This window comes from Phormidium sp. FACHB-592 (assembly GCF_014695795.1).
Lineage (GTDB): Bacteria > Cyanobacteriota > Cyanobacteriia > Leptolyngbyales > Leptolyngbyaceae > Stenomitos.
The window spans coordinates 1-195,535 of record NZ_JACJOZ010000044.1; the positions used below are offsets into that span (position 1 = coordinate 1).

The 195,535-nt window shown below is 50.5% G+C and carries 162 protein-coding genes, 2 tRNA genes and 3 pseudogenes; 90 read left to right on the forward strand and 77 right to left on the reverse strand.

Annotated elements, in window-relative coordinates:
* From H6F86_RS11165 to H6F86_RS11175, 3 genes and pseudogenes are all read left to right on the forward strand, one after another.
* Nucleotides 1–113, forward strand: a pseudogene (locus tag H6F86_RS11165) (photosystem II protein D2); the annotation flags it as partial.
* Nucleotides 97–1,482, forward strand: a complete 1,386-nt coding sequence (psbC, locus tag H6F86_RS11170) for a photosystem II reaction center protein CP43 (protein ID WP_190448680.1) — start codon at nt 97–99, stop codon at nt 1,480–1,482. The pseudogene H6F86_RS11165 and the gene psbC, both read left to right, overlap by 17 nt.
* Nucleotides 1,483–1,669: 187 nt before the next feature.
* Nucleotides 1,670–2,860: a pyridoxal phosphate-dependent aminotransferase gene (locus H6F86_RS11175; RefSeq protein WP_190448681.1), complete on the forward strand. Its 1,191-nt coding sequence runs from the start codon at nt 1,670–1,672 to the stop codon at nt 2,858–2,860.
* 9 nt (nt 2,861–2,869) lie between these two features.
* On the opposite strand, the gene H6F86_RS11180 is transcribed toward H6F86_RS11175, so the two are convergent.
* Together H6F86_RS11180 and H6F86_RS11185 are read right to left on the reverse strand one after the other, a co-directional pair.
* The gene (locus H6F86_RS11180; protein ID WP_190448682.1) at nt 2,870–3,325 is read right to left on the reverse strand and encodes a VOC family protein; all 456 of its coding nucleotides are present in this window, start codon (nt 3,323–3,325) and stop codon (nt 2,870–2,872) included.
* Between the two features lie 735 nt (nt 3,326–4,060).
* Entirely contained in the window at nt 4,061–5,290 is a 1,230-nt protein-coding gene (locus H6F86_RS11185; protein WP_190448683.1) for a methionine gamma-lyase family protein, read from the reverse strand.
* Between the two features lie 148 nt (nt 5,291–5,438).
* Here H6F86_RS11185 and H6F86_RS11190 point away from each other — a divergent pair, with 148 nt between their 5' ends.
* Complete coding sequence (locus H6F86_RS11190; RefSeq protein ID WP_190448684.1) at nt 5,439–6,254, forward strand: fatty acid desaturase; 816 nt, start codon at nt 5,439–5,441, stop codon at nt 6,252–6,254.
* Between the two features lie 56 nt (nt 6,255–6,310).
* Here H6F86_RS11190 and H6F86_RS11195 read toward each other — a convergent pair whose 3' ends face one another.
* The 3 genes from H6F86_RS11195 to H6F86_RS11205 all read right to left on the reverse strand — a co-directional run bounded on the left by H6F86_RS11195 (nt 6,311) and on the right by H6F86_RS11205 (nt 8,485).
* Nucleotides 6,311–7,576 carry a glutamate-5-semialdehyde dehydrogenase gene (locus H6F86_RS11195; protein ID WP_190448685.1) on the reverse strand — a complete coding sequence of 422 codons (1,266 nt, stop codon included), beginning with the start codon at nt 7,574–7,576 and terminating at the stop codon, nt 6,311–6,313.
* 4 nt (nt 7,577–7,580) lie between these two features.
* Nucleotides 7,581–7,988, reverse strand: coding sequence for a hypothetical protein (locus H6F86_RS11200; protein WP_190448686.1), 408 nt, complete (start codon nt 7,986–7,988; stop codon nt 7,581–7,583).
* A gap of 425 nt (nt 7,989–8,413) precedes the next feature.
* Nucleotides 8,414–8,485: transfer RNA gene (locus tag H6F86_RS11205), tRNA-Gly, on the reverse strand.
* A gap of 308 nt (nt 8,486–8,793) precedes the next feature.
* Between H6F86_RS11205 and folB the strand changes: the two genes are divergently transcribed.
* From folB to H6F86_RS11225, 4 genes are all read left to right on the forward strand, one after another.
* Nucleotides 8,794–9,168, forward strand: coding sequence for a dihydroneopterin aldolase (gene folB / locus H6F86_RS11210; protein ID WP_190448687.1), 375 nt, complete (start codon nt 8,794–8,796; stop codon nt 9,166–9,168).
* A gap of 296 nt (nt 9,169–9,464) precedes the next feature.
* Complete coding sequence (glgA, locus tag H6F86_RS11215) at nt 9,465–10,904, forward strand: glycogen synthase GlgA (RefSeq protein WP_190448688.1); 1,440 nt, start codon at nt 9,465–9,467, stop codon at nt 10,902–10,904.
* Between the two features lie 25 nt (nt 10,905–10,929).
* Complete coding sequence (locus tag H6F86_RS11220; protein ID WP_190448689.1) at nt 10,930–11,406, forward strand: hypothetical protein; 477 nt, start codon at nt 10,930–10,932, stop codon at nt 11,404–11,406.
* 30 nt (nt 11,407–11,436) lie between these two features.
* Nucleotides 11,437–11,913 carry a DUF3122 domain-containing protein gene (locus H6F86_RS11225; protein ID WP_242033475.1) on the forward strand — a complete coding sequence of 159 codons (477 nt, stop codon included), beginning with the start codon at nt 11,437–11,439 and terminating at the stop codon, nt 11,911–11,913.
* A gap of 34 nt (nt 11,914–11,947) precedes the next feature.
* On the opposite strand, the gene purN is transcribed toward H6F86_RS11225, so the two are convergent.
* The 5 genes from purN to H6F86_RS11250 form a co-directional block, all read right to left on the reverse strand.
* A complete protein-coding gene (purN, locus tag H6F86_RS11230; RefSeq protein WP_190448690.1) occupies nt 11,948–12,622 on the reverse strand; it encodes a phosphoribosylglycinamide formyltransferase in 675 nt (224 codons plus the stop codon).
* Between the two features lie 9 nt (nt 12,623–12,631).
* Nucleotides 12,632–13,216, reverse strand: coding sequence for a hypothetical protein (locus H6F86_RS11235; protein WP_190448691.1), 585 nt, complete (start codon nt 13,214–13,216; stop codon nt 12,632–12,634).
* Nucleotides 13,217–13,639: 423 nt separating this feature from the next.
* Nucleotides 13,640–13,834: a hypothetical protein gene (locus H6F86_RS11240; RefSeq protein WP_190448692.1), complete on the reverse strand. Its 195-nt coding sequence runs from the start codon at nt 13,832–13,834 to the stop codon at nt 13,640–13,642.
* 303 nt (nt 13,835–14,137) lie between these two features.
* The gene (locus tag H6F86_RS11245; RefSeq protein WP_190448821.1) at nt 14,138–14,608 is read right to left on the reverse strand and encodes a tetratricopeptide repeat protein; all 471 of its coding nucleotides are present in this window, start codon (nt 14,606–14,608) and stop codon (nt 14,138–14,140) included.
* 174 nt (nt 14,609–14,782) lie between these two features.
* On the reverse strand, nt 14,783–15,670 hold the full coding sequence (locus tag H6F86_RS11250; protein ID WP_347240156.1) for an alpha/beta hydrolase: 888 nt from the start codon (nt 15,668–15,670) through the stop codon (nt 14,783–14,785).
* Between the two features lie 237 nt (nt 15,671–15,907).
* Here H6F86_RS11250 and H6F86_RS11255 point away from each other — a divergent pair, with 237 nt between their 5' ends.
* Nucleotides 15,908–16,549 (forward strand): DUF2996 domain-containing protein, encoded by a 642-nt coding sequence (locus H6F86_RS11255; protein WP_190448693.1) that lies wholly within the window; start codon nt 15,908–15,910, stop codon nt 16,547–16,549.
* A gap of 62 nt (nt 16,550–16,611) precedes the next feature.
* Here H6F86_RS11255 and H6F86_RS11260 read toward each other — a convergent pair whose 3' ends face one another.
* Nucleotides 16,612–17,133: an NINE protein gene (locus H6F86_RS11260; RefSeq protein WP_347240158.1), complete on the reverse strand. Its 522-nt coding sequence runs from the start codon at nt 17,131–17,133 to the stop codon at nt 16,612–16,614.
* A 353-nt stretch (nt 17,134–17,486) separates the two neighbouring features.
* Between H6F86_RS11260 and acsF the strand changes: the two genes are divergently transcribed.
* From acsF to H6F86_RS11275, 3 genes are all read left to right on the forward strand, one after another.
* Nucleotides 17,487–18,563, forward strand: a complete 1,077-nt coding sequence (acsF, locus tag H6F86_RS11265; protein ID WP_190448695.1) for a magnesium-protoporphyrin IX monomethyl ester (oxidative) cyclase — start codon at nt 17,487–17,489, stop codon at nt 18,561–18,563.
* A 179-nt stretch (nt 18,564–18,742) separates the two neighbouring features.
* Nucleotides 18,743–19,663, forward strand: coding sequence for a hypothetical protein (locus H6F86_RS11270; RefSeq protein ID WP_199305226.1), 921 nt, complete (start codon nt 18,743–18,745; stop codon nt 19,661–19,663).
* Nucleotides 19,651–20,178 carry a nuclease A inhibitor family protein gene (locus H6F86_RS11275; protein ID WP_206756030.1) on the forward strand — a complete coding sequence of 176 codons (528 nt, stop codon included), beginning with the start codon at nt 19,651–19,653 and terminating at the stop codon, nt 20,176–20,178. Before H6F86_RS11270 ends, H6F86_RS11275 begins: the two co-directional genes overlap by 13 nt.
* 334 nt (nt 20,179–20,512) lie before the next feature.
* Here H6F86_RS11275 and H6F86_RS11280 read toward each other — a convergent pair whose 3' ends face one another.
* The 4 genes from H6F86_RS11280 to H6F86_RS11295 form a co-directional block, all read right to left on the reverse strand.
* Nucleotides 20,513–20,866: a pentapeptide repeat-containing protein gene (locus tag H6F86_RS11280; protein WP_190448697.1), complete on the reverse strand. Its 354-nt coding sequence runs from the start codon at nt 20,864–20,866 to the stop codon at nt 20,513–20,515.
* Complete coding sequence (locus tag H6F86_RS11285) at nt 20,814–21,122, reverse strand: hypothetical protein (protein WP_190448698.1); 309 nt, start codon at nt 21,120–21,122, stop codon at nt 20,814–20,816. The genes H6F86_RS11280 and H6F86_RS11285 overlap by 53 nt, the downstream gene beginning before the upstream one ends.
* On the reverse strand, nt 21,119–21,307 hold the full coding sequence (gene rpsU, locus H6F86_RS11290) for a 30S ribosomal protein S21 (RefSeq protein ID WP_190448699.1): 189 nt from the start codon (nt 21,305–21,307) through the stop codon (nt 21,119–21,121). The genes H6F86_RS11285 and rpsU overlap by 4 nt, the downstream gene beginning before the upstream one ends.
* Nucleotides 21,308–21,432: 125 nt before the next feature.
* Nucleotides 21,433–21,735 (reverse strand): RNA-binding protein, encoded by a 303-nt coding sequence (locus tag H6F86_RS11295; RefSeq protein WP_190448700.1) that lies wholly within the window; start codon nt 21,733–21,735, stop codon nt 21,433–21,435.
* Nucleotides 21,736–22,488: 753 nt separating this feature from the next.
* On the opposite strand from H6F86_RS11295, the gene lpxA reads away from it, so the two are divergent.
* Nucleotides 22,489–23,337, forward strand: a complete 849-nt coding sequence (lpxA, locus tag H6F86_RS11300; RefSeq protein ID WP_190448701.1) for an acyl-ACP--UDP-N-acetylglucosamine O-acyltransferase — start codon at nt 22,489–22,491, stop codon at nt 23,335–23,337.
* 119 nt (nt 23,338–23,456) lie between these two features.
* Here the strand turns inward: lpxA and H6F86_RS11305 are convergent, their stop codons facing one another.
* Nucleotides 23,457–25,670 carry an AAA family ATPase gene (locus tag H6F86_RS11305; protein WP_190448702.1) on the reverse strand — a complete coding sequence of 738 codons (2,214 nt, stop codon included), beginning with the start codon at nt 25,668–25,670 and terminating at the stop codon, nt 23,457–23,459.
* Between the two features lie 17 nt (nt 25,671–25,687).
* On the opposite strand from H6F86_RS11305, the gene H6F86_RS31530 reads away from it, so the two are divergent.
* Both H6F86_RS31530 and H6F86_RS11310 read left to right on the forward strand, forming a co-directional pair.
* Nucleotides 25,688–25,996 carry a hypothetical protein gene (locus tag H6F86_RS31530; protein ID WP_199305227.1) on the forward strand — a complete coding sequence of 103 codons (309 nt, stop codon included), beginning with the start codon at nt 25,688–25,690 and terminating at the stop codon, nt 25,994–25,996.
* Between the two features lie 15 nt (nt 25,997–26,011).
* Nucleotides 26,012–26,719, forward strand: a pseudogene (locus tag H6F86_RS11310) (heme-dependent oxidative N-demethylase subunit alpha family protein); the annotation flags it as partial.
* Nucleotides 26,720–26,766: 47 nt separating this feature from the next.
* Here H6F86_RS11310 and H6F86_RS11315 read toward each other — a convergent pair.
* The 7 genes from H6F86_RS11315 to H6F86_RS11345 all read right to left on the reverse strand — a co-directional run bounded on the left by H6F86_RS11315 (nt 26,767) and on the right by H6F86_RS11345 (nt 37,340).
* Nucleotides 26,767–27,432, reverse strand: coding sequence for a HEAT repeat domain-containing protein (locus H6F86_RS11315; protein ID WP_190448703.1), 666 nt, complete (start codon nt 27,430–27,432; stop codon nt 26,767–26,769).
* Between the two features lie 79 nt (nt 27,433–27,511).
* Nucleotides 27,512–27,919 carry a hypothetical protein gene (locus H6F86_RS11320; protein WP_190448704.1) on the reverse strand — a complete coding sequence of 136 codons (408 nt, stop codon included), beginning with the start codon at nt 27,917–27,919 and terminating at the stop codon, nt 27,512–27,514.
* A 94-nt stretch (nt 27,920–28,013) separates the two neighbouring features.
* A complete protein-coding gene (locus H6F86_RS11325; protein ID WP_190448705.1) occupies nt 28,014–30,209 on the reverse strand; it encodes an ATP-binding protein in 2,196 nt (731 codons plus the stop codon).
* 107 nt (nt 30,210–30,316) lie between these two features.
* Nucleotides 30,317–30,928, reverse strand: coding sequence for an SET domain-containing protein (locus tag H6F86_RS11330; protein WP_190448706.1), 612 nt, complete (start codon nt 30,926–30,928; stop codon nt 30,317–30,319).
* Between the two features lie 228 nt (nt 30,929–31,156).
* A complete protein-coding gene (locus tag H6F86_RS11335; protein WP_190448707.1) occupies nt 31,157–32,119 on the reverse strand; it encodes a PRC-barrel domain-containing protein in 963 nt (320 codons plus the stop codon).
* A 74-nt stretch (nt 32,120–32,193) separates the two neighbouring features.
* Nucleotides 32,194–35,889, reverse strand: coding sequence for a chromosome segregation protein SMC (gene smc, locus H6F86_RS11340; protein ID WP_190448708.1), 3,696 nt, complete (start codon nt 35,887–35,889; stop codon nt 32,194–32,196).
* Nucleotides 35,890–36,083: 194 nt separating this feature from the next.
* On the reverse strand, nt 36,084–37,340 hold the full coding sequence (locus H6F86_RS11345) for a glycosyltransferase (protein WP_190448709.1): 1,257 nt from the start codon (nt 37,338–37,340) through the stop codon (nt 36,084–36,086).
* Nucleotides 37,341–37,778: 438 nt separating this feature from the next.
* On the opposite strand from H6F86_RS11345, the gene H6F86_RS11350 reads away from it, so the two are divergent.
* Both H6F86_RS11350 and H6F86_RS11355 read left to right on the forward strand, forming a co-directional pair.
* On the forward strand, nt 37,779–39,422 hold the full coding sequence (locus tag H6F86_RS11350; protein WP_190448710.1) for a mucoidy inhibitor MuiA family protein: 1,644 nt from the start codon (nt 37,779–37,781) through the stop codon (nt 39,420–39,422).
* 319 nt (nt 39,423–39,741) lie between these two features.
* Nucleotides 39,742–40,647, forward strand: coding sequence for a tetratricopeptide repeat protein (locus H6F86_RS11355; RefSeq protein ID WP_190448711.1), 906 nt, complete (start codon nt 39,742–39,744; stop codon nt 40,645–40,647).
* 284 nt (nt 40,648–40,931) lie between these two features.
* Here H6F86_RS11355 and H6F86_RS11360 read toward each other — a convergent pair whose 3' ends face one another.
* Nucleotides 40,932–44,429 (reverse strand): response regulator, encoded by a 3,498-nt coding sequence (locus tag H6F86_RS11360; protein ID WP_190448712.1) that lies wholly within the window; start codon nt 44,427–44,429, stop codon nt 40,932–40,934.
* Nucleotides 44,426–44,800, reverse strand: a complete 375-nt coding sequence (locus tag H6F86_RS11365; RefSeq protein WP_190448713.1) for a hypothetical protein — start codon at nt 44,798–44,800, stop codon at nt 44,426–44,428. Before H6F86_RS11365 ends, H6F86_RS11360 begins: the two co-directional genes overlap by 4 nt.
* A gap of 1,054 nt (nt 44,801–45,854) precedes the next feature.
* Between H6F86_RS11365 and nrdR the strand changes: the two genes are divergently transcribed.
* The 4 genes from nrdR (at nt 45,855) to metK (ending at nt 50,363) form a co-directional block, all read left to right on the forward strand.
* The gene (gene nrdR, locus H6F86_RS11370) at nt 45,855–46,409 is read left to right on the forward strand and encodes a transcriptional regulator NrdR (RefSeq protein ID WP_190448714.1); all 555 of its coding nucleotides are present in this window, start codon (nt 45,855–45,857) and stop codon (nt 46,407–46,409) included.
* 332 nt (nt 46,410–46,741) lie between these two features.
* Entirely contained in the window at nt 46,742–47,710 is a 969-nt protein-coding gene (locus tag H6F86_RS11375; RefSeq protein WP_190448824.1) for a 30S ribosomal protein S1, read from the forward strand.
* A 258-nt stretch (nt 47,711–47,968) separates the two neighbouring features.
* Nucleotides 47,969–48,709, forward strand: coding sequence for an HAD family hydrolase (locus H6F86_RS11380; protein WP_190448715.1), 741 nt, complete (start codon nt 47,969–47,971; stop codon nt 48,707–48,709).
* Nucleotides 48,710–49,103: 394 nt separating this feature from the next.
* Entirely contained in the window at nt 49,104–50,363 is a 1,260-nt protein-coding gene (gene metK, locus H6F86_RS11385; RefSeq protein WP_190448716.1) for a methionine adenosyltransferase, read from the forward strand.
* Nucleotides 50,364–50,489: 126 nt separating this feature from the next.
* Here the strand turns inward: metK and H6F86_RS11390 are convergent, their stop codons facing one another.
* The 3 genes from H6F86_RS11390 to rpaB all read right to left on the reverse strand — a co-directional run bounded on the left by H6F86_RS11390 (nt 50,490) and on the right by rpaB (nt 53,950).
* Nucleotides 50,490–51,854 (reverse strand): protein kinase, encoded by a 1,365-nt coding sequence (locus tag H6F86_RS11390; protein WP_190448717.1) that lies wholly within the window; start codon nt 51,852–51,854, stop codon nt 50,490–50,492.
* Between the two features lie 113 nt (nt 51,855–51,967).
* On the reverse strand, nt 51,968–53,158 hold the full coding sequence (locus H6F86_RS11395) for a cysteine desulfurase family protein (RefSeq protein WP_190448718.1): 1,191 nt from the start codon (nt 53,156–53,158) through the stop codon (nt 51,968–51,970).
* A gap of 60 nt (nt 53,159–53,218) precedes the next feature.
* Complete coding sequence (gene rpaB, locus H6F86_RS11400; protein ID WP_190448719.1) at nt 53,219–53,950, reverse strand: response regulator transcription factor RpaB; 732 nt, start codon at nt 53,948–53,950, stop codon at nt 53,219–53,221.
* A 185-nt stretch (nt 53,951–54,135) separates the two neighbouring features.
* Here rpaB and radA point away from each other — a divergent pair, with 185 nt between their 5' ends.
* Entirely contained in the window at nt 54,136–55,656 is a 1,521-nt protein-coding gene (gene radA, locus H6F86_RS11405; RefSeq protein WP_190448720.1) for a DNA repair protein RadA, read from the forward strand.
* A 417-nt stretch (nt 55,657–56,073) separates the two neighbouring features.
* Complete coding sequence (locus tag H6F86_RS11410; RefSeq protein ID WP_190448721.1) at nt 56,074–56,544, forward strand: DUF2141 domain-containing protein; 471 nt, start codon at nt 56,074–56,076, stop codon at nt 56,542–56,544.
* A gap of 178 nt (nt 56,545–56,722) precedes the next feature.
* Here the strand turns inward: H6F86_RS11410 and H6F86_RS11415 are convergent, their stop codons facing one another.
* Genes H6F86_RS11415 through rpsP form a run of 4 tightly spaced genes read right to left on the reverse strand, consistent with a single transcriptional unit; the run spans nt 56,723 to nt 59,543 of the window.
* Nucleotides 56,723–57,874: an MSMEG_0565 family glycosyltransferase gene (locus H6F86_RS11415; RefSeq protein ID WP_190448722.1), complete on the reverse strand. Its 1,152-nt coding sequence runs from the start codon at nt 57,872–57,874 to the stop codon at nt 56,723–56,725.
* Nucleotides 57,875–57,880: 6 nt separating this feature from the next.
* A complete protein-coding gene (locus H6F86_RS11420; RefSeq protein ID WP_190448723.1) occupies nt 57,881–58,837 on the reverse strand; it encodes a PhoH family protein in 957 nt (318 codons plus the stop codon).
* Nucleotides 58,838–58,879: 42 nt separating this feature from the next.
* Complete coding sequence (locus H6F86_RS11425; RefSeq protein ID WP_190448724.1) at nt 58,880–59,302, reverse strand: KH domain-containing protein; 423 nt, start codon at nt 59,300–59,302, stop codon at nt 58,880–58,882.
* Nucleotides 59,295–59,543, reverse strand: coding sequence for a 30S ribosomal protein S16 (rpsP, locus tag H6F86_RS11430; RefSeq protein ID WP_190448725.1), 249 nt, complete (start codon nt 59,541–59,543; stop codon nt 59,295–59,297). Before rpsP ends, H6F86_RS11425 begins: the two co-directional genes overlap by 8 nt.
* Before the next feature lie 401 nt (nt 59,544–59,944).
* On the opposite strand from rpsP, the gene H6F86_RS11435 reads away from it, so the two are divergent.
* Nucleotides 59,945–60,832, forward strand: a complete 888-nt coding sequence (locus tag H6F86_RS11435) for a tetratricopeptide repeat protein (RefSeq protein WP_190448726.1) — start codon at nt 59,945–59,947, stop codon at nt 60,830–60,832.
* 15 nt (nt 60,833–60,847) lie between these two features.
* Here H6F86_RS11435 and H6F86_RS11440 read toward each other — a convergent pair whose 3' ends face one another.
* The 6 genes from H6F86_RS11440 to H6F86_RS11460 form a co-directional block, all read right to left on the reverse strand.
* Entirely contained in the window at nt 60,848–61,465 is a 618-nt protein-coding gene (locus H6F86_RS11440) for a TMEM165/GDT1 family protein (RefSeq protein ID WP_190448727.1), read from the reverse strand.
* Nucleotides 61,466–61,797: 332 nt separating this feature from the next.
* Nucleotides 61,798–63,567, reverse strand: a complete 1,770-nt coding sequence (locus H6F86_RS11445) for a glycosyltransferase family 39 protein (protein WP_190448728.1) — start codon at nt 63,565–63,567, stop codon at nt 61,798–61,800.
* Between the two features lie 17 nt (nt 63,568–63,584).
* Entirely contained in the window at nt 63,585–64,247 is a 663-nt protein-coding gene (locus H6F86_RS11450) for a DUF1295 domain-containing protein (RefSeq protein WP_190448729.1), read from the reverse strand.
* 152 nt (nt 64,248–64,399) lie between these two features.
* On the reverse strand, nt 64,400–67,390 hold the full coding sequence (gene pruA / locus H6F86_RS11455; protein ID WP_347240170.1) for an L-glutamate gamma-semialdehyde dehydrogenase: 2,991 nt from the start codon (nt 67,388–67,390) through the stop codon (nt 64,400–64,402).
* Nucleotides 67,391–67,418: 28 nt separating this feature from the next.
* Nucleotides 67,419–67,547, reverse strand: coding sequence for a hypothetical protein (locus tag H6F86_RS32795; RefSeq protein ID WP_277881660.1), 129 nt, complete (start codon nt 67,545–67,547; stop codon nt 67,419–67,421).
* Between the two features lie 67 nt (nt 67,548–67,614).
* Entirely contained in the window at nt 67,615–71,604 is a 3,990-nt protein-coding gene (locus H6F86_RS11460; protein WP_190448730.1) for an EAL domain-containing protein, read from the reverse strand.
* A 572-nt stretch (nt 71,605–72,176) separates the two neighbouring features.
* Here H6F86_RS11460 and eno point away from each other — a divergent pair.
* On the forward strand, nt 72,177–73,451 hold the full coding sequence (gene eno, locus H6F86_RS11465) for a phosphopyruvate hydratase (RefSeq protein WP_190448731.1): 1,275 nt from the start codon (nt 72,177–72,179) through the stop codon (nt 73,449–73,451).
* Nucleotides 73,452–73,556: 105 nt separating this feature from the next.
* The gene (locus H6F86_RS11470) at nt 73,557–73,844 is read left to right on the forward strand and encodes an MSMEG_0570 family nitrogen starvation response protein (RefSeq protein ID WP_190448732.1); all 288 of its coding nucleotides are present in this window, start codon (nt 73,557–73,559) and stop codon (nt 73,842–73,844) included.
* Nucleotides 73,845–73,918: 74 nt separating this feature from the next.
* Here the strand turns inward: H6F86_RS11470 and H6F86_RS11475 are convergent, their stop codons facing one another.
* From H6F86_RS11475 to nth, 3 genes are all read right to left on the reverse strand, one after another.
* Nucleotides 73,919–74,242, reverse strand: coding sequence for an MGMT family protein (locus H6F86_RS11475; RefSeq protein WP_190448733.1), 324 nt, complete (start codon nt 74,240–74,242; stop codon nt 73,919–73,921).
* A 47-nt stretch (nt 74,243–74,289) separates the two neighbouring features.
* Nucleotides 74,290–74,994: an exonuclease gene (locus H6F86_RS11480; RefSeq protein WP_190448734.1), complete on the reverse strand. Its 705-nt coding sequence runs from the start codon at nt 74,992–74,994 to the stop codon at nt 74,290–74,292.
* Between the two features lie 117 nt (nt 74,995–75,111).
* Nucleotides 75,112–75,777, reverse strand: coding sequence for an endonuclease III (nth, locus tag H6F86_RS11485; RefSeq protein ID WP_199305229.1), 666 nt, complete (start codon nt 75,775–75,777; stop codon nt 75,112–75,114).
* A 100-nt stretch (nt 75,778–75,877) separates the two neighbouring features.
* Here nth and H6F86_RS11490 point away from each other — a divergent pair, with 100 nt between their 5' ends.
* The gene (locus H6F86_RS11490) at nt 75,878–76,750 is read left to right on the forward strand and encodes an S-methyl-5'-thioadenosine phosphorylase (protein ID WP_190448735.1); all 873 of its coding nucleotides are present in this window, start codon (nt 75,878–75,880) and stop codon (nt 76,748–76,750) included.
* 111 nt (nt 76,751–76,861) lie between these two features.
* Here the strand turns inward: H6F86_RS11490 and H6F86_RS11495 are convergent, their stop codons facing one another.
* From H6F86_RS11495 to H6F86_RS11505, 3 genes are all read right to left on the reverse strand, one after another.
* Nucleotides 76,862–77,779 (reverse strand): hypothetical protein, encoded by a 918-nt coding sequence (locus H6F86_RS11495; RefSeq protein WP_190448736.1) that lies wholly within the window; start codon nt 77,777–77,779, stop codon nt 76,862–76,864.
* Between the two features lie 13 nt (nt 77,780–77,792).
* Nucleotides 77,793–78,671 carry an alpha/beta hydrolase gene (locus tag H6F86_RS11500; RefSeq protein WP_190448737.1) on the reverse strand — a complete coding sequence of 293 codons (879 nt, stop codon included), beginning with the start codon at nt 78,669–78,671 and terminating at the stop codon, nt 77,793–77,795.
* A gap of 115 nt (nt 78,672–78,786) precedes the next feature.
* Nucleotides 78,787–79,512, reverse strand: a complete 726-nt coding sequence (locus tag H6F86_RS11505) for a hypothetical protein (RefSeq protein WP_190448826.1) — start codon at nt 79,510–79,512, stop codon at nt 78,787–78,789.
* Nucleotides 79,513–79,745: 233 nt separating this feature from the next.
* Between H6F86_RS11505 and H6F86_RS11510 the strand changes: the two genes are divergently transcribed.
* The 5 genes from H6F86_RS11510 to H6F86_RS11530 all read left to right on the forward strand — a co-directional run bounded on the left by H6F86_RS11510 (nt 79,746) and on the right by H6F86_RS11530 (nt 84,948).
* The gene (locus H6F86_RS11510) at nt 79,746–80,267 is read left to right on the forward strand and encodes a GNAT family N-acetyltransferase (protein WP_190448738.1); all 522 of its coding nucleotides are present in this window, start codon (nt 79,746–79,748) and stop codon (nt 80,265–80,267) included.
* A 75-nt stretch (nt 80,268–80,342) separates the two neighbouring features.
* Nucleotides 80,343–80,416: transfer RNA gene (locus H6F86_RS11515), tRNA-Pro, on the forward strand.
* Between the two features lie 334 nt (nt 80,417–80,750).
* On the forward strand, nt 80,751–83,165 hold the full coding sequence (locus H6F86_RS11520) for a PAS domain S-box protein (RefSeq protein WP_190448739.1): 2,415 nt from the start codon (nt 80,751–80,753) through the stop codon (nt 83,163–83,165).
* Nucleotides 83,122–83,565 (forward strand): response regulator, encoded by a 444-nt coding sequence (locus H6F86_RS11525; RefSeq protein WP_190448740.1) that lies wholly within the window; start codon nt 83,122–83,124, stop codon nt 83,563–83,565. Before H6F86_RS11520 ends, H6F86_RS11525 begins: the two co-directional genes overlap by 44 nt.
* A 186-nt stretch (nt 83,566–83,751) precedes the next feature.
* Nucleotides 83,752–84,948, forward strand: coding sequence for an ATP-binding protein (locus H6F86_RS11530; protein ID WP_190448741.1), 1,197 nt, complete (start codon nt 83,752–83,754; stop codon nt 84,946–84,948).
* Between the two features lie 223 nt (nt 84,949–85,171).
* On the opposite strand, the gene H6F86_RS11535 is transcribed toward H6F86_RS11530, so the two are convergent.
* A complete protein-coding gene (locus tag H6F86_RS11535; RefSeq protein ID WP_242033477.1) occupies nt 85,172–85,732 on the reverse strand; it encodes a porin family protein in 561 nt (186 codons plus the stop codon).
* A gap of 306 nt (nt 85,733–86,038) precedes the next feature.
* Here H6F86_RS11535 and H6F86_RS11540 point away from each other — a divergent pair, with 306 nt between their 5' ends.
* Nucleotides 86,039–87,919: a tetratricopeptide repeat protein gene (locus H6F86_RS11540; RefSeq protein ID WP_190448742.1), complete on the forward strand. Its 1,881-nt coding sequence runs from the start codon at nt 86,039–86,041 to the stop codon at nt 87,917–87,919.
* Nucleotides 87,920–88,172: 253 nt separating this feature from the next.
* Complete coding sequence (locus H6F86_RS11545) at nt 88,173–88,595, forward strand: hypothetical protein (RefSeq protein ID WP_190448743.1); 423 nt, start codon at nt 88,173–88,175, stop codon at nt 88,593–88,595.
* A gap of 179 nt (nt 88,596–88,774) precedes the next feature.
* Here H6F86_RS11545 and H6F86_RS11550 read toward each other — a convergent pair whose 3' ends face one another.
* The 3 genes from H6F86_RS11550 to petB form a co-directional block, all read right to left on the reverse strand.
* Entirely contained in the window at nt 88,775–89,170 is a 396-nt protein-coding gene (locus tag H6F86_RS11550) for a hypothetical protein (RefSeq protein ID WP_347240176.1), read from the reverse strand.
* Nucleotides 89,171–89,415: 245 nt separating this feature from the next.
* Nucleotides 89,416–89,898, reverse strand: a complete 483-nt coding sequence (gene petD, locus H6F86_RS11555; RefSeq protein ID WP_190448745.1) for a cytochrome b6-f complex subunit IV — start codon at nt 89,896–89,898, stop codon at nt 89,416–89,418.
* Between the two features lie 99 nt (nt 89,899–89,997).
* On the reverse strand, nt 89,998–90,666 hold the full coding sequence (gene petB, locus H6F86_RS11560) for a cytochrome b6 (protein WP_190448746.1): 669 nt from the start codon (nt 90,664–90,666) through the stop codon (nt 89,998–90,000).
* Between the two features lie 366 nt (nt 90,667–91,032).
* On the opposite strand from petB, the gene ctpA reads away from it, so the two are divergent.
* From ctpA to H6F86_RS11580, 3 genes are all read left to right on the forward strand, one after another.
* Nucleotides 91,033–92,289, forward strand: a complete 1,257-nt coding sequence (ctpA, locus tag H6F86_RS11570; RefSeq protein WP_190448748.1) for a carboxyl-terminal processing protease CtpA — start codon at nt 91,033–91,035, stop codon at nt 92,287–92,289.
* Nucleotides 92,279–93,529: an HD domain-containing protein gene (locus H6F86_RS11575; RefSeq protein WP_190448749.1), complete on the forward strand. Its 1,251-nt coding sequence runs from the start codon at nt 92,279–92,281 to the stop codon at nt 93,527–93,529. Before ctpA ends, H6F86_RS11575 begins: the two co-directional genes overlap by 11 nt.
* 902 nt (nt 93,530–94,431) lie before the next feature.
* Nucleotides 94,432–97,026: a GAF domain-containing protein gene (locus H6F86_RS11580; protein ID WP_190448750.1), complete on the forward strand. Its 2,595-nt coding sequence runs from the start codon at nt 94,432–94,434 to the stop codon at nt 97,024–97,026.
* Here H6F86_RS11580 and H6F86_RS11585 read toward each other — a convergent pair.
* The 4 genes from H6F86_RS11585 to H6F86_RS11595 form a co-directional block, all read right to left on the reverse strand.
* Entirely contained in the window at nt 97,023–97,961 is a 939-nt protein-coding gene (locus tag H6F86_RS11585; RefSeq protein ID WP_190448751.1) for a serine hydrolase, read from the reverse strand. The genes H6F86_RS11580 and H6F86_RS11585 overlap by 4 nt on opposite strands.
* A gap of 20 nt (nt 97,962–97,981) precedes the next feature.
* A complete protein-coding gene (locus H6F86_RS32190; RefSeq protein ID WP_242033478.1) occupies nt 97,982–98,116 on the reverse strand; it encodes a GNAT family N-acetyltransferase in 135 nt (44 codons plus the stop codon).
* Between the two features lie 9 nt (nt 98,117–98,125).
* Nucleotides 98,126–98,446 carry a GNAT family N-acetyltransferase gene (locus H6F86_RS11590; protein ID WP_190448752.1) on the reverse strand — a complete coding sequence of 107 codons (321 nt, stop codon included), beginning with the start codon at nt 98,444–98,446 and terminating at the stop codon, nt 98,126–98,128.
* A gap of 62 nt (nt 98,447–98,508) precedes the next feature.
* Nucleotides 98,509–99,432 carry an alpha/beta hydrolase gene (locus H6F86_RS11595; protein WP_199305230.1) on the reverse strand — a complete coding sequence of 308 codons (924 nt, stop codon included), beginning with the start codon at nt 99,430–99,432 and terminating at the stop codon, nt 98,509–98,511.
* A 276-nt stretch (nt 99,433–99,708) separates the two neighbouring features.
* Between H6F86_RS11595 and H6F86_RS11600 the strand changes: the two genes are divergently transcribed.
* Complete coding sequence (locus tag H6F86_RS11600; RefSeq protein ID WP_190448753.1) at nt 99,709–101,241, forward strand: SulP family inorganic anion transporter; 1,533 nt, start codon at nt 99,709–99,711, stop codon at nt 101,239–101,241.
* A 33-nt stretch (nt 101,242–101,274) separates the two neighbouring features.
* On the opposite strand, the gene nei is transcribed toward H6F86_RS11600, so the two are convergent.
* Entirely contained in the window at nt 101,275–102,096 is an 822-nt protein-coding gene (gene nei, locus H6F86_RS11605; RefSeq protein WP_190448754.1) for an endonuclease VIII, read from the reverse strand.
* A 6-nt stretch (nt 102,097–102,102) separates the two neighbouring features.
* Complete coding sequence (locus H6F86_RS11610) at nt 102,103–102,273, reverse strand: PCP reductase family protein (protein ID WP_190448755.1); 171 nt, start codon at nt 102,271–102,273, stop codon at nt 102,103–102,105.
* 71 nt (nt 102,274–102,344) lie between these two features.
* Here H6F86_RS11610 and H6F86_RS11615 point away from each other — a divergent pair, with 71 nt between their 5' ends.
* The 4 genes from H6F86_RS11615 to H6F86_RS11630 are packed head-to-tail and all read left to right on the forward strand — an operon-like array spanning nt 102,345 to nt 104,664.
* On the forward strand, nt 102,345–102,746 hold the full coding sequence (locus H6F86_RS11615; RefSeq protein WP_190448756.1) for a VOC family protein: 402 nt from the start codon (nt 102,345–102,347) through the stop codon (nt 102,744–102,746).
* Nucleotides 102,747–102,764: 18 nt separating this feature from the next.
* Nucleotides 102,765–103,337 carry a Uma2 family endonuclease gene (locus H6F86_RS11620; protein ID WP_190448757.1) on the forward strand — a complete coding sequence of 191 codons (573 nt, stop codon included), beginning with the start codon at nt 102,765–102,767 and terminating at the stop codon, nt 103,335–103,337.
* Nucleotides 103,338–103,349: 12 nt separating this feature from the next.
* The gene (gene purQ / locus H6F86_RS11625; protein WP_190448758.1) at nt 103,350–104,057 is read left to right on the forward strand and encodes a phosphoribosylformylglycinamidine synthase subunit PurQ; all 708 of its coding nucleotides are present in this window, start codon (nt 103,350–103,352) and stop codon (nt 104,055–104,057) included.
* A gap of 52 nt (nt 104,058–104,109) precedes the next feature.
* Nucleotides 104,110–104,664, forward strand: coding sequence for a GNAT family N-acetyltransferase (locus H6F86_RS11630; protein ID WP_190448759.1), 555 nt, complete (start codon nt 104,110–104,112; stop codon nt 104,662–104,664).
* A 507-nt stretch (nt 104,665–105,171) separates the two neighbouring features.
* Here the strand turns inward: H6F86_RS11630 and trxA are convergent.
* A complete protein-coding gene (trxA, locus tag H6F86_RS11635) occupies nt 105,172–105,519 on the reverse strand; it encodes a thioredoxin (protein ID WP_190448760.1) in 348 nt (115 codons plus the stop codon).
* Nucleotides 105,520–105,609: 90 nt separating this feature from the next.
* Here trxA and H6F86_RS11640 point away from each other — a divergent pair, with 90 nt between their 5' ends.
* Nucleotides 105,610–105,924: a metalloregulator ArsR/SmtB family transcription factor gene (locus H6F86_RS11640; protein ID WP_190448829.1), complete on the forward strand. Its 315-nt coding sequence runs from the start codon at nt 105,610–105,612 to the stop codon at nt 105,922–105,924.
* Here the strand turns inward: H6F86_RS11640 and H6F86_RS11645 are convergent.
* Complete coding sequence (locus tag H6F86_RS11645) at nt 105,921–107,165, reverse strand: dicarboxylate/amino acid:cation symporter (protein WP_190448761.1); 1,245 nt, start codon at nt 107,163–107,165, stop codon at nt 105,921–105,923. The genes H6F86_RS11640 and H6F86_RS11645 overlap by 4 nt on opposite strands.
* A gap of 380 nt (nt 107,166–107,545) precedes the next feature.
* Here H6F86_RS11645 and H6F86_RS11650 point away from each other — a divergent pair, with 380 nt between their 5' ends.
* From H6F86_RS11650 to H6F86_RS11660, 3 genes are all read left to right on the forward strand, one after another.
* A complete protein-coding gene (locus H6F86_RS11650; protein ID WP_190448762.1) occupies nt 107,546–107,974 on the forward strand; it encodes a BlaI/MecI/CopY family transcriptional regulator in 429 nt (142 codons plus the stop codon).
* Nucleotides 107,965–108,807, forward strand: coding sequence for a M56 family metallopeptidase (locus H6F86_RS11655; RefSeq protein ID WP_190448763.1), 843 nt, complete (start codon nt 107,965–107,967; stop codon nt 108,805–108,807). The genes H6F86_RS11650 and H6F86_RS11655 overlap by 10 nt, the downstream gene beginning before the upstream one ends.
* A gap of 301 nt (nt 108,808–109,108) precedes the next feature.
* On the forward strand, nt 109,109–114,214 hold the full coding sequence (locus H6F86_RS11660; RefSeq protein WP_190448764.1) for a GAF domain-containing protein: 5,106 nt from the start codon (nt 109,109–109,111) through the stop codon (nt 114,212–114,214).
* On the opposite strand, the gene H6F86_RS11665 is transcribed toward H6F86_RS11660, so the two are convergent.
* Nucleotides 114,203–114,556 carry a zinc ribbon domain-containing protein gene (locus H6F86_RS11665; RefSeq protein ID WP_190448765.1) on the reverse strand — a complete coding sequence of 118 codons (354 nt, stop codon included), beginning with the start codon at nt 114,554–114,556 and terminating at the stop codon, nt 114,203–114,205. The genes H6F86_RS11660 and H6F86_RS11665 overlap by 12 nt on opposite strands.
* A 471-nt stretch (nt 114,557–115,027) precedes the next feature.
* Here H6F86_RS11665 and H6F86_RS11670 point away from each other — a divergent pair, with 471 nt between their 5' ends.
* Together H6F86_RS11670 and H6F86_RS11675 are read left to right on the forward strand one after the other, a co-directional pair.
* Nucleotides 115,028–116,470, forward strand: coding sequence for an ATP-binding cassette domain-containing protein (locus H6F86_RS11670; RefSeq protein ID WP_190448766.1), 1,443 nt, complete (start codon nt 115,028–115,030; stop codon nt 116,468–116,470).
* 84 nt (nt 116,471–116,554) lie between these two features.
* Nucleotides 116,555–116,962: a hypothetical protein gene (locus tag H6F86_RS11675; RefSeq protein WP_347240184.1), complete on the forward strand. Its 408-nt coding sequence runs from the start codon at nt 116,555–116,557 to the stop codon at nt 116,960–116,962.
* Nucleotides 116,963–117,056: 94 nt separating this feature from the next.
* Here H6F86_RS11675 and H6F86_RS11680 read toward each other — a convergent pair whose 3' ends face one another.
* The gene (locus tag H6F86_RS11680; protein WP_190448767.1) at nt 117,057–118,523 is read right to left on the reverse strand and encodes an AAA family ATPase; all 1,467 of its coding nucleotides are present in this window, start codon (nt 118,521–118,523) and stop codon (nt 117,057–117,059) included.
* Nucleotides 118,524–118,870: 347 nt separating this feature from the next.
* Here H6F86_RS11680 and H6F86_RS11685 point away from each other — a divergent pair, with 347 nt between their 5' ends.
* Together H6F86_RS11685 and H6F86_RS11690 are read left to right on the forward strand one after the other, a co-directional pair.
* Nucleotides 118,871–120,148, forward strand: coding sequence for a S41 family peptidase (locus tag H6F86_RS11685; RefSeq protein ID WP_190448768.1), 1,278 nt, complete (start codon nt 118,871–118,873; stop codon nt 120,146–120,148).
* A 207-nt stretch (nt 120,149–120,355) separates the two neighbouring features.
* Entirely contained in the window at nt 120,356–120,934 is a 579-nt protein-coding gene (locus H6F86_RS11690) for a CDP-alcohol phosphatidyltransferase family protein (protein ID WP_190448769.1), read from the forward strand.
* Nucleotides 120,935–121,073: 139 nt separating this feature from the next.
* On the opposite strand, the gene btpA is transcribed toward H6F86_RS11690, so the two are convergent.
* Nucleotides 121,074–121,919: a photosystem I biogenesis protein BtpA gene (btpA, locus tag H6F86_RS11695; protein WP_190448770.1), complete on the reverse strand. Its 846-nt coding sequence runs from the start codon at nt 121,917–121,919 to the stop codon at nt 121,074–121,076.
* Between the two features lie 655 nt (nt 121,920–122,574).
* Here btpA and rimO point away from each other — a divergent pair.
* The 3 genes from rimO to H6F86_RS11710 all read left to right on the forward strand — a co-directional run bounded on the left by rimO (nt 122,575) and on the right by H6F86_RS11710 (nt 126,492).
* A complete protein-coding gene (gene rimO, locus H6F86_RS11700; RefSeq protein WP_190448771.1) occupies nt 122,575–123,930 on the forward strand; it encodes a 30S ribosomal protein S12 methylthiotransferase RimO in 1,356 nt (451 codons plus the stop codon).
* A 115-nt stretch (nt 123,931–124,045) separates the two neighbouring features.
* Nucleotides 124,046–125,506, forward strand: coding sequence for a DEAD/DEAH box helicase (locus tag H6F86_RS11705; protein WP_190448772.1), 1,461 nt, complete (start codon nt 124,046–124,048; stop codon nt 125,504–125,506).
* Between the two features lie 200 nt (nt 125,507–125,706).
* Entirely contained in the window at nt 125,707–126,492 is a 786-nt protein-coding gene (locus H6F86_RS11710) for a 3'-5' exonuclease (RefSeq protein ID WP_347240188.1), read from the forward strand.
* A gap of 214 nt (nt 126,493–126,706) precedes the next feature.
* On the opposite strand, the gene H6F86_RS11715 is transcribed toward H6F86_RS11710, so the two are convergent.
* Nucleotides 126,707–128,092 (reverse strand): S-layer homology domain-containing protein, encoded by a 1,386-nt coding sequence (locus tag H6F86_RS11715; RefSeq protein ID WP_190448773.1) that lies wholly within the window; start codon nt 128,090–128,092, stop codon nt 126,707–126,709.
* A gap of 478 nt (nt 128,093–128,570) precedes the next feature.
* On the opposite strand from H6F86_RS11715, the gene H6F86_RS11720 reads away from it, so the two are divergent.
* Nucleotides 128,571–129,635, forward strand: a complete 1,065-nt coding sequence (locus H6F86_RS11720; RefSeq protein ID WP_190448774.1) for a potassium channel protein — start codon at nt 128,571–128,573, stop codon at nt 129,633–129,635.
* Between the two features lie 141 nt (nt 129,636–129,776).
* Nucleotides 129,777–130,259, forward strand: coding sequence for a glutathione peroxidase (locus tag H6F86_RS11725; protein ID WP_190448775.1), 483 nt, complete (start codon nt 129,777–129,779; stop codon nt 130,257–130,259).
* 81 nt (nt 130,260–130,340) lie between these two features.
* Here the strand turns inward: H6F86_RS11725 and H6F86_RS11730 are convergent, their stop codons facing one another.
* A complete protein-coding gene (locus H6F86_RS11730) occupies nt 130,341–131,216 on the reverse strand; it encodes an NAD(P)-dependent oxidoreductase (protein ID WP_190448776.1) in 876 nt (291 codons plus the stop codon).
* Between the two features lie 139 nt (nt 131,217–131,355).
* On the opposite strand from H6F86_RS11730, the gene H6F86_RS11735 reads away from it, so the two are divergent.
* Nucleotides 131,356–132,303 (forward strand): alpha/beta hydrolase, encoded by a 948-nt coding sequence (locus H6F86_RS11735; protein ID WP_190448777.1) that lies wholly within the window; start codon nt 131,356–131,358, stop codon nt 132,301–132,303.
* Between the two features lie 153 nt (nt 132,304–132,456).
* Here H6F86_RS11735 and H6F86_RS11740 read toward each other — a convergent pair whose 3' ends face one another.
* On the reverse strand, nt 132,457–132,756 hold the full coding sequence (locus H6F86_RS11740) for a hypothetical protein (RefSeq protein ID WP_190448778.1): 300 nt from the start codon (nt 132,754–132,756) through the stop codon (nt 132,457–132,459).
* Nucleotides 132,757–133,592: 836 nt separating this feature from the next.
* Here H6F86_RS11740 and aroF point away from each other — a divergent pair.
* Both aroF and H6F86_RS11750 read left to right on the forward strand, forming a co-directional pair.
* Nucleotides 133,593–134,456: a 3-deoxy-7-phosphoheptulonate synthase gene (gene aroF, locus H6F86_RS11745; RefSeq protein WP_190448779.1), complete on the forward strand. Its 864-nt coding sequence runs from the start codon at nt 133,593–133,595 to the stop codon at nt 134,454–134,456.
* 212 nt (nt 134,457–134,668) lie between these two features.
* Nucleotides 134,669–135,040 (forward strand): hypothetical protein, encoded by a 372-nt coding sequence (locus H6F86_RS11750; RefSeq protein WP_190448780.1) that lies wholly within the window; start codon nt 134,669–134,671, stop codon nt 135,038–135,040.
* A 187-nt stretch (nt 135,041–135,227) separates the two neighbouring features.
* Here H6F86_RS11750 and rpsD read toward each other — a convergent pair whose 3' ends face one another.
* Together rpsD and H6F86_RS11760 are read right to left on the reverse strand one after the other, a co-directional pair.
* Nucleotides 135,228–135,836 (reverse strand): 30S ribosomal protein S4, encoded by a 609-nt coding sequence (rpsD, locus tag H6F86_RS11755; protein WP_190448781.1) that lies wholly within the window; start codon nt 135,834–135,836, stop codon nt 135,228–135,230.
* Between the two features lie 110 nt (nt 135,837–135,946).
* Nucleotides 135,947–136,189 (reverse strand): YkvA family protein, encoded by a 243-nt coding sequence (locus H6F86_RS11760; protein ID WP_190448782.1) that lies wholly within the window; start codon nt 136,187–136,189, stop codon nt 135,947–135,949.
* A gap of 213 nt (nt 136,190–136,402) precedes the next feature.
* On the opposite strand from H6F86_RS11760, the gene H6F86_RS11765 reads away from it, so the two are divergent.
* From H6F86_RS11765 to H6F86_RS11790, 6 genes are all read left to right on the forward strand, one after another.
* Nucleotides 136,403–140,434 (forward strand): hydantoinase B/oxoprolinase family protein, encoded by a 4,032-nt coding sequence (locus H6F86_RS11765; RefSeq protein ID WP_190448783.1) that lies wholly within the window; start codon nt 136,403–136,405, stop codon nt 140,432–140,434.
* Nucleotides 140,435–140,596: 162 nt separating this feature from the next.
* Entirely contained in the window at nt 140,597–141,073 is a 477-nt protein-coding gene (locus tag H6F86_RS32195) for a MarR family transcriptional regulator (protein WP_206756031.1), read from the forward strand.
* Nucleotides 141,074–141,232: 159 nt separating this feature from the next.
* A complete protein-coding gene (locus H6F86_RS11775; RefSeq protein ID WP_190448784.1) occupies nt 141,233–141,580 on the forward strand; it encodes a hypothetical protein in 348 nt (115 codons plus the stop codon).
* On the forward strand, nt 141,577–142,293 hold the full coding sequence (locus H6F86_RS11780) for a class I SAM-dependent methyltransferase (RefSeq protein ID WP_190448785.1): 717 nt from the start codon (nt 141,577–141,579) through the stop codon (nt 142,291–142,293). The genes H6F86_RS11775 and H6F86_RS11780 overlap by 4 nt, the downstream gene beginning before the upstream one ends.
* Before the next feature lie 354 nt (nt 142,294–142,647).
* Entirely contained in the window at nt 142,648–143,616 is a 969-nt protein-coding gene (locus H6F86_RS11785) for a HetZ-related protein 2 (protein WP_199322279.1), read from the forward strand.
* 414 nt (nt 143,617–144,030) lie between these two features.
* Nucleotides 144,031–145,518, forward strand: coding sequence for a hypothetical protein (locus tag H6F86_RS11790; protein ID WP_190448786.1), 1,488 nt, complete (start codon nt 144,031–144,033; stop codon nt 145,516–145,518).
* Between the two features lie 101 nt (nt 145,519–145,619).
* Here H6F86_RS11790 and nrtS read toward each other — a convergent pair whose 3' ends face one another.
* Both nrtS and H6F86_RS11800 read right to left on the reverse strand, forming a co-directional pair.
* Nucleotides 145,620–145,898: a nitrate/nitrite transporter NrtS gene (nrtS, locus tag H6F86_RS11795; RefSeq protein WP_190448787.1), complete on the reverse strand. Its 279-nt coding sequence runs from the start codon at nt 145,896–145,898 to the stop codon at nt 145,620–145,622.
* Nucleotides 145,899–145,921: 23 nt separating this feature from the next.
* Complete coding sequence (locus H6F86_RS11800) at nt 145,922–146,809, reverse strand: PhzF family phenazine biosynthesis protein (RefSeq protein WP_190448788.1); 888 nt, start codon at nt 146,807–146,809, stop codon at nt 145,922–145,924.
* Nucleotides 146,810–147,417: 608 nt separating this feature from the next.
* Between H6F86_RS11800 and H6F86_RS32800 the strand changes: the two genes are divergently transcribed.
* The 3 genes from H6F86_RS32800 (at nt 147,418) to H6F86_RS11810 (ending at nt 149,318) form a co-directional block, all read left to right on the forward strand.
* Nucleotides 147,418–147,549, forward strand: a complete 132-nt coding sequence (locus tag H6F86_RS32800) for a hypothetical protein (protein WP_277881264.1) — start codon at nt 147,418–147,420, stop codon at nt 147,547–147,549.
* A 141-nt stretch (nt 147,550–147,690) separates the two neighbouring features.
* A complete protein-coding gene (locus H6F86_RS11805) occupies nt 147,691–148,674 on the forward strand; it encodes an alpha-ketoacid dehydrogenase subunit beta (RefSeq protein ID WP_190448789.1) in 984 nt (327 codons plus the stop codon).
* Nucleotides 148,675–148,823: 149 nt separating this feature from the next.
* Nucleotides 148,824–149,318: an NINE protein gene (locus H6F86_RS11810; protein WP_206756032.1), complete on the forward strand. Its 495-nt coding sequence runs from the start codon at nt 148,824–148,826 to the stop codon at nt 149,316–149,318.
* Between the two features lie 191 nt (nt 149,319–149,509).
* On the opposite strand, the gene H6F86_RS11815 is transcribed toward H6F86_RS11810, so the two are convergent.
* Complete coding sequence (locus H6F86_RS11815; protein ID WP_190448791.1) at nt 149,510–152,662, reverse strand: MFS transporter; 3,153 nt, start codon at nt 152,660–152,662, stop codon at nt 149,510–149,512.
* A gap of 652 nt (nt 152,663–153,314) precedes the next feature.
* Between H6F86_RS11815 and H6F86_RS11820 the strand changes: the two genes are divergently transcribed.
* Together H6F86_RS11820 and H6F86_RS11825 are read left to right on the forward strand one after the other, a co-directional pair.
* Entirely contained in the window at nt 153,315–155,129 is a 1,815-nt protein-coding gene (locus H6F86_RS11820; protein ID WP_190448792.1) for an ABC transporter ATP-binding protein, read from the forward strand.
* 195 nt (nt 155,130–155,324) lie between these two features.
* Entirely contained in the window at nt 155,325–155,906 is a 582-nt protein-coding gene (locus H6F86_RS11825) for a phycobiliprotein lyase (protein ID WP_347240196.1), read from the forward strand.
* Between the two features lie 55 nt (nt 155,907–155,961).
* Here H6F86_RS11825 and H6F86_RS11830 read toward each other — a convergent pair whose 3' ends face one another.
* The 3 genes from H6F86_RS11830 to H6F86_RS11840 form a co-directional block, all read right to left on the reverse strand.
* Entirely contained in the window at nt 155,962–157,089 is a 1,128-nt protein-coding gene (locus tag H6F86_RS11830; RefSeq protein ID WP_190448793.1) for a hypothetical protein, read from the reverse strand.
* A gap of 245 nt (nt 157,090–157,334) precedes the next feature.
* The gene (locus H6F86_RS11835) at nt 157,335–158,081 is read right to left on the reverse strand and encodes a sucrose-phosphate phosphatase (protein WP_190448794.1); all 747 of its coding nucleotides are present in this window, start codon (nt 158,079–158,081) and stop codon (nt 157,335–157,337) included.
* An 89-nt stretch (nt 158,082–158,170) separates the two neighbouring features.
* Entirely contained in the window at nt 158,171–158,731 is a 561-nt protein-coding gene (locus tag H6F86_RS11840; protein ID WP_199305231.1) for a DUF1499 domain-containing protein, read from the reverse strand.
* 277 nt (nt 158,732–159,008) lie between these two features.
* Here H6F86_RS11840 and hpsE point away from each other — a divergent pair, with 277 nt between their 5' ends.
* A complete protein-coding gene (gene hpsE, locus H6F86_RS11845) occupies nt 159,009–160,013 on the forward strand; it encodes a hormogonium polysaccharide biosynthesis glycosyltransferase HpsE (RefSeq protein WP_190448795.1) in 1,005 nt (334 codons plus the stop codon).
* Nucleotides 160,014–160,221: 208 nt separating this feature from the next.
* On the opposite strand, the gene H6F86_RS11850 is transcribed toward hpsE, so the two are convergent.
* Complete coding sequence (locus H6F86_RS11850; protein ID WP_190448796.1) at nt 160,222–161,397, reverse strand: glycosyltransferase family 4 protein; 1,176 nt, start codon at nt 161,395–161,397, stop codon at nt 160,222–160,224.
* Between the two features lie 486 nt (nt 161,398–161,883).
* Here H6F86_RS11850 and H6F86_RS11855 point away from each other — a divergent pair, with 486 nt between their 5' ends.
* The 6 genes from H6F86_RS11855 (at nt 161,884) to tilS (ending at nt 169,505) form a co-directional block, all read left to right on the forward strand.
* Nucleotides 161,884–162,000: a photosystem II reaction center protein I gene (locus tag H6F86_RS11855; protein ID WP_106254363.1), complete on the forward strand. Its 117-nt coding sequence runs from the start codon at nt 161,884–161,886 to the stop codon at nt 161,998–162,000.
* Nucleotides 162,001–162,105: 105 nt separating this feature from the next.
* On the forward strand, nt 162,106–164,916 hold the full coding sequence (locus H6F86_RS11860) for a DUF3769 domain-containing protein (RefSeq protein WP_190448797.1): 2,811 nt from the start codon (nt 162,106–162,108) through the stop codon (nt 164,914–164,916).
* A gap of 177 nt (nt 164,917–165,093) precedes the next feature.
* Nucleotides 165,094–166,851: a DUF3352 domain-containing protein gene (locus H6F86_RS11865; protein ID WP_190448798.1), complete on the forward strand. Its 1,758-nt coding sequence runs from the start codon at nt 165,094–165,096 to the stop codon at nt 166,849–166,851.
* 76 nt (nt 166,852–166,927) lie between these two features.
* Nucleotides 166,928–167,959: a c-type cytochrome biogenesis protein CcsB gene (gene ccsB, locus H6F86_RS11870; protein WP_190448799.1), complete on the forward strand. Its 1,032-nt coding sequence runs from the start codon at nt 166,928–166,930 to the stop codon at nt 167,957–167,959.
* Nucleotides 167,960–168,099: 140 nt separating this feature from the next.
* The gene (locus tag H6F86_RS11875; RefSeq protein WP_190448800.1) at nt 168,100–168,465 is read left to right on the forward strand and encodes a KGK domain-containing protein; all 366 of its coding nucleotides are present in this window, start codon (nt 168,100–168,102) and stop codon (nt 168,463–168,465) included.
* The gene (gene tilS / locus H6F86_RS11880; RefSeq protein ID WP_190448801.1) at nt 168,465–169,505 is read left to right on the forward strand and encodes a tRNA lysidine(34) synthetase TilS; all 1,041 of its coding nucleotides are present in this window, start codon (nt 168,465–168,467) and stop codon (nt 169,503–169,505) included. Before H6F86_RS11875 ends, tilS begins: the two co-directional genes overlap by 1 nt.
* Before the next feature lie 48 nt (nt 169,506–169,553).
* Here tilS and hmpF read toward each other — a convergent pair whose 3' ends face one another.
* A complete protein-coding gene (gene hmpF, locus H6F86_RS11885) occupies nt 169,554–171,311 on the reverse strand; it encodes a pilus motility taxis protein HmpF (protein WP_190448802.1) in 1,758 nt (585 codons plus the stop codon).
* Nucleotides 171,312–172,225: 914 nt separating this feature from the next.
* Between hmpF and H6F86_RS11890 the strand changes: the two genes are divergently transcribed.
* The 8 genes from H6F86_RS11890 to H6F86_RS11925 all read left to right on the forward strand — a co-directional run bounded on the left by H6F86_RS11890 (nt 172,226) and on the right by H6F86_RS11925 (nt 186,261).
* On the forward strand, nt 172,226–173,542 hold the full coding sequence (locus tag H6F86_RS11890; RefSeq protein WP_190448803.1) for a response regulator: 1,317 nt from the start codon (nt 172,226–172,228) through the stop codon (nt 173,540–173,542).
* 108 nt (nt 173,543–173,650) lie between these two features.
* A complete protein-coding gene (locus H6F86_RS11895) occupies nt 173,651–174,016 on the forward strand; it encodes a response regulator (RefSeq protein WP_190448804.1) in 366 nt (121 codons plus the stop codon).
* A gap of 9 nt (nt 174,017–174,025) precedes the next feature.
* Entirely contained in the window at nt 174,026–174,556 is a 531-nt protein-coding gene (locus H6F86_RS11900) for a chemotaxis protein CheW (RefSeq protein WP_190448805.1), read from the forward strand.
* 13 nt (nt 174,557–174,569) lie between these two features.
* Complete coding sequence (locus H6F86_RS11905; RefSeq protein ID WP_190448806.1) at nt 174,570–174,728, forward strand: hypothetical protein; 159 nt, start codon at nt 174,570–174,572, stop codon at nt 174,726–174,728.
* Nucleotides 174,712–177,603, forward strand: a complete 2,892-nt coding sequence (locus H6F86_RS11910) for a methyl-accepting chemotaxis protein (protein ID WP_190448807.1) — start codon at nt 174,712–174,714, stop codon at nt 177,601–177,603. The genes H6F86_RS11905 and H6F86_RS11910 overlap by 17 nt, the downstream gene beginning before the upstream one ends.
* Before the next feature lie 263 nt (nt 177,604–177,866).
* Nucleotides 177,867–185,402 (forward strand): hybrid sensor histidine kinase/response regulator, encoded by a 7,536-nt coding sequence (locus H6F86_RS11915; RefSeq protein WP_190448808.1) that lies wholly within the window; start codon nt 177,867–177,869, stop codon nt 185,400–185,402.
* Nucleotides 185,403–185,501: 99 nt separating this feature from the next.
* Nucleotides 185,502–185,993 (forward strand): hypothetical protein, encoded by a 492-nt coding sequence (locus tag H6F86_RS11920; RefSeq protein WP_190448809.1) that lies wholly within the window; start codon nt 185,502–185,504, stop codon nt 185,991–185,993.
* Between the two features lie 43 nt (nt 185,994–186,036).
* Nucleotides 186,037–186,261, forward strand: a complete 225-nt coding sequence (locus H6F86_RS11925) for a hypothetical protein (protein ID WP_190448810.1) — start codon at nt 186,037–186,039, stop codon at nt 186,259–186,261.
* Nucleotides 186,262–186,402: 141 nt separating this feature from the next.
* On the opposite strand, the gene H6F86_RS11930 is transcribed toward H6F86_RS11925, so the two are convergent.
* Nucleotides 186,403–186,690, reverse strand: a complete 288-nt coding sequence (locus H6F86_RS11930; RefSeq protein ID WP_347240205.1) for a ferredoxin-thioredoxin reductase variable chain — start codon at nt 186,688–186,690, stop codon at nt 186,403–186,405.
* A 44-nt stretch (nt 186,691–186,734) separates the two neighbouring features.
* The gene (locus H6F86_RS11935) at nt 186,735–188,663 is read right to left on the reverse strand and encodes a PP2C family serine/threonine-protein phosphatase (protein WP_190448811.1); all 1,929 of its coding nucleotides are present in this window, start codon (nt 188,661–188,663) and stop codon (nt 186,735–186,737) included.
* A 429-nt stretch (nt 188,664–189,092) separates the two neighbouring features.
* On the opposite strand from H6F86_RS11935, the gene H6F86_RS11940 reads away from it, so the two are divergent.
* The 4 genes from H6F86_RS11940 (at nt 189,093) to H6F86_RS11955 (ending at nt 191,704) form a co-directional block, all read left to right on the forward strand.
* On the forward strand, nt 189,093–189,518 hold the full coding sequence (locus H6F86_RS11940; RefSeq protein ID WP_190448812.1) for an NfeD family protein: 426 nt from the start codon (nt 189,093–189,095) through the stop codon (nt 189,516–189,518).
* Nucleotides 189,519–189,593: 75 nt separating this feature from the next.
* Nucleotides 189,594–190,544, forward strand: a complete 951-nt coding sequence (locus tag H6F86_RS11945) for an SPFH domain-containing protein (RefSeq protein ID WP_190448813.1) — start codon at nt 189,594–189,596, stop codon at nt 190,542–190,544.
* Nucleotides 190,545–190,889: 345 nt separating this feature from the next.
* A complete protein-coding gene (locus tag H6F86_RS11950; protein WP_190448814.1) occupies nt 190,890–191,267 on the forward strand; it encodes a hypothetical protein in 378 nt (125 codons plus the stop codon).
* Nucleotides 191,268–191,404: 137 nt separating this feature from the next.
* Complete coding sequence (locus H6F86_RS11955) at nt 191,405–191,704, forward strand: hypothetical protein (RefSeq protein WP_190448815.1); 300 nt, start codon at nt 191,405–191,407, stop codon at nt 191,702–191,704.
* 252 nt (nt 191,705–191,956) lie between these two features.
* Here the strand turns inward: H6F86_RS11955 and H6F86_RS11960 are convergent, their stop codons facing one another.
* Both H6F86_RS11960 and H6F86_RS33140 read right to left on the reverse strand, forming a co-directional pair.
* Nucleotides 191,957–192,664, reverse strand: a complete 708-nt coding sequence (locus tag H6F86_RS11960) for a DUF3592 domain-containing protein (protein WP_190448816.1) — start codon at nt 192,662–192,664, stop codon at nt 191,957–191,959.
* 268 nt (nt 192,665–192,932) lie between these two features.
* A pseudogene (locus H6F86_RS33140) lies at nt 192,933–193,135 on the reverse strand (methionine gamma-lyase family protein); the annotation flags it as partial.
* A 194-nt stretch (nt 193,136–193,329) separates the two neighbouring features.
* Here H6F86_RS33140 and H6F86_RS11970 point away from each other — a divergent pair.
* Entirely contained in the window at nt 193,330–194,322 is a 993-nt protein-coding gene (locus tag H6F86_RS11970; RefSeq protein ID WP_190448817.1) for a homogentisate phytyltransferase, read from the forward strand.
* 269 nt (nt 194,323–194,591) lie between these two features.
* Here the strand turns inward: H6F86_RS11970 and H6F86_RS11975 are convergent, their stop codons facing one another.
* The gene (locus H6F86_RS11975; RefSeq protein ID WP_190448818.1) at nt 194,592–194,738 is read right to left on the reverse strand and encodes a hypothetical protein; all 147 of its coding nucleotides are present in this window, start codon (nt 194,736–194,738) and stop codon (nt 194,592–194,594) included.
* Between H6F86_RS11975 and H6F86_RS11980 the strand changes: the two genes are divergently transcribed.
* A complete protein-coding gene (locus H6F86_RS11980) occupies nt 194,737–195,429 on the forward strand; it encodes a ferritin-like domain-containing protein (protein ID WP_190448819.1) in 693 nt (230 codons plus the stop codon). The genes H6F86_RS11975 and H6F86_RS11980 overlap by 2 nt on opposite strands.
* Nucleotides 195,430–195,535: the final 106 nt, after the last annotated feature.

The following is a 195,535-nucleotide window of genomic DNA, read 5'->3' on the forward strand; positions in this document are numbered from 1 at the left end:
CCAAGAACATTCTGCTGAATGAGGGCATCCGTGCGTGGATGGCACCTCAAGACCAGCCTCATGAAAACTTTAGCTTCCCCGAAGAGGTACTCCCACGTGGTAACGCTCTCTAATAACTTTGTTGGTGGCAGCAACCGCGACCAGGAATCTTCTGGATTTGCCTGGTGGTCGGGTAATGCTCGCCTGATTAATTTGTCCGGTAAGCTGTTGGGCGCTCACGTTGCTCACCAAGGTTTGATTGTTTTCTGGGCAGGTGCTATGACCCTGTTTGAAGTGGCTCACTTCATTCCAGAAAAGCCTATGTACGAGCAAGGTTTGATCTTGCTGCCTCATCTGGCTAGCCAAGGTTGGGGTGTGGGTCCTGGTGGCGAAGTAATTGATGTCTTTCCTTACTTCGTTGTTGGTGTTCTCCACTTAATCTCTTCTGCTGTACTTGGTTTTGGTGGTATTTATCACGCGGTTCGTGGTCCTGAAGTGCTGGAAGGTTACTCTTCTTTCTTCGGCTACGACTGGAAAGATAAGAACAAAATGACCACGATCATCGGTATTCACCTGATCCTCCTTGGACTTGGTGCGTTCCTGTTGGTGGCAAAAGCAATGTTCTTCGGTGGTCTGTATGACACTTGGGCACCTGGTGGTGGTGATGTGCGCGTGGTTACAAACCCGACGCTTAACCCAGCAATCATCTTTGGCTATCTGTTGAAGTCGCCGTTTGGTGGCGATGGCTGGATTGTGAGTGTCAACAACCTGGAAGACATTGTTGGTGGTCATATCTGGCTAGGTCTTCTCCTGATTTCAGGCGGCATTTGGCACATTGTGACCAAGCCCTTTGGCTGGGCGCGTCGTGCGCTGATCTGGTCGGGTGAAGCTTACCTCTCCTACAGCCTTGGTGCGTTGTCTTTCATGGGCTTTATTGCTGCTTGCTTCGTGTGGTTTAACAACACGGCGTATCCTAGCGAGTTCTATGGTCCTACAGGTCCAGAGGCATCGCAGGCTCAGGCGCTTACGTTCTTGATTCGTGACCAACGTCTGGGTGCAAATGTGGCATCGGCGCAAGGTCCTACGGGTCTTGGTAAGTACTTGATGCGCTCTCCAACTGGCGAAATTATTTTCGGTGGTGAGACGATGCGCTTCTGGGATTTCCAAGGTCCCTGGTTGGAGCCTCTGCGTGGTCCTAACGGGCTTGATTTGAACAAGATTAAGTACGACATTCAGCCCTGGCAAGCACGTCGGGCGGCTGAGTACATGACTCACGCACCCCTTGGTTCATTGAACTCAGTGGGTGGTGTAGCGACGGAGATTAACTCGTTTAACTATGTTTCTCCTCGCTCGTGGTTGGCTTGTTTCCACTTCGTCATGGGCTTCTTCTTCCTGGTGGGTCATCTCTGGCATGCAGGTCGCGCTCGTGCAGCAGTGGCTGGCTTTGAGAAGGGGATCGATCGCGAGTCTGAACCCGTATTGGCAATGCCTGACCTTGATTAGTACTCAAGCTCAAGCTTCGGTCGCATAAATCGGTCACTAATAAGGCTTCTGCTTCACCGCAGGAGCCTTTTAGTTTGATGGCGGTTGACTGACAAACAGCTAAAAACCATGCGCGGTCTTTAGCAACTAGGGTATTCTGAACGTAATTACAGTAGAAACATACGGCAACAAAGGCTCTGAAAGTAGCATGAAACTGGCAAAGCGAGTTGAGCAGGTTACTCCTTCATTAACTCTGGCGATCGATGCTAAAGCGAAGGCACTGAAGGCAGATGGGGTTGATATTTGTAGTTTCAGTGCTGGAGAACCCGACTTTGCCACACCCGCCCACATTGTAGAAGCAGCAAAGCAAGCGCTTGATGCTGGTAAAACTCGTTATGGCGCAGCGGCAGGTGAACCAAAACTAAGAGAAGCGATCGCTCAGAAGCTACAGAATGATAACGGGCTTTGCTACGGTGCTGAGAATGTGATTGTCACGAATGGCGGCAAGCATTCTCTGTTTAATCTGATGCTAGCCATTATTGATGCTGGCGACGAGGTGATTATTCCAGCACCCTATTGGGTGAGCTATCCCGAAATGGTAAAACTGGCTGGCGGCACTCCTGTCATTGTGCCGACCGACGAGAAAAGCCAGTTTAAGATTACGCCAGCCCAGCTTCAGCAGGCGATCACACCCAAGACAAAGCTTTTTATCATTAATTCGCCTTCTAACCCAACCGGGATGGTTTATACGTCAGCAGAGTTGGCGGCTTTGGCTGAGGTCGTCGTTAGCAACGATCTCCTTGTCGTTTCGGACGAAATTTACGAAAAACTTGTCTATGACGGTACCCAGCACGTCAGTATCGGTACTTGCAGCCCAGAAATCTATGAGCGGACTCTGGTTAGCAGCGGCTTTGCCAAAGCTTACTCAATGACAGGCTGGCGTGTGGGTTGGTTAGCGGGTCCTGTAGAGATTATCCGAGCTGCGACGCGGATTCAAGGGCACAGTACGTCTAATGTTTGTACGTTTGCCCAGTGGGGGGCAATCGCAGCTTTAGAAAGTTCTCAAGCCTGTGTTGAGACAATGCGAGTTGCCTTCGCTGAACGCCGTCAAGCGATGTTCGATCGCATCAACGCGATTCCGGGCTTAAGCTGTGCTAAACCTGATGGTGCCTTTTATCTGTTTCCAAGCATTGCAAAGACTGGTATGACCTCTCTAGAATTTTGCGACGCGCTCTTGGAAGAACAGCAGGTCGCTTTGATTCCTGGCATTGCCTTTGGTGCCGATGACTGTATTCGGCTCTCCTATGCCACTGATATGGATACCATTAATCGGGGCATGGAGCGACTGGATAAATTTGTGCGTTCACGAAGTGGCTCCACTGAAGCACCGCGCCTCTAGGCATAAGTGCTAGGGATTGCAGCGAATCTCTAGCAAAAATCCATCTGGATCATAAAAGTAGATTCCGCGCCCCGTTGGACGTGTGACAGGACCATGCTCAATGAGCACCTGGCTCTGTTGCAGCGTATCCACTACCTGGTCAAATGCCTCTGGCGCAACATCAAATGCCAGATGACTGGCACGGGTAAACTGTTGCTGCGGGTCTGCGCTCGGCGGTGCTAAAGCTGGTTCCCAAAACAAATCGATGACTGTCCCATCAGGGGTGACAAAGTTAGCAACCTTACCTTCAGCTACTAACGCTTTAAGCGTGCTGGGTACTTCGTCACCTGTCAACTCATGCAGCCCCAAAAACGCGCCATAAAAGTGGCGAGATGCCTGCATCTCGCTCACGTTAAAGGCAATATGATGCACCCTTTGCAGCAGACCCGGAGCAAGAGCGTGAGCCGAACGAGGAGTTGCTAACATGGCAGTGACTAACGAATGAGTGCTGTAGTTAGGGGAACTTAGGACGAAATTGCTTATGGCTTAAGCTGGTGGCTATGTTTCAGCTTTAGCAACAGTTAGCGTGTGCTACCAGTACGAATTAGTCTGTGATTCTAACTTAATTTTGGACGCTATAGCACCCAAATCCTGGATAAATTGACCGCTGCATCACCCATTCTTGCGTTCGCTGGATGTCCCTAATTTTGTTCGTTCATCACTAATTCTCAGACAAAGATTCAATCGGAATCAACGAGTGGATGAAGGTTCTCAAAAGCAATTTACAGTTTTTTTGACTCTTTCAAGAAAAACTATGCTGGTGGCACTTCGCTTTTCCAGGAGAAGTGGAGTTATTGTGATGCTATCCATCTCTTCAATACAGCCTTTTAGTTGGTCAATTCATTTAGCTTAGAAGCCAAAAAATCTGTTTTCGCTCATTCTTTATCCTGCAATAAGCCTATCTAGTTATAGTTAATGAAAACGATGATTGCAATACTAGCCAGAATCGATCTAAGTAGAAACCCTCATCAAACGAATAATCTCTAAAAGCTGTTGTCGGGAAATCTGTAGCCATTAGTATAAGCGGTTAGCTTTCAGCGTTCAGCGTGCTCAGTTTAATTCTATCCACTTACTTGAAAGCCCTTATAGACAGCTCATCTAGCATCAACTTCAAGTTACAAGTTAAATGTACTGGTATTAATCCAGCTACTGACAACTCATTTAAGCGTGTCCGATCGCCTCGATCGCCGCTTCTAGGGCAATTGAAACATGCGTCCAATGAGTACCGCCCTGACAAAAGACCGTGTACGGCTCTCGTAAGGGACCATCAGCAGAAAACTCTGAAGTGCTGCCGTCAATGAAGGTGCCCCCTGCCATAACTAGCTGGCTCTCGTAACCCGGCATTGCAGCAGGTACAGGGTCAAGATAAGAGCCGATCGGAGAGTGTTGCTGAATGGCACGGCAGAAAGCAATGAGTTTTTCTGGCGACCCAAGCTGGACTGCCTGGATTACGTCTCGGCGAGGGGCTTGCGGGAGAGGGTTAACTGGATAGCCTAGACGGTTGAAAACAGTAGCAGTCAGATGATTGCCTTTCATGGCTTCGCCCACCATTTGCGGCGCAAGAAATAGTCCCTGAAACAACAGCCGATTTTGATCGAAGGTCGCGCCTCCAGCACTGCCAATACCGGGAGCGGTCAGACGACAGGTTGCTGCTTCAACGAGATCAGCGCGTCCTGCCACATAGCCACCAGCGGTTACGATCGTACCGCCGGGATTTTTAATCAACGAGCCTGCCATCAAATCGGCTCCGACAGCAGTTGGCTCTCGATCGGCAACGAACTCGCCGTAGCAGTTATCGACAAAGCAAACGGTGTTAGGGTTTTGCCGCTTAACAATTTGGATAATTTTTTCAATGTCAGCGATCGCTAAGCTAGAGCGCCACGAGTAGCCACAGGAGCGTTGGATTAAGACCATCCGTGTCTCTGGCTTAATAGCAGACTCTAATGCATGCCAATCGATTGTGCCTAATTCAGTTAGCGCCAGTTCTCGATAGCGAATGCCAAACTCTGCAAGGGAACCTTGATTCTCCCCCCGTACACCAATCACTTCTTCCAGCGTGTCATAAGGGGAACCTGCAACAGCTAATAGTTCGTCACCAGGACGAAGGGTGCCATACAAGGCACAGGCGATCGCATGGGTGCCCGAGACAAACTGCACGCGCACTGCTGCTGCTTCTGCACCGACGATTTCGGCAAACACCTGATCGAGTACCTGTCGTCCCAAGTCATCATGACCATACCCTGACACGCTACTAAAGTGATGCGTGCCCACTCGGTGATTGCGAAAGGCAGCCAGCACTCGCCGTAAATTTTCCTTGACCTGCGTGTCAATTCCAGAAAAAATCAGGGATAGTGCTTGGTCTCCTTCGCTTGAAAGATGAAAGCTGCTCATAGATGTCTCATTATTTTCTAGAATACGCTAGGTGTTTTCTGAAGCATCGACGTAAATTACGTAGTCTCAGCTTGAGTTCACCCCTCTAAAGATGAGCGAAACCGATTGCCGTACAGATTGGCACCATAATCTACATTGAGATGAATGAATGACTGTTGCAACTTCTAAAAAATCGACCTTTGACTTGCCCGTGATTCTCTTCATGGTGATCGTGCATGGAGGCGCACTCTTTGCCCTCATACCAGCAAACTTTAGCTGGGCGGCGCTTGGTGTTGCAGTATTTTTGCATTGGGTAACGGGCGGATTAGGCATTACTTTAGGCTTTCATCGCTTGCTCACTCACCGCAGCTTTCAAGCACCCAAATGGCTAGAGTATTTTCTTGCCTTCTGCGGCACGTTAGCCTGTGAGGGGGGAGTAATTGATTGGGTAGGAATGCACCGACTCCATCACTTGCATTCTGATCAAACCGCTGATCCCCATGACTCTAATCGTGGTTTTTGGTGGAGCCATATGGGCTGGATGTTGCGCGAAATTCCTTGCCGTTCTCAAGTCGATCGCTTTACCAAAGACCTGCATGATGACCCATTTTACCAATTTTTAAACAAGCAATTTATTCCCTTGCAGGTACTGTTAGGTCTGGGTCTTTACTTTCTAGGCGGCTGGCCGTTTGTGGTTTGGGGTGTTTTTGTGCGTTTGGTTGCGGTCTTCCATTGCACCTGGCTGGTTAACAGCGCCACACATCAGTTCGGTTACCGTACCTATGAGTCGGGCGATCGATCAACCAACTGCTGGTGGGTTGCCTTGCTGACCTACGGTGAAGGCTGGCACAACAATCATCATGCGTTTCAACACTCTGCCCGTCACGGCTTGCAGTGGTGGGAAATTGACATCACTTGGATGACAATTCAGCTTCTACAAACCTTGGGGTTAGCGACGAAGGTAAAACTGGCAGGGAAAGAGTAAGGAAAGCTCAAAGCAGAGGCTAAAGGGAACAACCTTTTAGCCTTTGTACTTTCTGTTTAGAATTGCCCTGTGCCTTGCACAATATGTTTAATGGTTGTCAATGTCTCTAAGCTAATTAACCCGCGTCGCTGACCTTTCTGGTTAGACATCCCCAGAAAAATCGAGTCACCTCGGTTGGGGTTGCGAGAGAATCGGGGCGAGGCGTTAATGTAGGTCGAGGCACTGTTCACACCCAGCGCAAATTGTCGGCTTTCTTGATAAGACTCCGTTACTAAACAGTCGGCATGACCGCTGCTGTAAAGGTTAATCCAGGCGATCGCGGCTTCTATATTGTCTACAACTTTAAAGGCAACGACTTTTGCCAGGTAGGCTTGTCGCCATTCAGTTTCTTCGCTAAACCGGAGTTCAGGAAACTCCTCGCTTAGCTCAGCATCGCCTCTCACTTCAAACCCCTTTTCTCTCAAGCTGTTCCATAACATGATGAGAGAGGAGGGGTTTTGATTGCGGTGAATCAAGACTTTTTCGATCGCATTAACTGGATCTGGCTCGCTTTGATGGCTGTCGAGAATCATCCAACGTACGGCATCCAGGCTCCCAGATGGCGACCAGTAAAGGTAGCAATTGCCCATTGCCGACTTCAGCACAGGCGCAGCCGCTTGGCGTACAATTTGCTGCACTAAATTAGGTCGCCCATAGGGAATGACCAAATTGATGTATTGGTCTTGAGCAATCAGCTCACGCACCGACGTGCCCTGGTCAGAAGGCAATGCTTGAAAGCAGCCATCTGGTAAGCCAGCCCGTTCGATCGCACCATGTAGCGCCTGGGCAATCACCAGATTAGAATTGCTGGCTTCGCTACCACCCTTAAGAATCAGACTATTGCCTGTTTTGGCACAAAGTCCGGCGGCGATCGCAGCAAGCTCTGGAAACGCTTCGTAGATCAGCACAATCACGCCGAGCGGCATCAACTGCGAGTAAGTTTGGCAGTGAGCAACCTGGTAGGTTGCATTCATCACACGACCAATCGGATCGGGTAACTCACTTAAGCGCTGTAAAATCTGTATCGCTGCTTGAAGCCGCTCTGGCGTTAGTTTAAGCCATTCTAAAATCAAATCCGGTACTGCCATCTCACGGCTAGCTTCTAGATCTAGCGTATTGGCATCGAGAATATCATCCTGCTGCTGCTTCAGCGCCTGAGCCATTGCCTGTACAGCGTAGCTTCGCACTGCCCCTTTTGTCGTCGCCATATCCACAGACGCTCGATGGGCACGGTGGACAGCAGTAACGGGATCAGGAGAGGGGCTAAAAGAATCAGTTGTCATTGAGCTAACGTCTATAAGCTAGCAAAACCATCAGTGCGGGGAGCAACGCCAACAGTAGCAGCACGATCACCCAAAACATTGGTCCAGAATTGCCTGGAGAACCAAGCGCCAGCAGCAACCCGATGATCAACATCGTTAGCACAATACCAAGCGCAATCGACAAGTAGCTGTCGCCAAAGCCAGACGACGCACCCTGCCACTGATGTCCGTTCCAACGCCATGTGCGCTTGTAGCGATAGCTAGTGGAAAGCTCTTCTAGGACATAACCACCTTCATCGACAACAAAAATTTGCTGGCAGCGGTTACACCCAAACGCTTCAGTCAAAGCAATCTGAGTGAGTTGCCCCCGACGACGACACGGGCAGGGGTAGCTTTGAGCTAGATCTATCTTTTGAGCTTTTTGAGGTTGCACAGGCAGCAAAAAAACTTCTGGCAAAGATTAGGTAAGTGTCCAAGCTACAACAGTGCGAACTCTTCAGGCTGTACTTGTGCCCGCTGATAAAGCACCCAGATTCAGTTCATTCCTACTGTCATTACCAAACGGTATGAGCGGCATTAACTGCTTAACGCAAATATTACCATTCTTGCCCCTAATCTGAATCCGCCTTCAGATACGCATAAACGTCTTGCTTGGTAAGCCAGGAAAGAGGTTGCCAGGTATGACGATCACTTACGTTTCAACTCATCTACATAACTTAAGCTAAAAATTGTTAGTAGAGTAGTTTCATCAAAATCAGCTTCAAACTCTGGTAGAAACAGAGTAAAAGCGCGGTCAAGGGCAATAGCAAAGTCTATTAGTGGGTTCTCCTGCAAGAATCCATTAATAACCGTAACTTAAGCGGGTGACGCGATTCGAACGCGCGACATTCACCTTGGCAAGGTGACGCTCTACCACTGAGCCACACCCGCGAAATCAGACGATCTTTAATATCTCAAAAGAAAACGGATCTGTCAACTACTTAGGAGATTTTTCTTAGAGGTTTTCACTAAAGGCTTGTAGCTTGGGGCTTGTAGCTTAGAAAGGTCAGGCTGCTGACAAACCTAAGGAAGTAGAGGCAGAGTGATGAAATGCTCTGTAGCTTAGAAAGGTCAGGCTGCTGACAAACCTAAGGAAGTAGAGGCAGAGTGATGAAATGCTCGATCGCGTACGATAGCTAGAAGAAGTTCGTTCAGCTCCAAGCCGCCAGCAACAAGTTAAATTTGACGATATTAAATGCATGGATAGCATTCAACTAAGCGGCATTCGCTGTTATGGCTACACAGGAGCGCTGCCAGAAGAGCAAATTTTGGGACAGTGGTTTGAGGTGGAGCTGACGCTGTGGTTAGATCTGACGACGGCTGGGCAGAGCGATCGCCTGGATGACACACTGGACTACCGCACGGTCATTGCCACAGTGCAGACGCTTGTGAAAACGGCAAAATTTGCATTGTTAGAGCGGTTAGCAACTGCGATCGCCGATGCCATTCTGCATCCAGCAACGTCCAGTCAGGCTGCCCTCATCCAGCAAGTGCGGGTGCGTTTGCATAAACCTGCCGCGCCGATTCCAGATTTTGGTGGCGCAATCACGATCGAGATCACGCGCTCGCGCTGAAGGAATCAGCGAAATAAAAGCCCCACTGATTCACCAAAGCTGGCAAACCAAATAGGGCTAGAGACGCAGTTAGGAGGTATCTTGACTATCAAGCTACCTAGAGAATTTGCATTACTCCGATCTTTTAATAAGTTCTTAAACTCTGTGAAGCCGTCAGGCGACAGCATGGAGTCTAAAGTCAGAAGCTAACGAAGGATTAACGGTTGCAAATCAAATCAAGTTACCCGTTAGGAGCAGAAAGCTGGTAGCGTTTGAGCAAGACCTGATGCAGACATTGAAGGGAACTGAGGCTTACTATGCGAATTTTGTTTGTTGCTGCCGAAGCGGCTCCGATCGCAAAAGTCGGTGGCATGGGAGACGTAGTTGGGGCACTCCCTAAAGTGCTGCGTCAGATGGGACACGATGTCCGTATCTTTTTGCCTTACTACGGCTTTCTACCTGACAAAATGACGGTGCCCAAAGAGCCAGTCTGGTCAGGAAACGCAATGTTTCAGAGCTTTGATGTGTACGAAGCGGTGCTGCCAGGGACAGATGTACCGCTATACCTGTTTGGGCATCCCTCATTCTTGCCACGACACATCTATGCTGGCGACATGGAAGAGTGGCGGTTCACACTATTTGCCAACGGAGCGGCTGAGTTTGCCTGGAATTATTGGAAGCCTGAAATCATACACTGCCACGATTGGCATACAGGCATGATTCCTGTTTGGATGCATCAGTCGCCCGATATTTCGACCGTGTTTACGATTCACAATCTGGCATATCAGGGGCCCTGGCGCTGGAAGCTGGAGCAGATGACCTGGTGCCCGTGGTATATGCAGGGGCACAACACAATGGCAGCCGCCGTGCAGTTTGCGAATCGCGTCAATACGGTGTCACCCACCTACGCAGCACAAATTCAGACTGCTGCCTACGGCGAATCGCTGGAAGGGCTGCTGTCGTTTATTAGCGGTAAGCTATCTGGCATTGTCAACGGGATTGATACAGAAGCGTACGATCCGGCGATCGACAAAAGCCTGACACAGACCTTCACAGCCGACACACTTGATCAACGCAAAGCCAACAAGATCGCACTGCAAGAGGAAGTAGGGCTGGAGGTGAATTCGGGTGCCTTTCTGATCGGCATGGTGACGCGACTTGTGGAGCAAAAAGGGTTAGATCTGGTGCTGCAAGTACTGGATCGCTTCATGGCGTATACCGATTCGCAATTTGTGCTGTTGGGAACAGGCGATCGCTACTACGAGACCCAAATGTGGCAGCTAGCCTCTCGCTATCCAGGGCGAATGTCCGTTTACCTGCTGTTCAACGAAGCATTGTCAAGACGCATTTATGCAGGCAGTGATGCGTTTCTCATGCCATCTCGGTTTGAGCCGTGCGGCATCAGTCAAATGTTGTCGTTGCGGTATGGCTGTGTGCCGATCGTCCGTCGCACTGGTGGCTTAGTCGATACTGTAGAGCCGCATGATCCCGCTAACGACAAAGGGACAGGCTACGCGTTCGATCGCTATGAGCCGCTAGACCTTTATACAGGCATGGTACGGGCATGGGAAGGCTTCCGCTTCAAAGACGCATGGCGCAAGCTGCAACAGCGTGGGATGGCAGCGAACTTTAGCTGGGACAAATCCGCGATCGAATACGTCAAGCTCTATCGAGATGTCTTGGGTTTGCCTGCTGAGGAAGCACTACCGAAGCAGCCCGAAGAAGCACCACCGAAGCAACCCGAAATGGTTCCATAGCGTTTATCTTGAGTACCGTCCACCCATGTCAATCCACTCTCAACGATGGTTTTTCCGGTTAGCACTGCCGTTAGTTGCCGTGAGTGCTGCTGTTCTTCCGCTGACGACTGTGACAGCCGCTAGCTTACACACGGCTTCTGTAACGTTACAGAGCACGTCTGAAGCGCCAAAGCTGGTGGCTCAACAATCGCGCCTCCGACGAGTGCGGTTTGCACCGGGTGCAAGTTCTGCCACGATCAAAGACAGCGTTGTGAGTGGAACCCGCGATCGCTATCTCCTTAGTGCCCGCAAAGGGCAAAAGATGAGCATTAGAATCGTGTCGCTAGAGGACAATGCCGTTTTTGATGTAGTCGCCCCAGTCGATCAAGCGGGGCAGCAACGGACGTTGAAGCAAGAAGCCTTTAGCTGGACTAACACCCTACCGGAAACAGGAGACTACCAAATTGTGGTAGGTTCAACGCGGGGAAATGCCAGTTACAGGCTGCAAGTCACGATTCGCTAAACGATCGATTCATTTAGCAACAACACGCCATTGAAAAAGATCTGGTTAATTGGCGCGCTTCTCATGCTCTTTCTGGTCGTTGGAGCATCGGACGGCTTAGCATCTGTGCATACGTACCCAGAAGGCAACGACAGTGTAATGTATCGATCGCTGCAAACATTGCGCGATCGCACGAATCAGACGTGGCAGGTGGTGCTTTACAAGCGGGTGCAAGGTGGATTAACGCAAAGTTTGCATCTACGGCTAGTAGGCTTTCCAGGCAGGGCAGCGTTAGAGCATCCTCATCCACTGAAAATTACCACTGGAACAGAGCGCATCTGGTTAGCACCAGAAACTCCGCCTGTTACGGACACCTCAAATGTTGCAGAGTATGACCTACTTGAGGTGATGCGTGAGTTAAACTCAACCACACCACTGCGGTTGACAGTGCCCGTGCAGGGACAGCCGATCGAACTACCTGTGCCGCCGTTTGTGGTTGAAGAGTGGCGACAGGTAGCCCAGAAATGAGCAGTCAGCCCTGCATTTAAGGTGGATCGCTACATTAAGCGTTTGAAGGCGGTTGAACCTGGGCTGCTAGGGCGATCGCTTTGGGGAAAATACAATATTCCTGCGTATGAATACGATCGTGCAGCGTTTCGAGCGTGTCATTGGGGAGTATAGGCACCGCTGCCTGCATAATAATGTCGCCGCTGTCCACTTCGGGCACAACTAGATGCACCGTGCAACCTGTGATTTTTACCCCTGCTGCCAGCGCTTGCTCCACAGCGCGGTTGCCCTTAAAGCTGGGGAGTAGACTGGGATGAATGTTCAAAATGCGTCTGGGAAAGGCGTTGATCAAAACAGGCGTAACAATCCGCATCCAGCCTGCCATGATGACCCATTCCACATCGTGCTGTCGAAGCGTTTCGACGATCGCTTCATCCAGTGCTTCTCGACTCTCAAACTCGCGATGATTGAGCAGCACAGCAGGAATACCCCAACGATCGGCTCTAGCCGCCGCCTTTGCACCAGGATTGTTGTAAAGCAGCACGTTTACCTGCGCGTGAAGCTGCTGATCGGCAATCGCTTGGGCGATTGCCTCAAAATTACTGCCACTACCCGATGCCATCACACCCAATTTTAACAGTGAGGCATTCTGAAGCGAATTGCTTGCCACTTCAGGAGCGACAAGGCTAGGTATAGGCGTAACGTGATTGGTCACTGGCTCTAAACTCATGTAGCAGTTTCATTTTGCTGAAGATTTCTTCAACTCGCTGCCAGGGGGCGGGGTCGTATCGTCAGAAATTTTCTGAAAAAGCGTGGCGTTGTCGTTCAGCTCCTTAGGACGCAGCTTGCCAGGTCGGGTGTCCAACATCTGTACACGCAAATCGCCATCGGCTGTAAACTCAAACAGGGTTTCAACCGTTGTCTCTGCTGCCAAAATGACATCCAGATGCATGGGTTGAGGTTTGTCGTCGAGGCGATATTGTACTTGATTGGCGATCGCATTTCCTGACGCAGACGTGCCCGAAAGAATGTACAGCTTACCCTCTGGCGCAAAGACAAACATCACTGTATCACCCTCCAGTGGTTCCTTTGTCAACCATTGCCCCAAAAGCTTCTTGGCAACTGGGATCGTAGCCACAGGCATTGTGACAGGCGTTTTTGTAAGCTGTAGTGCGGATTTTCTAGACAACGTTTCGGCACTCGCTGAGTGGCTGATAAAGACGGTTGCCATACCGAAACAACTGATGATGAATCTGAGCGCTAAAGCAGCACGATCGCTAGAGACAAAAGCAGGTAAGCGGTGGGTTCGAGTTGATTGATTCATAAGCATACTGTCAGCAAGCGATTAGCGTCAGCAGGTGTCAGCATCTTATACGGAATCGGGTTAAGGCGTGTTCTTTAGCCAGAACTTAAGAGCTTTTCTATAGATTTGTCGTTAATATACCTAAAGCAGCGTAAATCGAAATAGCTCTGGACTGACGATCGTTCAAGCTGTAGTGAAGGGTACCATTAGTTTTAAGCCGTATTGATCAACTGTTGAAGCGACACTATGAAGTTGTTTATTATGGTGCCCGTAAGCATATGTTCCGCCTGATGCCTTTTACTCTGCATCACATGGGCGATCACACTTCAAGTCGGCTTTGGCAAAACCAACGCCATTAGCTAGGCAGACTAGAAAATGTGCCAGTCAGTAGGAAAACTGACATCGAAACGATCAACCAAAAACACCGCCAAAAACAACGATCGTTTAATTGCTGGGAACGAGCTTAATTCGTCCAGCATCCATCTCAGACATCAGCAGTTCAAGTGCTTCAAAATCAACATCTGAAATGTAACCTAAACGAGTGAGTTCATAGTTGATCTCATTTTCAATGTCAGGAGTCAACCGTTTGAAATAAAGTGCTTTTTCGACCAAGTGCCGGATCATGGCTGTTCTTTTCATAGTGAGTGGCAGGAACTCTGTCTAAATTCTCTAATGCTTGCTTGATGAAGCAAGTGATCCAACCCTGCTACGGGGGTGATTGAGATCACTTGACTAACCTGAGTGATGATCTGGCAGCATAAAAAGCTAACCGTTTCGCATTAAACGTTTTGCTGGTATTGGCAAGTATTTTGTCGGCAGCAGTGTGCTAAGTAAGCTGCGCTAAAAGTCAATTATTCATCACGCTTCTGAACGGTAAGCAATACACTTGACCGCAAGAAAGTACTGCCTCTAACACAGCATTATGCTAGGAGTGCTGAACGCTTACCCAAGACGCATAGTGCATTCCAGGAGCAATCGCTGATTTGCCAAGGCATACGGCTGAATGGCTGTTGCTTTGCGAAACGACTCGATCGCCGCTGGATAGTTACCCAAAACAGCGTGGCATAACCCCAAACCATGTAGAGCACCAAAGTGAACCGGGTTCAGGCGAAGGACAGTCTCGCAGTCTGCGATCGCCTGCTGGTATTGACCCTGAGTATAGTAGAGTACGGCGCGACGATTCCAAGCTTCCGCAAAATCAGGTTGATCTTCCACCAGTGCGGTCAGGGTCGCCTCTGCTTCAGCAATATTGCCTTCTTGTAGTAAGGTCTGAGCACGTTGAATTGTCTCGAAACCAAGCACCCCTTTCTGCTCGAACCAGATGCGCCAAAGCGCTTGAGTAGCGCGATCGCGAATTGATTCGTCTGGACTTTGCAAATCTTTGAGTAATGGCGCGATCGACGGTTCTTGCATTGCTATGAAGCACCCCATGAGAAGAGATAGAGTTTCGATCGCTTGCAAATGCCTCAGGTATTGTGTCTGATGAGGACAAGTTAAAACCGCTACAACCACAACATTTGCTGAACTAACAAGATCGTGCGGAAGCACTTTATCGCTCGTTTATATTGACAACACCTTACAGCTTAGTTAAGCGGTAGAGGCAGCGTCATACCCTGCGCGAGGCGTAACCGCGGTTGGGTATTGCGCTAACCAACGATCAATGTCTGCCTGCACAAGGTCAGGGATTTCCCACGGGAACAAGTGCGCGGCGTTAGGGTAACAATGGTACTCGGCATCAGGCAGGGCTTGGGCAGTTTCCAGGCTGGAAGCAGCAGTGATGTGACGGTCTTCAGCACCTGCAAGCACCAGGCAAGGACACTGAATGGCAGACAGATCAGCAAGGCGATTGTAACCCCGCTGGAGAGCCGTAAAAAGCGCTTGCGTTGCCCGATTGGAGGTTTGCAGATAGGCAGGCAGAGCATCCTTAGCGAGATAGTGATAGGCAGCAGGCGTGTGTTGCTGAATCAAATAGCGATACAGCGATCGCCGTCCAAAGGTGTCAATATTCCACTGCCAGCCAGGATGGAACCAATTCACGATCGATGCAATACCTGTATAAACATTATCCTGCCACGTAATTGCTGGATGATTGCCTTTTGGACGCGCTGCCGTTGCAACTAAGATCAAGCCGCTCACTCGCTCAGGTGATCGCAACGCCAACTCAAGCGCTAAAATACCGCCCAACGACCAACCTAAGACCAAACAACGATCAATTTGATGGCGATCAAGCAACGCTTCTAAATCGCTCAAATGGTCAGTCATCAAAAAATCTGTCTGAGTGTGACTGTTGCCATAGCCACGCAAATCAGGCGCGAGCGTCTTAAACCGTGCAGACAACTGCTTTGTAAAAACGGACAGGCTCTGCCCCGAACCCGGATGACCATGGAGACAGAGAATGGGAAAACCCTGTCCTTGCACTAACGTATGAAGGCTAACTGCCTGAGAAGGTGATGGCGGCACGGGTAAATCGATCACAGCTTACTGTCCACAAACTCTATGCTAACGGTTTACATTTCCTCTAGCCCCTAACTCTGCATTCCACTAAGATAAAACGCAGGAAGTGATCAAACGCCGACAGTGCGTTGCCCCTTCCTTAAGGAGCTTACAGAAAAGAATCCATATTCTCTGTTACGACACCTCCAGATTTCTAAGCTACTGTCCTCACACCGCGCGGCGATCGCTGCAACTTTGAAATAAGGATTGACCTGAAGCATGGCAGAAGAAACTCCAAAACAAACCGAGCCGAACCAAAGCGAAGGTCAAGCTCTGACTAATGCTGAAGCTAAAACAACCGATATGCCAACGGCAAATGCCCCGGAACCAGAAGCCGCTAAACCAGATGCTATTTCTGATACCCCTGAGGCAGACACAGCCACCAAGAAACCAGCTGCTAAACGCCCCCCCAAAGCAGAGGCTGAAGGAGAAGAGGGTGCTAAACCTGCTGCAAAGGCAAAGAAAGAAAAGCCGCCTGCGTTAGAAGATAAGCCTTTTGCTGACTTTGTTCAGCAAGATTATTTGCCCGCCCTAAAAGCAGGCTTGGCAAAACAAGAGATTCCCAATGTGGATCTCACGTTTGAAAAGCGCAAAATCAACGTTATCGGCTTTGCCCAGGCACCAGAATGCTGGCAGGTCATTGGTCAATGGCACAACGGCGATCGACAAACCCGAGAGTTCAACATTTACTTCTTTGACGAAAAGATTAACGGACAAAAGGGCTTTTCCTGTGCAGAAAGCGGTGGCAAAGCCAGCACCCTGGAATCTTTTCGGATTGATGAGCGCAAGGTTGATCTAGGCTTGCTGGTTTTCTGGACGCTGCAACGGCTAAATGCTCAAAAATGGCTGGTGAGAAATTAAAGGTTCTAAACGAACGGCTACATAGAGCTGGACTTCTGTAGTCTCACATTTAGAAGTCTTTCTTAAAGCTCTTTGAATTCATAAGTGACAACCCCAGTTTTGGGATCATTAGTGATTTCAACGTAGCCCGTTCTCACCATTTGTAGCAAGGTGGCTTCAACCTCAGCAAAGCTAGCCCCTGTTTCCATCACGCCTTGAGTCACAGAGAGATTACCACCTCTCGCTTCTGCCGCTTTTAGCAGTTTAACGACCAAGGAATTTGGCATGGGCTGAGGTGGCACCGGCTTTGCATCAACCGTAACAACCCGCTGAATCACAGGTTGGGTTGGTAAAGAGCCGTCGGGCAGCCAACCCTGGCGCGCTCTGAGTTTGGTATTGTGTTCATCAACCATATTGGGAATGAGCAGAAGATCAATGACTTGCCCAAAGCCAAAGAGACCAAAACTGAACATCCACAACAGTCCGGTCAAAATCTTGCCATTGTAAAGGCGGTGCAGACCATGCAGTTGAAGCAAGCAGCCGAGCCAAAGGATGTAAGCCGTGCCAGCTTTGTTCATGCCTATTTGGGATGCGTTCGTTTTCACAGTGCTTCAGTTCTCACAGTGCTTCACGTTTACAAGGCTTGGAAATTCCCACTTCTAGATCATAAAGACTTTGCTCTGAAGCAGGCACAGTAAGCGGCGTGATATGACTCAGTAGTTACAAAAGTTGATGGTGTGTTGCAAGTCTTAACGCGATCGCCGCGTTTTGTCACCGTTTACCTTGATAGACTAGACCACGTAATCATCGTAGTGGTTTCGTACGCTGCTGGGCTTCAGCAAATTCCTTCTTAGCTCGGTTGCACCAGTTACTGGCTTTCGTCTTAAGAGTGAGGCACTGCGGCGGTTCAGCACACCATCCCTGCGATGTAGAATCTGAAAAAAGAACGAAACGACTCATGGTAGATTCCCTTAAAAAGCCTGGCTTTGAAGAAATACGCCCCGGAGTAAAAGTTCCTGCGAAGGAAACGATTCTAACGCCCCGGTTTTATACAACCGATTTTGATGCAGTGGCGGCGATGGATATTTCGCCCAATGAAGATGAACTGCTGGCGATTCTGGAAGAGTTTCGCGTCGATTACAATCGGCATCATTTTGTCCGTACGACTGAGTTCGACCAGTCTTGGGAGCATATTGATGGGGAAACGCGCCAACTGTTTGTTGAGTTCTTAGAACGCTCTTGCACGGCTGAGTTTTCTGGCTTTTTGCTTTACAAAGAACTGGCGCGCAAGCTGAAAGGCAAGAACCCGGTGCTGGCAGAATGCTTTGCGTTGATGTCGCGTGATGAAGCACGGCATGCAGGCTTCCTCAATAAGGCAATGTCAGATTTTAACCTCCAGCTTGATTTAGGCTTTTTGACTAAGAGCCGCAGCTATACCTTCTTTCAGCCAAAGTTTATCTTTTACGCCACCTATCTGTCTGAAAAGATTGGCTACTGGCGCTACATTACGATTTATCGTCACCTCGAAGCACATCCAGAAGACCGAATTTATCCGATCTTCCGCTTCTTTGAAAACTGGTGCCAGGATGAAAATCGGCACGGTGATTTCTTTGATGCGATGATGCGATCGCAGCCCCAGATCTTGAATGACTGGAAGGCAAGGCTATGGTGCCGCTTCTTTCTGTTGTCCGTCTTTGCCACGATGTACCTGAACGACATTCAGCGATCGGGCTTTTACAAAGCGCTTGGTTTGGATGCACGCGAATATGACATTCACGTAATTAATAAAACCAACGAAAGCACCGCGAAGGTCTTTCCGGTTGTTCTGGATGTAGAAAATCCTGAGTTCTACCAACGTCTTGATCAGTGTGTGCAGAACAATGCCAAGCTAACGGCGATCGTCAGCGCTGATACACCAAAGTTTGTGCAGTTCTTCCAAAAGCTACCTTACTATGCGTCTAATGCGTGGCACCTCATCCGGCTTTATTTGATGAAGCCGATCGACGCTGCCCCCCTACAAGGAACTGCTCGTTAGATTGCTTTTTCGTCCTTGGTTTTAGCGGCTTTGCTAACCTGCAACTTACAGGTGCAAAGCCGTTTTTTTGTGGAAATGCTTTGAAGTATGCCAGTATCAACGTGTTCATGAACCGAGATAACCTGTTGCGATCGCACTCACTAACCTCACATTGCTACCTTCAAACACTTTCACTAGCAGTGAGTCTTGCTTTTTTCGCTGCTCCCGCCTGGTGTCAGTACCCTGAAGCTGCACCGTTGATGCTCGAACCTGTAGAAACAAAAGAGCGATCGAAGGAAGCAGCGGTCACAGAAGTTGGTAAAGAGCCTCAGCCAACCCGTTTAGTCGCATCACCGATGGCGAACCAAGAGACAGACTCAACAACTACAAGGCTAAATACTCAACCTTCGACTGCCCAACCTGTCGAAGGACCACAGCATTCTGACCTTACGACATCACAGTCTACCCCACTGCCCCAACCGGCCCCAACCCCTAACCCTCAGACCCCAAACCCTGCCGCTACCATTCCGATTGACCTTGACCCAGCACTAACCGAAAGCAGTCCCGTTTTGCAACGCTGGCTGAAGCAAGTGCCCAACGTTCTGACCGACATCAGGCGTGATCCTAGCTTTAGGACGCGCTTGCGTTTGGGCTATTCCCAGTTTCCATCGACTCGGCAGGCAGGAGGCGTTCATCTTGGCATTGAGGATGTCTTTGTCGGGCGATCGGGTTTGACGCTCAGTGCTGATTATCAGACTGCATTTAATGGCACCCGCGAAGCATGGGGAGCCGATTTGCGTTACTACGTTCGTCCTTTAGGTAGCATCATTAATGTGGCTCCGGTGATTGGCTATCGCCATTTGGCAACCACTCGTTACACGACTGATGGCGTTCACGTGGGTCTGCGCTTGCTACTAGTGCCATCACGGACGGGTGCCGCTGATCTTGCCCTTACACAGAGTTGGGTTGCCCCTGGCAGTGAAGCTGAAGTTGGGTTAACGACCCTTTCCTTCGGCTATGCCCTTACACATAACCTGCGTCTATCCACCGATCTACAGAAGCAAAATTCTCGGTTTCGCAGCGATAGCCGCGTGGGCATCGGCTTGGAGTGGATGTTTTAACGCATGGCGTTTCACTAGCGACGATCGCCCTCGTTTCTCTAAAGCACAATCGGTCAGAGGTGGATGGAAAGTGCGCGGAGCTTGGTAGAAGAGCATTGAAAGAGGAAAAAGGGATGAACGATGCAGAACTGATCAACACTTTGGAAGAAGCGATCGCAGGTTTGCAGTGGATGAGCGAGTCAGATTACCCCTTCACTGTGGTCTATTGGCAGGACGAGTTACCCATCCTCACGCCGGAACACTTGCTGCAATTGACTAATCACCCCCCAGATACGCTTGTTGAAACCGAAGCAGTGGATGACTTTTTTGCGATCGCTACCCAGGCACAAGATTGGCATGACGCTGAAGCCACAGCAGTCGTCAAACGCTACCAAGCACTTGTCGAAACCTTGAAGCAGTCTCTTGATGCTTTAACAGTCTATCGTCTGGGCCAAATCAATCTCGATCTCTACATTATTGGCAAAACTACGACAGGGGCACTAGCTGGACTGGCAACGCAAGCCGTAGAAACCTAAATAGGATTGGGATTTCTTGTCACTCAGCTTAGCGTGGCTACATCAGGTGATGGTTCTCTTTTTTAAGCGCAGTATTTCTAAAATTGCTCGCCCGATTTACGCCCAACATCGTGAGCAATCTCAGTCAAGCGAACCAGAAAATTCAAAAGCGTCAGCTCTGCCATTTCTTTTGAACTGTTCTAAATGCATTGTTTAAAGTAAAAGCGTACGATCGACTTGACTGATCGTACGCTTCTATATCTTTACTGATAGAGACTGATGTTTGCTGCTACCGTACAACACAGTCTATTTAGCAAGGCATCGCATTATGCTATTTACTGTAGGAAGCATAAATTCAGTCATTCAGGTGATTTGCTACAGCGCTAGGGCTAACGCCGTCAGCCATCCTTGCGCCACGTAAATAGGCATGGCTTAAATTTGCCTCACTTACGTTTGTATCACTTAAGTCTGTATTAGTTAAATTTGCTTTAGTCAGATTTGTTTCCGTCAGATTTGCACCCGTAAGAATGGCATCTGTGAGATTAGCATGGCTTAAATTTGTGCGGGTTAAGTTCGCTTTGGTTAAGTTAGCACCACTCAAATTTGCACCACTTAGATTCAGGTTCCTGAGGTTAGCTGCCATCAGGTTTAGGCTTCTAAAATCTCTTTGTCCTGCCGAATAACGGCTCATGAGTTCTTTCGTGTTCATGGGGTTTTTGAGAGTAAGAGGTGACATACAAATTAATCAACGCTTGAGCGCAGACGATAGGTGAGTACAGATATGTCCCCGTGGGAACAAAATACGTTTCAATGTGGTTCTGGTCCTTAAGATGCTGCAAGGCAGGAACCAGCGCTGAATAGCTTTTACCAGTCAAATCAAAAAGCTGACCACGATTTTTGTCTCCATGTTGCAGCGCTTCTAAAATCACATGATCGATAGGCACAGAAGACGCTTCAGCGGTCATTGATTAAATCTCCGCTTGCCTTGCTTGTGTTTAGCCAGTGCTTTGCGCTTACGTTTTTCGATCGGTGTTTCAAAGTGGCGGTGTTTACGCATATCTGGAAAAATGCCTGCTTTGGAAACAGCGCGCTTAAAGCGGCGTAGCGCTGAGTCAATGCCTTCACTTTCACCCGGAACAATTTGAGTCATTCAACCTCCGCACAGATTAATTCAATACTGTTGAATGCTTGCTGTACATAAGCAAGCTATCAGCAAAAAAGGCAGACTCCTTGTCTGCCTTCAAGACTTTAGAGTGAAAGCCTCTGTCTCTAAGCCTAATAGGAGCGAGAAGAGCGATTGTTGTTTGACCAGTTGCCGCCGGACGATCCTCTCTCTTCACGCGGTCGCGCTTTATTAACCTTCAGGGCACGACCCATCCATTCAGCACCATCTAATGCTTCGATCGCGGCGGTTTCTTCTACTTCTGTACTCATTTCGACAAAAGCAAAGCCTCGCAAACGACCTGTTTCTCGGTCTGTCGGCAACTGTACGCGCTTCACCTCGCCATACTCGGCAAAGGCTTGGCTAAGATCATCCTGAGTAACGTCATAGGATAGATTGCCAACATAGATTGACATGGAGACTCTCCCGAATCTGAAAGTGTAGAGAGTTAGATCCGGAGAAACGCTCCTAAGACGAATCACACAGCCGAAAATAATCCTTATTCGTAAGCCTAGCACAACTTTCTGTAAAGACGTGGTTCCTACCCTATGAACAGCGCTCCTGCAAGCGATCGTCCTCTAGTAAACGCAATCATCATATGAGCCGGTTTGCTAATCTGTTCAACCGGAGCACGCTTGCTTATATACAGCTTTGGTACCTTTGATTAGTTGAGAGGTAATAGGTCTGTAAATTGTCAAAGTCTTTCTGAATCCTAAATCCTGAATCCCAATGCCTTGCTAAAATTTTTTTGAGTTGCACCCTGTCAACCGGCTTGTGAGACGATCGTTCAGCGATCCAATCGCCCATCAAGCATATCTTTTCATGGTAGTTTATACTCTGAGATGCTATTACCTACTGGTCTTAAAGATGAGAATCTTTTTATATAGATCGAAGATTATTGCAAGAGCGTCTAGTTGTTTATGAGCAACAGCAGGGCATAATCCCAACTATTAGCTTCTCGTTAAGTGAATTGCTAAGACATAGATGGTTGACGCACTGCGAACTGTTTTAAGGCACTTTAAACTAAACCTCTCCACCTAAAGTCTAAAGAACGTAAGTCTAAAGATTAATAAAGATTGATGAAGCGGATGAACGTTTAGCTAAAATCTCAGTCGATTGCCCCATAGAAATCAACCATTTCTCTCTGACTTTTTATTAGGAGCGCTTTCTTGATTACCTTGCTGCATCCAACGGCGACCATCCATCCTGATGCCGAATTGCATCCAACTGTGCAAGTCGGAGCCCATGCTGTGATTGGGGCGAAAGTGAAAGTGGGTCCTGAAACCGTCATTGGTCCCAATGTTGTGCTAGACGGTTGGACTGAAATTGGCGCACGTAACCACATTTTTCCGGGTGCGGCGATCGGTGTTGAACCACAAGACCCCATTACGACTAGCGCAAACAGTTTAGTCAAAATTGGGGATGACAACCAAATTCGAGAATATGTGACGATCAGCCGATCAAATCGAGCAGATGAAGTAACGGTGATTGGCGATCGCAATCTATTGATGGCGTATATCCATATTGCTCAAGGATGTGTCATTGAGAACAATGTTGTGATTGCTAATGCAGTCATTCTGGGCGAACACGTTCACGTTGAATCGCGAGCATTTATCAGCGGCATCGGTGAAGTTTATCCGTTTGTTCGCATTGGTCGCTTAGTGATGGTCGCATTCATGCATCAAATTACCTGCGACATACCGCCCTATATGCTGGTAGAAGGTCAGCCTGCACGAGTGCGATCGCTGAATCGAGTCGGTCTTAAACGTGCCGGGTTGGTAGCAGAACAGGAAGGACAAGTGATTCAGACCTTAAGAACTGCCTTTCGTTTGCTCTATCGCTCGGACTTATCCCTGGATGAGGCGCTCGAAAAGCTCGATCAGCTGCCCGATAACGAACACTTACTGCACCTGAAACAATTTTTATGTAGCTCTCAAATGGAAGGACGGTGTGGGCTGACTCCTGGGAAGAGTGCGGACAGCAAAAGTGATATGAAGTTAAGTGCTGTGCAGGAATAATTAGTAGTTGATAGGGAAAACCGCAACCTTGCTGAGTTCAGACGGCTTACTGATGCAAACGATAGACATGAATAAACGGTAATACGGTCTTTGCATACCCTCCTTAGCCTGATGTGACGCTAGCAATGAGCCTGGACAAACGCGATCGTGCTGCGCCACTTCACAGTTTGATTCACCAGGCGCGTGAACGCTGATCGCACTTTCGTAAGTTCTGCTTGAGATAAGTGGTGCGAGAGGTGAGTAGCGTAGGAGGGTTGAATGCTGTTGGCTGCGAACCAGCGATCGACCAGTGCTGCTGTGATGAGCATTTCTGTAGACAACGGTTCGACCTGAAGCACAACCGTGAAGCCAGCTGTCTCAAACATTGCTTGTAGATCTGGCGCATCCCAGTTCACCATTGAATCGTCAGGCTGAGTGTAGATCGCCTCTTCTGCTTTCACCAGCTTCTGATAGAGCTTGTCACTCAGCCAACCAGGATCAAGCAGTTGGTAAAGCCGCTGTGCCTGATGGGGAATCGATTCTGCCAAAGTGACTGTGCCGTTGGGTTGCAACCAGTTGGCAAGCGATCGCACAATGCCTGCTTTGTCCACTTCTCGCATGAGTGCATTTCGACCCATAATGTGGTCAAACCGCACGTCGCTTACCTGTGCCTTTAGAACTGTTGGCAATTCAGCAAGGGACGTTTGCAGCACGATCGGGCGGGTGAGTTCTGGTAAAACGGCAGCTTGCTGGGTCATCGCATCGGCATCGGTCGTAGTACGAACGCAGGCAATGACGCTGCCTTCAGGAGTCTGGCGTATAGCTTCCCAAGTTAGCAAACCGCTGCCAGCATTGAGATCCAGCACAACATGATGACGTTGAGGGGCGGCGAGGGCAAAGAGGCGATCGCGCACCTCTCCTAAGCGATCGCCTGCCTGTCCTAGTGTGCGCTGGAGCCAACGCTCCTGAGCCGAATCCACAGGTCCAAAGGTTAGCACTTCGGGCAGCGCCACACTCGTCCCTTCAAGTAACGCTGCCAGTTGTGCTTCACGTCGTCGCGCCACTTGCGTCTGAATTGCCGACTCAAAGCCGCGATCGGACGGTTGGTAAAAAACCTGACCTTGCAGACTGCTGGGCAAATACTGCTGCGCCACCCAATGGTCACGGTAGGCATGAGGATAAAGATAGCCTGCGCCATGCCCAAAGCCTTTTTTGTCTCGATTGGCATCTTTAAGCGGATTAGGAATATCGCCTTCCCGCTCTTGCTCGACGGCTGAAAGCGCATCGAAAAAACCCATCACGCTGTTAGATTTGGGAGCCGTTGCTAAATAGAGCGTGGCATGAGCCAGTGGATAGCGACCTTCGGGTAAACCAATGCGATCGAAGGTCTCGGCACAGGCATGGACAATCGCGATCGCGTTAGGGTCTGCCATACCCACATCTTCACCTGCCAAAATCAGCAAGCGACGAAAAATGAAGCGCGGATCTTCCCCGGCATAGACCATCCGTGCCAACCAGTAAAGCGCTGCATCGGGGTCTGACCCACGTACGCTTTTAATGAACGCACTAATGGTATCAAAGTGAGCATCGCCTTCTTTGTCATACAGCACAGCACGGCGCTGAATTGATTCTTCCGCAACCGCTAGGGTGACGTGGATGCTGCCTGCGGCATCCGGTGGTGTGGTTTCAACTGCCAGTTCCAACGCATTCAGCAGCGCGCGGGCATCGCCATTGGCGACATTCACCAGATGCTTGATCGCCGCGTCCTCTAACTGCACGTCGAGCTTGCCATAGCCGCGATCGCTATCCTGTAGCGCCTGCTGCACCACAGTTCGCAAGTCTTGTTCGTCCAGTGGCTTGAGCTGAAAGAGGCGCGATCGACTTACCAGTGCCTTATTCACCTCAAAATACGGATTCTCGGTTGTCGCTCCAATCAGAATCACCGTGCCATTTTCCACCCAGGGTAAGAGCGCATCTTGCTGTGCTTTGTTGAACCGATGCACTTCATCTACGAACAAAATGGTTCGCTGACCATACATCCCGCGTTTGTCCTGGGCAGCGGCGATCGCCTCTCGAATCTCCTTCACCCCTGACAACACCGCATTAATCGCAATAAAATGTGCCTGTGTAGTGTTAGCAATAATCCGCGCCAGCGTGGTTTTTCCCGTGCCTGGTGGTCCGTAGAAAATAAGTGAGGAAAGCTGGTCTGCTTGAATCGCTCGTCGCAGCAGTCGTCCAGGACCGACGATCGCATCCTGCCCCACAAACTCATCCAGTGTGCGGGGGCGCAACCGTGCTGCCAGCGGTGCTTCAGCTTCAGTGATGTCTAAGCGATGCTGCTGGAAAAGATCCATAAAACATGATGGCTGATATGGCTTTTTCTACTGATCGACTACTGCAAGGAGCGCCACCCGCTGAGGTCTGTAACGATTCAGCGTACTACTTTCCTCTGGCACATGGACGCTACGAGGTAAAACCAGGGCTGGTGACGTTCGGCACTGATTTTGGCAATGAGGCAGCCGATCGACAAGTGTTTCAGTTTGATAGCAGCTTTGCTCATCATCGACAGATGAAGCGTCAGGCGCGGGCAGAGCAGTTAAGCAAGTATTACCAGACTCACAACTATACCGATGCAGTAGCAAGCGCGATCGCCCGCTTTATTGTCCATCGCCTTGTGTAGGAACATCCTCAGCACTTTCAACTGACAGCCCAGACCGACAGCACGTTGAGCATTTACAGCCAGCTTACCAGAGAGACACTTTACCTGAATGACGCGTACCAACTACAGCAGGTGCAAGCAGTAGAATCGGCTGAGCCACCCTATGTTTCTACGTTAGACGCACTCGCGTCTCAGTTGCAGGACGATATAACCGTTGTCAGTCGATCAAACGACGACCACTGGATGAGCGCCATTCATCTCTGCTATCCCAATCACTGGTCAGCCGAGGCAAAAATCGGCAGAGACTTTGCGACCGTTCATGCGCCTGTTGCAGGTATGACGGCAATGAATCAGAGGGGAAAGGCGATCGTGCAAACGATGATTACCCGCAAGCCCTCGGTTCGCTTTGCCTGGGGACTCAGCACTGACACCCGCTTAAACCATCATCCTGTCCCACCGGCTGGGGTGGCGATCGATACCTGGCAAGGCAGAGCTTTTAAGCCACAGCAACCGCAACTCTATCTCAGAATTGAGCGCCAGGTTGTTTGGGGCTTCCCAGACTGTGACGCCGCCTTGTTTACCATTCGCACCTACTTTAGAGATTGCCACGTCATCAAGCAAGATCCCAGACTAAACGCTAGTCTCGTTTCTGCGTTGCAATCTATGCCACCAAACTCACTGCTTTATAAAGGGTTGGATGCAAGTAGAGAGGAGATCGTCACCTGGCTAACTCAAGAGCCTTAGCGCTTTCGATCCCTTCTTAAAGAAATCAGAGATTTAATTTGGCTCGGCTACGCTTCTAGCCTTTGTAGCCCAAGTCGGGCAGCTTCAGACACGTGTCGATGACTATCTTTTTCTAAATATTTCAACGCAGAAACACTCTTAGGAGAGGGTAAATTACCCAGCGCTTCAGCTAAACGTTGCCGTACTAACCAGTCATCCGATTGAGCAAACCGCAAGATATGGTCAACTGCATCGATTGCCTTGATTTCACCTAGCGCTGCGATCGCAGCCTGATGCAGCACCACCTCGTCACTGTCGAGTGCCTCAATGAGCGCATTATACGCGCGCGGATCTTTCAGGTTGCCTAGTGATACTGCTGCGCTAAACCGCACCAGCCAATCTGTATCCTCATAAAAGGCGTGTACTAAAGGCTCTAGTGCCCGTGGGTCTTCCAAATAGCCTAAAGCTCCAGCGGCATCAGCTCGAATACCGTAATCAGCCTCGCTCGTCAGTAGCTCTACTAAAAGCGGATAGCACTCAGCCGTCGGCTTCAAGCCTAATGCGAACACTGCCATCGATCGCACCTGAAGGCTTTCATCGTTCAGCACTTTCTTAATCAGTGGTACAGCCTCTTCAGCAGAAACGTGGCGCAGAGAGACCAGCCCCAGCATTCGGTCTTTCATGCTTAGGCTCTCTAGCTGGAGTGAAATTTCCTGTAAGTTTATTGGATTCACGTTACAAAACGTTATATTTATGATTCTCTCATTGTAGTCTCTAATCCAGGATAGCTGAGTGAGGAGAACCGATAAATGTCTAGGCTTCACCGCAAAGATGCTGAGAATCTAGTAGCTTCACTGTTTGGCGCGTGCGGTAATTAAAGAGGCTATAGAAGCGCCCACGATTATCACCAGACGGACAATTACGTGGAAGGGAGAGTAAACAAAGTTTGACCCTTTCTCCAACTTTAGAATTTTTGAGTGGTGCAACCTCGTCATAGGAGACTAGATAAATGCCGTTAGTGAGAGTAACACTCGTACCGCTGCCCTCGATCGGTGCACCAGTGGAACCATCACTCAACCGAGCACCAACGTCCTGAATAAACGTATCCGTGCATTTGCCAACTTGGGTAGGTGGCAGAGCGCTGAACACAGGCATAGCAAACAAAACGAGACCACTAGAAAGCGCGATCGAATTGATGAGGTTATTGGTTGAGCGTTTCATGGACTAACCTCAGGTAGTGCTTTCATCACAATTTTATTGGCAGCGCGAGGAGCAGGCTGGCAGTTCGTAGCTATAAGCGACTGGCTATCAGCGTTTACTTCACTGGTGTTTGCTGTCGTACTGGAATCTCCAGCCAAAATTCTGCTCCCTGCCCTGGTGCGGAAACGCACTTCAAACTGCCGTGATGCTTCTCGACAATGATTTGGTAGCTGATGGATAGCCCTAGCCCGGTGCCTTTGCCGATCGGCTTGGTGGTGAAAAACGGGTCAAACAGTTTGGCATAATGCTCAGGCGAAATGCCAGGACCGTTATCGCGAATGCGAATGACAACAGAAGACGGTAAGGATTGACTGGCTAACGCCTTACCGCTTGCCGCTTGCCCTTCACTCTTGATTGCCTCTGTTTGAATTGTGATTGTCGCTGGGTTTGCCATCAACTCGGCAGCCGGTCGCCCCTCGTTGTATTTTTCCAGCGCGTCGATCGCGTTGCTCAAAATATTCATGAAAACCTGATTCAACTGTCCGGCGTAGCATTCTACTAGGGGAAGATCACCGTATTGCTTGACAATTTCGATCGCAGGCTGTGCAGGGTTTGGTCTCAGCCGATTTTGCAGAATGAGCAGCGTGCTATCAATGCCATCATGAATCTGCACGCGCTTCATGTCGGATTCATCCAGGCGCGAAAAGTTCCGCAGCGAAAGTACAATTTCACGAATGCGATCGGCTCCAATGCTCATTGAAGCAAGCATCTTTTGCAAATCACTAACTAGAAAGTCGAGATCAATTTCTTCTCGATAAGCACGAATCTCTGGGTCGAGGTCAGCATACCGCTGCTCGTACATTTGAATCAGCCTCAGCAAGTCTCTGGTGTAGTTTGTTGCATGAGGCAAATTGCCATAAATAAAGTTAATGGGATTGTTGATTTCGTGGGCAACACCTGCGACTAGTTGCCCCAGACTTGACATTTTTTCAGTTTGAATCAACTGTGCCTGAGTTTGCTGCAGTGCCTGAAACGCCTGCGCTGATTTCGCAGTCTCTTTTCGCAGCCTGCGTTCATTCACTGTTACTTGCCCTAAGAGGGCATAGAACGAAATGGTCAAGCGCCCTAGTTCATCTTCCCGGTTCATCAACTCTTCGCTTTTGGCGCTGGTTTCTGCTAAACGGTTGCACTCGTCCATAATGGGTTGCAAACGTTGGTTGAGGCGTTTTACAAACATCGCCACGACCATACCCAGGACGATCGAGACACCAATAATTGAGCCAAGCGCACTGATTGCTGTAAAACGAATCACGGGACCCAACACGACTGCTTCGGGGACAGCCGCCATCAGCACCCAGTCGTTACTTGGAATGCGCTGGTATGCCCAGTACTCGCGCTTTCCTGTGGCATCTTGCCACTGTGTGATGCCGCTGTTTGTGCCTGATTGAAGCGCAGTTTGAAGGCGTTGCCACAGCCCAGCATAGTTATTCATGCCAGGAAACTGCTTAAGATTCGTGCTTTTTTGGGCATCGCCAGAATAAACCACCTGCGGATCGGGCGGATAGGCAATTAAGCCCCCTTTCGCGCTGACCAGAATGAAGTAGCCTGCGTCGCGCATGACTTGAACTGACAGTTTTTTGCTAAGGAAACTCAGCTCAAGATCTTGGCTCAGTACACCCAGAAGCTGCCCTTTACTGCTGTAAAACGGCATGGAGTAGGCAGTGCTGACCAAAATTTGGGGTGGTTTGAGCGTGTCTTCTAGATAGGGTACTGGCTCTAACCAGATAGGTTGACCCGCTACGATCGGCTGCGTAAAGTAGTTCTCTTGAAAATTGGTTTGAGCCGCTTCTCCTCCTTGCGCCTCAATTTTGCCAGTCTTGGGATTACGTACGGCATAGGGGTAAGCAAATTTCCGCGATGGCAGAATGAGGCGATTGTCAGGTGGCTGCCCAAAACCCAAGCCAGTGCCTAAGGGAGACGTTGTTAACGAGCGATCGAGCAAATTAACATACACTTGCTCTCGCCGTTCACCGGCTTCGTAAAAAGTTTTGATGGCATCAGCAACCAGCTTTGTCGAATATTCAAATGTGGTGAAGTCTCCATCCAGGTTTTCGGCTTTGACCTGGAGGCTCGATCGTAGTTCGGCTTCAGACTGTCTTGCCAGTTCCCAATAGGTTAAGAAGGCAGTGCCAACCAACCCAACTAGGGAGCCACCCACTACCGAGAGAAACAGCCGTGAACCCACAGAGCGCATGAGAGAAATTTGCCGCTTGGGGCGCGGTGACACCGAGTCCGAAGCGCTGGACTGCATAAGGTTTTCTCCTGGGACTCGTGATAGCGGTGAGCTTAAAACAGCTTGATAGCGTGCATGGTAACGTGTAGATTAATCACGTACAGGGGAGCAGACTTGTTACGAGGTTAGCTAGCCGCTTTAAAGGTGGTAGTGCGATCGTAGTAACAAGCAAGAATTGAGTCCATTTTCGCGTCTCCTTGCGCGATCGCTGCCACCTTTGCCATAAATTTATGGTCGATCAGGTGTTTGAGCGGTTGCTCTACATGATTGAAACAGCGCATTGCCCCATCAGCTTTACAGTCCCATTCTGGATAATGGTACAAGATGTCGTCGGGCATGACTTTAGTGCGGGTGCTACCAGGTTCGGGAACGCAGTAAAATGGTTTGTCTAAATTAAAGTAGCCGTAATCATCAGTCAACTCGTCACCTGGATGAATATCCCGCGCTGCCAGTTCAAATTTATACGGTGTAGCAATGCAGCTTGAGTTGAAGCTGTGGTTGACATACCGTGCAATGTCCCAACACAAAATGTAGCGTCCCTGCTCATCCCGATAGCTGTACTTAATAAGGTGCTCACGCTGCACAGTATCAAGCGACGCAAGATGAGACTCATCAAACATCTGATCGAGGTCGTCCAAAATCCAGGTAATGCTTCCTTTTGGGATCAGCTTGGTTGCAAAAACACCGTAGCCAATCGAGTCATTAATAAACCGAAGCTCTGTAGCCGGATGCATCATTGCAGTAAACAACCCTCAAACTTGAAAACCAGGCTTGCTCAAAACAGACTTTAGCCGTAGCTTGAAGCGCAAACAGTTTAACGGCTAGAAAGATTGCAAGTCTATCCCAACTGGCTCTAGCAGTTCAAAGGTAATTCTACGGAACACAGTTTCTAAAAGTTCTAAAAAGCACGATCGCTCAAGCTTAGAGGTCAGTTTTCTTGAGGCAGTCTAAGCTTTAACGAAGCCCTAATAGCCCTCTTCTTCGTACTCTGGAGCTTTTGTTTTTTCGGGGATGTTGATGCGAGGAGGCTGGTAGGGCAAAGGCTTTTGGTCTTCGTCTTCCCACGCATCGCTTTCGAGGTCTTCGTCTTCGTAATCAACGTCAGGATAGGGCTGCTGTGGTTCGGGGCGAGGGACATAGCGATCGCGGGCAGGCGTTGCCTCACTCCAGTTGTCTTCCTCTTCATCATCGTAGTAAAGCGGTTCAGCACGGCGCTGTTGCCGCAACTGCCGAGGCTGCGAATCGCTCCAGTTATCGTCATCCCAAGTTTCTTGGATAACGGGTTCTTTCTGGCGAACAGGGGTAGCGATCGGCGTACGTAACCCAGTGCCAAGCTGATTGTCTGCACGCACAGGTGCCACGTAGCTGTCTTCTTCTTCGCGCTCCCAAGGGGGGTTGCCGATGCCAAGACGCTCTAATACGCCCACAGACAACTGCATCAAGCGTTCTTCTGAACCTTCAAATACAATCAGGCGATCAGGTCCGCTGCTGACCACTTCATCGACAGACAACTCGTAGGTACTGACAACCTGGTCGGGAATCAGCGGTAAACCGATCGATGCCAGGATCAAAGACGTAACCTTACCGTTATCAATATCAAACTTAAAGCCGCGTACTTTGCCTAGCAGCTCGCCTGTTTCGGTAACGACCTCACAATTAATCAGGCTGCTGTAAGACTCGACATCAATATCTTCAATGACATCGTCGTTATCCACCAGAATGACATCCCCAATCTGCCGAATACTGCTCAAGAGCATAGGCTGAGGGGTGCCGTAAAGTATGTTTGGACGCAGGCTGAGGGCAACCACCTCTTGCTGGTCGATATCTACCCAGAGTTGACTGACAACACCAAGTTTTTTGCCCGTATCACGGGTAATCACCTGCGTGCCAAGGAGGTCTGAGCGTTGGCGGATCTCTTCAAATGCCATTATGGGTCGAATCCTGATTCGCAAATCCTGATCACTATCAAATCATATAGCGGTGAAATCATACAGCAGCTAACTTAGACAGAGGCGCTTTGAGGCAGTAGGTTAATACCTAAAACCTGCGTATACGCTCCTCGCGCCTGAGTGACCCCGATCGTGCGATCAGCTGACTCAATCATCGGTCGCCGTAGACTTACAACAAGAAACTGTGCTTCCTGTGCCTGCTGTTTGATCATTCTAGCTAATCGCTCTACGTTTGCCCCATCCAAAAACATATCCACTTCATCAAAGGCGTAAAAGGGCGAGGGACGGTAGCGCTGTAAGGCAAAGATAAAGCTGAGTGCGGTAAGCGATTTTTCGCCGCCAGACATAGAAGCGAGACGCTGGACAGGCTTGCCCTTAGGATGAGCTACAAGGTTAAGTCCGCCATTGAATGGGTCTTGTGAGTCTTCTAGCTGCAAGTGTCCGTCACCATCTGAGAGGGTGGCAAAGATAGATTGGAAGTTGATGTTAACCGCATCAAAGGCTTCTTTGAACGCACGTTGCCGTAGAGTGGTGAAGTTTTCGATGCGAAGAAGGAGTTCGGTGCGCTCTTCTTGCAGGGTATGGAGTTTATCCGTCAGTTCTTCAAGCCGTGCCTGAGTGCGATCGTATTCTTCCAGCGCCAGCATATTAACGGGTTCCATTGCCTGGAGGCGTTTCTGGAGCGATCGCAGCTCATGCTGTAGCTCTACCAGATCGCGGGTGGCTGTGTCGGGAATTTCTGGCAATGGATCTGGCAGATCGGGCTGTTGTGCTTCCAGTTGCGCGGTAAGTTCGCTCAATTCTGCTCGGCGTGCCTGTTGGGTTTCCTCAAGTTTCTGCTGTTGCCAGGTTAGCTGCTGCTGCTGGGTTTGCTGCTCTCGCAATTGACGCTCGGCGCGATCACGAGTTTGTTTCTCCAGACCCAACCGGGTTTCTAACTCTGCCAGTGCTGCCTGCGTTTCACCAATTTGCGCCTTCAAAGCTGACTGCTGATCGCTGACCGCTGACTGCTCCTGTATCTGCGTCGTTTGCTGCGTACGGTATTCCTGTAAGCGCTCCTGCCCTTGCTGGATTTTTTCCTGCGATCGCTGGCGCTGGTTCTCCAGATTTTGCAGCCGTTGTTCGAGCGATCGCACAGCCAGTTCTCGCTGCGTGAGTTCGGCTTCCTGAGCGCGGAGGGCGGTTTGAATCTGCTGCCATTCGCTGTGGGTTTGCGATTGTTCCAGGTCAGCTAAGGTTTGCCGCAATGTCTGTAGCTGGAGCTCTTGAGCGGGAAGCTCGGTTTCGAGGGTGTGCAGGCGCGTTTGAGCGACCGCTAACTCTTGGGTGTTTTGAGTCAACTGCGTTTGCACCTGCGTCACTGCCACAGCGAGATTCTGGCGTTCGGTATCCAGTTGTTGTGTCTGAAGTTGTGCCTCGCGGTGCTGCTGTCGGGCTTCTGTTAATGCTTGAGTGCGCTCTTTGGTAAGTTGGATCGCTCGTTGCATGGCGTGGTTACAACGTTCGAGAATGCGATCGATTTCATGCAGGCGATCGCGCAGGGCAATGACCTCGGCGGACTCGGTAGCTTCGACAGTACCAAAGTGGATTGATTGACGATTACTGTTGCTACCGCCGGTCATCGCACCACTGGCTTCCAGCAATTCCCCATCTAGCGTCACAATGCGGTGCTGACCCATGTGGCGACGAGCAGCGCTGAGGGTCTCAAAGACAACGGTGGTGCCGAAGACGTAGGCGAAGACGTTGCGGTAACGATCGTCAAACTCCACCAAATTGATGGCGTAATCAACGCAGCCAGAGAGCGATCGCACGCCGTTGCCAGAGAGTGTTCGTCCAGACTGGAGCTTATTCAGCGGTAGAAAGGTGGCACGTCCAGCCCGTTTTTGTTTAAGGATTTCGATGCCAGCGGCGGCGATCGCGTCATCTTCCACAACTAAATTCCCCAAACGTGCGCCTGCTGCCGTTTCTAACGCCAGTTGATAGCGGGGATCAACTCGTCCCAATTGGGCAACCAGCCCACACACGCCAGTCAACCCCATTTGCAAAATAACTTGAGTCGCATGAGTACCCTGCGCTTCCTGTATCGCCTGAGTTTGGGCTTCGAGCTTGTCCAGTCGGCGTTGCTTTTCGCGCTGTTCGTGCAGCAATCGCGTCTGGGTTTCTTGCTGGATCTGGAGTTCTTGTTCGGCAGCGGCAAGACTTTGGGCGATTGCCTGGATCTGTTCTTGAGTCGCCAGCAGCCGTAGCTCAAGGTCAGCTTTTTGAGTTTGGCGATCGGTTAGCCGTTGCTGTAAGGTTTCTAGAGATTGAGTTTGCTCCTGGATCTGCCGCTCTAGCTGGCGGGTGCGCTCCTGTAGCTGGGCTTGCTCGGTGCGCTGGGGTTCGAGGGCATCAACCAGTGTCTCAATGTTGTGATGCAGGGCAGTTTGCTCTTGCACCCAGGCTTCGGCACTGGCGGCTGAGGCATTGGCAGCGGCGCGGCTTTGCTCTAAGGTTTGCTGCGCCTGATCCCGTTCGTGCTGTCGAGCGGCAATGAGTTGAGCCTCTGCCGCATGCTGTTGGGTGTAGGTGTCGATCGCCTGCACGTGTTCTTGGAGGTCTCGTTGCGTTTGCGCCAGCTTTGCAGCCGTGTCTCGACTAGCAGCCTGCAAATCTTGCTCTTGCCGCTGAAGTTGGCGTAGCTCTGCCTCACGCGTTGCCAACGTGGACTGAAGCGCAAGCTGTTCGTCTTCACCTAACGCACGGACGCGGGCATTGAGTTGGTCTAACTCAGCGGTGGCTTGCTGGATAGTCGTCACCAAAGCAGCCAGTTGGGTGTTGAGGTCGGCGTGTTCGTGATCGCCGCTGGCAAGCTGTTCCCGTAACCGCTGGGCACTCTGGAACGACTGCTGATAGCGGATCACAATTTCCCACTGCTCTTTGGTTTGCAGTTCGTGCCGCAGTTTTTTGTACTTTTCGGCTTTGATGCGGTCTTGGGCAAGGCGATCGCGCTGGTCAATCAGCTCTTTTTCGACAATGTGGTAGCGGTCTTCGTGATCTCTGACGGCATCTAGCTTTTCTTTTGCCTGGTTGATTTTGCGATCGAACGTGGCAACGCCTGCCAACTCATCAATGATCTCGCGGCGTTCACGAGCATTCATTGAGATAATACGCGTCACGTCCCCTTGCAGCACGACGTTGTAACCTTCAGGATAGACACGCAAACGGTTCAACTCTTCGTGGAGTTCCGTCAGGGTGCAGGGTTCGCTGTTGATGTAATAGTTGGAGGTGTAGGTGCCTTGCTGCGTGACGCGCAGTTTGCGAGTGACACTCCATTCGGTGCGGAGGGGACGCGCTCCCTTACCATTTTCTGAATGCCCATTTTCTAAATGCCCGTTTTCTGAATACTTATCACCGTTCTGAACGTTGGGCGAGCCGTCTTGACGCATGGAGCCGTCGCTGTTGACCTGCCGTTCGATCGCATCCTCCAGCAATTCTGGCTCATCCGAAAGATCAAATGTAACGGTCACGCTTGCTTCTACCGTCGATCGACCGCGTGTACTTTGCGTATGGTTAACCAGATCGGGGAGACGCTCTGCCCGCATCCCTTTTGACCCTGCTAGGCCGAGGCAAAACAGCAGCGCATCCAGTAAGTTCGACTTTCCAGAACCGTTGGGTCCAGACACCACTGTAAAACCGGGCAGCAACGGAATTGGCGTTGTGCCACCAAAGGATTTAAAGTTGGAGAGTTCTAGACGCTTGATGTACACAGCTTGCCTAAGCCGCTTAAGAGGGCGAAATCAGTGTTCAGTGTAGCCTCTAAGCGATTCTATGAACGAAACGATCGCTGTTCTTTCTATTCATAGCATTTTTAGAACAAGCGTTCTATAGGCATCGTACTTTTTGACAGTGTTTTTTGGCAGTTTCTTCCCAAGCCTGAGTACAGTCGAGTCGGGGTACGGCTTCACTTAACTTGGGTAACACGCCAACTTAGCTTCAAGTTAATCCAGAAGTTCCAGAGTGTAACTGCTGCAATCGCCAAAAAGTTTGCTACGTAAGGATTGAGATGCAGCCCATTAAACAGCACATTTAAGAGCAAAACTTTGAGAATCAGACCCATCAAGCAAATCAGGTTGAATTTGATGAAGCGTTTGATGACTTGATGTCGTTTTTGCTGCTGTTGCGTCAGATCGCTAAAAGTCCAGCGATCGTTCCAGACGAAATTATTGATGATTGCCAGTTCTGCCGCCACGATCGCGCTGCGAGTCAGCCCAAAACCTAACGTCCCATGCAGCAGATAGAGCAGCCCCATATCAACCACTAGCCCGCTCAGACCGACAAAGCCAAACCGTATAAAGCGTCCGATGGGAAAATCTAGCGCTTGACGAAACCGACTGAGCCGTCCTAAAGACACCCGCAAGCGCACGAGATGACGGATATAGTCGCGGTACTGCTTCCATGTCACCTTGCTTTCGCCAGCCTCGCGCTCCTGAAAGACATAGCCAACTTCTGTAATGCGATCGATCGCACCCCGTCCCAGCACTTCTAACAAAATCTTGTAGCCGAGTGGATGCAGCGATCGTCCTGCAATGGCACTACGACGCACTAAAAAATAACCGCTCATAGGGTCAGACACGCGACTCAGCACACCTGGCAGCAAAACTAAACCCAACAGTTGCGCGCCTCGTGAGAGAAACCGCCGTGCTGCGCTCCACGTACTCACGCCACCGCCATCAGCGTTGCGGCTAGCGAGCGCCAAATCTGCACCTTGCTCGATCGCAGACAAAAGCTGCTCTAAAACCTCTGGCGGGTGCTGTAAATCGCCATCAATGACTCCTAGAACGTCGCCTCTAGCCGCTTGCCAGCCACGGATCACTGCGGTTGAAAGCCCTCGTTCTTCCTGACGACGCATCACGCGCAAGCAGGGGTAGTGAACGAGCAACGCTTGTGCTAGCTGCCAGGTGCCATCCGGGCTGTTGTCATCCACCACAACAATTTCATAGCGATCGGGCAACACTGCATCCAAACGCTGGCTCAACAGCGCCACAATACGCTCAATGTTACGGCTCTCGTTGTAGGTCGGCACTACCAGCGAGAAGTGTACCGGGGCGATCGCGCCTGCCGTTTTCTCAGCACGACCCAACGGTGGCTTTACCGCAGTCGGCACCTGCAATGCCCCTGTAACTTCTGATAGAAGCTGATAATCGTTCGTCGTTAACATAAAGAGTCTGAATCGATGACTGCGTGCCCGTGATTAAGTCGCAACATTGCCATGCATCCTTGCGGTGCATCACAAATGGATTAAGCAACGATCGCCTATGACTACTATCTAGCAATCACTTAGCCAGCGATCGTGCTGAAACTAAACCATTGATGCGTGTTGCCCCTTATAGGTTTGCATAGAGCTACCGTTGTGTAAATCTTTGGTAAAGGTCATCGTGTTACGAAGCAGACGCAAAACCAGCTTCAAAAGTGCCTGGTGCAGCGATCACGGCAAGTCTTAGCCCAGCCTTGAAAGTGCTTTAAGCCGTTTAACCAAAGGTACTTAACGGCGATCGCCTGCGTTACGTACTGCCTAACGATCGAGCGGTCAAAGCTGCCTGATACCATGTGCTAGCGTTGGCATGGTCAATCGCGTCGCACTTTGAGAAAACTGGCAGTGGATACTTCGGCAACGCCTTCAACCGTTATTTCCTTAGAAACCCACATTGTTGCCGTGACTGTGTACACCGATCAGGCGCTCATTACACGGCGGGGCAAGGTAACACTGACTGGGCAAGAGCAAGCCTTAACGCTGACCCATTTACCGCTGACGCTCAAACCTGAATCGGTACGAGCAAGCGGGGTTGGTCACGTCGCCGTGCAGCTACGGGATGTACAGACAGAGCGGATTTATGCAACGGAACCAGTCGTCGATCGCATCGCTCAACTAACGGCACAGATTGAGGCACTGACTGATGAGAAGCAAACGATTGAGGACAGGATTGCTGCCGATGCAATCCAACGCAAGTTTATTGAGGGATTAAGTGAAAAAGCAGTCGATCGCTTTTCGCGTAGTCTGGCTCAACAGCAGGTCAGTCTTGCCGAAACTCGCAATCTACTGAACTTTGTGGGACAACGCTATGGTGATTTGTCAGCCGCGATCGCCCAACACAAGCGAGAACAGACCCAACTGACAAAACAAATACAAGCGCTCTACCAGCAGTTGCAGCAGATTCAAACGCCGCGCCCGAAAGAAAGCTACAGTTTGACCGTTGGCATTGCGCCCGCAGGAGCCGGAGAGTTTGAGTTGGAGGTTTCCTATGTGTGCGATCGTGCCAGTTGGAAGCCCCTCTACGACTTGCGCGTTGACAGCACAGATAGCCGGGTTCATCTCACTTACCTTGCAGAAGTGAACCAGACCACTGGCGAAGACTGGAGTACCGTTGCCCTTACCCTTTCAACCGCCAAGCCGGGACTGGGAACCCTTCCTCCTAACCTGACACCCTGGTACGTGGACGTATATCAGCCCCTACCACCGCCCGCTTCCGCTCCTATGATGTTTCGCAACCGTGCTGTTGCTTCAGCCGCTCCCGGAGGTAAGGATGAGGAGAACGAGATGGTAGCAATGGCAAGCAGCTACGCTTTTGAGGTAACCCAGCAAGCGATCATCGCAGAAGCCCCATCGGCACAAATCACAAACGAAGGTGGTGGTGTCACCTTTGCGATCGATGGCAACAACAACATCCCTGGCGATGGCGCATCGCACAAAATTACGATCTTCAATGATGATTACCCGTCTCATTTGGAACACATTGCTGTGCCCAAGCTGGTGAGCTTTGCCTACTTACAGGCGATCGTCACCAATCCTGCTGATGGCGTAACGCTGCTAGCCGGTCAAGCAAATATCTTTCGTGACAACCGTTTTGTTGGCACTACACCCTTAGAGAACGTTGCCCCTGGTCAGGAATTCAAGCTTAACTTAGGCATTGACGAAGGGCTGAAAATCACCCGCGATTTGATTGAACGCAAAGTCGAGAAGCAACTGATTGGCGGACAGCGACGACTCACCTACGCCTATCGTCTAGTAGTGACGAACTTACGTGAACAGGAAGCAATGCTGAAACTCTCTGAGCAACTTCCAGTCAGCCGCAACGAACAAATTAAAGTTCGTTTGCATCGCACAAGCCCGCAAACCCAGCTTGGCGAAATGGGGCTTTTAGAATGGTCATTACAATTAGAGCCAAACGCGAAGCAGGAACTTTCCTATCAGTTCACTGTGGAACACTCGCCAGCGCTCACCGTCACTGGCTTAGATATCTAGTTTTAGTAGTGATGCAAGGCAATGTTGTAAGGATGTTGTTGTCGTTCGTAACCAGATTATAGGTAATGCCTTCACTAGATGTAGCGGTATACTCCAAACACGATCGCCTGACCGCATGAAAGTTCAGCAGGCTTGAGAGTTAGGTTTACGCTCCTTCCTGTAAAATAGCGTCACCATTCGCTGGCTCCACATCTGTTTGCCTAGTGATATTTGCCTGGTGAATGGCGATAGCAGCTACCGGAGGATCAGTTAAATCAATACTCGGCTAACAGGCATTCGGCTAACAGGCATTTGACTATCAGACATTAGGCATGAATCTATGCAAGCACAGCGGCAACGGCACCTCAGTGAATTGATTGGGTTAGTAATCTTGGGTAGTATGCTGGCACTACCACAGCCAGGTATAACACTGCCAAACGTTCAGGTTGCTCAGGTCACCCAAACTGCCGAAAGTGCTGTTAATGAAGGCATCCAGTACATTCAACAGGGAAAGCTGAATGACGCGATCGCCGCTTTTCGTCGTGCGACTCAGCTTAACCCCCAACTGTCGGCAGCTCACTACAACCTGGGTCTCGCATTGCGTCAACAAGGGCAGCTTCAACCCGCCGCTACAGCCTTTTATCAAGCCACGCAAGCAGATCCTACCTTTGCACTTGCCTACGCCAACCTGGGAGCCGCCCTCCTAGAAGGCAACAACCTGCCCCAGGCAAAAGATTACTTGCAACGCTCTGTCGAACTCAACCCTAAACTGGGTCTGGCTCACTACAATTTAGGACTGGTGCTAGAGCGGCAGGGCAACTTAGACCCAGCAATTAACGCCTACCGCAAGGCGATCGAACTCAGCCCCACGGCTCCTGAACCTGCCTACCATTTGGGTATGGTTTACACACAGCAGCGCAAAACAAAAGAAGCCCGCGCTGCCTTTGAGCAAGCCATCAAAATTGAGCCAAACTATGCCGAAGCTCACTATAATCTTGGCTCACTGCTCTTTGCCCAAGGTGATCTAGACGGAGCGCTAAATGCTTTCCGGCGATCGGCAGAAGCCAACTCTAACTACGCTAACGCCTACTATGCGGCTGGACTTGTCTTCATGCGCCAGAGCAAGTTCACCGACGCGCAAAAAGTGCTGACCTATGCCAAAGATCTCTACGCCAAACAAGGTAACAATCCGTGGGCAACCAAAGCAGAACAGCAGTTGCAGAAAGCCAAAACTGGGCAGCGGTAGGTAGGGAAGGAGAGAGGAGCAGGGGGGCAAAGGCGGAGCAGAGGAAGCGAGGGAGGGGAATTTTGAGGCTACACTTCCTGGTTAAGCAGCGATCAATCAAACGACTCCGTTGGAGACGCTTCGCATTTCTTAGATGCTGTTTGTGTAACGGCTTGCAGAAGGGACTTTACGCGACTACAGAAGCAAAGTTTGCCTGGGGTCAAAGGCTAAAGTCTTAGGTTTTGAGTTCCAGGTTTTGAGCGTCTTCCCTTCCTGACCTAACCCTTGCTGCCCCCGGCTCCCGACTACTCCCCATTCCGCAGGCGACTATGCAAACTTGGTTCTGATGTAACGGCAAAGGTAAGAACGGTTTCATCCACACCTTTTAGTCGTAGTGGGCTGAACTTAGTGATTTCGTCCTGCTCCAAATAGTCAGCGACAGCGGCAGAGACCAGAATGCAGTCAGGTTCGGCGGCTTCTTGAATGCGGGAAGCAATGTTAACGCTAGGACCGATCGCAGTGTAGTCCGATCGCTCCGCCCCACCAAACATCCCCACAACAGCCGTACCCTGATGGATGCCACAGCGAAACTGCACTTGACTAATACCTTGTGCCAGCCAACGTTCATTCAGCAGATGTAGCGATCGCTGCATCTGACGGGCGGCGGCGATCGCGCGACGTACCTGTTCGTTGGGTGTCATCTCCTCAGGAGAGCCAAACAATGCCAGAATCGCATCGCCCATAAATTTATCCACTGTACCGCCATTGTCAAAAACAGCACGGGTCATTTCTGCCAGGTACTCGTTCAAAAGCTCGGCAACGCGGCGCGATCGCAGTGTATTAGACAGTTGCGTAAAGCCAATAATGTCGCTAAACAACACGGTTACTAGGCGTGGCTCCGGTCTCAGATCGAGCGACAATTCGCCCCGGGCAGCGCGTTGTACCAGGGATGGCGGCAAGAATCGTTTTAAGACAGATTCTGTAAGGTAAGTATTGAGTTCCGCTACACGCTGCTCATTAGCTTTTAGCGCCAAAAGGTTACGGACTTCTGCCAGGAGTTCGCGATCGCTGAACGGTTTTGACAAGTACGCATCGGCTCCACGCTCCACACCTTCAATCCGGGTATCCTCATCTGCTTTAGCAGTCAAAAGAATGATGGGAATGCCTTTCAGCTCATCCTCCTCCCGAATCATCCGAATCATATCAAGACCTGATACCAGCGGCATCATTAGGTCGCTAACAATCAGTTGCGGACGATGAGTTTGCGCGGTCTGAAAGCCCTCAGCGCCGTTACGAGCCGTCCACACCCGATAGCCTTTTTCACGCAAAATGGTTGAAACATACGTTCGCAAGTCAGGGTTGTCATCCACGATCAAAATGCGTGAGGCATCAGACGCTATAGGAAGCGTGGTCGGTAGAGTGGATACATCCTCAACGCTATCCTCCTGTAGCTCCATCTCAACGTCTGCTAGCTCCACCGAGGCACGATTTGGCTGAGCTTCGGCCTGCACCTCAATCAACTGTTGCGGCGGCAAGTGCGACATGCCTGTTTGAAGCCAAACAGTAAACGTTGTGCCTTCACCATAAACAGACTCGACCGAAATTTGCCCACCATGTAAATCGACCAGTTCTTTCACCAGCGCCAGTCCTAAACCGCTGCCCTCATAGCTACGGTTTGCTGAACCTTCTGCCTGTCGAAACCGCTCAAACAAATGCGGAATTTGGTCGGTACGAATGCCAATGCCTGTATCGGTTACTTTGAGCAGGCAGTGATCCCCGGCAGGCTGAAGCATAACCGTAATCTTGCCGCCCTCTGGAGTAAATTTCATCGCGTTGGACAACAAGTTGTACAGCACCTTGTCAAACTTTTCCAGGTCTAAGTAAACCTGGGGGCAAGGGGTGAGGTTGGTTGCAAGGGTTATGCCCTTTTTGTCGCAGTAGGGGCGGAAGGAATCAACCGTTTGACTGACAAAATCTGCCATATCGCAGGGGCGGAAACTGGGCTGCATTCGCCCTGCATCTAACCGTTGTAGGTCTAGCAGTTGGTTGACCAATCGCAGTAGGCGGCGTGAGTTTCGCAGTGCAACCGTTGCCTGGTCGTGAGATAAGCCTTGCTGCTGGGCGATCACCGACTCTAGCGGACCAATCATTAGCGTCAGGGGCGTGCGAAATTCGTGCGAAATATTTTGGAAGAACTCTGTTTTTTGCTGGTCTAGTTCCAGTAGCTGTTCTGCCTGTTGACGCGTTTTTTGATAGAGGCGAGATTGGTGTACCGCGATCGCTGCCTGCACTGCGACTGCCTGCGCCAATTCAATTTCTGAAGACAACCAGCGACGGGGCTGGCGATTTTGCCGCAGTGAAATGCTGCCAATAATTTGACCATCTAGAATGAGCGGTACCACCAGCAACGCCCGTGCTGGGTTGCGAAACGGCTGTTCGGTCACCGTCATGCCTGTACTTTGTTCTAGATCGCTTAGTACCACAGGTTGTTGGGTAAGCAAGAGTTGCCGGAGGACGGGATTGCCCTCGATCGGCACTGTAGATTGTGGCAACGGACGTGGTGTTGCGTCTTCTGCCGACGAAGGAAAAACCGAGTGGGTTTTGCTACTAGCACCGATTGCAGCAGGCGCGTCTGCTACCGACGACGCTGACCAACCAGCCTGAGCCGCATCATGCAGCCCTACGAGCTGGACAAACTCATCTTCCCGCGTCCATAGTGACAGCGCGCATCCATCGGCATGGAGTGCCTGCCCAAGCTGCTGGGTAATTGCCGCAAAAATTTCTTGGGGATCAAGGCTAGACCGAATGGCAGTTGTAATTGTGTTAATTAGCGCTTCTCGTTTTGCCAGCGCCCGCACCTGCTCGTAGGTACGCGCCTGAAAGAGCGCCAGTGCTGCCTGGTCTGCCACCATCGTCAGCAGTTGTACTTCGTCGTCCTGCCAGGTACGTGGTTCACCACACTGATGCAGCGCCAACACTGCCATCAATTCTTGCTGGCAAACTAGCGGCACCAGCAAGCTAGACCGTATCCCTGCCTCTGTGTAAACCTGCCGACGCGCCTGGATGTCTGGATGCTCGTTATTGAGGCGATCGTCCGTCTCAACAGCCTGAATCACTTCAACAGTGTGGGTTTCCCAAACTGTCTGCGCTAGTGCTGCTTTCTGTTTCGCTAGCCCATCCGCATCAGCGACAGCGGCTTGTGCACTCACATACACAAACCAGTCGTCATCCATATACCCATCCTGAAATGGACGCACAACGCAACTGCTTACTTCCAGGATGTGACCAACCGTTTCACCGATCGTATGCAAAATTTGGCGATAGCTAAGATCACTCCGAATCGTACTGGTAACGGCGTTGAGTAATGATTCTTGACGCAGCGATCGCCGCAATTCTCGCGTTCGTGTCTTTAGTACGTTGTGGGTATCTGCCGCCTGACGTACCACGCCCTTCAGTTCCTCGTCATCCCACGGCTTTGTGACATATTTGAACACCTTGCCCGAGTTGATTGCATCGACCAGATCTTCAACATCGGTATACCCCGTTAGAATAATCCGCATAATGTCGGGATACTGAGTTGCGGTTAAGCTCAAAAACTCTGTCCCGCTCATCAACGGCATTCGTTGATCAGAAATAATTACGGCAACATCGCCCTCCTTTGCCAGAAGCTCAAGGGCAGTTGGTCCGTTCTCAGCTCTTAAAACCTTGAACTCACGATGAAATGTGCGGTACAGCAAATCCAAGTTATCTGGTTCGTCGTCGACGACCAGTAAGGTTGGCTTTTTGGGTGGGGGCGTTTTCATGCCGTGCCCTCCAACCGGGAGGGTAGCCGGATGAACCAGTATTGACATATGCAGCCTTGTTTCAACGTTAGCGTTGGGCACCCCTGCGTAAACCGATCGTCCTGTAGCACCGACTGTTGTTTCTTTGTTGCCTGCATCGCTCCACAACGTTCAGCGGGCTGCACGCCACTACGGCTACGCACACGTTGGTTTTTAGGAGCCAGAACTGAAGTACCGATCTTAGTTAGTAAGAGTTTCAACGTTGAAAGAAGACGCAGAAAGCGGCACAAATTGAGATCTTGAGCACTCGGAAGCGTGTTCTGAGTCCAGCGGCAATGTGAAAGCAATTGATCAGCGGTGTGATACTCGAACTCCAATTCAGCACAATCCATTAACGAGTCCTCACTAAGGTTGCCCTTGGTGACACCTTCTCTAACGCCCTAATTTGCCAACCTTCATCACAATGGCTCCAAGCGTTTTAAGCAAAGGGATCTCACCCGCGATCGCTCAGTTTTTTGCTCTGCCGGACGATCGCTTACTAGAGGCAGTATCCTAAGCCACGTCGATCGCAGCTCTCAAACTTTAAACAAGGCAGCAGCAACCTCAAAGCCCCTGCATATTTGGACGCCACCCTAGAGAACAAACGCGCACCAAAAGCCGACGTTGTTCAGTCGATCTTTTAGCACTTCCTATGCTTAGTTCTGTAAGTTTGCTCCAGATTGCCCCTCATCAACCCTCTTATAACAACGTCATAGCAAGCTTGCACCATCCAACGTTAGATGCCCTTCTACACATCCTAGTTTCTCTAGAGGGATTTTCACACGCCTCGATCGCAATTTTGCTTCCGGTTGAGGTGGCTGCGACCCGGTTTTACAGCAAGTTTCAAAGGGGTGAGTCATAGTGCCTGTGGAAGGGGTAGAGGGGTAGAGGTAGGGAGGGGCGCGAATGGAAACAGGCTGTCACAGTTAGCTTGCAGCTTTAAATCCTGCCCTTACTACTGACTGCTTCACAAACTAACGAGTCAAATCAGGCATAATTAATGAAAATTGTATGATCGGGCTAATGTAGGTAGGAGGGCTAAATTAAGCACCACTGAGAGACCGGGTTTCGGCTGCGCTTAACCCGCTGACACATAGGACTGAGAGCATTAAGCGAAGTCGAAATGCCACTTATAAATAACTACGCCCAGCTACTGAACAGCGTAGTGTTTAAGTTTTACCGCAGTCGTCCTATAAGTTAAGGGCAAAAGAGAGGCTTATGGTTAGAGCGATATCATCTCTACTGCTTCAGCACTCCTGTCCTTAATAATTGGCAACAGCAATCAGCGGATGATAACAGGAAAATTTTAGTTCGCTTGATTTGTGTCATTTCAACCATTGGCGTTTATAACGGTATCGCATACGCCTTCCTCAGCTTTGTTCCTTCCGCCCGGAGTTTTCCCTAGTCATGCGGTGTCCCTTTTGCCAATACACTGAAAATCGTGTTCTTGAGTCGCGTTCAGCAGAAGCGGGTCAAAGTGTGCGACGACGACGGGAATGCCTGCGGTGTGAGCGTCGCTTTACAACCTATGAACGCATTGAGTTTGTGCCCATTACTGTAATTAAGCGAGATGGCGATCGCGAATCTTTCGATCGCTTCAAGCTTTTGCGTGGCATTGTGCGTGCTTGTGAAAAAACAGGTATTTCCTCGGTGCAGCTTGAAAATTTGGTGGATGAGATTGAAGCCGAATTACAGCAGCGTGCTGTCCGTGAAGTTAACAGCTCCGAAATTGGCGAATTGGTGCTCCAAAGTTTGCCAAGTCTGAGTGAAGTTGCTTATATTCGCTTTGCATCGGTCTATCGCAAGTTTCAGGGCATTCGCGACTTTGTGGATACGCTTAACCACCTTCGCAGCAATTCAGACTCGGCACAAGCGACAGATGATTTACCGCTTAACCCGCTTGAGAATGCCGCTGATACATCAGTGCTTGCTTCATCACAGCCCCCGACTGCTCGTCACTAGGCAGAGCACTACTAAAATACTGGCACTGCTCGTACCGCACAATCGCCCCTACCATCAGTTCAAGCATTCGCTATGCTAGGCGAAGAGCAAGCGCTTTTCATGCGTTGCCTCCTTGCTAAATTTGTGATGAAACATCTTAAGCCGATCGTAAAAGGGTGTGTTGAGTTACCTGACATCGGTTATCATGGTTCTTCTGAGCCACTAATTTATCCAAATTTAGCTCTCTCATCGACAGTTGAGAGAAATGTAGGTGTAGTCAGCACAACTGCAATGTGCGTATACATCGACAGGAGGCAAAATTTTACGGAGATAACTACCAGGAAACGATTCGCATGGTCAATCAGGAAACGACAGAAATAGATGTTGGCTTTACCCACGAGGATTTCGCTGCCTTACTTGATAAGTATGACTACCACTTCAGTCCAGGTGATGTGGTCGCTGGAACAGTGTTTAGTCTTGAGCCAAGAGGCGCACTGATTGACATTGGCGCGAAAACGGCTGCATATATCCCCATCCAGGAAATGTCAATTAATCGGATTGACGGTCCTGAAGAGGTGTTGCAGTCTAATGAAACTCGCGAGTTTTTCATTCTTGCTGACGAAAACGAAGACGGACAGCTCACTCTCTCAATTCGACGCATTGAGTATATGCGTGCGTGGGAAAGAGTACGGCAGCTTCAAGCCGAAGACGCGACTGTACGCTCTAGCGTTTTCGCTACCAATCGCGGTGGTGCGTTAGTGCGGATCGAGGGTCTGCGCGGCTTTATTCCTGGCTCTCACATTAGCACTCGGAAGCCGAAGGAAGATTTGGTGGGTGAAGAACTGCCACTGAAGTTTCTTGAAGTTGATGAAGAACGGAATCGTCTGGTACTGAGCCATCGTCGGGCGTTAGTTGAGCGTAAGATGAACCGCTTGGAGGTTGGCGAGGTTGTGATTGGTACCGTTCGTGGCATCAAGCCATACGGTGCTTTTATAGATATTGGAGGTGTCAGCGGTCTACTGCACATCTCCGAGATTTCTCATGATCATATTGATACCCCTCATAGCGTGTTTAACGTTAATGATGAGGTGAAGGTAATGATCATTGATCTGGATGCAGAGCGGGGTCGAATTTCGCTCTCTACCAAGCAATTGGAACCAGAGCCCGGTGACATGGTGAAGAACCCACAGGTTGTCTACGACAAGGCAGAGGAAATGGCGGCTAAGTACCGTGAACAGGTACTTGCTGCTCAACAACAGCAGTCGATCGCTGTAACGATTCCAGAGGTCGAGCTAGAAGAACTTCCTTCTGCTGCGGAGTAACCGCTGGCTTTGTAAGGCTTCAACCGAGACAAGGGCAGACAGATATAAGCATCTGTCGCCCAAAGAGGGGGGTATCCCCTCTTTTTTTTGGAGTAGCGATCGTTAGTAGAACACTAGCTGCTGCCTTTAGAGTACCAGGCAACACATAAAAGCTTATGGGAGCAAAGGGTAGGTTGCCTCAGCTTATGTTCCTAGTCCTAGACTTACTTGCTAAAGCTCTGCAAACCAGCGCGAATTTTTTGATTTGGAGTCTCTGCCTTGGCTACTATTCAGTGCGGTCATGTTCAATTTTCGTCAATTCAAGCGGTGCTGTTTGATAAGGACGGTACCCTGGCAGATTCACAAACATTCTTGCGAAGTTTGGGACAAAAGCGATCGCGCTTGATTGATGCTCAAATTCCTGGCGTACAAGAGCCGCTGCTAATGGCTTTTGGGCTGAACGGAGATCAATTGAATCCAGCAGGATTGCTAGCAGTAGGAACGCGCCAGGAAAACGAAATTGCGGCAGCGGCGTATGTAGCAGAGACAGGGCGCGATTGGGTTGAGTCACTTACATTAGTGCGCTCGGCGTTTACAGAAGCCGAGCGAGTCTTTCAGCGCAAGGCAGACAATACGCCCTTGTTTGAAGGCGCACGCGAGGTTTTGCAAGCCTTGACAACTGCTGGGCTACGGGTCGGCATTGTGTCAGCCGATACGACTGCAAATGTCAAAGATTTTGTGGAGCGTTATGAACTGGGGGCTTGGGTGCAAGTTAGCTTGGGGATTGACAGTACCCCTGGCAAGCCTGATCCAACCGTTTTTTATCAAGCTTGTACCTTACTAGGGGTTGCACCGGAAACAGTGCTGGTGATTGGTGATGCTACTGCTGATATGCAAATGGCAAAGACGGCAAAGGCGGCAGGTTGCGTTGGTGTGACATGGGGTTGGACACGATCGACATCATTGCAGCAGGCAGATGCTTTGATCGCGCAGTTTTCAGATATCCAGATTCTTGAGTAGCCTCGCTGAAGCAAGCTGCATGATGAAAACTTGTAGGGAATGTTGCCTACTTGTCTTCTCCAGCTACTTGCCTTCTCTAGATAGAACTTCTATATTCTTTTCTAAATCGATTCAATCAAGTTAGCTTCCTTAACGCTAATGCTCGTTGTCAGTTAGGTGGACATGGAAAGCCTGCAAGTCTTGTACTGGCGGGTAAAGGACAGTCGTTGTGATTGAGCTGACCCATCATACCTTCTACAGCTTTAGTCATTAAGGGTAGTACAAGCATGAATTTTACGGGATTCCGATCGAAGAAGGCGATCATTCCGGTCAAGCTCCAATGCTATAATCTGCTGACTTGTAGCAATTATGCTTAATTGATTGTTTTTAGTCGTTTGCCAGAGAGGATTGACGCTTGTCCCGCCGCTATCTCTTTACTTCTGAATCAGTGACCGAAGGTCATCCAGATAAAATCTGTGACCAAATCTCAGACACAATTTTAGACGCCCTGCTGGCTCAAGATCCTGCAAGTCGGGTGGCTGCTGAGGTGGTGGTCAATACAGGTCTTGTTCTGATCACAGGCGAAATTAGCTCTAAAGCTAAGGTGAACTATATTGATCTAGCTCGGCAAAAAATCGCTGAAATTGGCTACTCCGGTGCCGATTGTGGTTTCTCAGCAAATAGCTGTGCCGTGCTGGTAGCTCTGGATGCTCAGTCGCCTGATATTGCTCAGGGTGTGGATACTGCCCAGGAAACTCGCGAACAGGCAAGCGACGAAGAGCTTGATCTGATTGGTGCTGGTGATCAGGGCATTATGTTTGGGTTTGCCTGTAACGAAACGCCAGAGTTGATGCCGCTACCCATCTCGTTAGCGCACCGGGTTTCGCGGCGTCTTGCAACCGTTCGCAAGACGGGTCAGCTACCCTACCTGCGCCCTGATGGCAAGACTCAGGTAACGGTTTTGTATGAAGACAACCGACCGATCGGCATTGATACCATTCTCGTCTCAACCCAGCATACGGCGACCATTGGGGAGATTACAGACGAAGCGGCAGTCCAAGCAAAGATTAAGGAAGATCTATGGACATTGGTAGTGCTACCTGTCTTCATGGACATTGATGTGAAACCCGATCGCGATACTCGCTTTTTGGTCAATCCAACAGGCAAATTTGTGATTGGTGGTCCTCAAGGAGATTCTGGACTAACGGGACGTAAGATTATCGTGGATACCTACGGTGGCTACTCCCGGCATGGTGGCGGTGCTTTTTCAGGCAAAGACCCTACTAAAGTCGATCGCAGTGCTGCCTATGCATGTCGCTATGTTGCGAAGAACATTGTGGCAGCGGGTCTGGCAGATCGATGCGAAGTGCAGCTCAGTTATGCGATCGGTGTAGCACGTCCGGTCAGCATTATGATCGACACCTTTGATACCGGTAAGATCAGCGACGATCGCCTGCTCGAATTGGTCAAAGAGCACTTTGAACTCCGACCAGCTGGCATCATTCAGACCTTTAACTTAAGCCATTTACCAGGCGATCGCAACGGGCGCTTTTATCAAGATGTGGCAGCATACGGTCACATGGGACGCACTGATCTGGATTTGCCGTGGGAGCAGCTTGACAAAGCACCGGTGCTTAAAGCGGCTCTAACTGAATCATTGACGCTGAAGCATTAGTCTGTTGAAGCGCTTTAATGATCACTGCGGTTTTGTTGACGGTTGTTTCGGCTACCAGCGAAACCGCAGCTTTTTGTCCGCCAGTTGATGAAATAGACTAATGCTGTTGAGCAATGAGCGATGAAGTTAAGGGCTAAACATTGTATCGCCTCGCATGAGTATCGCTCGTTCAAGGCTGGCTTCTGACAAATTGGGGTTAATTTGCAGGGCGCGATCGTAGGCAGCCATTGCTGCGGCGGTTTGTTGCAGTCTGGCAAGTGTTAACCCTTTCTGCCGCCAAATTCGTTCGGCGGGAAAGGTTTCCATTTCCATAGCGGGTTGCAAAGCAGCTTCAAAGCAAGCGAGTGCTTCTTGATGACGGCGTAAGTACGTTAGCACTAACCCTTTTCGATACCAGGCTTCGGGCTGCTTGGGATTCATGCGAATTGCGCTTTCATAAAGCGGTAAAGCACTTTCAAATAAGGAACTGTTATATTGCCCTTCTTCCACAAACAGGTTGGCTTGATTTACTAGCTTATAGTAACTAGCTTGAGAGACGGAGGGAACCTGATTGTGCTTGAGAAATTGCCATGTTGTTAGGGAAAGCGCGATCGCCGTGGTGAGGATAATAGCGACAGACGATGGTTTTACGGTTGGTAGGCTCAACGACACAACGGGCAGAGCCGTCCAAAAGCCAGATGTCGCCGCGAGATCAACTTGACGCAAGGCTTGCAGTGCCGATCGTGCGTCTGGATAGCGATTTACGACTTTGGGTGCGGTCATCGCCGCCAACCAGGGCTGAAGCGATCTTCCTTGCTTGGGCAACTTGTCAAACGCGATACTGTAGTTCTCGTTGATGAGTTGCCCGACATCTGGCGATCGGGTTCCCGTCAAAAGACAGAGGAGCGTTACACCCAGACTGTACAAATCTGAGGCAATGGTTAGCTCACGGTTAAACAGTTGCTCTGGCGGCATAAAGCCCAGCGTGCCTTTGACCGCACTACTAGCCGCAATATCTCCACTACCCAGGCGGGCAAAACCAAAATCCACCAGGTAGACTTTGAAGGTGTCCTGGCGATCAACCAAAATATTTTCTGGCTTGATATCGCGATGGATAATGGCTGGCTGTTGCTGCTGCAAGTAGATCAGCACGTTCAGCAATGCTTCAGCAATTTGTCGAACTTCAAACAGTGTCCATATACGGCGTTGCGCTAATGAGGGTGCCTGTTTATATTCCTGCACCAAGCAGAAGCCTGTTGGCATTTCAAACGAGCTGAGGAAATGTGGAATACTGGGATGCTTGAGGCGTTGCAGCAGCTTAATTTCTTGCTCATACTGCTGATAGTCTGACCAGGTAGACTCTGCCTGAGCAAACTGAAATTGCTTAATGACAACAGAGGTTTGAGTACTCTGGTCGATCGCCAAGTACGTCACTCGACCATTGGAACGGTTGTTCCCTAGCTCACGCTCGATCTGGTAGCCATAGTCTGTAAAATCAGGAAACGTGCTCATGAGAGCCTAAGTGCCAGGTAGAAACATTTCTACTAGAATTCCCACCAGCAGCGACGGAATTCTCAGCAATTTTACCCGTCAGCAGAATAGCAATCGCTTGAGACTGTTACGTATTAGATTCTTAACAAAGACGGCTCTGGGGCCAGTCGGGCAAGGACTTGCTTAAGCACCATGACGGTCCAGTCGATGTCTGCTGCGATCGTTTGTCTGCCCAAGGTCAGACGGATACCCGCTTTCGCCGCACGATCGCTGTAGCCCATCGCTTGCAGAATTGGGCTAGGAGACAATTTGCCACTGTGACAGGCAGAGCCAGCACTAATGCCAATGCCAGCAAGATTCATCTGACGCACCAGCGTTTTACCGTTGAGCGTTTCGCCGTCGGCAGATGGCAGGTAGAAACTGGCATGATGAGGCAGGCGGCTTGCAGAGGCTGTTTTGAGCGCTGCTCCGCTTACGCCTGTGGGTAACAATCCCGGTACATCAGCTAATTGCTCAAAGAGGTAATCGCGCAAGTGCATTAATCGTGGTGTTTCGATCGCCATTTCCTGCATCGCCAACTCAGCCGCAACGCCAAAGCCTGCGATCGCGGGTACAGCCTGAGTGCCCGATCGTAGCTTTGCTTCTTGACCACCACCGCTGACTAGCGGCAGCAGCGTTACACCAGGACGTACATACAGCGCACCTGCGCCTTGAGGACCATACAGCTTATGGCTGGACAATGACAGTAAATCAACGGGTAACTGCTGCATATCCAGTGGCAAGCGTCCGGCGACCTGAACAGCATCAGTATGAAACACAGCACCATGAGCACGAGCGATCGTCCCCAACGCTTGAATGGGCTGTAGGGTGCCAACTTCACTCTGACCATAAATGATTGACACCAGCACCGTATTTTCTTGCAGTGCTGCCCTCAGATCCAGAGAATTCACCCGTCCTTGAGCATCGACAGGTAAGCGTGTAACCTGCCAGCCTAACTGTTCTAACCAGCGCACAGGCTCGGCGATCGCTGAATGTTCCACACTGGAAATAATCATGTGCTGCGGTGTGGCATACTGGCGCACAACACCCATAATCGCAAGATTATCTGCTTCGGTGCCACCAGCGGTAAAGACGATCGACTCAGCAGGCGCATTAATTAGCCGCGCCACTTGCACCCTAGCGCGCTCGACCACAATGGCAGCACGTTGCCCCCAAACGTGGAGGCTGGACGGATTGCCCCACTGCTCACTCAGGGCAGCTTGCATTGCCGCGATCGCCTCTGGACGAGTGGGTGTCGTAGCGCTGTAGTCCAAATAAATTTGCATGAGCATCTAAGCGGTAGACCTTCTCCCTTTAAGCATACAAGCCTGTAACAGGAGTTTGGTTCACTCCGTTTCGCCAGGTTCAAGAATGCGCTGAAAGAGATACCCTGTGCCACGAGCGGTCAGAATTAACTCTGGATTGCTGGGGTCGTCCTCAAGTTTGGCGCGGAGGCGCGAAATATGTACATCGACAACGCGGGTATCAACATGGCGTTCAGGTGTATAGCCCCAAACCTCTTGTAAGATTTCCGAGCGCGAGAACGCTTCCCCAGAGCGGCTTACCAACAGTTCCAGCAGGCTAAACTCCATGCCAGTCAGCCGAATACGCTCGTCGCCTTTGTAGACCTGACGCTTATTGGTGTCGATGCGAATGCTATTGATGTGGATCACACCAGAGCTAGGAATGCCCGTAGTGCCCGTTTTTTCAACTCGTCGGAGCACAGAGCGAATCCGCGCTTCTAGCTCTTTGGGCGAAAAGGGTTTGACCACATAATCATCCGCACCCAGTTCCAATCCGGTGATGCGATCGGCAACGTCGCCCAATGCCGTTAGCATAATGATGGGCACATCAGATTCTTTCCGCAACTCTTGACAAACGCCGTAGCCATCCAGCTTTGGCATCATGACATCCAGCACCACCAGGTCGGGGTCAGCATTACGAAAGGTGTCAAGCGCCTCTTCACCATCAGCCGCTGTTACCACGTCGTAGCCAATCATTGAGAGGCGTGTTTCTAAAATGCGACGAATGCTTGCTTCATCATCAACTACTAGTATTTTTTCTTTGTGATTTTCCAAGTTAATAGACTCCTTAAGCTTGTTTTAGAAACATTAATTTCTGTACTTTATCATTAAAGATAATACCCGATTTAATTTGGTTCGGAACGCTAAAATTGTCTCCCTTAAAGCACTTCGGACTTTCTTAATATTCTATTTGGGAGCATTCTCACTGCTATAAGTACTTCTACCTTTCCTCATAAAGAATGCCGAAACTTCGATCGCACTACGTTTGTAACCAATGTGGCGCAGAGTCTTCTCAATACTTTGGCAAATGCCCTGCCTGCAATAGTTGGAATGCACTAGAAGAACAGCCTCTTTCCACTACGACCGTTGCCGCTCGTCCGGGTGCTGCCCGCGTTGGTAGCCGTACCTCGGCAACCCGACAGCTACCGGCACAGCCCAAAGCTGCCCTTACACTGGCACAAATTTCTGACCATCCTCAGGCTCGCCTCTCGTCTGGCTATGTTGAACTCGATCGCGTCTTAGGCGGCGGCATTGTCCCTGGCTCCCTAGTACTCATTGGCGGTGACCCTGGTATCGGCAAATCGACCCTGCTGCTACAAACTGCTAACCGTATGTCTCAAAGCTATCGTACTCTTTACGTCTGTGCCGAAGAGTCAGCCCAACAGGTGAAGTTAAGAGCACAGCGGTTGGGAGTAGGGGACGAGAGGGTAGCAAAGGAGCAGCAAGGCAAACGGCAAACGTTAGAAGGCAAAACGCAGTCCTCAGACTCCAGTCCTCAGCTCTCCGAACCCTCCAACCTCTATCTTTTGCCCGAAACCGATCTCGACACCGTTCTGGCAGAGCTAGAGTCGCTGAAGCCCCATGTGGCAGTAATTGACAGTATTCAAGCACTGTACTTTAGTGCGTTGTCATCGGCTCCCGGTTCAGTAGCGCAGGTGCGGGAGTGTACGTCAGTGCTAATGCAGATGGCAAAGCGGCAGAATATTACGCTGTTTATTGTGGGGCATGTGACGAAGGAAGGGGCGATCGCCGGTCCTAAAGTGCTGGAGCATCTGGTGGATACAGTGCTGTACTTTGAGGGCGATCGATTTGCCAGCCATCGTTTGTTGCGATCAGTGAAAAACCGCTTTGGGGCGACGCACGAAATTGGTGTGTTTGAGATGGTGGATGAGGGGTTACAGGAAGTGCTGAATCCCTCAGAGCTGTTTCTGGGCAATCGGGATGAGTTTTCATCGGGGAGCGCGACGATCGTTGCCTGCGAAGGCACGCGCCCAATTGTCGTTGAACTGCAAGCGTTGGTTAGCCCGACGAGCTACAGTTCGCCCCGACGATCGACCACAGGCATCGAATACAATCGACTGCTGCAAATTCTAGCAGTGCTGGAAAAGCGCGTGGGTATCCCCCTCTCAAAGCTGGATGCTTACGTTGCATCATCGGGTGGCTTGAGTGTAGGGGAACCGGCTGCTGATTTGGGGGTTGCGATCGCAGTGGTGGCAAGTTTCCGCGATCGAGTTGTTGATCCGCGGATGGTCTTAATTGGGGAAGTCGGCTTGGGTGGTCAGGTACGCCCCGTGTCGCAGATGGAGTTGCGGCTGAAAGAAGCAGCAAAACTCGGCTTTAAGCAGGCGATCGTCCCCAAAGGGCAAGTCTTACCTGACTTGGGCATGGAGATTTTTCCTGTTGCGAGAGTGGTAGATGCCATTGCGATCGCCCTGGCAGGTAAAAAATCCACTGATGAGTCTCTTGACGAAACTGAGTGATGGCAAGACCGCATAAAATGGGTCTACGTTGAGCAGACCGTCTTGAGCCGGCAATAGTATGACCGATTAACCATCCCTACTGGAACAAACAGTTGTCCAGCATAGCAACGCGATTGCCCAGATCAACGAAATTCTGCTGATTGTCCGACGACAGCAAGAAACTGCTCGCATTCAGCAGGCAAACGCTTAACAAATGGCCGCTAACACTCAAGGCATAGCTGAATTAAGACAAGGTATTGCCGAATTACGCGCAACTATTCAAGACAGATATAGCGGCAATGGCAACGAGGCGAGTAGCCAAAAAACGTCTGCTCTCGCGATCGGGTGGTAACTTTACATTGAGATTGATACTCGGTGTCAAACACGTGTAGGGCCATCACTAGTAGCAAGTACTGTAATGGGATAAAACGTATCGGAATGCTTGAATTAAAAAACATTAGAATGGGCGCGATCGCCCTTGCAGCGCTATCCAGTATCGCCATAGCATCAGATGTAAAAGCAGAGCTTAAAAGCACTTTAACCATTGAAATTGACGGCTTAAAAGCTCAAAAGGGTGCCATCTGCTTCAAGCTCTTTTCCAGAAGCTTTGGGTTTCCTGATAACGCTAAGAATGCTGTCATGAACCGATGCGTCAAGGTGACTGAAGACTCACCCAAAATTACGTTTAAGGATATTTCATCGGGTAGCTATGCCCTTGCTCTCTTTCAAGATGTGAACGGCGATCGCAAGCTCAACCGCAACACTACAGGTATTCCCACTGAAGGCTACGGTTTTTCTAACAATCCTGCGACTCGTCAAGACCTTACTCGCTATGGTGACTGCGTGTTTCTGCTAGCGGGTGCCAGCAGGACGCTCAAAATTCAGATGAAGTATGCGCCACAGAAGTAGAGTCAGGTATATGAATGGGTCGATAGGTGTAAGTGTGGAAGGTCCAATTGGAAACAGCTATAGCCCTGCGTCAATACAATTTGGATAAGATGACCGACCCTGATTTTTAGCCTCATTGCTCTTCACCGTCTCACCCCTTTACTTTTTTATCGCTCCATCCCTTCACTTTCTGACCCTTTCACCGTCTTAGCAGATCACGATAATGAACCAAATGCATCTTCGCAGAGGCTTCCCAGGAGTAGCAGGGTAGAATTGCCCGGCTGTTTTCGCGTAAAGATTGAGCAAGTTCTGGAGTTAAAACTGATCGCATTGCCAGGGCGATCGCATCTGGAGACGTAGGATCAACTAGCAACGCCTGTTTCTCGGTCAGGAACTCGGTAAATGGCGGTTGGTTCGCAGTCATAACAGGAATGCCGCTGGCGATCGCTTCCATTACAACTAAACCCCACCCTTCTTTTACAGACGGAAAAACAAACGCATCGGCAAGGCGATAGAGTGCGGGCAGCACCGCATCAGAAATTACGCCTGGTAGAAGCAAGGCTTCGCCAGTGGTAATGCCCAGTGTGCCTGCCAGGGCAAAAAACTCGTCACGGTACGCTTGATAATCGAAGAGAGTTGCGCCACCAGCGATGATCAGTTGGGCGTGAGGATGGCTGACGCGGAGCTGGCTAAAGGCTTGCAAAAGAACAAGCGAATTCTTGCGTGGTTCAATGCCGCCAACGGTTAGGTAAATGGGTGAGCCGTTTAGCCCTAATTGCTGACCAAGTGATTGTTCCGAGCCATCTAGTTGGGCAGTAAACCGTTGTGTATTTACACCATTACTCACTCTGGGCGCATCAATCTGATACTGCTGTTGCAATTCGCGTTGCCAGCGAGTGCTGACGCAGAAACAAAGGTCGGGATCACGAATCGATCGCTCCTGACACTGCTGGAGATAAATGCTGTTATACGCCTCGATGTGATGAACAGTGCGGACAAAATGGGGAATGAGCTGGAGTTGACGTAAGCGAGACAACGCATTTGCGCCAATGCAGTCTTGAGCGTGATAACAGTCGTAAGTATCGCTGGACTGGCTGAAGTACGCCACAAATTCTTGAATACGTTGCTGGATCAGGGCATCAATGCCATCCGGTGCAGGCTGAGCCGTAATGAGTTTGTAAGCGCAGGAGAGCAGGCGATCGAACCCGGTCCCATCCTTTGCCAGTGCGTAGACGCAAACAGTGTGACCCATTGCATGGAGTGCCTCTGCTAACTCCAGAGTATGCACCACGCTACCCCTGAGCCTGGTTGAGTATGTCAGTAGCGCAATACGGAGCGACGGATCAGGCATCGATGCTTAAGGCTGCTCATGCTGCTCATAGGCAGCAACAATGCGCTGCACCAGAGGATGACGCACCACATCGGCTTTGGAAAGGTGACAAAACGCAACCCCTTCTACCGGCTGTAAGATTTTCTGCGCGATCGCTAAGCCCGACGATTGGTACTGTGGCAAGTCTGTCTGAGTTAAATCGCCCGTTACCACCATGCGAGAGCGAAAGCCGAGGCGTGTCAGGATCATTTTCATTTGAGCGGGCGTAGTGTTCTGCGCTTCGTCAAGAATCACAAACGCATTGTTGAGCGTACGACCCCGCATATAGGCGATCGGTGCCACTTCAATCACACCACGCTCCATCAAGCTGGGAATTTTCTCTGGATCAATAAACTCATACAGCGCGTCGTAGAGCGGACGCAAATACGGATCAATCTTTTGCTGCAAGTCTCCTGGCAAAAAGCCAAGCTTCTCTCCTGCTTCAACAGCAGGACGAGTCAAGATCAGCCGTTCATACTGGTTAGCTAGCACTGCCTGTACCGCTAGCACGGCTGCTAGAAAAGTTTTACCCGTGCCTGCTGGACCAATGCAGAAGGTCAGGTCATGGGTGCGAACGGCTTGAATATACTGGCGTTGCTGGAGGGTTTTGGCACGGATGTCTTCACCACGACGAGTTCGTGCCAACACATCTTGCCGCAGTTCGTGAAGCTCGTCCTGCTGTTGGGTATCTAGCGCATGGCGAGCAGTCAGTATATCAACACCAGAGATAACCGTGCCGCGACCCCAAACAGCTTCAAGCGCTTTTACTAAACGAGTGGCTAATTCAATTTGAGGATCAGTACCAGAAATCCGTAGTGCTAGCCCATGCAAGACTAGCGTTGCACCAGTCTGTCTGGCTAAAATTTTCAGATTTTCTTCTCGCTCCCCGGCGAGGGCGATCGCGCTTGCAGCATTGGGTAATTCGACAGTAACAGCCTCTACCATGCAAACATTTGTGAGTCCAACGACGAATCAGCGATCAAATTTTCACGTCTCCAATTCATCAGGAGGGGCACTGCGCGATCGCAGCTTAGGCGCTTCTTTGACACTAGATGAGCGGCGCGGTGGGGATTTACTTGCCACGTCCTCGCGATCGCTACCATCCTCGCTGCCCTGAGGTGAACTACCAAAAACATCCAGATAGGCTGTACTACCAGCCGCACGAGCTGCCGCCTCAAGTACCGAACGAATTGCCTGGATGTTGCGACCGCCACGCCCAAACATACGCCCTTTATCAGTTCCTTCAAATGCTACACGTACCCAAACTTTGCTCCGGTTTGGCGAGATTTCGCAGTCAACCTTAAGTGACTCTGGCAGCTCCAAAAATGGTGCCACCAAAAACCTGACCAGCCCAGCATAGTCTGGCTCGGCTGGTTTAGCAGCATGAGTGTGTTGAGACGGCTCAGGCATTGACCTGTTCAAACACGTTGTTTTTCTGCAAAATGCTGCGTACCGTATCAGTTGGCTGCGCTCCATCTTGCAACCGCTTAACGATCGCGGGAATATTGAGCCGAATTTCATCGGTTCTAGGGTTATAAAAGCCCAATTCCTCCAGGGGACGTCCATCTCGGCGATCGCGGCTATTCATTGCCACAATGCGGTAGCTGACTTCACGCTTTTTGCCGTATCGCTTCAATCGCAGTTTGATCATGGTGCTGTGCGGATTCTCTTTATCAATGAATGGGTTGCGGAGGCTGACAATTTAGAGGCTATGCGGTCTGTTGCCGATAGCATAATTTTTGACAACCATCTCGAATTAACAATCTTATCACAGACACGTTTTCAAGACTTGATAGGAAGCCATAACTTAATTTAGCTCCAAATATTTAGATCTGCTCCTTGCAACTGGTTAAGGCATAGTGGCTGCAACCTTAACTGCAGGAGTTCAGCTTGCTACTGCACGGATACGCGGTAGCAATCCTGTCCGGAGTACACGCTTACCATCCCTTAGAGCCCCCCATTTTCATCTTTCTAGCAACAGCGATACCGTGATCTTGCCATCGGAAATGGCCTTTGTCGTTGATAATAGCAGTAGAGTTTCGAGGCAGATCTGTGACCAATAAGCGCAATCGCTGGATTATCAATGTGGTTCTTATCCTGGCAGTCGTCGCTTTTGTGGGCTTTTCACTGATCCCACTTATTGAAGCTGCCTTTCAAGGACAACAACAGACAGCTACTAAACCTACGCCAACACAGTCTGCCAGCGCGACTCCTAAGAAGGAAGAACTGGAGGCGCAGGCAAAGGGCTATGAGTTGGTGCTGCAACGGGAACCTGAAAACGCAACAGCCTTACGCGGTCTTCTGGAAGCACGGCTGGGTCTAGGCGATGTGAAAGGCGCGATCGCCCCACTTGAAAAACTGGCAAAACTCAACCCGAAGGAAACTGAGTATGCCATTCTGCTGGCTCAGGCAAAGCAGCAAACCAATGATACAGAAGGAGCCGCCCAGACCTATCGCGAGATCTTGAAAACACAACCGGGCGATCGCAACGCGCTTCAAGGCTTGTCTAATTTACTGCTGCAACAAAACCGTCCTGAAGCAGCCGTCGGTTTATTAGAAGACACGATTAAGACTGCACCGCAGGCAAACAAAATTCAGGCGGGTAGCGTGGATGTTGGCTCAGTTCAAGTCATTTTGGGGCAGGTGTATGCCTCGCAGAAACGTTTTGATGAGGCGATCGCGGTATTTGATGAAGCTGCCAAAAGCAATAAGCAAGATTTTCGTCCCATTCTTGGCAAAGCGCTGATTTTGAAGGATCAGGGCAAGACTGAGGCTGCCAAACCACTGTTTGCTAGCGCTGCTGAACTTGCACCAGCACAATTTAAGGATCAGATTAACCAACTTGCCAGTGCTCCTTCACCAGGAGCATCTCCAACGAGCGTGCCTAGCCCCGCAGGCAGTGCGCCTAGCCCTTCAGAAACACCAGTACCGAAGCCTTAACGGATTGAGTTGCCCTCATGCTCCTTCCATCCAGGCGGCAACACCAAACACGAGAAACAGCAGACCACCCAAGCCTGTGATCAGCTTTTCGGAGATGTGCGCAGCGATTAACCGTCCGCCCATGACCGCGATCGCTGCACAGATAGCGTGTCCGACAATTGCGCCTGCTGTTACGCCCCAGGGATCATTCGCAGCGGCAAGCGCGATCGTGGCAAATTGCGTGCGATCGCCCCATTCGCCTACAAATGTCAGCACAAACGCCTGAAGCACAATACTGCGTCTGGCTCCGTGCTTTGCTGCTACCGTATCAGCATGTTGAATCGTTTCTTCAGCTTCTTTAACCTCATCGCAGATAGCAGTACTGGGCATTTGCGTCGCGTCATACAGCAGCTTCATGCCAAAGCTGATGAACAAAACGACTTCAGCGATATGCACTAGGGCTTTGGGCAACAGCGCCACGGCTTGCCCCAGCAAAACGGACAGAATCGTCATTGTCGCCAGTGCTGCGATCGAGCCAACAAAAACAAGACGACGAGAATGTCGCATTGCCAGAAGCATGGCGATAAAAAACGTTTTATCACCTAGTTCTGAAATCGTAATAAGCAATAATCCAGCCGTAAACGCTGCCAGCATTCCATCGAACTCCTCAGATCTCTGCTATCTAAGTGAGCTTGATGAGGGCTGCAACAGCTTCACCAAGCTCACAAAGGTTGTGAACTTAGTGAAGGTCTCGCTTGCAAATAGCAGTCAGCAGTCAGCAGTCAGCAGTCAGCTTTTGAAGATCAATAATTCAATCAAAGCTGCTTACTGAAGGTTGATCGCTAGAAGCTTTTTGTCATCTGAACCAGGCTCATCGCCAGTATGTTGATTCAAATGGGCTGGCACCTGCCAGCAGCTACTCCCCTTCAAACACACTTATCATACAGGTTCTGTCAACAGCGGACAACTAGAGGCATCGTTGCCGACTACGGCACTTGCCAGAGGCGGGCAGCAGGTAAAATAAACTGGAGGGAGCCACGCGATCGCTCCAATCCTTGCCTGAGTTGATTTGAAGGACGAAAGGCAAACACCGTCGCGCCGTCGATTTGCGATTTAAATGGTTCAGTTGTTACCCAGTTAGCATCTTGATTCAGTAAGAGTAGCCGCACGTTTGGTTGGAGCTGATAGCTGAGTGAAATCAAGTCAGCAATATTGGTAAAGTCATCGCCACGATCGCTCACCACCAGAGGCGACGGTGCGACGTTGACACGACGGGCAACTGCCGCATTAAAGTAGCTCGGTACGTTGTGCCACCAGGTGTCAGAGGCTGCGCTCACGGTGCAAGATACAAGGCTGGCGGTAAAGAGAGCGAACAAGACAGATCGCCAAAACCAGCGGTTGAGGAACGACAGTATGTAGGGTGTAAAGCGAAAGCGAAACCGAGACGCACCTGTTGACCGCAGAGGTATACGGTTGAGGTAATGCGGTTTGGGTGAGAGCTTGGTGGCGATGAGATAGGCGAGCGCCAAGTGAATACCGGGATAACAGGCGATGAGATAGCGGCTAACTGCCGATCGTCGACTGCCCAGCACCAGATCGGGCAACGCCAGCAGCAAAAAAGGCACAACCGTCGCAGTTACCACAAACAGCCACACCGGGCGATCGCTCCGTCGCACCAGCGTGTAGAAAGCCATCCCAATCAACACCATGATCGGCACTCGCAGCACAAACGTCCAGGGATTGTTGAAGCCAAAGTCAAGATCGAGAAACAATGCGGTAAAGCTTAATGTCCAAAGTTTCAGCAAATAATCAAAGCCTGCTACGGCAGTTGCCCAGCTTGTCGTATCAAGCGCACGCTGAAAGCCCTGCAACATGACGATGATCCACGGCGCATAAAGCATAATGGCAGCCGTTAAGGCAAGACCAAAACCAGCGAGCCATTGTTGAAGGCGATCGCGCTGTCCATCTGCGATCGCTTCCAGCACTACATAAACGCCATGTCCAATAAGCGTCAATGCAAAGAAAGGCTGCGTATACAAGCCGATCGTGATGGCAAGCGCATACAGCCCCCAATGCTGCCATGCAGCTGGTGGACGTTGACGCACATCGCGAGAGCGGGTTTTAGGCACCTTCGACAGGCGGATCGCCCGCAGCAGGAAATAGTGGCTGGCAATCACCGCTAATGCCAGCAAACTGTACTGACGTGCGACTTGAGCAAAGAGGATATCAAAGGGTGAGAGTGCTAGAAAGGCAGTCGCCAGTAGCGCGATCGCCTGAGACGCAAACAATTCCTGAGCCAGGGCATACATGAACGGCAACGATAGCAGGCTAATCAGCACTGGCAGCAGTCGTGGTGCAGTGATCGGACTGCCAAAAATTGCTTCCAGCGGTTTACCGAACCACTGTACCCAGACTCGATTAAGCAAGAAATAAAGCGGCGGATGTTGAGGATCTTCCACTGCCAGTGATCGCACGGTATCAGCAGGCGTACTGCCTGGCTTGATCTGCTGGTACTGAAGCAAATCTTGCGGCGAAAACAGTTTGTTCTGAAAGATTTCTTGACCGATTTCCTGCCCGGTATAGCCAGCAGCTCGAAGTGACGTATACACCTCATCGTGCCAGTAAACCTTATGGTTCAGGTTGACAAAGCGAAACACAACGCCTACAACGATGAGAAAAATTACCAGCCATCGCAACCAGAGAGGAGACAGTGGGTTGGATTGACTCACAAGTGGTTGGCTGACAAAAGGTTTCATGCAGGCGGCTCAAGCGATCAAGACTCCTCAGTCGGTACAATACCGTCTGGAGTAGCGCTTGTCACCCCCACTAGTTGCGGCAAGAGCAAGCCCGATCGCGCTTTGTAGCTGGCAAAGTCGGGGTAACGCGAGAGCGATTGATCTTTTTTCAGCATATTGGGCACAAACACGAAGCTGATAAATAAAGCCAAAATTACAAACGGCAGCCAGTGTTGCGCTAGCAGTGCGAAGGATAGGTAAATCAACACTTCGCCTAGATAATTAGTGTTACGACAGCGAGCAAACAAACCTTCAGTGATTAATCCCGCTCGGTACTTGAGCGTGTAATATTTCTGAGCATCGCTAACAAAGTGTAGAAATATGCCCAAAATATTGAGCGCGATCGCCCCTGCGACTAATGGTAATGGCGGCACAGTGCCGCGGCTAATGAGCAGAAACGGCGGCACCCAGTAAAGCCCCAATAGAGCAAATGTAAACACACCTGTCCCAAGCGGGATAACCTGCTCCCATTGCTTGTCTGGATAGAGCCGATCTTTCAGTAACCATAGAAAGCCGTAGCTTCCATGCAGCGCTAGATACACCCAGGGACCCAAGGTAAAGTTCTGGTATGCCACCATGAAGCCAACTATGATCGCGGCTGTCAAACCTTTGTGCAAATTAATTGCGTCTTTAATTTTCATGAGACAGTTTTTCGCAGGTAATAGCAAGGGTAGAGGTCGTTACCATGAGCGTGCTCTATTGCTGGCAAGTGAGTCACTGTAAAGGAAGAAGCAGTCAGGAGCCAGAAAAAAGCTGATAGCGATCCCAAATGCAGTTATGTTCTAGCACGCCCTTACTCTGCGCCCTTGATCGGTGCAAAGCCCTGACGTTGAATGTTTTCAGTAACCACGCGGGGTTCCAGGAATTGCAGCAGGTAATCGGGTCCGCCAGCTTTGGAGCCAACGCCAGAGAGTTTGAAGCCACCAAAGGGTTGACGCGCCACGATCGCCCCAGTGATACCACGATTGATATACAAATTGCCCACTTCAAAGTCGGCACGTGCCTGCTCAATGTGCGATGGGGTGCGTGAGTAAAGCCCACCTGTGAGGGCAAACTGTGTACCATTAGCCAGTTCTAGCGCCTCATCAAACGTCTTTGCGCGCATGACTGCCAGAACGGGACCAAAGATTTCTTCACGAGCGATCGTCGCCGTTGGTGGCACATCGTGAAAAATAACGGGTCCTACAAAATAGCCACCGTCGGGCGCGGGCATTTCTAACGCCAGTTCGCATTCCTGCCGCCCTTTGTCGATGTACTCTAAGATGCGATCGCGGGCAGCAGCATCAATAACGGGACCCACGCGAGTACTGGGATGGTCTGCTTTACCAAGATTGAGCGATCGAGTTGCCTCCACTAAGCGCTGCAAAAATAGGTCGTAGATCGGCTCCAGCACAATCACTCGCGAACAGGCAGAACATTTCTGACCACTATAGCCAAAGGCAGACTGCACCACACCCTGCACCGCCTGATCCAGATCCGCACTTTCATCAACAATAATGGCGTTTTTGCCGCCCATCTCTGCCACAACGCGCTTCAGGTGCTTTTGCCCTGGTTGCAGAATCGCTGCATCGGCATAAATGCGACAGCCCACTTCTTGAGAGCCAGTGAAGGTAATCATGTTGGTGTGCGGGTGTTTGACCAGGTGCGCGCCTACGGTGGAACCCTTACCGGGCACATACTGGAACACACCACTCGGAATGCCTGCTTCGATCAGAATCTCGGTCAGTTTAGCAATGATCACGCTGGACGTTTCGGCAGGCTTGAGCAGAACGCAGTTACCCGCAACCAGTGCTGCAACCGTCATCCCAGTGGGGATCGCCAGCGGAAAGTTCCAGGGCGAAATGACGACAACAATGCCTAACGGCTGATAGTGGTAGCGGTTAGTTTCACCCGGAAAATCGTAGGCAACGCCAGCATCGAGCCGTTCCATTTCATCCGCATAGTAGCGGCAAAAGTCGATCGCCTCCGACACTTCACCATTCGCTTCATTCAACGGTTTTCCTGTCTCAAAAACCATCCAGGCAGCGAGTTCATCACGTCGCTGAGTCATCAGATCAGCAGCCGTATGCAAAATAGCGGCTCGTTTAGTTGGCGGAGTGCGCTTCCAGTCAAGAAAGGCGGTTTTAGCAGCCTCCATCGCGCGATCGGCTTGCTCAACGCTAATTTGCCCAACCTGACCCACCGTTTCGCTGAAGTTTGAAGGGTTCAAGGAATTGATCTGCGCATCTGTTGCTACATACTCACCATCAATCAACGGCTGATAAGTTTTGCCAAGCTGTTGCCGCACAGTTTGAATCGCTTGCAAGGCACGATCGCGCTGCTTAGAATCAGCATAATCAGCATCCGAAGCGTTAATAAATTTTGGATGGCTGACTGCTGACTGCTGACCGCTGACCGCTGAATCAGAGTTTAGGCTTGTGGGTGCAGCAAGGAGTTCTTCGACCGGACGTTCTTCCAGGTTTTGGCGCAAGAAAGAGCTATTAGCAGTGTTCTCAAGCAGGCGGCGAATAAGATACGACATACCGGGGATGAGTTCGCCATAGGGACAGTAAACCCGCACGCGGTAGCCTTTGGCAACGATCGCTTTTGCCAGCTTGTCCGCCATGCCATAGAGCACCTGGAGTTCAAAGCGACGGGGCGGAATCTGGAGGGTTTCGGCGATCGCCATTGCGTATGCCTGAGAGCGGACGTTGTGGCTGCCGATCGCGCCGTAGAGATACTCGTGGTTCTCTAGCAGCAAGCGAGTCATCGTTTCAAAGTTGGCATCCGTAGAGGCTTTATCATTGAAGACGGGCTGCTGCCAATCTTTTTGAGCCGCTTTGATGGTTTCTTGATCCCAGTAGGCACCCTTCACCAGACGAACCGTCAAAGGCGTGCCGCGCTGTTTTGCCCAGGCGATTAGCTCGGTTAAGTCGCGTTCACTGTCGCGCAGATACGCTTGCAGGGTTACACCGACATCGGTACGAGTGCGAAACTCATCTTCGAGCAACAGCTTTTTGAGAATCGCCAGCGTTGAATCTTTGTAAGCGTATTGCTCCATATCGAAATGGACGGCAGCACCCAGTTCCTTTGCACGACGCAGCAGCAACCGGATAGATTGACTCACCCGATCGCGGCTGCCTTCAACGTCCAGTGGATCAAACTGCGAATAAAAGGCAGTGAGCTTCACAGAGACTTGCGCTTTAGACAATGCCTCGCCGTCTGCTTGATCGATCTGTGGCACGTTTGACCAGGATTTTGCAGCCGTGGTCAACTGCGCCATCAGTTCCAGGTAGCGATCGAAATAGGACTGTGCCTCGACTTCCGTAATCACCGCTTCACCCAACAGATCGACCGTGAAAGTCATCTTGTCTTTCCGCAGGCGCTCGATCGTCTTCAGCACTTGCTGAATGGTTTCGCCTGCAATGTACTTATGCGCCAACGTTTCAACAGCAGTAGAAATAGTGGTTGCAGCTAGCTGTCCGGGTACGGAATCAGGATTGGCAAAGTTCAGCATCCCCTTTAAAGCGCTGGGTAGCTCAACAGTCGCATCACCCAAATATTCCTGAAGATGGCGGGCGATTTCGGGTTTGCTACGAAGCGATGGCAGGCAGTCAATGAAGCGAAATAACTGCACCCGCAGACCCGGATTGCCCATCGTCCACGCAAGCAGCTTGTCATCCCACCGCATCTGGTCACGCACTTGAGCGAAGAAGGAGCGGTTTTCGCGGGTCGCGCTGAGTAATTGGCGAGCGATCGCCTGGGTCTGGGCTTCGTAACGATCGGTAGAGACGTGTGCAACCACAGCCGTTAGCTCCTGTCAAAGTAGGCGATCAATCCGTGCGACCCGATGCTGCAAACAGTCTAGCGGCGGGAGGATTCAGCCTGTAGAACCCATCCATTGTAACGTCGATCGCCGCTGCTCTAGGGGGAGGAGGGAGAGTGATGGGGTGGGAGGGCATGCCTTTACTCCTTCACCTTTTCACTTCTTCACTTCCTCCCCTCTCTTACGCGTTTGCTTGATGGCTTTCACAGTGCAGTAAACAGAGCTTTAGGCTGGTGTGCTTGTAAGAACTGGGTGGCTGCTGCTGCTGGCATGGGACGACTGAAGCAATAGCCTTGCATTTCTTCGCAGTGGCGTGATCGCAGATAGTCTAGTTGCGCTTGTGTCTCTACACCTTCGGCGACGACGTTTAGATTAAGACCGCGACCGAGCGCAATGACAGCGGTGACGATCGCGGCATCGTTTGGGTCGATCGTCAGTTCGCGAATGAAGGATTGGTCAATCTTAATGGTGTTTAAGGGAAAGCGCTTCAGGTAGCCGAGCGATGAATAGCCGGTGCCAAAGTCATCTACCGCAAGATTTACACCCATTGCCTGCAAGTCTTTGAGCATGGACGTAGTAAAGTCTACATCATGCATCACCACCGTTTCGGTAATCTCTAATTCTAAGTGGCAGGGGTTAAGACCAGTTTCTGCCAACGTCTGGGCAACGGTTTCAACCAGATGGGGCTGTTGAAATTGTCTGGCTGAAAGGTTAACTGCCATACGCAAGGGGAGCAGTCCAGCCACTTGCCACGCTTTGCTTTGGGCACAGGCAGTGCGTAGTACCCACTCACCAATGGGTACAATCAGTCCGTTTTCCTCTGCTAGCGCAATGAACACGCGCGGCGGTATCAGCCCTAGTTCGGGATGTTGCCACCGCAAGAGGGCTTCCATACCGGTGATCTGCCCTGTGTTGACATTAATTTGTGGCTGGTAGTGCAGCACAAATTGTTGCCGTTCCAGAGCATGATGCAGGCTGCTTTCAAGCGCTAGCAATGCCGAAGCTTGGGAGTTAATAGCGGGAGTATAAATCTGGTAGCCGTTGCGTCCCTGTTCTTTGACGCGGTACAAAGCGGCATCCGCATTTTTAAGCAACGTTTGAGCATCTTCGCCATCATGCGGGTAAAGGGCAATACCAATGCTGCAACTGATGTAAAGTTCATGCCCTTCTATATGGAAGGCAGGTTTCAGCGCTTTACTGAGGCGTTGTGCCGCTTTAGCAGCATCTTCAGTATTGTTAATTTGAGGCAGCAGCAAGGTAAATTCGTCGCCACCCCAGCGGGCGATCGTGTCACCTTCTCGCAGGCAGCCAGCTAAGCGAGTAGCAACGGCTTGCAAGAGTTGGTCGCCGATCGCATGTCCCAGAGTGTCGTTAATGGTTTTGAAGCGATCGAGGTCGAGAAACATGACGGCGAGCATAGTTCCGTTACGATGCGCGTTTGCTAGTGCCAGGGGTAGGCGATCGTTAAAGAGCATCCGGTTGGGCAAGCCCGTTAGCAAATCGTGAAAGGCTTGATAACGAATGGTGGCTTCTGCCTGCCGGCGTTTGAGCGCACCGCCAATACTTGCAGCCATCGCCACTAAAATTGATTCTTCATTGCCTGACCAACGACGTTTTGTAGTGCAATCGTCAAAGCCGATATAGCCCCAAAACTGATCGTCGATCAGAATGGGCACCATGAGAATGGAGAGAATGTTATCTAGTTGAAACAATGCCTGCTGGTCTGCCGGAAATTGATCGATCGCGCCGCAGAGTGCTCGACCAACGGATAACACATCGTACCAACCGTCAGTACCAGCAGCACTGTAGGGTTGATTTTGCCAGTGGGTCTGCTGAATCGATGGCTGAATGGAGGGTCGCACCCATTCATACCGCATACTCATAGCAATCTCACCCGTTTCAGGATGGGGATGATTTTCGTAGATATAGACCCGATCGACTCTAGCGGCGGAGCCTAATGTTTTCAGGACCTTAGCGATCGCCGCTTCGTAATTCGTATCGGTTAACAAATAAGTCATGGCAGTAGCAACGCCTTGCAGCAGACTATCGCGTTGCAGCAGTTCGGCTTCTGCCAGTTTGCGTTGGGTAATGTCTTCGACGGTGCCTTCGTAACCCAGCAGTTGCCCCTTTTGATCCCGCATCGCGCGGGCATTCTCAGCAATCCAGATGATGCTGCCGTCTTTGCGGTAAACTTGCGACTCAAAATCTAAAACGGCATCCTGCGCCTGTAGCAAACGACTGAACTCATCCCGCCGCTGCGGATCAACATAAAGCTGGTGCCGGATGTCGATTAACTTAGTTGTTAATTCGTGAGGGGAGTCGTAGCCGTAAATTTTTGCCAGCATTGAATTGGCAGTGAGGTAATGCCCTCCAGGCGTGGTTTGAAAGATACCTTCAACCGCATTTTCGACAATGCTGCGATATTTCTCCTCCGCCTGCTTCAATGCGGCTTCTGCCTGTTTACGTTCGCTTACATCGCGACAGACGCAGAGCAAGCCATGATCTTCTAACAGCGTGATGGAAAGTTCTTCGGCAAAGGTGCTGCCATCTGATCGTCTGGCGATCGCCTCTCCCTGCCAACGTCCCTCTTGCTGCAAGGCTGGGAAGACTTCACGCTCATAACGCAGTGCTTCGTCAGGGTCATACAGAATGCGCCAGTTTTTGCCAATCAGGGCAGCCTGTTCGTAGCCAAAGAACTGGGCGTGCGCTGGATTCAGGTAGACAAATTCGCCGCTGGCATTGAGTACCGCAATGCCTTCAGTGCAGGCTTCGATCGCGGCAAGCTGGAGACGGATCACTTCTTCGGTCTGGCGACGATCGGTGATATCTTCAACAGTACCTAGCACACCAATGACAGTGCCATCAGCATCATGAATAGGGATTTTGTTAGCGCGTGTCCAGTTTAAACGTTCATTTGGAATCGTGTTTTCTTCGATCAAAGCCAGAATCGGCTGATCAGTCGTAATTACTTGAGAGTCTTGCTGTTGAAAGCGGATGGCAAGGGCGCGATCGTAGGGCAATTCATGATCGGTTTTGCCCAGCACGCTGGTAACGGAAGCCAGTTTGAGATCTTCAGCAAACTGTTTGTTACAGCCTAGATACACTGAGTTCGTATCTTTCCAAAAAATTGCGAGGGGCAGGTTGTCGAGCAACAATCGCAGAAAGGCTTCTTTTTCGCGCAACGCTTTTTCAGCTTGCTTCAGTGCCGTGATGTCGGTAATAAAACCTTCAATGCCCAGCACTGCGCCGTTTGAGTCGTAGAGTCCATGCCCTTTCTCCCACAGCCATTTCTCTTGTCCGGCTTTGGTGGCAATGCGGTACTCGATCTCATACGGTTTCTGGCAGTCGATCGCCGCTGCAATGCTGCTGATAATAAGCGGCACATCATCAGGGTGGCAAATGTCGTTGTAAGAGCGTTGGCGTTGGCTGCCAGCAAGTTCTTCACTACGATAGCCAGTAATCGCCAAACAACCCTCGCTGAGGTAAAGCATTGACCACTCTGGGTCATTACCACCGATAAAAACAATGCCTGGTAAGGAATTAACTAAAGTAGATAGCTGCTGCTGGTGCTGCTCCAACGTTGTTTCTGTTTCAACCTGCTTGTATTGAATAATGGTGCCCAACTGTGCCGCCACGCTAGAGACAATCTGCACATACTCTTCCTCTTCAAAGCGTGGTGCTGCAAGAAAGAAGACAACTGCCGCCAGAACCTTGCCCTTTGCCAAAATGGGTACCGCAAGTGCTGCCTTCAGCGGAGTGGTCTTGACAAGCCGCACTCGCAAAAAATCACGATCGGATGAGCAGGTCACATCGGGAATCCATTCTGGCTGTTTACTTTGCCATACCCGTCCTGGCAATCCTTCACCAGGAGCAAACACCGCCCTTTCGCTGGCGGCTCTAAAGGTTTGCAGTCCGCCTTTACAGCTATACCAGGCGCGACTGCATTCAAGCTGGGTTTGAGCGCTGTTGGGCACCCAGGCTTCGGCAAAGACCCAGTTCATGCTCTGGCAAACGTGTTGCAGCGCTACGTCTAGGGCAAGCTCAAAAGTCTGTATGCCCACGATCGCATCGGCAATACCCTGCAAAAGGTGTGCTTCTAGCTGCAATCGCGCATCTTCAGCCGTACCTAGCTTTAAATCACTAACATTAGAAGCGGTACAACCTGGTTCAATCTTTGACAAAGGCGTTGACATCAGCAGTGTAAGAGCTTGAATGCAGTAATGATCACGAGCATCGCTGTAGTGTTAGAAGGGGCAACACTATAATTTCCTATCAAAACAATATAACCAGTGGAATAGAAGAAGTAGTACGGGCAAAGCCTGAGAAGGGTCAAACTTTACTTCCCGTGCTATTAGCTTTGCTAAATCTCTTAGCAAGCTGGCTGCGAGAGGCACTAACCGCCTGATTGAAGAAAACTCGCGTAGCTTACGTAACTGGTGACACACCTACTGAGTGTAAAGATTGTACGCCCACGTACACAAGTGAACCGTCGATCGCAATCTTTATTTAGTTTTATAGCGCTTTGTTAAGCTTACCCTGAAGTGAATCTGGACTTTAGCAGCCAACGACACAAAACGTGGCTTACCCTATCTATCGTTTATCAACAGCACAATCGATGCCCTACTGCCAAATGCATTCCGGTATTGTCTGTTGCCTGTAGTACTCCTATGAGGAGACATCGTACTGTACGATGTCTAGGCAAAAGATGGCACAGGCAGTATGCGCCGTTTCTAACCTAAAGTTCCCTCCAAGGAGTAGTGACCCCATGTACATTGAGGAAATTATTGCAAGCGAAGTACTAGACTCACGCGGCAATCCTACCGTCGAAGCGCGAGTTGTGCTGGAGGATGGCACAGAAGGATCGGCGATCGTCCCTTCTGGTGCCTCTACAGGTGAGAAAGAAGCAGTCGAACTACGGGATGGCGATAGCAAGCGCTACGGCGGCAAAGGCGTGCTCAAAGCCGTTGAGAATGCAAATCACAAACTGGCTCCCGAACTCATTGGCATGATGGTTACTGATCAGCGCACGATCGACCTTGCCATGATTGAACTAGACGGCACACCTAACAAAGCCACGATGGGCGCAAATGCCATTCTTGCCATTTCGCTAGCCGTTGCAAGAGCAGCTGCGAACTATCAGCAATTACCCCTCTATCGCTACCTAGGCGGAACGAATGCTTCCCTGCTGCCTGTGCCCTGTCTAAACGTTATCAACGGTGGTGGTCACGCTGATAACACAGTGGATTTTCAGGAATTCATGATTGCGCCTCACAATGCACCCTCTTTCACCGAAGCGATTCGGATGGGCATGGAAACGTTCCATGCGCTCAAGTCCATTCTCAACAAAAAAGGCTTGAGCACTGGCGTGGGCGATGAAGGCGGCTTTGCACCTAACCTCAAATCGAACGTTGAAGCGGTAGAAGTGATTTTAGAAGCGATTGAAAAAGCAGGCTATAAGCCCGGTGAAGACATTTCCATCTGTCTTGACCCTGCCACTAGCGAAATGTGGGAAGACGGCAAGTATGTCTTTTTCAAATCAGACAAATCCACCAAAACTTCGGAAGAAATGGTAGACCTCTGGGCATCCTGGGCACGCCAGTACCCGATCGTCTCTCTGGAGGACGGAATGGGCGAAAACGACTGGCAAGGCTGGAAACTGCTCACCGAGACGATCGGTGATACGGTTGAACTCGTTGGCGATGACCTTTTCTGCACCAATGCCAAAATTCTTGCAGAAGGCATTGAAGCAGGTGTTGGTAACTCGGTGCTGATTAAGGTCAACCAGATTGGCACTCTGACTGAAACGCTAGACACGATTGAGCTAGCCAGCAAGAACAACTACAAATACTTCGTCTCCCATCGCTCTGGTGAATCGGAAGACACGACGATCGCCGACCTCGTTGTGGCTACCAGTGCCGGACAGATCAAAACGGGTTCTGGTTGCCGGGGTGAACGAGTCGCCAAATTCAACCAGCTTTTGAGAATTGAGCGGCAACTGGGCAAAGCAGCACGGTTTGCTGGTAAGTCTGCGTTTAAGTAGAAGTAAGTTAAGCAGTCAGCAGTCAGCAGTCAGTATGGGCTGATCGCTGATAGCTGATAGCTAGCCCAGCATTACCTTTACACATTAGATCTATCAACGATTCCCATGCCTGAAATCCGTTTTCAGATTGAACTGCCAGATGGTTCTCAAGAGACCTGCTACTCGCCATCGTTGGTCGTCAAAGAATATTTCGCGCCAGGCAATGAGTATGCGCTGACAGATTTTATTGAACGATCGCGCACGGCACTCAACATTGCTAGCGATCGCGTTCAGGCAAAGTACGGTAGCCCGTGCGGTTTAGCGCTGGGTCAGCTAGCGCAAATTGAGGCAATGGCAGGTAAATACAACCACGTTGCCGAACCAAAAGTGCGGCTGCTCAAGTTTATTGAGTGAGGGGTGGAGCGGTGAAGAAGTGGGAGCGTGAAGGGGTGAGCGGGTGAAGGAGTAACCGTAGCGCTGATACCGTGTCAATCGGCATCAACTAGCCCTTGCCAGCGATACATCCGCAGGTTGATCCGTCCTTCAGGGCTAAACTCGATGCCTTCTGCCTCCAGGAGCGATCGCTGCAAGTGATCACTGCCGTACCGCACTGGGGACTCCGAAACCTCCCCCTTTGCATTAATGACCCGATGCCAGGGGACATCCATTTCTGGCGCCACCCGAAACAACGCATAGCCCACTAACCGCGCGCGCCTCGGCAGATTCGCCAATTCTGCCACCTGCCCATAGGTCGCTACCTGCCCATAAGGGATTTGTTGAACGATCGCATAAATAGCGTTGTAGGCAGACATTGGAAGAAAGGCTAAAGGATAAGGTATGAAGGCTAAAAGCTTATCCTTTATCCTTCATACCTTATCCTTCCTCCCTGCCGTCGCCAGAAGAGAGCGACTCGTGCTTCCCATTGCTGCCAGTAATAGTTGATCGTCTCTGAGTCAAACCAAAAGATCTCAGCGGGCAGATCAGGAATGGCGATCGCTAGCAGGGCATGATGCAAGTTCACGTCATAATCTTGATATGTATGGTGAACGGCTCCCCAGTAGGCAACAACTTGCAAGGGGTAGTCGTTCAGGCGCTCTAAGGAATGCTTCGGTCGATCGGCTGTTTTCCATTCGCACAGGCAGGGAACGCCCTCGTAGCTAGCGACACAATCGACCTTGCCAGCATAGCCAAGCTCATGATGAAAAACTGTTCCCTCAACCAACCGCACAGTATCCACAGCAAATAAGACAGGTTTAATGCTTTCCCAGTATGGTTTGATTCCATCGGGACAGGTCACGACTTCGCCTTGCAGATAGCGCTGCACCTGTTTGTGTGTGCCTGTGCCACGTCGGCTGGCAGTGCCACTAATGCGTGCGGCTTCCTCTACGCCTACCCGTTCACGCCACTGGGCAAGCGCATCCCGCTGTTGCTGCGATCGCGTCGCGTTGAGAATAGTGCTGACGCTGGGCAAATGATCGCCGCGATCGTTGACGTAATACTGCCGACCACTCTGCCGCTCTTGTTTCGCGCTAAGGATAGGAAGCGCCTGAGAATCAGAAATCATAACGTTGCGGCAATGACGGTCTGCCTGGATTGTAGTCTTTTCGTACTGCTTTTACTGATACCCAACGCTAATCTTTCTCTAGCCCTAACCCCTAACCCCATTCTCCACTCCCACGCTCTACCGATGGTCTTGCACCCCAACTTGTTGACACATCTCAAGCAGCGGACAGGTTGAACAACGCGGTAACTCTCCAGTGCAAATGTGTTTGCCAAATGGCACTAACCGTTCATTAATTTCAATCCAAAAGCGCTCCGGCAATTTTGCTTCCAGTGCTTTTAACGTTTTTTCAGGTGTGCGCGTCTGCACGTAACCCCAGCGATTTGTCACCCGATGCACGTGAATATCGACGCTGATCGAAGGCTGCTTACAGGCAATGCCCAGCGTAAGATTGGCGCATTTGGGACCCACGCCTGCAAAGGAGACGAGCGTATCAAAGTCGCACGGAAGTTCGTCGCCATACGTGTCAATAATTTGACGGGCGATCGCCCAAATCTGGGGTGCCTTCGATTCATGGAAGGTCGAGTCGCGGATCAGGTCTTCAATCTCGTCAGTGGTAAGCCGCACCATTGCCGCTGGAGTGCGGGCGCGATCGAACAGCTTAATAGCCACCGGGAGCGACGTTTCATCTCGTGTCCGAATGGAAATGATGCACGCAATCAGTTGCTCAAAGGGCGACGTATAACCCAGTTCTGCTAATGCAAACATTGCCGCTTTAGGAAAGGGGCGCACCGCTTCCCGCAGCAATGGCATCACAGCATCGAGATCAAAAGTCTGCTGGTTCAAGCGGCTAAAAGTAAAGGACTACATTTTTTATCCTTCATCCTTTAGCCTTTAGCCTTCTCTCAACAGGTAGAATAACTACGACCTACCAAAGGAAACCCCCATGTCTCAGGCAGCGATCGGCATTATTGGCGGCAGCGGACTCTATAAAATGGACGCGCTCAAGGATGTAGAAGAAGTGGCGATCGACACTCCCTTTGGCAAACCCTCTGATGCGATTATTCTGGGAACGATCGACGGCACACGGGTTGCGTTTCTAGCACGGCACGGCAGAAATCACCATCTCACACCATCAGAGTTGCCGTTTCGCGCCAACATCTACGCGATGAAAAGCCTGGGCGTGCAGTATTTGATCTCCGCCTCGGCAGTCGGTTCGCTGAAGGAAGAAGCAAAGCCATTGGATATGGTGGTGCCGGATCAATTTATCGATCGCACCAAGAATCGCGTCTCCACCTTCTTTGGTGATGGCATTGTTGCCCACATTGGTTTTGGCGATCCCGTTTGTCACAACCTGGCAACCGTCCTAGCTGATGCAGTCGCCAGCCTCAACCTTACTGATAGCACCCTCCATCGTGGTGGCACCTACGTTTGCATGGAAGGTCCCGCTTTCTCCACCAAAGCTGAATCGCATCTGTATCGAAGCTGGGGTGCAACCATCATTGGCATGACCAACCTGCCAGAAGCAAAACTGGCGAGAGAGGCAGAAATTGCCTACGCCACGTTAGCGCTTGTAACCGACTACGACTGCTGGCACCCCGATCATGACAGCGTGACTGTTGATCTGGTGATTGCCAATCTTCAGCGCAATGCTGTCAACGCTCAGAAAGTCATTCAAGAAACCGTCCGCCGCCTGACCGAGCATCCGCCTACATCGGATGCTCATTCAGCGCTCAAGTATGCCATTCTCACTCCACTCGACAAAATTTCGGCAACAACAAAGGAAAAGCTAAATTTGCTGCTCCAGAAGTATCTTTAACGGTTCGTTAAGCGATCGTTGCTGTAAGAAGAACCTGACGGAGCAACACTTAGCCAAGGCATGGATGGTGGGAGGGCGAAGTACGGTCTTTCTTCAACCTGAGCTTCTGGATCAATCAGATTCGCCAAACTCCAAAATGGGGCTGGTTTGCTCTAGGGCAGGGTAATCACCAAGCAGGTTGGCGATCGCCACTCGCGCCACTCTGCTACTGCGCCAATAGCGGCTATGGTCAGCCAGCAGTCCCAGCGCCATCGTGACATCCCCAATTTGCTTCTTGAAAAAGCTGCGATCGCCCAAGTAATGATCCTGAAAGTACAAGTTTGAGTTGTCTAGCTCTAAGCTGGCACGGATGGGATAGGCAAACACATCCGACGCATGAATCACATTCACCCAACGCAGTGGTTCAGCCGTATAACGACTGGCAAACGCTTTCAGTCGATCGCCGTTGATGCGTAAAAACTGGCTAAAAATAATGATTGGCGAACCGAGCGTGGTGACACTTCTTAGCTTCACCTTACGACCGTTACTGTGCCCACTCAGCCCCTTGATAGCATGACGAATGTAAAACGCCGGATCAGAGTCATCAAAATTTTCAGAAAAGAGAATGTCCCACAAAATCACGCTTCCTAGCGAATGCGCCACGATATGCAGGTCTTCCTCAAAAGGGTTTTCGGTCAAAAAGCTAAGAAACTGCACCGCAATGAGCCGCCGGACTTCGCGCCCTTGCTGAGTGTTCAGATAATTGAAAATATCGTTAAAGAACCCACTAATCAACTGTTCTCGACGCTGGCGATAGTGAAAGACATCATCCAGATCAATCTGAGGATGATCCCACCGGAACGCTTCTAAGTCCTGCTGAATCAAACCCCACAGTTGATCGGTGCGACCAAGTGCATCGCCCCAAAAGCAAGAGTAAAACTCTGGTAGCGCTAACCCCTGATCAGGAAACGCGCTGATGATATGCGATCGTAGTGGATCAGCATAGCTGCTTTCCCTTACTGACGCTCCATGCATGAACCAAACCAGCATTCTTTTTCCTCAACTACCTTGCAACGCCTGATGCATCATACTGGGCAAGAATGGCTTGGAGTTGAGCCACCACAGCCGTTGGTTGCTCCAGCATCGCCATGTGCCCACAGTTAGCAATTTCAGCAACGTTCGCTCCACACCCTTTAAACAGAGGATGAAAGCTAGCGAGATGGCGCACGTACTGCGGTTCCATAATGGGGTCTTGTGCCCCAGCAATGAAGTAAACAGGCTGCTTGAGTCTAGCCACCACTTGCGGTAAGCGATGGACTTCAGCTTCGGTAGTAGAATCCAGCAACAGCCCTAGGGCAGCTTCTGGCTGTGCCGCCACAAAGTCAAGCAACCGTTGTCGTCCCCACCGACGCGCGATCGTCTGTACCACACTTACTCGTGTAAACAGTAGATCCAGCCACGGCACCTGACCAAGCCAGCGCGGACGCAGTTTGACCAACTGTTGTCCTGCCGCCCGAAAGCGATCAAACTCTGCCTTCAAATAAACACCACCACCTGAGTTCAGGCAAATCACACCTTTTACCTGCTGTGGCAACTGTTCAGCAGCACAAAGGGCAATACTACCGCCAACCGAATGACCGACCAACCAAACATTTTCAAGCTGTAATTGCTCTAGCAACAGTGCCAGATCGTTAGCATAGTCAGTCAAACCGTAACCAGCAACGGCTTGAGCCAACGGTGCCTCTGGACGGGGTTGCGACCCACCAAAACCCCGCAAATCGTAAGACAAACACTGATAGTCAGGCGACAGCTGCTCAATAAGCGGTTGCCAATAAGAACGACTGAGCAGCCAGCCATGAATAAAGACCAGAGTAGCCTTTGAGGCAGTCGGAGCCGTCAGATCGTAAGCGTGAGGCGCTCCTAAAATTGCGATCGTCTGCATAGCTTCATCGTAACTCGATCAGGAAAAGGCGCAGAGAAGGGATAAAGACCAAAAGCTAAAGGAGCAAATTTTAGCCCTTAGCCTTCAGCCTTTAGCCTTTCCTCAATAGCCTTACCTAAAACCGTCTGCCCAACAACCTCTGCTTGACCCCTTCCGCTATCTTTTGCCCCAGATATTCCGGAATGAGGCTCTCGTTAGGACCTAGCAAATAGAGAATCAGGCGAGTGCGACCACGCCAAACCAGCAAATTGGCATTTACTACTAGCAAATCTTCCTGCCAGATGGCATACATAACCTTATAGAACAGCCCCGGCTGGTTGTCAGCTTCAATCAGCAAAGCTGGTAGGTGGAACACTGGATCGACGTAAAACTCAGTTTCGACCTGCTCCAACCCCGCATCGAGATTAAACTCTACTGCCAGCATTTCCTCGACTTCAAAGCGCCCTGCTAGCGCTTCTCGAATAGCGCGACAGACATTTTCGGCAGTTTTCTCGGTCAGTGCCTTCCCGCTGCGCGACACAATCAGCTTAATGAAAACCAGCATCGGCGGGTAAATCTGACCGTACAGACTCAAGCTATGAATCGTTAGCCCGTAGGCAGCCAGCACGCCAAAAATATCGCTGAGGAGAAAGGATTGATTGCGGTAGGCAAAATGGAGGGCACTCTTGCTGCCTTCTTGCTTCAGTTCAATAACGGCTTGCTTAGTTTTGTAAAGGTGGTATGCCAGCCGCAAGTTTTGCAGTTGAATCTCGCTGCTGACAAACTGCTCATAAAACTGGGGAAACGCTCGATTGAAGCGCTTTAACAGTTCTAGCGTCGATGACTTTAAGCCCAGCGCCATAATCGAAACACTCGTTTGTGGGGTGAGAACCTGCTGCGTGATGGAGCGATCGCCTGCCATTAAGAACTTAACTTTAGGTCAATGCTCAAGACATTTCCAAGCTTTACCGTTATTTTTTCAAAGGGATGCTGATGTGTTGCTGAATCTGGCAGCGTAAAACGGACGAGAAAAGGGTTCAGAGCGTATACTATTCATTACTGTGATTTAACTTTTACTACCTTAACCACGTTTGCATGGGTTTTTGGAAAAGCCTGTTTAGCAGTTCTGATGCGTCCTCTGCACCTCAGGCGATGCAAATGGAGGACTACATCGGTAAGGTTGCTGGCGATCGCCCCAGTTCTCGTATTTTCTTCAGCACAGACCGGGAAATTGACCTGTATGAGCTAGAAGAACTGTGTGATGCTGTTGGTTGGTCACGCCGCCCCTTACGAAAAGTCAAGAAAGCGATTCAGCATAGCTTTCTTGTTGTTTCAATGTGGGAGCAGCAAGGTTCCCATCGACGACTGATCGGCTTTTCACGAGCCACGTCTGACCACGCCTTTAACGCGACAATCTGGGATGTGGTAGTGCATCCAGACTTTCAGAGTAAAGGGTTTGGCAAGGCGCTGATGAAGCAGGTCATCAAAAAGCTGCGGAGTGAAGACATAAGCAACATTACTCTATTTGCCGACCCGCAAGTAGTAGATTTTTACCGAAATTTAGGCTTTATGTCAGATCCGGAAGGCATTAAAGGGATGTTCTGGTATCCAGACTGAGCGGTCAGCATGAGATTTACGACTGAAGGCTAAAAACTGGACAGACAAGCTATACTGATTAAGCTTGGAGAGTAACGGGATGTAGCGCAGCTTGGTAGCGCGCCTGCTTTGGGAGCAGGATGCCGCAGGTTCGAATCCTGTCATCCCGATCGTACATCAGAACTTAATTAGAAATTGAGCTGGTTCTAGCACGATTATCGCTATAGCAATTAGAACGTTGGCGTGTCTATCAAGGCTACGCGAATCGTTTTACGCTATCAGACTAATTGGAGCGATCGCCATAAGTTCGATCAAGTTGAGCTGACTGCTCGGATGAATTTCTGTCACTAAGTTGCACACATTAACTGTATAGGCAACGAAGCTGCTGCTAGTAACTACTGCTTGGCATCCAGAGCAGAAGCCCCCATATCAGTAATAACCCTGAAGGATCTTCAACGTCTGCTTTGGTAAGCTGACACCTCAAGCTGAACGGGAACCGCTGCCATGAAACGACAGGCTGAAAAACTGGTTGCAGGCGGTTTTGTTCTGGCACTGCTTGTACTGGGTGGGGTGGCTACAGGTTCCTACTTGAGCGTCCAAAGACTAATTGCGAGTCGGCAATGGGTTGAGCATACCTATGAAGTGCTGCAAGGGCTAGACAAAATCTTTGACGGTAACATCACAGTTGCAAGTGGGCGTTACGGCTATGTAGTCAGCCGCCAAAAGACATATTTGGCTGATTATAAAGCTGGGCTAGAGAGAACCGGACAGGGCATTCGAGAGGTTCGACGGTTAACGAGCGATAACCCACAGCAACAACAACAACTTACAGAACTGGAACAGGTGATTGCAAAACGTGTTGACCTGTCTCAACAGTCGATCGCCCTAGTACAAAAGGGACCGTCGAACGAAGCAAGGCAAGCTGCGTTTGCTAAGCAAAACTTACTGCTGGGTCAAGAAGTGCAACTCTTGGTCAACAGAATGAAGAACGAGGAACGTCGACTGTTGCAGTTACGTAAAGCGGCGACAGATGACAGCGTGCAGCAGGCAATTAGAGTCAATGGGTCTGGCTACCTTTTAAGTTTCAGTCTGCTGATGGGGGTCTTTTTGCTGCTCCATTTGCAAATTCGCATTCGACAGCGCGCTGAAGCCGCCTTGCAAACATATGCAGAAGAGATTTACGACCTTTATAATCAGTCTCCCTGCGGCTACCACTCTTTAGATGCGACAGGTACGTTTAGCCGCATCAATGATACTGAGCTAAGTTGGCTAGGCTATACCCGTGATGAAGTCTTACACAAGCTGAAGTTTAGTGATTTGGCAACACCCGACAGTGCGCTGGCGTTTCAGGAACACTTTTCCAAGTTCAAGCAGCAAGGTTGGATCAGTGATATTGAGTTTGAACTGGTTCGCAAAGATGGCACCATTCTGCCCGTTAGCTTGAGCGCCACTGCGATTAAAGGCTCAGAGGGTGATTTTTTGATGAGCCGATCAACGTTGTTTGATATCACCGATCGCAAACGTGCCCAGACAGCCCTGCAGCAAGCAAATGAGCAATTAGAAGCAAGAGTACAGGAGCGCACAGCCGCACTCTCTCAGGTAAACGCACTACTCCATAGCGAACTGCTTGAGCGCAAGCAAGTAGAGCAGGCACTCTTAGAGAGCGAAAAGCAACTTCGCACTATCACCAATGCGCTGCCCGTCCTGATTGCTTACATTGATGTCGACCAGCGCTTTCGCTTCCACAATCAGACGTACGAACAGTGGTTTGACTGTAGCTCGACAGACATTCAGGGACAGCACCTGAGCCAGGTATTAGGCGAGCAGGCGTATCAAAGCATTAAGCCCTATGTTAAGCATGCGCTGTCAGGTGAAACTGCTACCTACGAGAGTCTCATCACCTATAAAAATGATGAGAAGCGCTGGGTGAGTGCGACCTACTTACCTGACATTAACCAGCAGGGAGCAGTACAGGGCTACTTTGCGTTGATCGCTGACATTAATGAGCGCAAGCTAGCAGAACAAGCAATTCTGAACATGAATGAAGCGCTTGAAATAAAAGTGGAGGAACGCACAACAGCATTAAAGCAGCTAAACGACGAGCTAGTAAACTCTAACCGAGAGTTAGAACAGTTTGCCTACATTGCATCGCATGATCTACAAGAGCCGCTGCGAGCCGTCATTGGGTATACCCAACTGCTGATGCAAGATTACCAGACCCACTTTGATGCTTCAGCACAGCAATACGCCGAGTACATTGTAGACGGCGGGAAGCGAATGCAGCAGTTGATCCAAGACCTGCTCCACTACTCTCGCGTTGGTACTCGTGACCTTGTGTTTGCACCCATTGACAGCAACATCGTGCTTGACCAGGTGCTCAGTAACCTACAAGTCGCGATCGCTGAACGTCAAGCGCTTGTCACCTCCGACCCACTACCAACCATTACAGTCGACAAACTTCAGTTAACCCAACTCCTACAGAATCTGATTGGTAACGCAATTAAATTCTGTCGCGATGATGCCCCTAGGGTTCATATCAGCGCTAGGAGAACGAAGGGAGCGGAAGCGCAGAAGGAGAAAGGGGAGCAAAGGGAGCATGAGGGAGGGGACAGCGAGAAACCCCAACTTGAAACATCATCCCACCCTTCCGAAAACACCTGGTTATTCTCTATTCACGACAATGGTATCGGCATCAAGCCGCGTTACCTTGAACGGATTTTTGAAATTTTCAAGCGGCTTCATACCCGCACAGAATTCCCTGGTACTGGCATCGGGTTAGCCGTTTGCAAGAAGATTGTCGATCGCCACGGTGGGCACATCTGGGCAGAATCACAACCAGGAACCGGAACAACTTTTTACTTCACCATTCCCTACCATGACCCTACAGCCGTTGGACACGATCGAGATTTTGCTGATTGAAGACTCTCCTAGTGATGCCCATCTCACGATCAAAAGCTTCGAGCAAGCCAAGATTGCTAACAGCCTGCACTGGGTTGAAGATGGCGAAACTGCAATGGAATACCTGCGCCAGGAGGGTGAATATGCCAATGAGGTTCGCCCCGATCTCATTGTGCTGGATTTAAACTTACCGGGTATGGATGGTCGCGAAGTGCTGGCAGAGATCAAAGCCGATCCTGACCTCAAGCGGATTCCAGTTGTGGTGCTTACTACCTCTAACAGTGAGGAAGATATCCTCCGTTCGTATAATCTCAACGCTAACTGTTATGTCACTAAACCCTTTGATGTCCGGCAATTTATGCAGGTAGTGCAGCTAATCGGCAACTTCTGGCTGGCAGCCGTCAAACTACCGCCAACCTAAGCGCTGGCCACTTTACAGAGTTTGATCAGAGTGCAGAAAGATGATAGTAAATCTACGGATGCAACACCTGTTCTCTGCGGGCAAGGTAGTAGGACGAGTAAAGAGATAGCACCAAAGCCCTGCGGCAGGTTGCAACAGTATAAAAATTTTGAACGTAGCCAGCACGCTTTGCGGTGAGGCAGCCTTATGGACGAAGTATCGAAGCGTGTCCTTTTAGTAGAAGATAGCCCGACCGACGCTGATTTAATGCGCCACTTTTTTCTGCGTCTAGAGGGATTGCAATGGGAACTAATACACGTCGAGCGCCTCAGCAGTGCCATTACTGCCTGTTCTACACATACAGTTGATATTGTGCTGCTCGATCTGCGTCTGCCCGATTCTGATGAGGCAGATACTTTAGTTGATTTTCGCGCCAGTGTACCTGATGTTCCAGTCGTTGTGTTGACGATGATGGATGATGAGACACTGGCACTGCAAGCTATGGCAGGCGGAGCGCAGGATTATTTGGTCAAAGGACAAATTACACCGTCACTTTTAGCGCGATCGCTCCGGTATGGCATTGAGCGTGGGCATATTCTGAAACGCCTGCAAAACAGCGAGCAAAGTATGCTCAAAGCCTTAGAACAAGAGCAAGAACTCAATCTGCTTAAGTCAAGCTTTATCTCTATGGCATCGCATGAGTTTCGTACCCCCATGACGATGATTCGCACAGCTGTAGAACTGTTACAAAACTTCGGTGAGGATTTAACGGAAGCAAAGCGCCAGCAGTACTTTGACCGCATTAAAACAGCTATTCATCAAGTTACGCAATTGCTAGATGAAGTCTTACTATTGGGCAGCACCGAAGCTGGCTTGCGTTATCGACCAGAACCCGTTGACCTGGTAAAGCTTTGTACTGGGATTACTGAAGACTTACAGTTTAGTCACAGCGACAGTCATACCATCATGTTTACCCCTCAAGGTAACTGCTCTAATGTAGTGATGGATGCTGCTTTGTTGCGGCATATTCTCACAAACTTACTTTCCAACGCCTTCAAGTATTCGCCGGAGGGAGGCAACATTCAGTTCAAGCTCTACTGCGAAAATGGCACTGCAACTTTTCAGATCCAAGACCAGGGCATTGGCATCCCCGTTAAAGACCAAACACATTTGTTTGAAACGTTCTATCGCTGTGGTAACGTGGGCAGCATCCAGGGCACAGGGTTAGGGCTGGCGATCGTCAAAAAGTGCGTGGAGTTGCACCAGGGACGGATTCAGGTTTGCAGCGACAAAGGGATGGGCACGACCTTTACAGTAGCGTTGCCATTGGAGCCACGATCGCTTAACCCTGCTGAACCCAAAACATCTGAGCAATCACCCAAATCAATAGTCAGCCGCGCTTAGTTGCGCTCCAATGTTGCTGCATCTAAATTGACCCTTGATTCAAAAAGCTAGAAGATAAGAACGTTCACATCCTTTATCACTATTTATTACTAAGGATGAAAGATCTAGCTTTTCAGGTTTTTAAGCTTTAAGCACCTATGCAAGGAGATAGAGCAAGCCGTTTCAAAAACAACGGAATTGCGCGTCTCACCTGCATTTAGGCTATTCAAGACTGCTAGTAGCGTTAGAACCGTAACCCGACGCCTGCTTGAACCGATGTAGCATTATTGCCACCCTGCCGGTAGGCATCAAAAGCAATGACTGCATTACCAAAGACAACTAGCTGACTGTTAGGCAATACGTAGTCGATACCGGGTTGAATCGCAAAACTGGTCTTGTTGCCTAAGGGTGTAGTGCGATCGTCATCTAGAGGCACAGCCGCGCCAACACCAATATAGGCATCAGTACGCCAGTTAATTGGGAAGTCGTAGGAGACCGTTGGAACGAGCGTAGTGCGCCGACCAACCAGCGCCTGGGCTCTAATGGAAACTGGCAGCTTAAGAAACTTATAACGAGCCGCAATCACGCCGGACGTGCGACTCGGTTCACCACCTGCGTCGCCATCACTTAACCCCACTGCCACGCCTGCACCCACATAACTGCCATAAGCAGCCTGCGCCATGACGGCTGAAGAGCTAGCCAACGTGATACCAACAGCGAATGCAGCACTACCCAGCAGCGTCAAACTGCCTTGCCAGAGGGTTGCTGTTTGCTTGTTGGAGCTGACGCGCTTGAGATGGTTCATGTGGTTACTCCTTAACGCCCACCAGCAAGGGCTTTATGCAATGCTTCAATTTAAGCCCAGTTCTTTACTATTGAAGCACTTATTTGCCCGATTCAGGGGATCAAAGCGGCAGCAATGTTTCATAGATGAGGGCAGGATGGCGGGATACCCATCGCCGCCGCATTAAACGGCAGTAAAGCGATAGTAAAAAGCAAGCCTTGCAGCAGTAATCATGCGTTTAGTTGTCGAGAAGTAAACAGACTTGATTAAACTAAGTGTGCTGGGCGCTGTTAGCGATCGGCGATGTCCTCCTGTCAGATTAGCGCTATGTCAGAGACGCTTCCTTCGCCTGATCGCTACCTGCAACTGCTTGATCAGATTGTGCAAATGACTCTAAAGGGCAACATTCGGTCAAAAGAACAGGTCTACCAAATGCTGGTAGAAGGGGTCAGTGTTGGCACTGGTGAACTCTTTGAGCGCTGTTTACAACAGTACGTTGATCGCGTGCAGGCACAGCTTGATGCCGAAACCAATGAGTTGAAGCAGGCAAAAGCGGCTCGCAGCCGCAGAGCACTCCAAACGATTCAGGGTGAGTGGGAGCGCTGGCAGCAACACAACCAGGCAACCGAAGCGATCGCCAGTGTCATGCAGAAAATCACTACGGCGGAGGCAGCGCAGCGACTGCCAGAATTTTTGCGGGCGATCGACCCTAACCAGCCTCAATGCCTCAACGCGACGCAGCTTAAACAGCTTGCTAAAGTGCTTCAGCAACAGGGTGACGCTACCAGCGATAGTACCGTACAGCAAGAACTCCACCAGTTGGCAATGGGAATCAGTCGGGGGTTAGCATCGTGGGAGCGGGTTCAAAGTCAGCTCGTTAGCTGGATTTATGACCAAGAGCAGACGCTCGGTTTTGCTAGCACGTCAGGCAAGAGCGATCCATGGACGGTATGGTCAAAGCAACTGACGCAACCCCAGTTGATCCAGCTCTTTCAGACGATCGCGCGCAACGAGTCAGTCAGCGAGTTCGTTGCCCAGATGCCCACTTTGGAGAGTAGCACCTGGGTGGAACTGGTCATTCTTTTGCAATACATCCAACAAGGGCTGGTTGCCTGGTTCGATCGCCTTGTCTACGATGCCAAAGTCGGCGCGAAGCTATCGATCTCGACCTTTCTGGCATTTTCTATCCTCTGGTCGCAACTGGCACGAGGCTTTAATCAGGCAACGGCACTTAACTCGTTCCATCAAAGCCAATTTGCGGAGGGGGCGTTCCAAATGACACTGCAAATTCTGCGATCGTTTGCCCAGCGTCCTTACTTTCCGTTGTACGGCGGTGTGTTTGCATCCTTTCCGGGCAGCCAGCTACGAAGCGTGGTGAATTATCTCGATGAGCCACTAAAACGGGCAGAGGGTACTCAAGAAAAAGCACGCATTCTCACTCTGATCGGCTCCTCGGAACGGGCGCAAGGGCAGATCGACCGGGCGAAGGAATTTCACGACATTGCCAGAGAAATTGCAGCAGAGGCAGGCGATCGTCCCTGCGAAATCGCGAACCTTAACCACCTTAGTCGCACCTGCGTAGCTCAAAAAAACTATAGGGAAGCAATTAACTACAGTCAACGGGCACTCATTCTCAGTCGTCAGGTCGGTGATCGACTGGGCGAAGCCAACGCCCTAGTTAATCTCGGTTATGGCGAAGTTTTTCAGGCACAACAGCTAGAGCAAGCCGAAGCAGAGGTTTACGAAGCCGCCATCAGCTATTTGCAGCAAGGCTTAAAGCTGGCAGAACAGATGGGCGATCGCCAAAGTCAAGCCTTTGCCTTTAACAGCCTGGGGATTGCTCATGTGGTGCTAGAACAACCACAAGCGGCGATCGAGTATCTTGCCGAAGGGCTTAAAGCGGCTCAGGTTGCTGGAGATTTATACCTGCAAGGGCTAAACCTGGCATATTTGGCAGAAGCGTACTATCGGCTGCAAGACACTAGCAGAGCGGTATATACGGGCTGCTTGGGTATGTATTTCCTCGAAAGTATTGCCTCTCGTGATTGGCGACAACCCGCCGGGCTATTGACCATCCTTCAAGGGCAAATGGGCGATGCCTTTGCGCCAACGCTTGCCCAACTCCGCCCTGAACTTATTGCTGCGATCGGCGTGGATGGCTACGATCACTTGCCCACGCTAATCGAGCAGTATCGGCAACCTGGGTAAAGGTTACAAGGTTTGCAAGACCCATTTGCCCCTAAGTGATAGATGTTACAGGTTGGGCTATCAGTGCCACTCAGTCAACAGGTACACTTGCCCGACTAGTTCTGCCGTTCCTTGTAATACTAAATGTATTGCATCGTTTCATAGCATAAGACGAATTAACAGGTGACACCTTTTACTCTCTTAATTGCAATGCACTAAGCTACTGAGCGATCGCTTCATCAATGTGTTTCAGATATCGGCAGAGAGGAGTCAAATGAAAACCTTCAACTATTGGTTCGGTATACCTGTGGCACTAGCAGTCGCACTGGGAACCGCCTCACCTGCTCTTAGTCAAGCAGTCGCAATTAATTCTAGTTCACCTGCCGTTCAACTCAACGGGACATCGGGTGGTAGCCAAAAAGATAGTAAGGGCTGTGCTGGCTTCATTGCCTCGGCACCGAATCACGTCATCCAGGTGGCAGAAGATGCCAATTTGCAGTTTACGTTGCAGTCCTCTGGTCAGCCTGCCTTACTAATTCGTAGTAGCTCTGGGCAGGACTTCTGCGTGCCAGCCGACAGCTACTCTAATGGTAAAGTTACTATTCCTGGACGGTGGACTAAAGGCACTTACTCAGTCTATGTTGGCGATCGTGCCAAGGGTCAACACTCTTATACACTGTCAATTTCTCGCAGCTAAACAGAGATTGCTTCAAAACTTTCAGTGCAAAGCCGAGATGTTTCGTAAAACATCCCGGCTTTGTGCTGAAAGAAAAGTTAAACACTTGACAAGTAAAGGTTGCGCTAATCCTTACTCGTTTAAGTCAACATTTTAACAGTAGGTTTAGCGCCCAACCTGAAAGACTCGCGGCTCTGGTGCTAATCCTCGAGCGTTTTAGCTGACACTTCGACAGCGCTGACATCAATAGTTCCCGGTGGTGTCAGACGATGAAAGCTTCCACCCTCTACCTTCAGCGGTTCATTGCAATTGGGGCAACTAAACTCTGTTTGATTGAGGCTAACAAATTCATACTGGCAGACCGGACAATCTGCCTGAATTAGGTTGCGCCTTAGCCACCAGCGAAAGCCAAAAAACGCAATCACAGGCGTTATCAAAATCAGCCCAACCAGGATAAAAAATGATTTAACGAGCCAGCCTAGACCGATTGCCCCCAGCAGCCAGATCACCGCAAAGGGCAAAAGGAAACGACTAACTTCGGCAAAGCCGATTTGGAAATTCTTAAAGCTATCCTGGTTCACCGCAGTCTCCTGCACAAGGTTGTTTTGAATACTCTCATCCTAATCAGAAACTGCCCCAGCGCCTAAGCAGAAAACCCCCAAAAGTTTGGGTAGAAAACCCTACTTTAAAGAAATCCCTTAAGCGAAAGCACTGCTAGCAGTAGTTCTCAGCGTGAGATAAAAATAATTAAACCTAAAAATAACACCTATCTAATTCCTAGTTAGCTGTTAGCCAAAGCAGGAACCAAACAGGTGTTACAAACAGTCTAACAACGAGCGATCTAGAACAGACCGAGCGTTAAAGACTTATCAATAGGGAAAGTTGCACCAATACCCAGCCACAATGTCACCAAAGTACCAACAAGGAATACCGTTGTTGCCACAGGACGACGGAACGGGTTTTGGAACTTGTTAACGTTTTCAATGAAAGGAATCACAATCAACCCCAGGGGCACTGACGCCATAGCAACCACACCCAAAAGCTTGCTGGGTACAGTACGCAAAATCTGGAATACGGGGTAGAGATACCATTCAGGCAAAATCTCTAACGGGGTTGCAAAGGGATCAGCGGGTTCGCCAACTGCCGCTGGGTCAAGCACTGCCAAACCAACGTTAAGCGCGATCGTCCCCAGAATAACGACTGGGAAGATGTAAAGCAAATCGTTGGGCCATGCAGGCTCACCGTAGTAGTTGTGTCCCATACCTTTGGCAAGCTTGGCACGCAACTGAGGATCAGATAGATCCGGCTTTTTAACCGTTGCCATATTAAAGTCACTCTCCTTTTGTTCTGAAGTCAGCAGAGGGATGGAAGCAGGTAGACAAAGGTCGCTAGCGTAGATAGTTTGCCCTCAAAGGAGCAACTATTACAAAGGACCAGAGATACCTTGCTTGCGAATCATCAAGAAATGCAGCAGCATGAACACCGCAATCAGCCAGGGCAGGACGAAGGTGTGAGCGCTGTAGTAGCGAGTCAGAGTTGCCTGACCAACACTGGAACCACCACGGAGTAGGTCAGAAATCAGTACCCCGACAACTGGAATCGCTTCAGGTACACCAGAAACGATCTTGACTGCCCAGTAACCAATCTGATCCCAGGGGAGCGAGTAGCCAGTCACGCCGAAAGAAACTGTGATAACAGCAAGGATCACGCCAGTCACCCAAGTCAACTCGCGGGGCTTTTTGAAACCGCCCGTTAGATAAACCCGGAAAGTGTGAAGTACCATCATCAAGACCATCATGCTGGCAGACCAGCGATGGATCGAGCGAATCAACCAGCCAAAGCTCACCTCGTTCATGATGTACTGAACAGAGTCAAACGCTTCAGCAACAGTTGGACGATAATAAAACGTCATAGCGAACCCAGTGGCAAACTGGATGAGAAAACAAACCAGCGTAATGCCGCCCAAACAGTAAAAAATATTTACGTGGGGAGGGACATACTTGCTAGAAACATCGTCTGCAAGTGCTTGAATTTCTAGCCGCTCCTCGAACCACTGGAATGTTTTCGAGCCGGTCACCTGCTTAGTGAACATGAAGCAAGAATTCCTAAAAAAATGTATTGCTGTTCCTAAAGAATGTAACACAGACGCAGGCTGGATTTCATACGCAAAGTGAATCAGCCTCCTGTGTTAACGCGGGGCTGTGTCAGCGTCTTCTCAACTTGTTGCTCTGCTTACTTGCTAGTTTAAATACTTAAGACAGGATGAAGTTTTCTAAAGCAAACCGTTGCCTGAGACAATAGTCTTGGCGATCGTTCAGCTGTTGAGAACAGCGTGATTAAAGGGTCATTAGGCGGCGCTACTGTAGGCGGTTTTTGCTCCACTTGTACCATGCCTAAAGCGATTGAACTCGTGCTATGGGTAGCAGACACTCCATTGCTGAGGTTAAGATTATTCACTATGAGTAAACATACCTCCTGGACAGGACGGCTAGTGGCTGTCCTTTTGGCAGTTTTGATAGTGCTGGGTTGGTCAGCACCGCAAGCAAACGCGCTGACTGAAGAGCAAAAGCTTTTAGCAGAAGTTTGGCGGCTGGTCGATCGCGCCTATGTTGATGACACGTTTAATCAGCAGAACTGGTGGCTGGTGCGGCAAAAGGCATTTAAGCAACCGCTGAGCGATCGTGAGCAAACGTATACAGCGATCCAGAAAATGTTGGCGAGCCTGGATGATCCCTTTACGCGGTTGCTGAAGCCGGTGCAATACCGAAGCTTACAGACGAATACATCTGGCGAATTAACGGGAGTTGGGTTGCAGATTGCCTCTGACCCAGAGACTGGCAAATTGCGCGTGATTGCTCCAGTCGCTGGTTCTCCAGCCGATCGCGCAGGCATCAAGCCAGCAGATACGATCGTAAGCATTGATGGCACCTCAACTGAAGCGCTGTCCTTAGATGACGCGGCAGGACGAATGCGGGGGAAGATCGGTAGCGAGGTGATGTTGACAATTCAGCGGGAAGAGGCGCTGCTAGATTTTAAGGTTGTGCGAGATCGTATTGAACTTAACCCAGTTTATGCCGATTTGAGGCTGCAATCTACACCTGCGAATACGGATGAGCCTGCCAAAATCGGCTACATTCGCCTGAGTCAATTTAACGCCAATGCAACGGCTGAGTTTGCCCACGCGCTGACTCGTCTGGAGACGCAGGGCGCTAACGCTTACATCCTTGATTTGCGAAATAACCCTGGTGGGCTGCTGCAAGCGGGGGTTGAGATTGCCCGTCTTTGGTTGGATAAAGGGACGATCGTTTACACCGTCAATCGCCAAGGCATTCAAGGTAGCTTTGATGCGACAGAGAAGGCATTGACGCACGATCCGCTCGTCGTTTTGGTTAACCAGGGCACGGCAAGCGCTAGCGAAATTTTGGCGGGAGCCTTGAAGGATAACGGGCGCGCCACTATCTTAGGCGAAAAAACCTTCGGAAAAGGGTTGATTCAATCGCTCTTTGACCTGTCAGATGGCTCTGGTCTGGCTGTCACCGTGGCGAAGTATGAAACCCCTGGTCACATTGACATTAATAAGCAAGGTATTCAGCCCGATGTTACAGTGCCGCTTGACCCTATTACTGGTGCTCAAGTCGGTACACCCGCTGACCGCCAATACCAAGCGGCAGTAGAGCTGTTGACCACACATTCAATGGTGGCGGGTGCTGTTTAGTACTGAGCGCACGTATCACGATCCGCTCCACGGAGCGATCGCACTCAACGGTAGCGATCCGATCGAAGCGGCACTTATCCGTCTTATTGATACGCCTGCCTTTCAGCGACTGCGACGGATTCGGCAGTTAGGTTCAGCCAGTCTTACCTTTCATGGAGCCGAGAGTTCACGGTTTACGCATTCGCTTGGCGTGCTAGCAATCGCGCGTCGGGCATTTGATCGTCTTGCCAGCGTCTATCCCCAACTGCAACCGTATCGTGCGGTTGTACTCTGCGCTGCGCTACTGCATGACATTGGGCATGGTCCCTTTAGTCATACGGGCGAAGAAGTTTTTGGCAGCAATCACGAACACTGGACGGGGCGCATTTTACAGGAGTCAGCACCTATTCGGTCAGCGTTGGATACTGTAGCTCCAGACTTAACTGAGCAAATTCTCCAGGTTTATCTCAAGAAACATCCAATCCCATTAGTCTGGCAACTGGTGTCAAGCCAACTTGACTGCGATCGCCTCGATTACCTGATGCGCGACAGCTACTTTACGGGGGCATCCTACGGCAAAATAGACCTCGAGCGCATTCTCATGGCAATGCGCTATGACCCGGTGACGCAGCAGCTTGTCGTCGCCCGTAAAGGCATGACCGCGGTTGAGCATTACTTGATCGTGCGCTATTTTATGTATGCCCAGGTTTACAACCATCCCAAAAACATCGCTGCCTGTTGGGTATTGCAGCAAGCGTTTGTGCGGGCTCGTGGATGCTTACAGCAGGGCTTGCTAGAAGCCGATGACACGGTCAAAGCCTGGTTGATGGGCAACTGCGATCGCCTACCTTTAAACCAATATCTTGCTGCAGATGATGGCGTTTTCACTTACCATCTGCAACGTTGGCAAAGTAGCACCGATGCCATTTTGAGCGATCTATGCCGACAGTTTATCGATCGCGATCTGCCCAAAACACTGGATGTCACCCATCTGGATACGAACGATCGACAGGCATTATTGCAAAGCGTCCAGCAGAGGCTCGGCACAGTGAACGGTGACGCAACTTATTATGCAGGGCTGCAAATTTCTCTAAGCCGTGGCTATACCCTTTACCAGCGTGGCATCAAGTGTCATACCGCCGCAGGCTTGCAGGAATTGAGCGACCTGTCGCCTCTGGTACAAACGCTGACTAACCCTTACGAACGGGCGTGGCTAATCTATCCACGTGCGATCGACTCAGCACTGTTGAAGACGCAGTAAGTATTGAGGACGCAGTAAGTAGAGACGCAGTAGGTTAGCGATTCGATAGCCAAACTGTACTACTTGCGCTCCAAACTGCTGAGTGCGAGGGATTGAACCTTAGATTAAATGATCTAGCAGCCTGGACGGACTTGTCTCTAAGAAGGGGTGGAGGCTTTGCCCTCAAGGTATCCTTGCTTTTCTTTTCGCTCAAGTATTTACGAAAAAGCAGCATATAGTTCAGCCAATTAGCTGATTACTTCTTTAACGTTAATCTCTAAAATTTCGCAGGATCGTTTAGCGTGCATGAGGCTCGATTACTTAGGTTTACCCATTGAAATCAGATGCCCTTACGCAAGTAGGAAACGAGCAAAACCCTACAGAACGCAGGCTACGGATCAAGTTTCTGGCACTTTACGGTGAGCTGTTAAGTGTGTCGTCTTCACTTAAATCAACCCTTACAGCAATGGTTAAAGACATCTCCTACAGTCAATGGGTTAGACGCGCCGTTACAGCCTCTCCATGAGCACTGAATGAGCAATAAAGCGTTAAGAGCTAAAGCCTGGTCACTTAATGCTTTACTGCAACGCCTTGTCAGAGCACCTTGCTGTCGTGCTGAAGTTAGACTCTTTACCAAAAACTGTAGCTGACCGCTTGAAACTGGGTGTGATCGTCGCTCAGGTTTAGCAACTGAGGCTCTAGCTTGTGCCCAGTCTTAAGGCACTTCTCTAACATCTAGAACTTAAGCAGGATTGGCTGGCATTCCTAGCTAGGATGGGGTTGTCAAGCCCGCACGCTGGGTGCTTCAGCAGATAGCTAGGGTCTCGCCTACTGCCTAACTGCCATTGCATATCGTCTACAGAACCAGGCTTCACTTTTGCTCCTTACACTCCGGTGAAATGCAGGTTTCAACCACCCCCGCTATGCAGCAGCAGCCACTTCTTGCTCCAGATGCAACTGTACTGGAAGCAGTGCAGCAGTTGAGCCAGAATCAAAGCGGTTGTGTTTTGGTGATGAAGCAACAGCAATTGGCTGGAATTTGCACAGAGCAAGATTGTTTACGGGCGATCGCGGCGGGCGTTAATCCAGCGGCAACCACGGTTGAAGCGGTGATGACACAATCGCCGTTGACCCTCAGCCATTCTGAGACGTTAAGTACAGCTTGGCAAATGATGCAAGACCACCAAGTTGCCTATTTGCCGATCGTGAATGACCAGGGGCACGTACTGGGAGTCATAACGGAGCACAGCCTGCTTCAAGCGAGGGAAGCGGCAATCCTTGACCAGCAACAGACAAGCAGCAATCTTCAGGCATCAAATCATCGCCTGACCACCATGTTTGCAAGCATACCGGCTGGGTTCCATGCGCTTGATCGAGCCTGGCGTTTCACCCACGTTAACCAGCACGCCGAGGCACTACTTCAAAAAACGCAGCAAGAACTTTTGGGGCAAACTGTCTGGGAAGCCTTCCCCGAAGTCGTTGGGACTATTTTTGATCACGAGTTTCACCAGGCGATGGCAACGCAGGTTAGCGTTCGGTTTGAGGCATTCTACGCACCGCTCAACCGTTGGTTTGAGGTCTATGCCCATCCATCGCAGGACGGGTTATTTGTCTATTACCAGGACGTAACAGAGCGCTGCCACTTCTACAGCCAATTGCAGCTCCAGGCGCAGCGAGAACAAGCACTGAACCGCGTGATCCAGGTGATGCGGAATTCACTGGATTTAACCACCGTTTTCGAGACGGCAACGGCTGAAATCGCTCGACTGCTTCAGGCAGACCGCGCTGATGCGATCCGTTATCTGCCAGAACATTCGGTCTGGAAAATTGTGGCTGATAGTCACTCCAACCAGGTGCTGAACAATCTTGTTGGCATGGAGTTTTCTGATGATGCGAATGAGCCGATCGCCGATCTCAAGCGCTTTGCTGTTGTGCAGATTGAGGATATCGCCCAGCATCCTGACCCAACCGTGAATCAGTACGCTCAGATGCTACCGGGAACCTGGCTTTTGGTGCCGATTCACTTTGAGGCAACGCTTTGGGGTTGCCTAGCTTTGACCAGGCAGCAGCAGCAACCCTGGCAGACCTCAGAGGTTGATCTTGCCTGTGCCATTGTGGATCAATTAGCGATCGCGATCCAGCAATCTCAGCTTTATCAGCAGGTGCAGCAGCTTAACGGAACGCTGGAAACCCAGGTGCAGGAACGGACTGCCCAACTCCGTAAAGCGCTTGCCTATGAGTCATTGTTGAAGCAAATTACCGATCGCGTGCGCGATAGCCTGGACGAGCATCATATTCTTCAAACAACGATGCAAGAGTTAGCAGCTGAGTTGGATGTGTTGTGCTGTGATACCGGGCTAATTGACATGGAGCGCGGCACGTTGACGATTCTCTATGAGGCAATTCGCTCAGATGTTGTAGCGGCAGCAAAGGGCACTGTGTTGTCTCTCAACACCTTGTATCCTGTAGGTCAGCAAAGATTACAGGGCGGCTGGGTGCAATTTTGCTCTCTCGCTGATCCGATCGATGTGGTGCGCCAGGTTAGCTGTCGGTTTACCATCCTGAGCTGTCTCATCACTGACGACCAGGGTGTATTAGGCGATCTATGGCTGCTTAGACCGTGTGATAAATGTTTTGAAGAACCAGAGATTCGCCTGATACAACAGGTAGCAACCCAGTGCGCGATCGCCCTGCGACAGTCGCGTCTGTATCAAGAAATTCAGGCACAGGTGGATGAGCAGGAGCAGTTAAACGACCTCAAAGACAACTTCCTCAGCTCCGTTTCTCACGAATTACGGACACCGATGTCGAATATCAAAATGGCGACTCAAATGCTAGAGATTGCCTTGAAGCAAGCAGGCACCTTTAACAATACTGTTGCCAGTGGTGACTCCAACCGCATTGCGCGCTATTTCAAGGTGCTGAAAGATGAGTCTGAGCGCGAAATTAACCTCATTAACGATCTGCTTGGTCTGTCGCAGGTGGAGTCGGGTAGTGATGCCTTAACGCTCACCACTGTCGATCTGCGAAGCTGGCTGCCTGACCTTGCTAGCGGTTTTAGCGAGCGCATGCTAAGGCAACAGCAACAGCTTGTAGTGGATGTTTCAGAGAACCTGCCGCCCTTAACAACTGATTTTAGGTATCTGAAGCGTACCGTCACCGAGCTTTTACAGAACGCCTGTAAATACACCTCGTCTCAGGAGACAATTTGCGTCTTTGCCAAAGCGATCGTCGGTGGCTTGCAAATTGGTATCAGCAACACGGGCGTTGAAATTGCTGCCAGCGAGCGCGAGCGCATTTTCGAAAAATTTTACCGCATTCCCAATGCCGATCCCTGGAGATATGGCGGCACTGGTTTAGGTCTTGCACTGGTCAAACGCCTAGTCGAACGACTGGGAGCCAGCATCCAGGTCGAAAGCGGCGATCACCAAACAACGTTCGTCATCACGTATGCGATTGCCCATAAGCCATCACCAGATGAAAGAGTTGCACCAATGACCAAGCGCACTAATCACTAAAGACCAACTATTGCTGTTGCCACTTGCTGTGAGATAAACGGCAGCATTGCTTCATTCTGGCTGTGTGCAGTCCCTTCGGTAAAAACGACCAGTAAGTAGGGTCGGGCATCCGGCAATTCCACATAGGCTGCATCGTGGCGAACGCGGCTCATTAAACCCGCTTTAGACCAGAGGCGTGCATTCAGGGGTAAGCCTGCGCCCAGAAAACCAGTCACTTGATTTTCAGGGTCAGCGGCGAGGTCATTTGGGTGAAGCGCTCGCCGCATAAGCTGCATCATAGAGTGCGATCGCTCTGCCGATACTGCCACCCCGCCCACAATGCTATGCAACAGCCGCGCAGTTGCTGTTGTCGTGAGCATATTGCGGTTATCCATCAACTCACCAAGAAACTCACGTTCACGACCATACGCTCCATCACACCAGGTTTTTTGGTTGACGTTGATGGTTTCCAACTCTGTCCACGCAAGCGATTGAAAATAGCGATTCACGATATTGCGCTGCTGCTTCCAGGTTTCAAAAGGAGCCACTGGAAGTTCGGGACCGCTCGTTGTGCCCGTCAACACATCTACAACCAAGCTCGTTGCATCATTGCTGGAATCGACAATCATATCCTTCGTGGCTCGCTCCAGTTCGGTGGAGGGCTGCGCCATGCCTTGCTCTAGCCATTCGTGCAGCGCCACCAGATAAAACAACTTGACGACGCTGGCAGGGTAGATGCTCTCCACACCGCGATAGCTAAAACCACGTGGGGAGTGTTTCCAAAATTCTTCAGCACTTAAAGCACCGCCAGTGTTAACAATGGCAGGCGGATCATACACAAGCCACGTCACTGCAATCTGATTACGGGCTAAACCCGGAAACTCAGCCCAAGTTGCCTCTAGAAGGCGATCGCCCAACCCTTCTAACTGCTCATCTTTGTGAAAAAACATAGTCATCCAATGTCAGCCCGCACAAGCTACCGCTCTCTATTATCGGTGTTTGTGCCTTCAGAGCTTGCCATAAAGTAGCGATACTCATCGTCACCCGTCACTTTAAAGCCCAGTCGTTCATAGAATGCTTTCGCTGAATTCACCTTTAGCACAATCAACATAACGGACAATTACTGCTCAAACGCCTTGTGCATAAGCCTGCGAACCAGTTGAGTGCCGAGTCCCCGACGCTGAGCGGTTGGCAGAATGGCAAGGTAGTGGAGGAAAAGCGCATCACTCTGGTTCGCCACAGACATCATGCCAACCGCTTCTCCGCAATAACAGATGATCTCAAACGGAAACTGTTGAAAGTCTTCGTACAAAGCCGCTCTCTGTCCTGCCGCATCCCAACCCCAAAGTTGCTCGACGTAAACCTGAAACGTCTGTCGATGCACATCTGCTAAAAAGTCAAAATCCGCCTCCGTTGCGGTTCGAGTTTCAATTACATCCATATTAGGGTTGGGGACTGTAGAGCTTTTAGGAGCAGGGTTCTACAGTGAATAAACTTGCTGGCTCAAACCGTTTCTAGCTTTTGCACAAAAGGCGCGATCGCCCTGACAAACTCTGCCGTCGATTCGTAGGGCAGCACGTTGCGTCCAGGGAGTTTCACACCTTCACCCTTTGGCAACTGCGTTAAATAATCTTGCAGCCGTTCATCAGGCGTTTCTGCCTTACCTTTGCGGCTAATGCTCGAAGCCTCTCCGCCCATGACAACAAGCGATGGTTGAGCGATCGCAGCCAGTTTAACCGTATAGTCCTGCCGCCAAAAACCAGCCAAAAACGAGAAGACTGCATGGCGACTGGCAAGATCGCGTGATCCCTCTTTCAACATGGCTAACCACTCGGCATCAACGGCATCAGCCGTCGCAAAGAGTTGGCGGATGGAAAACGATTGGAGGAATTGCGATCGCCGCGCATAGCGATAAAACCCATTGCCTAAGGGCGAATTGAAAAGGTTCCAACTGATCTGCTGCCGCCAGGTTGGCGTTGGGTTTGCAATCAAGGTGCGAGCGGGTGGACCACTCATGACTACACCCCGAATTAAATCTGGTTGCAAGTGGATAAGGTCGATCGCTACTGGCAACAGCGCTCCCTGCACCACTAGCACTACAGGCGTTTTGATCACGGTTTGCAGAAATGACTGAAGCTGTTCTGCCCAATCAGACGGGTGGTAAGCAATTTGCGGTAGATCGCTATCACCACAGCCCAGCAAATCGGGGTTATAAATCAGATTGTGCTGCCCAGAGCGATACCACTCGTCACAAAAGCGTTGCCAGAAGGTGCGGGACAAGCCAACCCCGATCGGGTGAATCAACAGCAGCGGCACGCCACTAGCTGTATCAGTAGGAGCGAGGCGATCGTACGCACAGCTATAGTTGCGCCATGTGTAGGATGACGCGGGCATGTGCGCTGAAATAGTCGTCGAAGGTTGAAGCATGACTACTAGGATGCAACATTTTGACGTGCTTGACGCGCCAGAAGATACGAACACCGTGAATTTACTGTCCTTAGCCTCTGTAAATGCCGAAAGTTTATGGTGATTCAGTTAATCAAAACTTTATGTGTGGTCACAATCGGGTAAAGAGCGTATCAAGCTTTCGGTCTTGCTTGTGGTACGACTTTGATTGCTTTCGTCAGCACGGTACTATGCACTTGATCTCTGAGACCCGCTCGGTTCTCTTAAGTTAACGAGTCTTACTACGCAGGAAGCAGCATGGTTTCAACGAGCAAAAGAGCTGGCAAGGCAGCGCTTAGACGGATGCGATCGCTTCAAACCCGCATCACTCAGAAACTGTCGTTTGCCACCCTGCAAGTAGAATCGTTAGCGGGCATTACAGTGGCGCTGGCATTGATTCCAGAGTCGCTTGCTTTCGCTGCGATCGCTAAAGTTAGCCCAATGGTGGCGCTCTATACCTCCTTTAGTATGGCGATCGTCATTGCGCTGGCAGGCGGGCGACCAGCAATGATTTCAGCCGCTACAGGGTCAATGGCGTTATTAATGACAACGCTAGTAGTGAAACACGGCGTTGAATATCTTTTTGCAGCGACCATTCTGACTGGCATCATTCAATTTTTGATTGGTGTTTTGAAACTGGGACGGTTCTTTAGTTTCATTCCCCAAATGGTGATTGCAGGGTTTGTGAATGCCCTCGGACTTTTGATTTTTGTGGCACAGGTGCAGCAATTGCCAGGAGAGCCGTGGCAAGCCTATGTGATGGTGGCAGCGACGCTTGCTATTGTCTACCTCTTTCCTCGCGTGAACAAAAGTATACCGTCACCGCTGGTGGCGATCGTGGCGATGACAGTTGTGGCGATCGTGGCTCATCTACCGATTCGTCGCGTGGGCGATATGGGTGAGATCACGCGCAACCTGCCCATGTTCCATCTGCCACAGGTCAGTGTCTCGCTAGAAACGCTGGCAATTATCCTGCCTTACGCCGTAACGCTGGCGATTGTCGGCTTACTGGAATCACTGCTTACGGCTGCACTACTGGATGATTTGACCGATACCCGCAGCTCTAAAGACAAAGAAGTGCGCGGACAAGGCATTGCCAACGTGGTAACGGGCTTTCTGGGCGGCATGGCGGGTTGTGGCATGGTTGGGCAGTCCATCATCAACGTGCGATCGGGCGGGCGGCATCGGTTATCAACCGCTGTTGCTGGCGCGTTTCTGCTGTTTTCGATCTTCGTGCTGCGGGATGTCGTCCAGCAGATTCCGATGGCTGCCCTCATTGGCGTGATGATCATGGTGTCGTTTGAAACCTTTGACTTTAGTTCGCTTAGAACGCTGCGAACCATGCCGCTTAATGAAGCGATTATCATGCCTTTTACGGCTGGAATCACCCTACTGACGCACGATCTAGCGCAGGGCGTTCTTGCTGGCGTTATCTTAAGTACGCTGATGTTTGGTTGGCGGCTTGCCCAAACGCACGTTGCCGTCTCAGTTGATCACGATGGCATCACGCTTTATGCGGTGTCGGGTCAACTGTTCTTTGGCTCTGCCAGCAACTTTGTGAACCTGTTTGCCTACAATGCTGACCCCCACGGCATCGTGATCGACTTTAACCGCTCTCATGTGTGGGATCATGCAGCCGCAACAGCGATCGCCAAAGTAGTTGCCAAATATCAACGCCTCGGCAAGAGTGTGACCCTGGTTGGGCTGAACTCAGACAGCTATCAGGCTCTCAGGCAAGCTGATGTGCCAGAACACGTCATTTGCATAGATGACGTTAGTTTAGCGGTTTAACGCTCAAGCACTCCGGGCTAACGGATCCTCGTCTCACAGTTTTTGACAGTGGGGGCAGTAGTAGATACGGCGACCGCCAGCAATCTCTTTGAGGATGGCAGTACCGCAGCTATAGCAAGGACGACCATCGCGGTTGAAGACGTAAAAGCGGTATTGCTGGCGAGAAAAGCCTTGCTGTTTAAGTTGAGCAACAGTGTCCAGGTTATTGGTGATGCCTTTAGTTAAATAGGATTGGCGACTGACTGCGATCGCGCCCTTCGCTAGACCATCAATCTGCTCCGGCGTGCAGTCGATCGGTCGCAGGGATGGATGCACTCTCGCGACAAACAGCACTTCGCTGCGGAGATAGTTACCAAGCCCGCACAGAAAGCCTTGATCGAGCAATAGACTTACCAACCCACGACGGTAAAAGCGTTTGTCGAGGAAGCGATCGCGCACTTGATCGACAGTCATAGCGTCATCCAACACATCAGGTCCTACGCGACTAAGGAACGGATGGCTGGTGATCTGTTCGTTTGTGATGACATCAATCTCTGACGCGCTATAGAGAAGCGCCGCTTTTTTAGGCGTGTGGATTGCCAGTCGGAGCTGACGATTCGTAGTTGGGTAAGAGTTAGCTTTCTGGATATACCATTTGCCGTAAAGCTGATTGTGACTGTAAATATTGAGCTGATTTTGAAAGCGAATGAGCATCGCTTTGCCCTTTGACTGCACTGCCCAGATTTGCTCGTTGACAAGAATAGCTTCGTAAGGCTGCAAGCGTTCAAAGGCAAAGGAAATATGGGTGAGGGGCGTGTGGGCAATCGCCCGTGCCACGGCATCCGCTGCTTGTTTAATTTCGGGTCCTTCAGGCATGAGGTTTTATTGACCAAACTCTAGCCGCGCTTGTTCGACCAATTCAACGGTAATCACGTCTAGTTCGGCGGCACGGGCCAAATGCTCAATCCGTTCCCTGGCTTGAGAGCGCACAAAAAAAGGAATGTTTTGTAATTTTGCCTTGGCTTCCGGTGTCCATTTAGGAGGGTCTACCATAGCGATATCTGCCTTTGCGTCAAGATGTGAAGCTAGGTTTATTCTACCGAAACCTGTCACTGGAATCTGCCATGCCGCTTCGCTACACTGCCGTACTGCTTGCATTAGCAACGCCAAATTTTGATGCCTTGACACAGTTCTACAGCCAATTTTTGAGCTTAGAACCAGCAGTCTTGCTTCCCAACGTTTACGCTGAATTCCATCTGCCCAGGCTCAAACTCGGCATTTTTCGTCCCAAAGCCACTTCACCCACTCCCCATGCCCCACTCCCCTCTCCCCCTTTGCCCACTGGCATGAGCCTGTGTTTGGAAGTAGAAAACCTGGAAGCCGCGATCGCCCACCTTACCCAACTCGGCTATCCACCATCTGGTAACATCATTACCGCGTCTCACGGCAGAGAAATTTATGCCTATGACCCCGATGGCAATTGGCTGATCTTGCATCAAGCCACGATCACCTACAATGAAAGCTAGCTCTTCTTAGTAGCCGCAATGGTACTCCAGGCAAACCATCCACTGACGTTGCAAGCGTTTCTCGCACTGCCCCCAGGCGAGGGCGACATAACGTATGAACTGATTGATGGTCAGGCAGTCCCCAAAATGCCCCCAAAAAAATTTCACTCTAGCCTTACACGTGCCTTTCTCTTTCTGTTGTGCCCTGAGTTTGAAGGTCGCGGCGAGGTTTATCCAGAGCTGAGCATCGCGTTGACTTGGCAAGGAAGAGACTGGGTACCCACTCCTGACCTCGTCTATATCTCTTACGAGCGGTTACCTTCTAGTTGGCAAGAAAATACGGTTTGTCCAGTGCCGCCGGATCTCGCGATCGAAATCATTTTGCCTGGTCAAACATTTGGTCAATTAGCTGCAAAAGCGAGGGCGTATCTAGATGCCAACGTGTTGCGAGTTTGGGTTGTCGATAGCAAAGCCCGAAGCATTACCGTCTTCTATCCCGATGCGCCACCTCAAACCTATATGGGCGATACACTGCTCACAGATAAGCTTTTTGAGGGGTTAGCATTTACCGCAGAGCAAGTTTTTCAGAAAGCAGGCATCCCGTTAGGTTAGCAGTAGAGCGTCATGGTTAAATTTGGTGTGATTGTCTTTCCCGGTTCCAATTGCGATCGCGATGTTGCTTACGTGACCGAATCACTGTTGCAGCAGCCAACACGCATGGTTTGGCATGAAGAAAGCGATCTATCTGACCTGGATGTCATTATCGTTCCTGGTGGCTTTAGTTATGGGGATTATTTGCGCTGTGGGGCGATCGCGCGGTTTTCGCCAGCAATGCAAGCAACCATCAAACACGCTGAGCAGGGAAAGCTTGTTTTGGGCATCTGCAACGGGTTTCAAGTATTAACTGAAGCGGGGTTACTGCCTGGGGCACTGGTGCGAAATCGAGATTTGCATTTTATCTGTGATCGCGTTCCCTTGCGCGTCGAACGAACTGATTTACCCTGGACACAACACTATTCAAGTGGAGCCGTCATTACGCTGCCGATCGCGCACGGTGAAGGCAATTATTATGCCGATGCCGACACGCTGGCAGACTTGGAAGCAAATGGTCAAATTGTGTTCCGCTACGCTATAGCCGACAGCAACATGGACTCATCCAACAACCCCAATGGATCGCTCAATAACATTGCTGGCATCTGCAACCGCAAAGGCAATGTGTTGGGCATGATGCCACACCCAGAACGCGCCTCAGATCCAATGCTCGGCGGTACCGATGGAATGCAATTGTTTGAAGGCATTTTGGCAGCGATGGGCGATCGGGCGATCGTTTAAATATTGATTGTTGCAAATCATCTTCTACAGCCCAAATATTAGGCTTGCTGTTATGGAGATTACAACCAGAAGATTTCTGCTGCGTGACTTCATTGAGTTTGATCGATCTCAATTTCTGAGCTATCAAGCCGATCCACGTAATCTGACGTTTTATGGGTTAGACGAGGCAAGCCCCGAGCATGCAGAGCGCTTGTTTGAGACATTTCAGACATGGGCTTCTGATCACCCACGGCTCAACTACCAATTTGCCATTGTGCATCGCCAGGAACCTTACGTTCTGGTTGGTTGCTGCGGATTGCGGAGAATGGGATGTGATACTGGCAAGATGGAACTGGGCATTGAACTTGCACCAACTTATTGGGGGCGCTACGCCTATGCGATCGAGGTTGGGCGTGCTCTGCTCCATTTCGGGTTCAAAGAACTAGGGTTGGACGTCATCTTCGGCTCCACCGTAAGCGCGAACGTGCGAATTGCTCGGTTGGCAGCATGGAGCGGAGCAACGGTGGTTGCCACTCGTCCCGGTTCATTGTGGCTGTCTGATTACGGGTGGAACGAAGTAGATTGGCAGCTTACGAGAGAGCAGTGGGAGCATCGTAATCGGGTGTAATTGTGTAGCATTGGCACTACAAGAACCTTAGTGTGATGCAACGGTGCGTTCCTACTGTTGTATAAGTTGCTGACCTGATGACCGAAATAAAAAATCCCTAGCGGGAAGCCAGGGATTGATCAGGGTGCATCTACCACTCCTCTATTCGGGTAACGCGGATGCCATCAGGAAAATTTGCGCGGTATTTAACGATCGACTGCAAGCTTACGACTGACGGTTAAAAACAAAAAATCCCTAGCGGGAAGCCAGGGAATGATCAGGGTGCATCTACCATTCCTTTATTCTGCTAACGCCGATCGCATCAGGAAAATTCTCGTCCTTTCTAGCGCAATCAACTCCTAGATGGCTGCTGGCGGTTAAAAATAAAAAATCCCTAGCGGGAAGCCAGGGATTGATCAGGGTGCATCTACCACTCCTCTATTCGGGTAAGGTCGATCGCATCAGGATAAATTGCAGAGATGTTTTGATGCGATCACACCCTTTTTGCTCACCTATTCGGTTGAGCGCTTACGTCGAAGCCTCGCTCCTTACCGCTAAGTGCTTCTCCAACGTAGTTGCCAGCGTTGCTTTCGGCACGGCACCCACCACACGATCGATGGTTTGCCCATCTTTAAAGAGCATCAGTGTAGGAATGCTGCGAATTCCGTACTGGCTGGCAACGTCGGGGTTTTCGTCTGTGTTGAGCTTGACGACTTTGACTTGTCCAGCATATTGCTCTGCTAGCTCGGCAACAACTGGGGCAACCAGCCGACAGGGACCACACCAGGGTGCCCAAAAGTCTACAAGGACGGGCAAATCACTTGCCAGCACTTCGTCTCGAAAGCTGGAGTCTGTAACTGTAGTGACGGATGACATCGCAACCTCCTGATTTCTGTCTTGTTATTTCGATAGTTCAAGAACATCGAACTATTAAACGATAGCGCAATCTGTGCCATAATGACAACTATGAGGCTGCTATATCATCCACACAAAAAAGACCTTTCTCTGGCAGGCGTGTTGTATGCCCTGGGAGACCCAGTACGGCTAGAGATTGTGAAGCAACTGGCAGAGAAGGGCGAGTTGCCTTGCAGTGCGATTCTGTCGGTGCCTGTGGCAAAATCGACGCTATCGCACCATTTCAAAGTGTTGCGCGAAGCTGGTGTGTTGCACAGTCGCAAAGAAGGAACGCAGCACATGAATTCACTGCGGCGTGAGGATTTGGACGATCGCTTCCCTGGTCTGCTGACGGTTATTTTACAAGAGGCTGAGGTGGCAGGTTAAGATTTGCCGACTGGCACGGCTGGCGCAACTTGTTCTGAGCCAACTTCGGCTTCCCAACGGCTTAAAATCACGGCATTGGTTGTGTTGCCTACAACATTAAGCACTGTTTTGACACCATCCACCAGACGATCGACTCCTGCCACGATCGCAACGCCCTCTAAAGGCAAGCCCGCTGCCGCTAAAACCGTCGTTATCGTGATGATGCCCGATCCTGGCACACCAGGAGTGCTAAAGGAAACTAGCAAAGAACTAAGGGCGATCGCCAGCAACAGAGAGGGCGTAACAGGCACCTGATACACCTGAGCAATAAAAAGGGCGTTAAAGCCTTGCACAATAGCAGAACCGTCGCGCTTTAGGGCTGTGCCCAAGGGAATCGCAAAACTGGCAATGTCTTCTCTCAGCCCGTAGTCTGTTTGCACCGTCTGCAACAAAACAGGCAACGCAGCATTAGAACTTGCCGTACCAAAGGCAAGCGATAGGGCGGGCGTTAAGCTACGGAGAAAATGCACTGGCTTCGCTTGCAGCACATAAAGCACCAACCCATACAGCGCTATCATAAGCAACGAGCCAAGCAGCAAGCCCAAGACATAGACAAAAAGCCTGGCAATAATGGCTAACCCTTCAGTAGCAATGACTGAGCTAATCAGCGCAAAGACTCCCAGTGGAGCCGTGTATAAAATCAAGCCTAAAATCTTCTCAAAAATGGCATAGCAGCTTTCGATAAACGCCACAAAGCTTGCTGCTTTTTCGCCGACGAGTTGAATGCCCACACCAATTAACGCGGCTGACACGATCGTTTGGAGCAGATTACCGCTGCTTAACGCCTCTAAAGGATTCACAGGAATCAAACTTACCAGCCAGGCAATCAGCGATTGGTTCTGAGTGCCCTGAGTAGCTGCTGCCAGCGTAAAGCCAGTCATACCGGCACCGGGCTGTAACAGCACCGCCAATAGCATCCCTAGACCAACCGCGACCGCGCTAGTTACTACATAGCTGATCATCAACTTGGCAGCGTAGCGCCCTACTTGCGCTGCATTTTGAATGCGAGTCAACCCCAGAAGCATGGAGGAAAAGACGATCGGCACAACCACAAATTGAATCAGGCGCAAAAAGGCTTCGCCGATCGGTGCCAAGCAATAAACATTGAGCGGTTCAATAACGGTAGGGAAAAACGCATTTAGCGATGCCCCGAAGATAACGCCGACGCCAAGCGCAGCCAAAATCAGTGTCGATAAACTCATAAAACGAGTGCTTCAATCAAGTTGCTTGGCAAACGCTCAATCTAGCATTGCTAACCGTCGGTTATTCGATCGCTGCTTTACAGACCAAAGCCACAAAGAGCTAGACAAACCGCAATTAGAAAGGAATCTTGCTTTGTAGCGTGTGAGAAGAGAATTGGTATAGCAAAAGGATAAGGGATGAGGGATGAATCGAAGTCCTTGGTCAAAGGAACTTTCAAGGTTTAGGACTGTCCTAACGTTCTCTTCGACTGCTAGATAAGCCACTTCCCCTTCATTCCTCCACCTCCCCACTTCTCCCCCTTACTTCTCCACCCCCTTATCGTCAACACAAGCGACTAGCGATAAGCTAGAAACAGATTTTGCTCGGCACCCTGCACTCAATGACTCCATTACCCAGCTACCGTCCGAAGCAGCTTTCGCTCGGACCTTTAGAAGCCGAGATTTTGAATCTGATTTGGGAACTCGGCACCGTGACGGTCAAAGACGTCCACGATCGCATTCTGTCTAACCCAGAGCGCGAACTGGCGTATACCTCCGTTACGACTGTTCTGCAACGCCTGACGCAGAAAGGCTGGCTCGTCTGCGATCGCAAAAGTCGGGTCTATACCTGGCAGCCTCTCGTTTCTAAAGAGCAAGCGCAGGCATTACGGGCATATGAGCAGCTCAATCAATTTCTGGCAGTGGGCAACCCCGATGTGGTAGCAGCCTTTGCCGATAGTCTGGATCAAACCAGCGTCGATCAACTGGAGGCGATCGCTCAACGACTCCGCGCCATCCGTGAAGCAAGGGAGGATAAGGAATGCATTTAACGCTGCTGTTTTTTGGGCTGTCATGCGCGTGGGGGCTGCGCTTACTAAGAGTGAGCGCCGGAGGTACCTGCCAGGAACGCTGGCAGCGATCGCTGGGGCTATTTCTTTTTCCGCCGCTGCTCTTGCTGATGACTGCCATTGCCCTGGTCTGTATGGGTCCCCAAGGGCAGATGGTGCGCTGGTGGGAAGGCTGGGTCAGCTACTCGCTAGCAGTCGGCTTCCTTTGTGTCTCAGTTATTTTGGCACTGCGGCTGGTGACAGATGGATGGCGATCGCTTCAGCAAGTGCGTGCCTATCCTCAAGTTGGTTTACAAGGGCACGTCGGTCGTGTGCTGTCTACGCCGCTTCCCTTTAGTGCACAGGTTGGCTTCTGGCAGTCTGAGCTAGTGGTAAGCCAGGGACTCATTGATACGTTTAGCACCGACCATCTGGAAGCAGTGTTAACCCATGAACAGGCACATCACCATTACCGCGATACCTTTTGGTTTTTCTGGCTTGGTTGGCTGCGCCGATTGACTGCCTGGCTGCCCCAAACAGAGGCACTATGGCAAGAACTGTTGCTGCTGCGAGAACGCCGCGCCGATCGCTGGGCAGCGCAAACGGTCGATACCTTGCTACTTGCTGAAGCACTATTGCAGATGGTAAAAGCCCCAGAACTTTACTCTGAAACAATCTGTGCTGCCTTTAGCAGCGCGACACCCCGCACTCGCTTAGAAGAGCGCATTGATGCGTTATTGTCAGAGCCAGAGTCAGTGCAGCCCGTTCGCTTCTGGGTGTGGCTGTGGCTGCTGCTGGTTTGTCTGCCTCTGCTAACAGTGCCGTTTCACTATTAGCGATCGACCCAGCGCCTCTTTGAAAATGTTTGGCAGCTAAAACTGCGGCTCAGTCATACAACTTAATTAATAAAGTTTAAGGACGTAAACCGCCGAAAAGTAAGGGTTTGCAGTCAACACAGGTTTTGCTTAGCTAGCTGAAGCTGTTGATAGTGCGTCTTCACCACTGCTTAACTTAAGGGTTATCTACGATTTGTGATTGTTACCGTAAGTGCTAGCTTACAAAAGAGCGTGATCGATATCACTGCCCTCTTTTTTAGCAACTTGAATGACGACTCAAAGCAATAGTCTTCCTGCGCCTATGCCTACGAATGAACTTGCTAGACAGCAGGTGCTTTTGGAGTGCAAGATTTTGGATACAAAGCCAGAGAAGGCATTTGATGACATTACACGGCTGGCTGCCTATATTTGCCAAGCGCCGATTGCGTTAGTTAGCCTGATTGATGCCGAACGGCAGTGGTTTAAATCTAAAGTTGGGCTAGAGGCATCACAGACGCACCGCGATCTCGCGTTCTGTGCCCATGCTGTTTTACAGTCAAAAATCTTTATCGTGCCCGATGCCCTGGAAGACGATCGCTTTGCCCGCAATCCACTTGTCACAGGCGCACCCTACATCCGCTTTTACGCTGGAGTACCACTGATTACCGTTGATGGCTATGCGATGGGGACGCTGTGCATCATTGATACGGTGCCCCGACAACTCAGTGCTGAACAAATTGACGCACTCTACGTCCTAGCGCAGCAAGTAATCAAACAACTCGAATTGCGGCGCAGCGTGGCAGTTTGGGAGCGCGTCGCTGTAAAACGCCAACCGTTGGCTAAGATGCGCTGGCAGTTTCTCCAAAAAATGGCGTTAGGCTTAGGTCTTGCCTCCGTCATGGTCATTGGGGTTAGCATTATGTCTTACCGCAGCGTGCGTGACTTAGTGCAGTCTTACCAGTTGGCGTCTAACCAACACATGGCGTTTGAGCACATTCAGCAGATCTTCACCGCACTAGACGAGATCGAGCTGAACGAGTACCGCTACGCCATTTCAGGACAACAGCAAGAGTTGGAAGCCTACAACCTGGCGGTGGCAAGGGCAAAGCAAAGTTTTCAAGCACTGTCTAACCTGGCTACGCAATCCAATCAGCAACCACAGCTTCAGCAACTGGAACAGATGATTGGGCAAGGAGCGAGCGTTATGCAGCGTGTGGTCGAACAGCGACGTGCAGGCGGCACCGAGGCATCCCTGAGAGCGCTTCAGGATGACTACCAGAGTCTCGCCAAGCGCCGCCAGCAAGCAATGGACACAAACGCAGCGGCAGAAGCGCTCTTCTTAGAGCAATGGTCAACGCGGGTAGAAACGACAGCAGCGACAACGACAAGTCGGTTGGTCGGCAATCTTATCTTCAATCTCGGCACGTTCTCGCTGCTTTTTTACCTGGGGTATCACGAAATCAACAAGCGTCAGCGCACTGAGATCCAGCTTGAGCAAGAGCGCGATTTGACGGCTGCGATTACAGATACGGCAGGTGCACTTATCGTTGTGCTCGATCGCAAGCGCCGCATTGTGCGCTTTAATCAGGCGTGTGAACTCGCGACTGGCTATAGCTTTAATGAAGTAGCAGGCAAGCGGTTGGAAGATGTGCTGCTAGCAGCAGAGGCAGTACAGCCCGCTCAAGACATCTTAGACAGCTTACAGACCAAAGCTTTTGTTACCAGCCAGCACGAGCATCACTGGGTTACACGAACGGGCGATCGACGCTTGATTGCCTGGTCGAGTACGGGTCTGCTAGATGCTAACAACACGGTGGAGTACTTCGTCCAAACGGGTACTGACATCACAGAGCTACGGCATTCTGAAGCTGCCCTACGAGACAGTGAACACCAGTACCGCTCAGTGGTTGATAGCGTTAGAGAGGTAATTTTTCAGCGCAATGTCGCTGGTCTTTGGACGTTTCTCAACCCCGCCTGGACTGAAATCATGGGCTTTTCAGTCAACGAAAGCCTGGGCAAACACTTTTTAGACTTCGTGCATCCTGACGATCGACACCGCGCGGCACAGCCTCCAGACGCCTTGCTGGAAGGACAACAAAGCGATGGTCGTCACAAAATTCGCTATCTCACCAAAACAGGTGACATCCGTTGGATGGAAACGTTGGTCAGTCTCACCAAAACCGCTAATGGGACCGTCACAGGTACTTGTGGCTCAATGCATGACATTAGTGAGCAGGAGCAGGCTGAACGTCATCGCCGTGCTCAATATGGCATTACAAAAGTTTTAGCCGAATCCGCAACACTGAGTGAAGCAACGCCCCAAATCTTGCAGGCTCTTTGCGAAAACTTGCACTGGGATTTGGGTCAACTTTGGCGTGTTGACTCCGAAGCCAAATTGATGCACTTTGTCGCGACCTGGCACCAACCAACGCTCAATGTTGCTGAGTTTGAAGCCAGTACGCAGCAATTAACCTTTGCGCCTGGTGTAGGGCTAGTTGGGCGTGTTTGGGCAGAGCAAAAACCGCTTTGGATCACGAGCATTGCTCAAGAGCAGAACTTTCAAGGTAAAGCAGCCGCACTCAGGGCATCACTGTGTCAAGGGTACGGGTTTCCCATTGTGGCTAAAGACACGGTTTTAGGCGTTATTTCGGCTTTCAATCAAAAGCCCAGGCAGGCAGATGACGACTTGCTCACGATGATGACCGCGATCGGGCGACAGATTGGTCAGTTTATCGAGCGCAAACGGGTGGAGGAAGAAGTGCTGCGGCAGAGCCAGCGATCGCAGCTTCTCTCCACTATTACCCTCCGTATTCGGCAATCACTCGAACTTAACGATATTCTGACGACTACCGCGTCAGAAGTACGGGAATTTTTGCAAGCTGATCGGGTATCGATTTATAAGCTTCAGCGTCATCACGATATTACCGTTGTCGTTGAGTCTGTTCGCGAAGGCTGGCTACCTATCCTTAACTATCAGCTACCAGAAGCAGCGTTTGAGGATCTCATACAGGCGTACTTCGACAGGCGCATTTTGGCGATCGACACCATTGAGCAGTGCAGCCTACCGCTGTGGTACAAAGACCTGCTCAAACAGTTTCAAATTAAAGCGACTCTAGGCGTGCCGATTTTTGAGAATGAGCAGTTGTGGGGCTTGCTGTTTGCTGACCAGTGTTCAGCACCACGGCGCTGGAAATCCTTTGAAATTGACTTCCTCAAACAACTGGCAGATCAGGTAAGTATTGCGTTAGCACAGGCACGTCTTCTGGCGACTCAGGTACAGCAGCGTCAGACGTTAACGCAACAAAACCTGGAGCTAAAGCAAGCGCGTGAAGCCGCCGAAACTGCCCGTAAAGAGGCAGAGCAAGCCGCACAAACAAAGAGCGACTTTTTGGCGACGATGAGCCACGAAATTCGCACGCCGATGAATGCAGTGATTGGCATGACGGGCTTGCTGCTTGATACAAAGCTGGACTCACAGCAGCAAGATTTTGCAGAAACGATTCGCTGTAGCGGCGATAATCTCCTGACCCTAATTAATGAGATCCTCGATTTTTCTAAGCTGGAAGCCGGAGAAGTCGCACTTGAAATACTTGATTTTGATCTCAGCCTTTGTATCGAAGAAGTGACTGACCTATTAGCAGCAACGGCGCAAAGCAAGGAACTAGAACTCGTCACGCTGCTACCATCAACGGTGCCGATCGCGCTACGCGGTGACGTAACTCGGCTGCGTCAAATTTTGATTAATCTAACCGGCAACGCGATTAAATTTACCCATCACGGTGAAGTAGTCATTCGAGTTTCCTTAGCAGCCGAAACGGATACAACAGCCACAATCACCATTTCCGTAGATGATACAGGCGTTGGCATTCCGCAGGCTGCCCAACCAACACTGTTTGAACCATTCATTCAGGTGGATGCTTCCACTACGCGAAAATATGGCGGTACTGGCTTAGGGTTAGCGATTTGCAAACAGTTGGTTGAGTGTATGAACGGTACGATCGGTGTCGAGAGTATTGTCAATCAAGGGTCTAGATTTTGGTTCGCCATCCCGTTTGAAAAGCAGCCTTCTTTGCCCGCTAGTGCGTCAACTAACGATCGCACATTGGGTTTTGACGGGCTAAAAATCCTCATCGTTGATGATAATGCAACGAATCGTCAGATGCTGCGCGAACAAACCACTGACTGGGGAATGGCTGTGGATGAGGCTGCCAATGCGATCGTAGCGTTACAAATGCTGAGAGAGGCAGCAGCAGCGAAACAGCCCTACAAGCTCGCTCTGATCGATTTGCAAATGCCTGACATAGATGGCAAATGGCTGGGGCAACAAATCAAAGCTGACCCAGCACTCACGTCGATGCCGTTGATCCTCATGACAGCACGCCATCAACGTGACACCCAACGCTTACTTGACTGTGGCTTTTCGGCTTGCCTTGGGAAACCAGTCCGTCAGGCTCGGTTACTGGAGAGTTTAATGGCGGTGATGCATCAACCAACGAAGGCTACAGTGATGGAGCATACGCTGGCAGCACCGACCCCAACACCCCTACCGTCGGACCCGGATGCACTACAGACGAAGGTGACTCGATTAAAGCTATTGCTAGCAGAAGACAGTGCCGTCAATCAAAAAGTAGCGCTACATCAATTAAAAACCCTTGGCTACACTGCCGATGTGGCTGCTAATGGCCAAGAGGTGCTGTCATTAATGGAAAACATACATTACGACGTTGTGTTGATGGATTGCCAGATGCCGCTGCTAGATGGCTATGATACAACTCGTATCATTCGCACGATGGAAGCAACGCTAGATCATCAGCACACGATCATCATTGCCATGACTGCAAATGCAATGAAAGAAGACCGGGATCACTGTCTTGAAGCTGGCATGGATGATTATCTCAGCAAGCCTGTACGCAAAGAAGAATTAGCAATCAAGCTGGCTCACTGGAGTCAAAGCCTGCAAGAGAAAGCACTTGCCCACAGAAAGACAACGCCGCTCATTGAAACAAAACCTCAAACGCTGCTACTAGCGACGCAACCCTCGGCAGCAACGCTAAGTGACGTTGCTGCGCCCTCTGCTCAGTCGCTCGACGTGCTTGACTGGCAATATTTGCACGAGCTTTCGGCGGGTGACAGTGAATATGAGCGAGAAATTTTGCAAGTGCTGATGGGTGTCTTACCACCGTATGTGCAGGCGCTAGAAAAGGGCATTGATGCCAGTGATTGTTACCAAATTGAGCAAGCAGCGCATTTAATTAAGGGAGCCGCATCGAGTGTTGGAGGGCGAGCGATCGCAGTCGTTGCAGGACAGCTAGAGGATCAAGCACGGCAACAGCAACTTGACCATCCCGCGCAACTACTTGTTCAAGTGAAGGAAGCACTGATCTGTTTGCGACAGGAGATCGATCGCACACTAGCTTTACCGCACTAGCACAACCATTAAACTGAGCAGCAACAGCCCAAGCAGCGCCAACAAACCTGTATGGCGTTTTGCCCAGGTTTTCAGGCGATCGCTACCTGTGTAGCTTACAGGAGCCACTGGCAGCGGCTTATTAACATCGTTGTACAAGGTACAGTCCATTGCCTCAGGGCGTTTGGGAAAAGTACAGGTATCATCGGCATGGTATGTGCAAGTCAGGCACAGTGGTTCCGAGCCTATAGCCCGGTGCAGTGGCATACCGGGATGACCATGCGCCTTGAGCGGCATATGGCAGGAGGGACAGGCGATCGCCTGTGGCGCAACAGATTGGTGGCAACGAGGACAGGCTGGCATCGGTAGCAGTGTGCAACGCTCGTTTCTTCACTATTACATACACCGTCGAGACACTTGCAGACCAAACCCATCTGTGCAAAGGAATCAGAGTGCGGTTGATCGATCTCACTCAGGCAACGCTTACCAGGCTAAATTAGAACGTTAATTGATATTTCGGTCAATTTTGGCGATCGCATTATTCCAATCGGAACGGTCGGAGCTATTGTGACATGCTACAAACAACCAGAAGGATATGCGGTCGACTTGGCAATGCCAGATATACAGCCTATCGGCGACTATGAGTATGAAAATGTTATTCTGCAAGCGGGTCAAGCTTCTGTGGTTCGGGAAATTGCAAGCTCTGAGGCAACTATGTCGTTAGAGACATGCTCTTAGTGTATGTGGATGAAAACTAGACGTTTATGTGACAACTCAAGCTTTGCAAGTAGAGTCGTAAATTGTATAAGTAGGCAAGCGTAAACAGGCAGCATTGTGGCACAGGTTATTCTTGAAAACATTTATAAAAGCTTCTCCAGTCGTGGCGGTGAACCAGCGCCGACAACAGTTGCAGCAGAGCCATTGTTAGCACCGATCGACAAAAGCAGCGTAGCTGTTAAAGACTCTGCGCGTCGATCGCACGCGACCAGTGTTCTCCGTGCTATCAATTTGACCATCGAAGACGGGGAATTCATGGTGCTAGTGGGTCCCTCTGGGTGTGGCAAAAGTACTCTACTGCGCCTGATTGCAGGGCTAGAGGAACTGACCGGAGGCAATATTTACGTGGGCGATCGCCTCGTCAACAACCTTGCACCGAAAGAGCGTGATATCGCGATGGTGTTTCAGAACTACGCGCTGTATCCGCATATGACGGTATACGAGAATCTGGCGTTTGGGCTGCGACGGACGAAATTAGGGAGTCGGGAGTCGGGAGTTAGGAATAGGGAGCTAGAAGGCAGAAGGCAGGGGGCAGAGGGCAGAAGGCAGGAGGAGGGGAATGAACGATCAACTCAAAACTTAAAACTTATAACTCAAAACTCTTCTCCTCACACCTCACACCTTACACCTCACACCTCACTTCCAGTCTGGGCTGAGAATCTGTTGATTGAGACGACACGCAAATTGCCGAAGGGGTTGCGGTTTCGCTCGGCGCGCGAGCGATCGATCGACCAGCAAGTGCGCTCTGTCGCGCAGATTTTGCAAATCGAACCGTTGCTGCATCGATTGCCCAAACAACTGTCGGGTGGACAAAAGCAGCGGGTGGCACTGGGACGAGCAATGGCACGCAATCCACAGGTATTTTTGATGGATGAGCCATTGTCGAACTTGGATGCCAAACTGCGAGCTGAAACGCGATCGCAAATTGTGAAGCTTCAGCGACAGTTGGGCACAACCACGATTTATGTAACCCATGATCAGACAGAAGCGATGACGATGGGCGATCGCATTGCCGTCATGAACGCAGGGCAGATCCAGCAAATTGCTTCGCCACTGGAGCTTTACAACCATCCTGCCAATCGTTTTGTAGCGGAATTTATTGGTTCGCCGCCGATGAACTTTCTACCTGTACAGTTCAAGGCACCGCTGCTAATTACTCACTCACAGTTTCGTCTGACTCTGCCCGAAGCCTGGGAAACCGTGCTGAAACCCTACGACGGGCAAACTCTAACCCTCGGCATTCGTCCAGAACACCTTAATATTGGCGCGGCTGCACCCAAAAACTTGCCCGTGCAGGTAGAACTGGTTGAAGCACTCGGTAGCGAAACCTATCTGGCAGTGCGTTTTGTTGGTGCCAGCGATGAAACGGCACTGCTCCAAGCACGCATTGAACCTGATCGCGTTATTAAGCTGGGTGAAGAACTTTGGCTCTCAATCAGTGCGGATAAGATTCATTTTTTCGATCAAACGACTGGACGAGCGATCGTCCCAAGGAACTGATGCAGCCCTCGTCGTGCAGTCAAGCGCTGAAGCTAAACCAACTGACTAACTTAACACCGCCAGGTTTCGGCAACAACTCAATCTGTGCTGGCTTCGTTTAGGATCAAAGCAATCGATCGCCAACAACACGCCATGTATGACCGGGAACCCTTTGAGAATGAAGACTTTAAGCGTCTCCAACTTTTCCTGTATCTGGTGCCTGTAGTAGGCTTCTTCCCAGCGCTTTGGACGTTATACCGTGGCAAAGGGACGCGCCAGCAAAAAAATTTGAGCCGCCTTGTGGTAACGCTGGCTCTAGGCTGGCTTCTGGGCTACATTCTGCTGGGTGCAGGTGCCAATGCTTCTGAGTCATTGTCGTTACCGTTGTTAATTACCAGTAGCCTATTCACCTCTGGCTATTTTTTAGTAAATCTCTGGCTCATGGTGCAACTCTGGCGGCGCAAAGCACTACGCTTGCCGATCGTGAGTAAGCTGGGCGATCGGTTGCCATGAACAGCTAGCAGTTAGCGGTCAGCGGTTAGTAGAAGTTGTTGATTACTTTTTAGAAGGCTAGAAGCTAAAAGCTAACGGCTGAAGGCTGGTGTCCTCAAAACTTTCTCCCTCTCGTCTGTCCCTTCACTCGTTCATACGCCTGGATCAGGTGCTGCGTCGTCAGTTTGGTGTCTGAGGCAGCGGCATGAATGGCAGCATCACGGGCGATCGTGTGAATGTCACCTCCGCTTAACGGTAGGCGCGCCAGTTGTTCCCAGTCAAGCTCAGCAAGAGGAACTACTTCGGGGAACACTTGCTGCCAGAGTTTGAGCCGTTCTGCCTGAGTTGGCATAGGGAACGCCAAAAGTGGGTGAAGCTCTCGTCGCCATTGGGCAGCAAGGCTATGTTTTTGATGCACGCTCAATAGCGTGATACTCTGCTGCTGCCGTCGTAAGGCAAGAAATTGATGCAGCACTGTATTGGGTAGCGCTGACATTCGACCAAACCAACACTCTGCCGACTTAAGCAGCAGCACTGGAGGGGCTTGGGTGGCGATCGCTTGCAGCAGTGAGGGCACATCATCCTGATGCAGTTGAGCCAGATCGACACACAGTAAAGGCGTTTTCAAAGTTTGAGCGATCGCCCGTGCTGCTAATGTTTTACCTGTACCGGATACGCCAACTAAAAGCGCGATCGTTCCCACACGATCGCCTAGTTGCAGCCCAGCCGCAAAGCCCCAGTCTTCATCGACCTGTTGGGCAAACTGCACACGATGGCACAAGTGTTGCAAGTCTGCCAGCAAGGCGGGGGGAAGAATGAGCGCTGACCAGAGGTTTTGGGTAGGAGAGGAGAGAGGAGAGAGGGGAGAGGCGGGAGCAGAGCAGGGAGGGGTCTGTAATAAGGTTTCTAAGGCATGACTTTCTGGTTGATCGGCGAGCAGGTAGTTGACTAAGGAGTCGGGAAGCTTGACTGGACGAGCCAGTAAGGGATGGGCGTGGGACGATCGCAGGTCTAGTAGTTGATGCTTGATTAGGGCTGAGTCCTCTGTAAGAGACTGCCGCAGCGATCGCCAGTCGGCATCCGTGCGACACAGAAGACGCAAAATCAAATCGACGGTTGGCAACCCTGTTGCACCAGGATGCTCGGTTTCTTGCAGATAGTTGTAAAGACGCGCATAACGACGGCTGATTTCAGGCGCAAGTGCCATCAACAAAAGGTTTTTTTCAGCCGTGCCAAGCTGTAAGCGGCTACAAAGTAACGGTAGCCCCAGGACAATACCGCTCTGCTGACTCACCTTAATTTTTGCTTCTAGCTGTTGCTGATAGCTGGCTTTAGGGATAATCGATCGCTGTCGTGGGTTTTCGACTGGCGAATCGTAAGCGGCTTCTCCTTCCAGCGTGACCAAGCCGCGCCACCAATGGCTGGTCACACGATCAACACGAGAACGCGCCACACGATCGACGACCTTTGTTTCCTGCCGTTGCCGTGCAATTGCCATGCCTAAGACGCGATCGAGCCAGGTGAGTTCTGCTTTCAAATACGCCCAATTGTTAGAAAAGGGTTCGATAGTATGGCTTTGCATGAAGGAGAGAGGCAGCGCAACAATGGAGACGCTTGGTTTGATCTTATACTGCACCGTTTGCGATTAATTTGCACCATTCTCCGGCTGCTTGGCGCAGCCCTGCTTGCTTAGCCAAACCAGATTCCGAAATTGGGGATCTGGCACTTGAAGTCGGTAGTTAACACCATTGATACAAGCAGAGCAACAGCTTTCTTTGCCTGACGTGCAACAAGCAGTTTTCCCTAAAGCAGGTGTTTCAAAGTCATTGAACCTTCTAGCGCAAGGAGTGGTCTAACCTTCCATGAAGTGCTTGCTGCGATCGCAACGTACCGATGCCAAACCTTCTAGTCCACTCGTTTAATCAACGTATGACTCAGCAGAGATTTTTCGCTAGCACAGCCGTCCTTGCTGCTACAACCGTCCTCCTTACAGGGGCTGTTAGCACTGTTAGCACTTCAAAAGGTTGGGCAGAACCCTTACAACCTAGCCCAAAGCAGTTAGTTGATAAAGTCTGGCAGGTTTTAGATCAAAACTACGTAGATGGCAGTTTCAACCGTCAAGACTGGAAAGCAGTGCGGCAAAGCTATCTGGGTCGCTCTTATAGCTCCAAACAGCAGGCATACGTGGCGATTCAGCAAATGGTGGCAAAGCTGGGCGATCGCTATACCGAGTTCATTGAGCCACAGGCTTACACTGCGCTAAATGCTGAAATCAACGGCAACTTATCAGGCGTGGGGCTTCAACTGGCGGCAGACGAAAAGACCAAAGCGATCACTGTAGTGGCACCGATCGAAAAATCGCCCGCAGCAACGGCAGGCATTCTATCTGCTGATGTCATTACTAAGATTAATGGGCGATCGACACAAGGCATGACCATTGATGAGGCGGTGAAGCAAATCAAAGGAGTTGCTGGTACGAAGGTTGTACTCACGATCCGGCGCGGCAGCCAGAATCTGACCTTTGCGCTGACTAGAGCCAACATTGCCCTCAACCCAGTGTCATATCGCACACAAATGACTGATGCTGGCAAGATTGGCTACATCCGCCTGCCAGAGTTTACGCGCACGGCTCCCGCTGAGATGAACCGAGCCATTGTCGCGCTTGAACAGCAGGGAGTTAAAGGCTACGTCCTCGATCTGCGCTCCGATCCGGGTGGGCTGCTGGATGCCAGCCTCAAGATTGCGAGTATGTGGATGTCACAAAAGCCGATCGTGTCGCTGGTTGATCGACAAGCAGTGAGAAAACAATACGCTACAGACGGACGAGCGCTCACCGATAAACCGCTCGTGGTACTGGTGGACAATGGTTCTGCCAGCGCCAGTGAAATTCTGGCAGGTGCGCTTCAAGATAACGGTCGCGCTCTTTTAGTCGGCACTCGCACCTTTGGCAAAGGGTTAGTGCAAGCGGTTCAACCCCTTGGTGATGGTTCGGCAATCAAGCTGACGATCGCCAAATACTACACTCCAAGTGGTCGAGACATTAACAGTGTGGGCATTACACCCGATTTTGTCGTGGAGCTGACCGCCAACCAGAAAAAAGCGTTAGTGCAGAAGCAACAAGTCGCAACCGCAGCCGATCCCCAATACGCCAAAGCCGTTTCTAGCCTGGGTCAATTAATTCAAGCACGAACAGCGGCAGCTAACTAGCCAAGCGTAACCGCTAGCAGTCCCCACGGTGCGCCATACTTAGGACCGTGAATTTGATAATCAATCTGCAAACTGTAGGGGCGGGTTTAGCAGACCAAACTGCATTCTGCCATGGCTTTGATAGCAAAACCTGCCCCTACCAAAGATTGAACTTATTTAATTCCCATTCCTTAGTAAAAGCGGTTGAAGAAAGAGGTTGACAAGTCGATGATGCGTTTGAGTGCGCTTCCCAGTTTTCTGGTGGGTCTTCGCGTTGGGATCGCACCCTTACTGGTATGGGATGCGCTCGACCACGGCACCACTGCCTGGTTTCTTACTGGCTATATGATTGCTGTCCTGTCTGATATTTCTGATGGCATCATTGCTCGCCGCCTCGGCGTTAGTACGGTGCAGCTACGTCAGGCTGACAGTTGGGCAGATATGACGCTCTATTTTTGCGTCGCCTTGAGCACATGGCTCATTTACCCTGCCGTAATCACTGACTTTGCGATCCCGTTGGGAGTAGCGATCGCGGCTCAATTAGCGCTTTTTGCAACGAGCTTAATCAAATTTGGTCAGTTGCCTAGCTTTCATACCTTCACTGCCAAAGCCTGGGGCATTACTTTACTCATTGCAACCATTGGCTTGTTCGGGTTTGGTTACGCACCGACACTCTGGCTTGCCATTGCTTTTTGCGTGCTAAATAGTGTGGAAGAAATTGTTATGACCCTGGTGTTACCAGAATGGCAGCACGATGTTTTGAGTCTTGTTCATGCGCTAAAGCTGCGTGATATAGCAAAAGGATAAAGGATGAACCGAAGCCCTTGCTCCAAGGACGTTTCAGGGTTTAGGTCTATCCTAACGTGCTCTTCGACTGCTATACCTTACGCTAAGGCATTCGCTCTAGCCATAGCTTGCCTTTGATGAGTTATGGTTGCTTCTTTCGTTACGAGCGCAAAGGCAGAGACGGGAGCGCCGTCGGCTCGCTCGTCGAAACACTGCGACGAGTCGCTTCAACAAACCGGCTCACGCGGATGGGGTCGATCGGCTGTTCACGGCGACCGTGACGCTTGAGCGACGTAGAAGCAATGACACCATTCGCCGCCTGCATTAACGTCGAGATATTTTCCCAGTCTGCGCCACTACCGATAAAGACGGGCGTGCCTTTGGCAGCAGCGGTAGCGAGTTCTAGATCTTCTAAACTAGGCGGGCTACCTGTTGCCCAACCAGAGAGGATCACCGCATCGGCTAGACCGCGCTCGATCGTATCCTGAACTGCAACCGTAAGATTGGGGGAACTCAAGGGACGGGCGTGTTTTACCAGCACATCCGCAAAGATTTTGACATCACTACCTAGTTCGCGGCGATAGCGCAATAGTTCATGCGCCTTACCCTCAATGAGTCCCTGATCAGTTGCCATGACCCCAGTAAGGACATTCACGCGGATGAACTGCGTCTGGGTGCAGGTTGCGATCGCCAGCGCACTACGCGCATCATTTCGCAGCACGTTGATACCGATCGGCAGCGTTACCATCTGTTGAAGCCGCTGCACAATTAAACTCATTGCGCTTACGACTGCGGGATCAACCTGATCCTTAGGGAACGGCGCATCAAAAAAGTTTTCGACAATAATGCCGTCAACGCCACCAGAGGCTAGCGCAGTAGCTTCTTGCTCGGCTCGATCAATAACTGCCCTTAGACTACCGCCCCATAGCGCTGAGGTCGGCAGAGGCAGCAAATGAACAACACCAATAATTGGGTTCGGAGTCTTGAAAATTTGAATTAAGTCCACGTGCGTAAAGAATTCGGACTCATCTAAAGAGAATCGACTGTTAGAATCATAACTTTTTACCGTCCCCGTATTCGCTGTAAAGGGTAGTTAACGTCACTGTAAAGATAAGGAGATTTCTCCATGCTGCTTATAGAGCGCTGCTTACAAAGCCACCAAACAACCGTCTACTTCTACTTAAAGGCATCCAAACTTGTTTTACGCTCACTGCGTCACTGAACCAACCCAGCGGTTTACTCCTTTAATAAATTGCTTATTTAACAGCAGTGATAGTGCTTAGAAGAGCGCGCCCACCTATTCTTTGCCTTGATTAACTCGAAACCGACTTGAAGACTGCTAGTCTAAGTCAGACATGATCGATGTTGGATGGGCTACAATATCAAGGGTTATTACAGAAGTAGTTAAAAGGGCTGCTTAGATGTGAGTGCCAACAAAACGTGGCTTACATCTCCTTAAGCAAAAGAGAACCTCTGCGTAAAGTATCGTAATATTCTCGTTTTTGCGCTATCATCATCAAGTATTGTCATCTGGGCGATTGCACTGAATAGTGGTTTTACTTTAACTGCTATTGAATTTGAGGCGAGGGGTCAATCCGTCGCATAAGCGATCGCTACAGCTTACCGACTACACCCTTCGACTCCATTAGAAATAGGATTACATGGGCAACAAGCCAACGATTGCCGTCACACATTTGGGCTGCGAGAAAAATCGAATTGACACTGAGCATATGCTGGGGCTTCTAGTCCAAGCGGGCTACGAAGTTGATGCAAACGAAGAGTTAGCTGATTACGTTATTGTTAATACCTGTAGCTTTATTCAGGCAGCACGTGAAGAATCTGTGCGAACGCTAGTAGAACTGGCAGAAGCAGATAAAAAGATTGTCATCACAGGCTGCATGGCGCAGCACTTCCAGGAGCAACTTTTGGAAGAACTGCCAGAAGCCGTAGCGCTGGTTGGCACAGGCGATTATCACAAGATTGTCAATGTTATTGAGCGGACTGAAACGGGCGAACGTGTCCAAGAGGTTTCTCAAGAGCCAACTTACATTGCAGATGAAACGACCCCTCGTTACCGCACAACAACTGAAGGGGTTGCTTATTTAAGGATTGCCGAAGGCTGCGATTACCGTTGTGCCTTTTGCATTATTCCTCATCTGCGGGGTAAGCAGCGATCGCGCCCTATTGAGTCGATTGTGGCTGAAGCAGAGCGGCTTGCGTCGGAAGGCGTGCGGGAAATCATTCTGATCTCTCAGATCACGACCAACTATGGCTTGGATATCTACGGTGAACCTCGGCTTGCAGAGCTGCTGCGAGCGCTAGGCAATGTAGATATCCCCTGGATTCGGATGCATTATGCCTATCCAACTGGTTTAACGCCTAGTGTTATTGCTGCCATTCAGGAAACACCAAACGTTCTGCCCTATCTGGATTTGCCGCTCCAGCACTCTCATCCTGATGTGCTGCGCTCGATGAACCGTCCGTGGCAAGGGCAAGTGAATGACGGCGTGATCGAGCGCATTAAAGCAGCGATCCCCAATGCTGTCTTGCGAACGACGTTCATCGTCGGCTTCCCTGGTGAAACAGATGTGCATTTTCAGCACTTGTTGGAGTTTGTGCAGCGGCACGAGTTTGATCATGTCGGTGTCTTTACCTTCTCGCCTGAAGAAGGTACCCCTGCCTTCAGCTTGCCTAATCAGGTGCCTCAAGCTGTGATGGACGATCGCCGGGATGCGTTGATGACTGTGCAACAGCCCATTTCGCTCAGGCGTAATCGGGCGCAAGTAGGTAAGGTCGTTGATGTATTGATCGAGCAAGAGAACCCCGAGACCAATGAACTTATTGGTCGGTCGGCTCGCTTCTCTCCAGATGTAGATGGTCTGGTCTACATTCGGGGCAGCGCAACACTGGGATCGCTTGTGCCGGTAGCGATCGTCGATGCTGATGTGTACGACCTTTATGGTCACGTTGCCACAGCGGCGGATCTACTACCTAAGCTGCCGTTAGCTGTTCCTTGAGTCTTGGGCTTCAGGCTGAATGCATCTGGCATTACCTGCTTGCCACACACTTTTTGCAGTCATTTTTTGCAGACAAACACGTTTCATCTTTTTAACTAGTTAACTAGGAGATTCAATGACCCTTTCTTTCAATAGCCTTGGTCTTTCTGAAGCCCGCATTCGCCACTTGGAATCAATGGACTTTACCGTCCCAACTGCTATCCAGGCACAGGCGATCCCCCATCTTCTCTGCGGGCGTGATGTTGTGGGACAAGCCCAAACAGGTACTGGTAAAACTGCTGCCTTTGCGCTGCCCATTCTTGATCGCATTGATGTCAAGCTACCAGCCGTGCAGGCGCTGATCCTGACTCCTACACGGGAATTGGCAATGCAGGTCGGTCAAGCCATACGTGGTTTTATCGACGATCGCCGCCTGAAGGTGGTCACCATTTACGGTGGACAGGCGATCGACCAGCAGATTTCTCGCCTTGAACGTGGCGCTCAAATCGTCGTTGGTACCCCTGGACGCGTGCTAGACCTCCTTAGCCGTGGCGACCTGAAGCTGAACCAGTTGACCTGGATGGTGCTGGATGAAGCGGATGAAATGCTCAACATGGGCTTCATTCAAGATGTCGAAAAGATTCTTAGTCAGGCACCGATCGAACGTCAAACGGCGTTCTTCTCAGCCACGATGGAGCCATCGGTACGCAAGCTGGTAACAAAGTTCTTGCGCTCGCCCATTACGGTCACGATCGAACAACCCAAAACGGCACCAACTCGCATTAATCAAGTCGCTTACATGATCCCCCGTGGTTGGACGAAGGCACGTGCCCTCCAGCCCATTCTGGAACTAGAAGATCCCGAAGCAGCACTGATCTTTGTTCGCACCCGTAAGGCGGCGGCAGAACTCACCAGCCAGCTTCAGGCAGCGGGACACAGCGTCGATGAATATCATGGTGACCTTAGCCAATCCCAACGGGAACGGCTCTTGCTCCGGTTCCGCCAGCGTCAAGTGCGCTGGGTGGTAGCGACTGACATTGCCGCTCGTGGTATCCACGTTGATGACCTGACTCATGTGATTAACTACGACTTACCCGATAGTGTAGAGAACTATGTTCACCGTATTGGTCGTACAGGACGAGCAGGCAAAGAAGGTACAGCGATTTCGCTGGTGCATTCGCTTGATCGCCGTAAACTGCGCGATATCGAGTTCCATATGCGTCAACGATTAGAGGTCGTCTCTATTCCAACTCGCGCTCAGATTGAAGCCCGTCAACTGGAAAAACTCCAGGGTCAAATTCGCGAAGCGCTGGTAGGCGAGCGGATGGCATCCTTTTTGCCGATCGTGGCGCAACTGTCAGAAGAGTATGAACCTCACGCGATTGCCGCAGCGGCGTTACAGATGGCGTATGACCAGACCCGTCCGACCTGGATGCGGTCTAACAACCAGGATCATGCAGAGGAGACATTTCATGGCGGTGGCGGCAATAGTGGACATGGCGGCAATGGCGGTGGTTCAGCCAAGCCCAAGCCCGTCAAACGTGGTAGAAATGTTGGCAACTCTGAGAATCAGGTATCGCCATCCCTCGATCGCTAAAATGAAGTAATGACATCGATCCCCAGCTTTTTTGTTTGGCTTAGTTTGGCTGAACCTGCTGAGGCAGTAGGGGATCGAACAGAAAAATGTCTGCCATCCTTGTGCCCATTGGTGCAGTGTTGACAGACTCTTAAAAGCATCCGTAAGTTATGGGGTGGGCGTTGCTCACCCTATTTTGTTGTCTCTGAGCCATTTTTACAGTGCTTTCAACCGATCTTCTTGCGTTTTATCGCCGAGTAAGCCAGCAGCCTTTAACGGTTGTAGACGTGGAGACAACCGGGCATCGTGCCTCTGGTGGGTGCCGCGTGATAGAAGTATCCGTTTTACAGGCGACTCTAGCAGACGGCATTCAGCATCAGCAGACTCATCTGGTAAACCCGCAGGTACACGTACCAGAAATGATTACCCGCATTACGGGGATCGATCAGGCGATGGTTGATCAAGCGCCCCTAGCGGAAGAAGTCTGGCATCAGTATGTGCCGCTGCTACAAACGGGTGTGCTGACCGCGCACAATCTAGCCTTTGACTATGCTTTTCTACGCGCAGAGTTTGATTACTTGAATATCGTTTTTTCACGATTGCCTGAAGACCAGCTTTGTACAGTGATCCTTGCTCGCCTCATGCTGCCTGACTTACCATCCCGCAGCTTGCCCAATCTGGTACAACACTTTAAGTTTCCGGTGGGTCATTCGCATCGTGCCGAAGCCGATACGATCGCCTGTTGGCTATTGGCAGAGCGTCTATTAACTGAAGTGCAAAACGAGTCCGACGAAGCCTTACTGCCGCGCTTTGCCCAGCAATGGTTGCCTCTAGGCGATGCCGCCACCATTTTGGGCTGTTCGGGTAAACAAGCACGATCGCGCCTTGAAAAAGCAGGTGTGTCGCCCCGTTTAGTTGGTCGTCATAAAACACCGATGTACCAACGCGGCATAGTGGAACGTGTCTTTCTAGAACAAGCAGAACCAACGCAGCTTTCGTGGCTGTGAGAGAACACTATTAGTTTTTGGTTATTGGTGTTTGGATGGACAGAGGGATCTGGGGATCTAGATGCCTGTAAGACGATCGCCTGGGTAAGCCAAAAAAATGGCGAGAGCGATCGCTGATCACTCTCACCACAATGTGACTCATAGCTCAGTCAGTCCGTTAATGCTTAAACGAAACTGATTGCATACAGACCAGGAGACGCTTTAACGACCGCCTTTAGATAGTGGTGTTGCTGTTCACTGTAAGGGTCAAGTCGGAATCCGGGTTGACCACAATAACGCGGCTGTTTGCGGTGCGATCGACGATCCCACCCAGCGTTGCACCAGCCGCAGCACCAGTGAAGACTTTTTCTGGCGTAATAGTGCGATTGCCCGTGAGACCTGAAACGCCTACACCTAAAGCGGCACCGATCGCAGCATCACGAATGGTGCTGCCAAGATTCCGATTTTGGTTTGCGCCTACAGCAGACCCTAAAACAGTACCCAAGACTGTAGTCCGACCCGCAATCACCTTATCGCCTGACAAGGCTTGAATGGCAGCAGACGCGACTGAACCCAACGCTGCACCACCAAGAATGGTGCCAAAGTTAGGATCGCGCACATCGCGGGTTTCTGTAATAACGGTAGAGGATGCATTCAAAGCAATCTGCCGACCATTGATGACAACCTGACTAGCAACAAACTGTGACCCACCTTGAGCAGGTTGCATTTGACCAATCACCTGGCTACCAGCAGGAATGACAACTGTGCCCTGGCTATTCCGCACGTCTTGAGCAACCGTTAAGGCAAGCGGTGCAGTTTCGTTTGGTGCAACGATGATACGCTGTGCGGCTGCATAGCGTGTAGTAATCGTAGTTCCAGCCAGAACTTGACTACCTTGAGTTTGATTATTCTGAGACGTTGCTGTACCCGCAATGTATTGGCTGGAGATAGTAGCAGCGGTCTGTCCTGTTTCGGTCAGCGCTTGGCAAAGGAAAGCAGAGACTTCAGCACGGCTAGCAAGCTGATTCGGATTCAATGTGCTGACGTTAGGATAGTTCACCACAAGGCGCTTTTCAGTAGCAGCCGCAATGCTTGCTTGGGCATAGGCAGGAATAGCTGACGCATCAGAGAAGCTAGTGCTCAATGTGTTAGAAACTGTCTGCGTCGGTGTGTAATTGAGTCCACTGGCTAGCGCTACAAGAACTTGAACACGGGGAATATTTTGTGTTGGGTTAAACACGTTGCCAGGATAGCCAGACAAAAAGCCCGTTTGAGTTGTGCTGCTGATAGCGTTGTACGCCCAGTAGTTAGAAGCCACGTCGACAAATTGAACCGCAGTGCGTGTGCGAGCCGCATTAGGAAACGCCTTGCCAAGCATCGACGCAAATTCAGCGCGAGTCACTGGCGAACTGGGTCGGAAAGTGCCGTCTGGATACCCACTGATAATGCCTTGCTGAGTCAGTGAGGAAATACATGATTGTGCCCAATTACCCTGCACATCAGGAAAGCTAGCTTGAGCAGACGCAGGAGCTGCCATCAATAGAGGCGCTAAAGCACTGGTCGTGGTTGCTAAGGCTGCGACAAGAGCAGATATAGAACGAACTTTCGGCGAATAAAGCATAACTGTTAATTACCACAACAACTATCTACTACGATGCCCAGAAGCGAACAGTGTTCCTCAAACCAGGTATCGTAGATGGCAGTATTGTGACTGGCACAATAGATCGGGAGCGAGAGATAGAAGTGACCTGAAAGGCAAGATGCCTTTTGCTGATACGGTTGAGCCACTTGCTTGCCACCCTAAACAATGAACAGACGATCGCTAGCAATTTTCAGCTAATCGGTTTGAAGCGCTACATTGACAAGGCGATCGCCTAAAGTACTATCAATCAATTAACTCTGCACGTAGAGAGATAAAAAACGAAAAGAACTGAGCGGTAGCGATCTAGACGGCTCAAGAAACGTTCAGCGTGACGGGTGTTTAGCGTCGTCGGGGCTTACTATGCTAGTTCCCTAAGCACCCTCTCGATTCCGCTAGCCCCAACCAGGACGAGGCTATTGGGGTTGCTCGACATTTTTTCTGGCGATCGCCTCATCGTATGCACGGTTCACTCAAACGCATTCTTACTGGCGCAGGTTTCCTGTCACTAACCCTCGTGATTGCCGTGGCAGGCTACAGGCTCTCCGGGTGGAGCCTGTTAGACTCCATTTACATGGTGGTTATCACTGTCTTTGGCGTGGGTTTTGGTGAAATGGGTCCTATGACCCCGCAGCTTAGAATTTTTACCATGCTTGTGATCATCGCTGGCTGCACCTCTGTGGGTTACATCTTCGGCGGTTTCTTCCAGATGATTACCGAAGGCGAAATCAACCAGGCATTGGGAGCAAGACGTATGACAAAAGAGATCAACACCCTTACACGGCACGTCATCATCTGCGGCTATGGTCGCATTGGGCAAATACTGGCGCGTCAGATGGTTGAGGCAAAGCAGCCTTTTGTCATCATCGACAACAATCTGACACGGATTGAAACGGCTGAAGCAATGGGTTTCCTTGTGCGTCTTGGCAACGCCACCGACGAAGGTATTTTAGAATCGGCAGGCATCGAACGCGCTAAAGTGCTGGCAACCGTTTTACCAGATGATGCTGCCAACGTCTTCATTACTCTGACGGCGCGGGGACTCAACCCCAACCTCATCATCCTGTCGCGTGGCGAATATCCATCTACTGAAAAGAAACTGCGTCAAGCTGGAGCCGACCATGTTGTTCTACCCGCTGAAATTGGTGCACTGCGAATGTCACACATCATCAGGCATCCAGCAGCCCTCAGCTTTCTCGAAGAAACAGTCGATGGCAGCAGCCTTAATGAACTGCTCTCTCAAATTGATGTCCAAGTTGATGAGCTTGCTGTAGTGTCTGGTTCGCCGCTAATTGGCAGTAGTATCAGCACAGTGCAAGTACGGGGCAAGGGTACGTTTATCGTGGTGGCACTCCGTAGAGTTGATGGCACTACGCTCATCAATCCCAGCCATAATGTGCATTTAGCAGAAGGCGATACAGTTATTGTGATGGGGCATAAGGGCGATATTCCCAAGTTCGCGCACCATTATGCACTCAAGCGGCAGATGCGGTGGAGGGGAGATGTGGTGCAGGGGCAGAGCTGAGGAGGAGTTTAAGTAGCGCTTTGCCCGCGACGGTAGAGAGCTTTGAGTTTATTTGACTACTGACAATACTTTTAGCCTTTAGCTTTCTACCCGCGCCCCTCCATACAATATAGTGATGGCACTATTAATGGCGAAACTGAAATGACTGCAACCATTACCGACATTACTGTAACGACGATCGACGGCAAAGAAAGGGCCCTGGCAGATTACGCAGGCAGCGTATTGCTGATTGTCAATGTGGCATCTCGCTGTGGCTTCACACCGCAATACACGGGACTGGAGCAGCTTTACCGCCAATATCACGCGCAAGGGTTAGAAGTACTGGCGTTTCCGTCTAACGACTATGGTGGGCAAGAACCGGGCACCAACGAAGAAATCGTGCAGTTTTGCTCCACCAAGTACGATGTGACGTTTCCGCTGTTTGACAAGGTTCATGCTAAAGGCGGGCAGCAGCATCCACTCTATGCCCGCCTCACGACAGTAGACTCTGCTGGCGATGTCGCCTGGAACTTTGAAAAGTTTCTGGTGAATAAGCAAGGTGAGGTCGTAGCGCGGTTTAAGAGTGCAGTCAAGCCGGATGCACCTGAGTTAATCAGCGCGATCGAACGGGAGTTAGAAAAATAGCCATCAGTTGAACAAGCATTTGAAGCTGCCACGTCTAGCACTCTTAAAGCTGACGGCTGATAGCAGATGGCTGACCACTGCTCAAACCTTGCCGACCAGCGCATCCAACTCTGCACACAGAGAACGCGGCGCATAACCTAAGCGAATGGCTTTGGTGCTATCTAAGGATAAATCGGGAGGGCGTTTAGCTGCCATGGGTACATCCTGCTGGCGGCACGCGATGATACTTTCTGTTGGCAGTGCGAGGATAGCTGCCATCAAACAGCCAAACTCGTAGCGCGACACGCGTTCTCTGCCGCCAAGGTGCAGCCGACCCTCTGTCAGCTTAAGAGCAAGCAGCAAGCCTTTCGCGGCGGTTGTCCCGCTGGTCGGTGTACGAAATTCGTCCGTAAACAATTTAAGGTCTTGACCCGATCGCAATGCCTGGATAAATGGCTGTATAAAGCTGCTAGCAGTTGGTGGCACAGCGCCAAACATTAATGGCATTCGACAAACGGCAGTTCTGGGGTAGCGCTCAAGCATTTCTACCTCTGCAAGAGCTTTTTGCTCGCCATAGCGGTTAATAGGCGAAACGCGATCGTCCTCTAAGTACGGTGCCTGCAACCCATCAAACACCATCTCGCTGGAGGCAAACGCACAAGGCACGTCGCGATCAGCGCAGAGCGCAGCGATCTCCACAGCAGCAGTGACATTTAACCGATAGGAAGCGTCGGGTTCAGCCTCGCAACGGTTGGGACTGGACTCTGCCGCTAGATGAACAACAGCATCAGGCTGCACCGTTTGAAAGAGTTGTTTTAGTGCCTGAAAGTCAGTCAGGTCGATCGGCAACATCGTTGTGCCAGGAATGGCAATCGCGTTTGAAAAAGAAGTCCCGTAAACATCCCAATCAACCGCAGCAATCTGACAAAGGTTCCAACCGAGAAACCCGCTGGCTCCAGTAACAAGAAGTTTTTGCATACATACTTATGCCAGTGTAGAAAGCGCAGTGTGAGTGCACTCACCGCCAGTGGATGCCCTTATCCTAAAGCAAAGAGAGTCTAGACTGATACAGATTCAGCCTTACTTAGACAACGGTTTTTTGAAGGATACAGCAACGATGCAAGACTGGTGGCAGGCAACCTTTCCAAAGGGACGGCAAACAGTAACAATTCAGGATGCCAGCGATCGCTCTGTTGCCATTGCCTATGGCGAAAAAGGAACCGGCAAGCCACTCGTCTTTGTCCATGGGGTTGCTAGCTGGAGCTATTGCTGGCACGCCAATATTGCAACGCTGGCGCAGCACTTTCGGGTGATTTGTTTTGATGCGAAAGGCAGCGGTTTTTCCGACAAGCCGCTGCAACCAGAGCAGGCAAACCACAAAGTAGTAGAGCTAGAGCGCATCCTTCAGGCACTGTGTGACGAACCTGCCGTGATTGTTGCCGAATCGCTAGGAGCACTGGTCGCGCTTGCCACAGTACAGTCTCAGCCAACGCTGTGCGATCGCCTGGTGCTGCTTAATGTCCCGATTTTTCCGAAAGAATTACCCAACTGGGGCATGCGTCTCCTCGCAGAGGTACCACTGGGCTTTGTAGAGTTAGCAGACCAGTTGCGTCTCACAAAGTTACTTGATCCGGTAATTCGCCAGGTTGTCTATGCCCTGCGCGAGGAAGTCATTGCCGATCCAGCTCATGCCACGATCGAGGACGTTTACTGGAGTACGTATCCGCAGATTGAGTTCCCTGGCACACTAACTAAACTAGCAGCAGAATTCCAGCTTGCCGCTCGCGAAATTAAGCGACTAGAACAGGGGCAACCAAACCTCATTCGTTCTGTGCAAGAAAAGCTGTCACAAGTGACCTGCCCGACGCTAATTTTGTGGGCAGACCAGGATCGCTGGTTTCCGAGCAGCGATGGTGAGCAATTGCGCGATCACCTGCCCCATGCCACACTCCAAATCATTCCCAACTGTGGGCACTATGCTGCGGGCGGGCAACCTGAGTTTGTCAACGCTGCTATTCTCTCCTTTCTGCACAGCGAATCTGACTCACCTGGGTTAAAGCGGTAGACAACAAACGAGCGAATGATAACCCTTCGTGCTAGAGCTGCAACGCAGGCAACGGACTTCAGCCAGCGACATAAGAGCCATGCCAGGAAACGCTTGCTAATCAGGTAATGTTAGCCTGTCGCCAATTAACTCGTAGAAGTATATGTGTTCACCTCAAACGCTCTTGATGTAACAGCGCGTTCCTGAGCCACCTGTTGTGCTGGGTCCTCCATTGTCGGGCGGCTCATAATTGTCTGGACTTTGAGTCATATTTTGCGGCACCGCTGTTAGAGAAAAGACCGCTACAGAGTCAACAGAACGCTGAGTTGTAGACGAGTAAGGGGTAGCCGCAGCGACAGGAACAGTATGATCAGGAAACGCTAACCAGCCAAGTGCGATCGTCGTGCCAAGTACAGCGGTTATCACACCTGTGGGCAGGATCATCCAGTGCTTCAGTCGGTACAAGGTTCTCATAAAAACGAGCAGTTTTGCCGCTGTGTTATGGCAGTAACTTAAACATGAAGCCGTCCACCAAGGCTTGATTCATTTAACCAGTGTGCTGTCCACTAAAGTTGCTAAAAGTGGAAGAATCTAAAAACAGTGCCGCTCATAAGTCTAGAAAGGATCGAGCTTGACAAACGTGAGATGCGCTCCCTTAACTGCAACCGATCGATCCCCAGCTTTTAAGTGATGCTGTACGATCGCGCTACTGGTAATATATCTAGCCAGCGTTGCTTCTTTAAGACAGTAGTTACTAGTATTTCTAACAGTTCCTTCTATCAACTTCACCTACTCTTGCAACAAATATTCCTAATTATGTAGACCGGCAGAGGTAGTAACGTTGTTTACTGCATTCATATCAGTAGTTACTCTAGATACAGATGTATCCGTCGATCGAGTACTTGACTCTCACTGATCCCTCTGCTACGTTCAGATAAGCATTAAGTCAAGTTTTCAGCGACACAGGCAAATGAGCAGCAAAACCTTTTTCTTTTACGTTTGGTATCCATCGGTTCACCTGGAGTGACTACCGTTCGAGCCGAACGTGTCCAGGTGAACCGCAGAGCTGACTCTGCGGTTTTTTAGTTTTAAGGTGTCACCAGAATCAGGTTTGTTATCGAGCGAAGAGAGCGGAAACAATGGCAGCGCTAATGAGTTGGTTTTACGGCTTTTACTTTTGGACCAGGCACTGTTCCGGGTAAAGTCTGTTGCGCCTTCGTTCGTACAGCCCGGAACCCAGAGGTTCCGGGCTTTTTGTTTGCACAAGTGCAAATCCCACCCGTCAAAATACACAGCTAAGGAGTAAGTTCATGTTGGATGCCCGGTTAGTCACGAAGTCTCATCCCGACCATCGCACCGTTATTCAGTTGTCTGAACAAGTAGCGATCGGTGGCAGCAATGTCATCATCATTGGTGGTCCCTGTACGGTGGAGAGTGCCGAGCAGATGGAGCAAGTTGCCAGCCAGCTTTCAGTGGCTCCCATTCATGCCCTGCGGGGAGGTGTGTACAAACCACGCACCTCCCCGTATTCGTTTCAGGGCATGGGTGTGGACGGGCTGCGAATCCTGGCAGAGGCACGATCGCGCTACGGTATGCCTGTAGTGACAGAGGTAATGTCGATCGCCCAAATTGCTCCTGTTGTTGCCTATGCCGATATGCTGCAAATTGGCAGCCGCAATATGCAAAACTTCGAGTTGTTAAAGGCGCTGGGGCAAGCAGGCAAGCCGATCCTGCTGAAGCGGGGACTCTCAGCAACCATAGAAGAGTTTGTGATGGCAGCGGAATACATCATGGCGCATGGCAATCCCAATGTGGTGTTGTGCGAACGTGGCATCCGTAGCTTCGACACCTACACTCGTAATGTGCTGGATTTAGGTGCGGTGGTTGCACTCCGTCAGTTAACTCATTTGCCTGTCATCGTAGACCCTAGCCATGCCACCGGTAAGCGTGAACTGATTGCTGACCTGGCACGAGCCGCTGTTGCTTGCGGAGCCGATGGTCTGATTATTGAATGTCATCCTGAGCCTGATCAGTCTGTATCAGATGCACGTCAGGCGCTTTCGTTAGAAGCAATGGTGTCTCTCGTGCAGAGCTTGGAGCCGATCGCGCGGGCGATCGGGCGCACCTTGAGCAAAGACAGCGTTGCAGACTCAAAGCAATTGGTGATGGCTTAATTTGGAGTGCGGCGATCGTGTCTTCAGCAAGCAAAATCATTTGGTTTTTATACCGTTTGTTTGATGATCGCAGGCACGATCGCACCGTTCGTCATTACCGACACTGCTCACTAACACCGCTGCTTGCTACCATTTGCCTTAACCTAAGCCTATAGGGGCGAAGAGCCAAAAAGGTGTAGGGTAAGAACAAAACTTTATCGCTTTTATTCTGTATGTCTTCCTTTCCCGAACCACCATACGTACTGTTAGTAGCTGGGCTGTTTTTTAGCCTGGTTTCTGGAGCTGCCTTCGAGTCCATTTTGAAAAAAGCTGTACAAGATTGGTCTAAAAATAGATCGACCCGTACGTTAGCAACGTTGCAAGGCTTTCAGCTCTTTTTACCCTTTGTGGGCATTGCTTTAGGCATTTGTTTGTTTTTGTCGTCTGGGATGGAAGTCTTTGGTTTTACCACTCAACTGTCTTACGCGATCGCCCTACCGCTTACTATTCTCATTGGCTGGCTCATCTGGTCACAACTGGGCAAGATCTTGATGCAGCTAGAGCAGGGTGGATCGCAAGCATTAGACCTTGACTCCTGGGGGTAAAGCTTCAAAAACCGAGAGTATGAAAAAACAGGAAGCTTGTGTGAGACCCGTAGCTACTAGCCAGAGGCTCCTGTTTCTCACTTTTCCTCATCATCACTAAAAAAAGCCTCCTGACTGACGGGTTCAGGAGGCTTTATTTATTGTTTTAATGCCGCGGTAAAACTAATGAACGAAAAACAGCCGAATTCTATGCTTGTCGTGAGTAGTACTCAACCACCAGCAGTTCGTTGATTTGGAGGGCAACCCACTCGCGATCGATAACGCTATTCACCTTACCAACGAGCTTGTTTTTGTCAAACTCTAGATGGCTCGGTAGATTAGCCAAACCAGGGTATTGCAGGTTCGTTTCGACGATTTTGCGCGAACGATCTTGATCCTTCACACCAATGACTTCGCCAGGACGACATTGGTAGCTAGGAATATCGACAACGCGACCGTTAACGGTAACGTGCCCGTGGTTCACTAGTTGACGCGCACCAGGGATGGTCGGAGCCATGCCCAGGCGAAAAATGGTGTTATCCAGACGCATTTCCAGCAGTTGCAGCAAGGTTTGCCCCGTGGAACCAGCGGCTCGACGCGCTTTTCGCACGTAGCGCAACAGTTGTCGTTCGGTAATCCCGTAGTTGAAGCGGAGCTTTTGTTTTTCTTCCAACCGGACCGCATACTCAGAACGCTTTTTGCGGTTTTGACCATGCTGACCGGGTGGGTATGCACGTCTGGGTGCTTTGCGAGTCAACCCAGGCAGATCTCCCAGCCGACGCACAATCCGCAGTCGTGGACCTCGATATCGCGACATCTAACTTCCTCTAAATTCGTCTAAAAGTTTTAGCAAGAACATCTAGTATATGCTCTGACGATTCCAACTTTAAAGAAAAATGTTGCGTTTTTTTGAGCGTTACCTAACAATTAAGCAGATTTTTGGGTTTTAGACGACTTGATGCGATCGAGCAAAAGCTGTGAAACTTCGGTCGCAAAGAGGGTTACAAGGACTGCATCATCAATTTCACCAAGAAACGGAATGAAGTCTGGCAAAAAATCGAGCGGGCTGAGGACATAGATTGCCGTAGCAGCCATAATCCACCAGCGGTATTTAGGGTTGGCGATGAGCTGACGATACCAGTTGTAAACAGAGTGGAGTGGGAAAGACATGAGCTAAGCCTTGCGATTACAGCTTTAATCATCGCAAGCTTGACGCGGCTATTAGCGATTTTTTGCTAGGGATAACCGAAGCGCTTTTGGGGTAGGAAGTACGATGGGGTACGTTCTGTAATCGTTAGCCTGCTGAGACTACGCCTTGCCAATAGCAGCAGCCATCGATCGCTGCCACAATAGGTCTAAGCAAAGACACTGCAAGGATCTGGGATGGCGACTCATACTGACGCACGTTGGCAATTCTGGATCGATCGAGGTGGCACATTTACCGATATTGTGGCGCGCCAACCAGACGGTAGCCTGACAGTACACAAACTGCTATCCGAAAACCCCGAACGCTATCGCGATGCGTCCATGCAGGGCATTCGAGACATTCTGGGGATCGCTAGCAATGCGCCGCTTCCGACTAAGCAGATTGCCGCGATCAAGATGGGCACAACCGTTGCTACTAATGCCTTGTTGGAACGGAAGGGCGATCGCGTCGTGCTTGTTATCACCAAAGGCTTTCGTGATGCCTTACGGATTGGCTACCAGAACCGTCCCAAAATTTTTGCGCGGCACATTGTTCTGCCCGAAATGCTGTACGAACGAGTGATTGAAGTTGAAGAACGCTACAGCGCTCAAGGTGAAGCGTTAGTGCCGCTTAATAAAACTGCCGAAGCACACCTCACTACTTCTTTAACAGAGGCATATACAGAGGGCATTCGGGCCTGCGCGATCGTTTTTATGCACGGCTACCGCTACCCCAACCATGAACAAAAAGCTGCCGCGATCGCACGAGCGATCGGCTTCACCCAGGTTTCTGTTTCCCATGAGGTCAGCCCCTTAATGAAGCTCATCAGCCGGGGGGATACCACTGTTGTTGATGCCTACCTATCTCCCATTTTACGACGCTATGTAGAGCAGGTGAGCGAGGAATTGGGAGGGAGTGGGGAGTGGGGAGTGGGGAGTGGGGGAGCAGGGGAAGCCGGGGGCGTAAGAGAGTCAGGGGGAACAGAGGGAGAGGGGGAACCGCAGAGATGTGAAGACGTAGAGGGAGCAGGAAAACTCAAAACTTCATCCCTCATCCACACTCCCCAACTCCTATTCATGCAGTCCAATGGGGGCTTAACAGATGCTCGATCGTTTCAGGGCAAGGACAGCATCTTGTCAGGTCCCGCTGGCGGCATTGTGGGAGCGGTGCAAACGAGCAAACTTGCTGGGCTGGAGAAAATCATCAGCTTTGATATGGGCGGCACGTCTACCGATGTCGCTCACTACGCGGGCGAATATGAGCGGGAATTTGAAACCGAAGTAGCAGGTGTGCGGCTGCGGGCACCGATGATGGCGATTCACACTGTAGCCGCAGGTGGCGGATCGCTGTTGCACTTTGATGGGTCACGCTATCGGGTGGGACCAGAGTCGGCAGGCGCAAATCCGGGTCCTGCCTGCTACCGCAAAGGAGGCGCACTGACGGTAACGGACTGCAACGTGATGTTAGGCAATCTCCAGCCAGAGTTTTTCCCAAAAGTGTTTGGGGCGGCTGGTGATTTACCACTTGATAGCGCCGTGGTACAGCAGAAATTTAGCGACCTGGCAGCAACCATTCAGTTTGCAACAGGTAACGTGCAAAAGCCTGAACAGGTGGCTCAGGGCTTCTTAGCGATCGCCGTCGAAAAAATGGCAAGCGCCATCAAAAAAATCTCTGTCCAGCGTGGCTATGACGTGAGTGAGTACACCCTCTGCTGTTTTGGTGGAGCCGGAGGACAGCATGCCTGCGCGATCGCAGACACTTTGGGGATGAAGCAGGTCTTTTTGCATCCGTTTGCGGGCGTTTTATCAGCTTATGGCATGGGCTTGGCAGATGTGCGCGTAATGCGCGAACGGGCGATCGAAGCACCTTTAAACCAAACGTTACTACCAGAGCTTGAACGTACCCTTGCAACTCTCATAGCAGACGCAAAAGCCGAACTGCTCCAGCAGGGCATTCTGGAAGCGCAGATGCACGTGCTACCCAAAGCTCTTTTACGCTATCAAGGCACGGACTCGGCGCTGATCGTCAATTTTGGTGATGGCAACGCGATGACTGCCGCTTTTGAACACGCACATCGCCAGCGCTACGGCTTTATTGCTGAAAGTAAGGCGTTGATTGTCGAAGCCGTGTCCGTAGAGGCGATCGGCACAACTAATACGATCGACGAACCCATCATTACCGAAACTCGCACGACACCGCTAGAGCCGATCGTCATCGTCCAAACCTATAGTGCCAATGCTTGGCAGGCAACTCCCGTGTTTCAGCGCGAACATTTGCTGCCGAGCGATCGCATCCCTGGTCCTGCACTTATCATCGAGCCCACAGGCACCAATGTCATTACACCTGGATGGCAGGCGGAGCTAACAGAGCGAAAGCATCTGATTTTACAGAAGTTAGAAGTCAGGAGCCAGGGGGCAGAAGTAGAGGTGCAGAGGGAGCTAGGGGGGGAGCAGAGGGAGACCGAAGATGGAGAACTCAAAACTTCTAACTCAAAACTTCTAACTCAAAACGCTCTCTCTTCACCCCACTCCTCACTCCCCACTCCCCATTCCCCCGATCCCGTCCTGCTCGAAATCTTTAACCATCTGTTTATGGCGATCGCTGAGCAGATGGGCTTCACGCTGCAAAACACCAGCTATTCCGTCAACATCAAAGAGCGCCTCGACTTCTCCTGCGCTGTATTTGATCAGCACGGACAGTTGGTTGCCAATGCGCCCCATATCCCAGTGCATCTTGGCTCCATGAGCGAAAGCGTCCAATCGCTTATTACCACCTACGGCAGCACGCTAAAGCCAGGGGATGTCTATGTCCTCAACAACCCCTATAACGGGGGGACACACTTGCCCGACATAACGGTTATTACGCCAGTGTTTGAGAGGGGAGAGGAGGCAGAAGGCAGGAGGCAGGAGGCAGAAGCAGGGGAGCAGGAAAATGGAGAGCTTAGAACTCAAAACTCAAAACTCTCTAGCGAAGCGGCACAACGCGCTACTCAAAACTCTCCCCCTACACCTCACTCCCCACTCCCTGCTCCACTCTTCTTTGTTGCATCGCGTGGACATCATGCTGATATTGGTGGTATTTCGCCTGGATCGATGCCGCCTAACAGTACGTCGATCGTGCAAGAAGGCATCCTGATCGACAATTTTCAACTGGTGGATCAGGGACAGTTCCGAGAGTCAGAGTTGCTGTCATTGTTGACGAAGGGCGATTACCCGGTACGTAATCCGGCGCAAAATGTGGCGGATTTGCAGGCTCAAATTGCGGCTAACGAACGTGGTGTGCAGGAACTCCACAAAATGGTGCAGCATTATGGCTTAGAGACGGTGCAGGCTTATATGCAGCACGTTCAAGACAATGCTGAAGAGTCGGTACGCCGGGTCATTGATGTGTTGACGGATGGCAGCTTTACTTACGTGATGGATGATGGCAGTCAAATTGCGGTCACGGTGATGATCGATCGCCCTACCCGCAGTGCCACGATCGACTTCACAGGCACCTCACCCCAGCAGCCCAACAACTTTAACGCTCCGGTTGCTGTCTGCAAAGCGGCTGTACTCTATGTGTTTCGCAGTCTGGTCGATGACGATATTCCGCTCAATGCAGGCTGTCTCAAACCCTTAAACATTATTATTCCTGACGGCTGTATGCTCAATCCTCGCTATCCAGCGGCAGTCGTGGCAGGTAATGTAGAAACCTCGCAAGTTGTCACCGATGCGCTGTATGGAGCATTAAATGTCATGGCAGCGTCACAGGGGACAATGAACAACTTCACCTTTGGTAATCAGCGCTACCAATATTACGAAACGATCTGCGGTGGTTCGGGTGCGGGGGCAACGTTTGACGGCACGGATGCGGTTCAGACACATATGACCAACTCTCGCCTCACCGATCCAGAAGTGTTGGAATGGCGCTTTCCAGTGCAGTTGGAAGACTTTACGATCCGTTCTGATAGCGGTGGAGAGGGTTCGCATCGAGGTGGAAATGGCGTGATTCGCCGCATTCGCTTTCGTGAGGTGATGACCGCCGCTATTCTGTCTGGGCATCGTCTGGTAGCACCATTTGGTTTAGCAGGTGGAGCCGCTGGAGCCGTGGGACGCAACTGGGTGGAAAGAGCCGATCGCACGATCGAACCTTTAGGCAGCAAAGCAGAAGTCATTATGCAACCCGGCGATACCTTTGTGATTGAAACCCCTGGCGGAGGCGGTTATGGGTCGCCCTTGCTTGAGTGAAAATGCTGACACAGTTGCCCTGACAATGTCTTTACTAAGATCAAAGATCGATTGTTTGTTTGAATTAGTACTGTCTGTGTAATACTATAAGTGTATGTGTACTATCAACTTTTAGACTGTTTCATAAAGTTGACTGACGAACGCTTTTTTAGAGGTGATACGGTGACGCAAGCAAACATTCAAGGTAAGGCAGAGTCACAAACAGCTACACGGCAGGCTGCCAAAGAACCATTTTTGCCAGTCGTGCGAGAGTTGGCGCGGGCGTTTCAAGCGTTTAGTGCTTACGATGAAGAGCATATCCGGCAACTGGGCTTAACGGCACCGCAGTTTGATGTGATCAGCACGCTGGGCAATACGCCTGGAATGACAATGGGGCAACTGGCTGAAAAAACGCTAGTCACAAAAGGCACGCTAACCGGCATTATCGATCGCCTAGAGCGCAAAGGCTTGGTGCGTCGTGAAGTACCACCAGAAAACCGCCGCTGCTTCATGATTGTGCTAACGAGTGAAGGCGATCGCACGTTCGAGGAAACCTTTCCGGCTCACATGGCTCACCTTAAGGAACGCTTTAGCAAGTTAAGTGAACAAGAGCTAGAAGACATCCGTCTGTCTCTTAAAAAGCTGCGAGAGGTGTTCTAGAGTATCACGGTCAAACGCCGACAGCATGATAGCTTGTCAGGTATCCAGCCATACAACCACATTTCTTTCATTTCTCCGTAATCGGGTGCGATCGCTTGCATAACTGACTCAACATACTACACTTGTATTACGACCATCCATAGTATTAGGAGTCCCGTCATGCATACACTGACCCGCACCGCCACAACCGACATGGAAGTCACCAGCATTCGACTGGAGCGGGAGTTAAAAGAAAAACTCAAAGAGCTTTCTGGCAACCAGGGCTATCAGGCACTCATACGCGACGTACTCTGGCAGTATGTGCAGCAAAAGTCGGGAACCTATTCGCCTCAGGCGCTCCCCACCATTCGCGCTACCGTCGCAGCGATCGCTCAGCAAGAAGAACGATGTGTCCTTACAGGTAATTTGATCCAGCCAAATGAATCAATGCTTTTGGGGCTGACCACTACGGGGGGCATGGTACCCCTCAGCACCAACAGTTTGGCTTCGGACCGCACGCAAGCATGAGAACTGATCAAATTTGGCAAAACCGCACGGTGGCGGAAAGTTTTTTGACGGGCGTACGGGGCGCAATTCCCTTCGCTACAGAGCAGATCGATATTGCCCTACGTGTGCTGGATCAGTTGGAACCGCCCATGCGTCGGGTTGCTGACTTGGGCTGTGGTGATGGGGCGATCGCCTATGCGATCCTGACCCATTACCCAGAGGCACACGTCACGGCGATCGACTTTTCGCCACCGATGCTAGAGCAGGCAAGGCAGCGGCTGCAACCTTTTGGCAAACGGGTAGACGTTGTACAGGCAGACCTTTACACACCAGACTGGCAAAACAGTCTAGAACCGTTCGATGCGGTGTTGTCAGGTTACTGTATTCACCACTTGCCGAACGATCGCAAACAGGCACTCTATCGTGAGATCTTTCACCTGTTGCGATCGGGTGGCGGCTTCCTCCAGATCGAACACGTTGCCTCTGCGACACCCTGGGTTGAAGCGTTATTTAACGACACGCTGGTAGAGGCAATCTATCAATGGCATCAGGCGCAAGGCGACCCGCGATCGCGGGAAGAAATTGGGCAAACGTTTGTCTACCGTGAGGACAAAAAGGCAAACATTCTGGTGCCTGTTGACGTGCAGTGCGAGTGGCTACGGGCGATCGGCTTCCAGCAGGTAGACTGTTTCTTTAAGTTTTTTGAACTAGCAGTCTTTGGTGGCATCCGTTAACCTGAACGTTGTCATTCCAGTTCTCAATATCAACTCGCTTGCCGAGGAGAGTTTTGAGTTAAGGCTCCGATGACTAGATTTCATCGTCTCTCTGGTGTGTTGCGGTGAGAGCAGGCGATCGCTTAGGCAAAACTCATCGTGGCAAAACTCATCGTTTAGAATGCTGAACTTTGGAATGCGGTCAGTACAATGCTAGTGATGCCGTTAAGCGCTACCTTTGGGTCGGCGCTCGGTAACCAGTCAGCCAACCCCAGTTTTCTGAAGTTGGCAACCTAGATTAACCATTGTGGGTGAGTGCGCTAAGTAGGGGGTGTAAGGCACACTCTTTGAAGAGGGCGTTTAGGGACGACTGGGATGACAACCTCAATGGTATTGACTGAAACGATGGTATTGGCTGAAGTAATCGCAACCGATTGGCGATCGCGCTTAGAGACAGACATCCCAGGTCATAGCGCTGCGACTCGTGAGAGCATTGTACGCTGGCTAATGGGCGAGAATCTAGCGCGGTTTGACGACCTTACGCCCACAGCACGACACATTGCAGAGCAGGCAATGGACTACCGCTATCGGATTTTGCGGCAGCGCTATCTCGATTTTGGACCCGAACGCGCGTACAAAAGTCTGATTCAACGGTTGAGCAGCCTGTTTCTCATTCGCAACAAAATTCGCACTTGGATTGCGCTCTCGCGCGATCGTCAGCGCACTGTCGTTGATGTGCTGCAAGAAATCATTCAAGAACTGCTGCAAACCGACTCATATATGCAGCAGCAAATTCTTTGGATCTCCAAATGTACGACCGATGCGCGGTTGCGAAATGCTCTGCTGCTGGCAAGCACTGAGGAATACTGCCTGCGTCCCATCCGCAATCAACCACTGTTGTCGTACCGCTTTGTTAACTACCTGCGTCGATCGCAGCGAGGTGGCATGACCCAAGTGCCCGCGCAAGAGTTCATCCGTTTGGTTTCCGAAGAAATCTCACCTGATGATGCTGAAGGTTCCGTCAGCCTGCTCGACTCGCAAGCTGTTTCCCAATATCAGGATGCCCAAGCCGTACAAGAGCAACAGGAATTACGCGCCGCTGTTTCCCAAAACTTTGAGGCGTACCTGAGCGAGAAGCTGGGTGATACTGCGGCGGCATGGTTGCGGCTCTATCTACAAGGACGATCGCAAGAAGCGATCGCCGAAGCGCTAGATATGCCTGTGCGTCAAGTCTACCGTCTACGTGAAAAGATCAACTACCATGCTGTACGCGTCTTCGCCTCTAAAACAGAACAAGAGCTTGTTGTCGCCTGGTTAGGCAATGCGCCGGAGTCGGGTCGCTAGTATGCTAGAGCAACGGGTTTATCAGTAAAAGGTGTTTTTATCCAGTAACTCTATAGACCCCTTGCTAGCCAGCAATCGGTGCAACTGCCAGCCTGCAAACGTGAGCCTAGAGCCTGAGCCTGTAGGTCTGAGCTTGTACGCCTGGGCTTACAAATCTAAGCAGTCCCTTAGCTGTAAAATGCGACAGAATAAGAAGGAAGGGTAATTTACAGCCTGTAGCTACATAAAGTACGCCGTCTCAACTTTAAAGACAGCCAGGACGGGAAGCGTTTCCACGGTTGACCACCGCTGTTTAAACGAGTCCGTTTGGGCGATCGATGATGCATGAACATCGGCTCAGCATTTGCAATAGGCTAAGTTTTAGACATCACTTCACAGACTTGAATCAGGGTGAACCGGAGCGACTAGGCGATCATGCTTGGCATCTATGCTCATTGGCTCTACGTCTGCGATTTCACACATTACCAGCAGCACAAACAGGCTCAGATCACTCTTATGGTGTCTTCACAGGGCGACCAAATTGAAGCACAGACAGCAGCTATGAAGGACTTTGTGGCTTCAGCAAAGCCTAAAGTAGATTGGACAACTCAGGTCGATGCCGAACAAGTATTTCGTCTGGTTGACAGCATCCTTCCCTTTGAGGCGTGTCTTTACCACCAACTACTGCCGCTCTCGCTAGAAGGCAGCCGTCTCAAGCTGGGCATGGTTAACTTGGACGATGCCGCAGCGCTAGATTATGTCCGCCGCATTTTGGCGTATATGAACTGTTCGCTCGCGCCGCAAACGCTTTCGACCGATGTGCATCATGCCGTGCTTTCTGCCTATCTAAGCTACACGGGCAGTCAAAAACAGCCGAGCAGACCCAAAGGTATTACACGCGCGATCGCTCAACATACCGGGCAACGGCTCACTCAGGACGCAACCAAAAAGGGCGCACCGAGAGCAAGCGACACGACGTTAGACCCAACGCCTCCCGTTCAGGATCAAAACTCTCACCCAACGTTGCTGGTCGATAGCCCGGAAGACCTCAATGCCCTGGTTAGAGAATCTGTGGCTTCGCCGCCTCTAGTCTTACCGGCTTTGGATCGTACAGAGGTATCGGTGCAACCGCCAGCAACCATCTTGGAACCTACCCCTGAGATTGCCTCAGATGAGCGACCAGAGGCTCTGCCCAATGATGATAAGCGTCTGCACGAAACCCTGATCCTGTCAGACGATCGCCCGCTTGCTAACCCACTGCCAGCCATGCCGAGCGTTGGTGATGCGTTGCCGTTGCTGGCAGTCGAGCCAAAGCATCTTTCAGAACCCGTTACCGCTCTGGCAGCTTTACCACCCTCAGAACTGCTGGTAGAACTCTTGGGTCGGCTGCTTGTGGGTGGCATTGGGCGACTCTATTTTGAACGACAGTCCCAGCATGGGCGTATCCTTTGGAGCCAGGATGGAGTTTTGCAGTCCGTATTGGAAGCGCTGCCCCTGGATGTGATTCAGGGCGTTGTGAACGAGCTAAAGCTACTAACGCATCTGCCGTTGCTGCCAGTCCAAAAGCCCAAACAGGTTGAAATTGAACGGCTTTATCAAAAACAACGCTTACTGCTGCGGCTCCGTGTCATGCCAGGAACGCATGGAGAAGAAGCAACCGTACAAGTGTTACGAGGCGCAGCACTTAAGTTTTACCAGCAGCAACAGCTCGCTAGCTTGAGCCGCGATGCCCTCACGATCGCCCAGAACCTTCAGCACAAAGTGACCGAAATTCGCGCGCGCACGCGCTTTTATCCTGCACTTGACTCCGAGCAACTGAGCGTTCTACCTGCACTGGGTCAGATTATCAAAAACGTTGAGCAACAGCTTGACGCACTGAAGGCGCTTTATGCGGCCCAAGCAGAGGCAGAGAAAAACAAGTGAATTGAGCTAACTAAGACCATTGAGGCACTTACCAGCGATCGCCTGCTAGATCTCTACGTCCCTAAGCGCCATGTACGAAACCAGAGGATGAGACTGAAACCTTAGTGGGTGGATCGCGCGCTTTTGACATTACCTGACAGGGGGCTTTGCTCCTTCAGCTTGTAGCGGTAGCTGTACTGACCATAAACATTCACCAGGTATGGCATAGCGTACGTTGCAAGGACAGAGAGCCAGCGTTCCTGGTTCATTTCTCCTCGCACCAGTGCGCCGCCGTGATTAATCACAAAGAGCAGAGAGCCAACAAAAACAGCCGTCTTGAAACCTGTAGCCACAAATTCTGCGTCAAACAGGCTGGCAATATAGCCTCTCACTAATTGCATTAATGAATGCACTCCAAACGTCGTTACACAAATTTGCCTCGAGCTACTAAAATGACACGACCGCCAACCGAAACTTGTATCTGGGCTGCCGTTTTTGTGGCTTTGAGTAGTAGAAGCGATGGTCTTCCAATTTCGTAGCCCTGCTCAACGCGAAGATCAATCGACGGCTGACCTAAATAAGAGTGTTGCACTAAGTACCCTGCCAAACAGCCATTCGCGCTACCAGTTGCCGGGTCTTCAGGAATGCCTAGCGAGTCAGCAAAGACGCGCACGCTTAGATGATTGTCAGGGCTGTAGGTTTCTGGGCAAAAGACCAGTATTTCTTTTGCTTGCGTATGTTCAATGAAAGCAAAGTAACGGTCTTTGTTTACCCTAGCTTGCTTCAATGCCTGATGGGTTTTAAGCGGCACAATGATAAAAGGAACGCCTGTTGAAACTGCTTGAATAGGGAAGCGAGTATCAATATCGGTCAAGGCAAGATTAAGGATAGGCGCGATCGTCTCTGCTGCAAACATATCAGCAAAAACAGACGATCGCTGCTCCATCCACAGCACATCAGCCAGCCCATTTTTGTAAAGGATGCTGACAGGAATTTGACCAACTTTAAGGTTGAGTGCGATCGTCTCAACAGGCTTCTGGACAATTTCTTGCTGCAAGATGAACGCGGTTCCCAAAGTTGGATGTCCAGCAAAGGGCAGCTCTTGATTGGGTGTAAAAATTCGCACATCATACCCATTCGATCGCAGCTCGGATGACAGAATGAACGTTGTTTCTGAATAGTTCATCTCCTTAGCAACCTGTTGCATTTCTACCGCGGACAACGCTTCGGCACCCGTAAAAACTGCTAGCTGGTTTCCGGCATACTTCGTTTCGGCAAACACATCAACGATGTAAAAGGATAAACATGACATGGCTTTATAGGTTCGATAGTATTTGTGTGCAAATTACAGTCTTTTTAGACGCAGGTTCGATCTACTTATTTTGTAATAATTAAAGTAATTGCTGGCAGATTTACACTTGCAAAAACAGTCTTTTATGCCATTCTTGCTGATAAGTTTCTCTAGATCGAAACACCTTTTTCTAATAAGGAAACGTCAAGTCACCTGTTTCTTAGAGAAAAATCACGCCGAGGTGATGTTTTGAATCACGTTTTTCCTCTTGAAGAAGTTTCATATTAATACCTATGTTTACAAAAGGGATGCCCCCGATATGCAACTTCTATCTCACACACAAGAAACACAACCCGTTGATGCTCTTCGTCATGAATCTACGGCTTCGAGACCTGCATGTAAACCACAAATGGCAATGATTTGGATCACTGAGTCAATTGGCGATCGCACCCGTCTTTTTGCGCGCTGGACGATACAAGACTAAAGGCACTAACTTTACCCACTGCAATCGGAGAATCCCCTAAGCAATTACAGCTCAGGGGATTTTTTATTGGCTAGCTTTTTCAACAATCTTGCCGATTTTCTTACCGCCACCCGAAGGAAGGAGTAGACGTTGACTGGTGAGCAAAATGGTTAGACTAATTGGTACGGGACTGCTTGCAATGGGTGTCGCGATCGTACTGGTCAATCCAATGCTGGTGCAGATGTGGGTAGCGGCGATCGTGCTGGGGCTATTGTCGCACTGGGTCGCTCAAAACTGACATTGCGTGCAGGAGAATGGATAGTTGAGAGCCGATTGCTGAAAGCTGACGGCAAGAGCTGACGGTTGAAAGCTGACGGCTAAAAGCTAAACGCCCCAAGATTCTTGTAAAATCACAGACGTGCCGCAATGAGAGGAACTAATGGCAGAGACACTTTTCTTTAATGCCCTGCGCGAAGCGATCGACGAAGAAATGGAGCGCGACCAGACCGTCATGGTGATGGGGGAAGACGTGGGGCATTACGGCGGTTCTTATAAAGTGACGAAGGATTTACACAAGAAGTACGGTGATTTGCGGTTGCTAGATACACCGATCGCCGAAAACAGCTTTACCGGAATGGCTGTCGGAGCCGCTATGACAGGCTTACGTCCGATTATTGAAGGCATGAACATGGGGTTCTTGCTGCTGGCATTTAACCAGATTGCGAACAATGCTGGGATGCTGCGCTATACCTCCGGCGGCAATTTCAAGATTCCAATGGTGATTCGTGGTCCCGGTGGTGTGGGTCGGCAGTTGGGCGCAGAGCATTCGCAGCGGTTAGAAACTTACTTTCAGGCAGTACCAGGACTCAAAATTGTGGCGTGTTCCACTCCTTACAACGCTAAAGGGCTGCTGAAGTCCGCAATCCGTGACAACAATCCGGTGCTGTTTTTTGAACACGTCCTGCTGTACAACCTGAAGGAAGATTTACCAGAGGAAGAGTATTTGTTGCCCTTAGACAAGGCAGAAGTAGTGCGATCGGGCAAAGATGTCACTATCATCACCTACTCTCGGATGCGGCATCATGTCATGCAGGCAGTCAAGACACTGGAAAAGGACGGCTACGATCCCGAAGTCATTGACCTGCTCTCACTGAAGCCGTTGGACTTTGACACGATCGGCGCATCCATTCGCAAAACCCATCGTGTGATCATTGTGGAAGAAGCCATGCGAACAGGCGGCATTGCGGCTGAAGTCATTGCATCCATTAACGATCGACTATTTGACGAACTGGATGCTCCCGTTTTGCGGCTCTCGTCTCAGGATATTCCCACACCATATAATGGCGGTCTAGAAAACCTGACGATCGTGCAGCCCCAGCAAATTGTTGAAGCGGTTCAAAAAATGGTTGCGCTCAAAGTTTAGTTGCGGCTATATAGCTTGAGTCAGCTTCTAGACTTAGCTTGTAGAGACCATCAAGGCTTAACCAAATCACACTTAAATTAGTTTCACTTCCGGTTTGGGCACCCTCAAGACAAAGAGTTGGTCAAGGACTAAGGAGTACTATGCATAAAGTGAATTCAAGTACCGCATATGTTTTGTGGTTCTTATGGCTCTTTGGGCTTGGCGGTGCTCAGAGACTCTACACCGGACACATTGGTAGTGGCTTGATCTATCTCTTTACGTGGGGTCTGTTTGGTTTTGGTCAAGTAATTGATTTGGCACTGATCCCTGGCATGGTTGAGAAGCGTAATGCCTCTCTGCGGGGGCTGTACAGCGGAACCTCGACCCCTAAACACTCCATCACGTTGAACATTGGTGACATTCCCCTATTTGAACCGTTACAAGCCGCACAGCCATCCTCTTCATCCTCAGTCAGCCCAATGCACAAATTGCTCAAAGCCGCTAAGGCGAATGGTGGGCAGTTGTCGCTAGCGCAAGCCGCTATGCATACTGAGTTAGCACCAGATCAGGTCAAAGAGTTGCTTCAAGAGGCAGTAAGGGTTGGCTACGCTGAGATTACTAACGATTCAAATACTGGGGCGATCCGTTATTACTTCGATGTGTAACGTTTGCCGCTCGCATAATTCTGTTTTCTGACGACGCATAGCAGTCAAAGAGAACGTTAGGACAGACATAAACTTTGAAACGTCCTTTTAGTAAGGGCTTCTATTCATCCTTTTGCTATATCTACAAAACTAGCCATAAAAAAAGCCTCTCCAAAGAGAGGCAGTTGGTGTGAGCTTTTGAGACTTTGTAGTTAGCCGACTGCAAGCGCTCCAGCTAATGCCGAAGCACCAGCCGAGACAAGTGCGGTAGCAAACAACCACCAGGACGCACTGGCAGCCGCTTTTTGAGTTTCCTTCACCTGTTTCTGCGCTTGATATTTAACTTCGTCCAAGCGTCGTTGTGCCTCACCTTGCAGACGTTCTGCCCGACGCAAGACGCTAGAACGTGCATCTTCAACCTGATCAATCACACGGTTTACCTGCTCTTCGGAAATGTCTTCACGAGAGCTAAGTACGGCTACCAATGTGTCGCGGTTAAAGCTGCCGAGTCGATCGCGCATCGCTTCAAAGCCAGCCTGAGGATCGTAGAACATCGTACGGACATCGCGCTTGATGCCATCGTAGTTAAGTTCGGGGCGATCAAGAGCGTTCAAGTAATCTCGAATGCGTGCCATGATGCCGTCGATGACAGACTGGAGACGGTTCTGGATCTTTTGAATTTGAGCCGTCACCTGCTCACGCACCGCTAGCACCTGATCGACCACTCGCTCGGCTTCTGCTTCGGTCATGTCTTTGCGTTGTGACAACAGCGCTATAACAGTTGCACGATCGACATGGGACAGGCGCTCGCCCAAGTTGCTGGCTCCAGCACGGGGATCGTTAAACAGCAATTGCAGGTCGCGTTTGATGCCCTCAGGATTGAGTTCTTCCTTATTTGTATTGAGCAAGTAACCTTCCACATTAGTCTGGAAGTCCTGTACACGCCGTTTAGTGCGCGATGCCAAGCGACGAGGCGAACGAACGATACGACGAATCGCTTCCTGCACCTGGTCAATATACTGGTTGACTTGGGCTTCCGTGAGATCGCCGCGCTGACTGAGTAGTTGCACCAGCGTTTCGCGATCGACCTGAGAAAGACGTTGCCGTAGGGCAGCTGTGCCTTGCTTCGGATCATCCAGCAGCGTTTTCAAGTCTCGCTGAATGCCATCAGGGTCAAGCTCCGACAGATTAGTGCGGCGCAGGTAATCAGCGATCGCTGTACTCACCTGGTCATACTGATCCTTCGCCTTAGTTGCCACAATTTGCGGTGCATGCATGACGCTGTAGCGTACCTCGTCAAGCTGCCCGACAATGCGATTGGCTTCCTCTGGAGTGATGTCCTGCCGCTGAGCAAGGAGCTGCACAAGAGTATCTCGATCGATGTGACGGAGGCGTTCGCGTAGCGCAGACGAGCCTGCTTGCGGATCGTCCAGCAAGAGCCGGAAATCGCGTTTGATGCCTTCAGGGCTGAGTTCTGCCTTGTTGGTGTTCCGTAAGTATGTTTCAACGCGATCCCGGACTGCCAGCGCCTCTCCTTTCACTCGCTCTTGGGTTTCACGAGCGGACGACAGCACATTGTCACGAGTGCTTTCAAGCTGACTGACAATGCGCTCAGCTTCTGCCGGTGTCATATCCTGCCGTTGGGCAAGCACCGATACTAGCGTATTGCGATCGAATTGGCTCAAACGGCTTTGCAGGGCATCAAACCCAGCCTCACGATCGTCTAGCAACAACCGGAAATCGCGCTCGATGCCTTGAGGATTGAGTTCCTCTTTGCCAGTCGATCGCAGGTAGTTTTCCACCCGACTCCGCGTATCGCTTGCTTGCTCCTGAGCCGCTGCCGCCCGTACCGTACTTAAGACGGACAGACGAATGGCTTCAAGCTGCTCCGCAATTTCTGCCACTCTGGATGGTGTCAGGTCACTACGTTGCGTTAGCACCTCAACAAAGTAGGCGCGATCTAACTCTTCTAGTTGCCGTTGCACCGTTACAGGGTCAGCTTCGGGATCATAGATCGCATCCGTAAACTCGGTTTGCAGCGTTTCGCGGTTGAAGTGCCAGTAATAGGTGTTCAACAGATAGTTTTCAACATCCGCTTTGATGGTGTTGAAAGACTGTCCTGGCACTTTCTGAGCCAGTTGCTTCGTCGTGTCGCTAACTTTGTCCTTCGCGGTTTGGAGCTGACCCAGAATTTTTTCTACGTTCAGATCGGACAAATCGCCGCGTCCCATGACTGTGCCCATCAGAGAGGTGAAGGCAAACTGGAGCGCTTGATTCATTGGACCGCTTCCCTGCTTGGGTGCTTGCCCAAGTTGTCCTGACTGCACCAGGTTTCGTTGTGAACGGACTTCTTCAGTCAGGCGATCGAGTTTGGCGTTCAGTTCACTTGAGTTGATGGCATCAGGCTGAGTAGAGCGAAGGTATTCCACCAACTCTGACGTTGAATCTCGCTTCTGAAATTGGTTGACAACAGCTTGCCAAACCGATTCGAGTTGACCGACAAGGCGCTCAACATCCCGCCGAGACAGGTCAGTGCGACTGCTCACCAGATTCATGAAAGTGCCGCGATCGATGCTCCGCAGACGATCGGCAACCTCTACTGGAGAGCCCGTGCCCGCAAGCTCTTTCAACTCTGGATCGTTAACCAGTTTCTCAAATTCACTGCGAATCTTGGACATATCCAGCCCTGCGGGACGCAAGTTGTCTAGATAGTCTTCGATCGAATCGCGCACGCTGGCTGGGTCAAGCCCTGAGCCCAATTCTCGACGCACAGCAGCGGCAGCAGCTTCTGCGGTAGCAACAACCTGATTGTTGACAGCTTTTGCACCAAGCGCCGCTGTTGCCGTACCAAAGACTGCTTGAAACCCAGAAACCGCAGTACTCACGACTGAACCAGCCAGAGAGCCAACGGTCATGGAACTAAACAAAACTAGTAAGACGAAATAAGCGCCCCAAATGACAACGCCAATGATCGCGCCTAAGCCAGCACTGTTAATTAAACTAAGCTTTACTGCCAGCAGGCACGCCAAAAACAGCGCTACAGTCACCGTTAGCAGTGTCCATATGCCTACGGCTGTACCAATTTTCTTGACTGTACCACCCAGGCTACCTGATTCATGGCTATCAGAATCAGAATCGGACGATCGCCCAAGATACGAAATGCCTGCTGCAACCGAAAGATTTGTTAACAATAATTGAAACGCGAAGGCTAAAACCAAGCCTGCGATCAACGCAATAAAAAATTGTGGACCTGAAAAAACCAATGCTGCCTCTTCAGGCGTGTTGACTCCCCCATCCACAGGTACTTGCGCTACCCATAGCGGGGGGCGACTTAGCCCCAGTATCGTATCCAAATCATTCACCATACATATGTCCCCATGAAAGCTCAACTCAAGCAGCCTGTAGTGAATAGAGAGTTGATAAGCCTTTTGAGTGGAATCAGTTCTCTAGTTGTTGCCACAATGGCTGAGTCCACGCTGTCTTTCATCTCTCTGGAGTGTGAAGCGATCGCTCCTGCAGGGATTAAATGGCTATAAAGGGGCGTTTTGCGGGTATTTAGAGCAGCTACTCCTTCTTCCAATCACTAGCTAGTGGATAAGACCACACGTCTTGCTGACGAATTAGGGCGACTAGCTTACTGCCAACAATCTTTTTCTGCATCAGGAATTTTGCCAAGCGAACCTGTTTGTATTACAATACTACTTCTGTAGTGCCAATCAATTTTGTAGTACTAACCAAGACTTCATGCTGTGCCTCTTAGAAGCGTACTGCGCGTCGCATGTGACAAAGCAAGCATCTGCATTTCTAGCAAGGAAACCTTCCTATAGCAGTTGAAGAGAACGTCAAGACAGACATAAACCTTGAAACTTCCCTTGAGCAAAGGCTTCGATTCATCCCTCATTCCCCATCCCTCATCTCTCATCCTTTTGCTATAGCAGAGCTACTGCTGACCGCTACAAACCAGACCGAATCGGTTACACCGCTCGACAAACTGCATCGATCGTTTTAGGAGGAATCATGGCGAAATTTCAAGACATTGTTCGCTATTACCACAGGTATTGGCGGATCTCCGTCTTTAGCATTGCAATGATGAGCGCCTTTGAAGTCATTGATTTATTTGGACCTTACGCGATCGGGCAAATTCTGAATGTGTTGTCTAATCAAGCGCTTGATCCACCTGTACAAAACTTGATTGCAGGCGTTGCTAGAGCAACAGGGCAACCGCAAAGTCAGACGCTCTCGCTGCTTGTGCTGTTAGCGCTGATTGGCATCGTTTCGGTTGGTCGGGCACCCATTCAACCCTGGTTGGGTTCGTGGTTTCAATGGGATACTGCCTTTCGCGCCCGTCGGGATTATGCTCAAAAAGCGCTGGAAAAAGTGCTGACCTTACCGCTAGAGTTCTATGACGAAAACAATCCGGGACGCATTGCCGCACGGGTTGCCAAAGGTCTGGCGAACCATACCTGGACGTATCCCGAAATCACAGGGCAGCTCCTACCCAAGTTTTTTCGCATTGTGGGTATTGTCACAGTCATCGGGCTGATTGATTGGCGTATTGCGATCGTCGTCCTCTTCTCGTTCATTGGCATTCTCAGCTTTAGCCTGTCTGGTTTGACCCGGTTGACCCAACAGGAGACAACGCTCGATCGCTATACCGAAGACACCGAAAGCCGCAACTCTGAAATCATCACCAACATTAAAACGGTAAAAGCCTTTGCGACGGAAGCACAAGAGCTGACTCGCCAGCGACAGCGGTTTGGTCGCGAGTTTAAGGTGCTGGATTATCGCATCCACAAAGGTTACGTCATGCTGGGTATGTATGAGCGTACGATCGTCCAAAGCTGTGTGTTCTTGGTGCTAATTTTCACGCTGATAGCAGCAGCGCGGGGCGAAATTTCGCTAGGGCATTTTGTCACCATCCTGACAGTCTCTAGCATGGCGTATGCCGAGGTCGAGCCGATTAGCCAACTAGCAGAAGTCTTTGCCCGTCGCTATGCCTCTATGATTCGGTTTCACGAATTTATGCAGCTTCCAGACGGCAAGGATGCAGGTAGCTTGGTGCGAGACAAAAATGCAGAACCGTACCAGTTCACAGGCAAAGTGGAATTTTCGCACTTAACCTTTGGATATGACCCAGACCGCCCAGTGTTGAAAGATATCAACCTGCTTATCGAACCGTATCAAACCGTGGCACTCGTTGGGCGATCGGGTTCCGGTAAATCCACCCTGGTCAAGCTCCTGTTCCGTTACTTTGAGCCAAACAGCGGCGGTATCTTGATGGATGGACTTGATGTACGTCGCCTGGATGTAACGAGTTACCGCAAACGACTGGCGATCGTTCACCAGGAAGTGGATATCTTTAACGGGACGCTGCTAGATAACCTCGTTTACGGCAATCCCAGCGCGACTATTCAGCAAGTCCATGAAGCCTGTCGCATTGCTCAAGCAGATGACTTTATCCGCAGTATGCCCAAAGGTTACGCCACGATCGTTGGGGAAAGAGGCGTGCGGCTCTCTGGTGGTCAGCGGCAGCGCATTGGCATTGCCCGCGCCTTGATTATGGAGCCGGATGTACTGATCTTTGACGAAGCTACATCCAGTCTGGATTACGAGTCGGAACGATCAATTCAACTTGCCATGCGTGCCATCCTTGGCACCCGCACGCTGATCATCATTGCCCACCGTCTCAGCACCGTTCGCGAGGCAGACAAAATCGTGGTTTTAGAAAACGGTCATATTGTCGAAGTCGGCAACCACGACGAACTTCTCAATAGAGAAGGTATCTACCGCCGCCTCCACGCCTTACAGGAAACAGGCGAACTGCTAGCTTAATCATCTGCGTTAGGGGTGGGCATCATGTCTACCCCTTTTGTTCAGGAGCAAAGACATTTGCTTTTACAGCAATCGAAGCGAACGTTAGGACACACGTAAACCTTGAAAGTTCCTTTGAGCAAGGGCTTCTATTTATCCCTCATCCTTCATCGTTCGCCCTTTTGCTATAAGTAAAGCGCTGCGACCTTACAATAAGTGAGTAGCAAGCATCCAGAAAAAGGATCGTCGTTAACGATGGATATTGTGGAGTTTTTTCAACTCAGCAGCGGTAAATGGTTTTCGCAGCGTAGCAGCCACGATCTAACCCTAAAGCAGTCTGAAAGCGGCAAGTCAGATTTTCAGGTTGAGCTGCTACCCAAGACCGATCCTGTGGTGATCAAACTATGCGAACAGCACAAGCTTGATCCTACCGTAGCGCTTTGTGGGGTGCGAGTTAGTGGAGACGGCTCAACCGCATGGGATAAGGAGAAACACCCCGGTAGCAGTGTGCTAGTGCCGATCGCTGATTCAAGCAAACCTAATGAAGGCAAGCTGCTGCACGCGCTTAACAATGCCGAAACATCCGTCGTAGGGCGCTATGTAGTGGGCAATGATGACGCAGTGACACTGATTATTGAGAACGAGACGCTCTACGCAGAGGAACGACTGTGGTTTGCTAGCGAGAACTTACGCTTACGCACCAGCCTCTCTAAGCAGGCAAATGGCTTTAGCATGGCAGCGTTTTACACCGAAATTCGTAAGGGTGTTACGGCTCCACCTGCCGAAACCAAGGCTTAACCGTCGATCGAACAATTAACCTGACGCAAGACAAACAAAAAGGAAACGGAGGGGGCTAAGGCTCCACCGCTGGCGCTTCATCATGAGGTTGAGCGACTGCCTTGAGCTTACTGTGAAAGTCTGAGGCTTCTGGGGCGGGCGTGAATTGATGAATGGGCTGCTTGTCAGACGGATCGGTTAGCCAAAGAGGCTGGTAACGTGCTGTTAAATGCAGCCTGAGCTTTGGTTGGAGCGTATGAGCCAGTAGCCCAAAACCAGGAAACATTGTTTTGGCGCTTAGTTCCTGGTTATCGAGCTGCTGCAAAATTCTCGTGATCGAAGCTGCCTGAGGGCTAGGGGTCTGCGTTTGAGCACCGTTGCTTAAAGGCACAGAGTTTGTAGCAGTAGTAGCGTGGTCGGTTGCACACGCCTGCTCAACGTCCGAGCGAGCGCTGGTTGCTTCAATCAATCCAGCTTGAGCAGCGTCATCGATCGCCACTTGTGCAGCACTCTTTGAAGGCGGTAGCGCAGAAGGCAGTAATGCTGAGTCTACAGTCGTCTGCGCGTGTCCCTCCGTCTGTGCATGAGCAAGCGGCTGAGGTGATGGCTCCTCCGATCGCAGCATGTAGGAGTAGGTCTGCACTAGCGATGGTTCGTTGGGTGCCGCAGTTGATACCGCAACGCGATCGACAGATGGCGAATCAATGGTCGTATCGCCCTGAAGGTTTCTCAGCGCCTGCATCGCATCCGCATTATGCAAAACAGTTGGCTCACTCTGGCAAAGTGGCAACGCAACGACTGGGTACGGAACCGTAGCAACTAACGCCTGGGCTGCTGGCGTTAAAAACAGCTCTTCCTGTAAGGACGGGTTGAGTGACTCAGGGGTATGAGGCAATCGATCGCAAACTAACCGCTCAAACTCATGGTTAAAGTGGTAGACAGGCTGACTACGCCGCTGCCATAGAGCGAGAATTTGCTCCACAGAAATCGCTTTGTAGCGCCCCTGGTAAAGCGCTTCAATGGTTGCTAGACGTATCCACGCCTCTGGGTACTGCGCTTGCCACACTGACAGCAAGGGCGCGATCGTATCACCACCCAAATCAAAGCCATAGTGAAGCAGCAAACTGGCAGCAGATACAGCAGCGTCAGGTGATCGTTCGGTAGAGTTTTTGACCAGTTCTGTCATGTGCGTTCGCTGCGGCATAACGGTGCTCAATAGATCAAGTAAAACGCAGCGTACCCCAAGTGTATATTTGGACTCTCATACATGATGAACAATTAGCAAGGCAACGGCGTGCCCTCGCATGAAAAATTTGACCTGATTGTTATCCATGCCCCTACAAGCAAAAGCGGGTGGAATGGACTAAAAGGTCTCTAATAGGGACAAAAAGCTTAGAAGTATGCAGAAAAGGGTTGAGGCATCATCCCTATAGGCAGTAATGCCAAAATTCAAAGAAAGCCAAAGTGTTGTAGCCCTTCAAGGATGCCTCCAGCACATTCCGCTAGTGCAAGATAGCGGTTGCGGTTCGGGTTTGCTTGATGCCATTGAAGGAGTTCTGGGCGGGCATTGCCAACGATGATGCCGCGTTCTGGGCGATCGCGAAACAGTGCCACATCATTACCAGAATCACCGCACGCCACCGTTTGCAGCGGGTCGAATTCTAAATATTGACGGATAAATGCCATTGCCATGCCTTTATTCGCTTGACGTGGCAAAAGATCCAGATCTTTACCACCGCTGAAGATGATCTGAACCTCCAGCCGTTGTTCTGCCAGCAACGCTTCCAGATCAGGAAGCACTTCAACAGCGGCTTGTTCGCTAAGAAAATAACTTACTTTAAACGGGCGTTGCTCTGAGTCAGGTTGCGGCGTAAGGTCAACAAAACGGGCAGCACTGTTGACGATTTGTTCACGTTTCCAGCCTTGCGAGAGCATTTCAGACCAAATTGGGTCAGGAGCCTCGCCGCCTTGATGATAAATTTCAGTGCCAACAGCACAGATCAGAATGTCTGGCTGTAGGAGCGTTTTTTCGGTGCTGAGCTGCCGATAGCTGGTGAGCGATCGCCCAGTGGAGTACACAATTTTTGTACCGTACTGCTGGCGGTGCTTCTCTAGCTGGTGGTTGAGGTCACTCATGGCACGATCGTCGCCCACCAGCGTATGGTCCAGATCAGTCACAAAGAGAAAGGGCTTCACGGTCTTTCAGCGCTTGTGGAAGGTTTGCAAGGGTTGGGCTAACCCCCTCAGAGTTTAGCTTCCTGTGGCACCTGTTGTCTTTACCGTTCTTAAGGCTCTAGCGTTGCCCGTATTACCTCAATGCGCTTGCGGTTCACACCTAGATCAGATTCGCCTAAGCGAGAAGCAGAACGGACTTGAATGCGATCGGCATCGCGATCAAGGTAAAACTCAACGTCATCGACAAAGCCCATGATTGATGAGGTAAATTCCGCACGAATATAGTCAGCAGTAGCCGTCAGCAGACTGACTCTTGGTTGCCCCTGAAGCGTTGCTTTAAGCGTGTCAAAAGCGACCTCTGGCGCAGTGGCATAGCGCAGTGGAGCGATCGCGTGTGCGGGATCTTGACTCTGGCTGCTTACACAGTTGGGCGTACTTGGACAGGGCGCAAACTTACCCTCCGCTACGCCTAGATTTGCCGGACGCTCGCCCGCGAAAGAAAACAGTGCCCCGACAGTGGATGTCGCTGGCAGGGGCAGCGACAGAGCTGACGGTGCAACTAGCCAGCAACTTATCGCCAGAAGCATAGACATGAAGCATAGGGGCAGCGCTGACAGCAAGGGCAGTTGCCAGAAGGAGCGATCGTCAACAGCAGGCTTTTTTCTGGACATAGAAATGAGTTTTGTGGAGTAGGTTAGCTCATGAAGCGGTGCTTTAAGCCGCTAGATTTCCGCAAGCTCAATCAGCTACGGTGAGGGGCTATTTGAAGTACAACTTATTTTCTAGCGGCTCGGTTGAAGGCAGTTTGACATAAATACTTAGAAAATGTTTTTTGCAAACATCATCAAAACTTCATGGAAAGTAGCGTAGAAATGAAGAAATTACAAGGTAAGAGTTCTCCAACGTTGGGTACTCATAATGATGTAGGGTTCTTATCGCCATCTCGTCATGCCAATTGACTTTACTGTTGCTGTCCGTACCTATAATGCTGAGAAGCGCTTGCCCGAAGTTCTAGACCACCTACTTGCTCAAACTAATGCGGAGGGGTTGCAGTGGGAAGTACTCATTGTTGACAACAACAGCACTGATCGTACAGCAGCAATTGTTGCCGAATATGTTCAGCGATGGCGGCAGGACAGCCAAATCCGCTTTCTCTGCGAACCACGGCAGGGATGCGGCTATGGGCGTGAACTGGCAATGCGTGAAGCAGCCAGTGAAACCTTAGTAGGCTTTTTAGATGACGATAATCTTCCAGAACCAACCTGGCTAGCCGCAGCCTATCGTTTTGGTCAAGAGCACCCTAAGGCGGGGGCTTACGGAGGCAATATTTATCCACGGTTAGAAGTTGCTTCACCAGAGAACTTTCATCAGATCAAGTTTTTGCTCGCCGTTGGTGATTCTGGAGACGCAGCCTTCCGCTACCCCAAAACGTTTGTGCGCCGCCGTTGTCCAGTCAACCCAGGGTGCGTCATTCGTAAGCAGGCATGGCAGGAGGCTGTCCCTCAACATCGCCGACTGTGGGGTAGGGATGCGTCCCGGAGTATGGTGGCAACCTGTGCCGAAGATGTGGAGGTCTTGCACTACATCATCAACAGTCACTGGGAGGTTTGGCATAACGGTGAGATGAAGGTATGGCACCATATGCCTGCAAGACGCTTAGAGCCTGAGTATCTGCTTAAAACTGCTCGCAACAGTGGACTGTCGGCTCATGCTTTGCGGTTGTCTAAGCTGCATCCCTGGCAACAACCACTGCTGACGTTGCTGCTGCCCGCATTTATCCTCTTAGGTGGTTTAAGAGTAGCAGCATTTTATCTGCGCTACCGCAGTGAGTTGACAACGGATATTGTCAAAGCGTGTCTGTTTCAGCGTCAAATTGGTATTTTTCTGAGCTGCTTCGCCACACCTCGTGCGCGACGTTATGACGATACCCCCGGTCAATCACAGCAAGCTTAGACGATCGGTTGTGTCACATTAGCATTCAGTAGTTTACTGGCAGAAATTTTGCGGTTTCAGCGTTTCATTTAGGATCGTAGATTTAATCAATCCACAAACTGTACGGGCGAGTTTAGTAGACCAATCCGCACCATGCAATAGATTTGACGGCAAAACCTGCCCCTACCAAACATCAAACTTATTTAATTTCCATTCCTTAGGTTCTTTCTTAGGAACTCTTGCTTGACGCACGCTTGCGATCGACCGCCTCTTTCATCACTGCAAGGATGCGCGGCACATTAATGGCAGCGTTAAAGTCGCGCTCTACAACGTTGCGTCCTTGCACACACATTTGATGACACAACGTTGGATTGCCCAGCAGCGATCGCATGGCTGCTGCAAGGGCTGACGCATCCCCTACAGGCACCGTGAGTCCCGTTTCACCATGACGCACAATGTCACGGACACCGCCAACCTCTGTGCTGATGACCGCGCAACCAGATGCCATTGCTTCTAAGCACGCCCAAGACGAAAGATCCGCCGTTGTTGGCAGGACGAAGAGACTCGCTTGAGCGTAAAGCTGAGCAAGACGACCATCATTTGGAGCAAGATCTGTGTAGACATACACATTTGGCAACGTTACCGTTGGCGGCTCTTTGGTAACCAGATGGAGTTCTGCACTTTCCGCAAACTGTTGACTAAAAACTTGCAGCAGCACATCGCCGCCTTTGCGAACAAAATCGCCGCCCACAAACAGAATTTTTGGTTTTGCAGCCGCATCAACGCGGAGGAACGTCATGTCCGACCACAGTTCTAAATCTAAGCCTGGGTGAATGGGCTGCACCCTTTGAGACGGAATGCCACACTCATCAACCCAAATATTTTTGCCCCACTCAGACCAGGGAATAAATGCTGCTGTCTGTTTAGCGCACCATAAGTCTAGCCCTAACCGAAACCGATGCCGCCACAGCAATTTGTTGAAGTCTTTGGGATACAGCGGATGCGTGGAGGGGTTAACAACCGGTGGATCATCGTTGTTCCAGATGAGGAGGGGCTGTTTCCAAAGCACGCTGCGGCAACAGGCAACAGTGTATGCCTCAAACATATGGAACAACACGGCATCAAACTGATGCATGTGTCGCAGCACAGGAAAAGATTGGTAAAGAATTACTGCCCGCGTGTAGAACGGTTCGGGTAAGTACCGTAAGGGGTTTGGCTCATTAGGCGCAATAAAATGCTTGATAGGTGCCCAGGTAAGGTCTACTTCAGAGTCACGCTCGGCGTACTTGCGGAAGCTGAGGTAGCGGGTCATGTTGCCCATGCCAACGCTCAGGATGGCTCCAAAGCGATACGGTTTTTGGGTGTTAATGGTGTGAGCTGTGAGATTGTTTGATTGGCGATGCATTAGTTGTTGCTCGTAAAACTCATGCCGTATCTATGGGGCAGGCACGATCGCCTGACTGAATTGCTCGCTGAGAACTGTTACTTGGCTAGCACATTGCTAAACGTAAGCAATATTTCCACCTGTACTTATACACTCCTACCTATTCCAGAGAGCAAGCTATAACAGTCGAAGAGAACGTTAGAACAGACATTAACCTTGAAATTTCCTTTGAGCGAGAGCTTCTATTTATCCCTTATTCGTCATCCTTTTGCTGTACGCCTGTTCACAAGAACTGTCGCTTACTCGTCTGAAATTTGCTGTGATAGATGGTTATGAGCAATGACACTTCACTGAATCTTTACATCACCATGGAGGCATGATACCGTGTCGTGCAAACAGCAGACGCAACCGCTAAAGCGAAAACGGAACGGCATTTCTGTATGATTAGGAGAGCGATCGCGCCATGCGGGTCGATCGTGTATCTTTGATTTTTCTGGAGCTAGTGGTATGGTCACTCTCAAAATTGCCGTCTATATTGTTGTTGCTTTCTTTGTTGCGCTGTTTATCTTTGGCTTTTTGTCTAATGACCCTGCCCGTAACCCGAAGCAGCGCGATTTAGAGTAGACTGAGCCTGCATTGCAACATTATGGTGGGGGTGGCGTGGGCTACCCGCCATTTGCCAGTAAAGCAACCCCCAGGGGTTGCTTATTCGTTTGAGACTGTCGCTATATGCCCTATCCGGTTTCGCCACCGACTCCTCCTGCCCTCATCGCTACTCCGTCTCAAGACGTTAGGCACTCACCACACGCTCCATTGGTTGTTTCAGCACCAGCAGCAACCCAACAGACGGTACCACTGACGCGGCTCCGCCAAGAGAATGCTGTAGCTCCTAGCCCAGCGGCTCCTGAAACGGAAAGCTTGCCGACAGCAGCGACTTTTATCGAGCAGTCGGGGGTGTCGCAAGCGTCACTCCTTGGCACCTCAACAACAACTGGTTATTTGTTGAAGGATGCCCAGCTTAAAAATGATCAACAAGCGAGCGTTTCTAACCCTCAATCAAAGGCTGTCAAGCCTAAAGAAACGCCTGGCAAGGCTGATACGACGGCATGGAAGCAACAGCCTGTAGGAAGGCAGCGTTTAGCCAATGGAGCCCCGTTGCCCAGCCCATTGCCTAGACAGATACCGCCGATCGCCGTTCCACCAGTTAGCGCCCCAGCGACTCGCGATAAACGTACTGCTGTAGAGCGATCGCTGCCTGTTTCAGGTGCCACAGACTCCGGTGAGTCTGTGGTGTACTCTCTCTCAGGGACAACGCAGCCAAACCAGTCAACCCGTGAATCGGCTGTTATCTCAGGGCTGAGCGACGCAATTATCCTGGACGAGTTCGCCCAAGAGACCTTGGCACAGGAAGAAACGGGCATGTCTGGTAAGCCAGGGCTGGTGATCCGTGCTCAAGCGCCTGATCAAACGCCACTGCTCTTACCGATGCCAACGTTGGATCAACCAGCAGGCAATCCAGTGCCAGTCCCAACAACTGAGCAACCACCCGTTCAACTAGAGATTCCGACTCAGCCACCAACCCAGCCACCAACGCAACCAGAACCAACGCAAGCTCCGCCGAGCACTGGTTCACCACCCGCTGGTGATTCACCGACCACTGGTGGTTCACCGACTCCTGGGACAACTCCGGATATTGGATCGGTAATTGAGCTAACCGCAGACCGTCAGGAATATGATGAGCAACGCAAGATTTTTACGGCTGAAGGCAATGTTCTGATGCGGTTTCAGGGTGCGTTGCTAGATGCCGATCGTATCCAGGTCAATTTGGACAATCGGCTGGCAGTAGCAGAGGGCAATGTGGCATTGACCCGTGGCAGCCAGGTTTTGCGTGGACAACGGCTCGACTATAACTTTGTTCAGGGTGCTGGCACACTGTTGAATGCCAGGGGTGAAATTTTTCTTCCCAATACAGGTACCGATCTGGCGCTAGGGTCACGAAATGAAGGCGTGACGATCGCACGTTCTGTGAGCGATCGGGTAACATCTGCCCAACCAACGCAAAATGTCAGCAGCCCCGGCAGCCTCGGTGTTGGTGTCGGCTTTGGACGAGATGCAGCCCGGATTCCTGGTGGTGTGCCTCAAGGGGGGGCAGTCCGACGGTTGCGCTTTGAAGCGGATCAAATTGAGTTCACCCCGGATGGCTGGGTTGCCCAGAACATTCAGATCACCAACGACCCCTTTTCGCCCCCGGAGCTAGTCTTAAAAGCAGAACAGGCGACGTTTACCCGCGTTTCACCATTGCGAGATGAGGTGCGGACAAAACGCCCCCGGCTAGTGTTTGACCAGCGTCTGACTCTGCCCTTCTTCCTACCTGTGGTTGCCTTAGACCGTCGGCAGCGCTCGCCCGCTCTCTTTCAGTTTGGCTACGATGACGAAGACCGGGGCGGCTTGTTTATCGAACGTCCGTTTAGAGTGCTATCGTCTGATACCGTTCGGTTTACTCTGTCACCGCAGTTTTTCGTGCAGCAAGCCATCCTTAACGGTGGTAGCCCCTTCAAGGCAGAAAACTTTGGCTTGCGAGGGGCTTTGGAGGCTAACCCCGGTCCATTGACCAGTATTCGAGGCAGGGTATCTTTTACGAGCCTGGATTTGAACGATCTTGAAGATAATGTCAGAGCCAGCCTACGGGCACAGCAATTGGTAGGCGATCACACGTTAGCGTTTGAGTATAGCTATCGCGATCGCCTGTTTAACGGCTCGCTAGGGTTTCAGACGGTGCAAAGCAGCCTGGGAGCCGTATTAATCTCACCCAGAATTATTTTGGGCAAGTCTGGCATTGAGCTAACGTACCAGGTTGGTGCTCAGTACGTGAATGCGGATACTGATCGCCTTGACCTTTTAAGCGCCGATCGCACTAACAACCGGATTAGCCTGGGTCGGTTTGAAGGAACGGTGCAGCTAGCGCGTGGTTTTACCCTCTGGCAGGGCACTGCGCTACCGCCAACCCCAACAGAAGGTTTACGCTATAGCCCAGTACCCCTCACGCCCTACGTTGGTTTGGGAGTGACGCTGAGAGGGGTTGCCAGTGCCTATACAAGCGGTGATACTCAGCAGAACCTCATTGCTAGTGTGGGTCTGAGCGGTCAGTTTGGGCATTTTTCCCGCAAATTCTTTGACTATACTGCGTTCAATATTGCCTACATTCAATACATTGGAAGCGGACAATCGCCTTTTCTCTTCGATCGCACAGTTGATAATCGCATTCTTAGTCTTGGCATCACCCAACAGATCTACGGTCCGTTTCGAGTTGGCTTTCAAACTGCTATCAGTTTAGATACAAACAATCAGATCAGCACTGACTACTTTTTGGAATACAGCCGCCGCACCTACGCGATCATCGTACGCTACAACCCAATCCTGTCTATTGGCTCTTTAGGCTTGCGAATTAGTGACTTTAACTGGACGGGTGGCACCGATACGTTTGAAGGAGCGGACATTACCCCAGTTGAAGGTGGTGTGATCTTGCGTCGCGATGAATAGAAGAAAGCGTTAAGCAAGTATTCCTTTGAGCGTCTGTCACTTCTACAGAATCTAGTCCATTACTTCTTTATCCTTGCCGCTCTAACTTTCATGTCATCTTCTTCCCCGGTTATGCGTCAGGTTTGCTAAAGTGGCAGGGGCATTGCTCGCGCTGTCTAGATAGGAAAGCCCTCCCCCATGACTAAGAAAAAAAAGCCGTCCCTATTATTGCCCGTAGGTGCTGCTGTACTGTTAGTGGGTGGAGGTGCTACTGCCTACTGGTTTCTAAATCAGCGGGGAGGCGGCTCAGGAGAACTGCCGATCGGTGCTGAAGTGATTCCGCAAGATGCACTGATGACGCTCTCGGTCTCGACTGACCCTGGGCAATGGCAACAACTGCGCGAGTTTGGTACACCTCAAAGTCAGGCGGCATTTGACAAGAACCTGGCGCAACTGCGCGATCGACTCTTGACTGCCAATGGCTACGATTATGCAAAAGATATTCAACCCTGGATTGGCAAAGAAGCAAGCATTGCCTTGTTGTCACCACAGCCCCTTGCCGCTGCGCCAAATACCCCTGCACCTGCGGCTCCTAAGCCTTTAGCGATCGTGGTGCTGCCGATTCAAAACCCACTACAGGCAAAGCAGCTTTTGGAGCAGCCGAGACCCCAGGCAGGCAAGCTAGTAGACCGCACCTACAAAGGTTTTCAGATTAAAGAGACACAGGGCAAAGCAGAGAATATTTCGGCAACGGTGTTTGACGGCAGATTACTAGTAGTCACCACCGATCCCAAAGCAATGGATCGAGCGATCGATACCTACAAAGGTGAACAAGGGCAAGCAGCGCTGAAGGCAACTCCAGGCTATGCCCAGGCAGCTAGTAAGATCCAGACAGCACAAACGTTTGGTAAGCTTTACCTCAACTTTCCAGCCGCTACCGCCTTTACGGCAGCCAATACAGGCAAGGCAGCACCGCCGAACCTGGCACAGACACAGACGCAAGGTGTGGCAGCGACGTTAAGTCTGGAGACCGAAGGCGTTCAGTTCAAAGGTGTAACGTGGTACAAACCCGATAGCCAAAAAACCTTTCAAGTGGAGAACAAGGGCAAAAGTATGCCGGGTCGTCTGCCAGCCAGCACGCTCTTAATGGCATCGGGCGGCAACTTGAGGCAGTTCTGGCAGAATTACAGCCAGGGCGCAACAGCCATTAACCTTGCAGTACCCGCGTCACCAGATTGGTTGCCAAACGCTTTGAAATCAACCGTTAACCTGGATCTAGAGCAGGACTTTCTGACGTGGATGCAGGGTGAATTTTCACTAGCACTGGTTGCGACACCCGATGGTAGTCCCGCTGGTTTACCGTTCAACCTCTTGTTTATGGTGCAGTCGAACGATCGACGAGCAACGGAAGCCACATTCAAACAGCTAGACCAGACAATGGCAGAGAAGTATAAGTTCAAGGTTGAAGCGGCTAAGGCAGGCGATCAACCCCTTACCAACTGGTCGTTGCCAGCACTTGGGTTTACTGCCTCCCACGGTTGGCTGACCGACAATGTGGCGTTTATTGCGCTTGGTTCGCCAACCGTTTCAGTGGTGAACGAAATCTTGCCGAAACCCTCTGCCGCGCTAGCCGATAGTCAAGCCTTTAAAACCAGTGTCCCATCTGGTCCCACTCCTAACAACGGCAATTTCTTCGTGAATGTGGATGCCTACAAAGCGAAGAACCTACCGCTACCGCAACTGCCGCTTGGCAATCAAAATCTGCTTGATGCTATTCGCTCGATCGGTGTCACAGCAGGTATTAGCGACGCTCGCACCACGCGCTACGATGTCACCGTGTTGTTGCAAAAGGCTGGCAAACCTGCCCCTCTGCCTAGCCCTACAGTGCCTGCTAATACTCCATCGCCAACTAATAGCCCAGCACTCGAATTGCCTGGTGCTGTTCCATCCCCCTAACAAAACTTCCTAACTATTCTCAAGAATCGTAGGATAGAGAAAGGGCATTGGTTCAAAGCCTGGAGAAAAATACGGCATGGATTTGGTTAGACTGCAAACTATTTTTGATAATGCGTCCTTTGCAATTCTGTTTGCGACAGCGCTGGTGTATTGGGTTGGGGCAGCCTTTCCTCGTGTACCCTACCTGCCGCTGTTAGGCACAACGGGCATAGCGATCGCCAACCTCTGTATCGCTGCTCTTTTGGGCGCACGCTGGCTAGAGGCAGGCTACTTTCCCCTCAGCAACCTGTATGAGTCGCTCTTTTTTCTCACATGGGGCATCACCGCCATTCATCTGGTTGCCGAGAACATGAGCGATAGCCGCCTTGTTGGTGTGGTAACGGCTCCAGTTGCAACGGGCATCACTGCTTTTGCAGCGCTGACGCTGCCGAAGGATATGCAAGCCTCTGCGCCTCTGGTGCCTGCGCTGAAATCCAATTGGCTGATGATGCATGTCAGCGTGATGATGTTGAGTTACGCCACGCTCATGGTGGGATCGCTGCTGTCGATCGCCTTTTTGGTGGTTACACGGGGTCAAAAAATTGAGCTACGTGGCAGTTCAGTGGGTACAGGGGCGTATCGCGATCGCACGTATCAACTGCGACGTGACGGCGAACTGGTTATACCTGCAGCAGCGCTTTCTAGCACACCAACGAATCCACAAGCAGAGCTAAATGGTAGCACCGCTACGGCAGTACTTAATGCTCCGACTGTAGCCCCTGTCGCAATGCCGCTCTCACCCCAACGCCTGAGTCTTGCCGACACGCTAGACAACATTAGCTATCGCATTATTGGGCTAGGCTTTCCACTACTGACGATCGGTATTATTGCTGGTGGTGTTTGGGCAAACGAAGCATGGGGTTCTTACTGGAGTTGGGACCCTAAAGAAACTTGGGCGCTCATCACCTGGCTGGTCTTTGCCGCTTACCTACACTCTCGGATTACCAAAGGTTGGCAAGGTCGTCGTCCAGCCCTTTTAGCAACCGTTGGGTTCGTAGTCGTCTGGGTTTGCTACCTGGGTGTAAATTTGTTGGGCAAGGGACTTCATAGCTATGGGTGGTTTCTTTAAGTGGGAAGGATGAGAGATACAAGATGAGGGATAAAAGGGAGATTAGAGTCAACGCACTCCTAGCGTTCAGCTCAAAGCTCAAAACTACGTTCTCATTTCCTCTCACCTCACTCCCTGTAATTAACGTTTAACAGTAGACGATGGATAACCAATTTGAACCGCTGAATAATGACGAGGTGCTGTTTATCAACGTGGGTCGGGTGTTGATGGTGAATCCCACGTTTAAAGTGGGCGAATTTATTGATGCCCTGGCTCAGGCTATTAGCGATCGCGAAACTGACTGGTCTGACGATAACGAAGGCTGGTTTGGTGAGGGTTTACCCTGCGAAGCGCTCCGCTTTGGCACTCAAGGCTGGCAACGTGGTCGGGTTCGCATTCGTCTAGAGTTTGTCCCAGACGCCAGCAAACCTAAAATGCTAGATGTGCCTCGTGAACGAACACGCCGTCCTGAGAAGCCAGACCCCAAATTTGATGATGTTTATAACGATGTTGATGACGATTACTAATGCCAGAGGCAGCCTTCGATCGCTCTAATGCTCGGTATTTACAAGGCTCTTCTAATCAAGGCTGGACACCCCTGCATGCACACCTGCATCGAACGCTAAAAGAACGGCAATTGTTAGTACAGAAACAACGCGTGCTAGTTGCCGTTTCGGGTGGTCAAGATTCGCTTTGTCTGGTCAAACTGCTCTTAGACCTGGAGCCTAAGTGGGGATGGCACTTGGCGATCGCCCACTGCAACCATCGCTGGCGGTCAGACTCTGATGCAAATGCCGCTTATGTAAATCAACTCGCGTGCAACTGGCAAATCCCTTACTACCAACAGACTGCTGAAAGCGTCACGACCAGCGAGGCAACTGCACGGCAGTGGCGCTACGAAGCTTTGACAACGATCGCCCAGCAGCACGACTATTCCTGCATTGCGACAGGACATACTGCCAGCGATCGTGCAGAAACCCTCCTCTACAACCTGATGCGCGGCAGCGGTGCTGATGGCTTGCAAGCGCTTGTCTGGAAACGTCTCCTCACCCCTGCTATTCAGTTAGTGCGCCCCCTTTTAGGCATGACTCGTGCCGCAACAGGGCAGTTTTGCCATGATGCTCAGTTACAAGTCTGGGACGACACAACGAACGACGACCTGACCTATGCCCGTAACCGCATTCGTCAAGAACTCTTGCCTTCCTTGCATCACTTTAATCCACAAGTAGAATTTGCTTTGTCCCAAACAGCGGAACTACTCCAGGCAGACGTAGAGTACCTTGAAGCACAAGCGGCAGCATTACTTCAGCAGGCACAGCATCCCGAGCGCTTAGGACTCGATCGCGCGGTCCTGCAAAATGCTCCCCTCGCACTCCAACGCCGCACTGCCCGTCAATTTCTCCAGCAAGCCTTACCCTGCGCTCCCAACTTTGACCACATCGAGAAACTGGTAGGCTTAATTACGGCACCGAATCGATCGCAAACCGATCCCTTTCCAGGCGGAGCGATCGCTCACGTCGAAGCTAACTGGATCTGGCTCAAGCACTACAATGACAGCTGCGGCTGAAGAAACGCATAACCAAGATCAAAGTAGTTTACTACCCAAAGTTAGTTCTTAAGATGCAGCGAGTTCTGGAGTGCTGGTGAGGCTAGCGAGGATTTGGCGCATTTCGGTGATCGCCTGTTCTTGATGCTCTCCTGTTTCCTGAAACTGAGCGACTGTGCCTACAATGGCGTCAAGTCGTTGTCGCAGACTGTCTACATTATCCTGAATCGGCTGAAGCATTTCCTGATAGAGGTTCACGCGACCCCAGGTTTCAGCGGCGGCAGAACGGCGATCGAGCAGGGCTTGTTCTAACTGTTTGAGTTCGTTGCGCTTGTTTTCTTGTTCCGTTGCCTGCGTGTTGACCATGCCTTGTGCCTGATCGATCGCGCCGCGCATTTGTTCGATTTGGCTCTCCAGCTTTTGCAGTTCTTCGACTTGCTGTTGCCGTTGGGCTTCAATTTGGCTCAGGATGGGTCCCAGATCAATATCGTTTTCTTGTATCGCTGAATCAGTATTGCCCTGACGACGTAGCAGCACAGCGCGGTGCTGGCTCAAGAGTCCATCGCGTTCTCGGAGATTACGGCGCTGACCAACCAGAGTTTCGTTGAGCATCTGGTAGCCGTCTTGCTCATCTGCCAGCTCGTTTTCCAAGTTAAGACGATCGTACTCGTTGGCTGCCTGGATCTTCGCTTGTAGGTCGTTAATTTCCTGCTGCTTGTAACGCAGTTCCTCTTCTTGGCTTTCCACAAACTGAGAGAGCTTCTGCAAATCGCGCTCTAGATCGCTGACGACCTTTTGCAGTTCGTCGATCGGCAGCTTCTCAAGGGCTTCAACATCCACTTTTTGCCCAATCTTGACCTTATCAGAGCTGTCTGCCAAGCCGTAAAGCTGCTGATGTAGATCCTCTTGGTTTTGGATTTGTATACCTAGCATCCGGGCATACTCTTGCCGCACGTTGAGCGACGTTTGTTGTACCTTCAGTTCTGCCCGCCCTTGTTCTAGCGACTCTTGCGCCTGGTTCCACTCGTGCCAGCGCTGGTGAATGTCTTGAGTTTGGCGATCGGCTTCGTCTTGCAACTGTTGTGCGGTCGATCGCTGTTGCTCCAAATTCTGCCACTGCTGATTGAGCGTGTTTTGCTGCTGCACCAAAATTTCTACCGAAGCATTCAGTTGGGCTCGTACCACATCTGTAGAGGGTACTGCACCTGCCAACCGATTCAGCAAGTCTTGAATAATGCGTGCCTGCTCATCGTCGAGAAAGGCAGTCTGCTGAAACTCTGCCTGCCGCTCTTCTAGACGACTCATCTCGCCACGCAGATGATTCCAGGCTCCTTCTAACTCCTGACGGTTGCGCTCAAATTCATCGCGCTGCTGGTTCACTTCATCACGTAGGGTTTCAAACTCCTGACGCTGCTGCTCTAGCTGTTCAAAGTCGTCCTCCATCTGCTGGAGTTGCTCGCGTCGGGTTTCCATCTCCATTTCCCGACGATTGAGTTCCTGACTCTGATACGTCAGAGACTGCTTCCATTGTTCAATCTCTTCCTCTTGTGTCTTAAACTTTTCTTGCAGTCGCGAAAAGTTCTGGAGAATGCTAACCAGTTGCCGTCCAGCTTCCTGGACACGCTGCACTTGCTTATTGGCTGTAAGGTCAACCAGTACTAGAGCGCCACCGTTGTAGTTGTTTGCCTCATCGCAACCAACGACTTCTTCACTAGTTACTGCACTCCAGCTTTGTTCAGACCGCTGGCAAGCAAGCAGCTTCAACTCTGCCTTGCCGCCACCCAGCAAGCCACCGCTCTTTTTTTGTACTTCTGCAAGATACAGCACGCTGATAATCCTCTTCTGTGTCTGTGCCCAATCTCGATCGCCACTTAAGCAATCTGGTGTCCAATAGACTAGTTTGGGATAGTCTGACCAAAGCCACTAAACCTAGTGTAATCAGACAACCCTATCAGAACAATCCTTATATCTAGTCGCGATCGTGCAAATCTAGTTGCTTAATGTCAGTGCGCTAACGTTTAATCAACGTCATCAGCTACCGTATACCTTTGTCTTCAACCTAGTTTATAACGCACGATGTTGACTGCAATGCTCAAATCAAGAACTACAGCATTGTAGATCTACGAATCATGCCTGCATCAAAGTATCTCTACCACAGACTAGCACTGCTGAAAGCTAAGACAGACCATCTTTGTCAACAGACTAGTCAGTCTTTACCCTGCTACTCCAGGTTAGACGCCTCTTCCAGGCACCAATTTTTCTCTTAGACGTACTTTCAAAGATAACGCCGATCGCACCCATTAGCACTCTAGTCCCTGAGTATGCCATTTTGCCATCCGTAAAGCTAGCAGCTTTTCAGACAGGTTAAGGTATTACACATAATTCCCCTCCAGGTAGAAACAGTGAAGAACTGTAACGGAGGAAACGGTAAGTCTCTACCTTCAGACATCTTTGCTCTTAACACCGACGGAAGGCGAAGAGTGCTCCTATTACGCGATGTTAACGCAGACCGACAGTCACGCGATGACCTGTGCAATTGCTGGTTGCAGCAGCCATAAGTTGGAAAAACTGAGAGATTCGATCAATAAAGGTATCAAGGGGGAGTATAAAAGTTGTATCAGCCCGTTGTCTTAGCCAGTCAGCGGCTGGTACATCAGAGATTCTTTGCCAAGCGACTACTGCTGCAAAAGATGCCTGAATCGAAACAAGTTCCAAGCGTTTGAGGAAAAGGCTGGAGTTTCATGCAGGGGAAGTTGAATGAAATTGACATTCGTAGCATTCTGCAACTCATTGAGTTGGGGCAGCGAACGGGTGAGCTTTTTGTCGAAGCGTATCCATCGCAACCAAGCGGCATGGGCAACCCTGGCATGGTTTATGTGCAAGATGTGCGTGCGTCAAAAGCGCTGGCAGAGCAGTATTGGTTTGTTTTTTTCCTAAATGGAGAGATTATCTATGCAGCCGATCGCGCCACCAGTTTGTCGCGGTTGTCAGATTACCTTCGGCGCTATCGGGCAGAGGCGACGCTGAGTAGTCTAGTGGTGCCGTCGATCGCAACCACCAATGCACCAGAGTACGGCTATTTGTGGGCACTGCTTGAAAACCATATCCTAACCCCAGCACAGGGTCGCAGCATTATTCAAAGCATGGTGCATGAGACGCTGTTTGACCTGTTAAGCCTGCATCAAGGCTCGTTCATCTTTGAGTTGGGACCAGCACTTTCACCACAGTTGACCACGCTAGAGATGACACCTCTACTGGCAAAAATTATGAAGCAGGTGCAGGAATGGAAGCAGTTTCATCCCCATATTCAATCGCCCGACCAGTGCCCAGCGATCGCAGACCTTGCCATGCTTCAAGACACGCTGTCTAAACGCACGTTGGCAACCTTAGACCGCTATGCTGACGGTAAAACGTCGATTCGTCAAATTGCACGTTATTTGAATCGCGATAGTTTAACCGTAGCGCGGGCAATCTATCCTTATGTACAGAAGGGTGTAATTCAACTAATTTATGGTACTACCAAAGAAAATGAGTCGAGTAGCGGTGTCAAGCCCATGCGTTCTAGAGAATTTGGACGACTGCCCGAACCTAGACCGCTAAGAGTTGTTTGCATTGACGATGGCGTAACGGTACGAGAAACGGTGGAGCACATTTTGCGGCAACATAGCTATGAAGCAACAGCGATCGGCAACCCGTTGAAGGCACTTAGTCTTGTCTTTCAGCTCAAGCCTGATTTGATTCTTTGCGATATTGCAATGCCTGAATTGGACGGGTACGAAATCTGCGCCATGCTGCGGAAGTCCACCGCATTTCGCCAAATTCCGATCGTGATGCTGACAGGCAAGGATGGCTTTATTGATCGCGTGAAAGCCAAAATGGTCGGTGCAACTGATTACTTAACAAAACCCTTTGGTGAAAGTGAGCTTTTAATGTTGGTTGAAAAGTACATTGGTGCAGGCGAACAATATAGTAGCCAGCACAACGATGCACTCAATAATATAGACAATGATCTGGAAATTGATTGGACGGATGCTGACTCAACATTGACATCCGTTTAACGCTAAATCGAGGATACTTTATGGATTACATAGTTTTAGGGTGAATACTAAGGTGAATAGCGTTGGGTCTTCCCGTTAACGTTTCAGCCGGCAAGCAGGGAAAGGAATATGAGTACAGTTCTGGTCGTGGAAGATAGTGTGACTCAACGAGAGATGATTACCGATCTCTTAAAGGGGAGTGGTTTAAGTGTGACGGTAGCTGGTGACGGCGTTGAGGCATTAGAGAAAATTCAAGGACATCGACCTGATCTAGTGGTGCTAGATATTGTCATGCCGCGCATGAATGGTTATGAAGTCTGCCGTCGCCTCAAAGCCGACCCTAAGACTCAAGATGTGCCCGTTGTCATGTGTTCATCTAAAGGGGAAGAGTTCGATCGCTACTGGGGCATGAAACAGGGCGCTGATGCTTATATTGCCAAACCTTTTCAGCCGACCGAATTAGTGGGAACAGTCAAGCAATTGTTGCGGGGTTAAGCAGAAGCAATGGTCGGCAATCCAGATTTTTTAACGGGCAGAGGGCAAGATCAGGCACCCGAATTTCAGGAGTTGGAAAGTCCTGAAGGTGAGCTGCACTTGCGGTTTTACATCACATCCGGCAGTGAATTTGCGCTACCAGCGATGGGGATTCGAGAGGTATTGTCGCCATCGCCCGATCGGATTACGCCCGTGCCGAATGTTTCACCACTGCTTTTGGGTACTCTTAATGTACGCGGACGCGTCGTTTGGGTTGCCGATCTTGGTCAATTCTTGGGCGATCCAACGCCATTGAATACAGATAAACCAGAAGTTCAAGTTATTGCTGTTGAAGACCAAGACATTATGCTAGGTTTAGCGGTCGATCGCATCGTTGGTATGGACTGGCTGGATATTGAGGAGGTGCAGATGTCTACCAATGTGCCCGATAGCGTTGCTCCGTTTCTACGTGGTGAGTGGGTTTTAGATGCACAAGCAAATAAGTTTCTCCGACTATTAGATCAGATTGCCATTCTGCGATCTGCTCGATGGGCAGCCTAGGAGAGAAATTGACGTGAAAAAAACACGAACTAGCGGTAAAACTGAGAAACAAGTCACGCGGATTGAGTGCGGTGTCGGTCAGAGCCAAGCCGTACGTCGCAGAACCTCAGCTATGCCTAAGCTACAGCACTCAATACGCAACTGGGAGGAGGCAAATGGCAACTGGCACTGAATACGCACAAGAATATCAGCAAGCGCAAAAGGCATATGTGCAGGGCAACTATGAGGAGGCGGCGGAAATCGTTGATCGCCTTATTAAAGAATTTCCTGAAGATCCCAGCGCATCGTTGCTACGTGGTCATGTCTATTGCTACGGGCTACAGCAGTTCGCGATCGCTAGAGACCAATACCAATCAGTGCTGGGGCTGACAACCGATCAGGAGTTTATCAACTACGCCAACGATGGTCTAGCGTACATTGATAGCCAGGCAGGTGATGCGGGTGAAGATAATTTTGGTGGAGCGATCGCGTCTGATGCCTATGCGTCATCCGAACCAGCTACTCCGTCTACAGATTGGGATCAGGATGATAACCTGGGCTTCAATAATCTGGATTTAAGTAATGAGTTTGACAATGCGTTCGGTGCTGACGACCTTAGCTTTGACCCCAATTTTGACTCAAACTTCGACTCCAGCTTTAACTCTGCATCAGACACATACGGGCAGGATTTTGCGTCGTTAGCAAACGAGCCGTTCGCTAGCCCATTTGATAATGGTACGCAGTTACAGGAAGCCAGTGCCTTAGACAGTTTTGATTCTCTCTCTGATCCATTCTCGGTTGATGCAGCACTGGATCATCCGCAAGATGACGCATTCTCGCAGCCGCCAGCAGAACCGCTGAACTTTGACACCAATAGTACACCCGGTGCGATCGACTTCGATGTACCCGATTTCAGTACGCCTGATTACGGCACGTCGGACTTTAGTACGTCGAGCTATGGCACACTATCCACTCCCAACAATGACCAGTTTGCTGCCGCTTTAGACGAGTTTGATGATGCGTTTGCACCACTGGATCTGCCAGGCGCATCACCGATCGATCAGCCATCCTACACGATTGAAAACGATCACTCCACGCCCCCTTTAGATGCAGCTCGTAACAGCAGCAATCACCGCATCACCGAAGATGAGACCCTGTTTATGGGTAGTACGGGGGTGTATGAGAGTGATCAGTTTGGGGCAACCAGCGGCTTTACACAAGAGCCAGCAGACTCCCTCTACAGTGACCGTGCTAATGCAGATTCTGGTAGTAGCAGGCAAACCAGCGCCGATTTTCTAGATGAGTTTGACGAATTTGATGATCTTGGCAATCTCGCCGATTTTGATCTTTCGGAAAATTCTGCTGGCTTTACAAGCCCCTCTGTTAATGCTGGTTTTGATTTACCAGGAAGCAGTGCTTTAGCAAGTAGTAGTACTGCTGGTGACTTTGACTCCATGGGCTTTGGCAGTAACGGCACCCGTTCTACCATCTCCGATGATGAAGTCTTCAGCATCTCCAGTACGTCCGAGCAAGTACCAACATTTACCCAGTCTGACCAGCAAGGAGTTGAACCTAGTCCCAGCGTTGAACAAGGGGCACTAGCGTTTTTAGAGAATGCACCTATTGAACGTAAGCAGTTCTACACTGCGGTCACAGCGGGGATCTTTTCAGCAGTGGCAGTGGCAGTGGTGAATCTTATCTCTACTAGCACCCTACCTGGCACGGGTGAGAATGCCACACCTCGAGAAAAGGAACTCTCCAGTGCGGTCATTTCGCGACTTCAGGGCACTGGCTGGGCGATGGCTTTAGTGGGCGGTTTGTCGGGTGGGATGGCAGCCTTTGCTGTGGGGCAATTTACTGCCAAGAAAATCAAGCAATCGACGGATGATTTGCAAGCGCAATTTAATTCGGTTTGTCAGGGCAACTTGAATGCTCGAGCTACGGTTTATACCGAAGATGAATTTGGTCATCTCTCATCGGGCTTCAACCAGATGGCACGGGTCATTCTTACCACTACCAGTGAAGCGCAACGCAAGGCAGAAGAGCAAGAGCAAGCGAAGGAAGATTTGCAGCGTCAGGTGATTCGACTGCTAGACGATGTGGAAGGCGCAGCTCGTGGTGACTTGACGGTGCAGGCAGAGGTAACAGCAGACGTGCTGGGTGCCGTTGCTGACTCGTTCAACCTGACGATCCAAAACCTGCGAGAAATTGTGCAACAGGTGAAAGTAGCAGCGCGGCAGGTTAGTAAAGGCTCGACCGACAATGAAATGTTTGCCCGTAGTTTGTCGTCTGATGCACTCCGACAGGCAGAAGAGCTTGCAGTCACGTTGAACTCGGTGCAGGTGATGACCGACTCGATTCAACGGGTGGCAGAAAGCGCCCGGGAAGCGGAGGAAGTCGCACGATCGGCATCGGCAACCGCGCTTAAGGGTGGGGAAGCAGTAGAACGGACTGTGGCAGGTATCCTCGAAATCCGCGAAACGGTGGCAGAAACCACGCGCAAGGTGAAACGTCTTGCAGAATCATCGCAAGAGATTTCTAAGATCGTCGCTTTGATTTCGCAAATTGCCTCTCGTACCAACTTGCTGGCACTTAACGCCAGTATTGAAGCAGCACGGGCAGGCGAAGCGGGTCGTGGGTTCGCGATCGTTGCTGACGAGGTGCGACAGTTAGCTGACCGTGCCGCCAAAGCGTCGAAAGAAATCGAACAAATCGTATTGCAAATTCAGGGTGAAACAGGCTCTGTAATGACCGCAATGGAGGAAGGGACACAGCAGGTCATTGAAGGCACTCGATTAGCAGAACAGGCGAAGCGATCGCTCGAAGATATCATTCAGGTTTCCAACCGAATCGACGTGCTAGTGCGTTCGATTACAGCAGACACTGTTGAGCAAACTGAGACCTCACGCGCGGTCGCTCAGGTCATGCAATCGGTTGAGTTGACCGCTCAGGAAACCTCTCAGGAGGCGCAAAGAGTGTCTGGTTCGCTGCAAAACCTGGTGGGTGTTGCCCGCGATCTACTTACATCTGTAGAACGGTTCCGCGTTGAAACGATTGAGCGCAAATAGCACTAGACCACAGCGCTCGGCGTCAGGTGTCAATTTCAGATGTATCAGGTACAGTAGAGCAATTCAGGTGTGTTATGCGAACTGGCTTATATAAGCCTCGTTATATCGTTGCTGTCAGCCTGGATAGCGGCTCGCAAAGCCTCAAGCTAGACACACCACGACTAAGGTTTCCTGATCAAGACCCTGAGTGCGATCGATTTGGTAGAGCGTACCATGCCTTTCGGTAGCAATCATCATACTTTCCAGAGAGATAGGATACTGCCATGCAGCCTGAACAGCAACAGCGAATCATGGGCTACTTCATTGAGGAGGCAAAAGACCACCTCAATACGATCGAGCAAGGTGTGCTCAATCTGCAAAGCACCATCGAAGACCAGGAGATGGTCAACGAACTGTTTCGGGCGGCACACTCTGTTAAGGGTGGTGCAGCAATGCTGGGCTTAAACAGCATCCAGCAAGTATCCCATCGGCTCGAAGACTACTTCAAGATTCTTAAAGAGTCCCCTGTCAAGGTTGATCAAAAGCTCGAAGGTTTGTTTTTGCAAGTCTTTGATGCCTTGCAAGAGTTGGTTGGACAGCTCCAAGGACCGTTTGGATTGACTGATGAAACGGCTAAAGCGACTGTAGCTGGCGTTGAGCCAGTCTTTAACGCGCTAGAAACACATTTGAATGTGCTGGCAAGTAATGCTGCTCCAGCAACTGCGGCTACTGCTGCTAGTCGTCCGATCACCGTCAGCAGTCCTGCTGCCTCTTCCGCCCAACAGGATAGTGCGTTCGTTTTGCTATTCCAAAACGACATTCCTCTGCGTCTACGCGAGATGCTGCAACTGTTTAAACAGTCGGAGTTGGATGATGCCAACCGCCAACAGCTTCAGGATCTCTGTCGTCACTTGATCAGCATTGGTGATCAGTTTGACCTGCCCGACTGGTGTGCCTTGATCGAGATGTCAAGAGCCGCGATCGCTCATCGTGATAATGCCTATCGAATGCTGGCTCCAATTGTCATCAAAGACATTAAGCAGGCACAAGAACTGGTTCTCTCAGGGCGTGCGTCCGAAATTGTGCCGTGCGCTCAACTGCAAGCGCTACAGCCACCGACACCAATTGTTGAACCTGCGATTGACGACTTTGCTGATCTGCTAGCGGCTACAGATGATGCTGATTGGCTCACAGAGCCATCCACTGCAACGGCTGACGATGCTTTGTTTGCTGGAATGGATGACGCTGCGCCTGAAATCGATTTTGGCGATAGTTTTGACCTGAATGACAGTTTCGGCACAGTACCTGCTGAAGCCGATCACGCTGACCAAAATGGTCCCGAAGTAGGCATGGCAGAACTCAATAGCCTGGCAGACCTGTTTGAAGGCGAGATGCCCGACCTCGGTTCAACCTGGCAAGAAGAAGAGGTTATTGCTCTTCCTGCGGATGTGCGGGTCGTCAGCGCTAATGATACGACCGATATTGATACGGCTGCCGACTTTTCTGATCTCCTATTTGACGAGTCAGAAATTGGTCAGGAAGCGGCTTCGACCTCCTCTCAGGATGCGCTCACCGATTTGTTCAGCGATGATCTGCTGCAACCAGACGCGCTACCAAGCGAATTGATTGACGATCGCGCCCTTCCCACCAGTAGCGATGCTCAGGCTGATTTAGACGCTCTGTTTACGGGCTTGGACTCTACAGACTTGAGTGTTTCAGCGCTAACGGACACGTCTACAGATCAAGCCAGCAGTCTCTTTGATACTACCAGCGAGGCTCAAGCTGATCTAGACGATTTGTTGGCTGACTCAAGTGCCGAAGATTGGGGTGAATTGGGCGTAACGGATACACCAGCAGAGCAGAGCAGTACTGCCTTTGACAATATTTTTGGCGACTTGAACCTAGACTCTGAGATGGGTTCACCGGATGTTGTTGAATCAGACCTTGCCGGACTTATGTTTGACGATGCACCTGAGTCCGCTCCCCCCTTGGAGGATTTAGGTGGACTCTTTACTGGCATGGATGCCGAGCCAGACCTTACCTTCTCAGAGTTCCAAACTAATTCAGAGCTTCAGCCTGTAGAACTAAATCTGGACGATGTGGATGACCCCTTCACCACGGAACTGGATGAGCAAATGTTTGAGCTACCCCCAGTTCCAACCCTGCTTGAAACCACGATCGTTGATCCCTGGGGCGAACCTGACTCGGCTGTTGCTGATTCAGCTTTATCGTTTGACGAGCAGCCTGTGCTACCACTTGGTGACGAAGATCTCGCCACAAGCCCAACGAATACAGAGGACTTCGGCAATCAGTTGAGCGATGACGGCTTTATGCTGGAATCACTTGAGGGATTGTCTGAACAGGATGATCTGGACTTTAGCAGTCTGCTGAGTTCAACGGCTGAACAGCCGCCGAGCGACCCTCAACTTGAGCTGGTAGAAGATTTAGCACTAGAAGAACTGACGGATGACGGGCTTGAGCCATCGATCTCGTCTTGGCTCACTGATGACATACCGCCAGTTGATGAGACATTACCCGAAACTCTTTCAGCCGATGCTGATCTTGAATCTTTAGATTGGTCCTTACCCTCGGGGGAAGCAGCGCCACCGCTTGCCGATACAACATTCGAGACCGATTTTTCTGACCCATGGGCAGTGCCTTCGGCTCAGGAAGCTCCTAATACTTCAGATGCCTTTAATCTAGATGCTTCAGCGTTAGATGCTGAAACAGTTGAACTACCAATAGCGGATGACTTAGCAACGGATGCAGGGAGCCTTGCCTTCGACGAATTTGACTTCAACGAGTCTGACTTTGGCACTGCTGCCAGCAGCACTTCAGAAGCTGCTGACTTAGAGACTGGGCTGGACATTGATTTTGGTAGCTTTGGCACAGATAGCGCTCTGGATACAAATCTATTGGATGCATCAGACTCCTGGCTGGTTTCGGAGCCTTCAGAGCAGCTAACTGACCCAGTAGAAGCCCTTGGAGATCCGTTTGGTGAAGCACCAGACACGATCGCCGATTCAGCCGACTTGCTCAGTGAGTCCTTGCTCGATCGCTCTTTAGACGGGTCTGATATTACTGCCTTTGCTTTTGAAGCCTCATCAGAACCGCAATCTATCTCGCTAGATGACCTTTCAGCAACGCAGCCACTGGAACCAACGGATGCCTTAGGTGATTTCTTTGACCAGCCAAATCAATCGGATGAGAGCTTCGATCTGCCAGACGATCTGCTGACCATTGGCGTCTCATCAGAACCGCAATCTAGTGAGACAGCCGACACACTCAGCGACGAATTACTCGGTCTTACTGATTTGAATGGTCTAGATGATCTGGATGATTTGAATAATCTGAATGGTCTGGAGCCGATCGCGCCCTTAGATGAGAATCTTGCTCTAAACGATGATCTATTTGAGTTAGATGAGCCTGTGCTGACTAATGGTGCGGGTCAACAACCAGAGCCTGATCGTGATGCTATGGATTTTGACCTGTTTGCATCAACTGACACTGACGCTACTAGCACCGAGCTTGATGCGATCGCGGCGTTTGGTGAAGACGTTACTGATCCTGCTGCGAATGCTAGTGAAGCCAGTTTTGATGATGAGAGCCTGGACTTCGACTTGTTTGAGAGCGATGCTCTAGACAATACTGTTCCTTCTCAAGACTCAACGGCTGAAGCCAGTCTAAGCTTTAGTGATGATCTATTTGCCTCTAATGCTCCTGAAGACGTTGACATTAACCTCTCCCCTACTTCGCCAGCTACAGAGAGCTTAAACTTTGGCGATGCGTTGTCATTTGATCTCAGCGATCAAAACGGCACTAACGGTCTTGCTACAGAAAATGCTGAGAGTGAAAACTTTGCACTCGATTTCGAGAATTCTGGTTTCGATGCACTTGATTTTGATACCTTGCCTGCTGATAACGCGGCTGCAACAGACTCACTCTTTGAAGCCGCACCACCAGAGACAGCACCGTCAGACGCAGTACCCTCAGAAGCCGCTGCATTTGATTTTGATTGGGAAGACACCAGCAACAGCGTTGCCCTAGATAATACTGCTATAGAAAACGCTGGGAGTGAAGACTTTGCACTCGATTTCGAGAATTCTGGTTTCGATGCACTTGATTTCGATGCCTTGCCTGCTGATAACACTGCTGCTACAGACTCACTCTTTGACACTGCACCCTCAGAGGCAGCAGCACCGGAAGCTACTGCATTCGATTTTGATTGGGAAGGCACCAGCGACGAAAATATCGCCAGCGACAGCACTGTCACAGAAAACGCTGGGAGTGAAGACTTTGCACTCGATTTCGAGAATTCTGGTTTCGATGCACTTGATTTTGATGCCTTGCCTGCTGATAACGCTGCTACAGGCTCACTCTTTGACACTGCACCCTTAGAGGCAGCAGCACCGGAAGCTACTGCATTCGATTTTGATTGGGAAGGCACCAGCGACGATAACAGCACCAGCGACAGTACTGCTGCAGAAAATGTTGAGAGTGAAGCCTTTACACTCGATTTCGAGAATTCTAATGTCGACGCACTTAATTTCGATGCCTTGCCTGCTGATAACGCTGCTGCTACAGACTCACTCTTTGAAGCCGCACCCTCAGAGGCAGCAGCACCGGAAGCTGCTGCACTCGATTTTGATTGGGAAGCCACTAGCGACAGCACTGCCGCAGAAAATGCTGGGAGTGGAGACTTTGCACTCGATTTCGAGAATTCTAATGTCGACGCACTTGATTTTGATGCCTTGCCTGCTGATAACACTGCTGCAACAGACTCACTCTTTGAAGCCACACTACCCGAGGCGGCAGCATTCGATTTTGATTGGGAAGGCACCAGCGACAGCACTGCCGCAGAAAATGCTGGGAGTGGAGACTTTGCACTCGATTTCGAGAATTCTAATGTCGACGCACTTGATTTCGATGCCTTGCCTGCTGATAACGCTGCTGCTACAGACTCACTCTTTGACACTGCACCCTTAGAGGCAGCAGCACCGGAAGCTACTGCATTCGATTTTGATTGGGAAGGCACGAGCGACAGCACTGCCACAGAAAATGCTGAGAGTGAAGACTTTGCACTCGACTTAGAGAATTCTGGTTTCGATGCACTTGATTTTGATGCCTTGCCTGCTGATAACACTGCTGCAACAGACTCACTCTTTGAAGCCGCACCACCAGAGGCAGCGACACCAGAAGCCGCTGCATTCGATTTTGATTGGGAAGGCACGAGCGACGATAACAGCACCAGCGATAGCATTACCGAATTCGATCGCTTGATGGATGAATCAAGCGCGCCTGCCTCAACGAATGCCCTTGACGAGTTTGATGACCTACTTATTAATGAAAGCCAACCAGCAGGTGTTGGAGAACTGTCAGCTTTTGATAATCTACTCAGCGAAGAAACTGATGCGTTCAATGACCTGGACAGCCTATTAGCATCAGATAATGCCGCAGAAGATGAGTTTTCAGGTTTAGAGGCGTTTCTTGATCAAGACTCTTCAGCCGATGCTTTAACGGAGTTAGACGCTTTCTTAGCAGATAACTCTAGTTCAGATTTCTCTGCTGGCTTATCAGAATTGGGGAATACATCAAGCGCAGGGGAATCTGCGTCATCAGTGGATGACTTTGCTGAACTCGAATCCCTGTTACAAGATGATTCGTTTGAAGTGTCCGATACTGGCAACCAACGAGGTGATACAACCGTCACTCGCATCTCTGAGTTTGATGAGCTGGACGACCTGCTGAAAGATGCTGAAGAAAAGATGGGCGGCTCGCCAACGGTAAAGATTGCCCGTAGTGGCGTAGCGGCTCAGAATCGCCGCCCTACCCGCCCCGGTCGAGTCTTTAGTGAGCAGACGATGCGGGTACCAGTCAAGCATTTGGATAATCTCAGTAACCTTGTTGGGGAACTGGTGGTAAACCGCAACAGCCTGGAGGAAGACCAGGAACGTCTTCGTCAGTCGCTCGATAACTTGCTGTATCAGGTGCAGCAACTTAGCGACGTGGGGCAACGGATGCAAGATTTGTATGAACGATCGCTCCTTGAAAGTTCGCTTCTTGCTAGCCGCCAGAGCCACCGCAGCGCCTTTGGGGCATCAGCGTCAGCGCGTGAGAGTGGAGTCTTTGCTCAAACGGCTAATGCAACTGGGATTGAATACGATCCCTTAGAAATGGATCGCTTTACGGGTTTCCACAGCCTCTCACAAGAAATGATTGAGCTGATTGTGCGAGTGCGTGAGTCGTCGTCTGACATTGAGTTCATTGTGGATGAAACGGATCAGGTGACGCGGATGTTCCGTCAGGTAACTACTCAGTTGCAGGAAGGACTAACCCGATCGCGCATGGTGCCCTTTGCTCAAACTGCCGATCGACTGCCGCGTGCCGTGCGTGATATTGCAATGAAAGTTGGTAAGCAGGCAGAACTGAACGTCGAAGGGCGTGAAACGTTGATCGACAAGATGATTTTGGAACAGCTTTATGATCCAATGACCCATCTAGTGAACAACGCGATTACCCACGGCATTGAGTCGCCTGAAGTGCGTCGTGCTGCCGGCAAACCGCCTTCTGGACGCATTACCATTCGTGCGTTCCACCAGGGGAACCAAACCATCATTTCGGTCTCTGATGACGGTGCAGGAATCGACATCGATCGCGTTAAAGCGAAAGCAATCGAAAAAGGACTGATTACCGCAACCGAAGCCAGAAACATGGCGCGGTTAGATGTCTACGACTTACTCTTCCATGCAGGCTTTAGCACGAAGGATCAAGCTGATGACTTCTCCGGTCGGGGAGTAGGCATGGATGTGGTTCGTACCAGCCTGAGTGAAATTCGTGGTGCCATTAACACTGACTCCACTTATGGCAAAGGTACAACATTCACGATTCGGCTACCGCTGACGCTGAGTATTTCCAAAGCACTGTGCTGTATCAGCGATCGTGCCCGTATCGCCTTCCCAATGGATGGGGTAGAAGATATGCTCGACGTGCCGAAAGAACGCATTCAAACCAACGCCGAAGGGCAAGCCTGCATTCCCTGGCGTGATTCATTGTTGCCCCTGCGTCCTCTGAGTGAATTGTTATCGTACAGCCGTCACCTCAGTCGAGGTAATGTGTATGGCGGTAACCAGGAAGACGATATTGTGTCGATCGTCGTTCTACGCAGTGCTGGCAACTTCCTGGCGCTTCAAGTGGATCAAGTACTGGGCGAACAGGAAATTGTAATCAAGCAGCTAGAGGGACCGATTCCTAAGCCTGTTGGTGTTGCAGGGGCAACCGTGTTAGGGGATGGTCGTATCATGCCGATCGCTGACGTATTGGAGCTGATCGACCTCTCGCTGGGTCGCATTCGCAAGGATGTAGGCGGTTCGCTGTGGGAACAAGACGGCGTGAGCATGATTCAGGAAGCGCCGATCGCCAAGACCGAGCCAACTGTACTCATTGTGGACGACTCCATCACAGTACGCGAACTGCTATCTATGACCTTCAACAAGGTTGGCTACCGGGTAGAGCAGGCACGCGACGGTCAGGAAGCATGGGAGAAACTCCGCGCTGGGCTACCGTGCGATATCGTGTTCTGCGACATCGAGATGCCTCGCATGGATGGTCTGGAACTGCTCTCTCGTATCCAGAAAGACCCCAACCTTACGCACCTACCGATCGCCATGCTGACCTCTCGCGGTGCCGATCGTCACCGCCAGATGGCAGTCTCCCTTGGAGCCAGTGGTTACTTCACTAAGCCCTACCTGGAAGAAGCACTTCTAGATGCTGCCCAACGGATGCTAAAAGGTGAAGTCCTTATCTCCAACAGTAATGCTTAAGCTTGAGTACACTGTTTAATAGGGTAGAGATTGCTGAGGTATGGGTTTTAATGGAGAGCCGTACCTCAGCGAACTGAATTGCTTGACCGTCAAAGCCGTATGGCATCAAAAACAGCCTGGAAGCATTTAACCCACAGTCTTTTGTTCATTCCTTTAGTAGCAATCTGTTTAGCGGTTGGTGGCACTCTATTTTTGCTCCTTGTGACGAGTGCTGATTCATATCTTGCTAACAACCGTGTACTTAGCGAATACGAAAACGACCTTCGAGCGACCGAACATTCGCCTAACACGTCATCAGTAATGCTTCAGAGCAGAGTAACTCGCCCCCCTGGTAACGGACAGCACTGTTTTTACTTTGTGGGAGAGCTAAGACGCTATCAAGGAACAAGAGCTAGCATCCAGGCTTTTTACAATGACAAAGCACAAGTGGCGTTTGTACAGAATGGCAAAATTGGTGGCGTTATCCCAAGCGGCTTGAAACAGCTTGCTAATTGGTCTACATCTGCGGTAGACGAGAAGGGACTGTATCTGGTTTACACAATGGTTGGAGACTTTGAACATACTACAGTTCTTGATCTAAGGTGTCACTAACGCAATAGCTAGAGACAGTAATTTTCCTCTGTTACAAACAACTATGTTTAAGCATATTCGCTGGTTTACGCTCGCCCCTCCATCCGTTTCAGAGGCGATTGTCGCTTATGCGTTGACCCGCGATTTTTATCGTGAAGTAGAGTACCGCACCGAATTTGAGGACTACTGCGATTGGTACTACCGCACGGCAGCAGCAAATCAGGCAGAACTGCAAAAGATGCAGGGCGATTTCAATTTCTTCGACTGGTTCAATCGACGGCAAAGCTAGCACCACGATCGGACATAGCCTTCAAAGGTGTTTTTCTTGCAATAGAGCAGCAGTGGGGATGTTATGTATAACGTCACCGACAGAAGGTTTTGCACTTTTGAGCGATCGTTAACGATCAGTACCCACAGCTACTAATAACTGTTAAACCTGCTCTAGCTCACTCTGATGAAAATGGGCGCGGAATTTTTTGTCAAACTTGACGATATACGGCAGGTTGGCGCTGATCGGTCTACCGTGCAATTCCTGAAGCACCTGGATCACTTCCCCTTCTTGCCCCTTTAAGTCAAACGCTTCATTGCGATGCTCTGGATGATGGTAGACAACAACTGATGCCACCACGCGGACACGATTTCCAACTGGGAACGTTTCACCAACTTGCATAACTAAGGCTTCCTGGATAACAGCCATCTCGGCTGTCAGTGCATTCAATACTCTCGACAGTCTCTTATCTTTGCATAAGACTGCACCCCTTACTACGTCTGTGGAAACACTCGCTCACGAAATTGCTGAAAGCTGGTGGGGTTGAGCTGTGACCAGGCAGCTAACCCGATACCGCCGCCAAGCAACAAGAGAGCAATTAATCCAGCGCTCACAACTAACGATCGACGTTTACCGTTTGAGGGTGCAGCGTTTGAGCTAACGGGGTGGCTGGTTGCTGACGGTTCATCCTCTAGCAACGCCCTTGAGGCAGGCGACCATTCAGACTCGGTTCTACTGGTGCCGGAGCTTGGTAAGGATGGTTCTGGCAAGGCAGACGAAACGTTGCAGCGGAGGATAACAACAGATGTGTTGTCGTGACCGTTCTTTTGATTTGCCAAGCTAATCCAGTTTTTTACAGCTAAGTCTAGAGAATATTTGCCTTTAAGAGTGGCATCCGTGTATTCTGCCCATGCTTGTTCAACTAGTTCGTTGTCGCTGAGTCCATCAGAGCAAAGTAGCAACACGCCATCCTCTTCCAGAATAAAGCGCTGTACGGTTGGTCGAAGAAATTCGGCATCACGGGTGCCGATCGCCTGGGTCAGTGCCCCAGCATCGGGTCGTTGTAGTGCTTCGCGATAGAGCGATCGTCCCAGTCGCACTTCTCGCGCTGCCACATCATCATCTACCGTCAGCCGATGGCAGTAGCGAGGAGTCATCCAGTAGGCACGGCTATCGCCCACATTAACGAGATAAAGTTCGTGTCCGGTGGCGGCTCCGTCTATCGTCTGTTCCTCTAATGGCAGACGCTGTGCGACATGAAGTGCCATGACCAGCGTGGTGCCCATGCGGCGACGATCGGCTCGCCCTTGAGTATCATTCTGGCTAGCAATCAAGTTATTGACCACGCGCACTGAGGCTTCTAGCTGTTGTATCAGCAAGTCAGGGGCGACCAACTCTGTTTGTTCTGCAACCTCCGCTAGCAGTGCCTGTGCCTGAAGCTTGAGCGTTCGCACGGCTGTTTGACTAGCAACTTCACCGCCTTCATGACCACCAATGCCATCACAGACGATCGCCAACTGCGATGCTAATGCCTCTGCTCGATCCCTGCCCGTGATAGTAACGGGATAGCAGGCATCTTCATTGTGTGATCGTTGTGGTCCTGTATCGGTTGCGCCCGCAAGCTGCACCCGCAATGGCAGTTGGGCAGCCTGTATCATGAGCAATTGATTAAGTTGAGTCGTGATCGTACTAAGTGCCACGCCGTCTCGCATTTGATGGCACAATGCCCGCAACGACTCTGCCACGTCTGGCTTAGTATGAGCCACCCATTCTAGCCAGCGATTTGCTAGATCAGCCAACTCTGGAGCGGCAGTGGGTGTTGTTGCATCTGATGCAGCTAGCACGTCTGCATCGTTAAAGAGTTGACACAAGCGCACACGCCAGCCTTCGACCCGAATATTATTGGCTGCCAGCAGACTGGAAGCAACGCCCTGTTCAAGCAGCGGTGTCCAGAGTTCGAGTAGTTGCCACAGCCAGTAGACTTGACGTACTGCCGTTGCGTCCTTCCAGGCATGGGCGATCGCGGTGTAAAGCGTGCCCTTCTCATCTAACGGCACATTTTCGAGCAACAACAGAGTACCTGGCTGGACTGACTCTGTCTCTGGGCAAAAGCCATATACCTCTGGCACGCGTAGCCGATGGGGATAAAGATGCAGATACGGCAACACTGCCTCTGACCAGTCAAGGGGAAGCTCTGGTGGCAAACTGGGCTGTGTCTCTAGCCAAACCTGTGGTGCAGTGACGATATACCTACCTGCAACCTGCGACCCTACGGGAAACTGTTCTATGCCCTGCCCAACTGCCCAGAAGTAGCGGTAAATCAATGGTGTTTGGCACGATTCGCAGCTCTCAAGCCCGACCGCGTTTAGGGGCGCAGCACAGTTTGGGTTAGGGCAGCAAAGCTGTGGTTTGGAATCACTCATACGTTTACGGCAGATGGTACGTGCTGGTCTAAGAGACGGGGATGGAAAGGTGCAATCGCTCAGACAGCTCGCTATAACTGGGATTACACTGGCTATAGCGCTAGCAAAGACATCGTTTCAGAGCGTCATTGAGTTTATAGGCGCAGTGCAGAAAATAACGGAGCGTAAAGAAACTGAGCGTTCTGGTCACTGCTATACGTTTCGGGGAATTTTATAACAAGGCACTCTACAAGTAGCGCATCGTAGACCAATTTAGACTAATTGCCTATCAACTATAGGGTTGAATCGGCAAACGGACTCAATCGGTTTCTTAAGAAATTTGGCTTAAGAAATTTATCGCTTTGCTCCATCCGAAATGCAGTCTTTACAGCTTGGATCTAAAAGTAGCGATCGCGTTCAATTTCACTCACTTTGTCAGGAAATGGTTCTATGGCGCTGACTCCCACAATCATCTGGCTCATCGTTGGAACAGTTCTTTGTCTCGTCGAAGTAGTTGTGCCCACTGCGTTCGTTGCTTGTGTGCTAGGCATTAGCGCGTTAGTCGTCGCTGCTATCGCACACCTTGTGCCATTAGGCTTGCAGGTGGTGCTCTGGATGGTATTATCCCTGTCGCTTGTGTTCTACTCTCGCCGACTGGTGCAACACAGAGCTGCCCGTAAGTTTGATGCGACTGAAGCCGAAACGCTGACCGAAATTCTACCGGGGCAAAGCGGACGGGTGCGCTATGAGGGCAATTCCTGGGCAGCGCGCTGTGAAGATGATGAAGTGACGATCGCCCCAAACCAAAAGGTCTACGTGGTAGCACGACAGGGCACGACGCTGATTGTCATGCCACAACATCTGCTGCATTCCTGAAGTACCAATAGCCAACGTTGGCGAACGTACAAGTAACCATTTCAACTCACAATCACAAAAGAGGAGACAACCGCAATGTTTGGTTGGTTTTTAGCTCTATTAATCGGTGGTGGCGGTGTAGCACTCTCGTCCGCCAAAGTCATTCAGCAAGGCAATGAAGCTCTGGTTGAGCGTCTTGGTGTGTACGATCGCAAACTGGAACCCGGACTGAAGTTCGTCGTACCAGTGCTGGAGCGAGTCGCTTACCAGGGAACTATCCGGGAGCGAGTCCTGGATATTCCACCCCAGCCCTCCATTACCCGCGATAACGTGTCTATTACAGTAGACGCTGTAGTTTACTGGCGCATCATTGATATGGCGAAAGCGTACTACAAAGTACAGGACTTGCAGTCTGCGATGGTCAACCTTGTGCTAACCCAAATTCGTGCCGAAATGGGTAAGCTGGAGCTGGACGAAACCTTTACTGCTCGCTCGCAGATCAACGATCTTTTGCTGCAAGAGCTAGACGAAGCTACCGATCCTTGGGGCGTGAAAGTAACACGGGTAGAATTACGTGACATTATTCCGTCGCAAGCTGTACAAGAATCGATGGAACTCCAAATGTCGGCAGAACGACGCAAACGAGCTGCCATTCTAAACTCTGAAGGCGAACGCGAAGCGGCTGTAAACTCTGCTAAAGGCAAGGCAGAAGCGCAAGTCCTTGATGCCGAAGCCCGTCAGAAATCAGTTATTTTGCAGGCAGAAGCAGAACAAAAGGCGATCGTCCTGCGTGCTCAGGCAGAACGGCAAAATCAAGTCTTGAAGGCACAGGCAACGGCTGAAGCGATTCAGATTGTGAATCAATCCCTCAAAGCTGATTCCAGCGCTCCCGAAGCAGGCAAGATGCTCCTAGCGCTGAACTATTTGGATATGGGAACCACGATCGGCAAGAGCGATAGCAGTAAGGTAATGTTTATGGACCCGCGCAGCATTCCCGCCACGTTGCAAGGGATGTTGTCGATAGTAGATAACGGAAAAGAGGCTTAGAGAAAGGCTAAGGGCTAAAACTTGTCCTTTAGCTCTTGCTTTTATTTGTTGAACCACCGTTTCAGGGAGCGATCGTAAAACGTATTTGCGATCGCTTTAATGGTTTTATCGGTTGAGTTGAGGCATTGCAATGGACTTGAGTTAGGGACGATCGTGTTACTTCAAACTGTAGTGAGAGGCGATCACTTTGGCAAAGTTGGAGGAGTACTTAGCAAGAAAGTGGTAAGTTCATATCGGGGGAAGACTGTACAACTAGCTTCATTGTTTAATTCCGAGGAAGTTTGAAGTTTTTGTGACTCATGCGGGCAATCTAGGTAAGCTAGTTTGACAAGCAGAAGAACCGCTATGAAGCTAATTCATGTTCATGGGTTTTCAGAACTTGGGCAGGAATCACTTATCACCAATCAATATCGGAAATTTGCTAAGGAACTTCATTGGGATTTGGAGATCCAAGAGTTTAAGTGGAACACCTTAGAAGGAAATCCAACTAAACTAGTTGCCAATTTCCATGAGTCTGAGCGTCGCATTAAAGAAGTTGCGGTTCGCCTAGTAGAGGCAATTGCAGTCGAAAAAGAAGAAGTTATACTATCTGGTCATAGTCTTGGCGGTGCCATCCTACTAGAAGCATTAGAACTCCATCCCAACTTCTCAAAGCTTCATAGCGTAATCCTATTAGGTGTAGCTTATCCTCAAAAAATACACTCTCTCAAGTTCAAAACATAACCCCTCGGTATCACGCCTTGAACTATCATTCCCCTAGATGGAATTTAGTGCTGAATCAAGTCTATTTCAATGCAAGGGGGTGTATCGCAGTTAAAACCAATGGACTTTTGAACCCTGGTGTTTTTGAGAATATGAAAGTGAACTGCACTCATAGTGGACGTACTGGATATGCGCGTTTAATCTCAGGTATTATTGGGCTTCCAGCCCATCCTCAAGGGACTAAAAGTTCTAAAAAAGTGAAGAAACCCTGGCAGTCGATCGCCATTGGCAACACAGGTGATTGGGATAACATACATCACCTGGATGGACACATTGTGCAACGAAACTGTATAACAGGCTATTTTCGGGTTGTTGAAGCAGGTGGCGTTTATCGAGAGCGCTTCTATTCCAAATCTGTCATACCTCTTCTGGATGCGATCGAAGGATTGCCAAAATAACCAATCAGGAACACTCCATAACTTTAGCTGTATACAAATTTAGCTGTGTACAAAATTTTTTCTACTGAAACTTTCTGTAGAACTCTTATTTTTCGGCAGTTATTTCAAATATTGCTGTACAAGTTCAGCACAATTACCCTTAAATAGAATGCTTTATTTACTCGTGCATATCTAATCGCGGCTTCTAAAGCGATCGCCTTCTGCATAGCGATCGCTCTAGTGTTCTTATTAGCCAACTTACTGTGTGGCTTATTATTCAGCCATTTTGGGAAGAAACGAAAGATCAACCCAGTACTTCTTAGGATTCTCTTTCTCGATATAGACAGTAATTTGCTGGTTCGTAATAAATTCTGATGGGTCGTACCATATATTGCCGCTTTCAAAGACATGTATTTCCGAAGTAGACGGGTTCTGCCACTGCGTTATGACCTGGAAAGGATGCCTGTCATTCACTGATAGCATGGTGTTGATATCTACACTCTGAAATTCAGTCTTAATGGGGGTCCCTTGCTGTTTCAAATATTTTTCTTCACGTCCTTTGAGCTTAGGCACAGCGAGGAGAACAGCACCAACTGTGAAGAAAGCACTACCTAAACCGCCCAAAATGGTCGGAGCACCCCATAGTGAAAAAAAGCTATTAATCTCTGCTTTCTGGGGCTCTTCTGGTCGATAAAGAATCTCTACCGTTTGACCCTCTGAGTAACTTGGTGGGTTAGAGCTTGACGACGATGCAAATTCGATTTCTTTACCTTGTTGGTTAATAAAACGTACGGCTGGTCGATATGTTGTGGAGCCATCGGAGTAAGATGGTATCAGCTCTATCACCGTTCCTTCTGCTTTTATGGCATTTTTGAGGAACGCACTAGTATTTATGTATAGAAAGACTGTGCCTGCTAGCATACCAATACCAGTTGCCAGGAAAGTATATTTAACTAATTTCATTGGATCGACTGATTTCATCGTTTAACCTCAGTTGAGAACAGATTCAGCACTTTGGCTGCAACCCTAACTGTTGATACATCGGGCTTCTTTCAAAAGAACTTGACCGAGAGGGTTATCAGAACCTCGCTGTACAATTGGAATCAGCGGCTAATGGTTTTTTCCGCATAACACTGAAGGGTTTCTATTATCAGGACTGATTCCATGTAGTGTTACTGAGCGCAGTATAATTTCTCCTATAGTGCCCTTTACATAGGATTTGTTAACTGGGTGTAACGCCTCTAGTTCATCAATTTCGCCTAATTCTTTGCACTCCCTCAACAGATTCGATCGCGTCGGTTGTAACTTCGAGAGCGATCGCTCCACACGTCCAATAAGTGCCACCCTAACGAAAAACAACGTAGGGTTCTTGGAGTAGACATCAGCGGAAAATTTGGAGGTGCTGCCGTCGATAAAGGTGCCGCCTGCCAGCACCAACTGGCTTTCATAACCCCTTGCTGTGACCGGGATATTGCAGCTAAGTAGGGGGTCAAGATGGAAGCGCATCGCGGGCTGCCAGCAGGTTCCCTAATAGTACGTATGGCACTGTACGCCTGCTACCAGTATGACCAGACTGAAGCTACTAGACTTTGCGTAACGAAACGTCTACAGTCCAGAGTTTAAAGTTGCTTCTTTTAAGGGTACACATGAGCCGGACTGTCTCAAAACCTTCTCTTACCTCGCGTCAGTTTAAAAAGCATAGTTTGCTTCAACGCTATGCCCCCTGGCTGTATGCGTTCTGGAAGTTTTCACGTCCACATACAATCATCGGCACCAGTTTAAGTGTCCTCGGGCTGTATTTGCTGGCTGTTGCAGGTAGTGACACGGCGCTCGGCACTGCAACGAGCTTAGTCCCTGCCGACTTTTTTTCTGCTGTAACGGTGCTCTTGCCGCCTCTGCTCGCCTGTTTGTGCGGCAACGTGTACATTGTGGGACTGAACCAGCTTGAAGATATTGAGATCGATCGCATCAACAAACCAGACCTGCCGCTAGCATCGGGAGAGTTTTCGCGTCGGCAGGGCAGCATTATTGTGGCGATCGCGGGTGTATTAGCGCTGCTGTTGGCACTCTCACAAGGTCTGTTTTTGCTGGCAACGGTGGGGATAAGCGTGTTGATTGGCACAGCCTATTCGCTGCCACCCATCCGGCTCAAGCGGTTTCCAGTTTGGGCTTCGCTTTGCATTTTCACAGTGCGAGGGATGATCGTCAATCTCGGACTCTTTCTGCATTTTCAAGGTCGCTTACCGATTTTGCCCTCGGTTTGGGCACTGACCCTTTTTGTGCTGGTTTTCACGTTTGCGATCGCCATCTTTAAAGATATTCCCGACATAGAGGGCGATCGCCAGTACAACATTAAGACCTTTACGCTGCGTCTGGGGCAAGGGGCTGTTTTTCGTCTTGCGCTTTGGGTTATTACAAGCAGCTACTTAGGCATGGTTCTGGCAGGACTATTAGGGCTTCCTGGCAGCAATCATTTAGTTTTGGTGGTCTTTCATCTTGTTGCGTTGGGGTTGCTGTGGCTCCGCAGCACTCAAGTCGATCTAACTACGCAATCATCTATCAGCTCTTATTACCAATTTATCTGGAAGCTGTTTTTCCTTGAGTATTTGATGTTTCCGATCGCGTGTTTATTGGCTTAATTCAGTGTGCCTAGCGTGACGCAGTAACCAGCCTCCCGCCTTACGGAACCTTCGTTTTTGAATGCAGCAAGAGCTTGATTAAAGCTCCTATAAGACGAAAGCTAAGTTCGGTTTTGTGTGTAACAGATCCAAATTCAAAGGGATTGCGTATCACCTTTTGAATGCAAGTTCTTATGCGTCAATCTGGTTATCTATCAAAGCAGATTACGTGTGCATTATTGGCTCTGAAGAAGCAGGCTAAACGGTTTTAAGTACCGTTCGGCGATGAATTATTTGATTGTCAGGGCGATCGCTCTGGTTGGGAACGCTTTGTTTGCAACCAAAGTTGGTGCTGCCGTTAGACGCTCAGACGTGAGTTGCACGTGAGCCGATTCGTACACTACTTGTTCGTACACTACTTGGGAGAACACCAACATGGATCAGGAAAGAGAGATGCTGTCTGACGTAAGCGCCCGCCGTGTTAAGCATTGGTCGCGCCGCAATCTGCTACGAACAGGCGCTGTTGTCGGTGCTGCTGCTACCGCGATCGGCATTCCCGCAATAGTGAAGCAGGTTGATGCTGCCCCAGCCAAAAATACCAAAAACGCGAACAATGTCAACGATGCTAAGGTGCTAAACGGAGCGCTGTTTTACGAGCATCAAGCAATCTGGGCATACAGTTTTGCGGCGACTAAGTTGACCAGTACAGATGTGGGTAAAGCAGTGCTGGCTGTCGCCTTGGCAAACCAGGCAGACCACCAAAAACATCGTGATACTCTGGTAACCGTCATCAAGCAACTGGGCGGGACTCCTGTTGCAGCTCAAAAGCAGTACGATTTATCGTCTTATTTAAAGGCAGGTGAAGGCGCACTCGACTCTGATGTCAACATTGCAAAGCTGGCCTTGGCGCTCGAAACCGATGCAGCGATCGCCTATGGTCAAGAGGCTGCTAAACTCAAAACCCCAGCGCTCATTACCGCCGGAGCCAGCATTGGAGCAGTCGAAGCGTCTCATGCTACCTTGATTCGCTCTGCTTTCAAAGCCCTGGGGGTTGACCTGGCGATTATACCTGTTCCCTTTATCAGCGCTGATACGCGCAGTAACTGGGTACTAAGAAAGTGTTTGTAAATGCTGGTTAAGCAGGTTTCAAGTTCCTCGTTCGTCGGTTGTTTGTTAACCGCCTCAGCATCAACCGAATCATGACCACATAAACCATGCCTTCATGATTTTCAGG

What these genes read in the sequence shown, in the direction of transcription:
- H6F86_RS11935 (WP_190448811.1), bottom strand. Translation starts at nt 188,663, where the DNA reads ATGAGTGATTCCAAACCACAGCTTTGCTGCCCTAACCCAAACTGTGCT.
- H6F86_RS11650 (WP_190448762.1), top strand. Translation starts at nt 107,546, where the DNA reads ATGACTCCATTACCCAGCTACCGTCCGAAGCAGCTTTCGCTCGGACCT.
- H6F86_RS11425 (WP_190448724.1), bottom strand. Translation starts at nt 59,302, where the DNA reads ATGCCTGAGCCGTCTCAACACACTCATGCTGCTAAACCAGCCGAGCCA.
- H6F86_RS11830 (WP_190448793.1), bottom strand. Translation starts at nt 157,089, where the DNA reads ATGCCGCAGCGAACGCACATGACAGAACTGGTCAAAAACTCTACCGAA.
- H6F86_RS11305 (WP_190448702.1), bottom strand. Translation starts at nt 25,670, where the DNA reads ATGGATCTTTTCCAGCAGCATCGCTTAGACATCACTGAAGCTGAAGCA.
- H6F86_RS11915 (WP_190448808.1), top strand. Translation starts at nt 177,867, where the DNA reads ATGCAGCCTGAACAGCAACAGCGAATCATGGGCTACTTCATTGAGGAG.
- H6F86_RS11725 (WP_190448775.1), top strand. Translation starts at nt 129,777, where the DNA reads ATGACTGCAACCATTACCGACATTACTGTAACGACGATCGACGGCAAA.
- H6F86_RS11910 (WP_190448807.1), top strand. Translation starts at nt 174,712, where the DNA reads ATGGCAACTGGCACTGAATACGCACAAGAATATCAGCAAGCGCAAAAG.
- H6F86_RS11580 (WP_190448750.1), top strand. Translation starts at nt 94,432, where the DNA reads ATGCAGCAGCAGCCACTTCTTGCTCCAGATGCAACTGTACTGGAAGCA.
- H6F86_RS11335 (WP_190448707.1), bottom strand. Translation starts at nt 32,119, where the DNA reads ATGGCATTTGAAGAGATCCGCCAACGCTCAGACCTCCTTGGCACGCAG.
- H6F86_RS11445 (WP_190448728.1), bottom strand. Translation starts at nt 63,567, where the DNA reads ATGAAACCTTTTGTCAGCCAACCACTTGTGAGTCAATCCAACCCACTG.
- H6F86_RS11530 (WP_190448741.1), top strand. Translation starts at nt 83,752, where the DNA reads ATGGACGAAGTATCGAAGCGTGTCCTTTTAGTAGAAGATAGCCCGACC.
- H6F86_RS11450 (WP_190448729.1), bottom strand. Translation starts at nt 64,247, where the DNA reads ATGAAAATTAAAGACGCAATTAATTTGCACAAAGGTTTGACAGCCGCG.
- H6F86_RS11600 (WP_190448753.1), top strand. Translation starts at nt 99,709, where the DNA reads ATGGTTTCAACGAGCAAAAGAGCTGGCAAGGCAGCGCTTAGACGGATG.
- nei (WP_190448754.1), bottom strand. Translation starts at nt 102,096, where the DNA reads ATGCCTGAAGGACCCGAAATTAAACAAGCAGCGGATGCCGTGGCACGG.
- H6F86_RS11480 (WP_190448734.1), bottom strand. Translation starts at nt 74,994, where the DNA reads ATGATTTCTGATTCTCAGGCGCTTCCTATCCTTAGCGCGAAACAAGAG.
- H6F86_RS11585 (WP_190448751.1), bottom strand. Translation starts at nt 97,961, where the DNA reads ATGACTATGTTTTTTCACAAAGATGAGCAGTTAGAAGGGTTGGGCGAT.
- H6F86_RS11415 (WP_190448722.1), bottom strand. Translation starts at nt 57,874, where the DNA reads ATGCCTGATCCGTCGCTCCGTATTGCGCTACTGACATACTCAACCAGG.
- H6F86_RS11705 (WP_190448772.1), top strand. Translation starts at nt 124,046, where the DNA reads ATGACCCTTTCTTTCAATAGCCTTGGTCTTTCTGAAGCCCGCATTCGC.
- H6F86_RS11355 (WP_190448711.1), top strand. Translation starts at nt 39,742, where the DNA reads ATGCAAGCACAGCGGCAACGGCACCTCAGTGAATTGATTGGGTTAGTA.
- H6F86_RS11190 (WP_190448684.1), top strand. Translation starts at nt 5,439, where the DNA reads ATGACTGTTGCAACTTCTAAAAAATCGACCTTTGACTTGCCCGTGATT.
- aroF (WP_190448779.1), top strand. Translation starts at nt 133,593, where the DNA reads ATGTTGGATGCCCGGTTAGTCACGAAGTCTCATCCCGACCATCGCACC.
- H6F86_RS11785 (WP_199322279.1), top strand. Translation starts at nt 142,648, where the DNA reads ATGACAACCTCAATGGTATTGACTGAAACGATGGTATTGGCTGAAGTA.
- H6F86_RS11540 (WP_190448742.1), top strand. Translation starts at nt 86,039, where the DNA reads ATGTCAGAGACGCTTCCTTCGCCTGATCGCTACCTGCAACTGCTTGAT.
- H6F86_RS11960 (WP_190448816.1), bottom strand. Translation starts at nt 192,664, where the DNA reads ATGAAATCAGTCGATCCAATGAAATTAGTTAAATATACTTTCCTGGCA.
- H6F86_RS11645 (WP_190448761.1), bottom strand. Translation starts at nt 107,165, where the DNA reads ATGAGTTTATCGACACTGATTTTGGCTGCGCTTGGCGTCGGCGTTATC.
- rpsU (WP_190448699.1), bottom strand. Translation starts at nt 21,307, where the DNA reads ATGACTCAAATTGTTCCGGGTGAAAGTGAAGGCATTGACTCAGCGCTA.
- H6F86_RS11940 (WP_190448812.1), top strand. Translation starts at nt 189,093, where the DNA reads ATGGCGCTGACTCCCACAATCATCTGGCTCATCGTTGGAACAGTTCTT.
- H6F86_RS11330 (WP_190448706.1), bottom strand. Translation starts at nt 30,928, where the DNA reads ATGATGCATCCGGCTACAGAGCTTCGGTTTATTAATGACTCGATTGGC.
- H6F86_RS11655 (WP_190448763.1), top strand. Translation starts at nt 107,965, where the DNA reads ATGCATTTAACGCTGCTGTTTTTTGGGCTGTCATGCGCGTGGGGGCTG.
- H6F86_RS11760 (WP_190448782.1), bottom strand. Translation starts at nt 136,189, where the DNA reads ATGTCTTTCCCACTCCACTCTGTTTACAACTGGTATCGTCAGCTCATC.
- H6F86_RS11630 (WP_190448759.1), top strand. Translation starts at nt 104,110, where the DNA reads ATGGAGATTACAACCAGAAGATTTCTGCTGCGTGACTTCATTGAGTTT.
- H6F86_RS11980 (WP_190448819.1), top strand. Translation starts at nt 194,737, where the DNA reads ATGGATCAGGAAAGAGAGATGCTGTCTGACGTAAGCGCCCGCCGTGTT.
- H6F86_RS11365 (WP_190448713.1), bottom strand. Translation starts at nt 44,800, where the DNA reads ATGGATTGTGCTGAATTGGAGTTCGAGTATCACACCGCTGATCAATTG.
- H6F86_RS32190 (WP_242033478.1), bottom strand. Translation starts at nt 98,116, where the DNA reads ATGTTGATTGTGCTAAAGGTGAATTCAGCGAAAGCATTCTATGAACGA.
- H6F86_RS11685 (WP_190448768.1), top strand. Translation starts at nt 118,871, where the DNA reads ATGACTCAGCAGAGATTTTTCGCTAGCACAGCCGTCCTTGCTGCTACA.
- H6F86_RS11470 (WP_190448732.1), top strand. Translation starts at nt 73,557, where the DNA reads ATGCCTGAAATCCGTTTTCAGATTGAACTGCCAGATGGTTCTCAAGAG.
- H6F86_RS11285 (WP_190448698.1), bottom strand. Translation starts at nt 21,122, where the DNA reads ATGACCGCTGAAGCGTCTTCTGTGCCTATCGATCATGTGATTTTAGAA.
- hpsE (WP_190448795.1), top strand. Translation starts at nt 159,009, where the DNA reads ATGCCAATTGACTTTACTGTTGCTGTCCGTACCTATAATGCTGAGAAG.
- H6F86_RS11665 (WP_190448765.1), bottom strand. Translation starts at nt 114,556, where the DNA reads ATGCCAGCCTGTCCTCGTTGCCACCAATCTGTTGCGCCACAGGCGATC.
- H6F86_RS11860 (WP_190448797.1), top strand. Translation starts at nt 162,106, where the DNA reads ATGCCCTATCCGGTTTCGCCACCGACTCCTCCTGCCCTCATCGCTACT.
- H6F86_RS11820 (WP_190448792.1), top strand. Translation starts at nt 153,315, where the DNA reads ATGGCGAAATTTCAAGACATTGTTCGCTATTACCACAGGTATTGGCGG.
- H6F86_RS11865 (WP_190448798.1), top strand. Translation starts at nt 165,094, where the DNA reads ATGACTAAGAAAAAAAAGCCGTCCCTATTATTGCCCGTAGGTGCTGCT.
- H6F86_RS11375 (WP_190448824.1), top strand. Translation starts at nt 46,742, where the DNA reads ATGGTCAATCAGGAAACGACAGAAATAGATGTTGGCTTTACCCACGAG.
- H6F86_RS11295 (WP_190448700.1), bottom strand. Translation starts at nt 21,735, where the DNA reads ATGTCAATCTATGTTGGCAATCTATCCTATGACGTTACTCAGGATGAT.
- H6F86_RS11590 (WP_190448752.1), bottom strand. Translation starts at nt 98,446, where the DNA reads ATGGATGTAATTGAAACTCGAACCGCAACGGAGGCGGATTTTGACTTT.
- H6F86_RS11235 (WP_190448691.1), bottom strand. Translation starts at nt 13,216, where the DNA reads ATGAATCAATCAACTCGAACCCACCGCTTACCTGCTTTTGTCTCTAGC.
- radA (WP_190448720.1), top strand. Translation starts at nt 54,136, where the DNA reads ATGCCGAAACTTCGATCGCACTACGTTTGTAACCAATGTGGCGCAGAG.
- H6F86_RS11680 (WP_190448767.1), bottom strand. Translation starts at nt 118,523, where the DNA reads ATGCAAAGCCATACTATCGAACCCTTTTCTAACAATTGGGCGTATTTG.
- H6F86_RS11535 (WP_242033477.1), bottom strand. Translation starts at nt 85,732, where the DNA reads ATGAACCATCTCAAGCGCGTCAGCTCCAACAAGCAAACAGCAACCCTC.
- H6F86_RS31530 (WP_199305227.1), top strand. Translation starts at nt 25,688, where the DNA reads ATGGCTTTTTCTACTGATCGACTACTGCAAGGAGCGCCACCCGCTGAG.
- H6F86_RS11245 (WP_190448821.1), bottom strand. Translation starts at nt 14,608, where the DNA reads ATGCAAGAACCGTCGATCGCGCCATTACTCAAAGATTTGCAAAGTCCA.
- H6F86_RS11525 (WP_190448740.1), top strand. Translation starts at nt 83,122, where the DNA reads ATGACCCTACAGCCGTTGGACACGATCGAGATTTTGCTGATTGAAGAC.
- rpsD (WP_190448781.1), bottom strand. Translation starts at nt 135,836, where the DNA reads ATGTCGCGATATCGAGGTCCACGACTGCGGATTGTGCGTCGGCTGGGA.
- purQ (WP_190448758.1), top strand. Translation starts at nt 103,350, where the DNA reads ATGGTTAAATTTGGTGTGATTGTCTTTCCCGGTTCCAATTGCGATCGC.
- H6F86_RS11895 (WP_190448804.1), top strand. Translation starts at nt 173,651, where the DNA reads ATGAGTACAGTTCTGGTCGTGGAAGATAGTGTGACTCAACGAGAGATG.
- eno (WP_190448731.1), top strand. Translation starts at nt 72,177, where the DNA reads ATGTACATTGAGGAAATTATTGCAAGCGAAGTACTAGACTCACGCGGC.
- H6F86_RS11765 (WP_190448783.1), top strand. Translation starts at nt 136,403, where the DNA reads ATGGCGACTCATACTGACGCACGTTGGCAATTCTGGATCGATCGAGGT.
- H6F86_RS11875 (WP_190448800.1), top strand. Translation starts at nt 168,100, where the DNA reads ATGGATAACCAATTTGAACCGCTGAATAATGACGAGGTGCTGTTTATC.
- H6F86_RS11850 (WP_190448796.1), bottom strand. Translation starts at nt 161,397, where the DNA reads ATGCATCGCCAATCAAACAATCTCACAGCTCACACCATTAACACCCAA.
- H6F86_RS11900 (WP_190448805.1), top strand. Translation starts at nt 174,026, where the DNA reads ATGGTCGGCAATCCAGATTTTTTAACGGGCAGAGGGCAAGATCAGGCA.
- H6F86_RS11185 (WP_190448683.1), bottom strand. Translation starts at nt 5,290, where the DNA reads ATGAGCAGCTTTCATCTTTCAAGCGAAGGAGACCAAGCACTATCCCTG.
- H6F86_RS11730 (WP_190448776.1), bottom strand. Translation starts at nt 131,216, where the DNA reads ATGCAAAAACTTCTTGTTACTGGAGCCAGCGGGTTTCTCGGTTGGAAC.
- tilS (WP_190448801.1), top strand. Translation starts at nt 168,465, where the DNA reads ATGCCAGAGGCAGCCTTCGATCGCTCTAATGCTCGGTATTTACAAGGC.
- glgA (WP_190448688.1), top strand. Translation starts at nt 9,465, where the DNA reads ATGCGAATTTTGTTTGTTGCTGCCGAAGCGGCTCCGATCGCAAAAGTC.
- H6F86_RS11510 (WP_190448738.1), top strand. Translation starts at nt 79,746, where the DNA reads ATGGGTTTTTGGAAAAGCCTGTTTAGCAGTTCTGATGCGTCCTCTGCA.
- H6F86_RS11780 (WP_190448785.1), top strand. Translation starts at nt 141,577, where the DNA reads ATGAGAACTGATCAAATTTGGCAAAACCGCACGGTGGCGGAAAGTTTT.
- H6F86_RS11920 (WP_190448809.1), top strand. Translation starts at nt 185,502, where the DNA reads ATGGCATCAAAAACAGCCTGGAAGCATTTAACCCACAGTCTTTTGTTC.
- H6F86_RS11975 (WP_190448818.1), bottom strand. Translation starts at nt 194,738, where the DNA reads ATGTTGGTGTTCTCCCAAGTAGTGTACGAACAAGTAGTGTACGAATCG.
- rimO (WP_190448771.1), top strand. Translation starts at nt 122,575, where the DNA reads ATGGGCAACAAGCCAACGATTGCCGTCACACATTTGGGCTGCGAGAAA.
- H6F86_RS11790 (WP_190448786.1), top strand. Translation starts at nt 144,031, where the DNA reads ATGCTTGGCATCTATGCTCATTGGCTCTACGTCTGCGATTTCACACAT.
- H6F86_RS11855 (WP_106254363.1), top strand. Translation starts at nt 161,884, where the DNA reads ATGGTCACTCTCAAAATTGCCGTCTATATTGTTGTTGCTTTCTTTGTT.
- H6F86_RS11360 (WP_190448712.1), bottom strand. Translation starts at nt 44,429, where the DNA reads ATGAAAACGCCCCCACCCAAAAAGCCAACCTTACTGGTCGTCGACGAC.
- H6F86_RS11620 (WP_190448757.1), top strand. Translation starts at nt 102,765, where the DNA reads ATGGTACTCCAGGCAAACCATCCACTGACGTTGCAAGCGTTTCTCGCA.
- H6F86_RS11740 (WP_190448778.1), bottom strand. Translation starts at nt 132,756, where the DNA reads ATGAGAACCTTGTACCGACTGAAGCACTGGATGATCCTGCCCACAGGT.
- H6F86_RS11195 (WP_190448685.1), bottom strand. Translation starts at nt 7,576, where the DNA reads ATGACAACTGATTCTTTTAGCCCCTCTCCTGATCCCGTTACTGCTGTC.
- nrdR (WP_190448714.1), top strand. Translation starts at nt 45,855, where the DNA reads ATGCGGTGTCCCTTTTGCCAATACACTGAAAATCGTGTTCTTGAGTCG.
- H6F86_RS11715 (WP_190448773.1), bottom strand. Translation starts at nt 128,092, where the DNA reads ATGCTTTATTCGCCGAAAGTTCGTTCTATATCTGCTCTTGTCGCAGCC.
- H6F86_RS11610 (WP_190448755.1), bottom strand. Translation starts at nt 102,273, where the DNA reads ATGGTAGACCCTCCTAAATGGACACCGGAAGCCAAGGCAAAATTACAA.
- H6F86_RS11495 (WP_190448736.1), bottom strand. Translation starts at nt 77,779, where the DNA reads ATGCTGGTTTGGTTCATGCATGGAGCGTCAGTAAGGGAAAGCAGCTAT.
- H6F86_RS11775 (WP_190448784.1), top strand. Translation starts at nt 141,233, where the DNA reads ATGCATACACTGACCCGCACCGCCACAACCGACATGGAAGTCACCAGC.
- H6F86_RS11950 (WP_190448814.1), top strand. Translation starts at nt 190,890, where the DNA reads ATGAAGCTAATTCATGTTCATGGGTTTTCAGAACTTGGGCAGGAATCA.
- H6F86_RS11925 (WP_190448810.1), top strand. Translation starts at nt 186,037, where the DNA reads ATGTTTAAGCATATTCGCTGGTTTACGCTCGCCCCTCCATCCGTTTCA.
- H6F86_RS11720 (WP_190448774.1), top strand. Translation starts at nt 128,571, where the DNA reads ATGCACGGTTCACTCAAACGCATTCTTACTGGCGCAGGTTTCCTGTCA.
- H6F86_RS11345 (WP_190448709.1), bottom strand. Translation starts at nt 37,340, where the DNA reads ATGTTAACGACGAACGATTATCAGCTTCTATCAGAAGTTACAGGGGCA.
- petB (WP_190448746.1), bottom strand. Translation starts at nt 90,666, where the DNA reads ATGTTCACTAAGCAGGTGACCGGCTCGAAAACATTCCAGTGGTTCGAG.
- H6F86_RS11255 (WP_190448693.1), top strand. Translation starts at nt 15,908, where the DNA reads ATGGCAGAAGAAACTCCAAAACAAACCGAGCCGAACCAAAGCGAAGGT.
- H6F86_RS11420 (WP_190448723.1), bottom strand. Translation starts at nt 58,837, where the DNA reads ATGGTAGAGGCTGTTACTGTCGAATTACCCAATGCTGCAAGCGCGATC.
- trxA (WP_190448760.1), bottom strand. Translation starts at nt 105,519, where the DNA reads ATGTCATCCGTCACTACAGTTACAGACTCCAGCTTTCGAGACGAAGTG.
- H6F86_RS11180 (WP_190448682.1), bottom strand. Translation starts at nt 3,325, where the DNA reads ATGTTAGCAACTCCTCGTTCGGCTCACGCTCTTGCTCCGGGTCTGCTG.
- H6F86_RS11490 (WP_190448735.1), top strand. Translation starts at nt 75,878, where the DNA reads ATGTCTCAGGCAGCGATCGGCATTATTGGCGGCAGCGGACTCTATAAA.
- H6F86_RS11505 (WP_190448826.1), bottom strand. Translation starts at nt 79,512, where the DNA reads ATGGCGCTGGGCTTAAAGTCATCGACGCTAGAACTGTTAAAGCGCTTC.
- H6F86_RS11640 (WP_190448829.1), top strand. Translation starts at nt 105,610, where the DNA reads ATGAGGCTGCTATATCATCCACACAAAAAAGACCTTTCTCTGGCAGGC.
- nrtS (WP_190448787.1), bottom strand. Translation starts at nt 145,898, where the DNA reads ATGCAATTAGTGAGAGGCTATATTGCCAGCCTGTTTGACGCAGAATTT.
- H6F86_RS11595 (WP_199305230.1), bottom strand. Translation starts at nt 99,432, where the DNA reads ATGCTTCAACCTTCGACGACTATTTCAGCGCACATGCCCGCGTCATCC.
- ctpA (WP_190448748.1), top strand. Translation starts at nt 91,033, where the DNA reads ATGAGTAAACATACCTCCTGGACAGGACGGCTAGTGGCTGTCCTTTTG.
- H6F86_RS11735 (WP_190448777.1), top strand. Translation starts at nt 131,356, where the DNA reads ATGCAAGACTGGTGGCAGGCAACCTTTCCAAAGGGACGGCAAACAGTA.
- H6F86_RS11410 (WP_190448721.1), top strand. Translation starts at nt 56,074, where the DNA reads ATGCTTGAATTAAAAAACATTAGAATGGGCGCGATCGCCCTTGCAGCG.
- H6F86_RS11390 (WP_190448717.1), bottom strand. Translation starts at nt 51,854, where the DNA reads ATGAGCACGTTTCCTGATTTTACAGACTATGGCTACCAGATCGAGCGT.
- ccsB (WP_190448799.1), top strand. Translation starts at nt 166,928, where the DNA reads ATGGATTTGGTTAGACTGCAAACTATTTTTGATAATGCGTCCTTTGCA.
- purN (WP_190448690.1), bottom strand. Translation starts at nt 12,622, where the DNA reads ATGAGTTTAGAGCCAGTGACCAATCACGTTACGCCTATACCTAGCCTT.
- H6F86_RS32800 (WP_277881264.1), top strand. Translation starts at nt 147,418, where the DNA reads ATGGTTAGACTAATTGGTACGGGACTGCTTGCAATGGGTGTCGCGATC.
- H6F86_RS11800 (WP_190448788.1), bottom strand. Translation starts at nt 146,809, where the DNA reads ATGTCATGTTTATCCTTTTACATCGTTGATGTGTTTGCCGAAACGAAG.
- H6F86_RS11175 (WP_190448681.1), top strand. Translation starts at nt 1,670, where the DNA reads ATGAAACTGGCAAAGCGAGTTGAGCAGGTTACTCCTTCATTAACTCTG.
- H6F86_RS11660 (WP_190448764.1), top strand. Translation starts at nt 109,109, where the DNA reads ATGCCTACGAATGAACTTGCTAGACAGCAGGTGCTTTTGGAGTGCAAG.
- H6F86_RS11945 (WP_190448813.1), top strand. Translation starts at nt 189,594, where the DNA reads ATGTTTGGTTGGTTTTTAGCTCTATTAATCGGTGGTGGCGGTGTAGCA.
- H6F86_RS11545 (WP_190448743.1), top strand. Translation starts at nt 88,173, where the DNA reads ATGAAAACCTTCAACTATTGGTTCGGTATACCTGTGGCACTAGCAGTC.
- H6F86_RS11690 (WP_190448769.1), top strand. Translation starts at nt 120,356, where the DNA reads ATGATGCGTTTGAGTGCGCTTCCCAGTTTTCTGGTGGGTCTTCGCGTT.
- H6F86_RS11460 (WP_190448730.1), bottom strand. Translation starts at nt 71,604, where the DNA reads ATGTCAACGCCTTTGTCAAAGATTGAACCAGGTTGTACCGCTTCTAAT.
- H6F86_RS11805 (WP_190448789.1), top strand. Translation starts at nt 147,691, where the DNA reads ATGGCAGAGACACTTTTCTTTAATGCCCTGCGCGAAGCGATCGACGAA.
- H6F86_RS11970 (WP_190448817.1), top strand. Translation starts at nt 193,330, where the DNA reads ATGAGCCGGACTGTCTCAAAACCTTCTCTTACCTCGCGTCAGTTTAAA.
- H6F86_RS11840 (WP_199305231.1), bottom strand. Translation starts at nt 158,731, where the DNA reads ATGTCCAGAAAAAAGCCTGCTGTTGACGATCGCTCCTTCTGGCAACTG.
- folB (WP_190448687.1), top strand. Translation starts at nt 8,794, where the DNA reads ATGGATAGCATTCAACTAAGCGGCATTCGCTGTTATGGCTACACAGGA.
- H6F86_RS11220 (WP_190448689.1), top strand. Translation starts at nt 10,930, where the DNA reads ATGTCAATCCACTCTCAACGATGGTTTTTCCGGTTAGCACTGCCGTTA.
- H6F86_RS11615 (WP_190448756.1), top strand. Translation starts at nt 102,345, where the DNA reads ATGCCGCTTCGCTACACTGCCGTACTGCTTGCATTAGCAACGCCAAAT.
- H6F86_RS11395 (WP_190448718.1), bottom strand. Translation starts at nt 53,158, where the DNA reads ATGCAAATTTATTTGGACTACAGCGCTACGACACCCACTCGTCCAGAG.
- rpsP (WP_190448725.1), bottom strand. Translation starts at nt 59,543, where the DNA reads ATGATCAAACTGCGATTGAAGCGATACGGCAAAAAGCGTGAAGTCAGC.
- H6F86_RS11325 (WP_190448705.1), bottom strand. Translation starts at nt 30,209, where the DNA reads ATGCAGTCCAGCGCTTCGGACTCGGTGTCACCGCGCCCCAAGCGGCAA.
- H6F86_RS11890 (WP_190448803.1), top strand. Translation starts at nt 172,226, where the DNA reads ATGCAGGGGAAGTTGAATGAAATTGACATTCGTAGCATTCTGCAACTC.
- petD (WP_190448745.1), bottom strand. Translation starts at nt 89,898, where the DNA reads ATGGCAACGGTTAAAAAGCCGGATCTATCTGATCCTCAGTTGCGTGCC.
- H6F86_RS11440 (WP_190448727.1), bottom strand. Translation starts at nt 61,465, where the DNA reads ATGCTGGCAGCGTTTACGGCTGGATTATTGCTTATTACGATTTCAGAA.
- H6F86_RS32795 (WP_277881660.1), bottom strand. Translation starts at nt 67,547, where the DNA reads ATGCCCTCCCACCCCATCACTCTCCCTCCTCCCCCTAGAGCAGCGGCG.
- H6F86_RS11520 (WP_190448739.1), top strand. Translation starts at nt 80,751, where the DNA reads ATGAAACGACAGGCTGAAAAACTGGTTGCAGGCGGTTTTGTTCTGGCA.
- H6F86_RS11475 (WP_190448733.1), bottom strand. Translation starts at nt 74,242, where the DNA reads ATGTCTGCCTACAACGCTATTTATGCGATCGTTCAACAAATCCCTTAT.
- H6F86_RS11500 (WP_190448737.1), bottom strand. Translation starts at nt 78,671, where the DNA reads ATGCAGACGATCGCAATTTTAGGAGCGCCTCACGCTTACGATCTGACG.
- H6F86_RS11815 (WP_190448791.1), bottom strand. Translation starts at nt 152,662, where the DNA reads ATGGTGAATGATTTGGATACGATACTGGGGCTAAGTCGCCCCCCGCTA.
- H6F86_RS11280 (WP_190448697.1), bottom strand. Translation starts at nt 20,866, where the DNA reads ATGAACACGAAAGAACTCATGAGCCGTTATTCGGCAGGACAAAGAGAT.
- H6F86_RS11240 (WP_190448692.1), bottom strand. Translation starts at nt 13,834, where the DNA reads ATGAAAAGAACAGCCATGATCCGGCACTTGGTCGAAAAAGCACTTTAT.
- H6F86_RS11320 (WP_190448704.1), bottom strand. Translation starts at nt 27,919, where the DNA reads ATGAAACGCTCAACCAATAACCTCATCAATTCGATCGCGCTTTCTAGT.
- H6F86_RS11750 (WP_190448780.1), top strand. Translation starts at nt 134,669, where the DNA reads ATGTCTTCCTTTCCCGAACCACCATACGTACTGTTAGTAGCTGGGCTG.
- acsF (WP_190448695.1), top strand. Translation starts at nt 17,487, where the DNA reads ATGGTAGATTCCCTTAAAAAGCCTGGCTTTGAAGAAATACGCCCCGGA.